The following is a 229285-nucleotide window of genomic DNA, read 5'->3' on the forward strand; positions in this document are numbered from 1 at the left end:
ATGGGATAGAGACGTGCCAGATGGGTGACGTCGGCCAGGGCATAGGTAAGCTGGGCGTCGGTCAGGGGACGCCGGGCCCAATCGGTAAACCGGCTGGACTTGTCCAGTTCGATCTTCAGCATGTGCCGGACCAGGGCGTCGTAGGCGATCTGCTCGCCAAATCCCGCCGCCATGCCAGCAACCTGGGTGTCGAACAGGGGCCGGGGCATGGCCTTGAGATTATGGAATATTTCCACGTCCTGCCTTGCGGCGTGGAAGACCTTTTCAATGGTCGGGTCGCGCAGGACCTGCAGGAATGGCTCGAGATCCAGCCCCTCCGCCAGAGGGTCAATGACTGCCTCCGCATCGGGGGTCGCAGCCTGGATCAGGCACAGCATGGGCCAGTAGGTTGTCTCACGCATGAACTCTGTGTCCACGGCGACAAAGGGCTGGCCCTTGATCTTGTCACAAAACGCCTGCAGTTCGGCGGTGGTTGTAATCGGCGTCATCATTTAGCTATAGCCCGCCCAGGCCCCGAGTCTGCAACCCCGCAAGCAAATTTCTTGAAAGTCTTACAGTTATGAGCGACCGGCAGAACGGACTGACCTATGCCCAGGCCGGTGTGGACATCGACGCCGGCAACGCCCTGATCGAGAAGATCAAGCCCCTGGCCAAGGCCACCCGCCGTCCTGGCGCAGACGCGGCTCTGGGCGGCTTCGGCGCCCTGTTCGACCTCAAGGCGGCCGGGTATTCAGATCCTCTCCTGGTTTCGACGACGGACGGCGTGGGCACCAAGCTCAAGGTGGCCATCGATACGGGCCTGCATGACACGGTCGGGATCGATCTGGTGGCCATGTGCGTCAATGACCTTCTGGCCCAGGGCGCTGAACCCCTGCTCTTCCTCGATTATTTCGCCACCGGGAAACTCAATGTCGAGGAAGCCACGCGGGTGGTGGCCGGCATAGCCGAGGGCTGCAAACGCGCCGGCTGCGCCCTCGTCGGCGGCGAAACCGCCGAAATGCCCGGCATGTATGGCGAGGGCGACTATGACCTGGCGGGCTTTTCGGTCGGCGCCGTCGAGCGCGGCGCCGTGCTGCCGCGGCTGGATGACCAGGCCCCTGGGGACGTGATCATCGGCCTGGGCTCATCGGGGCCCCACTCAAACGGCTATTCCCTTGTGCGTCGCGTGGTTGAGCGTTCAGGCCTGGCGTGGTCCGCCAAGGCGCCCTTTGCCCCGGACCAGACCCTGGCTGAGGCGCTGATGGCGCCGACCCGGATCTACATCAAGTCGGTCCTGCCGCAGATCAAGGCCGGCCGCATCAAGGGATGCGCCCACATTACCGGCGGCGGTCTGATTGAAAATCCCCCCCGCGCTATCGCCAAAGGCCTGGACGCCCAGTTCGATTGGGGCGCATGGCCCCTGCCCCCGGTTTTCGCCTGGCTGCAGGCGGAAGGCGGGATCAGCGACCATGAACTTCGCCGCACCTTCAATTGCGGCGTCGGGCTGATCCTGATCGTGGCGCCTCAGGACGCGCCGGAGGTTCTGACCGAACTCCTGGCGGCCGGCGAGGACGCCTTCATCTGTGGTCAGCTGGTCGCCGCCTAGAGCCTGTTCCCTCTAGACGGAATCGTCTGAAGGGTCAGAACCGGCTCTAATTCAATAGCTTAGAGCATGACTGGATCCGATAACCGGTTCCCGCTTATCGGGTCCTGCTCTAGTTTCCTTCAAACCGCGCCGGGCGCTTCTGGTTGAAGGCCGCGACACCCTCGCGACGGTCATTGGTGGTGAAAAGGCGGTTGTACTCCCGCAATTCCAGATCCATGGCCTGGTCGACGGGCAGAACAGCGCCTGTCCGGACGACAGCCTTGACGGCGCGAATGGACAGCGGGGCCTTGCTGGCGATCAGGTCGGCGCGGGCCAGAGCTTCATTCACCAGGGCGTCGGGCGCGCAGACCCTGTTCACCAGACCAATGGACAGGGCCTCTGCGGCGTCCACCGGAACCCCGCTCATCAGCATTTCAGCCGCCCGGCGCTCGCCGACCGCGCGGGTCAGCAACTGGGTGCCTCCAAGCCCGGGAATAATGCCCAGCCCAGCCTCAGGAAGGCCGATCTTCGCGGTCTCGCTGGCCCAGGCGAAGTCGCAGGCCAGGGCCATTTCTGCGCCGCCGCCCATGGCCGCACCATTGATGGCGGCGATCACCGGGAAGGGACAGGCCAGCTGGGCCCTGATCATGTCCTCGAACAACTTGTGCTGCAGGGCCCAGGCGTCATCGGTCATGCCGTCGCGCTCTTTCAGGTCGGCCCCGGCGCAGAAGAACCGCCCCTCGCCGGTCAGGACAACCGCCCTGACATTGTGATCAGCCGCCAGGGCCAGCCAGAGGCCCAGCAGTTCCCGGCCCAAATCCGTGGACAGGGCGTTGGCCTGCGCCGGGCGCGACAGTGTCACAAGGTGCACGCCCTTTGAGGGCTCCAGCAGGCTGATGGTCTGGGTCATTGTGAGGGTCCTGCAACAATGCCGGCGTCATGCAGCCGGCCGATTTCCAGTCCGGAAAGCCCCAGCAAATTGGCCAGAACCTCGTCGGTATGTTGCCCCAGACGTGCTGCGGGCCGGGGCGTGGCCCTCTGATCCTGAGGCAGGGTCGCCGCGAATCCGGGGGCGGGATAGGCCTTGCCGCTGGGATGGAGCATATCCGAGAAGACCGGGTTGCCGACAAACAGTCGCGGGTCCTGCGCCGCCTGACTCATGGTCTGATAGGGACCCCAACAAACACCCAGCTGCTCGAAGACCGGCCTCAGATGATCCAGGGTCTTGGCGGCGAAGGCCTGCTCAAAAACGGGAAACAGCCGGTCGCGGTGGGCAAACCTCAAACCTTCATCGGCTGCGAAGTTCACACCCAGCTCGGCTTCCAGTGCAGATATTTGTGGCGCGATTTCAAGAACATCCTGAATTCCGCTCCACTGCCGACCCGTAATCGCCACCAGCATGATCCGCGTGCCGTCCGCGGTCACGAAGTCCCGGCCAAACGCGCCGAACAGGTCATTGCCCATGCGTTGGCGGTCGCCGGGCCCGACGGTGGACTCGGCGAGGAATCCGAGGTTGGCCAGGGTCGACGCCGCCATGTCGGACAGTGGAATACGGACCTCCCGCCCCTTCCCATCCCGGCTTCTGGCCAGCAGGGCTGACACCAGGGAAAATGCGGCATAGGCGCCGGTCAGCAGGTCCCAGGCCGGCAGGACATGATTGACCGGGCGCGGGTCGTCAGGATGGCCGGTGATCAAGGGAACACCTACGGCGCTGTTGACCGTATAATCCACGGCCGGTCGGCCATCAGCCCACCCCATGACCCGGACACAGATCAGGTCCGGCCTCAGGGCGGCGAGTTTCTCATAGGAAAGAAAGCCTTCCACCGGAAAGTTGGTGACAAAAACCCCACCTTCCTCGCCGGGCGCCGCCGCCAGCCGTTGGGCGAGTTCGCGCCCCTCGGGCCGGCCCAGGTCGATGGCGATGGACTTCTTCGACTTGTTCAGCCCCTCCCAGTAGAGGCTGTCTCCTGCCTCGGTGAGCGGCCAGCGCCGGAAATCCGGCCCCCCGCCAATATTGTCGAAGCGGATCACCTCGGCGCCCAGCTGGGCAAGATAGAGCCCGCAGGTGGGTCCGGCGACGAAGGCGGAGCCTTCGACAACGCGAAGGCCTTTCAGAAGGTCGTACATCAGAAGCTCTTGGGCATGCCCAGCACGTGGGTGCCCACGTGGCTGAGGATCAGATTGGTGGAGATCGGGGCCACTTGATAGAGCCGGGTCTCCCGGAACTTCCGCTCGATGTCATAGTCCTCGGCGAAACCGAAGCCGCCATGCACCTGGATTGCAGTATCCGCCGCGAACCAGGAGGCCTCGGAGGCGAGCATCTTGGCCATATTGGCCTCCGTGCCGCAGGGCTGACCTGCGTCGAACAGGTCGGCGGCGTGCTGCACCATCAGCTCGGCTGCGCTCATCTGGATATGGGCGCGGGCTATGGGAAACTGGACCCCCTGATTGGCGCCAATCGGCCCGCCGAACACCTCCCGTTCCTTGGCATAGGCGCTGGCCCGGTCGATGAAGAACTTGGCGTCGCCGATGCACTCGGCGGCGATCAGGATCCTTTCGGCGTTCATGCCGTCGAGGATATAGCGGAAACCCTTGCCTTCCTCGCCGATCAGATTGGCGGCCGGGACCCGCAGGTCGTCAAAGAAAAGCTCTGTGGTGGCGTGATTGAGCATGGTCCGGATGGGGCGGATGGTCAGGCCGTGTCCGATGGCCTGGCGCAGATCGACCAGCAGGACACTCATGCCGTCGCTGGACCTTGCGGCGTCTTCCCGCGCCGTTGTGCGGCACAGCAGGACCATCAGGTCGGAGTGTTCGGCACGGCTGATCCAGATCTTCTGGCCATTGACCACAAAGTCATCGCCATCGCGGCGCGCGAAAGTGCTAATGCGGGTGGTGTCAGTGCCGGCCCCGGGTTCAGTGACCCCGAAGGCCTGCAGGCGGATCTCTCCGGACGCAATCTTTGGCAAATAGGCCTGCTTCTGGGCCTCGCTGCCATGCTTGAGCAGGGTGCCCATGGTGTACATCTGGGCATGGCATGCGCCGCCATTGCTGCCTGACCGGTGGATCTCTTCGAGGACGGCCGTGGCCGCAGACAAGCCCAACCCAGAGCCGCCATAGGCTTCGGGAATCAGCACGGACAGGAAGCCGGCTTCGGTCAGGGCGGTGACGAATTCTGTGGGATAGGCGCGGTCACGGTCCTTGGCCCTCCAGTAGGGCCCGGGAAACTGACCGCAGAGACGCCGCACGGCGTCCCGAATCTCTGTGTGGGTTTCTGAAGCCATGGCTCTCCCTCGCAGGGAGAGCAGCTAACCCAGGCGCGCAGGTTTGGAAACCGCCCCCGCGCGCCTTTGGCGCTTAGCCGACGATGTCGGCATCAGTGAAGAACTGGGCGATTTCGAGCTTGGCGTTTTCCTGGCTGTCAGAACCATGGACCGAATTTTCGCCGACATTCAGGGCGAACAGCTTGCGGATGGTGCCTTCAGCAGCCTGCTCAGGGTTGGTGGCGCCCATGACTTCGCGATAGCGGGCCATGGCGTTGTCGCCTTCCAGAACCTGCACGACCACTGGGGCCGAGGTCATGGTTTCGACCAGTTCGCCATAGAAGGGGCGCTCGGCGTGGACTTCGTAGAACTTCTTGGCCTGGGCTTCGGTCATCTGGATGCGGCGCTGAGCCACAATACGCAGGCCCGCGTCTTCGATCACGGCGTTGATCTTGCCGGTCAGGTTGCGCTTGGTCGCGTCGGGCTTGATGATCGAGAAGGTGCGTTCAGTCATGGTCTCGGTGTCTTTTTTCTTTAGGGCTCGGGCGGAGGGTCCCCCAAACGGGTGGCGGCTTATAACCGCCTGTCCCTGTCAGGCCAATACGCGGAAAACGCATTCCTGCCGCGACGCAGCATTCGTCGTCTGCTAAAGCCCGCCACCGCCATGTTGCAAATCAACGATCTGACCTTCGACTCCTGGGGACGCCGGTTCTTCGACCACGCGACCGTCAGCCTGCCTGTGAGCGCAAAGGTCGGTCTGGTGGGCCGAAACGGGGTCGGCAAGTCCACGCTTTTCAAGCTTGTGCTGGACCAGCTCCACGCCGGTGATGGCGAAATCAGCTATCCCAAGACGGCCCGCGTGGCTTCGGTTGACCAGGAACATCCTGCGACACCTGTCAGCCTGCTGGACACCGTGCTCGCCGCCGATGAGGAGCGCGAGCGCCTGACCGCCAGCCTGGAAACAGCTGACCCCGAGCACCTGGGCGAAATCTATGCCCGCCTGTCGGAAATCGGTGCGGACCGGGCGCCGAGCCGAGCAGCTGAAATCCTTTCCGGCCTTGGTTTTTCCCACGCAGACCTGTCGCGGGCCATGGCGGAGTTTTCCGGAGGCTGGCGGATGCGGGTGGCGCTGGCTGCGGCCCTGTTCGCCGAGCCGGACCTGCTGCTGCTCGATGAGCCCACCAACTATCTCGACCTTGAGGGCGCCCTCTGGCTGGAAGCCCGCCTGCGCCGCTATCCCAACACGGCGATCATCATCAGCCACGATCGCGAAATCCTGAACAATTCCGTCGACCACATACTGCATCTGATCGACGGCAAGCTGGACCTCTATCCCGGCAATTACGACAATTTCGAGCGCCAGCGCGAAGAGCGGGCGCGGCTCCAGGAATCCACCCGCTCCAAGGTCGATGCCCAGCGCGCCCACCTTCAGGCCTTCGTGGACCGGTTCCGGGCCAAGGCTTCCAAGGCCGCCCAGGCCCAGTCGCGCCTGAAGCAGCTGGCCAAGCTTCCGCCGGTGTCGCCAGTGGCCGCAGAGCATACCGCGCCCTTCATCCTGCCCTCGCCGGAAAAGCCCCTGCCCCCGCCCCTCATCCGGCTGGAAGGTGTCTCTGCCGGTTATGAAGCGGGAAAGCCGATCCTCAAGGGCATGAACCTTCGCATCGACCTGGATGACCGTATCGGCATTCTGGGGGTGAATGGCGCAGGCAAGTCCACCTTCGCCAAGCTGGTGGCCGGCGCCCTGGAGCCCCAGTCAGGAGAAATGCGTCGTGACAGGCGCCTGAAGGTTGGCTGGTTTCACCAGCACCAGATCGAGGCCATGGATCCCAGCGACACCCCGCTGGAAATCATCCGCCGCGCCATGCCCGAATCCAGTGAGGCCAGCCGCCGCGCCCGCCTGGCCCAATGGGGAATCGGTTTCCAGAAGGTCGAGACCAAGGTCGCCAACCTGTCCGGCGGCGAGCGGGCCCGCCTGTTGCTGAACATGGTAGCACTCGAAGCCCCTCACCTTCTGATCCTCGACGAACCCACCAACCACCTGGACATAGACAGCCGCCGCGCCCTGCTGGACGCCCTCAATGACTATGAGGGCGCGGTGATCCTGATCACCCACGACAGGTCACTGATGGAGCTGGTGGCTGACCGTCTCTGGTTTGCAGCTGACGGTGGTCTGGCGCCCTTCGAGGGCGACATGGATGACTATGCAAAGCTGGTGATCGAGCGCTCAAGGGCCGCCGCGCGTAGCCCTACCCAGGTCAAGACCGAAGCCCCACCACCGCCGCCAAAGCAGATCGCGCCCAAGGCCAAGGTGCCGACAGGCCCCGCCCGCCGCCGGGCCGAAAGTGCTGAGGCCGCCCTGGCGCGCGCAACTGCGGCTGTCGCAGACCTGGACAAGGCCCTTACTGATCCAAAGGTCTTTGCCCAGAATCCCGCCCGGGCTGCAGAGCTTGGTCGGGAGCGCAACCAGGCCCAGGCCAAGCTCGAAGCTGCAGAGGCGGAATGGCTGGACGCCGTCGAGGCCTATGAAGCCATCCGGCAAGAGACCTGACTCCAGTTGGCTTTGCGTCTTCCCAAAGACGATTGATCAGCTAGTCTCCCGGAAGGGAAACTGTGGGGGGATGGTCGTGAAACTGTCGCAGACTCAGAAATACCTGCGCCTGCTGCTCGTGGGCGCAGCCGCTGTCATCGGCTTCGCCGGCGCTGAAGCAGCAGAAGAAGCGCCGCTCAAGGGACTGGCGCAACTCGACCTAACCAGGCTGACCCTGCCTGCCATCGATCTGCCAATCGCCCTCAAATAGCTAGCCGCACCTGACCTCCTTGATCAGGCCGGTTTCGGCGTCGAAGAAGAAATTCAGCCGCCGTGGATTATAATCCATGGTGATCGGACAGGTCGTGCAGGCCACCCGTTGAAGGGCAGGCAGGACAGGCACAGGTATTTCACGTCGGGATCTGCCAATCAGCGCCATAGCCTGACCGGACTTGCACTGATCCTCAGCCTGAGGCCTGGGCGCGGGTGAAACTGGCGGCAAGGGCGCGGGCGATGTGGCTGGCGGCTTTTGAGCGGGCTCACTGGCGCACCCCGCGACACCCAGAAGCAGGACGAGGATAAAAGTCTTGTGCAAACTCATCCCTGTTTCTCCCATCCCCGCGCCATCTGCTTCCAGTAGCTTGCGGCGGCGCCAGACGCCTTGACCGCTTTCCATTGGCCCCGCGCCCGGGCAAGCGCTGCCTCATCAGCGCCATCAAACAGGATCACGCACCGCTCATAGCCTTCCACGTCCTGGACCGGAGCGCCTTCCACCAGAAACAGTGCCTGCGCCTGGTTGGGGTTTTCAGGACCTGTGGTCAGAACGATCGGCTGCCTCGCAGCGGCTGGCTCGGCAGACGGGCCATGGGGAAGGAAGCTGTCATCGCGATAGGACCACAGCCACTGGTCCAGCCGCTCGAGCAGCTCGTTGGAAGGCGGGCGGACGACCGCCTTCCATCCCTTCGCCAGGGTCTTCTCCAGAAGTTCGGGCAGAACCTGATCCAGGCTCGACCTCTCCAGGTGATAGAACCAGACCTCGGCGGCGGTCACGATCAGCCTTCGTACTTGTCTGCAACCATGCGGTTGAGCAAGCGTACGCCGTAGCCGGTGGCGCCATCCGGGCTGGTGGGCTTGCTTGAAGGCTTGGCCCAGGCCGTGGAGGCGATGTCCAGGTGTGCCCAGGGCACGCCATTGACGAAACGCTGGATGAATAGGGCCGCAGTGATGGAGCCGCCGGGGCGGCCGCCGGTGTTCTTCATATCTGCGATTACGCTGTCTATGCCCTTGTCGTACTGTGGCGGCAGGGGCATGCGCCACAGGGGCTCGGACTCGACCTTGGAGGCCGCAAGCAGGTTGTCGGCAAGCTCGTCATTGTTGCTGAACAGACCGGCATAGTCATTGCCCAGGGAAATGATGATGGCCCCGGTCAGGGTCGCCAGATCGACAATGAACTTCGGCTTGAAGCGGTCCTGACAATACCAGACGGCGTCAGCCAGCACCAAACGGCCTTCGGCGTCGGTATTGATGATCTCGATGGTCTGGCCGGACATGGAGGTGACCACATCGCCAGGCCGTTGGGCGTTGCCATCGGGCATGTTCTCGACAAGACCCAGAATACCGACGGCGTTCACCTTGGCCTTGCGGCCCGCCAGGACGTGCATGAGGCCGGCCACCGCGGCCGCGCCGCCCATGTCCCACTTCATGTCTTCCATGCCGTCAGCGGGCTTCAGGCTGATGCCGCCGGTGTCAAAGCACACGCCCTTGCCGACGAAGGCGATGGGCTGCGCCGCCGGGTCAGCCGCGCCATTCCACTTCAGGACCGCCAGCTGGCTTTCCCGGACGCTTCCCTGACCGACACCCAGCAAGGACCCCATGCCCAGCTTGGCCATTTCCGCCTCGCCAAGGATCTCCACCTGCAGGCCCAGGCTCTCCAGCGATTTGGCGCGGCGGGCGAATTCGGCCGGGTACAGGACGTTCGGCGGCTCGGAAACCAGATCCCGGGCGAAGCTGACCGCGTCGGCCAGGGCCGCCAACGGCGCAAAGGCCGCGCTGGCTGCGTCTGAACTGGCCGTGACCAACTCCACATTGGCGATGGACGGCTTCACCTCGGCCTTTTCCTTGGTCCGGTACTTGTCAAACCGGTAGCTTGCCAGCCGCGCACCAAGCGCCGCATGGGCTGCAAGATCAGCGTCGTCCACTGGCAGAACCAGCCGCAGCGACGACAGGCCGCAGGCCTTCACGTGGCCATAGGCTGAGGCCGCGCCATTTTCCGCCGCCGTGGCGTCAAATTCACCCGCCTTGCCGACCCCGATCAGAACAATCCGCGCCGCGGCGTCAGAACCCAGAATGTCCAGGGTTTGCCCCTTGCCCCCCGTAAAACGGGTACCGGAAGCTGCCCGGGCATAGCTTCCCCCTGCCGCCAGAAGGTCTGATCCCTCGGGGATCAACAGGCCCAGCACAGCGTCTGCAGGAAGGACTTTGTCGGCGGCGACGAAGGCGATTTGCATGGAAAGTCTCTCAAAAGGAACGAAGCGCACGAGGCTGCGACCATGGTATCGACCCTTCAGGCCTTCTCGCAAGGTTGTGCGGCGCAGCGACCCATGATTTAGAACGCCTGAACATCCTGGGCGCGCCAAAACGTCAGCGGGGACCAACTTTCTTCGTCATGCGCCTGATTGACCGATATCTGCTGAAACAATTGCTGACGCCAACCCTGCTGGCGATCACGGCCCTGACGGCTGTCGCCCTGCTGTCCACAAGCCTGAGCCAGCTCGAAATCATTGTCAGTCAAAGGCAGAGCGCCCTGATCTTCCTGGAAGTCACGCTCCTGGCCATGCCGCAATTGATCAACATGGTCATGCCCATCGCCCTCTTTGTCGCCGCCCTGATGACCCTGAACCGTCTTCACGTCGACCAGGAAATCGTCGTCTGTTTTGCTGGGGGCATGAGCCGCTGGCGGGTCATTTCCCCTGCCCTGCGGCTGGCCTCGGTCCTGACCGTCCTTGCCCTTGTCCTGAACCTGTGGGTTCAGCCGGCCTCCCTGCGGGCCATGCGCGAGGTCCTGTTCCAGGTCCGGACGGATCTGGCCTCAACCCTGGTGCGGGAAGGCGAATTCACCGCGCCCGTCCCCGGTCTGACCGTCTATGCCCAGAGCATCGACAATGGCGGCCTGATCCATAACCTGTTCATCCATCAGGCCAGACCTGATGGCGCCGCCACCACATACACGGCTGATGAGGGCCGCATCATCAAGCGGGGCGGAAAGCCCGTCCTTGAAATGCACAAGGGCTCCACCCAGGAGTTCTCAAAGCGCGGGGTTCTCAACTACCTTACCTTTGACGACTACCCGTTTGAACTGTCTTCGCTTTCAAGCTCCAGTGAGCTTGTCCACTACAAGCCGTCGGACCGGTATCTGCACGAACTGTTCTTTCCGGATCTCACCCAGGATTGGGAAAAGCGGAACTATGAAAAGCTGCTGGCGGAGGGCCACGCCAGGCTGTCAACGCCGCTCTACAACCTGACCTTCATGTGCTTCGCCCTCTGGGCCATTGTCGGCGGGGGCTTTTCTCGTATGGGCTATGGACGGCGCATGGCCGCGATCGGCGCTGCAGCGGCGATACTGCGCATCATCGGTTTCGCCGTTGAGGCCGCCAGCGAAAATGACCCCTGGCTCAATGTCATGCAGTACGTCATTCCCGTGGCGGGCGCCGCATGGGCCTTGGCCGGGATCTTCCGCCAGAGGGTCTCGCGGTTCATCGATATCCGTAAGACCCGCACGGCGCGCTTCGTCGGCCAGGCAGGAGCGGCGTAGGATGGGGCGGCTTGAGCGCTATGTTCTCTTCCGGACCTTTGCCGGAATCGGTTCCGCCCTGGCGGTGATCTCGGCCGTGATCCTGCTGGTGCAATTTGTGGATCTCTCCCGCTCTGTGGGGGTCAGGGCTGACGTCGGGGTCGGCGACCTCTTCATCATGACCCTTTTCAAGTCTCCCGGGCTGATCCTGCTCCTCCTGCCCTTCGTGTTTCTGGGTGGGGGCATGAGCGCCTATATCGGCATGAACCGTCGAAGCGAGCTGGTCGCCATGCGGGCGGCAGGTGTATCCGCCTGGCGTTTCATCATTCCCTCCGCCGCCTCAGCCTTCCTGATCGGCGCCCTGACGGTCACCCTTTTCAACCCCTTGGCGGCGGACCTTTCAGCAAGGTTTGAAAGCAAGCGCGCCAGTCTCATGGACAACTATCTTGGCGACACGCCCAAGGAAGTCTGGATGAGGCAGGGAGATGAAAAGAACCTGATGGTGATCCATGCCAAGGCCAGGGACAACCGACAGGGACAGGTGCGATTGAAGGGCGTTTCGGTCTACATCTATCAGAAGGACGAACAGGGGCTGCCGAGGTTCAAGCGGCGGCTTGAGGCGGCAAGCGCAGAGCTCATACCCGGCTTCTGGCGCCTGACAGATGTGCGCGAAGCGTCCGCCGGCGAAAACTCGGTGCGATCCGACTCACTTTCAATTCGATCCACCCTTGATGCGGAATCCGCCATGGAGCGGTTCTCGTCGCCAGACTCCATTGCCTTCTGGAAACTGCCGAACGCGATCAAGCAGACCGAACTCGCCGGCTTCAGCGCTGCGGGCTACAGACTGCGCCTGGAACAGCTTCTGGCCACGCCCCTGCTGTTTGCAGCCATGGCGGTTCTGGCGGCGGCGTTTTCCCTGCGCCTCGACCGTCTGGGCGGTCTCGCCGGACTGGCGGGGGTCGGCGCCGCCTTCGGGTTTGTGTTCTTCTTCTTCAACCAGTTTTCTGGCGCCCTGGCCGGCGCAGATATCATTCCCCTGTCCATGGCCGCCTGGGCGCCGCCAACCATCGCCCTGCTGTCGGGACTCATGCTCCTCTGCTACACAGAGGATGGTTAGCCTTGGCGGCTAGCCATAGAGCGCGGTCGCCATTAGAGGGGAGATCATGAAGTTGAGAGTCCCCTCGGCCAAACGCGGTCTGCTGGCAGGCGTCGCCCTCGTGGTGCTGTCCTGGTCCGGGATCGCGCATGCTGCGCATGAGCGGGCAGCCGTCGCGCCTCCGTCAGATGGCCTGCAGGTAGGGGAACTCTACCTCGAGGCTGATGAAGTCGCCCGCAATGACAAGACCCAGGTCACGACCGCCTCCGGATCCGTGGAAGTCCGTTACCAGGGCCGGACGGTCCGGGCCGACCACCTGATCTACGACCAGGCCCGCGGCGTCATGACGGTCGAGGGCCACGTCCAGATCATAAACCCCGACAAGTCCGTTGATTTCGCCGACAAGGCGGTCCTGGACAACAACATGCGCGTCGGAGCGATCGATGGCTTTTCAGCGCGGATGGGGCAGAACATCAAACTGGCCGCCGCATCGGCCGTCCATCGCAGCGCCGATGTCAACGAGCTGAACCGCGCCATCTACACCCCCTGTGATGTCTGCGCGGAGAATGGCGCCCCCAAGGCGCCCAGCTGGTCCATCAAGGCTGACCAGGTGGTGCAGGATAAGGCTCACCAGGTCGTCTACTACAAGAACGCGACGATCCAGGTTCTTGGCATCCCGGTCATGTACCTGCCGGTCTTCTGGCACCCCGATCCACAGGCGGTGCGGAAATCGGGACTTCTGCCCCCAAGCTATGGCCTGTCAAACCGTCGGGGACTGTCCTATGAGCAGCCCTATGTACAGGTCCTGTCGCCGTCTTCGGACTTGACGATAAGTCCCCAGATCAACACGAAAATTAATCCGCTGCTGAATGCCCATTACCGGCAGAGGTTCAATTCGGGCGCCATTGACGCCAGGATCGGATACACCCACGACACGGACTTTGACGGCAAGGGCAAAGGCTTCGGGGCGGACACCTCGCGCAGCTACATGCTGGCGACCGGCGCCTTCGCCCTCAATGAAAAATGGCGTTGGGGCTTCAGCGCCGAACGCACCTCGGACAAGCTGATCTTCGACAAGTACGATATCGGTGATGTCTATGTGGCCCGCGGCCCCTATGTCGCCGACGATCGGCGACTGATTTCCCAGGTCTACGCGACCCGCCAGGACCAGAAGTCCTGGATGTCTGTGGCGGCCTTCTCAATTCAGGGGCTTCGTCCCGGGGACAGTGATCGCACCTTCCCGGTTGTCGCGCCCCTTGTTGAAGCCCGATGGGAACCTGACCAGAACCTTCTGGGCGGTCGCCTCAGGCTGCTGGGGTCTGCAGTGGCCCTCACCCGTGACCAGTCGCCGGATTCACCGGCGCTCCGACTGCCAGGCATAGACAGCCGGCGCGTCTCGGGCGAAGCCGACTGGCGCGCCACCCTGACTTCGTCTGCAGGCCTGCGGGTCATCCCCTTCGCAAATGTTCGATTTGACGCCTATAATCTGAATGATTTAAATGGCATAAAGGGAAAATCTAACAGCATAGCCCGCGGCCTGGTGACGGCCGGCGCTGATTTCACCCTGCCCTTCGTCCGAAGGTTCGAAACATCCACCGTAGTGCTTGAACCTGTTGGACAAATTGTCATTTCCCCACGGGTTCGCCAGATCCGGGTCGGCAAGGGCGTCACTGGCGCGCCGATATATCTGAACGAGGACTCCATTGCGTTCGAGTTCGACGAAACCAATCTCTTCCGTCCGGACAAGTTCCCCGGTCATGACCTCTATGAAGACGGCTTGAGGGCAAATCTGGGCGGACGCGCAAGTGTCCTGTGGGATGATGGCCGGAGGGCCAGTCTGTTGATCGGTCGCAGTTATCGTGACGCCGACAACGCCGTTTTCTCGACCACGAGCGGCCTGACCAAGAAGGCTTCGGACTGGATCGTGGCCGCTGACGCCCAACCCCTGCCCGGCGTGTCCTTCTTCAGCCGCGCGCGCCTCGACAGCGACAATCTGGCCCTGCAGCGGGCCGAGGCTGGCGCGAACGTCAACCTCAAGCGGGGCAATGGCTATCTCCGATATCTTCGGGACGTATCCGGACCGACAGGCCTCAAGACAGAGAACGTCGATATTGGCGGTGAGGTTTTTGTCAGCAAGCACTGGGGCGTTTCGGCCTACGGAAACCGGGATCTGGCCCAGAGCGCCTGGCTGATCCGGGACCTGGGGATCGTCTACCGCGACGAATGCACCAGGGTGGATGTGATCTACCGGCGGGAAGACGTTGTGATCGGACGCCTGGGCAAATCCGAGTCTGTTGCGGTGCGCCTCACCCTCGCCACATTGGGCGGGCCGATATATGCCAACTGACTCGAACGATCTTGAGCGCGCGGGCGACGCCGCGATCCGCTTTAAAGGAATGCACTATCCCATGAGAACATCGGCGAAAGTCACGGGCCAGTGGGCGCGCGGCGCGGTCATTGCGGCCGCCGTCGGTCTGGCTCCGGCCGCTATGGCGCAGGCCCCGGCTGCAGCCCCTGCCCCGGCTGAGCAGGCCCCGGCTCCGGCTCCGGCTCCGGCGGCCGCATCGGCTTCAGTGGCGGCGATCGTGAATGATGAAATCATCTCGACCTATGACCTGTCGCAGAGAATGCGCCTGCTCATCGCCACCAGCGGCGTCCAGCCCACCGAACAGACCCTGCCCCAGTTCCAGCGCGAGGCCCTGATCAGCCTTGTCGATGAGCGGCTGCAGCTTCACGAACTGCGTCGGGTCGAGAAGGAGCAGAAGATCGAGTTGGTCGCCACGGACGAAGAGATCAACGAAGAGATCTCCGAAATGGCCAAACAGAACCGCATGACCGCCCAGCAGTTCGCGGCTCAGATGAGCTCCCAGAATATCGGTATCGAGACCCTGAAGCAGCAATTGCGGGCCCAGGTCAGCTGGCAGCGATGGATACGCGGCCGCTATGGTTCCAGGCTGCGCATTGGCGACGACCAGATCAACGCCCAGCTGCAGAGGATCCAGGCCTCCGCCTCCAAGCCTCAGTACCAGATTTCCGAAGTCTTCCTGGACGCCAACCGGGTCGGCGGCATGGATACGGCTGTCTCCGGCGCAACCCAGTTGATTGCACAGCTGCAGCAGGGCGCGCCCTTCCAGTCTGTGGCCCGGCAGTTCTCGGCGTCCGCCTCGGCGGCGGCTGGCGGAGAGGTTGGCTGGATCACCTCGGGTGAAATGCCGGCCGAAGTGGATGCTGCCGTCGAACAGATGCGGCCGGGGCAGTTGTCCAAGCCAATCCTGGTCCGGGACGGCGTCTACATCATCTATCTGCAGGACAAGCGGGCCGGCGCCAGTGCGGCCATGGTCAGCCTCAAACAGGCGGCTGTCGCCTTGCCGCAGTCGGCGAGCACGGCCGAGCTGGACGCTGCGCGCACGAAGCTGCTGGCCCTGAAAGCCCAGATCAAGGGTTGCGGAGACCTGGAAAGCCAGGCTGCGAAAGTCCCGGGCATCGTTTCCGGCGACCTCGGCGAAGCAGAAATCAAGGATCTGGCTCCGGCCTTCCGTGAGGCCGCTGAAACCCTAGCCGTCGGCCAGATTTCTGACCCCATTCGCACGGCTGCCGGCCTCCACATTCTGGGGATCTGCGGCAAGCGGTCGGGCGGCGACGACGAGGCTCAAAGCCGGGAGCAGATCGAGGGCCGGTTGTTCAGCCAGCAACTGAGCATGATCGCCCGGCGGTACATGCGCGATCTCCGGAATTCAGCGACCATCGAGACCCGGTAAGGGCAGGCCTTCGCCTTGTCGGCTTCCAGCCCCCTGATTGTCTCTCCGGGAGACCCGTCCGGGATCGGTCCGGAAATCATCGGGGGAGCCTGGCAGGCGCTCCGGGCTGAAAACATCTGCTTCGCCGTCGTCGGAGACGCCGATCAGCTGAGGGGGCGCGGGCTTGAAGTCCAGGCGATAGAAGCCCTGAGCCAGGCCCCCGGCGTCTTTCCGCAGGCTGTGCCGGTCCTTCACAGCCCGCTGGGCGTACCGGCTGTTCCCGGCCAACCTTCCAGCAAGGCGGCGCCAGCAATCATCGAATGGATCCGACAGGCGACCGAACTCTGCCTGTCCGGCCAGGCCGCAGGGCTGGTTACGGCGCCCATAGCCAAGGCGACGCTCTATGATTCAGGCTTCAGCTATCCCGGTCACACGGAATACCTGGGGGCCCTGACCGCGGATACGCCGTTGGCGGGTGAACGCGGCCCCATCATGATGCTGGCCGTCGATGGTCTGCGGACCACCCTGGTCACAATCCACAAGCCCCTGAGTGAGGTGGCGTCGGCCATCTCGTCGGACAGCATAGTCCATGCGGGTCTGGTGACGGCGCAGGCGCTCACACGTGATTTTGCGATCGTCAATCCAAGGATCGCCGTCGCCGGCCTCAACCCCCATGCAGGCGAAAGTGGAACCATTGGCCGGGAGGAGGTCGAGATCATTGAACCGGCCATAGCCCAGCTGAAGACGCTTGGGGTGAACGCCACGGGGCCTTACCCTGCAGACAGCCTCTTCACATCCGAACACCGCCATCGCTATGACGCAGCGCTCTGCATGTATCACGATCAGGCTCTGATCCCTGTGAAAATGCTCGACTTCTGGGGCGGCGTTAATGTGAGCCTGGGACTGCCCATTGTGCGCACCTCTCCCGACCATGGCACTGCATTTGATATCGCGGGAACCGGGAAGGCCCGGTCAGACAGCATGACGGCTGCAATCAGGATGGCCCGGCAGATCGCTGACAGCAGGGCCCGGTGACAGACCTCGCCAGTCTCCCTCCCCTTCGCGACAGCCTCGCCGCCCACGGTCTGATCGCCAACAAGGGGTTTGGGCAGCACTTCCTGCTCGATCTGAACATTACGCGAAAGATCGCCAAGCTGGCTGACCTGCCGCCGGGCCTCACCGTGATCGAGGTCGGACCCGGCCCCGGAGGATTGACCCGCGCCTTGCTGGAGACGGGCGCCCGGGTCATCGCCATCGAAAAGGACGTCCGTTTCAAACCCCTGCTCGATGACCTGTCCGCGGCGGCCGAGGGCCGGCTGACTGTGGTGTTTGAAGACGCCTTGAAGGTCGATGAAACAGAGCTGCTCGCGGGGCAGCCTGCGGCAATAGTGTCAAACCTGCCCTACAATGTCGGCACGCCACTGCTGATCAAATGGCTTACCGGACCGTTCAGGCCCGCAAGCCTCACCCTGATGTTTCAGCGCGAAGTGGTGGATCGCATAACCGCAACGGTCGACGACGAGGCCTATGGGCGACTGGCCGTCCTGGCGGCTGCAACCGCGAGCGCCCGCAAGGTGATGGATGTGCCGGCCCAGGCCTTCACCCCGCCCCCCAAGGTAACCTCGGCGGTTGTCCGACTGGTCCCGGTGGAGTCGCCAATACCGTCCGACCTTCTGGAGGCCTTGCAGCAGATCACGGCTGCAGCCTTCGGGCAGAGGCGCAAGATGCTCAGGTCCAGTCTCAAGGCCCTGGGCGGGGAAACCCTGTGTCAGGCTGCCGGCCTGTCTGCCGATCGGCGCGCCGAGACGGTGGACCTGAACGGCTTTCTGGACCTCGCCCGGGCCCTGCAAAGCCGGCGCTAGGCCGAAACGCGCCGGGAAAGCGCCTGGTTCACCGCCTCATAGTGGGGAACGAAATCCCGCTGGATCTGCTGCGGCGAAAAACGGTTTGCGATCCAGCCGCCCAGATCCTCCCCGTGCAACAGTCTCACGCCGTCTGCTTCAGGGACGATTTCGAAATGGTGGCGGCCATTGAACAGCAACGGAATGGATCCCGACCAAGCCAGGGCCCTTCCGGGTTCGCAGGTCGTGATGGTCACCGTCTGATTGATCGTTTTGCCGGGAGACGCGAGGTTCAGGAAGGTCATGCGGACCCTGGCGCCTGGAGCCGCCTGGCCTCTGGCCTTGATGTTGAGCGGGTTCCATTCGTGATAGCGGTCAAAGTCCGCCAGGACGGCCCAGACCTGATCAGCCGAATGTCTGAGGAAAATTTCTGTGCGAATGGATGGCATGGTCGATCCTTGATCCGGGCCTGATCAATAGCTGAGCAGGCCCGTGAAAATTCCGTCCTCACGAAAGCTTGATCCGCACCCGTGGTGGCCATAAGAATGTTGACTGTCCATCGGCTGATTCCGGCTCCGCAGTGGCGTCGGGACCCATCACGGACAACTCGGGAGAGAAACAAATGAAGAAGATCGCCCTGACCGTCGTGGCTCTGGCCGCCGTCGCCTCGCTCGCCGCCTGCAGCAAGCCTGCTGAAGCTCCTGCCGCTGACGCCGCCGCTCCGGCCGCTGACGCTGCTGCTCCTGCTGAAGCTCCTGCCGCTGACGCCGCCGCCGCTCCGGCCGCTGACGCCGCTGCTGCTCCGGCCGCTGACGCCGCAATGGCTCCTGCCGCCCCGGCTGCTGACGCCGCCATGGCACCTGCCGCTCCGGAACACAAGTAAGACCACTCGCTCGGCGCCATTGGCTGCCGAGCAGGTCCTACGACGGGAAAGCCGCCTCATTGAGGCGGCTTTTTTGTTGCCTGGCCGATGGCCTCCATGGGCCAACACCCTGACGCGCCCCTTCCTCAAGGCGGCGGAACTGGCGATCCTGAAATCTGCAATTCGCTCCCCTGACTTCACCAAGCGGAAGTCGACTTTGGGCATCTTGACAGTCACTCCTCGGTAACATACCCATAGTCACCGGTCGGTGACTATGGAGAGCGCCTGATGAAAACACCCACCTCGAGCCGCGACCAGACACGCGAACGGATCCTTGACGCCGCCAAGCGCGTGCTGGCTGAAACCGGGTATGCGAGTTTCGGCGTCAATGCCGTCGCCCGGGAGGCGGGGTGCGACAAGGTCCTCATCTATCGCTATTTCGGAGGCCTCGAAGGCCTGGCTGAGGCTATGGGCGACAGCCTCTCATTCTGGCTGCCCCAGGGCTCGCCTGTCACCACCGGAACTTCTTATGCGGAGTCCATGCGCTCAGTCCTTGCCGGCTATCTGGCCGCCCTCAGACAGACGCCACTGGTGAAGCGGATCCTGTCCTGGGAGTTACTGGAGACAAATGAGCTGACAACCAGGCTGGGCGCAGCAAAATCTATTTCGATACGGAACTGGTTCCAAAACCTGAAGGCCCGGACCGACGGCCCGCCACCTGGCATTGACGCCCCAGCTATCAACGCCATCCTGATCGCCGCCGCGCACCATCTGGCTTTGCGTGAAGACAATGACGGCGCCTTCTCAGGCCTGGACCTGAGGGATCCCCACACCTGGACCCGACTGGACACGGCCTTTGGCCAGCTCATTGAGGCCGCCTATCAGCCAAGCCCGCGACACGGAGACTCCTGAAATGCCAAGTCTTTCCCATGGCCGTATGGCTGCCCTCCTGCTCCTGCTGTTCCTTGTCCTGGCCAATGTCTCCTACGGCGGGCTTGTCAGCCTGTTCGGGTATGATGATGTGCTGCGAGAGCCGGTCGCCATCGTCCTCACCCGATTACATGAGGCCGGCCCACGGCTCGTCTGGGCGTGGGCGGGATTTGCCTGGTCCGCCGTGGTCTTCCTTATAGCTGCACCCGTCATCGCCGCGGCCCTGGAGAAGGAACATGGTCAGGATGTTTCAATCTTCACCTGGTCGGGGGTCGCCAGTGGACTCGTCCAGGCCATCGGGCTGTTGCGCTGGGTGTTCGTCATCCCTCCCCTGGCCGCAGCCTATGTCGCTTCAGGACCGGGATCTGCCGCGCGGACCGCTGCCGAGCAGGTCTATCTGATGCTCAACCAGTATGGTGGCGTCGCCTTGGGTGAGCATCTCGGACAGACCCTGCTGGTCATCTGGACATCAGGTATCCTGCTGGCGAGCTGGAAGGCCGGCAGATGGCTGAGGCTCTCGACCGCTCCCGGACTGATTTCCCTGCCCCTCTGGGTACTGGCCCAGACCGAACTTTTCGCCACCGTCATCCCCGGGCTCCACATTGTGGAGGCCGCGCCTTACGCCTTCATGATCTGGATGGTCTGGCTGCTCGCCCTCGGCGCGGCGCTCGCCATCGGGAAGCCGTCCGCTGAACGCGGCCTTTAGGGCAGGAACTGCCACTCAATCCGGCGCAGTGGGCGCATCGGCCTGTTCTGATGATGAGCTGACTTGCAGCGAGGCCGAGGCGCTGTAGGGATGATTGGTCCCGCCGCCATCGCGCATGATCCAGGTCGGGCGCCCGGAGGATACCCCGATGTCGATCGCCCCAGAGCCCGTGGCAGAAGACCGAAGGTTCTTCGGCCACCCAGCAGGACTGGGCGTCCTGGCCGGGCTGGAGGTCTGGGACCGCATCTCCTTTTACGGGATGCAGAGCCTGCTGGTTCTCTACATGGTCGGCCAGCTTCTTCTGCCCGGGCATGTGGAAAACATTGCGGGGTTCGCCGGATTCAGGGCCGCCCTTGAGAATGTACTGGGCCCGCTGTCTACGCAGGCCCTGGCCTCGCAGATTTTCGGTCTCTATGTCGGCCTTGTCGCCCTTACACCCCTGATTGGCGGCTTTCTCGGCGACAGGCTGCTGGGGCGCAGGAACAGCATCATCATCGGCGCCCTTTGCATGGCCGCCGGTCACCTGTCCCTGGCTTTTGACAGCACCTTTCTCGTGGCGCTTTTGCTGCTGATCACTGGCGCAGGCTTTGTCAGGGGAAACGTGGCCCCCCAGATCGGCGAGCTCTACAGCACTGAAGATCGGCGTCGGGGTGTCGCCTTTCAGATCTATGGCAGCGTCATCAATTTTGGAGCCTTTGTGGCTCCCCTGGTGACTGGCGCACTTGGTCAGGCCTACGGCTGGCACTTCGGATTCGGCTTTGCCGCCGTCGGCATGATGGTCGGCCTGGTGGTCTACCTGATGGGACAGAAGAACCTGCCCGCAGAAACCCGTGTCGCTCGCAGGGAAAAATCAGCGCCTCTAACCAGACAGGACCACATCCGGCTGGGATTTCTGTTCGCCATTGTCCCTGGCGCAGCCATGTTCTGGGTCGCCCAGTCGCAGATCTGGAATACCTACAACATCTGGGTGCGCGATCATCTGGAACTCCGGGTCGCCAGCTGGACCATTCCGATCCCATGGCTCCAATCCCTGGATGGACTGGCGCCTTTCCTGCTCCTGCCTCCGATCCTGGCGCTCTGGCGCTGGCAGGCTGATCTCCGGGCCGAACCGGATGATTTCAGCAAGATCGCCATCGGATGCCTGATCTTCGGGGCCGCGACCATGTTGCTGGCCGGGGCACAGTTCTGGATCAATGGCGCCGGGCGCACCCCGCTGGTGGTCGCAATCCTGTTCCACTTCATTTCAAACCTGGGCTGGCTGTTCACGGTTCCGACCCTGAACAGCCTTTTCTCGCGCCTGGCGCCGAGGTCGATCAACGCCACCATGCTGGGAGTCAACGCCCTGACCACCACCCTGGGAAGCTTCATAAGCGGCCGTATTGGCGGCTTTTACGAAGTGATGACGCCGGTCGCTTTCTGGAGCCTCCACGCCGCCCTGGTCGCCGGAGGCGGCGTTTCGGTCTGGCTCATCGGCCGCCTGTATGCGCGGTCGTTGACGGCCGCCCAAACAGCCTAGTCCTCCGTGTCCACGGAGGCCTGCATGGCGGGAGCATAACGGGGCCCTGTAACGGTCGATGTATTCACCGTGGCCTCGACGCGCGCCATGATGTCGGCGCTGAGGGTCACACCAGCAGCCAGGGCATTCTCCCGCATATGATCCGGGCTCGTCGTGCCGGGAATGGACACGATCGTCGGGTCCTTCTGCATCAGCCAGGCCAGACATAGCTGGGCCGGCGTGCAGCCAGCGTCGGTGGCAATGGCTGTGAACCGGGCCAGCAGCTGAAGGTTGGCCGCAAAGGCTTCGCCCTGGAACCTGGGCATTCCAACCCGGAAGTCGCCTTCGGCCAGTGAGGCCATATCCGTCACGCCGCCAGCCAGAAATCCACGGCCGACCGGGCTGAAGGCGACAAAGGTCACGCCCAGCTCATGACAGGCGTCCAGCACGGCGATCTCGGGATTTCGGGTCCAGGGAGAATACTCGGTCTGCAGGGCGGCGATAGGATGGGTGGCGTGCGCCCGCCGCAAGGTCGGTGCAGACACCTCGGACAGGCCGATGGTCCTGATCTTGCCCTCCCTGACCAGGTCAGCCAGGGCCCCGATGCTCTCTTCGATCGGAATGCGCCTGTCCCAGCGATGGAGATAATAGAGGTCGATGACATCGGTCTTGAGGCGACGCAGACTGTCCTCGCAGGTCGCCTTCAGGACCTCGGGACTGCCGTTCAGCTCGCGCTGATCACCGCGGCTCAGGCCACACTTGGAGGCCAGGGTGAACTCCTTGCGTAGGTCGCCGAGGACCTCGCCCACCAGGGTCTCATTGTGTCCCAGCCCATAGACGGCCGCTGTATCGAGGAAGTTGTAGCCAGCATCCAGGGCGCCTTTGAGCACCCGCTCCGCCTGCTCCCGGGGCGGCGGAGGACCATAGGCGTGAGACAGGCTCATACACCCCAGGCCAATGGGGAAGACGTCGAATGGACCGACCTTGCGTGTTTCAGTCATGTCTCGGTTCCTCTGGAATGTTTGGGCTCAGGCTGCACGAATGATGCCGAGAAAGTCTTCCGCCTTCAGTGAAGCCCCGCCGACCAGGGCGCCGCCTACGTCCTGCACCTTGAGGATTTCTGCGGCATTGTCGGGTTTGACCGATCCGCCATAGAGGATCGGGGGCCTTGCTCCGGCCGCTCCGAACACGTCACGGAGTGCGGCGCGAATGGCCACATGGACCTCTTCAATTTCGGTAATGCTGGGCGTCAGTCCGGTCCCGATGGCCCAGACCGGCTCATAGGCCACCGCGAACGGGTGGTTGGCCACCTCGGAAGGCAGTGAGCCGACGACCTGCCCGACAACGACCTTCAGGGCGTCCCCGGCCCGACGCTGATCAAGGGTTTCCCCCACACAGACAATCGGTTCCAGTCCGGCCCGCAGGGCCGCCAGCACCTTGCTCGCCACCAGGGCGTCCGTCTCTCCATAGCCAGCCCGCCGCTCGGAGTGGCCCAGGATCACCAGACTGGCCCCGGCATCGGCCAGCATCTCGGCCGAGATATCGCCTGTATAGGCGCCATGAGTCTCGGCCCGACAATCCTGACCTCCGATCGCCACGCCTGATGACTGAAGGGTCTGGGCCATCCGGCTGACAAGGGTTGCGGGCGGGCAGACTGCCACCCGGGCCGAGGCGCCCGACAAGCCGCCGGCAATGGCCCGCGCCTGATCCAGCGCCGGCTCGGTCCCGTTCATCTTCCAGTTTCCGACGATAAAGGAGGCGGACAAAGACATGCTGGATTGACCTTTTTTCGAGTCCCGTCCGGGCGAGGTAAGGCAAGTCTGCGGCCGTGTCACCGTCCAAGGGAGGGATACAGCGGCGCCAAGGCGTCAGGGGCGCTTGCCGGGGGTCGCCATCACCCACTATACCGCGTTCAAAGGCAGGCTCCGCTTCGGGAGCCGGGAAAGGTTTCATGCTCTCGTCATTCCGCACCTTCGCCAAGTCTCCCTTCGCTGCAGCCCTAATCGCCGTCCTGGTCATCAGCTTTGGAATCTTCGGGGTCAGCGATGTCTTCAAGGGTCAGTTGACCAATGAAGTCGTCGTGGCCGGCAAGAGGACCATCGACCCCCAGGATTTCAAGATGCGCTGGGACCAGGCCCGGAAGGGACTGGAGCAGCAGTCCGGTCAACCCGTGACGACCGAGCTTATGGTGGAAAACCGGTATGATGCGAGGCTGCTTGAAGATCTCGCCAGTCAGGAGGCATTTTCAGCCCTGCTGGAGAAGGTGGGCCTGAGGCCCTCAGACCAGCTGATCAAGGCGCAGATCGAGAAGATTCCGAATTTCTTCGACCAGGTGTCGGGCCGCTTTGACAAGGTTCTGTATCAGAACACCCTGCAGCAGAATAACCTGACAGTGGACAAGTTCGAGTCCGGCCTGCGTGACGAGATCGCCCAGACCCACCTTGTGACGGCGATTGTTGATGGTCTGCGCGCGCCCCGGGCCTTCTCCGCCCTTGGCGCGATCTACATGACGGAAACCCGCAATGTCGGGTACTTTTCAGTGGGACCAGGGGCTGTGCCCCAGGTGGCGCCGCCAACAGACGCACAGCTGACCAAGTTCATGCAGGAAAACGCCGCCCGCCTGATGAAGCCTGAGTTCCGGGTTCTGACCGTGGTCCGCTTCAGCCCGGCCATGGTGGGGGCTAACCTGCCGGTGAGCGAGGCCGATATCCAGAAGCAGTTCGATTTCCGCAAAGACACCCTGAACAAGCCGGAAGTCCGCAGCGTGATCCAGATTCCCGGAAAGGACGCGGCCACCGCCAAGACCATCGCCGCCCGACTGTCAAAAGGTGAAGATCCCCGGGTGATCGCCAAGTCCTATGGCGTGGAAGCCATCGGCTATGCCGAAAAGCCCAAGGCCGCCATCGCTGATCAGAAGGTCGGCGAGGCCGCCTTCGCCATGGCGGTTGGTGCGGTCCAGGTTGTCCAGGGCGATCTGGGCCTGGCCGTGGTCAAGGTCGTGGGAGTGACAACTGGCCATGTGGCGACCCTGCAGGAGGTACGCCCCATGCTTGAGGCCGAAGCCCGCAAGACGGCCGCTGCAGAAAAGGTCTACGAACTCAGCCAGAAGTATGACGACGCCCACGCTGGCGGCGCCACCCTGGTGGAAGCTGCCGCCAAGGCGGGAGTCGGGACCATCACCCTGGGTCCGCTCACCGAGCAGGGAGTCGACATGCAGGGTCAGCCGGTCAATGGTCTGACCCAGAGGCTTGTACAGTCGGCCTTCGCCTTGCCGCAGGGCGGCGAGAGCGAGATTGAGGACGAGGGCAATGGCGAAAGCTTCGCTGTTCGCGTTGACCGGATCATTCCAAAGGCCCTCCCCACCCTGGCTGAGGTTCGCCCCAGGCTCGCTCAGGTCTGGATGGCTCAGGAAATCGCCAAGCGGCTCCGGGCAAAGGCGGAAGAACTGACCAAGCGCGTCGAAAAGGGTGAGTCCCTGGAGGCCGTGGCCGGGTCGGTTGGCGCCAATGTCTCGCACGTCGTTGGGCTGGATCGCCAGAACGCCGCCCAGAACAAGGATCTGTCGCAGGAATCCATGGGCAAGATCTTCGGTCTCAAGGTGGGCGAAGCCTTCAATGGTGAAGACGCCAAGGCGTTCGGCATTGTCGTCGGCAAGGTAGAAGCCCTCCGCGGCCCTGTTCCGACCGCCCTTGGCCGCATGACCGAGGCGACCCGTCCCCAGCTGACCCAGACCCTGTTCCGGGAAATCGGAACGGACGCCCGCAAGTCGGCGCGCAACACAATCAAGCCGAAGACCTACCCCAATGTCGCCAGGGTGGCCCTCGGTCTGGAGCCGCTGGACGCAAAAGCGGACAAGGCGCCGGAGAAGAAGAAGTGATTGTCGAACCCGGCCTTGCGTCCTTCGAAACCGGTTATGCCAGTGGCGCATCCCAGGTCGTCTGGACGAGGCTGATTGACGATCTCGAAACGCCGGTTTCGGCCTATCTCAAACTGGCCCACGCGCGCCCCTACGCCTTCCTGTTCGAAAGTGTCGAAGGCGGCGCCTGGCGGGGCCGGTATTCCGTGATCGCCATGAAGCCCGATCTCGTCTGGCGGTGTCGGGGAGACCAGGCGGAAGTCGCGCAGGGTGCGGCCATTGAGGCCAATGCCTTTACGCCTCAGTCTGGTGGGGCCCTGGACAGCCTGCGGGACCTGGTGGCCGCTTCGCGCCTGGACCTGCCGGCCGGACTGCCGCCCATGTCCGCCGGCATTTTCGGCGCCATCGGCTATGACATGATCCGGCTGGTTGAGAAGCTGCCCAATGTGAACCCGGACCCGCTCAACCTGCCTGACGGGTTGATGATCCGACCGTCCATCGTGGCGATCTTCGACGCCATAGCCCAGGAAATCATCCTGGTGACGACAGTTCGGCCCGGACAGGGCGACGCAGCAGCGGCCTATGACGAGGCCGTGGCCCGTTTGACGGCCGTTCACGACGACCTGCGCCAGCCGGCCCCGCCCCTGACAGGCGCCGGCGTGGCCGAACCCGACGCCTTCACAACCCCGGTAGAGCGCGCCGACTATCATCGCATTGTCGAAAAGGCCAAGGGCTTCATCCAGGCGGGCGACATCTTCCAGGTGGTGCCCAGCCATCGCTTCCGCGCGCCCTTTGCCAAGGACCCCTTCGCCCTCTACCGCTCCCTGCGGCGGATGAACCCCTCCCCTTTCCTGTTCTATCTGAACTTCGGGGACTTCCAGCTGGCGGGCTCCAGTCCGGAAATCCTGGTTCGCCTGCGGGACGGCAAGATCACCATCCGGCCGATCGCCGGCACCCGGCCCCGGGGCGCGACTCCGGAAGAAGACCGCGCCCTCGAAGCCGACCTGATCGCAGACCCCAAGGAACGGGCTGAGCACCTGATGTTGCTAGACCTGGGCCGCAATGACGTGGGTCGCGTGGCCATGCTGAACAAGGCCGGGTCCAATGCGCCGCCAACTCCTTCAAAGGGTGCGCACGTACGGGTCACAGCCAGCTTCTTTGTCGAACGCTACAGCCACGTCATGCATCTGGTCTCCAATGTTGAAGGCGATGCGCCGGAAGGCCTGGATCCGGTCGATGTGCTGATGGCCGCACTCCCCGCCGGTACGCTGTCGGGCGCCCCGAAAGTTCGGGCGATGGAGATCATCGACGAGCTGGAAATCGAAAAGCGCGGCATCGCCTATGCAGGCGCGGTCGGCTATTTCGGCGCTGACGGGTCGGTGGACACCTGCATTGTCCTGCGTACGGCATGCTTCAAGGACGGCATGATGTACGTCCAGGCTGGCGGCGGCGTTGTCGCCGACAGTGATCCCGACGCCGAATATGATGAGACCCTGCACAAGGCCCGGGCCTTGCGACGCGCCGCCGAAGAGAGCTGGCGTTTCGTCTAGAGCGACAGTCAGCGGCTGGACTGGACCACGTGACGGCCTTCAGAGGCCGGGACCAGCAAACTGGCAGTAGCCAGGGCCAGGGCTGAAACCGCAGCGAAAGCGGCGGCTGACAGCGGCCCCCAGGTCCGGACAGGTGGCGTAGGCGCCTGCAAAAGCACCTTGGCAAGCGCCAGTTGTTCCGGGTCAAGGGCAGAATCGTTGAGCGACATGGCGGCAGCATCCGCCGGGGCGGGAAAACTGGCAATCCGCCTCAATCATCACGCCGAAGCGCCAACTTCGGGTTCCCTCCTTGTCGAGGGTGATCTAGAGACGAAACCCATGATCCTGGTTATCGATAACTATGACAGCTTCACCTACAACCTCGTTCACTATCTGAACGAGCTTGGGGCCGAGACCCTTGTCTATCGCAATGACGCCCTGACGGTTCAGGAGGCCCTGGGTCTCAAGCCGCAGGGGATCCTTCTGTCCCCCGGGCCGTGCACGCCCAATGAAGCCGGCATCTGCCTGGACCTGATCGCACAGGTGCCGGCCGACATGCCGATCCTGGGCGTCTGCCTTGGTCACCAATCCATAGGCCAGGTCTTCGGCGGCGACGTCATCAGGGCCAAGTCCCTGATGCATGGCAAGACCAGCCCCATGCATCACACCAATTCGGGGGTTTTCGAGGGCATGCCCCAGCCCTTCACGGCGACCCGCTATCACAGCCTGTCCGTGGCCAGGGAAACCCTGCCTGAGGTACTGACCGTGACCGCCTGGACCGATGACGGGGAGATCATGGGCTTCCAGCACAAGACCCGCCCGGTCCACGGGGTGCAGTTCCACCCGGAATCCATTGCGACTGAGGGCGGTCACCACCTGCTGGCCAACTTCCTGCGCCTGACCGGCGTGACGCCCCTGGCTGTCGCCTAGACATGTCGGACGCCTTCAAGCCCTTGCTGGCGCGGCTGGCGGACGGCGGAACGCTGAGCGAGGCCGAAGCCGGCGAATTCTTCGACGCCTGCCTGCGGGGCGAACCGACGCCGGCCCAGGTGGCCGCCGCCCTCACCGCCATGCGGCTGCGGGGCGAGACCATCGGGGAAATCACGGCCTCCGCCCGGGCCATGCGCCGGGCTGCCCTGCCCCTGGAAGCGCCCTACCCCACCTTCGATGTCTGCGGCACCGGCGGCGATGGGCTGCATACCCTCAACATCTCCACCGCAGTCAGCTTTGTCGCGGCGGCCGGCGGCCTCAAGATCGCCAAGCATGGCAACAGGGCCATGTCGTCCAAATCCGGCACTGCCGATGTCCTCACCGCCCTGGGCGTCAACATCTCGGCGCCGCCAGAAATCCAGCGTCGGGCCCTAGATGAGACCGGCCTCTGCTTCATGTTCGCCCAGGCCCACCACGGCGCCATGCGCCATGTGTCGCCGATCCGTGCTGAATTAGGCTTCAGGACGATATTCAACCTGCTGGGCCCATTGACCAATCCGGCCGGCGCCACGCGCCAGGTGCTGGGTGTCTTCTCCGAGCGCTGGGTCGAGCCCCTGGCCCGGGTCCTGGGCGCCCTGGGCTCGGAGCGCGCCTGGGTGATCCATGGCAGCGGCATGGACGAGATGACGACGACCGGCGAGACCGCCGTCGCCGAGTGGCGGGATGGACAGGTCCGGCTCTTCACCGTCACGCCCGAGGCTGTCGACCTTCCCCGCGCCAGTCTCGCCGACCTGGTGGGCGGTGATCCGGAACACAATGCTGCAGCCCTGAGACGCCTGCTGGAAGGGGAAACAGGCGCCTATCGCGACATCGTGGCCCTCAATGCCGCGGCGGCCTTCCTGGTGGGTGAAAGGACTGAAACCCTGCGGGATGGGGTGACGATGGCCAAGGACCTGCTGGACAAGGGCGCTGCGAAGAAGGTCCTAGACCAGCTCGTAGAGATAGCGCCGCGCCCATGACCGACATCCTTGAGTCCATCGCCGCCTACAAGCGCATTGATGTCGCCCAGCGCAAGCTGGCTCGAACGGTCAGCGACCTTGAAGCCGCGGCCAGGAGCGTCTCCGCGCCCCGAGGCTTTCGTCAGAGCCTCGTCGCGGCCCACGCCCCTGGGCGCCTGGCCCTGATCGCCGAAATCAAGAAGGCCTCACCATCAAAGGGGCTGATCCGGGCGGATTTCGATCCACCTGCCCTGGCCGCCGCATATGAGGCCGGCGGCGCAGCCTGCCTGTCCGTCCTCACCGACGCACCGAGCTTTCAGGGCGATGACAGCTATGTCGCCCTCGCCCGGAGCGCAGCAAGCCTGCCGGTGATCCGCAAGGAGTTCCTGGTCGACCCCTGGCAGGTGGCCGAATCGCGGGCCCTCGGCGCCGACGCGATTCTGGTGATTCTGGCGATGGTGGATGATTCCATAGCGGCCGACCTGATGTCCGAAGCGGCAAGGCTTGGCATGGACGCCCTGGTGGAAGTCCACGACGCCACCGAAATGCGCAGGGCCGAGGCCCTCGGCGCGAACCTTGTGGGCGTCAATAACCGGAACCTGCGGACCTTCGAAATCGACCTGGCCACAACCGAAGGATTGGCGGAAATCGCCCCGAAACAGGCGCTTCTGGTCACGGAAAGCGGAATCTTCACCCCGGAGGATGTGCGGCGTCTCGAGACCGTCGGCGCCCGCGCCATGCTGGTGGGTGAGAGCCTCATGCGGCAGGCCGATGTGGCGGCGGCGACCCGCACCCTGCTGGGCTGACTGGCGGCCCGGGTCCTCAACTTGACATTAACTAAGAACGCTTAGAGAACATCGGCGAACGTTTTCGCTTTGTTCTTTGGAGCCGCCGACATGCTCACCCGCAAACAGCACGAGCTGCTCATGTTCATTCATGAGCGGATCAAGGAGACCGGAGTCTCCCCGTCGTTTGACGAAATGAAGGATGCTCTGGACCTGGCGTCCAAGTCCGGTATCCACCGGCTGATCACGGCCCTTGAAGAGCGCGGCTTCCTGCGGCGACTGGCCCACAGGGCCCGCGCCCTGGAAGTGGTCAAGCTGCCCGAACAGGCGACCACATCCGCCCCGCCCAAGGGACGGGGCTCTTTCCGGCCGCAACTGGTGGAAGCCGGTGAAGGCGCGCCCTCTGTCCTGGCCGCCAACGACGCAAGGGAACTCTCCATCCTGGGCAAGATTGCCGCCGGAACGCCGATTGAAGCTATCCAGCAGGAACGCGATCGCCTCATGGTGCCGGAAAACATGCTGGGCGCTGGCGAACACTTCGTCCTCGAAGTCCAGGGCGACTCCATGCTGAACGCCGGCATTCTCGACGGCGATTACGTGGTGATCCGCAAGACGGACTCCGCCACGTCCGGAGACATTGTGGTCGCATTGGTCATGGGTCAGGAAGCCACCCTCAAGCGCCTGCGCAAGAAGGGCGCCTCCATTGCACTCGAAGCCGCCAACCCGGCTTACGAAACCCGGATTTTCGGCCCGGATCAGGTTCAGGTCCAGGGTCGCCTTGTCGGTCTGATCCGACGTTACCACTAGGACTTTTCGCCTAGTCCGAGGATGTCACGCCGTGCGTCCAGGGACGATCTCCCCGGAGGGGCTGGGCCCAGACAATACGCCAGCTCCCGTCCGGACGTTTGTAAAGCTCAGCCGAGCCACCGGCCCTGAAATCCCCTGCGCTCAGGACGAGTCCTGAAGGACAGGGGCTATGGTCCGCGTCACCCCGCAGAACCAGGACCTCAGCCTTGCAGAGCCGGTCCCTGTCACGTTCAGCCGTTCCTTCCCGCCGGGTCCACACGGCGGCCATGTCAGGCGCATCCGCCCTGCTCTGGACGCAAGACCAGCGGTCGCACTGATAGGCGGCGTCCCGGGCAACCTGCTGGTTGGTCGGCTCAAGCAAACCGCGGCGTCGGGCCCAGACCTGGGCCGCAAACAGTTTCACGTCAGGCCTGAAGAATATGGCCTCCCCGCCCAACCGTACGGCAAACGCCGAGGCGTCTGCAGAGACCCACGCGTCGGGTTGGGGCGGCCTCGGGGCCAGGTTGACCGCAAGGGCCAGGGGAAGGCCCAGCCATCGCCAGCGGCCCTTCCAGATAGAGAGGAAAAGGATACCGAGAAACGACGCGGCCAGGGTCCAGGATGGGGCGCTCGCCACGGTGATCTGGGACAGCGGCGCAGTGGCCGCCACTTCGGCAATCCGGTTCATGGCCGCAATGGCGTCGCCCGCCACATGCAGGGGCGCAGCGCCGAGACCGAAGGGCGCGAGCACAGCCCCGATGGCGAGGACTGGCAGCATGACAAAGGTAGAGATCGGCTCGACCAGAAGATTGCTCGCCAGTCCATAGGTCGAAATGCGGTTGAAGTGCTGCAGGGCGAAGGGCCCTGTCGCCAGTCCGGCCACCAGGCTCGCCATCAGACTGGCCATGAAGAGGGTTCCCGCACCTTGAACCATCCGAATGGCCCACGGCGCCTGAATTTCCCGGGCTGGCCTTGGCCAGTTTTCCGCCAGGGCCACCAGGGCGCAGGTCGCGGCGAAGGACATCTGGAAACCGGGTTCGGTCACGGCCTCAGGCTGGACCGCGAGGATCAGAAGGGCCGACATGCCAAGGGTATGCAAACTGATCGCACGCCGGTCAAAGACCATGGCCCAGAAGGCGCAGGAGGCCGTGATGGCGGCGCGTATGGCAGGATTTGGCCAGCCGGAAAGGCATAGATACCCCATGACCATGGCGAATCCGGCCAGGGCCGCTACCTTCTTTCCGGAAACCCTCAGGGCGAGCCAGGGCCAGGCGGCAATCGCCAGCCGGATCGCCGCGAAGGTGAATCCTCCGACAATGGCCATGTGCAGGCCCGAAATCGAAATGATGTGTGCAAGGCCGGCCGCCCGGAGATTGTCCACCTCGGCCTTGGGAATGTAGGCCTCGTGGCCGGTCACCATGGCGGCGGCCAGACCACCTTCCTGAGGCCCCAGAATGCCGACGATCTGCCGGGTCAGGGCCCAACGCATGGCGTTGATGCGCATCTGCAGGGCCAGCCGGAAGGGCGGAGCGGCTTTCGAAGCCATGACCTCGGGCGCGCCAAGGGCAAATCCCACACCGCCAATGCTGTCGAAAAACGCGTCCCGGGCGAAGTCATACGCTCCGGGACTGGCTGGCGGCGGCGGCGGATTGATCATGGCCTTGAGGCGAATGACCTGGCCGGGCGCTGGCAGGGTGGCTGACGGCTTGAGGGTGACCCTCACACGGATCGGGGTCTCCTCAGGCGCCAGCCGGCTGATGGCGATGGGCGCCAGCAGGAGGCGCTGCCCGCCCTGTCCGGGACTCGGAATGTCGACGACAAAGGCGTCAACCACAACAACGCCAAGGTCAGCTGGCACGACTGGCGCCCTCACCCGCTCGGTCCGCAGCTTTGCTGCCGAAAAGCCGCCGACGGCGGATGCAACAAGCACAAGTCCCGCCAGCATCCAGCGTCCGCTGACCAGTCTTTGGCGACAGGCCACCAGGGTGACCGCCACTCCCAGCAGGATCCAGGCGAGCCAGGCAGTGGGTTCGCGGGGAAGGATGAAATAAATGGCCGAACCACATCCGGTCGCCACCGGAAGCCAGAGTGGCCATTGATCAATCTGCGCCCGGATTTCCTCCCGGAAATGCGCCCAGAGCGCCCTTGGACTAGGAGGGTTCAGATAACGCGTGATATGACGCCCGTCCCTGTCCCCGACCGCCGTCGGGGCATTGTCCGCCAAAGTCATAGCGTCCATGTCCGAACGACCCGTCGTCACGCGTATCGCCCCCTCGCCCACCGGCTCCATGCACATCGGCACGGCCCGGACTGCCTTGTTCAACTGGCTCTACGCCAAGCATACGGGCGGAACATTCCTGCTCCGCATCGAGGACACTGACCGGGAACGCTCCACCGAGGCCGCCGTACAGGTCATCTTTGACGGTCTGGCCTGGCTGGGCCTGACCCCGGACGCGACGCCGGTCTTCCAGGCCGCCCGGGCAGACCTGCACCGCGCCGCCGTGGATGAACTGCTGGCCCGGGGCATGGCCTATCGCGACTACACCACCCAGGAGGAGCTTGCGCAGGAGCGCGAACTCGCCCGGGCGGAGGGCCGCGTGGTCCGCTCCGTCTGGCGCGATCATGTGGGGAATTACGATGAAGCTCAACCCTTTGTCGTGAGGCTCCGCAGCCCGCAGGATGGCGAGACGATTGTTGATGATCAGGTCAAGGGACGCATCAGCTTCCAGAACAAGGATCTGGACGATCTGATCCTGCTGAGGACCGATGGCACGCCAACCTATAATCTGGCTGTTGTGGTCGATGACCATGACATGGGGGTGACCCACGTCATTCGTGGGGATGACCACCTCAACAACGCCGCCCGCCAGGCCCTGATCTATCAGGCCCTGGGTTGGGACGTGCCCGTCTGGGCCCACCTGCCGCTGATCCACGGTCCGGATGGCGCAAAGCTTTCCAAGCGTCATGGCGCCCAGGCCGTCGGAGAGTTCGCCGACCTTGGATATCTGCCAGAGGCCATGCGCAACTACCTCGCCCGGCTGGGCTGGGGTCATGGCGATGACGAGATCTTTTCTGACGAAAAGGCGGCCGAATGGTTCGACGTGAAGGACGTGGTCAGCGCCCCGGCAAGGCTGGACTGGGCAAAGCTGAACCACATCAACAATCACTATATCCGGCTAGCGGCGATTGACCGGCTGGCTGTGGAGGTCGCGGCGATCCTTTCAGGTCGGGGAGAACCGTCCAAGGTTGAGGATGCGGAGATACTGCACCGCACAATTCCCCTGGTCAGGGACGGCGCCAAGACCCTGCTGGAACTGGCGGACGCGGTCGTCTTCGCCCTTAAGGTCAGACCCCTGGAGCTCAATGAAAAGGTCCAGGGACTGCTCACCGAAGAGACTCGGGGGCGACTGGGCCGGCTGGCCGCCGTCCTGCGTGATCTGTCCGTCTGGGAGGGGCCGGCCATCGAGGCCTGCCTTCGGACATTCGCTGAATCCGAAGGTGTTGGCCTTGGCAAGATTGGCCCTGGCCTGCGCGGTGTCCTGTCTGGGGGATCTCCGGCGCCAGATCTTGCAGGAACTCTGGTTAGCTTAGGGAAATCGGAAAGTTTAGGTCGTATTGAGGATGCTCTTTCGCCGTCCACATAAGGCGGTATAAGGCAAATATAACACCGGTTTTAAAATCCGTATTCGAGGGGATATCATGGGCGATACGGCCAAGATTACAGTCGGCGGCACGACCGTCGAAATGCCCATTTTGAAGGGCACTGACGGCCCAGCCGTCGTCGATATCCGCAAGTTGTACGCGGAGGCCGACGTCTTCACCTATGACCCTGGCTTCACCTCAACGGCATCCTGCGAAAGCAAGATCACCTTCATCGACGGCGACAAGGGTATCCTGCTGCACCGCGGCTATCCCATCGACCAGCTGGCAGAAAAATCCAGCTTCCTCGAGGTCTGCTATCTCCTACTGCACGGCGAACTGCCGAGCGCCAAGGAGTTCGAGGAGTTCGAGCACACCATCACCTATCACACCATGCTCCATGAGCAGTTTGACCGGTTCTTCATGGGCTTCCGCCGCGACGCCCACCCCATGGCGATCATGGTCGGCGCTGTCGGCGCCCTGTCGGCCTTCTATCACGACAGCACCAATGTGGATGATCCGCAGCAGCGGATGATCTCGTCCCATCGCCTGATCGCGAAGATGCCGACCATCGCCGCCCGTGCATTCAAGTACTTCCGCGGTCAGCCCTTCGTGCACCCGCGTAATGACCTGTCCTATGCGGAAAACTTCCTGCGCATGTGCTTCTCCGTCCCGGCGGAAGACTGGAAGCCGAACCCGATCCTGACCCGCGCCATGGACCGGATCTTCATCCTCCATGCTGACCACGAGCAGAACGCCTCGACCTCCACCGTCCGTCTGGCCGGTTCGTCCGGCGCCAACCCCTTCGCCTGCATCGCAGCTGGCATTGCCTGCCTGTGGGGCCCGAGCCATGGGGGCGCCAATGAAGAAGCCCTCAACATGCTCAAGGAAATCGGCACCGTTGAAGCCATTCCTGAATACGTTCAGGGGGTGAAGGATCGCCGCTATCGCCTGATGGGCTTTGGCCACCGGGTCTACAAGAACTACGACCCCCGCGCGACGGTCATGCAGAAGACCTGCCATGAAGTCCTGGCGGAAGTCGGTCACCAGGATGACCCCCTGCTGAAGGTGGCGATGGAACTGGAAAAGGTCGCCCTGAGCGATCCCTACTTCATCGAGCGCAAGCTTTACCCGAACGTCGACTTCTATTCGGGCATCACCCTGCGCGCCCTCGGCTTCCCGCCGGAAATGTTCACCGTGCTCTTCGCCCTGGCCCGCACGGTCGGCTGGATCTCGCAGTGGCGCGAAATGATCGAGGATCCGTTGCAGAAGATCGGCCGCCCGCGGCAGATCTACACCGGCGCGCCGCACCGGGATTATGTCGAGCTCAACAAGCGCGGCTAAGGATTTCGGCCCTGAACCCCACCGGTTCAGGGCCTTTTTCTTTTATGGTCGGGAAGCGCCCACAATCCTTATCAGGGCGTCAGCCGCTGCGATTGAGGGGTCAGGCCCTCCCCTCCCCATGATGTCGAGCGCCGCAAGCTGTTTGGCCGACTGGGCGGTTCGCAGGGCCGGGTCATTCAATCGGTCTGAAATGGCCGCCGCCAGTTTTTCCCCTGTGCAGTCTTCCTGAATGAATTCCGGTGCGACCAGGGTCTTGGCTGCAATGTTGAACAGGGTGATCGGGCGGCGGACCAACCAGTTGACCAAAGCGTAAGTCAGGGCATCGATCCTGTAGGCCACCACCATGGGACAGCCGGCCAGGGCCAGCTCGATGGTCACTGTGCCAGAGCAGGCCAGCGCGACCGTGGCCGCCTTCATGGCGTCGTACTTGGCCCTGTCGCCGTCAACCACATGCGGTCGGACCGGCCATGACTCCACAGCATGTCGCACAGCCTCAGCGACTGTGGGGGCCGCGGGGATAATGACCTGCAGATCTGGTCTGTCGGCCTGCAAGCGCGCCACCGCCTCGGCAAAGGGCGGGAGGACCCGGCGAATCTCACTGGGGCGGGACCCGGGCAGGACAAGCAGGATTTCCGCGCCTTCGGGAATGGCCAACTCGGCCTTGATCCGTCCTGGATCAGCATCCCGGAAGTCGACGCCCAGGGCCGCATTTCCCACAAAGGTCGTTGGCAGGCCTTCAGCCTCAAAATAGGGTGCATCGAAGGTGTGTATGGAGAGAAGGTGGTCGACAGACCTGGCCAGGACCTTTGCCCGACCGCGCCGCCAGGCCCAGACCTGGGGCGCCACATACTTGATGAGCGGTAGGCCGGGTATCTGTTTGCGGATCCGGTTGGCGACCCGAAGGCTGAAGGCCCAGGAATCGATCAGCACAACCACGTCGGGCCGCTCCCGGATGGCCAGGTCCACGGTCAGCTTCACCAGTTGCATGGCGCGCCGGTAGACTGCCAGGGCGTCGACGACGCCCAGAATGGACAGCTCTGAAATGTCGAAGATGGACTCAACGCCGACGGCCGCCATCTTCTGGCCGCCTGCGCCGATGAACCGCACCTTGTCTCCGAGCTTTTCCCGCAGGGCTGCGGCGAGCCCCGCCCCACGATCGTCGCCGGAAGCTTCGGTTGCAACCAGCATGACGCAGAGGGGACGGGCCATGCTACTCGGGCTCCACGCCGTAGACGAAAAGGCCAAGCTCATCGGCCAGGTCGATAACCTGATCCCGGTCAAGAACCAGCAGACGACCAGCTTCGCCGGCAATGCCCGCCAGCCCGGCGGCTGCGGCCCTCTGGACAGTGGCGAGGCCGATGGTCGGCATGTCCACCTTTGTCTCCTGGATGGGCTTGGGCGCCTTCGCCAGAACACCACGATAGGCTCCCGGCTGTCCGCGTATGGCCGTCGGTATCTCGTTTGCGACCCGCCTGAGCATGGCGTCGGTGCCCTCCTGCGCCTCGACGGCCAGGACCAGCCCGTCGCAGACGACAGCGCCTTGACCTATGTCCAGCTCGCCGATTTTCCGGGCAACCAGCAGGGCCCGGGCAATGTCGGTCTTGTGTTGGGGGCCAGGTGAAATCCGGCCCATGGCGCCGGCTCTCAAGGTCAGGTCGCTCTTGGCCTCATGGGCGCCTTCGATAAGGAAGCCTTCCTTGGAGAACTCATCAAGAATGACCCTGAGCAGGGCGTCATCGCCCTTGCGTGCGGCCATGATCACCGACGGCAGTATGGCCAGACCGCGCAGGTCAGGCTTGAGCGATGCAAAGTCGGGCCGGCTGACATTGCCGACCAGGCATACCGACTTGCAGCCTGCCCGCTTGAGAAGCTTGATGCACTTCCCCACCTCGGCGAGGCCGACCTCCGCCCCGGGAAAAGCGTCGAGTTCGGGACCAGCGAACCCCTTCAGGCGGGCGATGAAGACCTCCCGCCCCGCCTGTTCGCAATGCTGTGCAATCTCAACCGGCAGAGTGCCTCCGCCGGCGATGAGACCAAGCTTTCCGGCCACCCTAGACCTCACGCTCCGGCAGGCAGAGGGGGCGATTGCCGTCAGCGCGAATGAACTCGATGATTTCCATCACAGGCGCACTGTGGCCGAAGGTCGCCGAGGTGTCGTCGACTCGCTCCTGGAAGGTACCCTCCTCGGCGAACAGCAACCGATAGGCTGATCGCAGTTCGGAAATGGTCTCACGGGAGAAGTCGCGACGTTTCAGGCCAACCAGGTTCAGGCCCTCAAGGTGCGCGTGATTTCCCCAGACCAGACCATAGGGGATAACGTCCTTGGTGACGGCCGCCAGGCCGCCGATGAAGGAATAGCGCCCGACCCGGCAATACTGGTGCACCGCCGCCAGGCCGCTGACCATGACAAAATCCCCAACATCCACGTGCCCGCCAAGGGTCGCTGAGTGTGCAAGGATCACATTGTCGCCCACATGACAGTCGTGGCCGACATGGCTAGTGGCCATGAACATGCCGTCATTGCCCACCCGGGTGACCCCACCGCCACCGGGGGTCCCGATATGCATGGTCACGTGCTCCCAGATCTTGTTCCGGTCGCCAATGAGCAGTTCGGTGGGCTCGCCGTTATAGCCGGTATGGTGAGGCGGGCCTCCAAGGTTTGCAAAATTGCGCACCGTGCAGTCCGCACCGATGGTCGTATGTCCCTCGATCACGGCATGGGTCAGAATCTTCGTCCGGTCGCCGAGCTTCACATTCTCGCCAATGACGCAGAAAGGGCCCACGGATACGTCTTCGCCCAGTTGCGCCCCGGGGGCGACAATGGCGGTCGGGTGGATATCTACGCTCATGAGGTCGGGGTCTCCACCAGCATGGCGGCGTAGTCGCACTCTGCGGCCATCTTGTCTCCGACCATGGCGCGACCATGGAACTTGAACAGACCGCCCCTGGCCTTATCCACCCGCACTTCCAGTCTGAGCAGGTCGCCTGGCCTGACAGGGTGGCGGAAGCGGCAATTGTCTACGGAAGCAAAAAGGATGGTCTTGCCGCGCGGATCAACATCCAGGGTCTTGGACATCAGGACGGCGCCCGTCTGGGCGATGGCCTCGACAATCAGCACACCCGGCATGACCGGATAGTCGGGAAAGTGCCCCTGGAAGAAGGGTTCGTTGAACGTCACGGCCTTGATGCCGACAATGCTTTCGCCCGCCACATAGTCTTCAGCGCGATCAACCAGCAGAAAGGGAAAGCGGTGCGGTATCCGGACAAGGATCTCAGCGATATCAATCGATACCCCTGACTTCGGTTTGGCCTCAGCGTCACTCATCTTCACCCCCGGACCGCGGCCGCGCCGCAGCTTTCGATAGCCAGTTCACTTCCCTGAGCCACTTCCTCAGAGGTTGGGCGGGATAGCCGCTCCAGATTTCACCAGCAGGAATATCCTTCAGAACGCCGGCGGCGCCGCCGACCTGTGCGCCATCACCGATGGTGATGTGGTCAGCCACACCGGCGCGACCGCCAAAGCGCGCACCGTCACCAATGGTAACGCTGCCCGATATCCCGACATAGGCCGCCATGACGCAGTTGCGGCCTACTCTTGTGTTGTGGCCAATGTGCACAAGGTTGTCGATCTTGGTGTTCTCGCCAATCGACGTGTCGTCATAGGCGCCGCGATCTACTGTCACGCCAGCGCCAAGGGTGACACCGTCCTGGATGATGACGCGCCCCAGCTGCGGAATATCGATGATCCCGGCAGGACCAAGGGTAGCGCCGAAGCCGGCCTCACCGACGACGGCGTTGGAATAGATCATCACCCTGTCGCCGATCATGGCGAATGAAATCGAGGCGTTGGACCCGATCTGGCAGTCGCGCCCGATGGTGACGCCAGGGCCGATCACCGTGTTGGCGCCGATCCGGGTTCCACGGCCGATCCGTGCGCCCTGACCGATCACGACTCCTGGAGCCAGCTCGACGCCCTCCTCCAGGCCTGCATCGAGCGAAATGGCCGTCTGGCCGGCGTGTCGATGCGGCCTGTGCAGCTTCAGCGCCGCCAGCGCGTACACAGCCTGGGGATTCTTGGCGATGAGCACTGAACAGCCGGACGGCGCTTCGGCGGCAAGCCTTGGCGGCAAAACGCAGGCCCCTGCTTCAGAAGTCGAAAGGTCCGCCAGGTATTTCTTGTCAGAGACAAAGGTGAGGCTGTCACGTTTGGCGTGCGCCAGGACCGCCACCCCCTGGATCATCAGGGACGGATCAGCTCCCTCCCCCAACTCGGCGCCTGTCGCCATGGCGATATCCGCCAGGGAGACAGGTCCAAGGTCTTCATAGAAACGGCTGTCAGGCATGCGACGCGATCATCCAAAAGCCCGCGTCGAACCCGCGAGTCGTCCTAGTTGCCAGTTTGGCCGCCGGGGGTCGCCTGGTCCAGACGTTCCCGATCAAAGGCGAACTGGGTGATCTTCACATTCAGGCCGGCGACGACGGACTGCGTGATGTCCATGGCGGGGTTGGCAAGAACCACAGCGTCCCGCTGCAGCAGGAGGCTGCACTTGGCCTGCTGATAGGAAGCCCGGACGATGGGCTCCATTTCCTGACCAATGCGGCCGATAGCCTTTTGCTGGGTGGCCTGCATTTCACGTTCACGGAGCTGGGCCTTGCGCTGAAGCGCATTGGCCCTCAGCTGCAAAGCCGATGTCTTCTGGTCGACAGCGGCCTGATCCAGGGTTCCGCGCTGACCATCCAGGGCCTTGGCTTCATTGGCGATGGCCGTCTGCTCAGCGCTCAGTTCGGACTGAACCTGGGTGCCGATCTGCTGGAGTCGGGTCTGCACATACTTGCCGACTGTTGACGTCCCCATGGCGCCTTCAAGCGCCACGATGCATACGCCCGGCACGACCGGCCCATGGGACACGGCTGGCGGCGGAGCTGCGGCGGCCTGAGCATAGGCTCCGGCCACGCTGGTCATTGAGAGCGCAGTCGCGAGGACCACGGCGGAAGTGATCTGGATTTTCATGTTTCTAGAAACTCGTTGCAGTGGAGAATTTGAAGGTTTCCGTCCGGTCATAATCTGCTTTGGACAGGATCTGACTGAAGTCGAACCGGATGGGACCCATGGGGGACTTCCACATAACCGACAGACCGGCAGAAGCGCGCAGGGTCAGATCGTCGTGGATATTCGGGTCAATCTTGCCCGTGGCATCAAGCTTGTCCTTGCGGTCCAGCAGCCCCAGTGTGCCGACATCGGTGAACAGGGCGGCCTTGATCCCGTACTGCTCCGGCAGGAATGTCGGGATGGTCAATTCAGCCGTGCCGATCGCGTAGGCGCGGCCGCCAAGGGCGTCAGACCGGCCGCCATTCGTGTCGCGTGGACCTATGCCCGCTGTCTGGAAGCCGCGGAAGGTGTTGCCGCCCTTGTAGAAGCGGTCATTCACCCGGATCGTGTCACCGCCCCAGCCACCGGCATAGCCGGCGCTGCCAAGCAGACTCATGATGAAGGTCTTGTTGAAGCCGTGATACCAGCCGCCTTCAACCTCGATCTTGTTGTAGTTGACGTCCCCGCCCACACCCGCAAAATCCTGGGTCAGGTTCATGTAATAGCCGCGTGTCGGACGGATCGGATCGTTCCGACGATCGGTCGACAGGCCAAAGCCCAGGAGGGAGGTCGTGAAATTGCCCCGCTGTGCGCACAGGGACAGCGAAACGATGGGAGCGGAAGGATCGCAATAGGTGTCGTCGATCTTCACATCGTCATTGCGCAGGACATAACGCATGGACATGGCCGAGTTCAGGGTCAGGGGGAAGCCAACCCTGAGGTTCGAGCCCAGTGACGATGTCTGATAGGCGGAGTATTGCGAGAAGTCATACTTGTAGGAGTAGATGTCGATGCCAGCTCTCAGGTTCCTGTCGAGGAACCTTGGCTCGGTGAAGGACAGGTCAACCTGCTGCCGGAGTGAGCCGACCGACACCCGGGCACGCAGATCCTGTCCACGGCCGCGGAAATTGCGCTGGGTGATGCCCAGATCCAGAACCAGCTGATCCACCGAGGAGTAGCCGGCGCTGAAGGAAAGCTCACCGGTAGGCTGCTCTTCCACCTTCACCTGCAGGTCGGTCCTGTCGGGGTTCGCCGTCGGAATTTCCGTAATGGTGACTTCCTTGAAGAAGCCAAGCCCCTTGATGCTGTTCTTCGAGCGATCGACGAGGGCGCGGTTATAGGCGTCGCCTTCAACCAGGTTCATTTCCCGCCGGATCACATAATCCAGGGTCTGGGTATTGCCGACGATATCCACCCGGTTGACGTAGACCCTGGGTCCTTCATTCACCTGGAAAGTGACATCGACAAGCTTGGTCTTGGGGTTGGCCGTATAACGCGGCCTGACATCAACCGAAGCAAAGCCGGCGGCGCCGGCGGCGAAGGTCAGGGCGTCCGTCGCGCCTTCAATCCGCTCATCCTCGTAAAGGTCGCCGGACTGGATCGGCACCAGGGATTGCAGGACATCCTTGTCGAGCTTCTTCAGCGTCGTCTCGACGGCGATTTTCCCGAACTTGTACTGGGGACCTTCCTCGAGGGTGTAGGTGATGGCGAAGCCGTTCTTGTCCGGCGCCAGCTCGGCCACTGCAGACACGATGCGGAAATCATAGAAGCCACGATTGCGGTAGTGCTTACGCAGCTGCTCCTTGTCGTATTCCAGCCGGTCGGGATCGTAGTTGGCGTTGGTCGAGAAGAATTTGTACCAATGGGTCTGCTCGGTGACGACCACGTCCCGCAGATCGTTGTCCGAAAACTCGGAGTTGCCGAGGAAGTTGACCCGTAGGACCCCGCTCTTTGGGCCCTCGTTGATTTCGAAAATCAGATCCACCCGCTTCTGGGGCAGCTCGACGATCTTGGGAGTTACAGTGGCGGAGATCCGTCCGGAACGACGATAGAGCTCGATGATCCGCTGGATGTCAGACTGGACCTTCGCCTTGGTGAAAATCCCGCGAGGGCGAACAGTGACTTCATCACGAAGCTTGTCTTCCTTGAGACCGCTGTTTCCCTCGAAGACCACCTTATTGATAATCGGATTTTCAACGACATTGATGATCAGGTCGCCATTGGTGAAGGAGACTTTCACGTCGGAAAACAGATCCGTCCGGAACAGGGCCTTCAAGGCCAGGTCGATCTTCGCTGAATTGACCGCATCCCCGGTCTGGACCGGCAGATAGGAGAGGATTGTCGACTGCTCGATCCGCTCATTGCCGGCGATGAGCACCCGCTGAACCACACCGTCCTGCGAGGTCGCCTGGGCCAGAACGACTGTCGGAGCCAGTATTGCGGCCGAACCCATAAGCAGGGCGAGGCCGGAGGCGAGCGCGGCGCTCGAAGCGCGAGTTCTATGCATCGTTTCAGCCGTCACCGGGAATAGGAAGCGAGTCAGAGGAACAGACCGCCAATGAATTTGAACACTTGCAGTTGCTGCAGGTCGTTCCATGTCGCGAACAACATCAAACCGAGCACCAGCGCAAGGCCCACACGATAACCCGCCGCCTGAATGTGGGCGGAAACAGGACGTCTCGTTGCGGCTTCAAACGCATAAAACATCAGGTGTCCACCATCCAGAACAGGGACGGGCAAGAGGTTCATAAAGCCGATTCCGACCGAGATTATGGCGGCGAGCTTCAAGAGATTGCCGCCGCCGAACAAAATCAGCGACTTCACGTCAGGTGAGACCTCCGCACTGGCCTTGGCCAGATTGCCGGTCATGTGGGCGATCCCCAGGGGGCCATGCAACTGATCGGCGGAAATCTGGCCGGTTATTATGCGGCCAAGTCCGAAGACGCTCATCTGCAGCGTCTTCCAGGTCTGCTGCGCGCCCGCCACCAGGGCGGAGGCCGGATCATACTTTACGGAGATGAAGTCAGAGCGGTTCTGCACGGGAACAATGCCCAGGATACCGATCTTCTGCTCGCCGGCGATGGAGTCCGAAACCGACTTCCACCGGGGGGTCGCCGTGAGGGTGAGGTCCTCCCCGCCCCTCTTGACCACAAAGACTGTCGGAAGGCCGCCCCGGATCTGGACCACCTGCTGGAGGTCATCAAAAGCTGCAATGCGGTGGCCGTCTGCCTGGACTACAAGGTCGCCAGCCTTGAAACCGGCGGCTTCAGCTGCGCTTCCAGGCTGGATCTGGGCGATCTTGGCCGGCAGGACCCGATCGCCAAAGATCATCAGGATTGACGCAAAAATGACTATGGCCAGCAGGAAGTTTGCGGCCGGGCCCGCGATCGTGATGAAGGCCCTCTGCCAGAGCGGCTTGAAGTGGAAGTAGCGGCCAACCGCCCCCGCCCCCTCGGTTCTGACGATTTCCTGTCGCAATTCGTCCAGATCGTGCTGGTCAGGTACGCTGGCGGCGTTCTCATCTCCGGCAAACCGGACATAGCCGCCCAGGGGAATCCAGCCGATCCGCCATTCAACGCCTGATTTGTCCTTCCATGAGGCCAAGGCCCGGCCAAAACCGATGGAGAAGGTATCGATCGCGACGTCACATGCCTTGGCCGCAAGAAAATGGCCGAGTTCATGAACCGTGACGATCAGGGTCAGAACCAGCAGCCATGGGATGACATAGATCGCCGCTTCCTGAAGGAAATGTATCATCGGCTGGGCCCCCTAGACCCGCTTCGCCGAATGGCTTGCGAGGACTTCGCCCGCCACTCGCCGGGCTGTGGCTTCAACGTCCCGCACATCGTCAAGAGCATCGCTCATGTCATCCTCAGCGAGACCCCTGGCCTCAACCTGATTCAAGGTTTCGCCTACGATTGCGGCAATATCGAGAAAGCCTACCCTGTGGTCAAGAAAAGCCGCCACGGCGACCTCATTTGCGGCGTTCAGGACAGCTGGCGCATGGCCACCGGACGCAAGGGCGGCCTTGGCCAGGCCAAGGGCGGGAAACCGTTCGAGATCCGGCGCGGTGAAGGTGAGATCCCCGGTTTTTGTCAGATCCAGCTTCGGCGCCGGCCAGGCCATCCGGTCAGGCCAGGCAAGGGCGCAGGCAATCGGGGTCCGCATGTCTGGGGCGCCGAGCTGCGCCAGGGTTGATCCGTCCAAGTATTCCACAAGGCTGTGGATAATGGATTGTGGATGAACAATCACATCCACCTTTTCAGGCGGCATGCCGAAAAGGTAGGCCGCCTCGATCATTTCAAGGCCCTTGTTCATCATGGTGGCGGAATCCACCGAGATCTTCTTGCCCATGCTCCAGTTGGGATGGGCCACAGCCTGTTCCGGCGTAGCCGCCGCCATTTGTTCGAGAGTCCACGTTCTGAAGGGCCCGCCTGAGGCTGTAAGGATCAGGCGCGACACCTGGGAGGCATTTGCGGGCTCAAAGACCTGGAAAATGGCCGAGTGTTCGGAATCGACCGGTATGACCATGCCGCCAGCCCGCCGGGCGATCCGCAGCAAGCGGGGGCCGGCGCAGACCAGGCTTTCCTTGTTGGCCAGGGCGATGATCGCCCCGGACCTTGCGGCGGCGAGGGTTGGCGCAAGACCGGCAAAGCCGACAATGGCGGACATGACCCACTGGGCGCCAGCCTGCGCGGCTTCGACAATGGCCTGCCGCCCGGCCTGCGCCTGCACACCCGAGCCCTGCAGGCGGGCGCGCAATTCCTCGAGGCGACTTTCATCTTCGATGACAGCATGTTGCGGACGCCACTTCAGGGCCTGTTCGGCCAGCAGGGCAACATTGCGCCCTCCGGTCAGGGCGACCACTTCAACGTCTGATCTTGCCTTTTCCAGGAGATCAAGGGTGGAGACCCCGACCGAACCTGTGGACCCAAGGACCGTAATCCGGCGCGGCAGGCTCAATGGCCCCATCCAAGATGATTGATCAGGCGGGCGCCCGCGATCACAACGACCGCGAACATCAGCCCGTCCACCCGGTCCAGCAGGCCGCCATGGCCTGGAATGAGGTCGCCTGAATCCTTCACGCCAAAGCGACGCTTGAGCATGGATTCCCAGAGATCCCCCGCCATGGTCGCAAGTCCGCCGGCAAGGCCGACCGACAGGGCGGCCCAGATGTTCAGATCAAACCAGGGCAAGGCGGACATCATGGCGCCGACCCCCATGGCCGCAGCCAATCCACCGAAGAAACCTGACCAGGTCTTGTTGGGTGAAAACCGGGGCCAGAGCTTGGGGCCCTTCAAGGTATTCCCAACCGCATAGGCGGCGATATCCGCCGCCCAGGTGATGCCAAACAGCATGAAGGTCCAGAAGACACCCTGCTTGGTCGATCTCAGCCAGACCAGGCAGATACAGGAGACGCCAAGGTAGAAGACCCCGTAGGCGGCATTGAACGGCTTTTCGGACACACCTCTTGCGACAAGGGCCGCCGCAAGGCCTCCCAGAAACAGGCAGGCCCAGACCAGCCACATCCGGTCCAGATCCCGGTGAGCCAGTATGACCCCGGCCAGCACAGCTGCGCACACCGCCGTGGAAACCCGCACGGGCGCATTGGGCGCGGTCATGCCGCCCCATTCTATGGACAGTAGGGCCACCGCCACGGCGATGAGGACAAGGAATGGCCACCCGCCCCGCGCCCACCCGGTGTCAAACCAGATCGCCGCAAGCACCAATGGAACAAGAATGGTCGCAGAGACCACTCGAACGCCCAGGTTTGACCAATCAAAGGACTTGCTAGCCGGCGGCAAGGACATCGTCCGAAACCGCGCCGCCAAACCGGCGTTCGCGCTTGGCATATTCCGCCAGGGCTGCCGCAAGGTGCTCCTTGCCATAGTCGGGCCAAAGCACGTCCTGGAAGACGAACTCGGAATAGGCAGACTCCCAGAGCAGGAAATTCGACAGTCGCTGCTCTCCGGAGGGCCGGATCACCAGATCCGGCGGCGGCAGGCCGCCTGTCGAAAGATACCGGGCAAAGACCGCCTCGGACATGTCTTCCGGTCTTGCCCGCCCCTCAGCGACATCCACCGCGAACCTTTGCGCGGCGTCGGCGATATCGGCCTGTCCGCCATAATTGAAGGCGATCTGCAGGAAGAAAACATCGTTGGCGGCGGTCCGCGCTTCGGCCTCTGTCAGCATGGCCTGAAGGTCTGCGGAAAGCCCCTCCCGCCGCCCGACGGCCCGGACCCGGACCCCGTCCCGCTCCAGTCGGGCAAGGTCGCTTTCGAAGTATCGCTTGGGCAAGGCCATGAGTTCAGCCACTTCCGCGGCGGGCCGGCTCCAGTTTTCGGTGGAAAAGCCGAACACGGTCAGGGACCGGATGCCCAGTTCCGGCGCTGCGGCGACGGTTCGCTTCAGAGCCTCAACACCAGCCCTGTGCCCCAGGGTGCGCGGCAGGCCGCGACGCTTCGCCCACCGGCCATTGCCGTCCATGACGATCGCCACATGCAGGGGCGTTCCAGTCGGCTCTGAAGGGCTTGGCGCCATATGTTTCCTCGCCGGTCCTGGAAGCAGCCGACTAAACCTGCATGATCTCTTGTTCTTTGATTTTCAAGGCTTCGTCCACCCGCTTAACAGCCTCGTCAGTGAACTTCTGGATCTCGGCTTCCATGCGCTTCTGCTCGTCCTGACTGATGACAGAGTCCTTCTCCGCCTTCTTCAGGTCGTCATTGGCTTCACGACGGACATTACGGATGGCCACCTTCTGATGCTCGGCATACTTGCCGGCAACCTTGACCAGGTCCTTGCGGCGCTCCTCGGTCAGGGGCGGGATCGGAATGCGAAGGGTCTGGCCTTCAACAACAGGATTGAGGCCCAGGCCGGAATTGCGGATGGCCTTCTCAACGGAGACCACCACGCCCTTGTCCCAGATGCTCACCGTAATCGACCGGGCTTCCGGCACGCTCACGGCGCCAACCTGGCTGATGGGCACGGTCGCCCCGTAGGCTTCGACCATCACCTGATCGAGCAGGCTGGCCGAGGCCCGGCCCGTCCGGAGACTGCCAAACTCGTCCTTAAGGGCGACAATCGCCTTGTCCATTCGGTCCTTGTACTTGGAAAGGACCGGCTTTTCTGCTGCAGCCATGAGACCTGCTCCCTGTAAATCAGTGCTAGTCGGCTATGGTCGTAAAGACCCCTTGGCCCTGAAGCACCTTCATGAAATTGCCCCGCTCGCGGATCGAGAAGACCACGATCGGGATGTGATTGTCGCGCATGAGCGCAATAGCCGAAGCATCCATCACCCGGAGGTCCTGGGCCAGGACATCGTGATAGCTGAGGGTCTCATACCGCTTGGCGGTTGGATCCTTCTTCGGGTCGGCGGTGTAGACCCCATCAACCGAGGTCCCCTTGAACAGGGCTTCACAGCCCATTTCAGCAGTCCGCAGGGCGGCTGGCGTGTCGGTGGTGAAGAAGGGCGCGCCCAGCCCGGCGGCGAAGATCACCACCCTGCCCTTTTCCAGGTGCCGCATGGCGCGCCGACGGATGTAGGGCTCGCAGACGGCGTCCATGGGAATGGCGGACTGAACCCGGGTATCGACACCAGCCTTTTCAAGGGCGCCTTGCAGGGCCAGGGCGTTCATCACGGTCGCCAGCATGCCCATATAGTCAGCGCTGGCCCGGTCCATGCCTTTGCCGGCCAGGGAAACGCCGCGAAAGATATTGCCGCCGCCCACGACAAGGCAGAGCTCGACACCGGCGTCGACCACTTCCTTGATGTCCTCGGCCACCGCCTCGATGGTCTTGGTGTCGATGCCGAACATGGCGTCGCCCATCAGGACCTCGCCCGACATCTTCAAGAGGATCTTCTTGTAGCGCGGCTGACCGGTCATGGGCGTGTCTCGAGAATCTGAACTGCAGTCTACATAAACCAAGGGCGTGGTGCGCGTCGAACGCACCACGCCCTTGATACACAGGATTTCTTCGCGACTAGCCTTGGCCGGTCATCGAAGCCACTTCGGCTGCGAAATCATCCACCTTCTTTTCGATCCCGTCACCGAGACCAAAACGCACATAGCCCTTCACGGTCACCGGAGACCCGGTTTCCTTGGCGGTTTCAGCGACCAATTGCTCGATGGTCTGGTCCGGGTTCATGACGAAGGACTGCTTCAGCAGGACCACTTCCTCGTAGAACTTGCGGATCCGGCCTTCGACCATCTTCTCGACCACGGCCGGCGGCTTGCCGGATTCCAGGGCCTGTTCGGTGAAGATCGCCTTTTCCCGTTCCACGGCGGCCTGATCCAGGTCGTCGGTGGACAGGGAGAGCGGGTTGGTGGCCGCCACGTGCATGGCGATCTTGCGACCCACGTCAGCGAGCTTGGCCTGATCGCCAGCCCCTTCCAGGGCCACGAGCACGCCGATCTTGCCCACATCGGGACCAACCGAAGCGTGGACGTAGGAAGCCACAGCCCCCTGCGTCACGGTCAGCTGGGTCACGCGGCGCAGGTTCATGTTCTCGCCGATGGTGGCGATCATGTTGGTGACCATGTCGTTCACGGACTCGCCGCTCGCGACCTTGGCTCCGCCCAGCGCTTCCAGTTCGCCCTGGTCCAGAGCCGCAACGCCAATGGCGCGGGCGGCGTTCTGGAAGGTTTCGTTCCGGGCCACAAAGTCGGTTTCAGCGTTCAGCTCGATGACAGCACCGGTCATGCCCGCGCCGTCATTACGAACGGCGGCCGAGACCAGACCTTCAGCTGCGACGCGGTCGGACTTCTTGGCGGCCTTGGCCAGACCCTTGGTCTTCAGCCAGTCCATGGACGCTTCGATGTCGCCATTGTTTTCCTGCAAGGCCTTCTTGCAGTCCATCATGCCAACGCCAGATTTTTCGCGCAGTTCCTTGACCAGCGCAGCGGTGATTTCCGCCATGGTCAGCTCCTTCCGTCAGATTGTAAGGGGCGACATCCGAAGACATCGCCCGTTGAATACGCCATTCATGTGACAACCTTCCCGCCAGTCCGAACCGCGGCCCGGGTCCTGACGGGAAGTGTCGGGCCTCAGTCGGCCTTAAGCTTCAGGCGCCGCAACTTCGGCGACTGCTTCTTCCATGGTGGCCGGAGCCGGCGCCGCCGCGGGGGCAGGCTCCGGCGTCAGCTCTCGGGCCAGGGTCGGCTCGATCGGAGCGACCGAAGCGCCGATGTCCACACCCGACGCCGAAGCGCCGGCGGCCAGGCCATCGAGGATCGAGTCGGCCAGGAGGTCGCAATAGAGCTGGATGGCCCGGGCGGCGTCATCATTGCCCGGGATCGGGAAGTTGATGCCGTCGGGATCGCAGTTGGTGTCGAGGATGGCGATCACCGGAATGCCCAGCTTCTTGGCTTCCAGGATGGCGATGGCCTCCTTGTTGGTGTCGATCACGAACATCAGGTCGGGAATACCGCCCATGTCCTTGATCCCGCCCAGGGACAGTTCCAGCTTGTCGCGCTCGCGGGTCAGCTGCAGCAGTTCCTTCTTGGTGCGGTTGCCCGGATCGCCGTCCAGAACGCCTTCCAGTTCGCGCAGGCGGGCGATGGAGCCCGACACGGTGCGCCAGTTGGTGAGCGTGCCGCCCAGCCAGCGGTGATTGACGTAGTATTGCGCGCAGCGCTTGGCCGCCACGGACACCGGGTCCGAAGCCTGACGCTTGGTGCCGACGAACAGCACGCGGCCACCCGAAGCCGCCACGTCGCGGGCCTTGACCAGCGCCTGGTGCAGCAGGGGGATCGACTGCGAGAGGTCGATGATGTGGATGTTGGAACGGCTACCAAAGATGTAGCGGTCCATCTTCGGGTTCCAGCGGTGGGTCTGGTGACCGAAGTGGGCGCCAGCTTCCAGAAGCTGACGCATGGAGAAGTCGGGAAGCGCCATGTCGTATGGTCCTCTTTTTCCGGTTGGCCTCCGCAGACAAACCCTCCGAATGGAGGACCGGAATGGAAAACGCCGGGATGTCTCCCCGACCCTTGCCAAACGCCTGCGTGTGGAATGGCCGCGCATGTAGGCGCAAACGGTTGAAAAGGCAAGTCTGACGGCGGCAGCCGGGTCATCCACAGAGGCGGCGGATGCCGCAGTGGGCCATGTCGCCTAGAGGTCTTCCACGAAAACCACACCGGGCGAGGTCTTGATGGCGCCACGAACGGCCCCATCCAGGGTAAACCGCCCTGGCAGCTTCAGCTCGACTTCCCGTCCGCCATCTATGGCTGCGACGAGAATGATCTCACCCCCGCGGTTGTTTGAAACCCCTTCCAGGCGGGCCTTGAGGGCGTCAATCTCTGCGCTTCGCGGCGTCACATGGACACGCAGCCCCGCCACCGCGTTCTCGATAGCCTTTTCCACAGGCTCGGCGTCGTCTCCAAAGAACCGCACCTCCCCGTCCCTCGCCTTGGCCCGCACCTTGATACAGACAGCACGGCCCGGCTCGAGAATGTCGCGACATTTGCGCAGGGATTCCGGCGGGAACAGCACCTCATACTCGCCGGTCGGATCCGAAAGGGTGACGAAGGCGAACTTCTCGCCGCTGGACTGGGAGGCCCGCTCCTGCCGCCGACGGACAACGCCCGCCATACGGAAGGCCTCTGCGCCCGCTTCAGCCTTGGGAATCACATCCGCCAGCAGGTCGGTGCGCTTGCGACGCAGCGCCGTCACCATGTCGTCCAGAGGATGGCCGGAAAGGTAGAAACCTACCGCCGCCAGCTCCTCATCCAGCCGCTGGGTCGGTGTCCAGGAGTCCACCTTGGGCAGACGCGGGCGCTGGGCTTCCAGCTGGTCTCCGCCAAACAGGGAGCCCTGGGCAGATTGCCGTTCCGCCGCCATGCTCTGACCGTAGGCCACAAGGCTGTCGGCAGAGGCGAAGATCTGCGCGCGATTGGGGTGGATTGAGTCAAAAGCCCCTGCGCGAGCCAGGGTCTCGAAGGTGCGCTTGTTCACCTGCCGGGGGTCGATACGCTCGACGAAGTCGAAGATGTCACGGAAGGGTCCACCTTCACGGCGCACCTCCACCAGATGCTCCATGGCCTGGAGGCCGACATTTCGGATGCCGCCCAGGGCGTAGAGAACCTGACCGTCGAGCACGTCGAAGTCGGCGCTGCTCAGATTGACATCAGGCGCCCGCACGGGAACCCCGAAACGCTTGGCGTCCTGATAGAAGACCGCCAGCTTGTCGGTGTTGGAAATATCCAGGCTCATGGACGCGGCGAAGAACTCCACCGGCGTATTGGCCTTCAGCCAGGCGGTCTGATAGCCGATCAGGGCGTAGGGCGCCGCGTGCCCCTTGTTGAAGCCATAGCCCGAGAACTTGGACATCAGGTCGAAGAGGGTCTGGGCAAGGTCTGCAGGTACGCCGCGCTCGGCCGCACCGGACGAGAACCGCTCCCACTGCTTATCCATCTCCTCCTTCTTCTTCTTGCCCATGGCGCGACGAAGGAGGTCGGCTTCACCCAGGCTGTAGCCGGCCATCAGGCGGGCAATGCTCATCACCTGTTCCTGATAGACGATCACCCCGTAGGTATCGGCCAGAACAGGCTCCAGAAGCGGGTGGTAGACGTTCATCGGCTTGCGGCCGGCCTTGACGTCCACATAGGCCGGAATGGAGTCCATGGGGCCCGGCCGATAGAGGGAAATCAGCGCGGTGACTTCCTCCAGCGAGTTGGGGCGCAGCTGACGCAGGGTGTCGCGCATGCCCTGGCCTTCAAGCTGGAAGACCCCGACCGTCTGGCCCGAAGCCATGAGCTCATAGGACTTGTTGTCATCAAGCGGCAGCTTCTCGAGGACGAAATCTGCGCCCCGCTTGGCCAGGTGCTTCATGGCCCGGTCGATGACCGTGAGGGTTTTCAGGCCCAGGAAGTCGAACTTCACCAACCCGGCGCTTTCGACCCATTTCATGTTGAACTGGGTGGCCGGCAACTCTGAGCGCGGATCACGATAGAGGGGAGACAACTCGGTCAGTGGCCGGTCGCCGATCACCACACCTGCGGCGTGGGTGGAGGCGTTCCGGTAGAGCCCTTCCAGTTTCAAGGCGATTTCCAGAAGCTGGGCGACCGCCTCATCATCTTCCTTGGCCTGACGCAGACGGGGTTCGATTTCGATGGCCTTGGCCAGGGTGACCGGATTGGCCGGATTGGCCGGCACCATCTTGGCCAGCCGGTCCACCTGTCCGAGGGGCATCTGCAGGACGCGTCCGACGTCTCTCAGCACGGCCCGCGCCTGCAGGGTGCCAAAGGTGATGATCTGCGCCACGCGGTCACGGCCATATCTCTGCTGGACATAGCCGATCACCTCTTCCCGCCGCTCCTGGCAGAAGTCGATGTCGAAGTCGGGCATGGAGACCCGCTCGGGATTGAGGAAGCGCTCGAAGAAGAGGCCATACCTCAATGGGTCCAGGCCGGTGATCAGCAAGCTCCAGGCCACCAGCGAGCCTGCGCCGGATCCCCGTCCGGGACCGACCGGAATTCCATGGGCGACGGCCCACTTCATGAAATCCGAAACGATCAGGAAGTAACCGGAAAAGCCCATGGACTGGATGACGCCGATCTCCAGTTCCAGCCGCTCCCAGTACGCAGCCTCTGGCTTGGCGAGCTCTATGGAAGCCAGCCGGGCCCGCAGACCTTCCCTTGCCTGGGCCTCAAGTTCCTCCGCCTCGGTTCGTCCCTCTGCGGTCGGAAAACTGGGCAGGATCGGATTGCGCTTTTCAACCATGAAGGCGCAGCGGCGGGCGATGTCGATGGTGTTGTCACAGGCCTCGGGCAGGTCCGCGAACAGGGCGCGCATATCGGAAGCCGGCTTGAACCAGTGCTCCGCCGTGACCTTCCGGCGATCCTCCTGGCCGATGAAGGCGCCGTCCGCGATACACAACAGGGCCTCATGGGCGCTGTAGAGATCCGGCGTCGCGAAATAGACGTCGTTGGTCGCCACGAGTGGCGCATCATGCGCGTAGGCGAAGGCTACCAGATCAGGCTCCGCGACTGCCTGACTGTGCATGCCGTGACGCTGGAGTTCTACATAGAACCTGTCGCCGAAAACCGCCTGCATGGCGGCAAGCGCGGCGTCGCCCTCCTCCGTCTTGCCAGAGGCATAGAGTGGATCAACGGGACCATCTGGCCCGCCCGAGAGCAGGAGCAGTCCCTCGGCGCACTCGGCAACCATGGCCCAAGGAACCGATGGCTCTTCCGTCGCCTCGGCCTCCAGAAAGGCATGCGATGAAAGCCTGGAGAGATTGAGATACCCGGTCTCGTTCTGGACAAGGAGCAGAATGGTCGGCGTCTTCGCCCATCGCTCGGGCGCCCGCCCCCCAATACCTGTTACCGGCAGCAGACATCCGATAATCGGCTGGACCCCGGCATCCTTGGAGAGGACCGAAAACTCCAGGGCCCCAAACAGATTGGCCCTATCCGTCAGGGCCACAGCAGGCATTTCGGCCGCCACCGCCAGTTTGGCGATCCCTTCGGCCTTGATCGCCCCTTCCAGCAGGGAATAGGCGGACCTGACCCGAAGGTGCACAAATCCGTCTGTTCCGCTCACCGTCAGTCTCCGATCATGAAAGCCCTAGGCCGCCAGTTGTGCGACCTGACAGACCATCCAGACAAAACTCGCCACCGACACAAAAGCCAGCGATTCCCGCGCCAAACGAACCATGATCAAAGCCCCTTGTTGATGTTCTGTGTATGTTCCTATTCTTGGTTTGTTCTCATGGCAAGAGGGAATTTCACTCTGGGAGGCAACAAGGCGCACTCGATCCCTTGCCCCTGACAGCAGGCATGGTCCCTTCGGGTTATCGGGACGGCTTCAGCTGAAAGTCTTGGCGACCAGCTTGCCGTCCACAAGCCCCAGAACCCGGTCCATATGCCGGGCGAGGTCGAAATTGTGGGTGGCGACAAGGGCCGCGACGCCCTCCTGCCTGGCCAGGGCATAGAGGTTCTCAAACACAGCGGCAGAGGTGGCTGGATCGAGATTGCCCGTCGGTTCGTCCGCCAGCAGCAGCCGAGGCTTGTTGGCCAGGGCCCTGGCGATCGCCACCCTTTGCTGCTCCCCGCCTGACAACTGGGCAGGCTGGTGGTGGAGACGCTCGGCGAGGCCCAGCTGGCCCAACAGATCTTCCGCCCGAGCCCGCGCCGCGCGCTTCGTCTTGCCGGCGATCATCTGCGGCAGGGCCACATTGTCCAGGGCGCTGAACTCGGGAAGCAGGTGATGGGCCTGATAGACAAAGCCGATCCGGGAAAGCCGAATGCGGGTTCTCTGGGCGTCGGTCAGCCCGGAACAGTTGCGGTCTTCGATGAAGATCTGCCCTGCTGTTGGCTGTTCCAGCAATCCCGCTGCATGGAGGAGTGAGGACTTTCCAGAGCCCGAGGGTCCGACCAGGCCGACAATCTCACCGCGCATAAGGTCGAGATCTGCCCCGGCCAGGACATGCAGCAATCTCTCACCCGAGCGATAGGTCCGCTCGAGCCCCCGAATGGCCAGGACCCGCTCACTCATAGCGCAGGGCCTCCACCGGATCGATCCTGGATGCCCGCCAGGCAGGGATCAGGGTCGCCGTAAAGGCCATGGCCAGGGACCAGCCTGTAATGGTCGCCACCTCGGCCCAGTCGATCTTGGCGGGAATGCGCGACAGGAAATAGATGTCGGACGAAAAGACCTGCGAGCCGGTCGCCCACTCAACAACCCGCTGGATGGCGTCGATGTTCAGGCAGAACAGCACGCCCAGAAGCAGCCCTGCTATCGTCCCCAGCACGCCGATCGAGGCGCCGACCATGAAGAAAACCCGCAGGATCGCGCCCTGCCCTGCGCCCATGGTCCGCAGGATGGCGATGTCCCGGCCCTTGTTCTTCACCAGCATGATCAGGCCCGAAATGATGTTCATGGCGGCGATGGCCACCAGCAGCATCAGGATAAGCCGCATGACATTGCGTTCGACCTGGAGCGCGCCCCAGTAGGAAGCGTTCTTCTGGGTCCAGTCGGTCACAATGGCGGTCGGACCCGCCACCTGGGCGACATCAACCTTGAAGTCCGGCGCCTTGTCCGGATCCGCCAGCTTCATTTCGACAAAGTCGACACCCCCATCACGACCAAAGAAGACCTGGGCCTGAGGCAGGGGCATGTAGATGAAGGCCTGATCATAGTCGCTCATGCCGACGCTGAAGGTGCCCGCAACGGTGTAGGCCTTGCGTTGCGGCGTGGCGCCGAAGGCCGTCGCGCCACCCGTCGGCGAAACGAGGGTCAGGTCATCGCCCGGCTCGACGCCGAGATTCTGCGCCAGCCTGTCTCCGACCAGGATGAGGTCGCCGCCATACTCGCCCTCGCCGAAGCCATCCAGCGATCCCCGGGTGATGTTTCCGGAGACCAGCTTCAGGGCCCGAAGGTCCGCTAGGGTCATGCCGCGCACCACCGCCCCGGAAATCTGTCCGCGCCCCAGGGCCATGGCCTGGGCCTCAATGACCGGCGCAGCCTGTGTGACCCCTGGCATGGCCTTGAGGCGCGCCACCAACTGATCACGATCCGGACTCATCAGTGTCTGGCCAGTGACATAGACATGGCCGTTGAAGCCCAGGATCCGGCTCATCAGTTCGGACCGGAAGCCGTTCATCACGCTCATGACGATGATCAGCACAGCCACCGCCAGGGTGATGCCGACAAAGGATATCACTGTAAGCAGACCTACCCCGCCCTCGCTGCGGCGGGCCCGCAGATAGCGACCTGCGACAGCGCGCTCCCACGGCCCGAACGGCGGGGACTGGCCTTCGAGAATTACGGGGTCGGTCAAGCCTAGTCCTTGTGGCCGGGGAAGGCGCCGATGGGGATCAGATTGAAATGCATCACGAGCCACAGGATCAGAAACAGGAAGGCTGAAATAAGGCTCGTCAGGATGAACTTGCGCTTCAGGTCGGGGTTCACCGGTGCTCCGGGATCACCGCCATCGCCCTTGTCAATGCCCGCTTCGGCATGGGTGATGGTGCCGAGGGGCAGGACGGCGAACAGCACGGTCCACCAGATGGTCATGTAGATGGCGATGCCGGTGAAGCCGTTCATCAGTGAGCGTCCTTTGGAGTTTCCATGAGTTCGACGAGAACGCCGCCCATATTCTTCGGATGAACAAAAATGATCGGCACACCGTGGGCGCCGATCCGCGGTTCGCCGGTGCCGAGAATGGTGGCCCCCTTGGCCCGCAGGTCATCCCGTGCCGCAACCAGGTCATCGACTTCAAAGCAGACATGGTGCTGCCCGCCCGACGAGTTCTTGGCCAGGAAGTTGTGGATCGGCGAGTCATCGCCAAAAGGCTCGATCAGCTCGATCTGGCTGTTGGGCAGGTTGACGAAACAGACCCAGACACCCTGCTCCGGCATGGAAAACTTCTCGCCGATCGACGTCGCGCCGAGAACGTCGCGATAGAGCTTTACCGACTCTTCGATGGAGGGAGTCGCAACCCCCACATGGTTCAGTTTTCCGATCATGGGTGGGCTTCTACACTGCTTGGCGAAGTTGCGTCAGACCCCCCTTTAGACCTGTTCCTATCTGGTCGCCAGCGCCGCGCCGCCGTCACGCAGGTGCGCCTTGCTCTGAGCCGGCTCGAAGATGGCGCCAGTGGCGAGAAGGGCCGCGATCCGGTCAGGGTCATAGCCAAGCTCGGCCAGCACTTCGACACTGTGCTCTCCCAGATCCGGGGTCGGATATCTGAACCCGCCAGCGGCGGCGGAAAAGTCTGCATAGGCGCGTACGCTCTGGACCTCGCCGAGGCGGTCATGGGTCCAGACCTCGAACATGTCGTTCTCCCAGAGCCAGGGATCACCAAACGCCTCGTCAGCCTCGATAGCCGGCGCGCAGGGAACTCCCTGATCAAAAAGATGCTCAGCGATCTCGTTACGCGACTGCCCACGGAAGCAGGCTTCAAGCCGAACAGCGAGATCGCCGTCCCGCGTCGCCGCCAGAGCTTCCTGCGGCGGACCACAATCCTGCCCAAGGGCGCGGGCAAGCGCCGTGACATCCCGCTCGGTCTCGCAGGCCAGAGCGATCCAGCCGTCGGCGCACTGATAGAAGCGGGTCAGGGCCCGAACGCCCACGCAGTCCCGCCCACCGAGATCGTTCTCGGGGCGGCCGGCATACCGCGTCATCTCGCAGATCTGGTAGGTCAGGCTCTGAGCCATGAGGCTGGTCCTGAACTCCTGCCCGGCGCCCGTCTGCTCCCGGGCGTTCAGCGCCGCGATCACGCCAAAGGCTACAACAGCGGCGGTCGCCGTGTCGTTGACCGCAATCGTATGCAGGATGGGCTCATCATCTCCCCCCTGGGCGGCCATCATGCCGCCTTCCGCCTGCAGCAGAGGGTCAAAGCCCGGTCGTTCGGCCCTGGAACCGGTTGCGCCATAGGCGTTGATCGAGCCCGAAATGATCCGCGGATTGACCGCCTTCAGTGCCTCGTAGCCAATGCCGAGGCGATCACGCACCCCCAGCCGGTAGTTGTCGATCACCACGTCGGCGCCCCGGGCGAGGTCCAGGAACAAGGCCCTTGCCGCATCCTGCTTCAGGTCGATCCCCAGGGCGCGCTTGCCCCGGCTGCAGGCCAGGAACACGCCCCCATCACTGCGGAAGGGGTCGCCTTCCGCCGGCTCGATCTTGATCACATCGGCGCCCAGATTGGCCAGCACGCCGCCTGCATGGGCGCCGGCAATCACGGTGCCAAGATCCAGTATGCGAACCCCCGCCAGGGGCGCTGACCTTGGTCCGGAAGCGCCGGGAGCCGGGCGCGGCTCCCAGTCAATCCTGTCCACGGTCTGCCCGAGCCCTTTAACCCGTCCGGGCGTTTCCAGCAGCTGGACAGGAATATTGGGCATGTCCACCCTGCCCTTGCCGGGGTGATCAAACCCGATCCGCAGGCCGGCTTCAGCAATCACCGGATGATCGAACCAGGCCTCGCGCCGGCCCACCGGGCCGCAGGGCACCCCGGCCGCCCGCAGTTTCTCAAGCCAGACATCGCGATCCTCCCGGAGGAAGGCTTCATCCAGCTCCTTCCGGGCCAGCTCCAGATCCAGCAGATAGGTCTCATATCGATCACCCAGTCCCAGAACCCCCAGGGCCAGCTTGAAGAAACTCATAAATAGCGTGCCAAGGAACAGCCATTGGCCGTCACGGCAGGGATAAAGCCGGTAGTTCGGCGCCCCGCCCCTTGGCGCACCCCGCGGCAGGACGCCGGCCGATCGCACGTCAATCGGCCCGGTGAGCTGGCTCATGCCATGTACGCCGCTGACCACCACGGCTTGCCCCTTGCCGCTCCTGGAGCGCTCGAGCAGGGCTGCCCCAATGGCGTTGGCGCCCATCATGGCCTGGGCGTACCAGACCAGGGGCAGGACCAGATGGACCGGGGTGTCCTTGTATGCGCCTTGCCTGAAACTCATGCCCGTCAGCGCTGTAATCAGGTTCTGACGGGGCGGCAGCTGGCTCCATTTCCCGCGAATGCCGTAGGGGGGCATCCAGGCGTGGATCAGGCGCGGGTGCCTTGCGCACAGGGTGGCGCTGTCAAGACCCAGCGCTTCCAGCTTCCCAGGAGCATGGTCAAAAACCACCACATCGGCCTGGGCGATCAAGGCCTCAGCCTTTGCCAGATCATCGGCGACCGACAGATCCAGGGTCAGGACCTGCTTGTTTCTTGCAAAGGTTTCGTATCCTGGGCGACTGGCTGAGTGATCGCCGCCAGGGGGCTCGACCTTGACCACCCCGGCGCCGAAATCTCCGAGGAACATGGTCGCCATCGGGCCTGGCGTGCCCTGTGTAAAGTCCAGCACCCGAAGGCCGGCATAGGCGGTCATGGCAATTCTCCCCTCGCGCAGCCCTTGTTCCGGTGCGTCGACGCGCCATGAAAGCCGACGCCGCCCGATTGGGCAAGGTCAGGCGGTCCTGTTCAATCTTGACGGCGTATAGATATCCGGCGGAAACTATGTCATCGCACCTTCGAGACTCGGTCGCCGACCGTGGAACCTGGCGCAATTTCTCCCCTGAGGCGCGTATGCCCCGTTTGACGTTTTCCCTGCTCGCGGGCGTCCTGCTGCTATCGGGCTGCGCCGCAGTTCCGGACCTCGCTCCTGGCCCTGAGCTTCGGTCCGGAACGGATCTTCTGTCGACCGAGAGCCTCAAGGGCGGAAATGCAGACTGGCCTGCCGACCAATGGTGGACCGCCTACGGAGACCCCCAGCTAAACCAGATTGTTGACGAGGCCCTCGCCGGCTCTCCGACACTGGCCGAAACCTCCGCCCGTCTGAAATCGGCCCAGGCGCGCGCGGACATGGCCGCCGGTGGAACCCTGCCCAGCCTCAGCGCCAACGGCCAGGTCGCCCAAACCAAGCAGAGCTATAATGCCGGGTTTCCGAAGCTGTTCGTGCCAAAGGGCTACAAAGAGTTCGGCCGCGCCAGCCTTGATTTCGGCTATGACCTGGATCTGTGGGGCCGCAATCGCGCCGCACTCGCCGCAGCAACTTCCGAGGCCAGGGCGGCGCAAGCCGATGCGGCCCAGTCCCGGCTGATCCTGACCACCACGCTTGTTTCGGCCTATGCAGACCTTGCCCGGATCAGCGGCGAGATAGCCGCGGCCGAGGCATCGGCCCGCAACCGGGACGCCTCCAGCGAACTTGTGCAGAGGCAAATGGCCAACGGCGTTGCAAATCGCGGAGAGGCCCAGCAGGCGAAAGCGGCCTCCGCTGCGGCGCGGGGTGAGCTGGCCAGCCTGCAGGAACAGGCCTCCCTCGCCCGAAACCGGATTTCAGCCCTCATGGGGGCGGGCCCTGACAGGGGACTCAAGCTGTCCCCGCCCCTGGCACAGGCCGGTACCAGCGCCGGACTGCCGGACAAGGTTGAGATCAATCTCGTTGGCAGACGCCCGGACCTGACAGCCGCACGTCTTCGGGCGGAAGCCGCAAGTCGACGGATCGATGTGGCCCGGGCAGGCTTCTACCCGAATATCAACATCGCGGCCTTTCTGGGCCTGCAGTCTCTCGGTCTTGACGCCCTGACCCAGGCCGGGTCAGACATCGGCCAGGCTGGACTGGCGCTCAGCCTGCCCATTTTCGAGGGCGGCCGTATCCGGGCGGGCTACAAGGGCGCGCGGGCGGACTATGACGCCGCCGTCGCCGCCTATAACCAGGCCCTGGTCCTTGCCCTCAAGGATGTCGCCGACGCCGCCGTCAGCGAGCGGTCCCTGTCCGTCCAGCTGGCCGCCGCCCGCGAGTCCCTGTCCGCCGGTGAGGCCGCCTACCGCATTGCCCGCCTGCGATACGAAGGCGGTCTGTCCAGCTATCTCGTCCTTCTGACTGCAGAGAACACCGTCATCGCCCAGCGACGCGCCGTGGCCCAACTGGAAGCCAGGGCGCTCAGCCTTGACGCCAGCATGGTCCGCGCCCTGGGCGGCGGCTTCCGCAGCTGATCTGAACCCTTCCGCGAAAGACACCACCATGTCCCAAGACCAAGCCCCGGCGATCGCCCCTTCCCGCCGCCGCCGTCTGTTCAGCATTCTGGGAGGCGTCGTTGGCGTCGGCGCCCTTGCCTGGCTGGCCTGGTGGACCCTGATTGGCTCGAAACATGTGGAAACGGATAACGCCTATGTCCAGGCCTCCAACGCCCAGGTAACGGCCCTGGTCAGCGGCGCCCTTGTCTCGGTGCCAGTTCACGAAACACAGGTTGTGAAGAAGGGCGACATCCTGGCTGTCATTGAACCCCAGGACTTCAGCCTCGCCGTCCAGAGGGCCCGTGCAGACCTGGATCAGGCCCAGCGCCGGGTTCGTCAGTACTTCGCCAATGACCGCGCCCTGGCCGCCCAGGCCATGGCCAGCGCCGCCGACATTGATCGCGCCCAGGCTGAACTGCGCCGCGCCGAGGTGGAGTTCGGACGCCGCAAGGCCCTGTCGGCCGCCGGCGCAGTTTCCGGCGATGAGCTGACCGCAGCCGAGACCCAGCTGGCCGCCGCCCGCTCGGCCCTGGCCCAATCGAGGGCCGCCGCCACCGCCGCCGCGGCCCAGCAGGAGGCCGCCAGCGCCATGACGGCCGGCAGCGATGTGACATCAAACCCGGAGGTCGTCGGCGCCCGGGCAAGGCTGGCCCAGGCTGAGCTTGATCTGGCGCGCGCCACCGTCCGGGCTCCGGTCGACGGCATTGTCACCCGCAACAGCGTCGAGGTCGGTCAGAAGGTCGCAACGGGCGCGCCCCTCATGGTGATCGTGCCGGTGCAGAACGCCTATGTGGAAGCCAATTTCAAGGAAGGACAGCTGCGCAAAGTGGTCATCGGCCAACCCGTGGAGCTGACCTCCGACCTCTATGGCGACAAGGTGAAATACACCGGCAAGGTCATTGGCCTGTCGGGTGGGACCGGCTCGGCATTTTCCGTAATCCCGGCCCAGAACGCCACAGGCAACTGGATCAAGGTGGTTCAGCGGGTGCCGGTGCGCATTTCCCTCGACCCGAAGGAACTGGCCGCCCATCCCCTGCGGGTCGGCCTCTCCATGACGGCCGTCATCGACACGTCCAGACGCTAGGCCGCAAGTGACCTATCAAACAGCCCAGGCCAATCCCCTGACCGGCGGTCGCCTCTGGGCGGCGGCCCTGCTGCTGGGTCTGGCCAATTTCATGGTGGTGCTGGACACCACCATCGCCAATGTGTCGGTGCCGCACATTGCCGGCGCCCTGGCCGTTTCGCCGGCCCAGGGCACCTGGGTCATCACCTCCTATAGCGTGGCGGAAGCCATAACCGTTCCCCTCACCGGCTGGCTGGCCCAGAGGTTCGGCGCCGTCCGGGTCTTCGCCTTCGGCATGGCGGGATTTGGCCTGTTCTCCCTTCTGTGCGGCCTGGCGCCAAGCTTTGCCCTGCTGGTCGCATTTCGGGTCGCCCAGGGCCTGTGCGGTGGGCCGATCATGCCCATGTCCCAGACCCTCATGCTCCACATCTTCCCCCGGGAACGGGCAGGCGCCGCCATGGGCCTCTGGAGCATGACCACGGTCGTGGCGCCCATTGCCGGCCCCATCCTCGGGGGCCAGATCTCGGACAATCTCCACTGGAGCTGGATCTTCCTGATCAACATTCCCGTGGCGGCCTTTGTTGGCGTTTTCGCCTATCGCCTGCTGATCAGCCATGACACCGACACACGGAAGGTCCCGGTGGACTATGTCGGCCTTGGTCTGCTGGTCACCTGGGTCGGGGCCATGCAGATCATGCTGGACAAGGGCAAGGAGCTGGACTGGTTCTCCTCCCCGACCATCATCCTGCTAGCCCTTGTGGCGGCCATAGGCTTTGTCTCCTTCCTGATCTGGGAGCTCACCGCCCAGGATCCGATCGTCAATCTCAAGGTCTTCCGACACCGAGGCTTTTCAGCCGCCGTCACCACTATGAGCCTGTCCTTCGGGGCCTTTTTCGCCTGCGTGGTCCTGGTGCCCCTCTGGCTGCAGACCACCATGGGCTATACGGCCACCTGGGCCGGTTATGCCGGATGCCTGAATGGCGTTCTGGCAGTCTGCATGTCGCCAGTCGTGGCGAGGTTTGTCGGCAAGGTCGACGGCCGCCTGTTGACCTCGTTCGGCGTATTCTGGATGGGCCTCATGGCCTTCTGGCGAACCGGCTTCACCACGGATGTCACCTTCTGGAACATCGCCTTACCCCAGTTCATCATGGGCTTTGGCATGCCCTTCTTCTTCATCTCCACCACAAACCTGGCCATGTCGTCGGTGGATCCGGAAGAGACGGCCTCGGCGTCAGGCCTGGCCAACTTCCTGCGCACCATGGGCGCGGCCTTCGCCACATCGATCATGACGACCACCTGGGACAGTACGGCTAACCGCAAACATGAACTTCTGGCAGGCGCCCTGCCAAATCCCCAGGCCACAATCGACGCCCTGATGGCCAGGGGCATGAGCCATGAACAGGCGCTGACCCAGCTGGACCGCATGGTTCAGGTCCAGGCGATCATGATCTCCACCAATCAGATGTTCATGGCTGCCGGCGTGGTCTTCCTAATCGCTGTGGCGGTGGTCTGGCTGGCCCCGAAGCCCAAACCCATGGCTGGGGGACCCATGGGCGGGCACTAGGCCACGATCGGGATCAGCGACGCCTACTTCTTCGCCTTCTTCTTGGCCGCCTGCCACTCCCGGTATTCCCGCTTTTCCCGGTCCGCCTTGCTCTCGCCGGGAATGATGGCCTTTCCCGTTGCAACGACCGCCTTGGTCCCGGTTCCGACTACGGCGCCCGTAACACCGACAACCGCGCCACCCACTGCGGCGGCGACGCATCCACTGAGGGCGAGGCCAGCAATCAGCACTGCAAGGGTTTTCAGGACGGGCATGAGGTTCTCCAGATCAGACGTGCATTCCGCCACGATTCTGGACCGACGCCTTGCAACCTATCAATGCCCCAAGCAAACATGTGGGCGGAGGCGCTCATGACCAAGGACAGATTGACGGCGTTCAGCGACGGCGTCTTCGCGATCATCATTACCATCATGGTCCTGGAACTGAAGGTTCCACACGGCGATGACCTGGCGGCGCTCTTCGGCCTCTGGCCGACATTCCTGAGCTATGTCCTCAGCTTCACCTTTGTCGCCATCTACTGGCACAACCATCATCACCTGCTTCATGCTGCGAAGGTCGTGAACGGCGCCGTCCTGTGGGCCAACACCCACCTGCTCTTCTGGCTGTCCATACTGCCCTTCGCCACCGGCTGGATGGGCGAGAACCATTTCGCACAATTGCCCGTGGCGACCTACGGCATTGCCCTGCTCATGCCCGGCATCGCCTACTACATCCTGCAGACCGTCATAGTCCGCGCCAATGGCTCGGATCAGACCCTGGCCAAGGCCCTGGGCGATGACTGGAAGGGCAAGCTGTCGCCGCTGATCTGCATACTCGGAACAGGCTTCGCCTTCGTCGACCCCAGGCTGGCTTGCGCGGTCTATGTCCTGCTCGCCTTGATGTGGCTGACTCCGGACCCAAGGATATCCAGGGCCCTGTCCAAAGGAGGGGCAGACTAGATCCGCAGGACCGTGGTCTCGACCACTGGGCGACGTCCCCAGATCCGGTGGCCAGCTTTCTTGATTGTACGCGACAAGGCCGTCTCGACCACATCGTCGAATTCCCGGTCGTCGCCTGACAGGCGTGACAGAGCTTTTTCCGCCTCCTCAGCCAGATCATCCAGCACTTCGTCCATGGGATAGTCGGCGTCGGCCGGCAGGCCTACGGCGCGCACCTGCGGCCCGGAAGCAATCTTGCCCCGTCCGTCCAGAACCACGGCGACGGTCAGAACACCGTTGAACGCCGCATGTCGGCGTTCGCGCAGGGCGTCGCCGTTCTCGGGTGTCAGGACGCCGCCGTCGACATAGATGCGGCCGGCAGGCACTTCATCGATGATCTCAGCCCGGCCCGGCGCCAGGCGGACCATATCGCCATTGCGCGGGGTGACCGTCTGGGGAACCTGAAGGTCTTCGGCGAAGGCGGCGTGTTCGAGCAAGTGGCGGCGCTCGCCATGGGTGGGGACGGCGATGGTCGGCCGGGCCCAGGCGTACATCTGCGCCAGTTCGTCCCGGCAGGGGTGGCCAGACACGTGAATGCCCGGATGGTCCCGCTCGGTGTAGAGGCGCACCCCCTGGTCGGCGAGGCGGTTCTGCAGGTTGCGGATCGGCACCTCATTGCCCGGAATGACCCGCGACGAGAAGACGACACTGTCCCCTGCCCCCAGCCGGACGCTCTGGTGCGTACCGTCAGCAATGCGGAAAAGGGCGGCACGAGGCTCGCCCTGGCTGCCCGTGCAGAGATAGAGGACCTTGTCCTTCGGAAACCCTGCAGCCTGGGCGTCGGTCAGGAAGTCCTTGATGTCGCTCATCAGGCCCACGGACTTGGCCGCAGCCGCCATGCGATGCATGGACCGGCCCACCAGGGCGACCCGCCGCCCCGCCGCTTCGGCCGCCCGGATCACAGAGTCCATGCGCGCCACATTGGAGGCGAAGCAGGCCACGGCGACCTTGCCTTTCAGGCCGGCGATCAGCTCCGTCATGGCGATGCGGACATCCGCCTCGGACCCGGCATGGCCGTCGACGAAGACATTGGTGGAGTCGCAGACCATGGCCAGGACGCCCTCATCCCCCAGCTTACGCAGGGCCGCATCGTCGGTGACGGCGCCCAGCAAGGGGTTGGGGTCGATCTTCCAGTCGCCGGTGTGCAGGACCGTGCCCAGGGGGGTGCGGATCGCCAGGCCATTGGGCTCCGGGATGGAGTGGGTCAGGGTGATGAGGTCGAGCTCGAACGGACCAAGGGAGATGTGCCCGTCCAGGGGGACCTCGGTGATGTGAGCCTCATCGGCCAGACCCTTTTCCCGCAGCTTCTCCCGCAGGAGGAAGGCCGTGAAGGGCGTCGCGTAGAGGGGCGCTTTCAGGCGGGGCCAGAGCCAGGCCACGGCGCCGATATGGTCTTCATGGGCGTGGGTCAGGACGATGCCGAGAATGTTCTTGGCGTGCTCTTCGATGAACTCGGGATCAGGCAGGATCAGCTCGACGCCCGGGGTCGTCTGGTCGCCAAAGGTGACGCCGAGATCGACGACGATCCACTTGCGGGCATGGGGCGGGCCGAAGCCATAGAGATTGAAGTTCATGCCGATCTCGTTGGATCCGCCCAGGGGCAGGAATACGAGTTCGTCGTCAGCTTTGAGTTTGGCCATTTATGCCTTGGGGGAGTTGCGCCTGTGGATTTCCAGCAGGCCGCGAATGGTGAGGTCGGGATCGAAATGATCAATGGTTTCGGTAGCGCCGTGAAACAGCGAGGCGACCCCGCCGGTGGCGATCACGGTCATGGGCTGCGGATGCTCCGCCTTGATCCTGGCGATCAGGCCTTCGATCAGGGCGATATAGCCCCAGAAGACCCCGGCCTGCATGGCGCCAACCGTGTCCTTGCCGATCACGCGGGCAGGCTTCTGGATGGCCACCCGGGGAAGTTTGGCCGCAGCAGCGTGCAGGGCTTCCATGGACAGATTGATGCCAGGCGCAATGACGCCTCCCTCGAATCCGCCGTCCGACGCGATGACGTCAAAGGTGGTGGCCGTTCCGCTGTCGATGACGATCAGGGGACCTGAATAGACCGCATGGGCGCCGATGGCGTTGACCAGCCGGTCAGCGCCGGCCTCGGACGGTTTGTCGATCCGCACCGGAATCCCCAGATCGGCATTCTCGCCAATGACCAGGGGCTCCACATGGAGATAGCGCCTGGCGAGATTGCGCAGATTGAAGATCGATTGCGGCACCACGCTGGAAATGATGCAGCCATCCAGCATGGAGAAGTTCAGCCCGGCCATGGCCAGGAGCTGGAACAGCCAGACGGCGTACTCATCCGCCGTGCGGCTGGAGTCCGTCGCCGCCCGCCATTGCGAGGTCCAGGTCTCGCCATCATGGATGGCGAAGAGGGTGTTGGTATTGCCTTGCTCGATCGCGAGAAGCATTCAGGCCCCCCCAAAGAAAATATCGCCGGCGGTTATGCGCAGAACAGCGCCATCGGCCAAGCGCAGCCGCAGGGCGCCGTCCGTATCCAGGCCCTCAGCCACACCCTTGTGGGTCTGGTTTGGCAGCCGCGCCTCGCAGGGCTGCCCCAGGCCATAGGCCCGGTCAGACCAGGCTTTCGCGATGGGTGAAAAGCCGGATCCCACCCAGAGGTTTCGCCAGAATTCAAAGCGTTCGACCAGGATGTTGAGCGCATCAAGGGCGCCAGGCGGCGGGCCGTTCAGGAGTTCCGCAAAGGCCATGGCCGGCCGCTCCGCATTTTCCGGAGCTTGGGCGAGATTTATCCCCATGCCGACCGCCAACCAGAGGGTTCCGTCATCACGGGCGCCGGATTCCACGAGGATTCCAGCGGCCTTCCGCCCCCCGACCATCAGATCATTGGGCCATTTCAATTGACCGGCGCCTTGCCCAAGATAGTGATCGGCCAGGTCTGCGGCTGCGAGAGCCGCTACGAAGGAAACCTGGGCTGCATCGCCCGGCGGAAGATGAGTACTGAAAAGGTGGGTCGCCGCAAGGTTGCCCGACACGGTTTCCCAGGTCCTCCCCCTACGCCCACGGCCTGCGGTCTGCACCTGCGCCGTAATCCACAGGGGCCCGAAATCCCCGGCCTCGGCGCGTCTCCGCGCCTCGCTGTTCGTGGAGTCCAGCTCGACGTAGGCCTCGATCCGTGGCGCGGCCACCTATTTGAGGCCGAACGCTGCAGCAGCCAGATGGGCCTGGGGATCGATGACGGTAAGGCCGATCAATGCGGCGACAGGTATCGTGAAGAGCGCTGCGGCAATGGCGATCGTCTTGGCGTCCATGGGCGGTTTGTCGGTCGCGCCGGCAGAGGCGTCGAACCACATGACCTTGATCAGGCGCAGATAGTAGAAGGCCGCAACCACACTGCCGACCAGACCGGCGATGGCCGCCCCCTGCAGGATGGGATCGGGCACCGCGATCGCCGCCTTGAACACGTAGATCTTGGCGAAGAAACCCGAAAAAGGCGGCAGGCCGAGGGCCGAGAGCGAAAAGGCCGTCATGGCCAAGGCTATACCCGGCTGTTCCTTGAATAGACCCGCCATGTCCTCGATGGTTTCCATGGACTTGCCCTGCCGGGACAGGGCGGTCAGGCAGGCGAAGAACCCCGTCACGTCGACGATGTAGAGAACCATGAAGACCATCATGGCCTGGACGCCTTCGGCATTGCCGGCTGCGAGACCCAGAATGGCGTAACCAACGTTGGCGATGGAGGAATAGGCCCAAAGACGCTTGAGGTTGCTCTGGGCAAGACCCGCAAAGGCGCCGACCGCAATGGAAGTCAGGGCCAGGATGATCAGCACCTGCCGCCACTGGGCGATGGCGCCCGGGAAGCATTCGTAGAGAACCCGGGCGAACAGCACCATGGCGGCCAGCTTGGGCGCGCCTGCGAAGAACCCGACAACCGGGGTTGGAGCGCCCTCATAAACGTCCGGAGTCCACATGTGGAAGGGCGCAGCTGAGACCTTGAAAGCCAGGCCGCAGATCAGGAAGATCAGGCCGAACAGGACGCCCGTCTGCGCGCCCTGGTGGACGGCGGCGGCGATGTCCTCGAACCGGGTCGAGCCCGCGAAGCCATAGATCAATGAGGCGCCATACAGCAGCATGCCCGAAGACAGGGCCCCGAGGACGAAATACTTCAGGCCCGCTTCAGAGGCCTTCAGATTGTCCCGGTACATGGCCGCCAGCACATAGAGCGCCAGGGACTGGAGTTCGATGCCGATATAGAGGGCGATCAGATCGCCGGCGCTGACCATCATGCCCATGCCCAGGGCGGCCAGCAGGATCAGGACGGGGAATTCGAAGGTCGCAGCGCCCTTGCGGGCGAACCAGTTGCCTCCCAGCGGAATGGCTGCCGCACTCGCCAGATAGATGGCGACGCCGGCATAGCCTGCTGCGGCGTCCGCCTTCAAACTACCGGAAAAGGCGATCCCCCGCGGCCCCAGGGCTGAGATGATGGCCGCAGAGATCAGGGCGCAGAACGCCACGAACCCGATCGAGTCCGTCGCCTTTGGATTGAAGGCGCCGACTACGAGAAGGACAAGAGCTGAAACTGCGAGAAGCAGTTCTGGAAAAGCCAGGACAAGATCGATCAGCATAGGCCCCCCCTAAGCGCCGGAAAACGCGTGGTAGGCCGAAACCAGATGGTCGACCGAAGCTTGGGTGATTTGGAAAACAATGCCCGGCTGGAAGCCGAGATAGAGTGTCGACAGGATCAACGGGGTGAAGATGATCACCTCGCGCATGTCCAGATCGGTGATGCTGGCCAGGGCAGGATTGGTCATCTCGCCGAACACGGTCCGCCGATAGAGGCTGAGGGCGTAGACGGCCGAGAAGATCACCCCGGTCGCCGCCACGAGGGCCGTCCAGGTTGAGGCGCGGTAGGCCCCCGTCATGGTCATAATCTCGCCGACAAAGCCTGACGTGCCTGGAAGGCCGACATTGCCCATGGTGAAGAGCATGAAGACTGCCGCATACCAGGGCATGCGGTTCACCAGGCCGCCATAGAAGGCGATCTCGCGGGTGTGCATGCGGTCATAGACCACGCCGACGCAGAGGAAGAGCGCACCGGAAATCACCCCGTGGCTGAGCATCTGGAAGATGGCGCCCTGGACGCCGATGGCGTTGCCCGAGAAGATTCCCATGGTCACGAAGCCCATGTGGGCCACCGAGGAATAGGCGATCAGCTTCTTGATGTCAGTCTGACGGAAGGCGACCAGCGAGGTGTAGACAATGGCGATGACGCTCAGGGCGAAGACCAGGGGCGTGAAGGTCGCCGAGGCCTCCGGGAACATGGGCAGGGAGAAGCGAAGGAAGCCGTAGCCACCCATCTTCAGCAGGATGCCGGCAAGGATGACCGAGCCCGCCGTCGGCGCTTCCACGTGGGCGTCCGGCAGCCAGGTATGCACCGGCCACATGGGCATCTTCACCGCGAAGGAGGCGAAGAAGGCCAGCCACAACCAGGTCTGGAGCCAGGGCGCGAACTTGTAGGTCATCAACTCGGGAATGGAGCTGGTGCCCGAGACGCTGATCATGGCCAGAATGGCCGCCAGCATCAGGACAGAGCCCAGCAGGGTGTAGAGGAAGAACTTGAAGGCCGCATAGACCCGGCGCTTGCCGCCCCAGATCCCGATGATCAGGAACATGGGCACAAGGCCGAACTCGAAGAAGGTATAGAAAAGCACCAGATCCATGGCGCAGAAGACGCCGATGACCAGGGTCTCGAGAACCAGGAAGGCGATCAGGTATTCAAGGACCCGGGTCTCGATGGACTTCCACGAGGCCAGGATACAGATCGGCATCAGGAAGGCGGTCAGCAGGACGAAGAGCACCGAAATGCCGTCCACGGCCATGGCGTAGTGCAGACCTGCAAACCACGGAATGTTCTCGACGAACTGGAAGCCTGGATTGGCGCGATCGAATTGCGCCGTCAGGACTACCGACAGGGCCAGGGTCGCCAGAGTGGTCAGCAGGGCTACCCACTTGGCCGTTTCGACGGTCCGTGCGTCGTCAGCCTTGCCGAGCACGCGCAGGCCCAGGATCGCCGCCACGCCCGCGAGGGGGGCGTAGGTGATGAGGGAAAGAATACCGAGCATCAGGTCGCCCTCCCCTATGCCTGCCAGGCCCACAGCGCGAAGGACAGAAGTCCCGCCACGCCGAGGAGCATTACGAAGGCATAGTGATAGACATATCCGGTCTGGACCTTGCCCATGCGCTTGCCGAGATTGAGGGACAGGGCCGAGACGCCGTCGGGGCCAAGGCCGTCAATGAGCTTCTGATCCCCGCCCTTCCAGAACAGGTCACCCAGGAATTTCGCGGCCTTCACGAAGGTCGCCTCATAAAGCTCATCAAAGTACCACTTGTTGTAGAGGAAGCTCCAGAGCAGGCCCTTACGCGCAGCGATCCGGGCGCCCATGCCTTCTTTCAGGATGTAGACGTAATAGGCGATCAGCAGACCACTGGTCGAAACCACCAGAGGCAGCCACAGCACCCAGGTCGGCGAGTGATGGGCATGCTCGAGAATGTGGTTGGTCGGGGCATTGAAGATGGCGCCCTTCCAGAATTCGTTGCGTTCCTCGCCAACGAACTTCTCGACGAAGGCAAAGCCCGCAAACACCGCCCCGAAGGACAGCAGGATGATCGGGATCAGCATGGAGAGCGGGCTCTCATGGGGCTTGTGATCATGGCCGTGGTCGTCATGACCGTGGTCTGTGTGGGCTGCATGGTCATCGTGACCGTGAGCCGCGTGGTCGTCATGGGCCGCATGAGCGCCCCATTTGGCAGTGCCATGGAAGGTCATGAAGGCCAGACGCCAGGAATAGAAGGCCGTCAGTCCAGCTGCGAAGATGCCCACGAAGAAGGCGAAATAGGCCACGCCACCATACTGTTGGCCGGCCGCGAAGGCCGCCTCGATGATGGTGTCCTTGGAATAGAAGCCGGCGAAGCCCAGTTCAACCCCTGGTATACCCACCCCGGTGATGGCCAGGGTGCCGATGGTCATGACCGCATAGGTGATGGGCATGAGTTTCCAGATGGCGCCCATCTTCCGCATGTCCTGCTCGTGATGCATGCCGTGGATCACCGAGCCGGCGCCCAGGAACAGCAGGGCCTTGAAGAAGGCGTGGGTGAACAGGTGGAACATGGCCGCCTGATAGGCGCCGACGCCCGCCGCGAAGAACATGTAGCCCAGCTGCGAACAGGTCGAATAGGCGATGACCCGCTTGATGTCGTTCTGGGCCAGACCCACCGTCGCGGCGAACAGGGCCGTCACGGCGCCGATCAGGGTGACAATCTGCTTGGCGACAGGGGCATACTCGAAGAGGGGCGAGAGCAGGCAGACCATGTAGACACCAGCCGTCACCATGGTGGCGGCGTGGATCAGGGCCGACACCGGCGTCGGGCCCTCCATCGCGTCAGGAAGCCAGGTGTGCAGGAAGAACTGGGCTGACTTGCCCATGGCGCCGACGAACAGCAGGGCGCAGGCCAGATCGATGGCCGACCAGTTCTGCCCGAGGAAGGGCCAGGTCTTGCCGGCGAACTCCTGGACGCGCGGGAAGATCTCGGCGAACTCGATGGTGCCGAACATCCAGTAGACCGTCATGATCCCCAGGGCGAAACCGAAGTCCCCTACCCGGTTGACCACAAAGGCCTTGATGGAGGCTGCATTGGCCGAAGGCTTGTGGAACCAGAAGCCGATCAGCAGGTAACTGGCCAGACCCACCCCTTCCCAGCCGAAGAACAGCTGCATGAAGTCCGCCGCCGTCACCAGGGACAGCATGGCGAAGGTGAAGAGCGAGAGGTAGGCGAAGAACCGCGGACGCGACGGGTCTTCGGCCATGTAGCCCCAGCTGTAGACGTGGACCAGGGCCGAGACCGTCGTCACGACAATCAGCATGACCGCCGACAGACCATCCAGCCGCAGGGACCAGTTGGACTGGAAGTCGCCCACATGGATGAAGGGGGCGATCTGCAGGGTGAAGGGCTCCAGCCCGCCCCAGGTCCATTGGGCGAAGATCGTCCAGGACAGGAGGCAGGAAAGGATCAGGAAGCCCGTAGTAACAGCCTGAGACGCGAAGTCGCCAATGCGGCGGCCGAACAGGCCGGCCACCATGGCGGCGAAAAGGGGGCCAAAAACGATGACCGGAAGAAGGGACTGTGCCTGCATGCGCCTAGCCCTTCATCACGGAGACGTCGTCCACGGCGATGTCGCCGCGGTTGCGGAAGAAGGTGACCAGGATGGCAAGACCCACAGCCGCCTCTGCAGCGGCCACGGTCAGGACGAACATGGCGAAGATCTGGCCTGTGATGTCGTGCAGATAGGCCGAGAACGACACCAGGTTGATGTTCACCGCCAGCAGGATGAGCTCCACCGACATCAGGATGACGATGATGTTCTTGCGGTTCACGAAGATCCCGAAGACCCCGATAGTGAACAGGATCGCCGCGACGGCCAGATAATGGGCAAGACCTATGGTCATTCGGAAATCCCCTGGCCGGGTTTGATGTCTGTTACGCGCATGCCGGTCTTGGGGCTCCGCGCCACCTGATCGGCTATGACCTGACGGCGAACGCCCGGCTTGTGGCGCAGGGTCAGGGTGATGGCCCCAATCATGGCGACCAGCAGAACCAGACCCGCAGCCTGGAAGAAGTAGGCATATTGTGTGTAGAGCACCTGGCCGATGGTCTCGGTATTGCTGATATAGCCAAGCGAGGCTTCCGGATTGGCGTTGCCGGCGGCCGCGCCCTTGGAGGCGACCGTGGCGCTCACTGCCACCATTTCAAAGGCCAGCAGCCCGGCGACCAGCGCCCCAAGCGGCATGTAGCGGGCGAAACCCTGCCGCAGGGCGGTGAAGTCCACATCCAGCATCATGACGACAAACAGGAACAGCACCGCCACGGCGCCCACATAGACGACCACCAGAAGCATGGCGAGGAACTCGGCGCCGAGCAGGACGAAGAGCCCCGCCGCCGAGAAAAAAGACAGGATCAGGAACAGGACCGAGTGGACCGGATTGCGGGCTGACACCACGCAAAAGGCCGACACTATGGTCACTGTCGCCAGCAGATAGAAAGCGATCGCCTGCAAGGCCACTTGTCTGCGCCCCTCAAATCCATGCCGCCTGTCGGAGTGACAGGCTGAGCGTTCAGTCGTTCAGATCCGCCTGCCGCGTTTAGCGGTAGGGCGCATCCAGTTCGAGATTCTTAGCAATTTCCCGCTCCCAACGATCCCCGTTATCGAGCAGGCGTTCCTTGTCGTAGTAGAGTTCTTCCCGTGTCTCCACGGCGAATTCGATGTTCGGCCCTTCGACAATGGCGTCCACTGGACAGGCCTCCTGGCACAGACCGCAATAGATGCATTTGACCATGTCGATGTCGTATCGGGTCGTCCGGCGGCTGCCGTCCTCCCGGGGTTCGGCCTCGATGGTGATGGCCTGGGCCGGGCAGATGGCTTCACAAAGCTTGCAGGCGATGCAGCGCTCTTCACCATTGGGATAGCGCCGCAGGGCGTGCTCGCCCCGGAAACGAGGCGACTGGGGGCCGCGCTCGTTCGGATAGATCACCGTCGCCTTGGGGCGAACCATATAGACCATGGCCATGCCCAGGGCGCCGAAAAAGTCGGACAAGGCCGCGCCCCGCACCACCTGTGAGATGCGCTTCATCATGGCTTTTTCCTGCACTCATAGGCGGACGACCTCTGTGGGTCGCCATCGGTCTTCAGTACCAGAACCTCGCCCTTGTCCGCGCAGGCGGCCCGGGCGATCTTGAGGGTGTCATAGGTCGCCACATCGCCATTGTCGCCGGCGGTGGCGCAGCCAGACATCAAGGCGCAGGCGATGGTGAGGGCGGCGATCCGGATCATGCGGACACCAGCCAGAAGACTTTCCAGCCCGCCACGAGGACCACAGCGATACCCGAGATCGGCAGGAAGACCTTCCAGCCCAGGCGCATCAGCTGGTCATAGCGATAGCGAGGGACCACAGCCTTCACCATGGCGAACATGAAGAAGAAGAAGCAGATCTTCACCGAAAACCAGAAGAGGCCGTAAAAGCCCTGGGCGATCGGTCCCCACTTGTGAACGAAGTCGAAGTCGATCGGGGCCTGCCATCCGCCGAAGAACAGGATGGAGATCATGGCGCACATCAGGACGATGCTCACCAGTTCGCCGATCATGAACAGCAGGAAGGGGCTGGAGGAATATTCCACCTGATATCCGGCCACGAGCTCGGATTCCGCTTCCGGAAGGTCGAAGGGCGGACGGTTGGTTTCAGCCAGGGCCGAGATGAAGAAGATCACCGCCATGGGCACCATGATCACGCTGAGGGCGAGATTGTTCAGGCCATGGCCGCCGCCGAACACGTTCCAGTTCCAGAAGCCGCCGGCCTGATGCTCGACAATCCCGCCCAGGCTCATGGTTCCGGTCAGCAGGATCACGGTGATAATCACGAAGCCGATGGAGACTTCATAGCTGACCATCTGCGCTGCGGACCGCAGGCTTCCCAGGAAGGGATATTTCGAGTTGGAGGCCCAGCCGCCCATGATGATGCCGTACACACCAAGGGAGGAAATGGCGAAGAGGTAGAGGACACCCACATTGATATTGGCGACCACCCAGCCCGGGGCGAAGGGGATCACCGCCCAGCCCACCAGGGCCAGTGAGAAGGTCAGGACCGGCGCCAGAAGGAAGACGAACTTGTCGGCCCCGTCCGGAATGATGATTTCCTTCAGGATGAACTTGAGCAGGTCGGCAAAGGACTGAAGCAGGCCAAAGGGACCCACCACATTCGGCCCTTTGCGCATCTGGACCCCGGCCCAGATCTTGCGGTCGGCCAGCATGAAGAATGCCAGGGCCACCAGCAGGGGCAGGACCACCAGCATGATCTGCCCAAGGGTGATCAGGGTCCATCCGAGGGGCGTGGCCCAGAAGGTGTTCGCGCCCATGGCCCTACTCCGCCGCGATCTTGGCGGCGCCCGAAGCCTGGGCGGCGCACTCGGCCATCGTCACGCTGGCGCGGGCGACGGGGTTGGTCAGATGGAAGGCCTTGATCGGGCTTGCGAAGGGCTGGTCCGCGACCTCGCCTTTTGCGCCAATGGCGGTGAGGTCAGTGCTGGCGCCGCTGGGGGCATGATCGATGCGGCCCAGAACCGGATGGTCGGTGAACAGCCTGGCCCGCAATTGGGCAAGACTGTCGTAAGGCAGGGTTTGGCCAACACGCTCGGACAGGGCCCGCAGGATTGACCAGTCTTCCCGGGCTTCGCCCTTGGGGAAGACCGCCTTCTGACCCATCTGGACCCGGCCCTCGGTATTCACATAAAGGCCGTCCTTTTCGGTGTAGGCGGCGCCTGGCAGGATCACGTCGGCCTTGTGGGCGCCTGCGTCCCCATGGGTGCCCAGATAGACCGTAAATGCAGTGGACTTCGAGAGATCAACTTCGTCAGCGCCCAGCAGGAACAGCACGTCCAGGGCGCCCTTGGCGACCATTTCAGAAGCTGACTTTCCGCCCTCGCCCGGGACAAAGCCCAGATCCAGACCGCCGACCCGGGCGGCCGCAGAATGCAGGACGTTCCATGTCATGTTGTAGGTCTTCGCAACGCCTGCGGCGGCGGCTGCAACAGCAGAGCCGTCCGCCCTGGCCAGGGCTCCGGCGCCCAGGATGATGGCGGGCGACTTGGCCGCCTTCAGAGCCTTGACGAATTCGGACTTGGACTTGGTCAGCCCAGTCAGCGTAGCCGGACCAGCGCCGAGATACTCATAGCCATAGGTCAGGTCAGCCTGCTCGCCGATCACGCCGATGGTCAGGGCGCCGGCCAGCCAGCGCTTGCGCAGGCGGGCGTTGAGAACCGGGGCTTCCACCCGGGGATTGGTCCCGACCAGCAGGATGACGTCGGCGTCTTCAATGCCGGCGATCGTCGAATTGAACAGCCAGCTTTCCCGCGGACCATCTCCCAGGGCCATGCCGTCCTGACGGCAATCCAGACTGGTGACGCCCAGGGCCGAGAACAGGTCCTTGGTCGCCTTCATGGACTCGACGTCCTGAAGGTCGCCAGCGATGGTGCCGATCTTTTCAGGCTTGGCGGCCTTCAGCTTCTCTGCGACCAGTCCAAGGGCCTCAGCCCAGGTAGCTGCGCGCAGCTTGCCGGCTTCACGGATATAGGGGCGATCCAGACGCTGGCGGGACAGGCCGTCCACGGCATAGCGCGTCTTGTCGCTGATCCACTCCTCGTTGATCTCTTCGTTCAGTCGCGGCAGCACCCGCAGGACGGCGGCGCCACGACTGTCGACCCGAATGGCCGAGCCCAGGGCGTCCATGACGTCGACGCTCTCGGTCTTTTTCAGTTCCCAGGGCCGCGCATTGAAGGCGTAGGGCTTGGAGGTCAGGGCTCCGACCGGGCAGAGGTCGATCACATTGGCCGAAAGCTCGGAAGCTACCGCCTTGCCAAGATAGGTCGTGATTTCAACATCTTCGCCGCGGGAAATGAGACCGATGTCCGGCACGCCAGCCACTTCGGTGATGAAGCGGACGCAGCGGGTGCACTGAATGCAGCGGGTCATCACCGTCTTGATGAGCGGGCCCATGGCCTTTTCTTCGACGGCGCGCTTGTCGCCGCCATAGCGGCTGTCATCGCGGCCATAACCGACAGACTGGTCCTGCAGGTCGCACTCGCCGCCCTGGTCGCAGATCGGACAGTCCAGTGGGTGGTTCAGCAGCAGGAATTCCATCACCCCTTCCCTGGCCTTCTTGACCATGGGGGTGTTGGTGAAGATCTCATTGCCCTCGGCGGCCGGCAGGGCGCAGGAGGCCTGGGGCTTTGGCGGGCCGGGTTTCACCTCGACCAGACACATGCGGCAATTGCCGGCGATGGACAGGCGCTCATGATAGCAGAAGCGCGGAATCTCTTCCCCGGCCAGTTCCGCAACCTGCAGAACCGTCATGCCGGGTTCGAACTCGACCTCGACGCCGTTGACCTTGGCTATTGGCATCCGCCCTACTCCGCCGCACGCAGGGTCGCGCCCTGCACATGCGGTTTGCCCGCGCGATAATTGGTGATGCGTTCTTCAACTTCGTGACGGAAGTGACGGAACAGACCCTGGATTGGCCAGGCCGCGGCGTCGCCGAGACCGCAGATGGTGTGGCCTTCCACCTGGCTGGCGACGTCAAGGAGCATGTCGATCTCCTTCATCTCCGCCTCGCCGGTGGCCATGCGTTCCATGATCCGCCACATCCAGCCCGTGCCCTCGCGGCAGGGGGTGCACTGTCCACAGCTCTCATGCTTGTAGAAGTACGAGGCGCGGGCAATGGCCTTCACCAGGTCCGCATCCTTGTCCATGACGATCATGGTGGCGGTGCCAAGGCCCGACCTGCGGGACGCCAGGTCGTCGAAGTCCATCAGGGCTTCTTCGGCTTCCGCCGCCGGGATCATCCGCATGGAAATGCCGCCCGGAATGACCGCCTTCAGATTGCCCCAGCCGCCGCGCACACCACCGAAGTGATCCTCGATCAGCTTGCGCATGGGAATGGACATGGTCTCTTCCACCACGCAGGGCTTGTTCACATGCCCGGAGGCCGCCATCAGCTTGATGCCGGAATTCTTGGGTCGGCCAAAACCTGCAAACCAGCCTGCGCCACGACGCAGGATCGAACCGACAACCGCGATCGACTCAACATTATTGATGGTGGTCGGCGCGCCATAGATGCCGGCGCCGGCCGGAAATGGCGGCTTCAAACGGGGCTGGCCCTTCTTGCCTTCCAGGCTTTCCATGAGGGCCGTCTCGTCGCCGCAGATATAGGCGCCGCCCCCGTGGTGAACGAACAGGTCGAAGTCCCAGCCGTGGACATTGCCCTTGCCGATCAACTTGGCCGCATAGGCCTGCTTGATGGCGGCTTCCAGGCGTTCGCGCTCCTGCACGTACTCACCACGGACATAGATATAGGCCGTGTGGGCGCGGATGGCGTAGCTGGCGATCAGGCAGCCTTCGATCAACAGGTGCGGATCATTGCGGATGATCTCGCGGTCCTTGCAGGCGCCTGGCTCGGACTCATCGGCGTTGACCACCAGATAGTGCGGCCGCTCGCTCTCCTGCTTGGGCATGAAGGTCCACTTCAGACCGGTCGGAAAGCCGCCGCCGCCGCGACCGCGCAGGCCCGACTCCTTGATCTGCTCGCAGATCCATTCCGGGGTCTGCCCCAGGATTTCACGGGTCGCGTTCCAGCAACCGCGCACCTTGGCGCCCTCCAGGCCCCAGTCATGGAGACCGTAGAGGTTGGTGAAGATCCGGTCCTTGTCTTCCAGTATGCCGACCACGATCCCCTAGTCTCCCTGCTTCGCACGGCGCAGGCCGGCGATGAACCAGATATTGGCCGCAAACCCGACGATGACGGCAGCGCCGAACACCACCCAGTAGGCGCTTTGATTGAGGGTTGTTGCCGCGTAGGCCGCCCCTGCAGCAACGGCGGTCGCCAGGCCATCGATACCGACCATGGCCACCATCCGCCCCTTCGCACTCGAAAGATCGATCATGGCGCAGGCGCCTTGGGCTTGCGGGCCTTGGGTTCGGCGTTGGGCAGGGACTTGATCGGCTTGGCGCGGGATCCGTCATAGAGCGACGGATCGACCAGGACCAGCGGTCCGCCCTCGGGCGCCGAGCCCTGGCGCTTGATGTAGGAACCGGGCTTGGGCTTCTTGCCGGCTGCGAAGTCATCCAGGATGGCCTCGAAGCTCTCCGCCGTCAGGTCTTCGTAGTAATAGTCATTGATGGCGGCCATGGGGGCGTTGGAGCAGGCGCCCATGCACTCCACTTCCTGCCAGTAGAACTTGCCGTCGGCGCTGATGTGTTCTCGATTGCCGAACTTCTTCTGGCAGACCGAGAGCAGGTCCCCTGCCCCCCGAAGCTGGCAGGGGGTGGTGCCGCAGACCTGTACCAGGGCGTGAGTGCCAACCGGCTCCAGCATGAACATGGTGTAGAAGGTGGCGACCTCATAGACCCGGATGACCGGCATGCTCAGGGTCTCGGCGACCACGCGAAGCGCAGGCTCGGACACCCAGCCCTCCTGCTTCTGGACCAGCCACAACAGCGGAATGACCGCCGACTGCTGACGGCCAGCGGGATATTTCGCCATCCACACCTTGACCTCTTTGAGGGTCGCCGGGGTGAAGGCGAAGCTTGCGGGCTGATTTGCGGCTAGGCGACGAACGCTCAAGGGACGGGCCTCACTTCACAAAGTCGACGCGGACGATCTTCGCGTCCGAAACGGTGTAGATCGCGGCCACCTCGAAGGTGTCTCCGCCCGGCGCACGAAGCACGCGCTCATGGTCGATGACCCGGGCGCCGACCGCGACGCGGTTCAACAGATCCGCCTTGTTCTGCGGGAAGTCGGCGAACAGCTTGGCGTGGCGGGCCTTGATGGCCTCAATGCCCTGGGCGGTCACGGCGCCGTTGAAATCGGCCAGGACCGCATCGTCTGCATAGTACGAGCAGAAGGCTTCCAGATCCTGGCTGTTATAGGCGTCGAACTGACGGTCTACGACATCGAACGGCGTGATGCAGGCAGGCGCGCTCATCGGTCCACCTCACCGAACACGATATCCAGAGAGCCCAGAACCGCAGAGACATCGGCCAGCATATGGCCGCGGTTCATCCAGTCCATGGCCGACAGGTGGGCGAAGCCCGGCGCGCGGATCTTGCAGCGATAGGGCTTGTTGGTGCCATTGCTGACCAGATAGACGCCGAATTCGCCCTTGGGGGCCTCGACAGCGGCGTAGATCTCGCCTTCCGGGGTCCGGAAGCCTTCGGTGTAGAGCTTGAAGTGATGGATGAGGGCTTCCATGGAGCGCTTCATCTCACCGCGACGGGGCGGCGCGACCTTGTTGTCCGAGGTCATGACCGGTCCGGGCGTCTTCTTCAGACGATCCACGCACTGGATGATGATCTTGGCGCTCTCACGCATTTCCTGCATGCGGCAGAGATAGCGGTCATAGCAGTCGCCATTGAGTCCGATGGGAATGTCGAACTCGAGGTCGTTATAGCATTCATAGGGCTGGGACCGACGAAGATCCCACTCAATACCCGATCCCCGGACCATGACGCCGGAGAAGCCCCATGCCAGGGCCTGCTCCTTCGAGACCACGCCGATATCGACGTTCCGCTGTTTGAAGATGCGGTTGCCGGTGATCAGCTTGTCGATATCCGCCAGCGGGCGGGCGAAGGCCTTCGCCCAGGCGCCGATATCGTCGATCAGGGATTCCGTCAGGTCCTGGTGGACACCGCCCGGACGGAAATAGTTGGCGTGGAGACGCGCACCGCAGGCGCGCTCATAGAACACCATCAGCTTTTCGCGCTCTTCAAAGCCCCACAATGGCGGGGTCAGGGCGCCGACGTCCATGGCCTGGGTAGTCACGTTCAGCAGGTGGTTCAGAACCCGGCCGATCTCGCAATACATGACCCGGATCAGCTGGGCGCGGATCGGAACCTCAACTCCCAGCAGGCGCTCGATCGCCAGGCAGAAGGCATGCTCCTGGTTCATCGGCGCCACATAGTCGAGGCGGTCGAAATAGGCGATGTCCTGGAGGTAGGTCCGGTACTCCATCAGCTTTTCGGTGCCGCGATGCAGCAGGCCGATGTGCGGATCGACCCGCTCGACCACTTCACCGTCCAGCTCGAGCACCAGACGTAGAACGCCATGGGCCGCAGGGTGCTGGGGACCGAAATTGATGTTGAACTTGCGGACTGGTGTTTCCGGAACCGCCGGTGTCTGGGAGGCGTCGTCAGCCATTATTTCGCCTCCGCCTTGTCATCGCCGGGCAGGACGTAATCAGCGCCCTCCCACGGAGAGAGGAAGTCCCAGTTGCGGTATTCCACCGATTTCACCGGCTCATAGACAACGCGCTTGAGCTCGTCGTCATAGCGCAGCTCCACATAGCCGGACATGGGGAAGTCCTTGCGCAGGGGATGCCCGTGGAAACCGTAGTCAGTCAGGATCCGCCGCAGGTCGTCATGGCCGTCGAAGAAGACGCCATACATGTCGAAGGCTTCCCGCTCATACCAGTTGGCATTGGGATAGACGCCACTGACTGTGTCGACCGGGGTGTCTTCATCGGTCTGGACCTTGAGCCGCAGGCGAAGGTTCTTGGTCAGGGACAGCAGGTGATAGACCACGTCAAAGCGCAGGGCCCGATCGGGATAATCCACGGCGGTCAGGTCGATCAGTTGCTGGAAGCCGAACTTGTCCCGCAGAAGGGTCAGGGCCGACACGATCTTGTCAGCCGGACCGGTCAGGGTCAGGTCGCCAAATGCAAAGGTCGCGCCGGTGACGGCGCCCTTGCTGGCCTTGACGATCTTGTCGCCCAGGGTCAGCAGCTGGTCTTCGGTGGCGGGCCAGCTCATCGTTCGATGGTCCCCGTGCGGCGGATCTTCTTCTGCAGCTGCAGGACGCCATAGACCAGGGCCTCGGCGGTAGGCGGGCAACCTGGAACATAGATGTCCACCGGAACGATCCGGTCACAGCCGCGCACCACGGAATAGCTGAAATAGTAATAGCCGCCGCCATTGGCGCAGGAGCCCATGGAGATCACATAGCGGGGCTCGGGCATCTGGTCGTAGACCTTGCGCAGGGCCGGAGCCATCTTGTTGCACAGGGTGCCGGCGACAATCATCACGTCGGACTGGCGCGGGCTGGCGCGGGGGGCGAAGCCGTAGCGCTCCAGATCGTAGCGCGGCATGGAGGCATGCATCATTTCCACGGCGCAGCAGGCCAGACCAAAGGTCATCCACATGAGCGAGCCCGTGCGCGCCCAGGTGATCAGGTCGTCCGAAGCCGCCGTGATGAAACCCTTGTCCGCCAGGGTCTGGGAAATCCCGTCAAAGAAAGGGTCGTGGGCCTTGGGATCATATCCCTCAACCGTCGACCGGCCGGCGGAGCCGGCAGGAACGATTACTCCCATTCCAGGGCTCCCTTTTTCCATTCGTAGATGAAGCCGACCGTCAGCACGCCCAGGAAGGTCACCATGGACCAGAAGGCGAAGACCACCTGGTCATGCGGCAGGTGCATGAGGCTGACCGCCCAGGGGAAGAGGAAGGCCACTTCCAGGTCGAAGATGATGAAGAGGATCGACACCAGGTAGAACCGCACGTCGAACTTCATCCGCGCGTCATCGAAGGCATTGAAGCCGCACTCGTAGGACGACATCTTTTCCGGATCCGGCGCGCTGGGCGCGAACAGGGCCGAGGCGATGATGAACACCAGGGCGATCAACGTGGAGATCCCCAGGAAGATCACGATGGGCAGGTACTGCAGGAGAAAGGCGGTCATGGAATCCCCAAAGGAGTCGCGCGTTCTTCTAGACCAGCCTTTCGCCGGGTTCAAACACCGGTTTGCCCCTTTGGAAAATCGTTTGGCCCAGATTGTTTATGACGCCGAGTCTGTCGGGATTTCGACCCTTTGCTCACAGAAAAAGCGTCTGAAATCGCACAATTCAAACTCGACCGTTGACACGATTCCGGTCGGGACCTATCAGACGCCCCTCGCGTCGTCGCGAGCATCTATGCGGATGTAGCTCAGTTGGTTAGAGCGCCGGCCTGTCACGCCGGAGGTCGCGGGTTCAAGTCCCGTCATTCGCGCCACTTCTTCCAGACATTCAAATGCGTCTATGGCCCAGCCGGGGCTGAGCCCCCGTGTTCAGAGGGCGGTGGCGCGATCCGGGAACTTGGGTGTGCATGAGCGGTAGAATTCCGCCAGGATCTTCATGTCGGCCTCGTAGTCGCCACTGGCCATGAGCGCCGGGCCCAGGCCGACGACCTTGCGCTTGTAGTCCATCATGCCGCAGACCATGGGCACGCCTGCGCCCAGAGCAATATGATAGAAGCCGGTCTTCCATTGCCGGGCCTTGCCCCGCGTACCTTCCGGCGCAATGGTCAGCATGAATTCATCGCGCCTGGCGAATTCAGCGATCATGGCGTCGACCACATTGTGCGAAGCTGACCGGTCCACTGGAACCCCGCCCAGGTCGCGCATGGCCTTTGCCAGTGGCCATCGGAACAGCGAATCCTTGCCCATGAAGCTGAGATCGAGGTTGAGGCCGTCTGTCGCCCCCATGAAATAGACGAAGTCCCAGTTGCTGGTGTGCGGGGCGGCTATGACCACAAACTTCCGCGGCATGGGCGCAGAGCCTTCCACGGTCCAGCCCTGGCGCTTGAACCAGGCGACAAGGGTCCAGCGTATGACCCGGGCCAGCCAACCCATCTTGCGTTGCGTCTTGAAGCTCGGGTCAGGGCTCGGCATCTGGCGTTCAGTCTCGCATTTGTTCTGGACAAACAGACAGGCGACCATGCCTGACAGGTCAAGTGTTTTCCCTTTGGGGCAAGGGCAAACCCTCCCCTGTTCTACGTCCATCCGGATCGGACGGATGCACGGGCAAACGGTCGCCTAGGCCGGAATTCGCACCATCAGCTGCTCATAGCCCTTCACGAAGCTTGATCGGACCCGCACGGGCTCATCGAGGACCTCGATCTTCGGGAACCGCTTCAGCACCTCTTCCCAGACCGTGCGCAGCTGCATTTCTGCCAGACGGTTGCCGACGCAGCGGTGGATGCCGAAACCGAAGCTCAGGTGCTGGCGGGGCCGTTCCCGGTCGATGATGAACCTGTTGGGTTCCGGAATGGCGCGTTCGTCCCGGTTGCCCGAGACATACCACATGACGACCTTGTCGCCCTTCTTGATGGTCTTGCCGCCCAGTTCCACGTCCCGCAGGGCCGTCCGCCGCATGTGGGCCAGAGGGGTCTGCCACCGGATGATTTCCGGCACCAGTGAGGTGACCAGATCATGGTTGGCCATGAGCTTGTCGTACTGGTCGGGGTTCTGGCTAAGGGCCAGCAGTCCGCCGGTGAGCGAATTGCGGGTGGTGTCATTACCGCCGACGATCAGCAGGATCACGTTTCCCAGATACTCGTCAGGGGTCATGTTCCGGGTGGCCTCGCTGTGGGCCATCATGGAAATCAGGTCCCCGGTCTGTGGCAGGTTCACCCGCTCGTTCCAGAGCCGGGTGAAATAGGCCAGACATTCCATGAGTTCAGCCTGCCGCTCCTCCTCGGTCTCCACCAGACCGCCTTTGTAAGGAATGGTGGTGGCGACATCCGACCACCGGGTCAGCTTGCGACGCTCCTCAAAGGGGAAGTCGAACAGGGTCGCCAGCATCTGGGTGGTCAGTTCGATGGACACCCGCTCGACCCAGTTGAAGGGCTCGCCAATGGGCAGGTTGTCCAGGATCTGGCAGACCCGCTCACGGATGATCGGCTCCATGTTATGCAGGTTCGTCGGCGAAACGATTGGGCTGACCGCCTTCCGCTGCTCATCGTGCCGCGGAGGGTCCATGGCGATGAAGCTGGGGCGGCGCAGGTCGGGCCGGGCGTCGCGGATGGTGATCCCGCCCAGGGCGGCGTCAGATGAGAAGGCGCCGTGGTTTGTATCCACCGCCATGATGTCCTCATAGCGGGTCACCGACCAGTAAGGACCAAACTCGCTGTCCCGGCACCAGTGGACCGGGTCTTCGGCGCGAAGGCGTTCGAAATAGGCCCAGAAGCCGTTGTTGAGGAAGAGCTCGGGATCGCCCGGATTGATGTCTTCCAGGGGCATGGAATAGGCCCGTGCGCGGGCTTCGTCCTCAAGCTTCATTGCGCCGTCGGCCATGTCCTGTCTCCCTCTGCGGACCGTCCTGCACGGCGGTCTTTGCAGCATGAAAGATCAAATCACCGATTTGGGCAATCACCTGGCTCCCTGTGCCATCGCAATCTGCTCTGCGAGGTCCTTCGGCAGGGTCAACCCGGACACGGCGACATCCTCGGCGAGGTGGGCCATTCGCGTGGCGCCGACCACGGCGCAGCTGATCTCGGCGTGACCCAGGACCCAGGCCAGGGCCGCCTGCGCGCCACTCAGTTCCGGCTGGTCATTGAGAAACCGGAAGCGCAGGCCGTCCGCGACTTCTTTGCGGTGGTTCTTGAGGGCCCGGGCCGCATACCAGAGGTCACGAAGGCCCCTGATCTTCAGCACCTGCAGGCCCGTATGCCCCATGGCCAGGGGCATGCCCGCCAGAACCCCCTTCCCGGCTGCCTGTGCTGCGGCGGCCAGGGCTTTGCGCTCCGGTCTCAGGACATTGAAATCCATCATGACAAGGTCAAACTCCGGCGCCGCGATGACGGCGGCCAGGACCTCGGGATCAAAGCTGTTGGCGCCAAGGGCCCGAACCAGCCCCCGTCGCTTGAACCCTGCCAGACCGTCCATAAACTCCGGCGTCAGTTCCTGCGCTGCCGGTCCATGCAACTGGAGTATGGGAAGGCGTTCAAGCCCTAGCGTTTTCAGGCTGCGCAGGATGTCCTGCTCGATGGTGGGCAAGGACATGTCGCGACGCACCCTGCCCCCCTCGAACCGCGTGCCGGCCTTGGTGGCGATGATAAGATCAGAAGTGTCCCTGCCCCTCAGCGCCCGTCCGAGACGGGGCTCGGCGTTTCCGCCTGAATAGGCGGGGCTGGTGTCGAAGACCGTGACGCCCTGGTCCAGGGCGAAATGCACCAGGGCTATGGCCTCCCGCTCCGGGAAGGCGCCCTGACCCCACCAGCTGGCGCAGCCAAAGCCGATCTCGGAAACCCTGAGCCCCGTGGCCCCGAGGGATCGATAGTGCATGTACCGGCCCTGATTGATGGTGGGCGGCGAGGGGCTCGAACCCCCGACCCCCTGGGTGTAAACCAGGTGCTCTGACCAACTGAGCTAGCCGCCCGCCCGGGGGCCTTAACACCCCTCGGCCGAACCGCAAAGGGGGAGGCCCGGGTCTTAGTTCAGGGCCTTCTTCAGGCCCTCGCCCATCTTGAAGCGCGCAGACCGGGATGCCGGGCGTTTGACGGTCTCACCGGTGCGGGGATTGCGAGCTGTGCCTGCCGGCCGACTGACGGGTATGAAACTGCCAAAGCCGACCAGTCTGACTTCATCGCCGTTTCGGAGGGACTCCGTGACGCTATCGAGGACAACGTCCAGGGCCAGTTTGGCCTGAGCCTTGTTCAGCTCCGCCCTTTCGGCAATGACGGCAATCAGTTCGGCCTTTGTCATGTTCGCGCCTCCCAGCCCGATGAATTCCGCCGACCCGGGACCTCCCACCTGGTCCAGGTCCGGCAGAAACCATTTATGACCCAGCGGAAGCCAGCGTCAAACAAAGGCGGCGCGGGAATGAACCCGCGCCGCGAATTTAGGCGTTATTCCCTCAATGGGTGATGACGGAGTCGTCCGTGGCCTCATCGGGGGCGACAGGCAATGCCCCCGCCGCCGGTTCAGTCCATTCGATCGGCGTCAGGGGCCGGATCAGGGTCAGGGCCAGGACCTCATCCACAGTCGAGACCGGAATGATCTCTAGGGCCGATTTCACGTTGTCCGGGATGTCGGCGAGATCCTTGGCGTTCTCCTTGGGGATCAGCACGGTCTTGACCCCCGACCGCAGGGCGGCCAGCAGCTTTTCCTTGAGACCGCCAATGGGCAGGACCCGTCCCCGCAGGGTGACCTCGCCGGTCATGGCGATGTCCTTGCGGATGGGAATGCCGGTCAGGACCGAGACAATCGCCGTGGCCATGGCCACACCGGCCGAGGGACCATCCTTGGGAGTCGCCCCCTCCGGAACGTGGATGTGGACATCGGTCCTGTCGAACAGGGGCGGTTCAATGCCGAAGTGGGTCGCCCGGCTGCGGACATAGGAATTTGCCGCCGAAATCGACTCCTTCATCACATCCTTGAGGTTGCCGGTTACGGTCATGCGACCCTTGCCCGGCATCTTCACCGCCTCAATGGTCAGGATATCGCCACCGAAGTCCGTATAGGCCAGGCCGGTGATGATCCCGATCTGATCCTCGGCGTCGGTCTCGCCATAGCTGTACTTCTTGACCCCGGCGTATTTCTCCAGGCGTTCCGCGTCGACCGTGATGGATTTGGTCTTCTCACGACCCAGGTCACGAACCGCTTTCCGCGCCAGATTGCCCAGGGCCCGTTCCAGCGACCGCACGCCAGCTTCCCGGGTGTAGTAGCGGATGAGATCGCGGATTGTGTCGTCCGGAACGCTGAATTCCGCAGCCGTCAGGCCATGGTCCTTGGTCAGGCGCGGCAGGACGTGACGCTTGGCGATCTCGACCTTTTCGTCTTCGGTATAGCCAGGGATCCGGATGATCTCCATGCGATCCAGCAGGGGCTGGGGCATGTTGAGACTGTTGGCCGTGGTCACGAACATGACCGGCGACAGGTCATAGTCCACTTCCAGATAGTGGTCGGCGAAGGTCGAGTTCTGCGCCGGGTCCAGCACTTCCAGCAGGGCCGACGACGGATCCCCCCGCCAGTCCGAGCCCATCTTGTCGATCTCGTCGAGCAGGAAGAAGGCGTTGGTCGACTTGGCCTTCTTCATCGACTGGATGATCTTGCCAGGCATGGAGCCGATATAGGTCCGCCGGTGGCCGCGGATTTCGGCTTCGTCGCGGACGCCACCCAGGGAGACGCGCACGAACTCACGGCCGGTCGCCTCGGCAATGGACTTGCCAAGTGAGGTCTTGCCCACGCCGGGAGGTCCGACCAGGCAGAGGATGGGCCCCTTGAGTGCGCCGGTGCGGGCCTGGACAGCCAGGTACTCCAGGATCCGCTCCTTGACCTTTTCCAGACCGTAGTGGTCGTTCTCGAGCACGGCCTCGGCCTTGTCGAGATTGATCGGCTTGGTCTTGGCCTTGCCCCACGGAATGGACAGCAGCCAGTCCAGATAATTGCGGACCACGGTGGATTCCGCCGACATGGGGCTCATGTTCCGCAGCTTCTTCAGCTCGGCTTCGGCCTTGGTGCGGGCTTCCTTGGAGAGCTTGGTCTTCTTGATGCGGGCTTCCAGCTCGACCAGTTCATCGCGATGGTCGTCCTGCTCGCCAAGTTCCCGCTGAATGGCCTTCATCTGCTCATTCAGATAGTACTCGCGCTGGGTCTTCTCCATCTGGCGCTTCACGCGATTACGGATCTTCTTTTCCGTCTGCATGACGCTGATCTCGCCCTCCATGAGGGCGTAGACCTTCTCCAGGCGCTTCACGACATTGAACAGCTCCAGGAGGTTCTGCTTGTCGGAAATCTTGACGCTGAGGTGGGACGCGACACGGTCGGCAAGCTCGCCCGGCGCCTCGACCTGGGGCATGGCCGCCAGGGCCTCAGGCGGCACCTTCTTGTTGAACTTCACATAGGCTTCGAACTGCTCGATCACCGCCCGCGACAGGGCTTCAGCCTCGGTTGATGCGGCGCCATCCTCGGTGATGTAAGTGATTTCGGCCTCATAGAAGGCCGGTTCATCGGTCAGGCGGACAATGGCCGCCCGGGCCTTGCCCTCGACCAGCACCTTTACCGTGCCGTCGGGAAGCTTCAGCAGTTGCAGGACGCTGGCGACGACGCCGACGTCATAGATTGCGGACGGCTCGGGATCGTCGTCGTCCTTGTTCTTCTGGGTGGCAAGCAGGATCTGCTTGTCGGGGGTCTTCATCGCCTCTTCGAGGGCGCGGACGGTCTTCTCACGGCCCACAAAGAGCGGCACCGGCTGGTGCGGGAACACCACAATGTCCCGCAGGAGAAGCACTGGCAGGGTCTGGTTCTCGGTCATGTTACATCAACTCCTCGCCGGCTCCCTTGAACAAGCAGAACGCGGCTCGATTTCGTGTCCCGGTCGGAATGCCGGGGTTGGCCTGCCGGACGCCGCACAAGGTCGGCGCGTCAGGGTTCTTATGTGGCCGCTTTGAGCGCGCATTCAAGCTGAACGCCCGAACCATGAACAACAAAACGCCCCGCAGGGGGTCTGCGGGGCGTTCAATTGGCTCAAATAGCCCGATGTCAGGCGGCGCCGCCCTTGTCGCGGCGTTCTGCATAGATGATCAGCGGCTGGGCGCGGCCATCCACCACTTCCGCATTGACGACCACTTCCTCGACGCCGTCGTAGGTGGGCAGTTCGTACATGGTGTCGAGCAGTATGGCTTCGAGGATGGACCTCAGGCCCCGGGCGCCGGTCTTCCGGGCAATGGCCTTGCGGGCGACCGAATTGAGCGCGTCCTCGGTGAAGGTCAGGCCGACATTCTCCATGTCGAACAGACGCTGGTACTGCTTCACGAAGGCGTTCTTGGGCTCGGTGAGGATCTTCACCAGGGCCTTTTCGTCCAGATCGTCCAGGGTCGCGATGACCGGCAGGCGGCCAACGAATTCCGGGATCAAGCCGAAGCGCAGCAGGTCATCGGGTTCAACCTGACGGAAGACTTCACCTGTGCGACGCTCATCCGGATCCGAAACCTTGGCGCCGAAACCGATGGAGGTCCCCTGCCCTCGGGCCGAGATGATCTTTTCGAGGCCGGCGAAGGCGCCGCCGCAGATGAACAGGATATTGGTGGTGTCCACCTGCAGGAACTCCTGCTGGGGATGCTTGCGGCCGCCCTGGGGCGGAACCGAGGCCACTGTACCTTCCATGATCTTCAGGAGGGCTTGCTGGACGCCTTCACCCGAAACGTCGCGGGTAATGGAGGGATTGTCCGACTTGCGGCTGATCTTGTCGACTTCGTCGATATAGACAATTCCGCGCTGGGCCCGCTCGACATTGTAATCGGCGGCCTGGAGCAGCTTCAGAATGATGTTTTCGACGTCTTCACCCACATAACCGGCTTCGGTCAGGGTCGTCGCGTCGGCGACGGTGAAGGGAACGTCGATGATTCGCGCCAGGGTCTGGGCCAGCAGGGTCTTGCCCGTACCGGTGGGACCGATGAGCAGGATGTTGGCCTTGCCCAGTTCGACGTCATTGTTCTTGGATGCGTGGTTCAGGCGCTTGTAGTGGTTGTGCACCGCCACCGAGAGGACCTTCTTGGCATGGTCCTGGCCGATGACATAGTCATCGAGCACTTCCCGGATCTCCTTCGGCGTGGGCACTCCGTCCTTTGATTTCACGAAGGAAATCTTGTGCTCTTCCCGGATGATATCCATGCACAGCTCAACGCATTCATCGCAGATGAACACGGTCGGGCCCGCAATCAGCTTGCGGACCTCGTGCTGGCTCTTGCCGCAGAAAGAGCAGTACAGCGTGCTCTTGGAATCTCCGCTTGCGGCCTTGGTCATGCTCTTTCTCACTCTCTTGACGCGCCAGCCCGAGGGGGAAGTCGCGTCAGCCTGGCGCGGCGATCAACGACGCCAACGCCTCACACTACGCCCAAGCTAGTTGTATAATCCTTGACAATCTCTGATCCTGACGCGGATCACAAGCCTTGCTGCAGGATCAAGGGCCGAACAGTCGGCCCTGCGGTGGCCGCGCAACACGAATCCCTAGATGGGTGCGGACTGTCCGATCGGCAAGGCTGGACGCGAAGACGGGTACAAGGACGAAAATGGCCAGGAAACTTCTGGGCGGCGGCGCGCCCCTGAGACTGTCGGTGGACGAGCAGCTCGAGGATATCGGGATCGTCGCCTATGACTTTGACGGCACAATCACCTGCCGCGACAGTTTCATGGCCTTCCTGAAATGGCGGGTGTCCTTCATGCGCTTCGCCAAGGGCATGGTCAGGCTGATCCCTGCCGCCTTCCTTTATCTGTTTCATCACGACCGCGGCCGGCTGAAGGCTGCGACGGTCAAGGAATTCCTTGCGGGTATGACCAAAGAGGCCCTGGAGGCCGAAGCCCTGTCCTTCTGCGAAAGCCAGGCGACCGTTCTCATGCGTCCCGACGCCATCCGCAGCTGGCGCTACTGGCAGCAGAGGCAGGCCCGCCTGGTCATCGTGACGGCCTCTCCCGACATCATTATCGCTCCCTTCGCCAGGGGCCTGGCCGCCGACACCCTGATCGCTACCGAACTTGCAGTGGACGAAAACGGGCGGATTACAGGCGCTTTCGCCACCCCTAACTGCCGTAGCCATGAAAAGGTAAGGCGCCTGCGGGCCCTGTTCGGTGAGGAAATTCGTCTGGCCGCCGCCTATGGCGATACCAGCGGCGATACGGAAATGCTCAAGCTGGCCGAGCACGCCGGCTATCGGGAATTCCGGGAAAGGCCCTGACCATGGCTGGCTACAGGTTCAGGGTCGCCAAACTGATCCGGGACAACCTGCCCGCCATGATGCGCGACATGGGCCTGAGGGTATTTGAGCGCCGGCTCGAAGACCGTGACTATGATCTTGCCCTTCGCGCCAAGCTTCTGGAAGAAGCCTCCGAGGCCCATGCTGCCGGGACCCGCAATGAGATTGCCGGTGAACTGGCGGACCTGCAGGAGGTGATCCTCGCCCTTGCAGCCTTCCATGGCCTGACGCCGGAAGAGGTTGAGGCCATTCGACTGGAGAAACGCCGGGAGCGGGGCGGTTTTGACGATCGGGTCTTCAATGCAGCCGTTGAGGCCGATCACGGCCTGCCCGCCGCGGACTATTATCTGGCGCGGCCCGATCAGTATCCGCAGGAACCATGAAACACGCTGGTCCCGCCGCTCTGGAACATCTGGCGGGCCTTCTCGCCGAACTCCGGAAACTTGAAGCCCTGAACGAAAAAAAGCCCGGAATCTTCTACCGAAAATCCCGGGCCTTCCTGCATTTTCATGAAGACCCAACGGGCCTGTTCGCAGATGTCCGCGATAAGGCCGGGATCGACTTCGACCGCTTCGACGTCAGCAACCCAACCAATTGGCCGGTCCTTGTCGCCGAAGTAGTACGGCGCCTCTAGAGCGCGTTCCCTTTAGACGGAATCGTCTAAAGGGTAGAACTGCGCTTTAATCTAAAGGCTTAGAGCACGCTTGTCGCGATAACCGGTTCCCACTTATCGCGGCGTGCTCTAGTCGTCGCCGCGGTTTTCCTGGACGAGATCGATCAGGCCCCAGGCCTTGGCCTCTTCCGGGGTCATGAAGGTGTCGCGGTCCAGCTTGTCCTCGACCTCTTCATAGGTCCGGCCGGTGTGCTTGGCGTAGATTTCGTTCAGGCGGCGCTTGGTCTTGATGATGTCCTCGGCATGGCGCTCGATGTCCGAAGCCTTGCCGGAATAGCCGCCGGAGGGCTGGTGGACCATGATCCGGGCGTTGGGCAGGCTGATCCGCTGTCCGGGCGCGCCGGCCATCAGCAGGAACGAGCCCATGGAAGCCGCCATGCCCATGCAGAGGGTCACGATCGGGCACTTCACGTATTGCATGGTGTCATAGATCGCCAGACCAGAGGTCACCACGCCGCCCGGCGAGTTGATGTACATCTGGATCTCCTTCTTGGGGTTCTCGGCCTCAAGATAGAGCAGCTGGGCGCAGACCAGGGCGGCCATGCCGTCCTCGACCGGTCCGCTCACGAAAATCACCCGCTCCTTGAGCAGGCGGGAAAAGATATCAAACGCCCGCTCGCCACGGCTGGTCTGCTCGACCACCATGGGAACGAGGTTGAGGGCGGTCGTCGCCGGATCACGCATGGGAAGATGGCCCTTCATCAAGTGGAGGCGACTCTGTTCACAGAACCGCGTTGTCTGCCGATATCGCGTGTCGGCAGGCCGGTTGCAAGGTGAGGGAAAGGTCTAAAGAAAATCCCTCACCATTGCTGATGAGGGATTTTGCAGAAATCAGCCTGTCTGGCGGCGATCAGAGATCGTAGCCGGCCGGCATGTCGTCTTCCTTGAGGAGCTCGTCCTTGGAGACTTTTTCGTCCTTCACCTTGGCCTGACCGAGAATCAGGTCGACGACCTTGTCCTCGAAGATCGGGGCGCGCAGCTGGGCCTGGGCGTTGGGGTTCTGGCGGAGGAAGTCGAAGATCTGCTGGGCCTGCTGGCCATACTTCATGGCTTCCTGGCGCATGGCCTCGCCCAGTTCCTGATCGGTGACCTGGACGTTGTTGGTCCGGCCGATTTCGGCCAGGACCAGACCCAGACGCACCCGGCGCTCCGCGATCTTGCGGTATTCGGTCTGCAGCTGATCGTCGGTCTTGTCAGCATCTTCCGGAGGCAGGCCGCCCTGCTCCTTGTCCTGCTGGACCTGGGCCCAGATCTGGCTGAACTCGGCTTCAACCATGCGCGGCGGCAGATCGAAGGCGTGCTTTTCGTCCAGGGCGTCCAGAAGGGCGCGCTTCAGCTTGAACCGCGAGGCGCCTGCATACTGGCTTTCCAGGTTGGTCTTCAGCAGCTCGGACAGCTTTTCGAGGTTTTCGATACCCAGGCGCTCGGCCAGAGCGTCGTCGGCCTTGGCAGCAACAGGCGCCTTGACCTCCTTGACGGTCACTTCGAACTCGGCGTCCTTGCCGGCCAGATTTGCGGCCTGGTACTCGGCCGGGAAGGTCACCTTGACCACGACGCTGTCGCCGGGCTTGGCGCCGACCAGCTGCTCTTCAAAGCCCGGAATGAACTGGCCCGAGCCCAGGGTCAGGCTGGCGTCTTCTGCAGCGCCGCCGTCAAAGGCCACGCCGTCCACCTTGCCCAGGAAATCGATGACCAGCTGGTCGCCGTCCTTGGCCTTCAGGGACTTGCCCGTGCGCGGCTCATAGGTGCGGTTCGACTTGGCCAGCTCGTCCAGGGCTTCCTTCACCTCGGCGGCAGTGGGCTCATAAACGGGCTTCTTGAGGGAGATCTTGGTCAGATCCGTCAGGGCGAATTCAGGCATGATTTCCAGGGAAATCTCGTAGGACAGGTCGGCCTTGCCATCGACAACGGCCTGGATGTCGCCTTCCGGCTTCAGATCGGGCTCGCTGGCCGGACGCAGGTTGTTGTCCTCGATCACCTTCTGGGTGGTCTCATTGATGGTCTTCTCGACCACTTCGCTCATCAGCGACTTGCCGAACATCTTGCGGACGTGAGCCGGCGGAACCTTGCCAGGACGGAAGCCCTTGATGTTCAGGGTCGGGGCGATTTCCGCCACCCGGGCTTCATAAAGAGCGGCCAGATCGGCCGCCGGAACGGTCACTCCGTAAACGCGGCTCAGGCCTTCGCCAGACTTCTCAACGATCTGCATCGACATTCTTATTTCCTCGGGTCCAGCTCGACGTCGCGCCGCCAGGCCCGCCTTGGGCGTGAAAATGTAATCGCCGCCAAGGCTGGCGGCGAGCGGGCGACCTTATGTCATGCGACCTGCATTGGGCCAAGTCCAAAGCGACATGACGGGCTCAAGCCCGCCAATTCTCGCAAATCAGTGTTGGCGCTGGCGCCCTTTCCCCGTATGCACCAGCCCAAGTGCGGGCGTGGCGGAACTGGTAGACGCACTGGATTTAGGTTCCAGCGCCGCAAGGCGTGGAGGTTCGAGTCCTCTCGCCCGCACCACCGCGCGCCTCGTGCGCCCGGTCATCCCCTCGCCAGGGCCGGCGCATACTCGAAAATCAGGGGAACAAGGGACAGGACCAGCAAGGCGGCCATGCTTATGTTGAAAAGTCGCATGCGTTCCGGGCGGTCGAGAAAGCCCCTCAGGCCGACGCCAAACCCCGCCCAGGCTGCGATACATGGCGCGTTGACCACCACGAAGATCAGACTGACCAGAACCACATTCAGTCCGTAGCTGTTTTGGGGCGCATAGGTCGTCACGGCGGTGACGCCCATGATCCAGGCCTTCGGATTGATCCACTGAAAGCCTGCGGCCTGCAGGAAAGTCATGGGCGAGCCTGTTGTTCCCACCTCACCCAGGCCGCTTGCATGGGCGATCTTCCAGGCCAGCCAGAGCATGTAGATGGCGCCGCCGAACGCCAGGACAGGATGCAGGATCGGGAACCGTACGAAGACCTGACCCAGTCCCAGACCGACGGCCAGCACCATGAAGCCAAAGCCCAGGGACACGCCAAGCATGTGCGGGAGGGTCGGTCTGAAGCCGAAATTGGCCCCCGACGCCATCAGCATGGTGTTGTTGGGACCGGGCGTGATCGATGAAACGAAACAGAACGCCACCAGGGCGCTCAGCAATTGCGGAGACATGCAAAGACTTTCGAGGACTTGAGCGCCCCTCAAGAACGGGGGCCGCCCCCTTGCCTCGCGGAGGGGGACGCGATGGCTTGAATTCCGCCTAGCGCCTGGAGCGCGCGCGTACCTTGGACTGGGCGACGGCCCGGGCGGCCACGGCGGCCGAAGCAAGAAGGGACAGGACAGCGCCGACGAGCAGGGTCATTGGGGAGATCTCCATGCAGGACACAAACGCTAACACGACCTTTTCGCCAAGGCCAAGCCTCATCTACCTAGCAGCATAGAGCTTACGAAGAATTGATGGCGCCAAACCGGGCAGATCTTCCGCGGTCAACCCCGGACCAAAGGCCTCGCCGGCCTCTGCATGGATCCAGACTGCGGCGCATGCAGCCTCGAAACTGTCCATGCCCTGGGCAATCAGGCCGGCGATGAATCCGGCCAGCACATCACCCGAACCGGCTGTCGCCAGCCAGGGGGAGCCATTGGTGCTGACCGCAGCCCGTCCGTCGGGGTGAGCGATCACGGTGTCAAAGCCCTTGAGCAGGACCACGGCGTCCGCCCGGGCGGACGCCCGACGCGCTGCGGTGATACGCTCGGGAGACGCCGCCAGCAGGCCCGGGAAAAGTCGCTCGAACTCCCCCGGGTGCGGGGTCAGGACATCATCCACGTCCAGGGCCGAAAAGAGCTCTTCCGGATCATCCCGGAACACGCTGATGGCGTCGGCGTCGATCACAAGGGCGGCGCCTGTACGGGCAAGGGCCAGGGTATTCAGCAGGGTCGATTCAGACACACCGGCCGCCGGTCCGATCACGACGGCGTCCACATTTGCGCAGATCTGCTCGAGGTCAGTTTCGGTTTCAAAGGGCCGCAGCATGACCGCTTCCAGATGCGCAGCGTTGATCGAGAGGGATTCCGGCGGAGACGCCATGGTCACCACCCCTGCCCCGATCCTCAGTCCGGCCCGAGATGCCAGCCTGGCGGCGCCGGTATTCCAGGGCTCGCCGCTGACGACCACCATCCGGCCGCGCTCGTGCTTGTGGGAGCCAGCCCCGGGCCATGGGAAATCCGCCAGCCAGAGGTCCGGGCCATTTTCCACAAGGGCGCTTGTTGAAGGCGGGATGCCGATATCGGCCACAACCAGTTCACCGCAGCGCGCCATGCCAGGCGTCAGGACGTGGGCGATCTTTCTGGCGTGGAAGGTGATGGTGAGGTCGGCCCAGAAAGCGGCATCGCCCAGAGGCTTGCCGGTATCACCGAACACACCGCTGGGGGTGTCAATGGCCACGACAGGACTGGTGCGCGCCTCTGATGCCCGGGCCATGCGCGCCGCAACGCCCTCAAGGGGTCGGCCGAGCCCTGCGCCGAACAGGGCGTCGACGGTCAACTCCGGGACATGATCTGTCTGGCCGAGCGCATGAACAGGGCCCTTCCAGAGGGATGCGGCATGGATCGCGGCATCCGTAGAAGGTGAGCTCAAGGCTTCTACCCAGACTGGCCAGCCACGGTCGCCAAGGATACGGGCGACCACATAGCCATCGCCGCCATTGTTCCCCGGACCGCAGAGAACGGCCGTCGGCCGTGCCCTGAACCGCTCGCAGATTTCATCCGCCACAGCGAGTCCGGCCCGGGCCATCAGCCCGTCAATGGACTGTCCCGCAGAAACGGCCGCGGCGTCTGCGGCGGCCATTTCGGCGACGGTCAGTATGGGCGCGCCCGTCACGGAAGCGCTCAGAGCACGCCGGTCGAGGCTTCAGGGCCTCGGGCAACCAGGGTCACTGCCGCGCCATCGGTTTCAAGGGTGGAGATGGAAGCGTGATCCGGCCGGAACACCAGAACCCTGGGGTCGTCCTCCAGCACGGACATGACGGCGTTGATGGCGACATAGTGACTGAAGACTGCCGTTCCGCCGCGGGCCGCCAGGGATCCTGCAACAGTCCGGCGCCAGGCCTCATAATCGAGATCGCCTTTGACGTCCTTCCACTGCCCCTGAAACACCTCACGGAGCCAGGCCGGGCGATCTTCGGCTGACAGCCCTTTCGGGGTTGGAATTTCCCCTACCGACACATCAATCTCCACTTCGACGCCAAGGGCGTCTGCGGTCGGCTGGGCCGTTTCCCGGCAGCGCCGCAGCGGCGAACTCACCACCTTTGTCGGCCGTTGGTCTGCGGGCAGTCCGAGAAGATAGTCCCGGGCAGATTCCGCCTGCGCCTGGCCAGCGGCGTCCAGGCCCGGATCATCATCGGCCTCGCCCCAGGTGGCGGAAGGCTTGCCGTGGCGGATCAGGAATAGTCGGGACATGGATTTCTGGCTCAATCTGGAATGAAAAGGTTCTTGCCGGTCTCATCGGAAAACGCGACCCGCCCGGTTCGTCCGACTCCCTCGACGGACTCCAGCGAGGCCAGAACCGACGGATCCTTCGGGGTCTGGGCCACAAATCGACGATTTTCGGAATCGCGTCCGATGACAATGCCCAGCATGTATCCTTCCCGGCCATGGACGACCGTATACGTCTCAATTCTGGCAGCTCCAGATGGCTTTTCGATGACAGTCGGATGCTCAAGGCTGTTGATCTGGGCCTGGAGTGAGGCGGACGCGTCCGGGCTTATGGAATTCCGGGGCTTCGTCGTTCCGTAAACTCCGGTCGACTGCTTGGTGAGGTACCATCCATTGGCGGTAACCAGACCAAACTCGCCCGGCCGCGCCCGCAACCTCTGCATCATTACGACGACGCTGTGCATGGCGTAGTTGTTTCCCGGCCCCCCGGCGTAGGGCAAACCGCCGGTGACGGTCAGACCACGGGGATCATCCAGCGCCAGACCCAGTTCCCGGGCCCCGATCTGAACGGCGGACGGGAAGCAGGAATAGAGGTCGAAGTGCGAGACCTGATCGAGGGTGATCCCGGCCATGTCCAGGGCCGCCTTGCCCGTCAGACGCATGGCGGGGCTGGAATGATAGTTCTGGCGATCCAGGGGGAACCAAAGGTCGTGTGCGTCTGCACAGCCATGCAGGAAGACCATCCGGTCTTCTGCGACACCCAGGGCGCGCGCCTTCTCCAGACTGGTGATGATGACGCCGGCGGACTGGTCCACCTCCATGATGGCGTTCAGGTATTTGGGATAGGGAAAGCCGACCATACGGTTACGGTCGGTGACGGTGACCAGTTCCTCTGGCGTCCTTTCAACCGGAAACCAGGCTTCCGGGTTCGCCGCCGCAACCTTTGTGAACGGCGCGAACAGCCTGCCAAGATGGGCCTGATGGTCGGCGATTGACCGACCGGCCTGCGCCCTGAGCGCATTCTCGAACATGGGATAGGTGTTGATGGGCCGCCCCATGCCGTGACGGGCCTCGTAGGCGCTGACCCCGGGACGCGGATCGCCGATCCGCATGGGTGGAGGAAGATCCTCGGCGTCATCCCAGTCTTCAAAGCCCAGCCCTCTGGTCAGCCGCTTGACTCCGGCGCCCAGGAATTCGGCCCCGACGACCATGACGAAATCATTCTCACCCCGGGCGATCCGATCGCAGACAAGGTTGATGGCGTGCTGCGGGCTGTTTCCGCCCATCTCGGCATAGACCGACCAGCGAGGGTCAGCCCCCAGCCTTCTGGCCAGGGTCGCCGGGGGATTGGTGGAATGCGGAATGACCCTGGGATCGCCCTCGGCGTCTACCGCAAACCCCATGACAGCCAGGCCGTCGAGACCAGCCAGGACGCCGTCGGCGAGGCCGGCGTCGCGAACGGCCCGATCCGCTGCAATCTTCAGCAGAGCGGTCGGGGACGGCGATTGCCCTGCTTCGCCCCGATAGGTGAATTGGCCTGCGCCAATGAGTACCGGCGTTCTGTCTGCCACGACTTTCATTCCCCTCAACCGCTTGCCAGCCGATCCTAAGGGCAGAAAAGCGCCGAACAAGGCGAATTGGACTATGATCAATTCTTGTGCGCGACCTGCTCACATTCTAGACAATGCCCCGCTCCGGGTAGTTTCAACCCGGAACAGGTCGGGGGCCCTCTTGTCCCCATCCCGCGCGCCGTGCACCTAGCGCCTCGCAGCGGGCGGACATCGCCCTTTGCTCCAGACGTGAGTTCATGAAGAAGATCGAAGCCATCATAAAGCCCTTCAAACTCGATGAGGTGAAGGAAGCGCTCCAGGAACTCGGCGTTCAGGGCATGACCGTGATCGAGGCCAAGGGCTATGGCCGTCAGAAGGGCCATACCGAGCTCTACCGCGGGGCTGAATATGTGATCGACTTCCTGCCCAAGATTAAGATTGAAGTGGTGGTCGCCGACGATCAGCTCCAGCCGGCTCTGGACGCCATAGTCACGGCCGCACGGACCGGTCGGATCGGCGACGGCAAGATATTTGTTTCGGAAATCCTCGACGTGCTGCGGATCCGCACCGGCGAGACAGGCGCAACAGCGGTCTAGGCCGCCAGCAAGCAGACTATTGAGAAGGGGATAGAACCATGGCCACGGCCAAAGACATTCTGAACGAGATCAAGGAAAAGGACGTCAAGTACGTCGACGTCCGTTTCACCGACATTCGCGGCAAGATGCAGCATGTGACCTTCGACATCGACCTGGTGGACGAAGAGTTCCTCAATGACGGCACCATGTTCGACGGGTCGTCCATCGCCGGCTGGAAGGCCATCAATGAGAGCGACATGAAGCTGCGTCCGGATCTGGACACCGCCATCATCGACCCCTTCTACCAGCAGACCACCCTGTGCCTGTTCTGCGACGTGGTGAACCCCGACACGGGCACCCCCTACAACCGCGACCCGCGCTCCATCGCCAAGTCGGCCCTGAACTTCGTGAAGTCCTCGGGCATTGGCGACACCGTGTTCTTCGGCCCTGAAGCCGAGTTCTTCATCTTCGACGACGTGAAGTGGTCAACGGCCCCGCACAATACCGGCTATTCCTATGACGCCAGCGAACTGCCGGTGAACACCAACAAGGAATATCCTGAAGGCAATATGGGACACCGTCCGGGTCCCAAGGGCGGCTATTTCCCGGTGAACCCGGTGGACAGCGGCCAGGACCTGCGCGGCGAAATGCTCGCCGTCATGGGCGAACTGGGCATGAAGCCTGAAAAGCACCACCACGAAGTGGCGCCGGCCCAACACGAACTGGGCCTGAAGTTCGACACCATGATCATCATGGCCGACCGTCTGCAGCTCTATAAGTACGTCATCCACAATGTGGCGGCGGCCTATGGCAAGACTGCGACCTTCATGGCCAAGCCGATGTTCGCTGACAACGGCTCGGGCATGCACGTGCACCAGTCCATCTGGGGCGACGGCAAGCCGCTGTTCGCCGGCGACAAGTATGCCGGTCTGTCACAGATGTGCCTCTGGTACATCGGCGGCATCATCAAGCACGCCAAGGCGATCAACGCCTTCTCGAACTCGACGACCAACAGCTACAAGCGCCTGGTGCCCGGCTATGAAGCCCCGGTGAAGCTGGCCTATTCGGCCCGCAACCGTTCGGCCTCGATCCGGATCCCGCACACGGACAGCCCGAAGGGCAAGCGTCTGGAAGCCCGCTTCCCCGACCCGATGGGCAACCCCTATCTGACCTTCACCGCCCTGCTGATGGCCGGCCTCGACGGCATCATCAACCAGATCGATCCGGGCGGCCCGCAGGACAAGAACCTCTATGACCTGCCGCCCCGCGAGCAGAAGAAGGTTCCGGAAGTCTGCGGCTCCCTCAAGGAAGCCCTGGACAGCCTCGATAAGGACCGCGCCTTCCTGAAGGCTGGCGGCGTCATGGACGACGACTTCATCGACTCCTACATCGAACTGAAGATGGAAGAAGTCATGCGTCTGGCCCTGCACCCGCACCCGGTCGAATTCGACATGTACTACAAGTGCTGATCTGATCCTCACCGATCAGAACGGAAGGGCCGCAGCCAAGGCTGCGGCCCTTTTTCGTTGGGCCAAGATGATTTGGGAGACCACTCCGAATCTCGGCTAATGTGCCGTCATGTCCAAGGCCCCTCCCCAAGCATCCCTGTTCGACACGGAGCCAGCACCGCCGCCTCCTGAGCCGACGGCCCAGGCGCCTGCGACCAGTGGAGGACAGCCCGGATATTCCGCCAAGGACATCGAGGTCCTCGAGGGCCTGGAACCGGTCCGCAAGCGCCCAGGCATGTACATCGGCGGGACCGACGAACGGGCTCTCCATCACCTGTTCGCCGAAGTCCTGGACAACGCCATGGACGAGGCGGTCGCCGGGCACGCCAAGCTGATCGAGGTGATCCTTGCTGCTGACGGATCGCTTTGCGTCAAGGATGACGGGCGCGGCATTCCCGTAGACCCGCACCCCAAGCACCCCGGCAAGTCGGCCCTTGAAGTCATCATGACCGTCCTGCACTCGGGCGGAAAATTCTCGGGCAAGGCCTATGAAACCTCGGGTGGCCTGCACGGCGTGGGCGTGTCCGTGGTCAACGCCCTGTCGGAAAGGGTCGAGGTTACGGCCTTCAAGGACGGCTTCGAGTGGCGCCAGGCCTTCACCCGCGGCAAGCCGATCGGCGGCATCGAAAAGCTTGGCCCGACCCGCAAGCACGGCACCTGGATCCGCTTTACCCCTGATCCGGTCATTTTTGGCGAGGGCGCAGTCTTCAAGCCGGCGCGGCTTTACCGGATGGCCAGATCCAAGGCCTATCTGTTCGGCGGCGTCGAAATCCGCTGGTCCTGCGACCCCTCCCGCATCCACGACCAGACCCCTGCTGAAGCGACCTTCCGCTTCCCCAATGGCCTTGCCGATTTCCTGGGCGAACGGATCAAAGGGCTCGAAACCGTAACGCCAGAACCCTTCGCCGGACGCTTCGAGCGCAAGGGCGAAGCCGGCAAGGTGGAGTGGGCCATTGCCTGGACCCCGGCCGGCTTTGGTGAAGCCGACAGTTTCATGCAGTCCTACTGCAATACCGTTCCAACCCCCGAAGGCGGGACCCACGAGTCCGGCCTTCGGGCCGCCCTCACCCGCGGGCTGAAGGCCTATGCGGAACTGTCTGGCGAAAAGCGCGGCGGCCTGATCACCGCCGATGATGTTCTGGCCCAGGCCGGCGCCCTGGTCAGCGTCTTCGTGGCCAATCCAGAGTTCCAGGGTCAGACCAAGGAGCGCCTTTCATCCAGCGACGCCCAGCGTCTGGTTGAAAACGCCCTGCGCGATCCCTTTGACCATTGGCTGACCGCCCAACCCAAGGCCGCGACGGCCCTGCTGGAGTTTGTCATTGAGCGGGCTGAAGAGCGCCTGAAACGCCGGAGGGACAAGGAGGTCTCACGGGCCTCCGCAACCCGCAAGCTTCGCCTGCCGGGAAAGCTTGCGGACTGCTCCGGGCAGGCCATGGACGGCACAGAGATATTCCTGGTCGAGGGCGACAGCGCCGGCGGCTCGGCCAAGCAGGCCCGTGACCGGCGCACCCAGGCCATACTGCCCCTGCGCGGCAAGATCCTGAACGTCGCCTCCGCGACCCTCGACAAGATGGGCCAGAACAAGGAACTCAGCGATCTGATGCTGGCCCTTGGCGTTCAGCCCGGCGCCAAGTTCAAGGAAGAAGACCTGCGCTATGAGCGTGTGGTCATCATGACGGACGCCGACGTGGACGGCGCCCACATTGCCAGCCTGCTGATCACCTTCTTCTATCGCACCATGCCGGGAATGATCCGGTCGGGACGGCTGTTCCTGGCCCTGCCGCCGCTCTACCGGATCAGTCATGGCGGCAAGGTCATCTATGCCCGGGACGACGCCCACAAGGACGAGTTGCTGAACACCGAGTTCAAGGGAAAGAAGCCCGATATCGGGCGCTTCAAGGGCCTGGGCGAGATGATGCCTGCCCAGTTGAAGGAAACCACCATGGATCCGTCCAAGCGGACCCTGGCCCGGGTCACCCTGCCCCGCTCGGAAGAAGCGGTCGAGGATCTGGTGGAGTCCCTGATGGGGCGCAAGCCCGAACTCCGCTTCCGCTTCATCCAGGAAAATGCGGAATTCGCCACGGCGGACCTGGACGTCTAGGCCGTGGCCGGATCGCTCAGGGAACGCGTTGACTTAGCTGGCCCAACCCCTATCCTTAGGGCGCGCGACGATCGCCGTCTGCGCCGCCGCGGCAGGCTGACCCACCTTTCGGGTTCCCTCCGCCAAAATAGCAACTGATGACCGAATTTTCTGAACTGGGCCTATCGCCCGCCACCCTGCAAGCTGTGGCCGACACCGGCTACACCACGGCCACCCCAATCCAGGCCGAAGCCATTCCCGTGGCCCTCGCCGGACGTGACGTCCTGGGCATCGCCCAGACCGGGACCGGCAAGACCGCCGCCTTCACCCTTCCGATGATTGACCGCCTTGCGGCAGGTCGCTCCAAGGCGCGCATGCCTCGCGCCCTGGTCATCGCGCCCACCCGCGAACTGGCGGACCAGGTCTCCTTGTCCTTCGAGAAATACGCCAAGGGCCAGAAGACCAAGCTCTCCTGGGCCCTCCTGATCGGCGGGGTTTCCTTCAGCGACCAGGAACTCAAGCTTGATCGCGGCGTCGACGTCCTGATCGCGACGCCTGGCCGCCTGCTCGACCATTTTGAGCGCGGCAAACTGCTCATGACCGGCGTCCAGATCCTGGTGGTCGACGAAGCTGACCGCATGCTCGACATGGGCTTCATTCCCGATATCGAGCGCATCTTCAAACTGACGCCGCCCAAGAAGCAGACCCTGTTCTTCTCGGCGACAATGCCACCGGAAATCACCCGTCTGACCAAGCAGTTCCTCAACGATCCCGTGCGGATCGAGGCAACCCGCCCGGCGACGACGGCGGACACCATCACCCAGTACATGATCCGGCTGCCGACCTCGGATCCCAAGGCCAAGCGTACGGCCCTGCGCATGCTGATTGGCGCTGACGATGTCCGGAACGGGATCGTCTTCTGCAACCGCAAGTCGGAAGTCGACATTGTTGCCAAGTCCCTGAGAACCCACGGCTTTGACGCTGCGGCCATTCATGGCGATCTGGACCAGCAGACCCGGATGAAGACCCTTGAGGCCTTCCGCAAGGGTGAGCTCAAGCTGCTTTGCGCTTCGGATGTCGCCGCCCGCGGCCTGGACGTGCCGGACGTCAGTCACGTCTTCAATTATGACGTGCCCCATCACGCAGACGACTATGTGCACAGGATCGGCCGGACCGGTCGGGCTGGCCGCAGCGGCAAGGCCTATATGATCGTTACCCCTGCCGATGCGAAGAACATCGACAAGGTGCTGAAGCTGATCGGCAAGGATCCCGAGGAAATCACCCTGGAAGGCGTCGATTTCGCCGCCATCAAGGATGTGCGCCGGGATGATGGCAAACCCGCCCGCGGTCGGGGAGATCGGGACCGGGACAGGGACCGCAAGCCCCGCGGCGCCCCGCGTTCGTCGAGACCTTCAGCCGACACCGAGCCTCTGGAAGTCGCACCTGCGCCTGAACCCGCGGTTCAGCCTGAGCGGGAGACGCAAAGGGACGAACCTCGCCGGACCCAGCCACGCCGGGAGTCCGCCCCACCGCGCAAGACCGCTGAGCGCCAGGAACCCGCCGCCGAGGCCCCCGCGCCACGGGGCGTCCGCGGACGCAGGCCAGAGGCGGATGACGACAGGTCGGTGGTCGGCTTTGGCTCGGACCTTCCGGCCTTCCTGTCCCGCCCGATCGCGAAAACCCCAAAGAAGTAGGGGCAGAACAACCGCCCTGCACCTGGGGCGCAGTACAGCACTTGAATACCACCAAGAGCATCGTTTTAACGGCTCGTTTGGGTCTCGCGATTAAGGTGAATCCGAGATGTGGACGAGTCGCCCTCAGCATGTGCTGTCGGCTACAGGAAACAATGCGGTCATGGCCTCTGATATCGACACCAAACTTCGAGCCCCGGAAGCCTATCCTCTGGCGCGCAGAGCGCTCGAAGCCATGGAAAAGAATAAGGTTTGGCCGACCCCTCAGAACTTTGAACTCTGGACGCACTATGTCTGCGATCCCAGTGGCCCGCTCGCCAAGGAAATCGGCCGGATCATAGCTGAAGGCGGCGCCTTTACCGATGGCGCCTGCGATCAATTGGCGGCGACCTATCTGGCAGGCGGAAAACTTACCGAAGAAATTCGTGACACCGGCGACGCCCTGACCAAGGAGCTGAACTCGGTTTCCCAGGCGATCAAGTCAGCGCAGAAGTCCAGCGAGGCTTACGGCGTGACCCTTGAATACGCCAGCAAGTCGCTGGACAATGACCAGGGCGATCTCAGGGAAACGGTTGAAACCCTCGCGGCCGCCACCCGGCGTATCCAGGCCGAGAATCAGACGCTGGAATCCCGCCTCTCTGACTCCACGGCGGAAGTCAGCCGTCTGCGCGAGCACCTGGAACAGGTTCGCCGCGACGCAACGACGGACGGCCTGACCAACCTGGCCAATCGCAAGGCCTTCGATGCCGAGCTTGAACGCATGTGCGCAGCCTCCGAGGCTGACGGCCTGCCATTGACCCTGGCGGTTCTGGATATCGACCACTTCAAGACCTTCAACGATACATGGGGTCACCAGACCGGTGACCAGGTCCTGCGCTATGTGGCCGGCGTCATCGGACAGTCGGGCAGTTCCCCGCGCATGGCCGCCCGCTATGGCGGGGAAGAGTTCGCCCTGCTGTTTCCGGGTGAAAACGCCTCGCAAGCCTTCAATGTCCTCGAACAAATCCGGGTTGAGGTCGCTTCGCGCATCCTCAAGCGCAGATCAACCAACGAAGATCTGGGCACCATCACCCTGTCCGCCGGCCTCGCCGAGCGCGCTACAGGCGAGAACGGGCACGAACTGCTCGAGCGCGCAGACAGTGCGCTCTACGTCTCCAAGCGCAGTGGCCGCAATCAGGTCACCCGGGCGGACTCAATTGCCTCTGCGGCTTAGCTGAGCCCCCGAGGCGCCCCCTAGACTGACCTAAGGTCCGCTTCCATAAAGATCAGCGAAAGCGATCTCGGGAGGACGCCATGGCCTACAACAAGATTAAGACATCCGTCGCGGACGGCATTGCTGTCGTAACCCTGTCTGACCCCGCCACAATGAATGCCGCCGGGGTAGACCTGGTGGCGGAACTCCACGACGCATTTCGCAGTTTCATCCAGGATGGCTCCGAAGTCCGCTGCGTGGTTCTTACCGGCGACGGCCGCGGCTTCTGCTCGGGCGCCAACCTGTCGGGTCGAGGTGGCCCGGCCGACGAGCCCGTTGATCCTGAAGGCCCCGACGCAGGCGCAGCCCTGGAGACCGTCTACAACCCCTTCATGACCACACTGCGTGACTATCCCCTGCCCCTGGTCACCGCCATCAATGGCGCGGCCGCCGGCGTGGGGTGCTCCATCGCCCTGATGGGAGACCTGATCGTCGCTGCGGAGAGCGCCTATTTCCTGCAGGCCTTCCGGCGCATCGGCCTGGTTCCGGATGGCGGATCGACCTACCTCCTGCCCCGGCTGATCGGCAAGGCCAGGGCCATGGAAATGGCGCTTATGGGTGAGAAGATCTTCGGCAAGACCGCCCTTGATTGGGGTCTGGTCAATCGCTGCGTGCCTGATGATCAGCTGATGTCCACCGCCATGGAACTGGCCCGCTCACTGGCAGATGGTCCGTGGGCGCTGGGGTCAATCCGCAAGCTGATCTGGGAAAGCCTGGATTCCGGGTGGAGCGAACAGCTGCACAATGAGCGTATGGCCCAGAAACATGCCGGCAGGACCAACGACTTCCGCGAAGGGGTCCTCGCCTTCCTGCAGAAGCGCATCGCTGTCTTTACCCGTAAATAGGCCTTCTCAGGCCTCGAGGGCGCGGCCAGGCTCTATGGTCACGCTCTCGCCGCAGCCGCAGGCGTCGGTCTCGTTCGGATTACGGAAGACGAACTTGGCCGAGAGCTTGGTCACCTCATAGTCGATCACCGTTCCAATCAGGAACAGGACCGCCTTGGGCTCCACCAGTATGGTGACGCCGTGGTCCTCGACGACCTCATCCAGCGGATTGGCGGACTGGGCATACTCCAGAACGTATTCCTGCCCAGCGCAGCCGCCATTCTTCACGCCCACCCTCAAGCCTGCATAGGGCTGATCGGCCTTGGCCATGATCTCCTGAACCCGGGCCGCCGCTTCCGGCGTCAGGCTCACCACCTTGGGCCGGGGACGGCGCGGGCGGGGCGTGGATGTGGTCAGGTTCAGGTTTTCCATGTCGCCTATATGGGGTCAGAACATGTTGAGTTGAAGTTTAGCCTCGTCAGACATCCGCGAGGGATCCCAGGGCGGATCAAAAACAAGGTCTACCTTCACCTTGCCCAGCTCCGGAATCTCGCGGACCGCGTCCTCGACCCAGCCTGGCATTTCCCCTGCCACAGGGCAGCCGGGCGCCGTCAGGGTCATGTCTATGGCCACGTCCTTGGTGTCGGACACGTCGACCTTGTAGATCAGGCCGAGCTCGTAAATGTCCACGGGGATTTCCGGGTCATAGACCGTTTTGAACTTCTCGATCAGAAGATCGGTCAGCCGGTCCAGTTCGGCCTGGGACAGGGGCGTAACGGGGGGAGTTGCGTCATCCATGGGAATCTCAGGCGAAGAAGGCTTGGGTGCGATTGAGGGCGTCGACGAAAGCGTCGACCTCGGCTTCGGTATTGTAGAGGGCAAATGACGCCCGCAGGCTCGACGTAACGCCAAAACGCCGCATCAGGGGCTCGGCGCAATGGGTTCCGGCGCGGACGGCGACACCATAGCGATCGAGGATCTGCGCCACGTCGTGGGCATGGGCGCCTTCGACGGTGAAGCTGAGGATCGCGCCCTTGCCCGGCGCCTCGCCGATCACCTTCATCCAGTTGGCGCTCGCAAGGGCATCGCGCGCCCGCTGATAGAGGGCGTGCTCGTGATCCGCAGCCGCCGGGCGATCCAGCCCCTGGAACCAGGTCAGGGCGGCGTTCAGACCGATGGCCTCAAGAATGGGGGGCGTGCCAGCTTCGAACCGGTGGGGAGGGTCAGCATAGGTGATCCGGTCAAGGGCCACGTCGGCGATCATCTCGCCCCCGCCCTGGTAGGGCGGCAGGGCGGCGAGGCGCTCAGCCTTGCCATAAAGGACGCCGATACCCGTCGGACCATAGAGCTTGTGGCCGGAAAACACATAGAAGTCAGCGCCGAGTTCGCGGACCTTCACGTCCAGGTGGACGACCGACTGACACCCATCGACCAGGGTGATGGCGCCAACCTGCCGGACGGCTGCAACCATTTCGGCCACGGGATTCACCGTGCCCAGGACATTGGACATGTGGGTGAAGGCGGCGACCTTTGTCCTTGGCGACAGGAGGGACTTGAAACCCTCGAGATCCAGACGGCCGTCATCAAGCACCGGGGCGAACTTCAGCACAATTCCCTGACGCTCGCGCAGGAAATGCCACGGCACGATGTTGGCGTGGTGCTCCATTTCGGTGAGCAGGATCTCATCGCCGGCGACGAGGGACTGGCCAAGGCCCGAGGCCACCAGATTGATGGCTTCCGTCGCCCCCTTGGTGAAGACGATCTCGTTCAGATCGGCCCCGACAAAATCGGCGACCGTCTGGCGGGCCGCCTCGAAGGCCTCTGTGGTCTCATTGGCCAGGGTGTGAAGGCCCCGATGGACATTGGCGTAGGAACTGGACATGGCCGCCGTCATGGCGTCGATCACGGCCTGCGGCTTCTGGGCCGAAGCGGCGCTGTCGAGGTAGATCAGGGGCTTGCCATTCACCTGACGCCCGAGGATCGGAAACTGGGCGCGCACAGCCTCGACATTGAAGGTCATGGAGCGATCTCCATGGCTTGTGCAATCCAGGCCTCGATGACGCCCCTGGCGGGCTCGCAGGAAATGGCGCCCGCCGCTTCGCTGACAAAGGCGCCGATGAGCAGGGCCCGGGCATCTGCCTCCGGCAAGCCGCGCTGTTCCATATAGAAGAGCGCCGCTTCATCCAGGGCGCCAATCGTATTGCCATGGGCGCACTGGACATCATCGGCATTGATCAGGAGTTCGGGTTTGGCGTCGACCTCGGCCTTGTCAGACAGGACCAGGGCATGGTGACCCATCCGGGCCTCGGTGCGATCAGCCCCCTCCTCCACGATGATACGGCCCTGGAAGACGCCGCGGGCCTGATCGCGGACAACGCCCTTGGTCAGCTGGCTGGTCACCCCGTCTACCCCGAGATGGCGCACGGTCGTGGTCAGGTCGGCGTGGCGCTTCCCGGCCAGGAGGTAGACGCCATTGAGAAGGACACGGGCTCCGGCTCCCGGATGATCCACGGAAGTTTCAAGCCTCTGACGCCGCGCGCCTGATGTAGCGATGGTCTGGGAAAAGCTGGCGCCCGCGCCCAGCCGAACCTGGGCCTGGGATACCAGGACTCCGTCATCACCATCCCTGGCGAGGACGATACGCTCCACCTGGGCGCCTTCAGCAATTTCGAAATCCAGGTCCGCATTGGTCACATAGGCGCCGTCATCCCCTTCGCAGGATTCCAGCAGGATCAATTTCGATCCAGAACCAACTCGTATTTTTGCCGAAGCCCTGAGGGCAGTTGCGCCACGGGAAATGATACGAAGCGCCAGGGTGCGTTCAGCGCCATCCTCGACCACGATCGACACGCTTTCGGAGCCACCAGCCAGCACGAGCACCTCACTCGTCAGGGCGTCGAACGGGCCGGCATCCAGCCCGTTGGGCGGCAATGCGACCGCCTTTGGCGGCAGGCTGCGCAGCAGGCCGCGAAGGTCAGTCCACCGCCAGTCCTCATCCCGCCTGCCGGGCAGCAGGCTGAGGTCGCCGGTCTCTATGGCAGAGGTCAGGCTCACGCAGCCCTCGCATACTTGTCATAGCCTTCACGCTCCAGCTCGAGCGCCAGTTCGGGCCCTCCGGACTGGACGATCCGCCCGGCGGCGAGGACATGGACCCTGTCGGGTTTGATGTAGTCCAGCAGGCGCTGATAGTGGGTGATGACCAGCATGGAGCGGTCGGGGGAACGCATGGCGTTCACCCCTTCGGAAACGATCTTGAGGGCGTCGATATCGAGGCCGGAATCCGTCTCGTCGAGGATGAGGAAACGCGGCGAAAGCATTGCTGCCTGGAAGATTTCCATGCGCTTCTTCTCGCCACCGGAGAAGCCGACATTCAGCGGGCGCTTGAGCATTTCGAAGTCGATCTTCAGGGCGGCCGCCTGGGCTCGGGCGAGCTTCAGGAAGTCGGGCGCCTTGATCTCGTCCTCACCCCGGGCCTTGCGCTGGGCATTGAGGGCCGAACGGATGAAGGTCAGCGCCGGAACACCTGCAATTTCAAGCGGATACTGGAAGGAAAGAAACAGCCCTCGGGTGGCCCGTTCGCTGGCGTCCAGGCCAAGAAGGTCGTCCCCATTCAGGCTGGCAGATCCTTCGGTGACCTCATAGCCCGACCTTCCGGTCAAGACGTAGGACAGGGTCGACTTGCCGGCGCCATTGGGGCCCATAATGGCGTGAACCTCCCCCGCAGGCACTTCAAGGGTGAGGCCCTTCAGGATTTCCTTGCCATCAACTTCGGCGCGGAGGTTATTGATCTTCAACATTAAAAACTCTCATCGGCGAGATATTGCGCCAGTAATTCTACGGCCGCTTCGACGGTGTCGACCGTCTCCTGCTTACGGGGGGCTGCGCTCAGGGACGCCGTGTTCCGCTTGTCAGCAGAGGTGACGCTGGCCTTGTCGTCCTCGAAATAGGCGCGCAGCCGGAAGTTCTCGTGGTCCAGGGTCACGGCGTAACGGGTGTGATCCAGGATCAGGCCCTTCTCCCGGAGAAAGTCCTCTTCCCGCGCCAGGGCCTGATAGAGCGCCATGGCCCGGTTGTTGTCGGACTCCTGCTGGGCCCGTTCAGCATCCTCCCGCGCCCGGCGCGCGATTTCCCGTCGTCCCAGTTCATCAAAGAACGCCTGGCGCAGGGACACGGCCTGACCTTTGTTGTCCTGGCTCATCCGACACTACCTTCCAAAGAAATCGCAACCAGCTTCTGGGCTTCCACGGCGAACTCCATCGGGAGCTCCTGCAGAACCTCCTTCACGAAGCCATTGACCAGCAGTTGCACCGCCTCCTCCTGGGAGAAGCCCCGCTGCATGGCGTAGAAAAGCTGGTCCTCTGACAGGCGGGTCGTCGTGGCTTCATGCTCGAAGACACAGGCGCTGTTGCGCGCCTCCACATAGGGAATGGTATGGGCGCCGCTGGTCTTTCCGATCAGCAGGCTGTCGCACTGGGTAAAGTTCCGCGCGCCCCTGGCCTTGGGGTGGGCCGAGACCAGACCGCGATAGGTGTTGGACGACCGGCCGGCGCTGATGCCCTTGGAGATGATCCGCGAGCGGGTATTGGCGCCCAGGTGGATCATCTTGGTGCCGGTGTCGGCCTGCTGCCGGCCATTGGTGATGGCGATGGAATAGAACTCACCACTCGAGCCTTCGCCCCGCAGGACGCAGGAGGGGTATTTCCAGGTCACCGCTGACCCGGTTTCCACCTGGGTCCACGAAACCTTGGACCGGTCGCCACGGCAGTCCGCCCGCTTGGTGACGAAGTTGTAGATGCCGCCCTTGCCGGTCTCCGGGTCCCCCGGATACCAGTTCTGGACCGTGGAGTATTTGATCTCGGCGTCGTCCAGAACCACCAGCTCGACCACCGCCGCATGCAGCTGGTTCTCATCGCGCATGGGCGCAGTGCAGCCCTCCAGGTAGGACACATAGGCGCCCCTGTCGGCGATGATCAGGGTCCGCTCGAACTGTCCGCTCTGGGCGGCGTTGATCCGGAAATAGGTGGACAGCTCCATGGGGCAGCGAACCCCCGGCGGCACATAGACAAAGCTGCCGTCCGAAAAGACCGCGGAGTTGAGGCAGGCATAATAGTTGTCCGAGGTCGGCACCACCGTGCCCAGATACTTCTTCACCAGTTCAGGATGCTCGCGGATCGCCTCGCTCATGGGGCAGAAGATCACGCCGACGGCGGCCAGTTCCTTCTTGAAGGTGGTCACCACCGAGACGCTGTCAAAGACCGCATCCACTGCATAGCGCGGAGACCCGACGACGCCGGCCAGCACCTCCTGCTCGCGCAGGGGAATGCCCAGCTTGGCGTAGGTGGCGAGGATTTCTGGATCGACCTCATCCAGGCTGGCCGGACCGGTCCCGGCCTTCAGCGCGGCATAATAATAGCTGTCCTGATAGTCGATCTTGGGAAAGCTGACCTTGGCCCAGTCAGGCTCGTCCATGGCCAGCCAGCGCTCATAGGCCTCCAGACGCCAGGCGAGCATCCACTCCGGCTCTTCCTTCTTGGCCGAGATGAAACGGATGGTGTCTTCCGACAAACCCTTGGGGGCGAAGTCCTGTTCAACGTCGGTGACGAAGCCATGCTCGTACTTTTCGAGCCCTTCGACCTGATCGACCGTGTCCTTAACCGCAGCCATTGCCTGTTGTCCTATGCTGCGCTGGCGCGGCGCGCCGTGAAAGAAGTCGTCATGGCCCGCCAGGCCTCGACAAAGGCCGACCAGTCCGACGCCGTGGTCGACCAGCCGCCACTGACCCGGATTGCGCAGGCCGCCAGATCATTCAGACCCATGGCCTGCAGGACATGGCTGGCCTTGACCTTGCCGGAAGAACAGGCCGAGCCGGCGCTGATCATGACGCCCGCCAGATCCAGGGCCATGACCTGCCGCTCTGCCGGAAAGCCGGGATAGGCGACGCAGAGGGTTCCATCCAGCCGACGGGCGTTCTCGCCGACAATGACGCCGCCGGCAGCCTTGAGGTCATCAATCGCGGCGTCCCGCCAGGCCTTGTTGTCATTGGCGTCGCGGAGCGCCGCCCTGGCCGCAGCTGCGAAGCCGGCAATGCCCGGCAGGTTTTCAGTTCCAGCCCGACGCCCCCGCTCCTGCCCGCCGCCGTGCTGTCGGCGGACCAGGCTGGCCCGGGGCCCGAAGGTCAGTGCGCCGACGCCCTGGGGCCCACCCAGCTTGTGGGCGGAAACGGCGTAGGTGTCGGCCTGGATGCTGCGGCTGTCGATGGCCAGCTTGCCCGCCGCCTGGACGGCGTCCACGTGCAGCCAGCCCTCGTGGGCCCGGACAATCTCCGAGGCCTCCAGCATAGGCTGGATAACGCCGGTTTCATTGTTCGCCGCCATCAGGGCGACCAAGGGCCGGCCATCTGCGGCGTCCCAGACGCTCAGCCTGGCGGAAAGCCATGCCAGATCTGCAACGCCCTGGGCGTCAACCGGCAGGAATTCGACCTCCGCGCCCGATGCTTTGGCAGCCTCGATCACGCAGTCATGTTCGATGGCGCTGACGATCAGCCGCCGCGAACCCGCCGCTACGGCGCTCTCAATGGCCAGGCCATTGGCTTCGGTGCCGCCGCTGGTGAAGACCACTGTCGAGGCCGGACCGCCAATCAGGGCGGCCACATCGGTCCGGGCGCCCTCAAGCAGGGCCCGGGCGGCCCGCCCTGCCCCATGAACCGAGGATGGATTACCAACCCTCGCCAGGGCCTGGGTCATGGCCTCGACGGCCTCGGGTCGCACCGGGGCGGTGGCGTTGAAATCGAGATAGACGGGAGACGTCATGACGCAGGCGTCTCCGGGGCCAGCCGACCCAGAGCCACGTCCGCCAGGGTGACCGAAGCCAGGTAGCCCTCGATCTTGCGGCCCATTTCCTCCCAGAGGTCATGGGTCAGACAGCGTTCGCCCTTCAGCATGCAGCCCTTGGACTTGCCGCTGCAGCGGGTGGCCCGCAGGGGTTCATCCACAGCCATGACGATCTCGGCGATGGAGGTCGCGTCGGGCGTGCGGGCCAGCAGATAGCCGCCGCCGGGCCCCCGCAGACTGCGCACCAGGCCCTGACGACGCAGGCGGGCGAAGAGCTGTTCCAGATAGGACAGGGAAATCTGCTGGCGCACAGCGATCTCCGCCAGGGACACGGCCCGCTCGCCGCTCGCAGACCCCTGACGACGCGCCAGGTCGGCCATGGCCATGACCGCGTATCGCCCTTTGGTGCTGAGTCTCATCTGGCTTGCGGGTCCGAGTCGGTTTTTTCGAGCGTTTTGCAGGCGCCTTGTGCTAAAGCCGCCGCCTCGCGCTGAACTGTCCTGCTTGAGTGACGCACTTAGGAAGACCCAGCGCATTAGTCAACTATTACGCCCCACCCAAATGGGGGACAATTCAAGGGTTCGACATGCCTGAGGTGGTTTTGACCGGCGCAGCCGGACGGATTGAAGGTCGCTATACGGCCGGCAAGACTGAAACGGCGCCCATCGCCCTGATCATGCACCCGCACCCCAAGGCCGGCGGGCAGATGAACAACCCGGTCAATGTCCAGCTCTTCCACCTGTTCATGAAGCGCGGCTTCTCGGTTCTGCGCTTCAATTTCCGTGGCGTGGGCCGCAGCCAGGGTGAGTTCGACTCCGGCATTGGCGAGTTGGCTGACGCCGCCACCGCCCTGGACTGGCTGCAGACCACCAATCCCGCCGCCTCCCAGTGCTGGGTCGCCGGCTATTCCTTCGGGGCCTGGGTCAGCATGCAGCTGCTGATGCGCCGCCCTGAAACCGACGGCTTCATCTCGGTGTCGCCGCCGACCAACATGTACGACTTCAGCTTCCTGGCCCCCTGCCCCGCTTCGGGCCTGATCCTGCACGGCAGCGCCGATACGGTTGTGCCGCCGGTGGAAGTCGAACGCGTGGTTTCCAAGCTGCGCACGCAGAAGGGCATTGTCATTGACCATGAAGTGGTCGACGGCGCTTCCCACTTCTGGGCGGAAAACCTGCCGGATGTGGAACGTCATGTGGGCGACTATCTGGACAAACGGATCGCCGCCGACCCAATCTAGCGGTCCCATAACACCGCAGGGACGCCTGATCGCACCATGACCATCAAATCCCGCCATGCCCTGGCGTCGCTCGCCCTTGCGTCCGGCGTCATGCTGGCTGCCTCGCCATCTCTCGCCCAGACGGTCGCCAGCGGCTTTCAGAACCCGCCTGTCCCCAAAGAGCACGCCGCCTCCATAGAGGCCCAGGGCGGGCTCTATGAGGGGCCTGTGGCGGCTTATGTGGCCAAGGTGGGAGATCGGGTCGCCGCAGCCGCCGGGCGCGGCGGGCAGTGCGGCTTCCACGTGGTCAACAGCATGGTGGTCAACGCCTTCACCTCCCCGCCCGGCTGTCACGTCTACATCACCCGGGGCCTGCTCTCGGTGATCAACAGCGAGGCCGAGCTGGCGGGAACCCTTGGTCACGAGATCGGCCATGTGAACGCCAACCACGCCGGCAAACGTCAGAACCGCACACTGGTGACCGGTCTGGGCGCCCTGGTCCTAGGCGCCGTGACCAAGTCGGACCAGGTGGCGCAGATCGCCTCCCAGGTCGGCCAGCTGACCGTGCTCAGCTATTCGCGCAACCAGGAATACGAGGCCGACTCCCTGGGCGTTCAGTACCTGCCCAAGGCCGGCTACCCCGCCTCTGGTCTCACCGGAACCCTGCAGGCCATCCAGCGGGAAGACCAGCTGGAGGCCCGCCAGCGAGGCCAGGGCGACACCGCTGTTCCCGGCTGGCTGCGAACCCACCCCCTGACCTCTGACCGCATAGCCCGGACGGTCCAACTGGCCGCCAAGGCGCCCGCCGTAAAGCCGGGTATGGACGGCTATCTCATCGCCACAAATGGCATGCTCTATGGCGACGATCCGGCCCAGGGTTTCGTTGTGGGCAGGGCCTTCCTGCATCCCGAACTGGGCTTCGGGTTTGAAGCGCCGACCGGCTTTACCCTGACCAATGGTCCTGCCGCCGTGACCATCGAAGGTCCGAACCGGTCCCGCGCCATCTTCGCCGCCGGCAAGATCGGCGGCGCCAGGCTGGAAGACTATGCCGTCAACCTGATGCGGCAGGCGGCCAACCAGACCCCGATATCCATGGGCCAGCCCCAGTCCACCAAGATCAACGGTGTGGACTCCGTAATGGTCCCGGCCCTGGCCCGGACAGCCAATGGCGATGTCGAGTTCGTGGTGGTCGTCTATGCGACGGGCGGCGAGACTGGATACCAGTTCCTGGCCCAGGCCCCGGCGGGGACTGCCCGGGTCTTCGACCCCATGTTCAACTCCTTCCACAGGATCACGGCGGCCGAGGTCGCAAAGCTGCGCCCCCGCAGGATCGAACTGGTGACGGTCAAGGCCACCGACACGGTCGCCAGCCTGTCAGCCCGCATGGCCGTGGAGGGTTTTCAGCAGGAGACCTTCATGGCGATCAACGGCCTCGAGCCAGGGGCGGCGCTGAAGCCCGGGCGCAGGGTGAAGCTGGTTTCGGCGACGAAGTAGGGACTAGGCCGCCGCCTTCCGGCTCGCCGTCTCATAGCTGTCGTCCAGGAACTCTCGGATCCGCGGCATGACGTCCTCAGCCCGCGACACCAGGAACAGGTGCCCGCCGCCGGGGACGATCTCCAGGGTCGCGTTGGGGATCAGGCCTTCCAGGATGCGGCCGTTGATGGCCGGAACGATCCGGTCGTCGTCGCCCATCATGATCAGGGTCGGGGCCTTCATCAGGGGCAGGAAGGGCACGCTGGTCCAGCCGGCCATGGCGCCCAGCTGGTAGAGATAGCCCGTCCGGGAGGGCGGAACGATCCGGCCGATGTGGTCGTCAGCCCCCAGGGTTTCGCCGCCATAGAGGGTCTGGAAGTTCTTCCGCATGAAGTCCGGGTCGATATAGCGCTGGGGATCGGCCATCTTGGACAGGGCCTTCATGTCGCCGGGCACCATGATCATGCCGGCCGAGGTGGCGGCCAGGATCAGGCGGCCGGTCCTGCGGGGATGCTGGAAGGCGAACTGCTGGGCCAGGCCCCCGCCCCAGGAGACCCCCATGACATCGACCTTGTCATAGCCCAGTTGGTCCAGGATCCGCGCAGCGGTCCAGGCCATGGTCCAGGGCCGGTAGGGCGCGCTGGGCTTGGGCGATCCGCCGACGCCGGGCATGTCGAAGGAGATCAGGTCCCGGTCGGTGAACCAGGCGGCCAGGGGCGCCATCAGTTCGATGCTGGCCCCAATGCCGTTGAAGAACAGTAGAGGGCGCTTGTTGCCAGCGCCCTTTTCTGTCGCCTTCCAGACGGCGACCCGCAGCTGGCGGCCGCCAGCCCGCATGAGCTGGATGAGAGCCCCGTTAGTGTCGTCCGTTGAGGTCTTGCTCACGAGGCTCTCTCCGATCAGCCGAAGGCGTATTGGCCCGGCGCGGGGCCGAGGGATTTGTAGGTCTTGTTGCCGGTCTGCTTGGGCGCGGCCTTGAGGTCCCCTGCCCGGTCACCCATCCACTCCACCCAGAAAGGCCACCAGGAGCCGGAATGTTCCTCAGCCGCGCCATTTAGCCAGGCGTCGATGTCGGCCGGCGGCCGGGTCTTGGAGTGGAAGTATTTCGACTTGGGATTGCCGGGCGGGTTCAGCAGGGCCTGGATGTGGCCCGACTGGGACAGGACGAATTCCACATTCTCCGAGCCAATCAGCTGGGTGGTGCGGTAGCAAGCCTTCCACGGGGTGATGTGGTCGGTGACGCCTGCGACGATGAAGACGTCGTTCTTGACGGCCTTCAGGTCCACCATATGCCCCGCCAGCTCAGCCTCACCGGGATTGCGGAAGGGCTGGGTCTCATAGACGCCCATATAGTCTGAATGCAGGGTCGCGGTCAGATTGGTCGCGTCATTGTTCCAGAACAGGATGTCGAAGGGCGCCGGGGCCTCGCCGTGCAGGTAGTTGTTGATGACATAGTTCCAGACCAGGTCATTGGGACGCAGCCAGGCGAAGGTCCGCGACAGGGACGAGCCCTCGAGAATGCCCTTCTTGGCGGAACGTCGGCGGGCCATTTCAATGCCGTGCTTTGAGACAAGGGCGCCGCTCTCGCTGTCGCCTGCATCGGGATCCAGCACGCAGACCATCAGGGAGACGGCGTTGATCCGCTCATCTCCCCGGGCGGCCAGCTTGGACAACAGGGTCGCGGTGGTGATACCGCCTGAGCAGGCGCCCGTCACATTGACCTTGTCGGACTTGGTGACCTTGGCGATGACGTCGGTGGCTTCGATCAGGGAGTCCACATAGTGGCCCAGCCCCCAGGCGGCGTGTTCCTTTGACGGATTGCGCCAGCTGACCAGGAAGACCGTGAAGCCGTGGGCCACCAGATAGCGGACCATGCTCTTGTCCGGGGACAGGTCGTTCACATAGGCCTTGTTGATCTGGGGCGGGATGATCATCAGCGGGATTTCCCGGACCTGCTCGGTCGACGGGGCGTACTGGATCAGCTCCATGATCTCGGTGCGATAGATGACATCGCCGGGGCTGGTGGCCAGGTTCTCGCCGACCTTGAAGGGCCGCTTGTCCACCTGGCTGACAATCCCGTCATTCTTGGTCATGTCCTCATAGGCGTTCTGCAGGCCCTTGATCAGGGACACGCCGCCGGTCTCGAAGGCCTTCTTCATGGCCGAGGGATTGCCGATCAGAGTGTTGGTCGGGGCCACGGAATCCATGACCATGCCGGTGATGAAGGAGGCCCGCGCGCGCTCCAGGTCATCGAACTCGACGTCCTGGATCCAGGCATTCATGCCCTTCTGGGCCGCCAGATAGTATTGCATGGCGCCCTTGTAGAAGGGGTTGGTCCGCCAGGCCGGGTCCATGAACCGCTTGTCCTTGGGAGACGGCGCCAGCTCGGACTTCTGGGTCACGATGTCGGCCACATCAGATCCGAAAGCCTTCAGGTGCTTCAGGGTCTTGGCGGGCCGACCTGCGGTCTCGCGCAGCATGACCGCCACAGCGCCCATCAAGTCTTCGCGGGCAATGCCGATCATCGGATTGAGGCCGCTGGTGTTCTCGGTGGCGCCGCCGCCCTCGAGGCGAATTCCGGGCTTGGTCATTGTCGTCTCCCAAATGGCCAGATCATTCTCGTCTGGCTCTTACTGTAGTACCTATGGTGCGGGCCATTCGCCGGGAGTCAATTGGGACGCGAAAACATGAAGACCCGGGACCGCATCCTCGCCGCCGCCCTCGACCTGTTCAATGCCGAAGGCGTTGGCGGTCAGTCGGCCCTGGATATCGCCACGGCCATGGGGATCAGCGCTGGTCATCTCTACTACCACTTCAAGGGCAAGCCCGAGATCCTGGCGGGATTGATGGCCCAGCACCGTCTGGAGGTCGACCTGGTGGCCGCGGCCCTCAGGGATGCGGCCAGCCGACCCGACCTCGACCTGGAGACCCTCTGGACCCACGTCCATATCCTTGTGGAAGAGACCTGGGACGCCCGGTTCTTCTGGCGGGAACCTGCCCTTGCGGGCGCCATGCCGGACCTTGCCGAGGACGCCCGCCACATTCTGAAGACCATCAGGTTCGCCGTGCGGGAGACCCTGGCCGTCCTGACGGACCGCAACCTCCTGCACGCCTCTCCCGAGATCCTCGACGGGTTCGCCGATCAGATCACCACCGGAATCGCCTTCCAGACCAGTGTCCTGACCCTGGAAGCGATGACCGGATCACCGCGCGAACTCATCGCCCGCGCGGCGGCCCAGATCATGCTGCCCGTGGCCGGTCTGGCCCGGTCATAGGGCTCAGGCCTCTTCGGTCGCCTTGGCCGGCTTCTTGGCCTTCTCGGCCTTCAGGTCGGCGACTTCAGCGGCCAGGACTTCAACCTGCTTGGTCAGGCCTTCCACGGCCTGGCTCAGGGCGGCCATGTTGAAGGGGGCGAAGGTTTCACCCAGGGACTTCTTCACATCGTCCAGACGGGCGTCCAGAGCGGCGCGACGGGTCTCGGTGACATCCTTGGTCTTCTTGGTGATGTCCTCGACCATGTCGGCGACCTTCTTGCCGGCAGGGGCCTTGGAAATGCGGGCGCGGACGACGTCTTCGATCTTCTCACCCTTGGCGACCAGGTCGTCGAAGGAGTGGTTGGCCTTCTCGGCGAACTTCTCGGCAGCATCGGTGGCTTCGTCATAGGCGCGGCCATAGGCGCCAACGCCGGCCAGCCAGATCTTGCGGGCGATGTCGGGGTCGAAGAAGGTCTTCGGGGCGGTCTTTTCGGCCTTGGCGGCCTTTTCGGTCTTGGTCTTGGCCATGGGATGTCTCCGTAAGATTGTGTGGCGCCCCGTCGGAGCGCGATGGACGGAGGGATAGGCCTGGTCTTTAGAAAAAGCATTCTAACGACGGCGGTGGGTAGATTCCGATCCTGAGAGCCCATCGGCAAGGTCTCTAGAAGTCTGCGGGCCAACGCAGCCTTGCGCTGCTCATTTCCGGAGACACCCCATGTCAAACGACGCACATCTGAAGGATTCCGTCCTTGCCGAACTGCAGTGGGCGCCCGCTGTCAACGCCGCCCACATTGGCGTCACCGTCCACGACGGCGTCGTAACCCTGACCGGCCACGTGGAGACCTATGCCGAAAAGCACGCGGCCGAGGTCGCCGTCCGAAGCATCAAGGGCGTTCGCGCCATTGCCGAGGAGATCGAGGTCAAGCTGGCCTTTGACGTGAAGCGGTCGGACGAGGAGATCGCCGCCGCCGTGGTCATGCGCATGGCCTGGGATTCCACTCTGCCCAAGAACGCCATCAAGGCCACGGTCCAGAACGGCTGGGTCACCCTGACCGGCGATGTCGACTGGGGTTATCAGCACGAATCCGCGGGGCATGAGGTCCAGAAGCTCTGGGGCGTCGTCGGCGTCTCGAACAACATCAAGGTCAATCCGCGGGTGGACACCCAGTCCATCAGCAGTGACATCCAGCACGCCCTGCACCGGTCCTGGTTCGATCCCCAGCACATCAAGGTCACAGCCCGCGACGGCCGGGTGAAGCTGACCGGAACCGTTCACACCATCAGCGAGCGCCTGCTGGCCGCAAACACCGCCTGGTCGGCGCCGGGCGCCACAGACGTGGAAAACCATCTCGTCATCGCCTAGCCCTCCTCCCCTGGACTTCTGGGCGGTCCTGCATGCGCGACTCTGATACCCTCCCGATCAGGATTGCGCAGGCGGTGGGATGGAGACACTCTGGCCTCCACTTCAGAGTGGAACCGTTCAGACCGTGCCCCCAACACCAGCCCAGCTTCGCGACAAGGCTTGGGCTGAGGTCGAAGACCTCGTCGAGCTTCAATTGAAGCCGCTTGGGGAGCTTGCCTTGGCCGCCCTGAGTTTGGGCCCAGGCGACAAGGTCGCGGACATTGGCTGTGGCGGCGGCAGAACCCTCAGCGCGATAGCCGAAGCCGTGGGGCCTGCAGGCACAGCGGTTGGCATTGACCAATCAGCGGCGATGGCAGAGCGAGCGCAAGCCCTCTGCAGCGGCCTTCCCCAGGTTCAAGTCATCTGCGCCGACGCCGGACGCTATGAATTTCAAACCCGGGAATTCACAGCAGTCTATTCCCGCTTCGGCGTCATGTTCTTTGAGAAGCCCGCAGATGCCTTTGCCAACATACGTCGCGGCCTAAGCCCAGGCGGCCGGATGGCCTTTGTCTGTTGGCGGTCCATGCAGGAAAACGAACTGGACTATGCGCCCATCAAAGCCGCCGGCTCGGTTCTGCCACGCCACCTGGTCGAAGCGGCAGGCGAGGCCCTTCCCTTCTCCCTGGCGCGCCGCGATACCATTGACGCAGTTCTGATCGCAGCTGGGTTCAGCCATTTGGAGATCGAGCCCCGTGACCTAGCGGTCAGCAGCGGCGACCTCGGAGCCATGCTTGAAGTGAGCCTGAAGGTAGGATCCCTCGGTAGCCTGCTTCGAGAATACCCAGACTATGCCGAAGCCGCCCGTCCCCTCGTCGAAGCCATGCTGAAGACGAAGGCGGCTTCAGGCGGGGTCTATCTAAAGGCGGCTGTGTGGATCGTCATAGCAACCGCCTGAGCGGCAGCGAAATCCTAGCCGTGAGGCGCGGGCACGCGATCACTGGCTGGGGGCGGGGTCAAACCGTCAGGGCACCAGTCCAGAACCCCGGAGCACCCACCCAGCAGGCTTGCCGTAACGACCAGGAAGATCAGTGATTTCATTGGAAACACCTTTTGGTGACCGCATCACAGTCACTGCCAATCGTGGCTTGATTTTGGTGTTCCCGGGCGTGGATCTAGTACAGCAGAAACTCCCGCCGCTCCTCGCGCCATGACTCTTCATCCGGCAGGGTCAGAGCATCGAGGTCTGCAGGCGTCGCAGCCGGATCGTCGACCCACTCCCGCAACAGCGGCCCGCCATTGATGACATCGATGGCCAGCTTGCCGATCTCGTACTCATAGGGGAAGTCCCGCCAGAGATCGTAGTCGGGATAGAGGTTGCGGATGGCCTTGAAGGCCAGGGTCTGGACCCGCCAGGGACGGAAGGCCTCATGATCGTATTGCGGACCCTCCACGTGGATCTGCACTCCATGGCACAGCTTGCCCACATGCTTGTGGAAGGTGGGCTCGAACCAGATCGGGCGCAGGCGGCAACCTGCCAGCCATTGGGGCGCGGCCCGGTTCATTTCGGCGATCACGTCCACGGCGTTGATGTCAGGCGCCCCGAAGATCTCCAGCGGCCGGGTGGTGCCCCGACCTTCCGAAAGGGTTGCGCCTTCCACCATCACTGTCCCTGCATAGGCCCGCGCCATGGACAGGTTCGGGGCGTTCGGGCTGGGATTGACCCACTCCCGTTCTCCAAGGGGCCAGCCATAGCCGGGGGCGGCGTCTGGCGCCCAGCCTTCCATGGCGATCACCCGGTATTCCAGGTCCAGATTCAGAGTCTTGATGAACCAGCCGCCCAGTTCACCGAGGGTCAGGCCATGGCGCATGGGCATGGGCCCAGCGCCGACAAAGCTTTCCCAGCCCTCCCGCAGACGCAGGCCTTCCACCGGCCGTCCTGCCGGGTTCGGCCGGTCCAGTACCCAGACCGCCTTGCCATGTTTCGCCGCCGCCTCGAGGACGTACCGCAGGGTGGTGATGAAGGTGTAGATCCGGCAGCCAAGGTCCTGGAGGTCCACCAGCAGGACGTCGAAACTGTCCATCATGGCGTCGGTCGGGCGGCGGACCTCGCCATAGAGGCTGAAGATCGGGATGCCGTAGGCCGGGTCAACGAAGTCGGGCGACTCCACCATATTGTCCTGCTTGTCCCCCCGCAGGCCATGCTGGGGCCCGAAAGCCGAGGTGAGTTTGACCTGCAGACTGGAGACGGCGTCCAGGGCGTGGGTCAGATCGGTGGTGACCGAGGCCGGATGGCCGAGCAGGGCGACCCGGCGTCCGCCCAGGGCCGCCCGCAGTTCGCCGTCTTCGCAGAAACGATCCAGACCGAATTTCATGGGTCAGCCTCCAGCCAGGGTCAGCGCAAAGGATAGCGGGTGATGGAAGTCGGGTTTGCCCGGCGGGTGGGCCGCCGCCCAGTACGAGCAGGTCCCATCCACGGATTCGATCACGGCGGACAGGGCCAGCCGCCAGTCGGTCCCGGCAAGATCAGGCAGGCTGAGACTGGCTATCAGGATCAAGGCGTTCCCCTCATGAGCCACCGTCAGGTCAGGAAAAATATCGGCATCCGCCATGCCATTACGATAGTCGTCAAAACGATAGCTGGCCCAGCGGGTGGAGGGTGAGAAGTTGAACTCCAGATAGCCAGGCTCTCCGGCCGCCTGAACGAAGACTTCGAAACAGGTATGCCGCCAGAGTTCGTCGGTCCGCCTGGAGGGTTCAGGGTCTGGCAGAAGCAGGTCCGACGTCAGACCAAAGGCCCGATAGGTCAGATCGAGGCGCCCGCCACTTGATCGTGACACATCTACTTCAATGCCGGAAACCGGCAGGTCCTTGGCCGGGCTGAAGGGTTTGAGGGCGCAGGGCATGGCCTTGACTGCCACGGCCTCGAACCGCTAGCTAGACCCATGTTCGTCCAACGGCCCCTCTTCAGCCTCTATTACGCCCGCTCCTAGAGCGGCGCGGACGAACCCTTGCGCCCCCTTTTCAAAGGTCGGCGCCCCAGGAAATCCCAGGCATCCGGCCCCTTCCCTTCCGGAGACCTGCACATGCCCCTCGAAATTGCGCCGCCTGACGTGTTAGAGCCCGCGCCACCCGTCCAAGAGTCACGCCTCATGTCCGCTGAAACCGAATTCAAGTCCGACCTCCTGCGCACCATGCAGGCCCGCGGCTACATCCACTCGATCACCCACCCCGTGGAGCTGGACGAAGCGGCGACCAAAGGCGTGGTCACCGGCTACATCGGATTTGACGCCACGGCGTCCAGCCTGCACGTGGGCAGCCTGATCCAGATCATGATGTTACGTCGCCTGCAGCAGGCCGGGCACAAGCCCATCGTCCTCATGGGCGGCGGCACGACCAAGGTCGGCGACCCCACCGACAAGGACCAGTCGCGCCCCCTGCTGACTGAAGAGCAGATCCAGTCGAACATCGACTCCATCCAGGCGGTGTTTGCGAAGTTCCTCACCTTCGGCGATGGCCCAACTGATGCGGTCATGGTCAACAATGCCGACTGGCTGGACAAGCTGGGCTATGTCCAGTTCCTGCGGGAATTCGGGGTCCATTTCACCATCAACCGGATGCTGAGCTTCGAAAGCGTCAAGCTGCGCCTGGAGCGCGAGCAGCCCATGACCTTCCTTGAGTTCAACTACATGCTCATGCAGGCCACCGACTTCCTGGAGCTGGAGCGCAATTTCGGCTGCGTCCTGCAGATGGGCGGCTCGGACCAGTGGGGAAACATCCTCAACGGGGTCGAGCTGATCCGCCGGGTGGACCAGAAGCCCTCCTTCGGGCTGACCACCCCCCTGCTCTCCACCGCTTCGGGCCAGAAGATGGGCAAGACCGTGGGCGGCGCCGTCTGGCTGAACGCAGACATGCGCAGTCCCTACGACTACTGGCAGTTCTGGCGGAACACCGAGGACGCCGACGTCGGTCGCTTCATGCGCCTGTTCACAGACCTGTCCCTGGACGAGATCGCCCGTTACGAGGCCATGGAAGGCGCAGCCATCAACGACGCCAAAAAGGTGCTGGCCAACGAAGCCACCCGCATGCTGCACGGACAGGCAGCGGCGGACGCGGCGGCTGAAGCCGCCCGGGTCGCATTCGAAGTCGGCAGCGTTTCGGCTGACATGCCGACCTGCGAGGTGGCGGCGGCCGACTTGCAGGCCGGGATTGTCCTGGCCGCCCTGGCGGTTGATGCAGGCCTTGCCGCTTCGCGTGGGGAAGCCCGACGTCTGGCCCAGGGCGGCGGTCTTCGGGTCAATGACGTGGCTGAGGTCGACGGCGCCCGGATCATTTCCAGCGGCGATCTGGTGGATGGCGTCATCAAGCTGGCGGCGGGCAAGAAGAAGCTCGTCCTGGTCAAACCGGTTTAGGAGCAAGTTCCATGAGCGATATCTCTGTCGGCCAGCCGGCCCCCGCCTTCACCGTCGCCGGACCTGAAGGCGACCTCACCCTGGCCAGTTTCAGCGGCAAGGCCCTGGTCCTCTATTTTTACCCCAAGGACGACACCCCTGGCTGCACCAAGGAAGCCCAGGGCTTTTCGGACATGGCGGCGGAGTTTGAAAAGGCCGGGGTGGCCCTGCTGGGCGTGTCCAAGGACAGCGTCGCCAGTCACGCCAAATTCACCAAGAAGTACGGCCTGACCTTCCCCCTGGGCTCAGACCCGGAGGGCGCGACCATCGAGGCCTATGGCGCCTGGGTAGAGAAATCCATGTATGGCCGCCAGTACATGGGTATCGAGCGTTCGACCTATCTGATCGACAGTACGGGAAACCTTGCCCGGGTCTGGCGCAAGGTGAAGGTGCCTGGCCATGTGGCCGAGGTGCTCGAGGCCGCCCGGGCGCTCTGACGCGACTGTTGCGATTTAGCCTCAGTCCCGCTCAGAATAATGACCGCGACAATGGGGCGACTTTCCAACGCGAAATAAATGGTTAACCCCTGACCATCTAGTTTAGATCCGCGGATTACGCCCTTGCGGCGCATTTTGGCTTGCCTAAAGCTGCCTCTTCATCGCATATCCCCCGTTCCTGGGGTCCCCAACGAGTGCGGTGAGCATGACACGCTTAGAGCGCCTGCGCGACTTCATCGCGAACGTCTTTCCTGAACGGCACATCTACATTCGTTCAGAAGGCGAAATGCGCGGCTTTGTCCTGAGCACAGGCAACCAGACCGTCATCGCCGGCGTCATCGCCGCCTGCGGTCTCTGGCTGGGCGTTTCGACCTCGGCCATGGTGGTGGACGCCTTCGCCCTGTCGGAGTCGGACAAGGAACTGGCTCAGATGCAGGCCAAGTCCGAACGCTGGGTCGCCGACCGTGAGGCCCGCCTGAACAGCGCCGTCGCACAGCTTGACGCCGCCAATGGCTCAATCGGCTCCCTCGCAGCGACTGTCGAGAAGCGCCATGCAGCCCTGGCCATGCTGCTGACCCAGACCAAGGATGAGCCTGGCCTGGCCGAAGCGCTTACCCCCGCCCTGCGGGCCTCCGCCGCCCCGGTGAAGGGCGCCAATCCCACCCGCCGGATCGAACTGGTCCGGGCAAATCAGGAACGCCTGATCGATGCTGCGGATAACTTCGCCAAGGGACGGGCCGACAGGCTGCGCCTTGCATTCCGCCTTGCCGGCCTGAGTCCATCCAGCTTCACATCGGCCGCCACCAGCCTCGGCGGCCCGCTTATCGACGCCAAGGACCCGCGCGCCCTCGCAGCGGTGCTTGATGTGGACGAGAACTTCGCACGCCGCATACAGCACGCAGCAAACAATCTTTCCGAGGCCCGCGCCATGACCACGGCGGCGGCCAGGCTGCCCCTGTCCCGGCCGACCAATGACACGCCCCGGTCCAGCGGCTTCGGCGTCAGGTTTGACCCCTTCAATGGACGACCTGCCTTCCATTCCGGGCTGGACTTCACTGGCGGTATTGGCGTTCCGATCTATTCAACGGCGCCGGGTGTGGTTTCCTTCACGGGCGTTCGCTCGGGTTACGGCAATACGATTGAAATCGACCACGGCGCCGGCTTCAAGACGCGTTACGCCCACCTGTCCGGCATTTCGGTGCGGGTTGGCGAGCGGGTCGCGGTGGGCAGCCGGATTGGCGCCATGGGCTCCACCGGTCGCTCGACCGGGCCACATCTCCATTATGAAGTCTGGGTCAATGGCCGCGCGCAGAACCCGGATCGCTTCCTCAAGGCAGGTGACTATGTTCAGCAAGCGGACTCCTAACACCGAGACCAAGGCCGTTTCGGCGCCAGACGCCCATCTGCCTGTCGCCATGCCGGCGCCGAGCAGCAACCCTGCCAAGGCCAAGCCCCGGGCAGCTTCATTGCTGTCGGAAAATCTGACCGTCGAAGGCAATGTCCTGAGTGATGGCGAAGTGCAGATCGACGGCGTCGTTCGCGGCGACGTGCGGGTCGGCAAGCTGTCCCTGGGTGAAACCGGACATGTGGAAGGTCAGATCTTCTCGGATTCCGTAGAGATCCGCGGCCGGGTGATCGGCGCCATCACCGCCAAGCAGGTCCGCCTGCTGGGCACCGCCTATGTGGATGGCGACATTACCCACGAGCAGCTGGCCATGGAAACAGGCGCCTTCTTCCAGGGCCGCAGCCTGAAGTTCCAGCGCCCCGCAGCTCCGGCGGCTGCGTCGGTCATGACCGACGTCAGCCCCATGGCGCCCAAGGCCTGAGCCCCGGGTCAGCCTTCCCGGGTTACCCCTACCCTCTGGGCCAGGCTTGCGCCCATGAAACGATCCAGATCGCCGTCCAGCACGCCGTCCGTGTCTGAGGTCTCAACCTCGGTCCGCAGGTCCTTGACCATCTGATAGGGCGCCAGGACATAGGATCTGATCTGGTGGCCCCAGCCGATGTCCGTCTTCTGATCCTCAAGCGCCTGGGCGGCGGCCTCCCGCTTCTGCAGTTCCAGCTCATAGAGCCGCGCCCTCAGCATTTTCCAGGCTTCTTCGCGGTTCTGGTGCTGTGACCGCCCCATCTGACAGGCCACGGCGACGCCGGTCGGAATGTGGGTCAGGCGGACGGCGCTGTCTGTCTTGTTGATGTGCTGCCCACCGGCGCCCGATGCACGATAGGTGTCAGTCCTCACGTCCGAAGGATTGATGTCGATGACGATGGCGTCATCGACCACCGGATAGACCCAAACTGAGGCAAAGCTCGTGTGACGCTTGGCCGCTGCGTCAAAGGGCGAAATGCGCACCAGGCGATGGACACCCGCCTCGGTCTTCAGCCAGCCATAGGCGTTGGTCCCCTTGATCTGCAGGGTGACAGACTTGATCCCCGCCTGATCGCCACTGGTTTCTTCCAGAAAATCGACGGTCATGCCGTGGGCCTGGGCCCAGCGGGTGTACATGCGCAGCAGCATGCCGGCCCAGTCGCAGGACTCTGTCCCGCCTGCGCCGGAATTGATTTCCACAAAGGCGTCATTTCCATCGGCCTCGCCTGACAGCAGGGCCTCGAGCTCGGCCCGCGCAGCGCGGTCCTTCAGACCCTTCAGCTGTTGCCGGGCCTCTTCGAGGCTGGGCTCATCGCCCTCCTCGTCGGCGAGTTCCGCATAGCCGATGGCGTCACCCAGATCCCGCTCCAGGGACTGCACTGCCTCGACAGAGGCCGCCAGCCTTGAGCGTTCGCGGCTGATGGACTGGGCCGCTGCGGCATCATTCCAGAGGGTCGGGTCCTCGACCCGGGCATTCAGTTCGTGAAGCTTCCGAAGGGCTGGTTCCCAGTCAAAGACGCCTCCTGAGCAGTTCAATCGACTGCTCGATGTCGGCCTTGGCGGCCTCGACATCTGCTCTCATGTGAAACTCCGTTGGTCCTGCCCGACCTTGCGGATCGGGCCTTGCGGGCCTGACTAGAGCGTTTTCCTTTTAGACGGAACCGTCTCAAGGGATAAAAAGGCTCTAATTCAAAAAGCTAGAGCCTGTTTCAATCCGATAGCCGGTTCCCGCTTATCGGACATGCTCTAGTAAAGGCCGTTCATTTCGTCTGCCTTTTTCGGCGGTGGGGGCGGCGGAGCAGTGGTTCCCGTCTCACTGCCCGGCAGGCTCAGATAGGGCTTGGGCCCGTCGCCGGGCATGGAGCCCAGGGGCGTCTCGGCCACCTTGGGTTCGGTTCCCGGCCTGAAGGCCTCGCGGATCCCGTGGACCATGATGAACTTGGCGTTGCGGGGGGCCTTGAAGTCGGTCTTCGGCAGCCCTTTGGTGGCTTCCTTCATGAACTCGGTAAAGACCGGCGCGGCGGCGAGGGTTCCCGTTTCCCCATTGCCGAGCGACCTGTTGTCATCAAAGCCGACAAACACTCCGGCGACGATCTGAGGGGTGAACCCGACAAACCAGGCGGAGCGGTATTCGTTGGTTGTTCCGGTCTTGCCGCCGACCGGTCGACCCAGGACTGAAACCGATGTGGCGGTGCCGCGCTGGACGACACCCTGCAGCATGGTGGTGATCTGATAGGCTGTGATCGGGTCCATGACCTGATCCCCCGCCGGCGAGATCCTCGGACTTTCGTCGCCGTTGAAGCCGGCTTCGCACCGCTGGCAGTCGCGCTTGTCGGCCCGGAAGATGGTCTTGCCCTGACCATCCTGCACCACCTCGATCAGGTGGGGCTCGATCTTGCGGCCGCCATTGATGAAGGAGGCATAGGCGGCGGTGATCTTGAAGGGCGTGGTCTCCCCTGCCCCCAGGGCCATGGCGAGCACGGGACTCATGTCCTTGATGACTCCGAGCCGCCCCGCCATGTCGGCGACCTTGCGCATGCCGACACCCTGGGCGAGACGCACGGTCATGGCGTTGCGTGACAGTTCAAGCCCCTGACGGAACTGCAGGGCGCCATAATACCTCTTGTTGTAGTTCTCGGGGGTCCAGTCCTCCCCGTCCCTGCCCTGCAGGGTGATGGCCGAGTCCATGATGACGCTGGCCGGGGTGTAGCCGTTCTCCAGGGCGGTCGCATAGACGAAGGGCTTGAAGGACGACCCCGGCTGGCGAAGGGCCTGGGTCGCACGGTTGAAGCTGGACAGGGAGAATGAGTATCCGCCGACCATGGCCAATACCCGTCCCGAATTGGGTTCAATGGCCACAAGGGCTCCATTGACGGCAGGGATCTGCCGCAACCTGAAGCCGCCGCTTGCGCCGGGCTCCACAAGAATGACGTCTCCGGCGTTGAGCCCCTTGCCCGCCCGCGCCCATCGGACGTCCTCGGGGACCAGCAGTCCGCCCTGACCTGTCTGGATCACCCTGACCCGCACCGAATTGCCGGCCGCTTCGGTGACCACCGCCGTACGCCATTCCCGGCGCTCGGAGGGCAGGTCAACCTTGATGGTCATGGTCTCCCAACCTGGCGTCAGCTGGACGCGCTTGGTGGCGCCCCGCCAGCCATGACGACGGTCATAAAGCTCAAGCCCATCCATCAGGGCCTTCCGGGCGGCCGTCTGCATGGTGGGATCAAGGGTAGTGCGAATGTAGTAGCCGCTCTCGTTCAGCCTCTGGCCAAGGGTTGCGAGCCCGCGCCGCCGCACTTCTTCGACAAAGAAGTCTGCATCCCGATACTTGGCCCGACTGGGCGCCGCCTGGACGACCAGGTCTTCCTTCTTGGCGGCCTCCGCCTCGGCCTTGGTCACCCATCCCAGTTCCGCCATCTGGTCGAGGATCCAGTTGCGACGGGCCATGGCATTGGCCTTGCGGCGGAGGGGGTGATAATTGTCCGGCCCCTTGGGCAAGGCGGCCAGATAGGCGCTCTGGGCCAGGGTCAGATCCGAAATCGACTTTCCGAAATAGTTGTAGGCCGCGGCGCCGACCCCGAAGGACCGATAGCCCAGCCAGATCTCGTTGAGATAGAGCTCGAGGATCTGCTCCTTGTTGAGGGTCTCTTCCAGTCGACGGGCAAGGATGGCTTCCTTCACCTTGCGGCCCATGGTGGCGTCACTGGTGAGCAGGACGTTCTTCGCAACCTGCTGGGTGATGGTCGAGCCACCCTCCAGACGCTTGCCCTGGGTAATGTTGACCAGGTTCTTCAGGGTCGCCCGGGCGAGGCCGGCAGGGTCGACACCGCCATGCTGGAAAAATCCATGATCCTCAGCTGCCAGGAAGGCCTGGGCCAGTTGCGGAGGAATATTGTCATAGGGAACGAAAATCCGCCGTTCACGGCTGAATTCGCCGATCAAGGTGCCATCCATGGCGTAGGCCCGGGTCGCGGTCGGCGGACGATAGTCCACCAGGTCTCCGGCATCGGGCATGTCGTGGAACAGCCATGCCGTGTAGATGGCTATGGCCAAGCCCCCTGCAGCGATGAGGCTGAGCACCGTAACGCCCGCAATCGCGACCCATCTTTCGGGGGGTTTCAAGACGAAGCAACCTCCACGGGATCCGGCGTCCCGCCTTTGTCCTCGTCTAGAGCGGGTTTCGCAAAAGGGAAAGCCGGATTTTCGGACGGCCCTACGAGGGGCCCAAGCGCCAGGTTTCTAGCGCGCGGCCAATCTGGTTTCGTGGGCGAAATAGGACTCAATGGAGTCGGCGACCGAGCCCATAAGTCGCGCCCGGCGATTGGGGTCCCTCAGCAGGGCTTCATCTTCCGGACTGGTGATGAATCCCATTTCCAGAAGGACCGCTGGAACATCCGGGGCCAGAAGGACTGCGAGCCCGGCTTCACGGTGGCTTCGGCGCAGCAGTGTCTGGTTCTCGGACAACCGGTCGAGCAACAGTTCAGCAAACGTAGCCGAGCGGTTCTTGGTCGCCCTCTGGGTCAGATCGTAAAGAATTCCGGAGACACCCCGGTCGCCCTGAAGACTGGCCTTCATGAACCAGTCGTCCTTGGAAACCAGCTTGGCCGAACGCGAAGCGGCGTGGTCAGCCAGGGTGTAGACACTGGCGCCCCGGGTGCTGGAATCCGGCCCGGAGTCTGCGTGGAGGGAAATGAACAGGTCGGCATCGGCCCGCCGTGCGATCTGCACCCGGGTTTCAAGGGGCACATAACGATCTGTCTGGCGGGTCATTACAATGTTGTACCGGCCAATCTTTTCCAGCCGCGCCTTCAGCGCCAGGGCGGCCGCCAGGGTCACATCCTTCTCGACCCCTGCAGCCCCAAGGGCGCCCGGGTCGCGTCCACCGTGTCCGGCATCGATGACAACCGTCTTTCTGAAAGCGCCTGCAGGGTCCTGCCTTGCCGCCGGCAGGGACACCAGCCGCAAGCCTTCAGGCCGCGGCGCTTCGGACTTTGCGGGGGGAGCAACCGGATTTGATGCGGTCTTGGCGGCTGCCAGGTCCAGCACGTAGCGGTAATTGCCAATGCCGTCCGCCGGCGGCAGGACGAAGCGTCGCTTCACTGTCGCGCTGGAATTCAGGTCAATTGTAACCTTCGCGCCCAGGGGCGTCCTGTTGATCGTCCAGGTCTTGACCAGGCCCTGCCCGCCCCCCTGTTTGACGGCGATATCGTCCACACCGGGCAGGTTGAGAACAACACGTCGCCCGGAGGGATCTGCAGCCTCAAGCTTGCCGGAAACCGAGCGGTCAAGGTCAATCACAAGCCGGGTTTCGAGGGAGTCGCCGCCGAGTCGGACCGTAAGAAGCTGGCTGGCCAGTCCGTTTGAAGCGAAAAGAAGCGCTGCACAGCCAACAAGCCCTGCGACAAAAACAGCCGGCTTTCGTCGCAAAAAGTCGGACACACGCAAGGACACTTCGGCTTTTACCTCATTACCCCGGCCTTTTTGGCCAGAACCATCAGCATCACTATACCCACAGACAGGGTAGAAAAATTGTTAAGCGCAGCCAGATGGTTCGCAACGCTTTCCTTTTTGACCTCAGTGTTGCAAAGTCACGGGGCTGCGGATCGATCAGGACTCTCTCCTGACGGCATTCGCGCAAAGCACCGCGTCGGTTTTGGACGAATTCTCGCCCTCGACGCAGCCTCCGATTCGCGACCTTCACGTCGCGCCTGGGAAACACACTATGGGCAGCGCAGCTCAAGCCAGTATCCGGCCGTCAACCGCCCGCGTCACAGACGCGCAAGGCGAACGCGCGTGCGCCCTCATGAACAATCGGCGGCGCCCGGGCTCAAGCCTCGCGGCGCGCCACGGAGAAGTTTTATATGACCAAGAAGATGCTCATCGACGCCTCGCACGCCGAAGAAACGCGTGTGGTGGTGATCGACGGTTCCCGAGTTGATGATTTCGATTTCGAGAGCCAGAACCGCAAACAGCTCAGGGGCAATATCTATCTCGCCAAGGTCACGCGCGTAGAGCCGTCGCTTCAGGCCGCCTTCATTGAGTACGGCGGAAATCGTCACGGCTTCCTGGCCTTCAACGAAATCCATCCCGACTACTACCAGATCCCCCTCGCCGACCGCGAAGCGCTCATGCGCGAAGAGGCCGAGGAGGACGACGAGCCGATCGAGGCGCGCGCCCGCTCGAATTCCGAAGATGGCGAAGAAGACGATGACGGCCCCCTCGGCGGGGACGACGATGATGACGTCATGGAAGAAGAGGTCGCCCGTCGCCGCCGGCGGCTGATGCGGCGCTACAAGATCCAGGAAGTCATCCGGCGCCGGCAGATCATGCTGGTCCAGGTGGTCAAGGAAGAGCGCGGCAACAAGGGCGCAGCCCTGACGACCTATCTGTCACTGGCCGGCCGCTATGGCGTCCTCATGCCCAACACCGCTCGCGGTGGCGGCATTTCGCGCAAGATCACCACGGTGACTGACCGCAAGCGCCTCAAGGGCGTGGTTCAGAGCCTGGATGTGCCGGACGGCATGGGCCTGATCGTCCGGACTGCGGGCGCCAAGCGCACCAAGGCGGAGATCAAACGCGACTACGAATACCTCCTGCGTCTGTGGGAGAATATCCGCGATACGACCCTGCATTCCGTGGCCCCGGCCCTCATCTATGAGGAAGAGGACCTGGTGAAGCGGACCATCCGCGACCTCTACGACAAGGACATCGAGGAGGTCTGGGTCGAGGGCGAAGCCGGCTTCAAGGAAGCGCGTGAGTTCATGCGCATGCTGATGCCGTCCCAGGCCAAGAAGGTTCAGGCCTATCGCGACCCGACGCCGCTCTTCGTCAAGCACAGGGTGGAAGACCACCTGTCGCAGATTTATTCGCCCAATGTGGCGTTGAAGTCAGGCGGCTATCTGGTGATCAACCAGACCGAAGCCCTTGTGGCCATCGACGTGAACTCCGGTCGTTCGACCCGTGAGAAGAACATCGAAGCCACTGCCCTCAAGACCAATATGGAAGCGGCGGAAGAAGCTGCCCGCCAGCTGCGTCTGCGTGACCTGGCCGGCCTGATTGTCATCGACTTCATCGACATGGATGAGTCCAAGAACAACCGGGCGGTCGAGAAGAAGCTGAAAGACGCCCTCAAGGACGATCGCGCCCGGATTCAGATGGGCAAGATCTCGTCCTTCGGTCTGATGGAGATCTCCCGCCAGCGTCGCCGCTCCGGCGTCCTGGAAGGCACGACCCATGTCTGCGAACATTGCGCAGGCACGGGCCGGGTTCGCTCGGTGGAGTCCAGCGCCCTCTCAGCCCTGCGCGCCGTCGAGATGGAAGCCGTCAAGGGCGGCGGGGAAGCCGTTCTCAAGGTTCCCGTGGCTGTCGGCCTCTACATTCTCAACGAAAAGCGCAATCACCTGGCGCGGGTTCACGAGAGCCGGGGCCTGTTCATCACCATCGCGCTCGATGACAATGTCGGCCTGGCCGGTCATGAAATCGAGCGGACGGCCAGCGAGCCGCGGCCTGAGCACGCCATCACGCACCACCGGCCCATCGAAGCCTATGTCCCCACCGACGAGGACATTGCCGACGACGACGTCGATGACATCGATGACGAGATCATCGAGGACGATGATGAAGACGGCGAGGATGAAGATCGGGCGCCGTCGCGGGGTCGCCCCCGGGAAGTTGAAGCCGACAGCGAAGATGGCGAGGACCGTAATGCCCGCCGCGGTCGCCGTCGTCGTCGTCGCGGACGTCGTGACGAGCCCAAGTCCGACGAGGCCCGTCCGCCCGTCGCGGCCGAAGCCCGCAGCGATGAAGAAGATGACGGCCAGGGCGGTCGTCGCCGCCGTCGTGGACGCCGTGGCGGTCGCAGGACCCGCGAGGATGGTCGTCCCATGGACGCCTTCTCATGGGTGCGCCCCTGGGTGCCCTATGGCGAAGACGCCTTTGTCTGGCACGATCCCGCTGAAGACATGAAGCCTGCAGCCCCGGCTGCCGAGCGTCCTGAACGCCCTGAACGCCAGGATCGACCAGAGCGGGCTGAGCGCCCTGAGCGCAAGGAGCGTCAGCGCCCCGAACGCGTGGCTGAGCCTGTGGCGACCAGCAGCGAGGACGACATCTGGGTGGAGCTTCCCGCCGTGGAAGAAAAGCCCAAGCGGACCCGGACCCGTCGTGGTCGCGGCCCTGCTGAAACCCCGGCTGTTGAAGTCGAGGCTGTTGAACCTGCGTCAGAAGCTGTGGTCGTCGAGTCCGCACCAGTGGTCGAGCCGGTCATCGAGGCGGAGCCTGCAGTTGAAGCGCCTCCGGCCAAGCCCGCCAGGGCCCGCCGGACCAAGGCCGTCAAGGCTGAAGTCGCAGCAGAGCCCGCAGTCGTTGAAGCTGAGCCGGTGACAATTCCTGAACCCGAAGCGGTTAAGGAGGAACCCAAGCCCCGCGAACCGGATCCGGCTGAAATCTCGGCGCCCCCCGCCTCGCCCCGTAAGGGCTGGTGGAGACGCTGACGAAGCGCTAGGATTTTGGAATTGGGTCGGGGCATGGCTAAGGAATACCGTATGGTCGCCCCGACCCGAGACTATCTGCGTTCCGCCCTGGCCGGCATCCTGGCTCTTGGCATGGCCCTTCAGAGCGCGCCGGCCCAGGCTCAATCAGAGCCGGTCTCCCTTATCCGCGACACTGAGATTGAAAACATCCTTCAGGCGGACGCCGAGCCGCTCTACGCAGCCGCGGGCCTGAATTCCAAGTCGATCAACATACTGTTGATCGGATCAAAGGACCTGAACGCCTTCGCCGGCCCGGGTACCATGGCGGTCTATACCGGCCTGATCCTCGAATCGACCAACGCCAACCAGTTGCAGGGCGTCATGGCCCACGAAATCGGGCACCTTGCCGGAGGGCACTCCGCCAGGTCGGGCGACATGACCACGGCGGGACTGAAACCCTTTCTCCTGACCATGGGTCTGGGGGTGCTGGCGGCCCTTGCAGGCAATACTGAAGCCGGCGCTGTCCTGGCTGGAAACGCCAGCTTCTTCGGCACCCTGGGCGCCCTTGGCTATAGCCGCGAACAGGAAAGCCGGGCCGATCAGGCTGGCCTGACCTATCTGGAGACAGCCAACCTGTCCGGCCGCGGGCTCGTCGATTTCTTCGACAACTTCCGCTATCAGGAGGTGTTCGAAGAAGCCCGGCGCTATCCCTACTTCCGGAGCCACCCCCTGTCTTCGACACGGATCGAGGCCCTGAGGGTCCGCGCCGAAAAGCTGCCCCACTTCAGCGCGCCCCTGGATGCGAAGCAGGAGGCCGACCATGCCATCATGAAGGCCAAGCTGCAGGGCTTCATCAATCCGACCATCGCCATCGCAAAGTGCGGTGACAAGGATCAGGACTTCCCGACCCGCTATGCCTGCGCCATCGCCCAGTACCAGTTGAAAGAGCCGGAAAAGGCCCTCAAGCTGGTTGACGCCCTGATCGCCGATCAGCCGAACAATCCCTATCTGTGGGAACTGAAGGGCCAGATCCTGTTCGAGTTCGGCCGCGCAGCCGAGGCCGAGGCGCCACAGCGCAAATCAGTGACCCTGAATCCTGACGCCCCCCTGCTGAGGGTCAATCTCGGCCAGACCCTGATCGCCCTGCCCTCCGACGCCAAGGTTGATGAAGGTATCGCCGAACTGAAGAAGTCGCTGGTTCAGGACGAGGAAAACTCGGCTGCATGGCGGCTCCTGGCCGAAGCCTATGATCGCCGGGGCCTGGACGGCCTGGCGCGCTACGCCACGGCGGAAGTCAATTTCCAGGAGGGCGACAAGCGTCAGGCGCTGATCTTCGCCATGCGCGCCCGGGACATGCTGCCCAAGGGATCCCCGGAATGGCGCAGGTCAATTGACATCGTCCTGGCGTCAAACCCTGACAAGGGAACCCTGAAGGACGTCACCAGCGATGGCGACAAGGACAAGCCTTCCTGACCTGCCCTTCCACCGAGACTACAAGCCTTCAACCCTGCGGACATCCCATGAGCTCACGCATTCTCCTGATCCTGACTGCCGCCATCGCCCTGACAGGGTGCCAGAAGATGTCAGACGCCGCCTTTGAAGAACGGGTTCATGCCTATCTGCGCACCCATCCCGAGGTCGTCGCAGAGTCCCTTCAGATCCTGCAGGCCAAGCAACAACTGGAAAAGTCCAAGTCCGCCAAGGCCTTGCTGGATACCCATCGCAAGGCGCTGGAACGGGACCCCAGGGATTTCGTCGCCAACCCCAATGGCAAGATCACGGTGGTCGAGTTCTATGACTTCCGCTGCGGCTACTGCAAGGTATCGGCCCCCGAAGTCGTCAAGCTGATCAAGGAAAACCCCGACGTCCGGTTTGTCTTCAAGAACTACCCGATCTTTGGCGGCGCATCCAATCTCGCCGCCCAGGTGACCATGACGGCCAAGGGCAAGACCAGGGGGCTGGAACTCTATCAGGCCTTCATGGCCGACAAGGCCCTGGACGAAGCCGCCATCAGTCGACTGCTTGCTGCCCAGGGTCTGAACCCGGTGGAGCTGGCGGCGGCCGGCAAGGCCCCGGACATCCTGCAGCACCTTGAAGACACAAAGCGGCTGGCTGACACCCTGAAGATAGAAGGTACGCCGGCCTTCATCGTAGGCGACATCATGATCCCGGGGGCCGACATGAACGCCCTTCAACAGGCCATTGCAGAAGCCAGGATCGGGCCGCTGAAGACTCCGCCCAAGGCCTGATCGCCGTTTGCTGCGCGAGACATCTCGCACTTTTCATTGGGCGTCCCTAGATTGTCCGGACATCACAGGGAGACCGAAATGGGCGAAAAGGTTCTGGTCATCGGTGCGGGCATAGCGGGCCTTTGCGCTGCTCTGGCCCTTGCGCCCACAGGCCGCCAGGTCACCCTTCTGGAAAGGGACCCGCCGCCGCCGACAGATGATCCCAACAAGGCCTTTTCGGACTGGTCACGGCGTGGGGTCGGTCATCTGCGCCACAGCCATGCCTTCCTGGCCCGCCTGCGCCTGATCATCCGCGACGAGCACCCGAAACTGCTGGCTGATCTGCTGGCCGCCGGATGCCGGGAGCTTGGTCTGGATGGCATGCTGACGGACATCCACCGTCGAACCTACAAACCTGAAGCCGTGGATGCGGACTTCGTGATCCTGACCAGCCGCCGGACCACCCTGGAACTGGTGATCCGCCGTTATGTGGAATCCCTGCCGGGGGTCGTCATCCGCTCGGAGTGCTTTGTCAGCGACGTTCTCACACGGGCCGGATCACCGATCACCGTCCGTGGCGTTCGTCTGGAAAATGGCGAAGAAGTACTCTGCGACGTCCTGGTGGACGCCGGCGGCCGGACTTCAAGCGTGGTCGAACAGCTGATCGCCCTGGGCGCGCCGATTTCCGAAACCGCCGAGAGTGCAGGCATCCTCTATTTTACCCGGCATTATCGCCTGAAGCCCGGGATGGAAGAACCACCCCGGGGCAAGGCTCCAGCTACCGGCGATCTGGGTTTCCTCAAGTTCGGCGTGTTTCCCGGGGATGAAGGCTGCTTTTCCATCACCCTCTGCGTTCCTGAAATCGAAATGGAGATGCGCAAGGCCATCGTTCACCCGGAGACCTTTGACGCCATCTGTCGTCAGATGCCCGGCATGGTCCCATGGATCGACCCAGAGCGGTCCGAACCGGTCAGCAAGGTGTTCGGCATGGGCGATCTGCAGAGCCGCTGGCGCACCCTGCTGAAGGACGGCGTTCCCGCCGCCCTGAATGTCTTCCCGGTCGGCGACAGCCTGGTTCGCACCAATCCCCTTTATGGCCGGGGGTGCTCCTTCGCGGCCGCCAGCGCCTATGCCCTGCGCGACGCCCTACGCGCCAGCCCGGACCCGGTCCGCCGGCTGGTCGCCTATGACGCCGGCGTGGTGCGCGACCTTCAGCCCTATTTCAAGTCCATGCTTGACCAGGACCGCAGCGCCATCAAACGCGCGCGCCAGGCCCTGACCCCCGGCCATGTCCCCAACCTGCGCAGCAAGGTGCTGAAAAGCTTCATGGAAGACGGGATCGGCGTGGCTGTACGATCAGACCCGGACCTGCTGCGGGCCGCCATGCGCGGCTTCCACATGCTCGAGCATCCGTCGGACTGGCTCAAGCGACCGAAGAATATCGCCAAGGTCCTGGGCTACTGGGCCCGGGGCAAGGCTGCCAATGCCGAGGCCTATCCGCCCAAGCCGGGCCCCGATCGCGAAACCCTGATGCGGACCGTGGGTATTTCTCCCGAGGCCGACATCCAGCGACTCAGCGCCGCCTAGATCAGACCCGCCCGGGGCGATGACGGATCGGCATAGGTCCGCCTGGCCATGCGGCCGGCGAGGAAGGCCTCCCGGCCGGCAATGACCGCATGCTTCATGGCGCTGGCCATCAGGATCGGGTCACGGGCCTCAGCAATGGCTGTGTTCATCAGGACAGCGTCACAGCCCAGCTCCATGGCCAGGACAGCGTCGGACGCGGTGCCAACACCGGCGTCCACCAGGACGGGCACCCTGGACTGTTCGATGATCAGGCCCAGATTCAGGGTGTTCTGTATGCCGCGCCCCGACCCGATAGGTGCAGCCGCCGGCATGATTGCCGCAGCTCCGGCGTCCTCCAGCTTGCGGGCATAGACCGGATCATCGCTGCAATAGACCATCACCTGGAAGCCGTCGGCGATCAGCAGCTTCAGGGCCCGCAGAGTCTCTTCCATGTCCGGCAGCAGGTGCTTGGTGTCGGACAGGACTTCCAGCTTCACCAGATCCCAGCCGCCGGCCTCACGGGCCAGGCGCAGGGTCCGCACGGCGTCCTCGCCAGTGAAGCACCCCGCCGTATTGGGCAGGAAGGTGAAACGGTCAGGCTTTACATAATCCACCAGCATGGGCTGGTTCGGGTCGGACAGATTGACCCGCCGAAGGGCGACCGTAACGATTTCGGCGCCGGCCGCCTCGGCGGCCGCAGCGTTCTGGGCGTAGTCCCTGTACTTGCCGGTCCCGACAATCAGGCGGGAGGTGAAGGTCCGGCCCGCCACGGTCCAGGTCTCGTTTCCCGGGATAGTTCCGTCCATGTCAGCCGCCTCCGATGAAGTGCACGATCTCGATGCGGTCGCGATCCGCAATCGACGTGGTCTGATAGGCCGAACGCGGCACGATCTCCAGATTTCGTTCCACGGCCACCTTGCGGGCGTCGAGTTCCAGGTGCGCAACAAGGTCGGCAATGGTGGCGAGGTCGGGAAAGCGCCGCTCTTCGCCGTTCAAAATCAGGTTCATGGCCCGCTCAAATTGGTCTGGTCGTTCGCCTGCGCTTGTGACCCCCGCCGCAGACCGTTACAAGACCATTGAATCGACGGCGGAGCCGAATGTCGAAACCGATCTATGTGCTGAACGGGCCCAATCTCAATCTACTTGGGGTCCGGGAGCCTGAAATCTACGGCAAGACGACCCTGGAGGACGTGCGGGCGCTGTGCGAGGCGCGCGCCAGGTCCCTGGGCAAGACCGTCGTGTTCCGTCAATCCAACCATGAAGGCCAGCTGGTCGACTGGATCCAGGAAGCGCGGACCAAGGCCTGCGCCATTGTGATCAACCCCGCCGCCTATGGTCATACCTCGATCGCCCTGCTCGACGCCCTGAAGGCGGCAGAGGTTCCAGTGATCGAATGCCACCTGTCGAACCCGGCGGCCCGCGAGGACTTCCGCCACCACACCTATGTGTCCCTGGTCGCCGCCGGCGTCGTAACCGGCCTGGGCGCAAAAAGTTATGAACTCGCCGTCGAGGCTGCAGCGGCGCTCGCCGTCTGACCTCCTCGTCCAGAAGCAAGGACCCAATCCATGGCCAGCACTCCCAAGGCGCCCGCCGATCCGATCGATTCGCGCCTCGTCCGCAAACTGGCGGACATCCTCACTGACACCGGCCTTTCGGAAATCGAGGTCGAGCACGGCGCCCTGAAGATCCGCGTGGCCCGGGCCCCGGCGACGGTCGCCTATGCCCAGGCGCCGGCCCCGGTCTATGCACCTGCCCCCGCCGCCGCCCCGCAAGCAGCACCCGCTGCCCCGGCTGCTGCCGAAGCCCCGGCGGCCAAGGCCCGCGCAGCTGGCGATCAGGTAAATTCCCCGATGGTTGGCACGGTCTACCTGCAGCCCCAGCCTGATGCGCCATCCTTCGTGAAGGTCGGCGACACCGTGGCGGCCGGCCAGACCCTGATGATCATCGAAGCCATGAAGACCATGAATCCCGTGCCTGCCCCGCGGGCCGGCAAGATCGTGGAAATCCTCGTGGGCGACGCCCAGCCGGTCGAGTTCGGCGAACCTCTCGTCATAATCGAGTAGGTCCATGTTCGACAAAATCCTCATCGCCAACCGCGGCGAGATTGCTCTGCGGATTCACCGCGCCTGCAAGGAGATGGGCATCGCCACCGTGGCGATCCATTCCGAGGCTGACGCTGGCGCCATGTGGGTCCGGCTGGCCGATGAGAGCGTCTGTGTCGGTCCGGCCTCGGCGACCAAGAGCTATCTGAACATTCCATCGATCATCGCGGCGGCGGAAATCACCGGCGCCAACGCCATTCACCCCGGCTATGGCTTCCTTTCCGAAAACGCCAGGTTCGCCGAGATCGTCAACGCCCACGGCTATACCTTCATTGGCCCGCGCCCCGAGCACATCACCATGATGGGCGACAAGATCACCGCCAAGCAGGCGGTGAAGGCGGCCGGGATTCCCGTGGTGCCTGGCTCTGACGGCGCCCTGACCACCGAGGAAGAGGCCATTGCGGCGGCCGCTGAAATCGGGTTCCCGGTCCTGATCAAGGCGGCCGCCGGCGGCGGCGGTCGCGGCATGAAGGTCGCCCAGACCGCAGAGGACCTGGCCGAAGCGGTCTCCACTGCCCGGGCCGAGGCCAAGGCCGCCTTTGGCGATGATGCGGTCTATATGGAGCGCTACCTCCAGACTCCGCGGCATATCGAAATCCAGGTCATCGCCGACAGTTTCGGCAATGTCTGCCACCTGGGAGAACGGGACTGCTCCCTGCAGCGCCGCCACCAGAAGGTTCTGGAAGAAGCCCCCTCCCCCGCCATCGACGCCGCTACCCGCGCCAGGATCGGCAAGGTCGTGGTCGATGCCATCAAGGCCATTGGCTATCTGGGCGTCGGCACCATCGAATTCCTCTACGAAAACGGCGAATTCTTCTTCATCGAGATGAACACCCGCCTGCAAGTGGAGCATCCGGTCACCGAAGCCATTACCGGCATTGACCTGGTCCGCGAGCAGATCCGCATAGCCGCGGGCCTTCCCCTGTCCTTCCGCCAGGAAGACATCATCTTCGAAGGGCACGCCATCGAGTGCCGCATCAATGCGGAAAACCCGAAAACCTTCACCCCCTCACCCGGCCTCATCACCGACTTCCATGCCCCGGGCGGCCTGGGCGTGCGGCTCGATAGCGCCATCTATGCCGGCTATTCCATCCCGCCCTACTACGACAGCCTGATCGGCAAGCTGATCGTCCATGGCCGGGACCGGGAAGAATGCATTGCCCGGGTCAATCGCTGCCTCGGGGAAATGGTCGTCGGCGGTATCGAGACGACAATACCCCTGTTCCAGGAACTGCTGACCCAGCCGGACATTCTCAGCGGAACCTACGACATTCACTGGCTCGAACGCTGGATGAAGGATCAACCTTCCGTCTAGCCACAGACTGAAGTTCTACGCCCCCGGAGGCCCCATGACCGACGCGATCACGCCCTTCACCCTTTCGGTTCCGGAGAGCGAGCTGGAGGATCTGCGACGGCGTCTGGCCGCCACCCGCTGGCCGGACAAGGAAACCGTCGGCGACTGGACGCAGGGCTCACCCCTCGCCAAGGTTCAGGCGCTCTGTGCGCACTGGTCGCAAGGTTATGACTGGCGGCGCGCTGAGGCGAAGCTGAACGCCCTGGGCCAGTTCAAGACCCGCATAGATGATCTCGACATCCACTTCCTGCATGTCCGCTCGCCGCACGAGGGGGCCATGCCCCTTATCATCACCCACGGCTGGCCCGGATCGGTGATGGAGTTCATGAAGGTGATCGGCCCGCTGACGGACCCTGTCGCCCATGGCGGCAAGGCTGAAGACGCCTTCCATGTGGTCGCCCCCTCCCTTCCCGGCTTCGGCTTCTCCGAGCGGCCATCATCCACCGGCTGGAACGTCGAGCGCATTGCAAAGGCCTGGGCCACGCTCATGGGCCGCCTTGGCTATAACCGTTGGGTCGCCCAGGGTGGAGATTGGGGCGCGGCGGTGACCACCGGCATCGGGGTCCTGAAACCTGAAGGCTGTGCGGCCATCCACGTCAACATGCCTCTGGTCTTCCCGGACGCAGAGGACCTGGGCGACATGTCCCAGCTGACGCCCCGCGAGCAAGCCGCCCTAGGCGCCATGGCCTACTACCAGGCCAAGGATTCCGGTTATTCCAAGCAGCAGAGCACCCGCCCCCAGTCCCTGGGCTATGGGCTGACGGATTCTCCGTCCGGTCAGGCCGCCTGGATCTATGAGAAGATGTGGGCCTGGACCGACAATCAGGGGACGCCCGAGGATGCGCTCACCCCGGACGAGATCCTCGACAACATCATGCTCTACTGGTTGCCCGCGACGGGGACATCGTCCGCAAGACTCTACTGGGAGAGCTTTGGCAGCTTCAACAGCACCAATCTCGACCTGCCGGTCGGGGTCAGCATCTATCCCAAGGAAATCTTCCGCCCCACCCGCAAGTGGGCCGAGCGGCGCATGAAGAACATCATCCACTGGAACGAGCTGGACAAGGGCGGCCATTTCGCGGCCTGGGAGCAGCCTGAGATCTATGTCCGGGAAATCAGGACCTGCTTCGCCCAGGTCCGCTAGGGTCGGTCTGTCGACCCGATGGATGGCTTTGGTCCACACGAGCTCCTGGAGTGTTACGCCCGGGGCGTCTTCCCCATGGCGGACGACCGGACCGATGAGAAGATCTATCTGGTCGATCCCCATCTGAGGGGCGTCCTGCCTCTGGACGGCTTTCATATTCCCCGCAGGCTGGCCCGCAAGATCCGGACCGAACCCTTTGAAATCCGGACTAATTCAGCCTTTTCGGAGGTTGTCGGCCTCTGCGCCGAAGCGGCGCCGGACCGTCCCGGCACCTGGATCAACCAGACCATCGAAGATCTGTATGCCGAACTGCACGCCATGGGGCATGCCCACTCGGTTGAGTGCTGGCAGGGCGGACAGCTGGTCGGCGGCCTCTATGGTGTGTCCCTGGCCGGAGCCTTCTTCGGCGAGAGCATGTTTTCCCGCGTCACAGACGCCTCAAAGGTCGCCCTGGTCTATCTGGTGGCGCGGCTGAAGGTCGGGGGCTTCCAGTTGCTGGACACCCAGTTCATCACCGACCACCTTCAACGGTTCGGGACTGAGGAAATTCCCCGCAAGGCCTATCAGCAGCGCCTGAGACAGGCCCTGAAGGTCCAGGCCTATTTCGGGCGGGCAGATCCCATGACCGGCGCAGAAGTCCTGCAGGTCACCATCCAGACGTCATAAACCGGATGCTGGAGGGGATTGAGCCCCGGCGAAGAGGCATACATCCAACCCTTGAAGACCTGCCGCGCCACCGGCGTCGGCTTGCCAGGCGCCGCCCTGGGCTGTGAGTCGATGGTCATATAGGCGATGGAGTCATCCATCGGCTCGTCAGGCGCGGTCTGCTCACAGGCCTTCACGGTGATGACAATGGACTTGTAACGGACCGGTTGGCCCACGGGCGCCTCAAACCGGATGGTCTCGGCTGTGACCTTGTCCAGGGCCTGGACAATCGCCACGTCGAACCGCGCCCGCTTCTGGGTGCTTTCGGCTGGTTTGTCTGCGACCTGCTGAGGCGGCGGTATGGCGGGCTTTATTTCGGACGCCGGCACGGCCGGGGCCGCGAGCGGCGCTGGCGCCTCGACAACTGATGGCGGGGCCTCCTCCGGCAGTTGCTCCGGGGCTGGCGCCTCCTGCGGCGTATTGGAGACCGGCTGCGCCATGACGACGCCGGCTCCAGCCAGGGCAGCAAGAAATATGAGGGGAGCCCGTGCCGACATCACCCTATTCCGGCCGCCAGGCCTCATAGTCGCCCGCCGCCTTGGGACGTTCCCCGCCACGGGCGATGGAACCCTTTGGCCGCCAGGCATGGATCGTGCCGGTCAGGTTGGGCAGGTGATCCTTTTCCCAGGCCTGGCGCTTCAGGGGCTCAACCGTCGGCGGTTCGTCAAAGGTGTAGTGCAGCCAGCCATGCCACTCGGGCGGCACCTTGGAGGCCTCGGCATAACCCTTGTAGATCACCCAGCGGCGTTTGCGGCCATCATAGGAATCCTTGGCGTCCCGGGCCTGGTAGTACTTGTTCCCGGTATCGTCCTGGCCAACGAAAACGCCGCGGCGCTTGATATGAAAGCTGGCGCCAATGGTTGCGCCGCCCCACCACGTGAAAATTGCTCTCAGCACGTTCGTACATGTCCAGTCGATTGGAAGCGGGCGGACTATAGGTCTGGTCGCCCACAGCGTCCAGCCTTCGCTGGGCGCAAGATATTGGGGATAGCCTCTCAACCAGCCGCAACATCTATTGCCGCGAGTCGGCGCGGCGCCTAACCTCGCGCCGAAGGAGTCTTTTCCGTGCGGAGCCTGGCGTCAAAGAATGAGCGCAGAGCCCTGGAACGCCCCACCGGGGTGATCGAGGTGCTGGCACCTTCCGCGTGGTCGGACGCCCGGGTTGAGTCCTGGCTGGAGTGGGCTGGTGAAAATCCGGATCTGCCCTCGGCCCTGTTCCGGCGGGCGGACTCCATCGCCACCCAGGCCGAAATCCTGGGCTTCATCGAGACAGACGCCCATGCTGATTTCCGCCGGGACCTGGGCGCCGCCCTGGCCTCGGGGCGGTTGGCGGTGTCAGAGCCCAGGTCAGGCGAACTGCCCAGGCTGGCGCCGGCTGACAAGGGAGACCTGACCCAGGCCCTCAAGTCCCTGCGCAGCGAACGACGGGGCCGGGCGGCCGCCCAGGCCGCAGCCCTGGAAGTTGGAAGACGCCTCCAGGCGGTGATGGACGCCATTAATCGTTGTGAAGGCGATCCGGCCGCGTGCGCTGATCCCATGTCCAATCCCACCCTGGCGCGGGCCGTGGAAGCAGCCAGGACTTCCGGCGCACCTGACGCCCTGATTGTGGAGGCCATAACCCTGGCCAGGGGCGGTGAGTCGGGCTGGGACTCCGCCCTGCCCTCCTTCACCAATGACGATGTCAGGATCATCGCGGTCTTCACGGGTGAGCCGGACGAAGACCATGCAGACGCCCTGGCTGCGGCGGCCTGGGAAACCGGTCAGGTGACGGCGGCGTTTTCCGGCGCCAGCTCTGGCCGTCTCGCCCAGCGTGGCAAGCCAAGCAGGGGCGCCCTTGACGTCAATGCCTATGGCGATGGCCCGGACTTCGACGGCGAGGTTTTCGAGGCTGACCTCCGGCTGCTGGCCATAACCCTCGCAAGCCAGGGCGGTCCGATCGCCCTCGGCCTGGCCGGGGTCGCGGACTGGCTGATGGCCCAAGGCCTGGCCTATGACAGCCATTATGGACACAAGGCGGTCCAGGATCTCTTTGCCCGCGCCCGGGAGGTTGTCGCCAACCTAAATCTCGGCGACGGCGGCCTGGCCGTCTTTGACGATCCGGAAATCGCCCTGCGCCTTGGCGGCGTGAACGCCGGCGCCGGCCCCTCGACCGGGCCGATCACGATTGCCCAGATGGAAGATGGTGAAACCCTTCACCTCCTTTCCCAGCAGGCCCTGCGAGGGGCTGCGTCCCTGGGGATCGATCCCGGACAGCTGCGCGAACACATTCTGGGCGCCCGGGAGTTGTCTGGGGCGCCCGGGGTGAATCATCAGACCCTGCAGGCCCGTGGCTTCACGGATCATGAGATCTCGGCTGTTGAATCCGCCCTGCCCTTCGCCACGCGGCTTTCCGACGCCATTTCACCGGCCTCGATTGACCCGGGCTTCCTCACCGATGTCCTTGGTCTTACGGCGGCGGACCTGGCCAATCACGATCTCGACCTTCTCGAGCGCATGGGCTTTGCCGATGAGGACATTGCGGCGGCGGAAATCTACGCCCTTGGCGCCGGGAACACGGCTGAGGCGGAGTTCCTGACCCATGATCAGCGGCTGGTTTTCCGATCGGCTGATGAGATCGGGCCGGCGGCCTACTTCCTCATGCTGGCGGCCATCCAGCCCCATCTCGACGTGCCACCCGTGGCGGAAATCGAACTTGAGTGGGATTCAGAGCCTTCGGACGCAAAGATCCTGATCAGCCTGGCGGCCCAGACCGGCGTCGGCGCGATCCGTGTCCGCCGCATGGAGCCTCCGGCCGATCTCCAACTCGACCTGCCCAAGGTCCAGAGCACGCCCCCCAGGGAAGCCCGGCCCGCAGAGTCCGAGACAGAACCCCGCGCCGCCGATCCCCGCATGGCCCCGCCGCCCCAGGAGCGGATCGTCGAGCGCATTGTCGAGCGTGAGCGCACCCGGCGCAAACTCCCCGACCGCCGCAAGGGCTATATCCAGAAGGCTGCGGTCGGCGGCCACAAGGTCTATATCCATACCGGCGAATACGATGACGGCGAGCTGGGCGAGATCTTCATCGACATGCACAAGGAAGGCGCCGCCTTCCGCTCGCTGATGAACAATTTCGCCATCGGCATTTCCATCGGCCTGCAATACGGCGTGCCCCTGGAAGAGTTCGTCGACGCCTTTGTCTTCACCCGCTTCGAGCCCGCCGGCCCCGTGACCGGCAATGACTCGGTCAAGTCAGCGACCTCGATACTGGACTATATCTTCCGCGAACTGGGGATCTCGTATCTGGGCCGGGACGAGCTGGCCAATGCCGACGGCGAGCTGAACGCTGATGGCCTGGGTCAGGGCAAGGATCTGGCTGAGGGAGAAGAAGGTCAGGACAACGAGCCACAACCGGCCTCCCGGTTCATCTCAAAAGGCTTTTCCCGCGGCGCTGCGCCGGACAATCTGGTCTTCCTTCCGTCCGCCAGCCGCAGCTTCCCTGCCGGCCCCATGGAGGCTGATGTCTGCGCAGCCTGTGGCGACGTCGCCGTAGTGCGCAAGGGCATGAGCCTGATCTGCGAAACCTGCGGCGCCCGGGCGGGCCCCCTCGATGGAAAGACCGGCTAGGTGACATTCCTGGACTATGCCCGCAGGGGCAAGAATGACAGCTGGCGGTATGTCCTGGGGCTGGTGCTGGGCCCGATTCTGGCTCTGATCCTGGGCGCCCTCCTGCTGATCCCGGCGACGTTCAACAACCTGCTGCCCGAAGACATTGAAAGCCAGCTGACCCAGGTCAAGGACCCCTTCATCTTCTTCCCGGTCACGGGCGTCATCTTCGGCCTGTTCCTGGCTGGTTATAGCCTGGCGATCTTCCTGCTTCAGAAGAAGTCGCCCCTGGACATACTGGGACGCTGGACCTGGAAGTCCTTTGTTCTGGGCGCCGCCCTTTGGCTGGCCTATCTCGGAATCTGCACCCTCGTGGACTTCGCCCTGAGCCCAAAGGGCTTCCGGATTTCACCCACTCCCCCCAGTCTGGACCTGATCCTGGTCATCGTCGGGGCCCTTGCGGTTCAGACCTTCGCCGAGGAGTTCGTGTTTCGGGGGTATCTCACCCAGGGCCTGCTACTGGGGTTGAAGAATCCGGTCGCCGCATCCCTGGCCTGCGGATTGGCTTTTGGCGCCCTGCACATTCCCAACGGAGCGCCCCAGGCCGCCAGCGCGGTAGTCTTCGGGATCGGCCTCTCCCTTATCGCCATCCGCACAGGCAGCCTCGCCTTCGGCAGCGGCCTGCACCTGGTCAATAACGCCTATGGCGCGATCATCGTCGTGTCAGAGCAGGATGTCTTTCGCGGAAGCCCCGGATTTCTTTACCAGAACACGCCGCACCTGACGTGGTGGGACATGGGGCTCGGGCTTGGCGGCCTGGCCCTGATGGCATTTGTCATCTGGAAAAACGGCCCTGCGGACCGTCCGGAAGCGGCCTAGAGGCTGAGACCAAGCTTGGCCGTCACGACCGGCAGGAAGACCGCGTAGTTCAGCAGGAAGAAGCCGTACATGGCGGCGAGGCCTGGCCGACCATCCCGCCAATTGATCACGATCCCGGCGACCAGCGGGCCGCTGATCGGGCCGATCAACAAGTACGGAGCGATGCGCTTCAGGGTCGACACGTTAAAAAAGTCCTAACTGTTAGGAAACTTTTAACCAGCTCTCCGGGCTGAGCAACAGGTTTTCCTGAAACGTGGTTAACCCCGGTCCCTGTCCCCTCCCCCTAGGTCAGACTTGCAATTGCGGCCCGCCGCAGCATGGTGACGTCAACAAGATCACGACGACCCAGGATCCCTCATGACCTCCCACCTCATTGAAACCCACGTCGATGGCGTCGCCACCCTGACGCTCAACCGTCCCGAGGCCCGCAACGCCATGACCGGCGAAATGCTCGACGGCCTTTCAGAAGCTGTTCCAAGACTGGCTGCTGACCCGAATGTCCGTGTTGTCGTGCTGACCGGGGCCGGAGGCGCCTTTTGCGCCGGCGGAGACGTCAAGGGCTTCGCCGCCGACACCGGTCGCGGGGCCGGAGGCGGCGGTGGTCCCGGCATGGAGCAAAGGGTGGCCGGTCTTCGCAGGGGTATGGAGGTGGTCAAGGTCCTGCACGAAATGCCCAAGCCCACCGTGGCCATCATGCCCGGCCCGGCGGCCGGTGCGGGCCTGTCACTGGCCCTGGCCTGCGACCTGCGTTTCTGCGTTTCGACGGCCAAGCTGACCACCGCATTCTCGAAGATCGCGGTCTCGGGCGACTATGGCGGGTCCTATTTCCTCAGCAAGCTGGTGGGCAGCGCCCGGGCGCGGGAACTCTACTTCACCGCCGACGTCCTTACCGGCGAACAGGCCCTGGCCCTGGGCATAGTCACCAAGACCGCTCCGCCGGAAGACTTCGCCGCTGCCGCCCAGGCCTATGTCAGCTACCTGGCCAGCCTGCCCACCCTGGCGGTGGGCTATATGAAGCGCAACCTCAACGCCGCCGAGACTTCCACCCTGTCCGAGCTGCTGGATCTGGAAGCCATGCACATGGTTCGCACCATGATGACCGAGGATCACAAGTCCGCCTCGGTGGCCTTTGTGGAAAAGCGCCCGCCGGTCTTCAACGGGCGCTGAGTTCGGGCATCCTCAGGCCAGGGCGCGGGCAAGCGCGTTCTGGCTGTCCCGCCCGGCCTGCAGGGTGACATAGGCCTCACGCATCCACTGGAAGGCGTGGAAGGCGCCGGGATAGACGTGCAGCTCGACCGGAACGCCACTTCGCAACAACCGTCGGGCATATTCCAGATCCTCTTCCAGGAAGAGATCCAGAGAGCCCGTGGCGATATAGGTGGGTGGCAGGCCCGCTACGCTCTCGGCACGCGCCGCCGCAGCATAGGGTGACACACCCGCCCCGCCGGGTTCCTGTCCCAGCAGGCAGGACCAGCCGAAGTGATTGCTTCTGGCCGTCCAGACGTATTCTCCGGCAAAGGGATGGGGATCGGCTGTTGTGCAGGTCCGGTCGTCAATCATCGGATAGATCAGGTGCTGGAAGGCCAGACTGTACTCGGCCCGGTCCCGGACCAGCAGGGCAAGGCCCGCCGCCAGTCCTCCCCCGGCGCTTTCGCCCATGACGCCAAGCCGCCCGACGTCCACCCCAAGCTCAGCGGCGTTCTGGTTGATCCAGGCCAGGACGGCGTAACAATCTTCAACCGCCCCCGGAAAACGGGTCTCCGGCGCAAGGCGATAGTCCACCGAAACGATGACGCAGCCCAGATCTGCCGCCAGGGGCCGATGCATGGCCTCATTGGACATCAGCGATCCGCTCACATAGCCGCCGCCATGAATGTGCAGGATGCAGGGCAAGGCGCCCTCCGCCCCAGCCGGCCGATAGATGGCGACCCCGACCTCGGGCGCGTCCTTCGGTCCCGGAACTGTTCTCTGCACCAGTTCGCTCCGTCGCAGGTCTTCCGGCTTGACCTCGAACATGGGCGGCCGGGCCCGCATGGCCGGCAGGATTTCCGCGCTGAGCTCCAGGGGCGGCATGGAGTCCACCATGGGCAGGAGTTCGGGATCAACCAGATGACGACTGTCAGGAAACGGCATGGGGCTCGGGCCTTTGAATACAGGAGGGGCGGAAGCTAACCCGAAGCTGGAACCTGCGCAAAGCCGCGTCATTCCGCATAATTCAGTCGGCCGCGCCTGGCCTGTACACTGGACATGCAATCCCGTTCCATGATGATAGGGCGGCTTAGACGTCCCGTCAGTATGCTGACCCCGGGGCTGCCAGGAACGCGTCGGGGGCGCCAGGACCATGGTCAAGAGAACAGCCTTTTTCGCGGCGGCCTCCATACTGGCCGGAACGGCCCTGTCCCCGGAGGCCCTGGCCCAGACTGCAGCTCCCCAGGCTGCAACTCCCCAGGCTGCTGCTCCTCTGGCGACGGCCCCGGCGGCCGCGCCCAGTGATACGGCGACCTTCGCTCCCGCCTATTTCGCGGCCTATAACCCGGTGACGGCGGCGGACATGGTTTCGCGCATTCCCGGCTTCGAACTCAAGGATGGCGACGAGCGGCGCGGCTTTGGCGGTTCGGCCGGCAACCTGCTGATCAATGGCGAACGGCCCAGTTCAAAAGCGACTCCGTCCGACCTGCTCAAGCGCATTCCCGCCGGTGACGTGGCCAGGATCGAAGTCATAGCCGGCACCAGCGCCCAGGCCGATGTCCGGGGTCAGTCCCAGTTCGTCAATGTGGTCACCCGCTCGACCAAGAAGGACTCATCGACCAGCTACGCCATTGGCCTGCGCCATATCGAATTTTCAGAGCGTATCGCCTGGCTTACCCAGGCCTCCAGATCCATCCAGCTGGGCCCGAAGGCGGAGCTCGCCCTGGACATCCAGTCCCCCAATATTCTGGGCCGCAGCGAAAACCGCGACGTGCTGATGACCGGCGCAGGGGTGAAAACCGGGTCGAGGATTTTTGTCGGCCGACCCACCAATTTCGGGATCCAGGGGTCTGCAAACCTGCGCTGGCAGGCCACCCCCATGGACTCGGTGAACCTCAACCTGCAGTACGTCCCCAACTGGAACAAGACGAACTCCTTCCAGCTGGAAGGCCTGCCCAATGGCGCCCTGACCTCGTCCATTCTCGGGCGCACCACCTATGGCGACAACTACACCATGGAGCTGGGTGGCGCCTGGGAGCACCGGTTCAGCTCAAGCCTGTCGGCCAAGTTGATCGTTCTGGCCTCCAATGGAAGCCTCGATCAGCGTGATGTCTTCGAAACCTATGCCGCGCCTTCCACCTTCGTGACCCGGACCCAGAACCGCAGCACCACTAATGGCGAGCGCATCGCCCGTGGGCGGGTCAAGTGGAGCGCCACCAGCGCCCACACCCTCGAATTCGGCGCAGAGGGCGCCTTCAACTATCGCGACACCGGCCTGGCCATCACCAGCCAGCTGCCCGGCAAGGCGCCGACCCGGGTGGTCCTGCCGGTTGCCGACGCCCGGGTGGAAGAGGTGCGGGCCGAGATCTTCGCCTCGGACATCTGGACGATCACGCCGCGCCTGACCCTGGAAACCGACCTCAATATGGAGACCTCGCGCATCACCCAGTCGGGGGACCGGCAACAGGAGCGGGACTTCAAGTACATCAAGCCCCGTCTGATCGCGACCTACACCCTGGGCCCGGCCTCCACCCTGAACGCCAGCCTGATCCGCGATGTCTCCCAGCTGGACTTTGCCGAGTTCAGCAGCGCCGTGGATTTCGTGAACACCTCGACCATCATCGGCAATCCCGGCCTCAAGCCGGAAAAGGCCTGGAAGATGCGGGTGGAGTGGGAATCCCGCCTGGCTGCCCGCACAGCCGTGACCGCAGTGGCCTTTTATGACGCCATCGAGGATGTCCACGACCTTGTGGTCCTGAACGGCGTCGACGCCTTCGGCAACATCGGCAAGGGAACCCGGATCGGCGCCGAGATCCGCGCCACTCTTCCCCTTGAGCAGTATGGAGTGCCGGGCGCCGAACTGCGCCTGAACGGCATTTACCAGCAGACCCGGGTCACCGACCCGGTTACCGGACAGAAGCGGTCCTTCTCCGTGCCTCTGGAGCGCCAGGGCACAGCGGCGGGATCTCCTGCCCTGAACGGTGGCAACAAGGACTGGGCCTATGTGGTCAATTTCCGTCAGAACCTGCCCGCCCTGCAATCGTCATGGGGTGTCACCCTGACCCAGTGGGCGGGTCGGCGGGAATTCCGGCTGGCCGAAGAGTTCAAGTATGTCCGGAAGGAACCGCGTATCGACTTCTTCGTGGAAACCACGGCTCTGAAGCCTGTCACCCTGCGGGTCTTCCTCAACAATGTCCTGACCTCGGAAGAGACCCGGACCCGCAGCTTCTATGCCGGCAGCCGGGCATCGGGGACCATTTCCCGGGTAGAGGTCCGCAAGTCCGACGGGGCGTCAGAGGGATCGCTGATCTATGGTTTCCAGGTCTCCGGGCGGTTCTGATAACAAGGCCAGCCAGGCCAGGGCTGCATGACCGAAGGAACCCTGCATGTCGGAAAATGAAGCCACCATCCGCCGGTTCATTGACGCCTGGCCCCGGCTGGATCCGGATGAGCTGGTCGCTTTCTTCACCGAGGACGGCATCTATCACAACATGCCCATTGGCCCGATCCAGGGTCAGGCCGCCCTGCGACCCTTCATCGCCGCCTTTCTCGGGAACTGGACGGCGACGAACTGGGACATCCTCAACATCACCGCCCAGGGCGATCTGGTCATGGCGGAGCGGGTAGACCACATCACAGTCGGCGAGAAGCAGATCGACCTGCCCTGCTGCGGCGTCTTCGAACTGCGCGACGGCAGGATCGCCGCCTGGCGCGACTATTTTGACATGGGAACCTATACCCGGGCCCTGGCGGGTTGATCTCCCAAGAGCCCTGAGACAGGCCCACCTCTCCGCCCGACCATCCCGTAAGGTTTTGACGTCAGGGGGCGGGCTCCGTTACACGGGCCCATGCTCAGACCTCTCCTCGCTGTCGTCGCGATCCTGTCGGCGTCATCTTCCAACGCCATTGCACAGGGAAAGCCCGTGACCACACCTACGCCGTCGACCTCCGCCGCAGACCCCATGGCCTCTGTTCCCATGGACAAGGTCAGCTATTTTATCGGCCGCAATATCGGCGACAGCCTGCGCAATCAGGGCCTGAGCCCCCAGGTCGACAAGCTGTCAGAGGGCATTGCTGACGTGCTGGCCGGCAAGCCCAGCCGGGTTCCCGAAGCTGAACTCATGGCGGCCATGGAAAAGTTCCAGGTCGCCCTGCAGGCTGTTGAGGTCCAGAAGCGGGAGGAAGCGGCGAAGGTCAGCCTCCAGTACCTGGCCGAAAACGGCAAGCGTGCCGGCGTCACCACCACAGCCAGCGGCCTTCAATACGAAGTACTGCGGGCTGCCGAGGGCCCCAAACCTTCAGCGACCGACACGGTCCAGGTCCACTATCGGGGCACCCTGATCAACGGCAAGGAGTTCGACTCCAGCTATGCCCGCAATGAACCGGCCTCTTTCCCCCTGAACAGGGTCATCTCCGGCTGGACCGAGGGCCTGGCCCTGATGAGCAAGGGCGCCAAGTTCCGCTTCGTCATTCCGGGAAATCTGGCCTATGGCGACCGCGGCAGCCCACCGGACATCGGCCCCAATGAGACCCTGATCTTCGAGGTCGAACTGTTGGATATCATTGGCAAGTAATCGCCGCCTGACCTTTTTTGAAAAAATCCGGGGCCGTCACCTTGACGGCCGCCGGGCCGCTTCCCACCTCCTGATCGTGCGGGCCGGGCCCCTCTGACAGTTTGCCACAACGGCAGGCCGTGATGTCGGACCGCATCGGGAGCTTCCCGAAGTCGGCTCGGTCAATACCCCTGCGAACGCGCCCTCTTCACAGCTCCTGCAACAGCCGGGACGTGGTCTGCGGGCGCCTGCCCGCCCAGCCCACGCTCTGACCGATTGAACCCGCGCCCGACGCGCCCCTGACCAGACGGTCACGGGGTTCGGCGGGGCGAAGAGAGGAGCGAACATGTTTAGTCCAGCCATCCATAAACTGCAGAAGCGCCGCAGCCAGCTCAATCAGGAGATCGAGCGCGAGCAGAGCGCCCCCAGCCCGAACTGGCCAAGGGTCCATCTGCTGAAGAAATGGCGACTGGCCGTCAAGGACGCCCTGCAGGGCATGGCCTTTTCCAGCCCCTATGGTCTGCCGTCCGGCCCGGCCCCCCTTCTCATTCCCGCCCCGGTGCGGCGGCCGCCCCCGGCCGACCGCCCGGCGCCCCGTCCCGGCCGGGTCCGCCGCCCCCAGAACGCCTGATCAGGAGACACCCATGCCCCTCATTTCCTCCCCCATTGATGGCGCCCCCATGCGGCAGGTCATCCGTTATGGCGTCGAGTTCGACGTCTGCGCCTCCACTGGCGGCGTCTGGCTCGACAAGGGCGAACTGGAAAAACTCATCGCCCTGGTCCGCGAGGAGGTGCAGGCCGAGCAGGCCCGGGCGCCGGTCTATGGCCAGGAGCGGCCGCGGACCCAGTATCGGGACCGCGACGACGACGATGACGACCACCACTGGCGCCACGGCAAACGCCGCAACCGACTGGCGGACCTCTTCGATTTCTGATCCTCGCCCGGATAGATCGGGGGGCGCCCCAGGCCCCTCGATCCGCCGGTTCCGTACGAACGGCAGACTGCAACGGGCCCGATTGCCTTGGCCCGGACAGACACCCATACTTCGTCGCAATATGGCGATGATCACCGACCCCGACGACTATTTCATCAAGGGCTGCGGCCGGTGTGAGCGGTTCGCCATGGCGGACTGTTCGACCAGGCCCTGGATCGAGGGCCTGAACGCCCTGCGCCGGATCTGCCGGGACATGGGTCTGGAAGAGACCGTGAAGTGGGCCCACCCCTGCTACATGTACGCCGGGCGCAACATCGTCATCTTCGGCGCCTTTCGCGGCGACTTCCGCCTAAGCTTCATGAACCCCGGCCTGCTGAAAGACGCCGAGGGCGTACTCGAACCCCAGGGCCCGGGCACCCAGACCTCCGGCATGCTCCGCTTCACCGCGGTCAGCCAGGTGGCGGAACGGGAACGGGTGATCCGCGCCTTCATCCGTCAGCTCATGGACCACGCCCGGGCCGGGACAAGGCCGCCGAAGTCGCAGCGGGAAATCGAGATACCCGAAGAGCTGACTGAAGCCCTTGATGCCGACCCTGAACTGGCCGAGGCCTTCGCCGCCCTCACCCCGGGCCGCCAGAAGAGCTACCTGCTGAACCTCAAGGGCGCCAAACAGTCGGCAACGCGCACTGCCCGCATCGAGAAGTTCCGTCCCCACATACTGGCCGGCAAGGGAGCACAGGAGCGATAGGGCGGCCGACTGCCCTCAGCCCTGACATGCCCACAAGTGACCCCATGACTTCGCAACCTTCCGCACCCCTCCGCCTGACCTGGACGGACCCGCCCCTGGCGGTCATTCCCACACCCTCGGGGGCCATGACCCTGACCCGCAGCCTGGCGTCAGGTCTGGTCCGCCGGGCGAGCGACCCACCCGGGGTCTTCTGGGGCGTCGGGGATCGCGGGCCGAACATCAAGCCGAAGGACGCCATGGCGCGCTATGGCCTGACGGGTTTGGCGTCCCTTGCGGGTATTGACGGCGCCAGGGTCATGCCCCTGCCGGGCGGCGGTCCCGCCCTGGCCCGGTTCCGGCTGACCGGGGACCAGATCGTGCTTGAAGCCGCCATGCCCTTGAAGGCCATGGACGGATCGCCCCTGACCGGCGTCCCGCCAACCCCGCTCAGCGGCATGGAAAGCGAGCCCGCTTTCAGTCTCGACGGCGAACCTCTGCCGCCCTCCAGCCTCGGCGCCGACACCGAAGGGATCGCCGCCCTGCCCGATGGCCGGTTCTGGATCGCCGATGAGTATGGCCCCTCCCTCCTGCTTGCGCGGGAGGACGGCGTGGTCGAGCGCCGCCTGATCCCCATGGGCGGCATGGCCATGTTCGAGGGCTCTCCTGTGCCGGTGGTGGAGGCCCTTCCCGCCCTGGCCCTGGCCCGCAAACTTAACAGGGGTTTCGAGGGCGTGACCCTGTCGGCCGATGGCGCCGTCCTCTATGTCGCCTTCCAGAGCCCCCTGGCCCATCCCGATCGCACCGCCCATGATGAGGGCCAGATCGTCCGCCTCTGGGCCCTGGATCCCCTGAGCGGCGCCCTGATCGGCGAGCACGCCTACCAGCTCGATCCGCCTGAAAGCTTTGTCCGCGACATCGAAGCCGGGCCCGTCGAACGGTCAGACATCAAGGTCAGCGAACTGACAGCCTTGCCTGATGGCGGCCTGCTGGTGCTGGAGCGGGTGACCCATTCCACCCACATCTACCGGGTCCGACCCGGCCCGGAGACCGCCCTGAGCCCCATCTGGAGCGATCCTGAGCACAGGCCCACCCTGGAACAGGCGGGACAGGACGGCTTTGCCATCCTGGACAAGGAACTGGTCCTCTCCACCGATGTAGAGACCGCAATCTGCGGTGACCTCGAAGGCATGATCCTGATCGGGCCGCATGACCTGCTGCTGGCCAGCGACAGCGACTACGGCATTGAGGGCGGGGAAACCGAGTTCTGGCAGGTGCGATTGGGCTAGCCACCCTCGATCATCGCCACCCGGGCGGAGTGCCGGCCGCCCTCGAATTCGGCGGCGAGGAAGGCGTCGACAATCTCCAGGGCCAGGCCCTCGCCCACCACCCGGGCGCCGAGGGCCAGCATGTTGGCGTCATTGTGCTGGCGGATCATGCGGGCTGAAAAGGTATCGCTGCAGACCCCGCAGCGAATGCCCGCCACCTTGTTGGCCGCCATCATGATCCCCTGCCCTGTCCCGCACAGGATGATCCCGAACCGACAATCCCCCGATGCGACGAGCTGCGCCGCCGCCCGCCCCTGTTCGGGATAGGGCGTGCTCTGACCTTCAGCGGGCCCGATATCGACGACCTGCCAGCCCCTGGCCGTCATATGGGCGGAAATGGCCAGCCGTAGGGCGATGGCGGCGTGGTCGCTGGTGAGGGCTATGCGGGGGGTGGGGGACATGGTTCGATCCGATCAGCGGAACTGGATAGCTTGTCACCTAGCGCATTCAATGTGTTCAGCGCGCGTGCAAAAGGCCCAAAACCTCGCAATCCGCCAGGTCCAGACCTTCAGGCTTGGAGAATTAATTCTGCAGCCTGTCGAATTGTCCGCCGGTCGAGGCTCACCTTAGTGACGAGCACGCCGGTGGGCGCGCTGGTCTGAAGCCAGCGGGAAATTTGACTTCCAACGCACCAAGGAGAGAAGTGATGCAATACATGCTCATATTCAATGAAAGCACAGAGATCTTCGCGGCCCGACAGGACCCGGCGCAAGCCGGCCCCTATTGGGGCGCCTGGACGGCCTTCATCGGCGCCATGCGGGAATCCGGGATCATCATCAACGGCGACGGTCTCCAGGGACCGGAAACCGCCACCACCCTGCGTATTCGCGATGGCAAGACCGAGGTGCAGGACGGCCCGTTCCCCGACACCAAGGAAAGCCTCGGCGGATATTTCGTGATCGAAGTTCCTGATCTGGACACCGCCATGACCTGGGCGGCCCGGTCTCCGGCTGCAACCAATGGCAGTGTCGAGATCCGTCCGGTGATGATGGGACCTGCCGCAGGATGAGCGACCCCGCGCGCCTTGCCGCCGAGCGGGTGGCGCGCGGATCCTATGGGCGGCTGATCGCAATGATCGCCGCCCGCTCCGGCGATATCGCCGCGGCCGAAGACGCCCTGGCCGAGGCCTTCCAGACCGCCCTTCGCGTCTGGCCGGAACGGGGCGTGCCGGAAAGCCCTGAAGCCTGGCTGCTCACAGCAGCCCGCCGGACCATCGGCCATGCCTTCCGTCACGAGAAGGTCAAGACTGGCGCGACGCCGACCATGACCACCTTGATCGAGGAACGCGAGGCAGAGCGTCAGGGCCCGTTTCCGGATCACCGCCTGCAACTACTGTTCGTGTGCGCCCACCCGGCCATCGATGAAGGTGTTCGCACCCCGCTCATGTTGCAGACGGTCATGGGCCTAGACGCCGGGCAGATCGCCTCGGCCTTTTTGACGTCTCCTACGGCCATGAGTCAGCGCCTTGTGCGCGCCAAGACCAAGATCCGTGACGCCGGACTTCGGTTTCAGATCCCCGAACCCGAACAACTTTCCGAGCGGCTCTCCGCCGTCCTGCGGGCAATCTATGTGGCCTTCGGAACGGGATGGGATGCAGGGCCCGGCGGAGACGCTGGTCCGGGACTGGTCGAAGAGGCCCTGTACCTCGCCCGGCTCACCGTCGACCTCTTGCCCCAAGAGCCAGAGCCCAAGGGCCTGCTCTCGCTCATGCTCTATTGCCAGGCGCGCACAGAGGCCCGGCGGACCCCCGAGGGCGCCTTTGTCCCCCTGGATGAACAAGATCCCCGACTGTGGTCCGGTAGCATGATCGCTGAGGCGGAAGGCCTTCTGACCACCGCCTCAAAGACAGGGCAGTTCGGACGCTTCCAGGCTGAAGCGGCCATTCAATCGGTTCATGTGATGGGGAGGCTGAATGGCGAGGTGCAATCCGGAGCCCAGGTGGCCCTTTACTACCTCCTGGCCCTGCAAAGCCCGACCATCGGAATTCTTGTGGCTAGGGCGGCGGCCTACGGCGATGTAAAGGGTCCGGACGCTGGCCTGGGGCTGCTCGACCAGATCGACGCCAGCCTGGCCCAGTCCTATCAGGCTTACTGGGCATGTAAGGCGCACCTTCTGCACAAGGCAGGGATGGATGCTGGCCCGGCCTATGACCGCGCCATTGGTCTGTCCAACGACCCCGCTATTCGCGCCTATCTGCAGGACAAGCGGCGGGTTTCAGGGACAGGCGGCGGCAGACAGATGGACCAAGCGTAGCCTCCCCGCAGCTGGTGGCCTAAGCTGACCACTTGGCCGCATGTCGTCGGTCGCCCGAGCACCACCCATGTCCGTCGCCTTCACCAAGGAAGAGGATGCCGAGTCCCAGGCTGCAAACCTGCCCGACCGGCCGATCTCGCCCCATCCCAATCTGGTGACCGCAGCGGGGCTGGCCCAGCTGGAGGCCGGACTGGCCGAGGCTCAGGGCGCCTATGCGGCGGCGCGGGCTGGCGGCGACATCAATACGGACCGGACCGCCATGGCGCGGGCCACGCGGGATCTGCGCTATTTCTCGGCCCGGCGCGCCAGTGCGCAACTTCTGGAGACGCCCGAGGGGGCTGACACGGTGATGTTCGGCCACTCGGTGACCATCGAGCGCGAGGATGGCCGCACCCTGACCTACCGCATTGTCGGGGAGGACGAAGCTGACCCCGCCCAGGGCAGCGTGTCCCACGTCTCCCCCCTCGCCCGGGCCCTGCTGGGCAAGGCGGTCGGCGATGTTGCGCTGGTGAATGGCGCCGAGGTGGAGATCACAGCCCTGGGGAGCTAGCCCCGCCCCCTACTCCCACTCAATTGTCGACAAGTGGGTTAAGTCGTTGAAATAAATATGCAAAAAATATTTTCGGCCCTTGAATGCCGTCAAATATCCCGACAAATTCACTTGGTTTTGAAATCATTGGGGTTTTCGCGATTTTGCCGAAATCCGTGATTTCGGGGTCTATCGTCTCGCAGACGACGCAGGAAACGATCCGGTAACGCCAGTGCATTCCGGAGGTCTCACTCCGGCAAGTTACATCGAGGACAGCGACTTGTCACCAGACGAAGCTTCCGTGTCCTGATTCCACCTGCCTCTCGCGCCAAGCATACAGGGCCTGCCAGAAAACCATATACGAGGGTCCCGGCATCACCTTCATACCGACTTGTTCAACCACATTTCACGAGGTCACATTCTGGAGGAATTCCAGAATGAGGCGCCCATGGCACGCTCCAAAACGGCACGACGCGAATATGAGGAATATGTCTTCCACATCACCGCACCCTCCATGCACTACAGCTTTTCGATCGAGCACGACCGGAAGCTTCGTGAATGGGAGCCTTTCAACGAATACGAGTCACTGCAGTTCGAGACTGAGTGCATCTGGCCCGATCGCTTCAAGGGCCGCAAAGGCACGGCCACGATCCGGCCCGAACCCATTCTCGCTGAACCCAGGAAACTGGCGCCTGATGCGATACAACGAAGCCGCTTTGGCTACATTCACGCGACGCGAAGTGTATTCGAGATTGCCGTCGGGCTGCCGCCGCAAGCCTATTGGCGGCTCGGCGAGGCCATTGCCTCAGGGCTGATCTGCTCAATGCTGACCAATGGTAAGGTCGACGTGCGATCCTTCAACAGGATCACCTCGGTCTCGTTCTATGGCCAGGAATTCGACCCAGTTGCTTACGTGGGCTAGTCCTTCCACGGAGCGAACCCTTCACGCCCCGTGGACCACCAACCCCAGTCAAACAGGTCCCCCTAGTCCTGCTTCGCCTGGACGACCGGCCGGGAGAGAAATCGCTTCGCTTCATCCACCCCGCCTGAGAGAAGCTCTATTTACCCGGATAAAATAAGGAGTAATAACATCCGGGTGAAAAGGAGCTGCAAATGAACCCTATCGACAGGAAGCCCGCATTCGGGGTCTTCGCGGTCATCTGCTCGGCGACAGGCGATGTGTGGGTAGATATCAGCCAGCACGTCGACTCAGAGCGCGACAGCCTGTGGTCCGCCCTCCGCCTCGGGACCAGTCCCCACCAATTGTTGCAGTCGGTCTGGGCGACCGAGGGCGAAGAGTCATTTCGGTTCGAGGAACTCGAGCGCCTGAGGGATGACTATCCGCAGATCGATGTGATTGACGAACTCATAGGACGCGCATCCCTCTGGAAGGCGAGACTGCAAGCCCGGGCGCTTACCTAGAGACTACCGAAGCCCCCTACCCGAACAGATCCCCCTGCACCCACTTCGCCTGGGCGACTCGCCATGAGAGCCCACGGGCCGCTTCATCCAGCCAGCCCGTGACAAAGGCCTTCAGCCCACCGGCGCCCTCCACCAGTCCGCAGTCGAGGAATTCCGAGCGATAACCCGTCTCGGTCACAGGCAGGGGCGCGCCCTTCGGAGCCAGGACCTGAAGCTCAAGGTGGGCATAGGCAAGGTCGAGCTTTGAGACGGAGAGCCCAAGCCAGTCGGCTTCATAGCTGATGGAGATCGAGACCCCGTTCCAGACAAGATGATCCATGACGATGGATCGGCGGGGCAACTGGTCAGCTGGTGCGGATTGAAGAAGCGTCACCTTTAGGTCCTCCAGGCGCCGCAGGACCGTCCCGCGGCTTCATGGAGAGCCCTGATCATGGGCCGCAAAGGCCAGGGTCACACCCCGCGCCCGAAGGGGGCGAGCTGCACGCAGCCGCAGGCGAAGGAAGCGAGCCGGGTTGACCCTGACCAGGCCCGTGACAGACCGCTCGCCAGAAGTCCGCATGGAGGGTTTCGTATGGCAGGTGGGACCGCAAGGTTCGTTGACGGCCCATTTGGCCGTGGTTCAAGCAGCTTTCCGGAGCGCCCGTTCACCTCACCTTGAACTCTGCGGACATCACACCCAATCAGGAGTTCGGTATGGTCTCCCGGCCATAGGCGCGCGAAGCCAGCGCATAGAGCACGGCGGGCATGGCAAGTACGGGAAACAGGGCGATTAGGGCGGCGCGCAGGGAACCTGCAGGGTCTCCCCCAAAGACATCGCTCAACCAGCCAACGGCCAGGGGCCCCAGCCCTGCGCCGAACAGATTTGCGACAAAAAGGGAGATGGCGGATGCAAGCCCCCTCAGTTGCGGCGGCGCTACAGTCTGGATCATGGCGTAGGCCGGGCCGTAAGCCATGGATGCGAGAGACGTACCGATGAAGACCAGCGCCATGGCGAGCCTCGGATCCGGCGCCAGAAGTATGCCGAGCAGCGGCAGGAAAGCTGCCAAATAGGGCAGGCTGGCCAGGCGAAGGGCCCAGCGGGCGTCCCTGCGCATGAGGCCGGTCGCAAGCCAACCTCCCCCAAGCATGCCGCTGATGGATCCCAGACCGTAGCTGAGGCCAAACTGCAGGCCGACAGAAGAAATGGGCATGTGGAAGGCCCGCGAGAAATAGCTCGGGAGCCACTGCAGCAGGCCGGCCATGGCGAAGGCGCCCAGGGCAAAACCGGCCATCAGCAATTGAAATGTCCGGCTCTTGAGAAGTGGGCTCGGGTTTGAGGCAGCCGGAATGGGTTCAACAACGGCATTTCGCCTGGGCTCATCAATCACCGCCAGAACTACAAGCGCGACCGGCAGGCCCACAAAACCAAGAATGACGAAGGTGATACGCCATCCAAAGGCGGCGGCAAGAATTCCGCCGCCAGCCAGGCCAATCAGGGCGCCAAGGGGGGCTCCAGCCGAGTGGATTGCAAGGGCCAGAGGACGACGATGTTCCGGGGCGAGCTCGGTGATCAGGGAATGGGAGGGGGGCACGCCGCCCGCCTCTCCGATGGCCACCAGCATCCGCGCAGCTATGAGCTGGGCAAAGCCCTGCGCCAGGCCAGTGACGGCTGTCATCAGGCTCCAGAAAGTCATGGTGACCGCAATCAACAGAGGGCGTCGGCCACGGTCTGCTATGCGCGCAAGAGGTATGCCGAAGATGGCGTAAAAGGCAGAGAAGGCGAGCCCCGTGAGCAGACCCAGCTGGGTGTCTGACAGGTGCATTTCCGACTTGATCTGCGGCAACAGGACCGACAGCGCTGTGCGATCAATACTGCCTATTGTGTTGGCAAGGAGGAGGACCCCAACGGTCCATGCCAGCTTGTGCCCATGATCACGAAAGATCACTTCGGCGCCCTGCCCGCAGACAGCTCCTGGCGCAGACGCTTCTTGTCGACCTTGCCATAGGTGGTCAGGGGCAGGGCTTCTACAAAGACCACGGTCTTTGGCGCCTTGTAGGCGGACAACCGCGATTTTGCGAAGTCACGCAGCTCTGCGGGGGATGTCGTCCCATCGGAGATCACAATGGCGGTGACGGCCTCACCCCAGTCATCATCAGGCAGGCCAACCACGGCGACTTCCCGGACGGATTCATGCTGACGCAAGGCCGTTTCGACTTCGCTGGAATAGACATTCATGCCGCCGGTGATGATCATGTCCTTGGCCCGGTCGACCAGGAACAGATAGCCATTGTCGAGATAGCCCAGATCTCCGGTCCGCAGCCAGTCGCCTGACAGAGCCGCCGAGGTCGCCGCCTCATCCTTGTAGTATTGGGTGAGAAGGTAAGGCGATCGAACCTCGACTTCGCCGACCGGCGCCTCCGCCGAGGGTGCGATCCGTACCTCCAGGAAGGGGACGGCGCGTCCGCAGGAGGCCAGCAGGGCAGGATCTAGGTGATCTTCCTTGCTCAGGGTGGTGATGAAATTCGGACACTCTGTCTGCCCGTAAATCTGGATGAAAACCGGCCCCAGCTTGGCAAGTCCCTCTTCCAGCCGCGGCCGGCTCATGGGCGCAGCGCCATAGACCACAGTCCGAAGGCTTGAGATCCTGGCTGTGTCGTCGCCCATGGCGTCCAGCAAGCGGTAGAGCATGGTCGGGACCGCAAAGGTCCAGGTCGCCTTGGTCTGCGCGCAGGTTTCGAGGAAGCCGGCTGGATCGAACTTTTGCTGAAGAACCGTGACCCCGCCCTGAAGCAGGCATGCGGCCATGTGGTAACCCGCCGAATGGGGTAGCGGCGTCGTCAGCAGCATGACCTCGTCAGACCGAATGTCGCCACTGACGATGTGAGCGAAGAGGTTCTGCGCCATGCGACCGTAGGCGTGCTGGACAGCCTTCGGCTTGCCCGTTGTCCCGCCGGTATAGGCAAGGATGGCCATGTCGTCCGGGGCCGCTAGGATGGCCTCGTCAATGGGCTGGTGCGAGAGCGCCTCATCCCAGGAGACGTCTTCCTCTTCCCCAGGGGCGCCATCAGGCGCGCAGATCCGTATAAGCGATAGGCCAGGGTCCAGGCCCTCGGGCTTTGGCAATCCGGCATGGGCGATGAGGACCTGGGCTTCAGCATGCTGCAGGCAATATGCAAGCTCCATCCGGCCCATGAGTTCATTCAAGGGGATCCGGACCGCGGCGAGCTTCAGAATGGCCAGCTCGGAGATCACATATTCCGCCGAGTTACGCAGATGCAGGGCAATCCGGGACCCGCGCCCCAGACCTCGATGCTTCAAGTATCCCGCAAGCCGATCGGAACTGGCGTCGAGGTCGGCGTAGGTCAGCCTTTGCCCACCAACAATGAGGGCTGTACGCGAGCCATGACGGCTGATTGCGCCAAGGAGCAGGCTGGCCGAGGTTGGCCTCGTCGTCATTGCTCAAATCCCCAATCACGCACACATTCAATTGTGGGTAATTTAGAAGGTACGTTTGTACCTGTAAAGGACCGGCGGGATTGATTGGCGGTGGGCCGCGCGTAGGCTATGGCAATGAACAGCAACCCAGGGGAGCCTCGCGCACGATGCGCCTAGATCGTCCGAACACCGTAAGCGAGCGGCATCGCGATCTGATTGACGCGCTGGAGCGGCTGTTTCTCGAGGAGGGCTTTCGCGATGTCACCGTCGATGAACTCGCCGCGCGCCTGAAATGCTCGAAGCGGACGCTTTACGCCCTGGCCTCCAGCAAGCAGGAACTCTTCCTTCTGGTTGTCGAGCGTTGGCTCGAACGGATCCGGCATCTGGGCTGGCAGGGCGCCTTGCAACACGATGATCCAGAAAAGCGGATCATCGCCTATCTCGATCCAGGCGTGAGCCAGTCCCAGGCCGCGAGCCGAAGGTTTCTGGAGGATGTTCAGAGCTACAGGCCGGCCCTCGCCCTGCTCGAAACACATCAGCGCGAGCGGACAAAAGTCCTGCGGGACATTGTCGAAGACGGGCAGCGCCGCGGTCGCTTCAGACCCTTCCATACGGCCCTGGTCGCAGAGGTGTTCCTGGCCGCTGTCGGAAGATTGAATGAACCCAATTTCCTGGAAAATGCCGGGATCAGCTTCAGCGACGGGTTTTCCGAGCTCTATGAGCTCTTCCTGAAAGGCCTCTTCGCGCCTCAGGCCTAGGGCCAAGCCTGACGCAGAAAGTCGCCGACCTCGCCGATGGCCGCGATGGTTTCCGGAAACCGCGCCAGCAGAGGGAAGGTGTGTGGCGCTTCCTCATAGATGGACACACGCGCATCAACGCCCGACGCCCGCGCCTTGTCGACAAACCGCACCGAGTCATCGCGCATCACCTCGGTGCTCCCGACGATGAAAAGCATTGGCGGCAGGCCTGAGGGATCTCCCCAGAAGGGCGAAGCCGCCGGGTCCGTGGGATTGTGGCCCTGGAGGTAGTGCATGGCCTTGTGGATGATGGCCTGTGGACCGAACAAGGGGTCAGCCTCGGCATTGGCTACGTGGGATGGCCCGGTCATCGCCAGGTCGGTCAGGGCTGACAGAAACGCCAGTCGACAGGGTGGCGCCTCCCCTGTCGCAAGCCTGGCCATGACCACGGACAAAACCAGAGCTGCTCCGGCCGAGTCGGCGATCACGGCTAGATTTTCTGCCCCACGCGCCGCGATGAGATGGTCCATGGCGCTGCCAACGTCCTCATAGGCGGCCGGAAACGGATGCTCCGGGGCGAGCCTGTAACGGACAAGGCAGGCGTCAGACCCCGTCGCCGACGCCAGTTCATCGATCAGCTGCCGATGGGTGTCATTGGCGTCAAAACAAAAGCCGCCCCCCGCCACATAAACGACCAGGCGCTGGCATGCGGCGCCCGGCCTCATTTCCACCTGGCCTTCGCCGACCGGAAGCAGGGTGGACTGCAGCTCAAGGACGGGCGCCGCCTCGCGGGCGGCCCTCATGGCGATGGGGTCATAATCTGCATTGAAAGCCGCCTTCAGCGCGTCACGCGCATGCTGATTGAAGGCCTGAAGTTCTTCGCTGGGCATCGGCATTGACCTCTCGGGGGTACTTATGTACCCTCTTTCGTACCACTGAAGGCAGCTCTTTGGAAGCGGCCCGGTTTAGGGGAGGTTCAAATGGTCAAGTTGGGAAGTCGTAATCGTCAGTATCGTGCGCTTCTGCTGGGGAGCGCGATCGGCGCTGCCTTCGCGGGCCTGGCCCCCTCGGTCGTTTATGCGGCCGAGACCAATGGCGGGACGATTGAGGAAGTCGTCGTCACCGCCCGCAAACGCTCGGAGTCCCTGCAGGACGTTCCCTTATCGGTCAGCGCCTACACCGGAACAAAGCTTACGGAGTCCGGCTATTCGGACCTCAGCAACATATCCCGGGTCGCCCCCGGCGTTTATTTCGAGGCTCCGGATCGCTCGCGGCCGCTGATTTATGTGCGCGGCATTGGCACGCGCTCATATGATGGGGGCAGCGATCCTTCGGTCGGTGTCTTCATTGACGGCGTCTACCAGGGGCGTTTCGGCGGCCTGATGGTTGACCTGAACGATCTCGCACGGGTCGAGGTCCTCAAGGGCCCGCAAGGTACGCTCTATGGACGCAACACCATTGGCGGCGCGATTTCCATGGTGACCCGCGACCCGACCAACGAGGTCAAGGGGCGTATCGAGGCTGGCGCCGGAGCTTCAGCCATTTCCGGGGACAATCTCTATTCCCTCTCTGGCGGTGTTTCCGGTCCGATTGTTCAAGACAAGCTGCTCGGCCTTTTCAGCGCCACCTACAATTCCCGGGACGGCTACCAGCCGGTTCGGACCCAGGCGGGCGTGGCCACAGGCGTTCGGGGCGGGAGCGAAGATTCCCTGAGCCTGCGCGGCAAACTGAACTGGACGGTGTCAGATGACCTGACCGTCAAGCTTGCGGCCGACTATACGCATATGGACGGCCCGCCCCTGATTCTGGTGAGCGACCCACTGGGCAAGGGCCTTGGTCCAGGCGCCCTGTCGCCAGGCTTTACGGTCCCGGCCGTAACCAACGATCCCTACCACCCCTACAGCGATGCAACGGACGTCTTCCTGAAGAAGAAGATGTATGGCGGCTCGGTGACGGCTGACTGGAATCTCGGCAAGGTGACTCTGACCTCGATCACGGCTGCGCGAAAGCTGAAGATCGACGAGATCAACGACATCGATGCGACCTCCCTGCCCTTCTACACCAATCCGGTGACCGATGACGCCGAGCAGGTCTCCCAGGAACTGCGCGCCAGCTATGCCGGCGAGAAGGCCAACTGGCTGCTCGGCGCCTATTATGGTCATGAGATCGATGACCGGACTGACAGCCTGGTCTTCGGGTCGGCGGCCTTTTTGAGGCTGATCAGCGGGGGGCCGACCACCTGGCGCTTCCACGTCAAGGCGGTGTCGACAAGCAAGGCCCTGTTTGGCCAGTATTCCTGGAACTTTACCGACAAGCTCTCCACCACAATCGGCGCCCGCTATAGCGAAGATGACAAGGACGTCCTCTATGACACCGACAACTCAGCGCCGCTGAAGATCGGCGTTGCGCCCTTCCTGCGCGATGTGTCCCGCAACTGGTCATCCTTCGATCCGTCGGTGAGCGTCAGCTACAAGTTCACCCCCGACATGATGGCCTATGCATCCTGGTCGAGCGGCTACAAGGTTGGCGCCTTCCAGTTCTTCGCAACATCGGCCCTTACAGCCGATCAGGTAGCCTCGCCGGAAAAGGCCAAGTCCTTTGAAGTCGGCATCAAGTCGACCCTGCTGGATCACCGTCTCCGCCTGAATGCCGCAGCCTTCCATATCGATTACAAGGACCTGCAGCTTCTGCGCCTGGTGCCCGCCCCGGCGCCGATCACGTCCCTCATTGTGATCGGCAACGCCGCCAACAGCAAGATTGACGGACTTGAGCTGGAGGGACAGGCGATCTTCACTGACGCCCTGTCGCTCGACTTCTCCTACGCCTATCTGAATGCGCGGTTCGACAAATACCTGTTCCGCCCCGGGCAGGATTTCAGTGGCAACACCATGCCCCGGTCCCCCAGAAACACGGTCAGTCTCGCCGGCAATTACGACCAGGACATTGGCCCGGGTCACCTTACCGCGAGGCTCTCCTACGCCTGGCGCAGCAAGATCTTCTTTGAGTCCGACAACAACACCATCGACATCAACTCCAGCGAGGGATCGTTGGGGCTTATCGACGCCTCGGCCTCCTACAAGATCAATAACTGGACAGCCGGCGTCTGGGGGCGGAACCTCACAGACGAGCGTTACCGGCGTCAGGCTCTGAACTCCACGGGCAACGCCCAACGCAATGTCTGGGCAGAGCCGCGCACCTTCGGCGTCAGGGTCGGCTACGACTTCTAACGGAGCCAACCATGAAACTCGTAACCTTCACCCTGGCAGACGCCAGCGAGCCGAGACTGGGCGCCCTGATCGACGAGGGGCAGGTCCTTGACCTGCAACTCGCCCAGGTCGCCATTCATGGACAGCCCCATCCCGACCTTGTCTCCATGCAGGCGCTGATCGAGACCGAAGGGCCTGGACTGGAACGGGCAAAAGCCCTGGCTGCGGCCCTGCCGGAGTCCGGACTTCTGCCCAGGGCCGAAGTCCATCTGCTGGCGCCGCTTCCGCGGCCCGTGCAGATCCGTGACTGCATGTGCTTTGAGGGTCACCTCGTGGGTTCAGCCGAGGCAGTGATGCGCCGCACAGGCGCCAATGAGCCGACGGAGCGGCAGAAGGCCATGGCGGCCGCCTTCAAGGATCGCCCCATTTACTACAAGGCCAACCGCTTCGCGGTTACGGGCCCTGACACCACGGTCAATTGGCCGCCCTACTCCAAGGTGATGGACTATGAGCTCGAAATGGGCTGCGTCATCAGCCGGCGCGGGGTCAATATTCCCCACGATCAGGCCAGCAGCCACATCTTCGGGTTCACCATCTTCAATGACTTCAGCGCCCGCGACACCCAGGGCGCAGAGATGGCGAGCGGCCTTGGACCGTCAAAGTCCAAGGATTTCGACAACGCCAACGCCCTGGGCCCCTGCATTGTCACCGCCGATGAATTCAATCCCTATGACGCGGCGATGATCGCCCGCGTGAATGGTGAGATCCGCTCGGAGGGCCATTCCAGCAGCATGACCTATTCGTTCGAGGACCTGATCAGCTTCATCAGCACCAGCGAAACCCTGCACCCCGGGGAGATCCTTGGGTCGGGCACAGTTGGCGGCGGATGCGGTCTCGAACAGGACCGACTTCTTGAGAGCGGCGATGTCATTGAACTCGAAATCGTTGGCATCGGGCGGCTCGCCAACCGCGTCGTCGCCTCCCCCAAGACCTGAACAGACGGAGGACCACATGACTATGGAAGTTGAAACGCGCCTGGCCGCCCTCGAACGCCAGCTGCAAGACCTCTCGGACCGCGAAGCGATCCGCAACATCATTCATCGCTATTGCCGGGCCGCAGACCGGTGCGACCTGGAAGCCTTCAAGTCCTGCTATTGGCCCGATGGCTATGACGACCACGGGTTCTTCGGCGGCAACGCTCACGAATTCTGCGAGTATGTGATCCCTGTCCTGAAGCAGGTCGACTCCAGCATCCACGCTATCACCAACACCATCATTGATCTCAAGGGCGACCGGGCCTTCTGCGAAAGCCAGTGGTCCGTGGTCCACCGCCTGCGCAATCCGGAGGGGGATGGGTTCCTCGATTACTGGCACCAGGGCCGCTATATCGACATCTTCGAAAAGCGCGATGGGGAGTGGAAGATCCTCACCCGCACCATTGCCGGGGATATGGATCGCCTGGTCCGCACCAAGGACATGCGGACGATCTTGGACCAGTTCTCTGGCGTCGAGACCCGTGGGCCAGAGAACCGGACTGACCGGGGCGCCCGGAGCCCGCACGACCCTGTTTATGTGGGCTTTGATCTGCCGGTCATTGGACAGATGCGGGACCCCATGCCTGATCTCTGGGCCGGCTTCTACGCTCTCGACAAGGTCCTGTAGGCGCCAGGCGTGGACGTCTTCATTGCAGGCGTCGGCATGACCTCATTTGGCGAGCACCCCGCGTCCAGCGCCGGGTCGCTCGCCAAACTGGCGCTGACAGAGGCACTTGCTGACGCCGGATGTGATCTGCAGGCCATAGAAGGCGTCTGGTTTGCGAACACCGGACAGGGCGCCCTCGAAGGCCAGCACATGATCCGCGGTCAGGTGGCCTTGCGGCCCCTGGGTTTTCAGGGCGGCCCCATCGTCAATGTGGAAAATGCCTGTGCGAGCGCCACGACCGCTCTGCACGGCGCCATCACCTATCTCCGCTCTGGCGCCGCTGACATTGTCCTGGCCCTTGGCGCGGAGAAGATGACCCATCCCGACCGAAGCCGATCCTTCGCCCTTTTCGACGCCGGGTGGGATGTCAGCGATCCTGACGCCAACCGGCGGATACTCCTCGCCTTAGGGGGAATGGATGAGGCTGACCTGCCGCCGCCTGCGGCGCGGCGCAGTGTCTTCATGGACGTCTACGCAGCCTTCGCCCGCCAGCACATGCGGCTCTATGGCTCGACACAGAGACAGTTTGCAGCGGTGTCAGCCAAGAACCATGGGCACTCCGTCGCCAACCCGCGCGCACAATTTCGGCAGGCCTTCTCCGTAGATGAGGTGGAGGCGGCGCGCGGCATTGTCTGGCCCCTCACCCTGCCCATGTGTGCGCCCATCTCGGATGGAGCTGCCGCCGCTGTCGTTTGTAATGCCAGAGGCCTGCAAAGGCTCGGCGCTGCGGGTCGTGCCATCAGGGTCCGGGCCTGCATCCTTGGATCCTCCATCAACCGGGCGCCCGACGATCTGCAGAACCACCTCGGCAGGATCACGGCACTGAAGGCCTATGAAGCGGCTGGCCTTGGCCCTGAAGACATCGACCTGGCGGAAGTCCATGACGCAACGTCGGTCGGAGAAGTCATCCAGGTGGAAAACCTCGGCCTTGTCCCGTTTGGCGAAGGCGGCAAGGCGGCGATCAGGGGTGACACAGCCCTGGGGGGCCGCATTCCCGTCAACACGTCCGGCGGCCTGGAGAGCAAGGGCCATCCGATCGGCGCCACCGGTCTCGGACAGGTCTTTGAACTGGTCGACCAGCTTCGGGGAGAGGCCGGGTCGCGTCAGGTCCCGAACGCCAAGGTCGCCATCGCTGAGAACGGCGGCGGTCTCTGGGGCATTGAGGAAGCGGCCTGCGCCATCACCATCCTGTCGAGGTAGGCTGGCTTCCCGGCCAGAGCAGCTTCCGGTGCGAGCCCATTCATGTTCAGGCCTGGGGCGATCGGGACCAGGATCCTCGGCGTCCCTGCACTTCCCATTTCAGGTCACCAGATCCTATAAGGGATTAAATATGACCTCAATCGTGCCTTTGCATGCCTTATGGATCATATTTGATCCTTACCACTTAAGGAATTGACCGATTTTTAATGGATTATATATGATACTCCAAATGCGATTATAGCGAATTAGAGATCATAAATGCCCCTCAATCAGGCCGCTGTATCCGGAACCGTCGAGACCAGCCTTCAGGATCTGGGTCTGCGGCTGGCGAAGGTCCGCCTGAGCCGCAACCTGACCCAGGCGCGACTGGCGCAAGAGGCTGGCGCCTCCCTGCCAAGCATCAAGAGGCTGGAGGCCGGCAGGAACATCTCGCTCGACACCTTCCTGCGGGTCCTGCGCGCCCTCAACCTCGGCGATCGAATCCTCGACATCCTTCCCAATCCTGAAGTCCGGCCGGTGGAGCGCGTTCAGAATGAAGGCCATGAGCGCCGTCGCGCCCGAAGCCAGCCGGAGGCGCCCAGGGCCACGGACTGGGCCTGGGGCGATGGGGAAGACCAATGACCAACGCCACCGTCCGCCTGTGGGGCAGAGACATTGGCGCGGTCAGCTGGATCGATGACCGAGCCATCGGCGTCTTCCAGTACATGCCCGATTTCGTCCAGAGCCAGATTGAGCTGGCGCCCTTCATGATGCCGTCGAGCCCCGACCCTTACGAGTTTCCCGGCCTGCCCCGGGAGGCCTTCAAGGGCCTTCCGGGCTTGCTGGCGGACTCGCTGCCCGACAGGTTCGGCAACGCCCTGATCGACGCCTGGCTGGCCCTGCAAGGCCGATCGGCCGGTAGCTTCAATCCGGTCGAACGCCTCTGCTATATCGGGACGCGGGGCATGGGCGCCCTGGAGTTTCACCCGACAATCCTGAGGGAGCCACGCAAATCCCGGCGTCTCGAGATCGACGCCCTCACCCGCCTGGCCAATGATGTCTTAAACAGCCGCACAAACCTCACCGGCGTCCTCAAGGGCGAGGATGACCATGAGGCCCTGCAGGAGATCCTGCGCGTCGGCACATCAGCCGGCGGCGCCCGCGCCAAGGCCATACTGGCCTGGAACGAACAGACCGGGGAGTTCCGCTCCGGCCAGGTCGCTGCGGGGGAAGGTTTCACCTACTGGCTGATGAAGTTCGACGGCGTCTCCAACAATCGGGACAAGGAACTGGCCGATCCCCAGGGCTTTGGCCTCATCGAATACGGCTTCTATCTTCTGGCCCGCGCCGCCGGCATCGACATGGCGCCATGCCGTATCCACCATGAGGGCGGCCGATCGCATTTCATGACGCAGCGCTTCGACCGCACCGCCAGCGGCCAGAAGCTCCACATGCAGTCCCTGGCGGCCCTGCGCCACTACGACTTCAATGCGGCGGGCGCCCATTCCTATGAGCAGGCCGTGGAAACCATCCGGCGGCTTGGCCTGCCCGCCCATGACATCGAGCAGCAGTTCCGGCGGGCGGTCTTCAATATCCTGATCCGCAACCAGGATGACCACGTCAAGAACATCGCCTTCCTCATGAACCGCAAGGGCGAATGGCGCCTGTCACCGGCCTTTGACGTCAGCTACGCCTACAATCCCGATGGCAGCTGGACCCACCAGCACCAGATGAGCCTGAACGGCAAGCGGGACCATTTCGATCTCGCCGACCTCGTGAGGTTTGGCGCTTACTGCGACCTCAAGCCCAAAAAGGCCGAAGCCATCATCCGCGAGATCCATGGCCAGGTCGAGCAATGGCCGACCTTCGCCGATAAGGCCGGAGTTCCAGACACAACCGCACAGGCCATCCACAGGGCCATGCGCCGCGGGATCGTCATTCCGGGCTGAGATGTCGGTGCGTCAGCACCTCATCCTTCCAAGCATAAACCAAGCAAGATCTTGCCTTGAGAGGCGAGAAGGGCGCGGCCCATCAGCGTGCGCCCCGCCCTCCCCCAATAAAGGTAGGACCGAATCCGCAGATAGTTACCAAGCGCCATTTCATCCAAGGCCGAACTTCAAGCAGTCCAGTTGGTCCACTCTGAGCGCGCAGCAAGGCCGTTTTTCCAGAGAATTGGCCCGCGGGGGCGCCAGCGCCAATTCACCCCAGTTGCTCAGGGGTCGGTCAGAACTCGGTGCATCATTGCAAGCGACATACCTAATCTCGGGTATGCAGGATGAGCCTGCAATTCCTAGACTCCAATTTCCCTGAGGCGCTCGGCGTTTTGCCTAGCTGCGCTGACGGCCTGAGCGAAATCGCCCAGCGATTTCCGATTTTGATCCGACTCGCGCCGACCGGCAGGCCAAAACGCCTCCCGGACCTGGGAGGCCAAAAATGACAACGCCCGCATTAGCCAACAACGGCATCATCGGTTGGTACGACGACAACTTCAGCGCCAATCTCTCCGACGCCTACCTGCACTCCCTCATCGATCATATGAAATCCGTCGGCTATGGCGGCATCGTCTTCGATTTCGCCGTCAACATCACAGACGACGGCAGCATGCCTGTGGTGAATGCCAACACCCGGATGTACGCCCTGGCCCAATATGCCAAGTCTCTGGGCCTAAGCGTCTCGCTCCAACCCTTTTTTGCACAGAATGGATCCCAGACTCCCTTGAGCGGCTGGATGCCGTCGAGCAATTTCAAGTTTGAAAATTTCTTTAGGGATGCGCCAGGCGTCTTCAACACCCTGGCGACTGCTGCGGCCAGCAATGGATTTGGCACGCTCTATCTCGGCTACGAGAATGACTTCCTGTTTTCAGACAAATATGTCTCGCAGTGGAGCGCAATCGTTTCAAATATCCGCGCCAAATTCACCGGTGACATTTCCTATACGGGATGGGCCGGGGCATGGATCGTAAGTCATTCAGACTTCAGCAAAATCGGCATCTGGAATCTGGTCGACAAGATCAGCCTTCAATTCCAAATTCCGGTGTCGGCGACGCCAATATACGACATTGCGCAGATACAAGCGGCCTTTACATCAGCCCCGACAGCCCAGATCCCCGCCATTGAGGCCCAGGTGGGCAATAGCGGCTTTGGGGCCTACGCCAGTAATATGGTGGCTACGATCACCGCCCTGTCGCAGAAATATGGCAAGCCGATCACGGTCGACTCCGTGCGCTTCATAAACTCCGATACGGCCTTGAACGGGGGTTTTGACCCTACACGCGCGCAAACCCAGGCAAATCCCCTTCCCCTTGATCCAAAGCTCCAGACTTTGGCTTACGCCGCCGAACTTAGTCTTCTGGCCAACCAGTTGAAGGACATCGTCACCACTATCAATATCGGCGTCTATGAGCCCTGGATGTACAATATTTGGTCGAATCCATCGAGCCCATCCCAGGCCGCTGACTGGACCTTCTTCAATGCCTGGAAGTACTTTGCTTCACTTGCCGGGCCGCTGACAGGGCAAGGATTGATCACGACGGACGCCGGATCCCAGGCTGAAGAACTGGTGTCGGCCTTTCTGGCGAACCCAACGACCTTCAATCCCTATGCCGCCAAGATCGTTGGAGGCCCTGGCGATGACAGGCTCTATCATGTCGCACCCGGGGGAAACACCATAGACGGCGGCGGCGGGGTCAATACGGCCCTCTATGCCGGCGCCTATCAAACCTATCAGATATCGGGAAAAGCCGACGGAAGCTGGAAAGTCGCTGATCTCTCCACAACGGCTCCTGATCAGCCAGACACCCTGATAAACATACAGAAGCTTGAGTTTTCCGACAGGACCGTCCTGGTTTCGGACCTATCTGCGGCCCTGACGACCATTAAGGGCTGGTATAGCGCCATTCTGCGGGAGGATGCAGTCAGTGGACCTCACAGCCTGTCCGCCTCTGGACTGATGCAGTCGATGGCCATTGGACAAATGACGAACTCAGGCGGACTCTCTAACGTCATCAAGACCGCCGCCAGTTCCTCGTCGGTGGCGACCCTGGCCTATCAGTTTTTTACCGGCTCTACCCCCGGCGCTGGGGGTATGGACTATCTGGTGTCGCCGACGGGCCCCAACCCCAACAATCTCAATGCGGCCTATTATCAGAGCTTCAGCCTCGAGAACCGCTACATCAATTTTGCGGTCAATCTTGGCAAGACTGGCGCGGGTCAGGCGTCCTTCCAGGCCGGTTATGGATCCTTGTCCCTGGCTGAGTCCCTGAGCAAGGCCTATGCGACAATCTTCGGATCCACGCCGTCGGCTGGCAAGGTTGATCTCCTGCTGAATGGCATGGTGCCCGACGGCCTTGGGGGAACAGAGACCAGGGCCCAGTACTTCGCCTTCTATGGCCAGGATGGCGTGAACGGCATCGGAACCAAAGCCGCCATGGTGGGCTGGCTGCTGGGAGAAGCAGTCAAGGCCGATATCGGTGACTATGCCCTATCCAATGACGCCTTCCTCACCGCCATAGCCAATGGAACCACCACCTATGGCGTCGACCTCATCGGTCAGTTCGACAAGCCGTCATATCACTACATCAGCGGGTAGGTGAGCGACACTGACCTGCACCTAGCCGCAGGCGAAGGAAGCAAGCCAGGTTGGCCACTGCCCGACACACCACTAGCCGGAAGACACAAGGCCAGCGACTATATGGGTGCCGGAAGTCACCTCACTTCGCCTGATCGCGCATATTGCCCATTGGACCAAACTCGTCAGGAATCACAATGAGGCAGGAGGTGCTCCGCCCCTCACCACCCGGCTAATGGGATAGATCGCGTAGCAGCAGCATCAGTTCCCGCTGGGAGTTCGTACCCGTCTTGCTCAGAATTGACCTGATCTGAACCCTTACAGTCTCGACGCTCTTTCCCTGGGAAGCCGAGATCTGGTTCGCCGAAAGTCCTTCATTTATCGCTTGAGCCACTTGGGATTCTGCAGGTGTAAGGTCGTAGAGCACCTTCAGCAGAGGCGCTGGCAAGGGCTTTCCCTTGTTTCCGCCAGCAAGGGTCAACAAGACCATGTCGGGAGAAAAGAGGTCCTGCGCCTCCCCTGAGATCGGCATCAAATGCAGAACCCTGGATCTCTCGTCTGTGTCGGAAGCAACAGGGATGCTGCATCCTGTCGCCTTCCGCGTCCTCATTTGCTCCAGGGATTTTTGCAGATGGGCGCTCGCTCGTGAGTCCTTCAGTTTTATGCCGGCGCTGTGATCGAAAACGCTAACACCGAGCAAGGGCTCAAAAAGAGCGTTGGCGGCGAAGAGCCTGCCCGAAATTCCAATAACGGCGGTAGGTATGCCAATGGCTTCGAGCGCCTGGGTAATGGCCTTCGCCCTCTGGAAGCTTAAGCGCGCCGAGATCGATATGGCCCTGGCCAAATGGGCTCTAAGGGGGTCCAGATCCGGGATTGCCGCCTTGGCATGATTGAAAGATGGAAATCCGTCGATGGTGCAGATCAGATTGTCGTTTCCGATCCCATGGATGTGTGTCCCGACGCTGGCGTGAAGCCCCATGGGTATCAAGTATTCCTGGTAGAGGCGGTTTTGATTGATTTCCTCTATGGAAACCAGATCCAGCTCACTGACGAAGCCGCTGTGATTGAGCGCCAGCAGCCTCGGCGCCCGGATGTTGTATTGGGCCATTTCCGCCGCAGCCGTGGTCGCCAGCATGTGCGCCATCTTGTCGGATGCGACAAAGCTAGTGCGGTCACCATCCCATGCAAAAATCGAGGCGCCTCTCGCGTCAAACCTCGTCGAGATCTGATCAAACACACTGATCCACTTGTCGCCGATCAGGGCCGCCTCATAGATGGATGCAATGAGCTCGTTCAACCTCAGCCTTACCTGTGCTTGCAGACGTCATCCATGTCCAAGACCCCCTCCCGGCCGGAATACTCCCCAAGCACGACCGAGGAAATCAGATGGGCCACAAAGGGATCGGCGACATCATTATGGCAATGGATTCCTGTTGAGCTGTCGATCAGTAAAATCCTGCCACTGGGGGAAGCGCCAGGAGGCTCAAGCACTAGGCCGGCCGCGCTGTCAGCTTTGCTTCTGACAAAGATGTCCGGATCAAGTAGAGCGGATTCAAAGCCCTTCTTTCCCCCGACATAGCCCGTCTCCCTCGCAAATATTTGCATGGGGGCGACACGGACGCCCTCATCGTGGGTCGAAACGGTATAGGCTAACCGAGTTCCGCAGCGTCGGACATCCCGGTAGGGATTTCTCTCAAATCCCCTACCCATTGCAAATCTGCCTGTGGAAAAAGCTGCCTGAAGGCCAATGACCGTGAGTCCGGACTCGCCATCGCACCCTAGCGGCTCGATCAATTCCTTGCCGGCGACGGCGCTGGTCAAAATCTTTGCTCCAAAGCTGTGTCCAACCAGGACGGTCTTGAGACCCAGTTCCCGGTGCAGTTGCGCGAGGGGGCGGTTTACAAGGATCGATCCCCAGATGAATCCCGCTTCATCGGCATCATGCGCCTTGTTGACAAAGCTGATGAACGGAACGACCCAGTTTGCGGGCCACGAAATGCCCACAAACATGGGTCGCACGGCGCCGCCCCTCACCTCCAAGTCATCGGAAATGTTCTTAGCCCACGCCTGGTAGGATTCCAGACTGGACTGTTCACTCTGGTTCCAACCGGTCGCCAGGACGAAGACATGGGTTGGACAGCGGTTTCGGGCGCACTCTGACCGATATTGCTCCAGCAGTTCACGCTTCAGGCTAACTTCCAGAGCATCCCAAGAGGATTCCATGTGTTTGGCTGGCATACTTTTCACCCGCCCCGCAGCGCATGAGACGCCGTCATAGCTCGTGTAGACAAGCTTGCACCCCTGACCGCCTTCAAGTGTCAGAATGTGGGAGACATACATAGATTTGTCATTGAGCCGATTCCAAAAAACTTTGTATTGATCAGCGACCTTACTTTCTGTGTTGGGATCTTCTGGAAACCTTAGACAATGCTTACCCAGATTGCATGCTGCAGAATTTTCAAGAACAGCTTGAACAGCGCCGACCTCCCTTTGACTGCCCTTCTCCAACCCGATAATGATCATGGGAATTTTGACGTCGACTTTGGGTCGCTCTATCAACAGGGCGTGAAACTGATCTGAAGCCAGAACGTGACCGGGAGCCGCGAGCGCAAGCACCGTGCACGCCAGTGCGCTCCGGGCAATCCGAACGGTTGCTTGTCTTAACCAGGAAGGTTTCATGTCGACTCCACTTGGTAATGGCCGCTGAGATATTGAATGACTTCTGCCCCGCGGGCCTTGTTCCGCGCAAAACCGAGGAGTCACCATGGTGAGGCGTGCACCGGGCGACAGAGAGCCCTGCCCCCAACCAGTAAGGGTGCAGGAAGCCCCCTACGCGCCATCAGTTGGGCCCCCGGCCAGGGGCTCCGGCAAATAGTGCTGGCGCGATCGGAAGCGTGCATCGATACAGGGTTAGGACGTAGGCCCCACGACCGCATACCCAAGTTTAGTTAGTTAGCGCCCAGCAGACCCTGAAGGCGGAACAGGTCAGATTGTCGGTTGGATTGTGTCTTTTCCAGAATGGCCTTTACCTGGCTTCTGACAGTCAGAACCGTTGATCCGCGGCCTTCGGCCACCTGTTGGACGGAAAGCCCCCGGATAAGTCCGTCGGCGACTTCGGCTTCGGCGTCAGTCAACGCGAACAGGCTCGCCAGGCGCTTGAGTTGGGCGGCGCCATGGGTCGCCCCGGCGCCATCCAGGATATAGAGGGCTGTCCTTGGGGCATTGATGACCGCCCCGAAAGGATTGTCGTTGCCCAGGGGAACACCCACCGCAATCAATGGGGGGCGCCCTGAGGGCCGCCGGATTACGATCTCCTGCGCCGCCCTGGTCTGCCAGAAGGTCCTTCTGGCCGTCAGCTGCGCCAGCATGTTGGCCACGGCCAGGTTGGCGGAATTGTCGGTTGACCTAAGCTCGCCCTGCTCGAAATTGAGGCCATCATTTTCATCGAAAAGGACGCGGGCACGGCGGTTGGCCAGAAGAAGCCCTCCCCCCTCGCCGAACAAGAGACAGGCGGTCGAGAAGTAGTCGAACGCATCCTGGATGGCTGGATCGACCGCCTGGGCAGGAGCGATATTCAACACAAGGTCAATGCATCGCCGCAAATGTGGAAAGATCGCCTTACCAGTAGACTTTTCCCGTGCAGAGAAATCCTCCGCCGCTGGGCCCCTTCCCACAATCAATCCAGCTGTGGAGGGCTGCGCGGCTTCAGGACTGCGCAGGAGCAACTGAAGCCCGAACTCGCTATTGGTCGGCACCATGTACTCCCGATAATATTCAGACTCATGAAGCTCATCTGGCGGGTAGACTTCACTGTTGATGAAGACCCCCGGGGCCACGCCAAGCCGAATTGCGCGCTCAGCGAAAGGCGCCTGGCGACCATAGATGTGGATACGGTCCAGAACCGGTGTCGGGTCCAGGTTATGCATAGCGAAAATAGCAGGTATGGCCCCATCCATCGGCGGGGAATGCAAGGCGCCCCTGTCCGCATCGACCGCCGCACAGAATGAAATCACGACATCGCGCCAACGACCGGGATCGTGGACAGCCTGATAGATATCCGACAGGACCGGCTCCAGGATGGGGTCCGACATACTGCTATCCGTGCGGCGTTGTAACGAGGTGACGCATGGCCTGCAATTGACCGGCGCGCGTCATCTCAGCACGACCAAGTATGTCCCGGATTTGTGCGCGCACCGTATGAACAGACCGGGCTCTCGCCCTGGCGATCTCCACAGGCGGGCAGCCGAACAACAAATCCCAAGCAACCTCAGACAAAGCCTCGCTGAGACCGAAGAGATTTCGAAGGCGTCGTTCTCCGACTTTGGAAGACGCCGGCTGGTGAACCGTCAGAAAGTATACGCCGGCGCGCACGACACTCAGGGAACCGACCAGCGGATTTGCATCGCCAAGGGGCTGAACAACCACCACAAAAGGCTGACCAAAGGACTCGCTGAGATCCAGCTCAGTCTGCGTGCGCTGACGGGCTGACGACGCCCCGCAAGCTGAACGTATTGCGGATTGAAGGTCGTGGTCTCGCAGAGGTTTGGCGACACGGATATGGCCATCGCGCAAGCAAACCGCCTTCCCGCGCCGAAGCAAGGCCTTCGCCGCGCGGTTTGCATAGATGACGCCGCCGGCTCCATCCAGCAGCGCGCACCCCGTGGAAAATTGATCCAGCGCCTGCATATATTCTGGGGCGAGCGGCGCCCGTGTCGCAGACTTCAGACGCATGGTCGCTGCGAAGCACAGATGGCTCTCAAGGCGCTGCAAGGCGTCAAGGTCATCTCGACAGAATTGCGGCTCTCCAGCTTGCCGACCGACGTAGATGACGGGCATGAAACCCAATTCGGGGGGCGACAGCTCCAGGCTCCACAGGTCACTTAGACCCAGATCCGGAATCGGTCTGCATTTCCTGAAGGTCCGCGTCGAACTTGAACAAGGCGTATCGGCTGCGGCGCCGATAGTCGGATGACGCAAGCCAGGTTTCCCTGGTTCGGCATGTGGATTGCCTCCCGAAACATGGGTCTGTCCATATGGTGTGGTGACATCGGGTATCGATGCCATCTCGATCCAGACCCTGGCGTGCAGGGCGTTTGACATGGCCTGGCACACCTCGTCCCACACACTTGGAACGAGGATTGCATCGTAAATCTGCTCAATCAGTCTTTCGGACCATGGCGCAAAGGTCAGCGCCGCAAATTCAGCTTCCACCGACGACGGTGACCTGACGCATGGTTGCAACTTTTCCGCCCCACGACCTTGCATAACCAAAGTATGCTTGCGCACGGTATCCGCGTGCAATCTCAATTTTCAAGAAGGGGAATTGGAAGCCAAATGCATACCCAATCTTGGGTATGCCCCAGACTTTGCAATGAGCACTGATGTGTCAATCAGGCCATGCTTCAGGCCTGCACGACCCGGAACACCGACCCGGTACTATGATCCCGCACCAGGTCCACCGCCTGCCCGTCCCAGTGATAGTCGAGGTGTCGCCCCTGGATCGGGGCGGATGCCCCATCGGGATAGAAGAGCCCGACGCACTCGCCCCCTGTATGACGGATACTGGGATAGACCAGACCATCCGAGCCCCTTGCTCTCAGCTCGGTCCCCAACTGTTGGGCTGGGGCGTAGTCATCTGGCGACAGCACAGGGTCGGTTGGAAGTAGATCTCTCAGGTCACGGAGGTCGGCGTCTATGCCCATGACGATTTCCCGGAACTGCGAGGTCCATCCGGCAGGCTCGGCAGTTCTGGCCATGAAAAGTGCGTGATGGTGGATGGTCTCGAACAGGGCCGTTTCGAAGGACCTTGCCACATAGAGGACGCCATAGCCGCCTGCTGAGAACCGGCTTGGGCGGTCAGGACTGACATGGGTGAAGGGCGCCATGAGGTAGGAAGCCCCCGGACCACCAACCCGTCGCTCTGGCGGGATCAGGTCGAGATTGCCGATTGTGCTCATGATCCGCGGATTGGACTTCTGCTCGGCGGAGATCAGCAGGGGCCAGTCGGCTGGATCGGCAATATCTTCGAAGAGGTCGATCGGCGGAAAGGCGCTGCGGATGATCCGCACGGCGCCCTGCCAGTCGACCCGGACCGTCGCGATATCTCCGACTGCTGTCACCAGACCCCGCGCTCCGCATCGAGATAGCGCCTGACCCGCATGATGTCGGTGAGTTCTCCGCCCAGCATGATGTCCAGGGCGCTTGCCTGTCCGAAGGCGGCGTTGGCCGCGCCCATCCAGGCATAGGCGCGCTGGGGCTCCTGGAAGATCAGGCGCAGGGCCTTGTGTATGCCCATCAGGTTGGAGAGCCTGGCGCAGCCATCCCGGGAGAACCGGCCTGGCCCTTCCGCTTTCCAGCGACGATAGGACCTGACCGGCATGTCCAGAAGTATGGCGGCCTGCTCGTCAGTGACCTTCCAGTTGGCGAACAGGTTTATCGCCGCCCGGAACATGGCGGCGGCCTCTTCCTGGGTGATCGGTTCCGCCCGAAAGGCCTGGGGAGATGTATCAACAGGTTGCAGGGTCTGCATGTCTGGCCTCCATATGGCATCATATAGTATATTTGATGCCATATGGCAATGAAGGGTCAGCCTTGGGCGGGATCGCATCCCGCCAGTCCCTTCTCAGGCCACGTCGGTCCGTTTCAGGCGCGCAAATACCCGGTCTGTGCCCATAAAGCGCGACAGCATGGGGGCGATGAGCTTGGCAGGCTCAACCGACCGTCCGCCGTTCTGGGTCAGAACCTGGCCATAGGCCACAAGGTCGCGATGGACCGCGGCGGGCAGCTCAATGGTCAGCTTGACCGGGGTATCGTCTTCCAGGGTTGCGAGTTTCAGCTTGCTCATGGGTCTGCCTTTCAGTTGCGATAGGGCTCAAGGATCAGGTCCCGGGTGACCAGGACGCGGACCGGGGCGCCAGGGGCTATGGTCAGGGTCGGCGGGACGCCGAGCCCCTGCCCCACAGCCTGCTGGCCGACCTGGTTGAAGGTTCCGGAGGCGCCCTGGCGAAGGGCACGGACGATGTCGCTGTCGCCGTCATTGCCGAGGTTTGCGCCCACCCCGAGCACGGTGGACAGGGCCGCCATGCCCATGAGGCCGCGCCAGTGTGGATCGACCTTGCCTGACAGGCCCGCATAGCCGCGGGCGTCCCCGGCGGGGAGCTTTTCAAGGACGAGTGAGCGACCGTTTGGCAGGATGAGCCGGGTCCAGGCCAGCAGAACCCGGCTCTGCCCGAAGGCGACCTGGCTGTCATAGGCGCCGATCAGTCGCGCGCCCTGCGGGATCAGCAGGATCTGGCCAGTGGGGGTGTCATAGACGTTCTCCGTGACCTGTCCGACAATCTGTCCCGGCAGGTCCGAGCGGATGCCTGTGATCAGGGCGGCCGGAATGACCGCCCCGGCCTGGACCACATAGGGCGAGGCCGGGGACTGAAGGCGATCGGGGCTGGTGGTGCGCCGGTCAACGGGCCCGTCAAGAAGGGTCCGCCGTCCCGTCCCAGTGGCTAGTTCAGTCAATTCCGGCCCGCCAGTGGTGGCCGCAAGCACCATGGGAGCGGGCGCAGCCTGGGCATCAGCGGCAAAGAGCCGGCTTGTGCGGGCCGCGTCCCGCTCCTGGGCCCGCTGCTGCAGCCTGGCCTCCGCCGCCTGCCGCGCGGTCTCGTTCTCCACCCGAGCACCAGAACCCGCAGACATGTCCGGAGCCGGGGCGCCGGACTCGGCGATCGGCCGTCCTAGGTCACCCGGCAGGGGCGGACCAAGTTTCGGAGCCGCATAGTCCCTGGGAAGGGTGTTCAGGCGCTCGGGCGGGGATCCACCGACGCTGTAGAGCTCAGGAGCGGACGTCCTCGTCCGGTGATCGGTCATGGCCCAGGCGACCGCGCCTGTCACCACCAGAGCGCTCACACTCGCCATGGCGATCAGCACCTTGCGGGAGATCCGCGTCACCTGTGGCGGCGGGGCGCGCAGTCTCAGGATTTCGGCGCCATCAGGCTCTGAGGTCTGGTGGGCGGCGGTCATGGTCTTGCAAGCCGCTCGAGCCGGACCTTCTGCCGGGCGGGCCCCTCACCCAGTCTGAGCTCGGCCGTGTCGAAGAGGCGGTCGACGACCATCCTCTGGCCAAGAACCCGGTAGTTGACGAGATCGCCTTCCCGCCCCTTCCCGACATTGATGAAGAGGGGCGGCATTTCGGCCTGACGGACTTCCCCGGGAAACTCGATAAAGGTTTGCCGGCCATCATCGAACACCCGCACCGGCCGCCAGACAGCCCTGGCCCCATCGATACGGTAGCCGAAGTTGAGGTTCTCAAGGGCGACCTGCGACGTCCGGGCGCGCTCCGCCGCGACCAGCGCCGCCGCCGCCCGGGCTTCATCCTGGGGATAGCGCCAACTGACCGAGGGCATATAGGTTACAGCCGTGGCGCGGATTTCGATGTGATAGGTCCGGCGGTTGGTATTGACCACCAGATTGGTCTGCAGGTCCGCCCGGGTCGGTTTGACCAGGATATGGACCCGCCGCTCGGGGCCGGACCCGCTCTCGGTGTCGCCGATCACCCAGCGGGTGGTGTCCCCAGCCGCCACAGGACCTGAGCCGGAAAGGGTCTCGCCCTCCTGCAGGACAATGTCAGTCACACGGCCAGGCGCCGCATAGACCTGGAACAGGGCGCCATCTGAGAAGGCGTAGATCTGGGCTGCGGAACTATAGCCTGTCCGGCTTGGCTCAACCCTGGCCGCGGCATTGGACAGGGCGACCCGCAGGGCTGGATCGCGGACCTCCGGCGCCGGGACGCGATGGACAGCCTTCGCCCTGCCCTTTGGCGGATGCGACTTTCGAACCAGGACCCTGGGTTTGATTGTAGCAACGGCGACCGGGGCGGGTTTGCCCACGACCGGCGCAGGGACAGGCTGACCGGGGAGCGGCCCTAGAGCCTTTAGGGGCGCTGGCCCGTCCCTGGCCACGGCCGCGCAGGCCATGGAGCTCGATGAAAGAATTGCCAGAAAACAGCCAGATAGACGCATCAGTTCATCTCCCTTGACCAGTTGATGGCCTGGACGAAGACCCCGAGGGGATTTTTCCTAAGACCCTCTGCGGTCCGCGGCGACTGAAGGACGACGGTGACAATGGCCGACCATCGCTCGGTCGATGAAAGACTGCCCTCGTCATAGCGACGCTCAACCCATTCCACCCGGAAGCTGCCAGGCGAGGCCCGGATGACGCTGGAAACGTCCACGGCGATCTGGACGCGACCGACCTGGCTGAAGGGGTCATTCAGCCGGGCATAGTTGCTGAGCGCCGCTCCGCCGCTTTCCGTGGTGTAGTCATAGGCCCGCAGCCAGTTCTGCCGAACGACCACGGGGTCGGCGGGAATGGACCTCACCTCCTCGATGAAACGCGAGAGGTGCCAGGCGATCTGCGGATCGGTGGGCTGATAGCCGGCGCTCGCCGGCGCCACCGCCTGGGCCTGGCCAAGCTTGTCTACCTGAACCACCCAGGGCGTCACCGTGCCCCGCGCCCCCTGCCAGACCAGGGCGCCCGCAAGGCCTATGGAGAGGGCCAGATTGCCAAAGGCGATCAGGCGCCAGTTGCGGGCCTGGAGGCGGGCCGACCCGATGCGGTCATCCCAGGCCTCGCTGGCCCGCTGATAGGGGCTCTGAGGTTCAGGCGTGAGCCCGTAGCTGACGCCCGGACGGGTGAAGACATTCATGTGCGATCCTCCGCAAGGCTGACCGAGGTCCCGCTTCCACCATGGTCGCCGGACCTGAGGGCATGGGCCGCCGTCATGGCGCCGTGGGCGGCCTGCTGGCGGCTCTGGTAATTCCGGGCCCAGGGGGGAGCGCCGCCAGAGGGCGGGCCTCCGCCACCGGGGCCCTGAGGCCGCGCGCCAGGATCGCCAGATCCTGTGGGGCCTGGCCTGGCGCCGCCCAGGGCCGCTGCCGCGCCACGAAGTCCGCCAAGGCCGCCGCCCAGGAGGGCCCGGGCGCCCATGGCGCCGGCCATGGCCAGACCTCCCACCGCCAACCCTGTGCCGACGGCGGCTCCGGCGCCAAGCTGGGGCCCGCCGGAGACCAGGCCGCTGGCTATGCCCGGGCAGAAGATCCCGAGCCCAAGCAGGCAAAGGGCGCCCAGGGCCAGGGCCAGGACCTCGTCGAGGGAGGGAGCGACCCCGGGGGACCCCAGCTCAAACTCAGCAAACAGGGTCGAGCCGATGCCGACCACCACGGCCAGGACGAGGACCTTGACGCCGGAGGCCATGACATTGCCGAGCACCTTCTCGGCCAGAAAGGCGGTCCGGCCAAACAGGCCAAAGGGCACCAGGACAAAGCCCGCTAGGGTGGTCAGCTTGAACTCGATCAGGGTGACGAAGAGCTGCACCGCCAGGACAAAGAAGGCGATGATCACCACCAGCCAGGCGAAGACCAGGACCAGGATCTGCGGGAAGTTGTCGAAGAAGGCCGGAAAGCCCGACATCTGCTGGGCGGCTTCCATGATCGGCCGGCCCGCATCAATGCCGGCCTGGCCAAGCTTGCCCGGGTGAAGGAAGTCGGCGGCCGACATGGCGCCGCCTGAAGCTTTCAGGCCAAGGCCCGAGAAAGACTGGAAAACCACCTTGGCCAGACTGTTGAAATTGGACAGCAGGAAGGCGAAGAACCCCACATAGAGGGTCTTCTTGATCAGCCGGGCGATGATGTCATCGCCCGATGACCAGGCCCAGAACAGGGCCGCAAGGGTCACATCGATCCCCACCAGGGTGGTCGCCAGAAAGGCCACCTCGCCCCCCAGAAGGCCAAAGCCGGAGTCGATATAGCGGGTGAAGACCTCCAGGAAGCGGTCTGTGGCGCCGGTATTCATGACACGGCCCCCTTCCCCCACATCAGGCGGAGATCCGCCGCCACAGAGGCCGGGACCAGAAGGTCAGAAACTTCAAGGATAGAAGGCATTAGTGGAACATGCTCACGTCATGGGGCTGGTAGGTCGACCGCCGGTCCATGAAGCGGCGGAACTGCTCCTGGGCCTGATCGCGGCTTGCAGCGCGCTCGGCCTGATCGAGGGCATTTGCCCGCCCCTGGGCGGCCATCATGGCGGTCAGGTCTGCGAGCTGCTGGGACTGCAGGGCCAGGAGCTGATTGCCCGCCTGGGTCGCCTGGACAATGCCGCTGGCTCCCTGACTGGCGTTGAGCAGGGTCTCGGTCTCGGCCTTTGAGCCGGACATTCCGGCCACCACCCCGGCCTGGATGCGCAGGGCGTCCTGGAAGGCGGCGGTGGAGTTCAGCCATCGCTGTTTGGCCGACAGGACAAGGCCTGCGTCAGAGACCCCGACCGTGACCGTGTAATTCTGGCTGAACTCACGATCTATGGCCTGGACGTCAAAGCCGACCCGCCTTGCCTGCTGCACCAGACCGCCAATGCGGCTGAGATTGCCCTGGATGGTCTGCAATGAGGAATATGGCAGCTGGGCCAGATTGCGCGCCTGATTGGTCAGACTGAGCGCCTGGTTCTGCAGGCTGCGGATCTGGTTGTTGATCTGCTCCAGGGATCTCGCCGCCTGCAGGATATTGGAGGCGTAGTTGGTGGGATCAAAGACGATCCTCTGGGCCTGGGCGCCCTCACCCGGGACAAGGATCAGCAGGGCAGCGCCAGAGATGGCGGCCACACGGCGTGTCAGATGGGTCATGGTACGAACTCCTCATTCTTGGGGGTTGGGAGAGGCCCGGACAGGCGGACAAGGTCTGCCGCCCAATCCAGGCCGCGATGGGTCAACCAGGCTGCGCCAAATCCCCGGGGGCCGTGGGCGGCGAGGATCTCACCAATCGCGACCTGATCGGCCTTGGAGGAAGCCGCACAGAAGGCGAGCGCAACGTCTCCAAGGCCCAGTTCAAAAAGCCGGTTTCCCTGGCGCGACTGGCAATAATAGTCGCGCTTGGGAATGGCCCGGCTGAGGATCTCGATCTGCCGGGCATTGAGGCCAAACCGCTGATAGGCCGCAGCGATCTGCGGCTCGCCTGCCCGGTCATTGGGCAGGAAGAGCCGGGTCGGGCAACTCTCGATGATTGAGGCGGCGATGGCGCTGGTCTCGATATCGGCCAGGGACTGGGTGGCGAAGACCACCGAGGCGTTCTTCTTGCGCAGGGTCTTCAGCCATTCCCGCAACTGGGCGCCGAAGGCGGGGTCATCCAGGGCCAGCCAGCCCTCATCAATGATCACCAGGGTGGGCGCCCCATCCAGCCGGGCGGCGATCCTGTGGAACAAGTAGGCGAGGACAGCGGGGGCTGCGGCCGCTCCCACCAGCCCCTCGGTCTCGAAGGCCTGGACGGGGGCGTCCCCAAGTCGCTCGCCATCGGCGTCCAGCAGACGTCCCCATGGCCCGGCCAGGGTATAGGGCTGCAGGGCAAGCTTGAGGGCGTTCAGCTGCAACAGGACCGTCAGACCGGTCAGGGTGCGCTCAGGTCCAGGGGCGGAAGCCAGGGAGCCAAGGGCGGTCCACAGGTGATCCTTGATTTCCGGGGTGACGCTGACGCCCTCCCCTTCCAGGACCCCCGCCAGCCACTCGGCCGCCCAGGCCCGCTCGGCGGGCTGATCAATCCTGGCCAGGGGCTGGAGGGCCACGGCGGCGCGATCATCGGCCAGGGCCCCGCCAAGGTCATGAAAATCTCCGCCCATGGCCAGGGCCGCCGCCCGGATCGACCCGCCAAAGTCAAAGGCGAAGACCCGGGAGCCCCGATACCTGCGGAACTGCAGGGCCATGAGGGCCAGGAGCACGCTCTTGCCCGCCCCTGTGGGGCCCACCACCATGGCGTGGCCCACATCGCCCACATGCTGGCAGAAGCGGAACGGGGTCGACCCCTCGGTCCTGGCATGGAAGAGCGGCGGCCCGCCAAGATGACTATTGCGCTCAGGCCCGGCCCACACCGCCGACAGGGGGATCATGTGGGCCAGATTCAGGGTCGAGATCGGTGGCTGGCGGACATTGGCGTAGGCATGGCCGGGAATGCCCCCCAGCCAGGCTTCCAGGGCGTTGAGGCTCTCGGGGATGCAGGTGAAGTCCCGACCCTGAATGGTCTTTTCCACAAGCCGCAGCTTGGCGTCGGCGGTCGCCGGATCCTCATCCCAGACGCAGATGCTGGCCGTGACGAAGGCGTGGCCAGTCATGTCGGCCCCGAGCTCCTGCAGGGCCTCGTCGGCGTCCTGGGCCTTGTTCTGCGCGTCGCTGTCGATCAGAGTCGAGGCCTCGCTGGTGAGGACCTCCTTGAGGATGGCCATGATCGACTTGCGCTTGGCGAACCACTGGCGGCGGATCCGGGTCAGGACCCGGGCGGCGTCGACCTTGTCCATACAGATGGCCCGGGTGGTCCAGCGATAGGGAAAGGCCAGCCGGTTGAGATCATCCAGCAGGCCGGGCCAGGTCGCCGTCGGAAAGCCATTAATGGTCAGGACCCGCAGGTGGGCCTTGCCGAGCCGGGGCTCCAGGCCTCCGGTGAGGGGCTGATCGGCCAGGAGGACGTCCAGATGCATGGGTGTCTGCGGCACGCCGACGGCATGCCGGTTGGTGGAGACCGTGGCGTGCAGATAGGTCAGGGTCTCCCCATCGGTGAGCCAGGCGGCTTCGGGAACAAAGCCCTCAAGCAGGGCCAGGATCCGGTCGGTCTGGTCGACAAAGCCGCGGAGGGTTTCTGTCCAGTCGACACCCCGGTCCTGACGGCCCTCATAGAGCAGGGCCTCTATCCTGGCGGTTTGCTCGGCCGGCGGCAGGAACTGGAAGGTCAGGAAATAGCGGCTGTCGAAATGGGCGCCCTCATCCTCGAACTGGGCGCGGCGCTCCTCGTCCAACAGGGCCGAGACCGGGTCGGGAAAATCACTGAGGGGATAGGCGCCCGAGGCATTGCGCTGGGCCTCCACATGGACAATCCAGCCTGAGCCCAGACGCCGCAGGGCGCTGTTGAGGCGACCGGCCGCGGCCACCAGCTCGCCGGAGGTTGCGGAGTCCAGATCTGGCCCGCGGAACCGCGCTGTGCGCTGGAAGGAGCCGTCCTTGTTGAGGATGACCCCCGGCGCAATCAGGGCCGCCCAGGGCAGGAAGTCCGGAAGGCGGGCGGCGCGGGGGCGGTATTCGCGAAGGTCGAACATGGCCCTAGACCCCCAAATAGGCCGGGATGCGCACATGCCGGCGCACCACATCGACAAAGTGCGGGTCACGCCGGGCAGCCCAGACCGCCAGGCCATGGCCCACCAGCCAGAGGCAGAGACCGACAATCCAGAGCCGCAGACCAAGGCCGAGGGCCGCAGCCACCGTGCCGTTGACTATGGCCAGGGCACGCGGGGCGCCGGCCAGCAGGATCGGCTCGGTCAGGGCCCGGTGAACCGGAGCGTAGAAGCCGGGGGCGGTTTCGGTCTCCATCAGACCAGCGCCCCGCCGCCAAAGGAGAAGAAGGACAGGAAGAAGCTCGAGGCCGCAAAGGCGATGGAGAGCCCAAAGACGATCTGGATCAGCCGCCGGAAGCCGCCGGCGGTGTCACCAAAGGCCAGGGTCAAGCCAGTGACGATGATGATGATCACCGCAATGATCTTGGCGACCGGCCCCTCAACGGAGTCGAGGATCTTCTGCAGGGGGCCCTCCCAGGGCATGGAGGAGCCTGCGGCCAGAGCCGGACTGGCCAGCAGGCTGGCGATCAGCAGGCTGTTGGCCGCGTGAAGGCGGCGGCGAAGGTGGCGGTTCATTGATCATCTCCCTGAAAATCTGCGGCCCCTTCGGCCAGGCGGTAGTCGCCCGCGGCTGAGAGCCCCCTCACCCGGGCGAGCTCGGTGAGGCGGCGCGCCCCGCCCCGGCCCGACAGGACCGCAATCACGTCGATGGTTTCGGCAATGAGGGCCCGGGGCACGACGGCCACCGCTTCCTGGATCAGCTGTTCGAGCCGCCGCAGGGCGCCCAGGGCCGTGCTGGCGTGGATGGTGCCGATGCCCCCCGGATGGCCCGTCCCCCAGGCCTTCAGCAGATCCAGGGCCTCAGCCCCACGGACCTCGCCTATGGGAATGCGGTCAGGGCGCAGACGCAGGGAGGAGCGGACCAGCTCGGCCAGGGAGGCGACGCCGTCCTTGGTGCGAAGGGAGACCAGATTGGGCGCCGCGCACTGCAGCTCCCTTGTGTCTTCAATCAGCACAACGCGATCGCCAGTCTTGGCGACCTCCGCCAGGACAGCGTTGGCCAGGGTGGTCTTGCCGGTGGAGGTCCCCCCGGCGATCAGGATATTGCGCCGCTCCGCCACGGCGGCGCGCAGCACCGCCGCCTGGCCTTCCGTCATGATCCCGGCGGCCACGTAGTCCCCAAGACCAAAGACCGCCACGGCAGGCTTGCGAATGGCGAAGGTCGGCGCCGCCACCACCGGCGGAAGCAACCCTTCAAACCGCTCGCCGGTTTCAGGCAGTTCGGCCGACACCCTTGGCTGGCCGGCATGGACTTCGGCGCCCACATGATGGGCCACCAGACGCACAATGCGTTCGCCGTCCGCCGGAGAGAGCCAGGCGCCCGTATCGGAGAGCCCCTCGCTCAGGCGATCGATCCAGAGCCGGCCATCGGGATTGAGCATGACCTCGACGACGGCGGCGTCATTCAGCCAGCGGGCGATCTGCGGCCCCAGGGCGGTCCGCAGCATTTGCGAACTGCGTACAAAGACCTCATTGCGGATCGGCGTCACGGTCACGGCCCTGCCTCCAAATTCGCTCAAAACAGCGAAGACTGGAGATCAGAGAACGCCGCAAATTCCGGGCTTCAACCGTCCTTTGGGCATCGTAGGGTTCTGGCGAAGAATTGCTGACGTGCGGCGGGACCGGTCCCTGCGCTTTCACCGCGTCTGATCAGACGTCGACGGCGTAAGGGCTGCATTCCTCAGTGACCGCGCGTAAGAACGATAACTTATATATTCTATAATTGTAATCTTTTCAGAACACGTATATTCCATTTAGAGATGCACTTCGGAACCTTCAGGTTATCAATCCGGATGGAGCCCAGACCATGACGTCCCAAAGATCCAGGATGAACACCCTGGCGCGCCAAGCCCTCGACGGGCAATTGCAGCCCCTCCGGACCATGCCGCCACTAATCCGGCCAGAGCGTGGATGGATCCGTGCGATCCGCGAGGCCCTCGGCATGACCACTGGTCAGTTCGCCGCCCGGCTGGGGGTCACCCAGCCGCGGGTCGCGACCCTGGAGCGCGCCGAGTTCCAAGACGGCGTCACCCTAAGGAGCTTAAGGCAGGCGGCTGAGGCGCTCGACTGTGTCCTGGTCTACGCCCTGGTTCCCAGGGCCTCCCTAGAGGACATGGTGAAGGACAGGGCGCGTCTTGTGGCTGACCAACAGTTATCGAGAACGGACCAGACCATGCGCCTTGAAAATCAGGCCGTGAGTTCCGCGCGTATGGAAAGGGCGCGGGAAGATCTCGCGGAAGATATATTGCGCAATGATCGGCGGCTCTGGGCGGACGCATGAGTGATCCCCTGACTGGCACAGAGGATGACGCCGCAACGCCGCTGACCCCCGATGAGCGACGCGACCTGATCCCGAGTTATATCACCACACGGGACCAGCTGAATGAGGTGGAGCAGCTGGGTATCGCCGAAGCCGATCGCTGGGCTTTCAGCCGTAAACGCAACGTCCTCAATGAGCCATTCTTGCTCGGCCTTCACAGGCGGATGTTTGGCAATGTCTGGAGATGGGCCGGGAACTTCCGATCAACCCCGCGAAATATCGGGGTCGAGGCCTATCTGATCCCCGTGGATCTTCGCCAGTTGCTGGACGATGTGGGCTACTGGACCTCGCATGCCACCTTTCCAGCAGATGAGATCGCCCTGCGCTTTCACACACGGCTGACCTGGATCCATCCTTTTCCCAACGGCAATGGTCGCCATGCGCGCCTGGCCGCCGACCTGCTGGTTGTGGGTCTGGGCGGTCAGCGGTTCACCTGGGGCGGAGGCGTTCCTGTTGACCCTACAGAAATGCGCAGGACCTATATCGATGCTGTCCGGGCCGGCGACAATCATGATTTCGCGTCCCTGCTCGCCTTTGCACGATCCTAGCCGCCGTCCCCATCCCCCGCCTCGGCGGCATTTGCCTCAAAGGCTGCGGGTACATCCACCGACACCTCCCGGGTAAAACTCGCCCCCTTTGCCAGCCTGCGCCCGAGGGCGACCACAAAGCCTTCATATCGCTCCTGGCCCCGGGCTCTGGCCGCCGCCTGGCCGGTCTCCGGCACGGGCGGCGTCGTGGTCAGCCAGAAGCGCACGAAGAGGGCGAGCATTTCGATGGATATGCCGAGATTGCGTTCCAGGCGTTCGGCCACCCGGGTCTGCTGGTCCAGCCGCCTTGCAAGGGCGGCCTCCTGCCGCTCGGCGGCGTCAGGGGAGAGGAAGGAGGTGATGGCCGCCTCCGCCACCAGGGATCTGGATTTTCCCCGGGCCTTGGCGAAGCTCGCCAGGGCGCGGTCTGTCTCCGGATCGAGATAGACCGACATTCGCAGCTTGCGCATGGCTAGACCTCCATCCCGTCATCCAGATCAAGGACGCCCTGTCGGCCATGGCCAGCGGACCAGGCCGGGGCATGGCCGGCCCGATCTTCGTCTTCATCATCAAACAGGAATTCGAGAGCATCGCCCTTCGGACCAGAAGGCTCGGCCGTTTCCAGGTCTGCGACGGGGTCGGGACCGCCCTCCCCGCCGGCTTCGTGCCTCACGGCGCGCCGGGCCAGCGGCGGCGCAATCGGAGGTCTGGAAGACCAGTCATCGGGGCTTGGTGAAGCCGGGCTGCTCATGGGCGCCGCGCCTGTCCGGGCCTGCAGCTGGGGATCCTCGTAATAGCGGATCTTCCGGCAGCGGATGGGCGGCAGTCCCGAAACCAGAATGAGCTCGTCACTGGGCGCCAGCTGCATGACCTCGCCCGGGGTCAGCAGGGGCCGGGCCGTCTCCTGCCGCGAGACCATCAGATGTCCGAGCCAGGGCGAGAGGCGGTGGCCGGCATAGTTCTTCATGGCCCGCAGTTCCGTGGCGGTTCCCAGGGCGTCGGAGACCCGCCTGGCGGTGCGCTCGTCATTGGTCGCAAAGCTCACCCGCACATGGCAGTTGTCGAGGATGGCGTTGTTGGGACCATAGGCCTTCTCGATCTGGTTCAGGGACTGGGCGATCAGGAAGGCTTTCAGGCCATAGCCGGCCATGAAGGCCAGAGCGCTCTCGAAGAAATCCAGGCGGCCCAGGGCCGGGAACTCATCGAGCATAAGTAAGAGACGGTGGCGACGGCCCCCAGACTCCAGCTCTTCGGTAAGCCGCCGGCCGATCTGGTTGAGGATCAGCCGGATCAGGGGCTTGGTGCGGCTGATGTCCGAGGGCGGCACCACCAGGAAGAGGCTGACCGGGCGATCGCCCTCCACCAGGTCGCAGATCCGCCAGTCGCAGCGTCCGGTGACCCTGGCGACCACAGGGTCCCGGTAGAGACCGAGGAAGGACATGGCCGTCGAAAGCACGCCCGAGCGTTCATTTTCGCTCTTGTTAAGCAGCTCCCGGGCGGCGGAGGCGACCACCGGATGTGGCCGGTCCCCCAGATGGCGGGTGGTCAGCATGGCCCTCAGGGTCGATTCAATCGGCCGCTTCGGGTCGGACAGGAAGTCTGCGACGCCGGAGAGGGTCTTGTCGGCCCCGGCATAGAGGACGTGGAGTATGGCGCCCACCAGCAGGCTGTGGCTGGTCTTTTCCCAGTGGGAGCGCCGCTCAAGACCGCCTTCGGGATCCACCAGGATGTCGGCGATATTCTGCACATCGCGCACTTCGGCCTCCCCCTGGCGGACCTCCAGCAGGGGGTTGTAGGCGGCGCTCGAAGGGTCGGTCGGATCAAACAGCAGGACCTGGCCGACCTTCGCCCTGCAGGCGGAGGTCAGGCGCCAGTTCTCCCCCTTGATGTCATGGACGATCACCGAGCCTGGCCAGGTGAGAAGGGTCGGGACCACAAGACCCACCCCCTTGCCGCTGCGGGTCGGCGCAAAGCAGAGGACGTGCTCGGGCCCGTCGTGGCGCAGATAGTCACCCCCGAGCCTGCCCAGCATGACCCCTTTCGGACCTGAGAGGCCCGCCGCAGCAATCTCCCGCCCCCTGGCCCACCGGGCCGAGCCATAGGTGGTCACAGATCCGCTCTCCCGGGCCCGCCAGACCGAGAGGGCCATGGAGATCACAATGGCGATCAGGGCGCCGGTGACGGCAATCCCCGCCCCCTCAAGGAAGACCCTCGGGGCATAGGCGTCGAAGGCGAACCACCACCAGAAAAAGGCCGGCGGCGGATAGACCGGCCAGCCGGCCACCTCCAGCCAGGGCTGGCCAAGCTGGGGCTGGAAGGCCAGTCGCCAGGCTGTCCATTCGGTGGCGGCCCAGGTCCCGATCAGGATGACGAAGAAGACCGCCGCCAGCTGGCCCCACATGACCCTGGTCCCGCTCATGTCTGGCTCCTGAAAGTATGGGTCATCGGGTGAGGCCACGCCGGTGACCAGGGGACCAGGTCATGCCGCCCCCGGGCGTCGGAACCCCGGTGATCTCCCGGCCCAGATGGCGGTCCATGTCCGGGCGCCATGGTACGAGGCTGAACCCAAGGCCGGTCTCGATCATGGCGAACCGCCCAGAGGCGAGGTTGAGCCTCTGGCGATAGACCCCGGCGACCGGGTCATCGCCGGTCAGGGGCTGGTGGGTGAGACCGCTCGCCTGCTCGAGCCTGCTTATGGTCGAGGCGAGCTCGCGGTCCTTAAGGGTCGCCAGGAGATCGCGGGCGAAGATCACCTGACCGTTCCGGCGACGGGCGAGCCCCTGGCTCTCCAGATGATCAATGCGGTCAGACAGGGCCTGGCGAACGTCATCGGCGAACCCACCGAGGCCCAGGCCCGCCGGCCGGGGCCCCACCAGCTGCCGGTCAAGCCAGGTCGCCCCCTGCGCCTGGACCTGAGCGGCCAGGTCAAGGTCGGAGCGGACCACGAGCCGGACCGACCGCAGGCCCCTGCCCCCATCGACCGCCTGCAGTTCGACAATGGCGCCCGGGTTCAGCTCCGCCGCCTGATCAAGATCAGCCCCCCGGACATGGTGGACCCGGCCATCCAGGCCATCGACCACCACATAGCCCGCCCCGGTCAGCTCATCGTGCAGGCCCCGCCCGGCAAGCCGGCCCACCAGCCCCTGCCCTGGCGAAGCCTCGACCACAAAACTGGAAGGGTCGCGGGTCTGCACAGTCGGACCCAAAGCCCTGTTGATCCGCGCAATGATGTCGCGGCTTTGGCCGATGGCCTTCAGGGTCGCCTGCGCCTCAGGATCCAGCCGCCAGCGCCCGGCCCTCACCTCTTCCGCCAGGCCCAGGGTCTCCAGACGCCGGACCCGGGCGATCTGGGCCACCCTCAGGGCGTCGGGCCGTCCCAGGACTGGCGGTCTTAAGTCGACCAGGCCGTCGGCTTCAGAAATCTGGGCCGTCAGGCTTCTGTCCAGGCTGGTCCAGTGGTCAGCGCCCACCTGCTGATCCCAGGCGCGCCGCAGGTCAGCCTCGGTGCGCGGCCCAAGCTCCAGGGTCACAAGCTGGCTGGCCCGGGCCCGGAGACCCTCGCGGATATAGTCCCGGGAGATGACCAGGTCGGCGCCGTCCTCCCCCCGCCCCCGGACCAGGACATGGATGTGGGGATGGCCGGTATTCCAGTGGTCGACCGCCACCCAGTCCAGACGCCCGCCAAGGTCGCGCTCGGCCTGGCCCATGAGGTCACGGGTATAGGCCTTGAGATCGGCCAGCTGGTCGGCATCGTCCGGGGAGACAATGAACCGGAAATGGTGGCGGTCATCAGCGCACCTTTCCGCAAAGGCCTTGCCGTCGGCCGCCTCCCCCTGCGCGTCAAACAGTCGGCCCCGCTCGCCGGTCTCAGTCACCCCTTCCCGCTGCAGATAATCGATGTGGACAGAAAGGCCGCCGCCCCGCCCGCCGCGTCGGACCACCCGGGCCTTGATCACCGCGCCGCGCCCCCGGGGCCCTAGCCCTTGCCGGGCCCTAAGCGAGGCCGCCCGTCCCCGGCCAAATGTGCTCGTGGAAACCGGCCCCCGCCTCTGCTGTCCGCCGGCCCGTCGGGCGGCGACCAGGGCCACGCCAATAAAGGTACGGGGCCCTGCGCCGCCCCGGGCGCCCCCACGGGCGCCGATACGGCCTGGCCGGAGGAAAAACTCGTCCTCGCTCATGGCCGGAAAACCCGGCGCGAGGTGTCATTCTCCCAATCAATACAGGAGGATGGGTAAAACTGCAGCCTGTCGGTCGTCCTCGCACCTCGCGCCAACAGATTGTATTTGCTAAACTTATCACCCCCAAACCCGCCCCGCACCTCGCGGCTTTTATCCTGCCATCGCTCCATCCATTTTCGGCAAACCCACCCTTTCCCCGCCGAACCTGCGACGGACTGCGAAATCCTGCGATCAGAGACAAGGCGGCTCATGGACCCGTCTCCGCGCCTGACAGGGGCGCAAAAAGCGAGGATCGTCCGGCGATCAATCGACCGTTCGGAGGGGAATTTTCGACCGTCAGATCGCCATCCGACCGTTGGCCAATCTGCACAAAAAGGCCCGGTGGCGCGGTCGCCAGAAGGATCGCCGGGCGAGGTTCTGACAGGCCGCCCCCGAGCCGCGGAGTTATCTTCGCCACATAGGCCCGGGTCTCCAGGGGAAGCGGCCGGCCGGCAATCAGGAAGGCCTCATAGCGACCGGGCCCGGCGTTATAGGCCGCCAGGAAGCCGGCCGACCCATAGCGGTCATACATCTCCCGAAGATAGGCGGCGCCCGCCAGGATATTGTCCCGGGGCTGGTAGGGATCAGCCCCCAGTCCGTAGCGCAGCCGCAGGCCTTGATAGGTCCGGGGCATGACCTGCATCAGGCCCATGGCCCCCACTGGTGAGGTTGCCCGTGCATCAAAGCCGCTCTCGACACGCATGACAGCGGTGATCCAGCGCTCGGGCACCTTAAAGCGCAGGGACGCCTCATGAACATGGTCAGCCAGGTCCGGCGCCCTCGCCGGCTGCGCCTGCAATGGGCCCGACGGGCCCGGCATGGCGAGGCTGACCAGCAGGGTCCCAAGACCAATCCAGCCTGCCAGCGGGCTTGCCCCGGTCAAGGGCAAGGCGCCTCCGCGCCGGCCAATAGGCCGCCCTTGACCGCGGCTCCGCGCGCCGGCTGAGCCATGGGCGGTCGGGACGAAGGTGCGGCCGTCAGTTCCTTGATCGAACAAAGGTGCAGCCAGAAGTCCGGGATCACCGCCCATGGCGATCCTCCGGAACCAGCCAGAGGGGCGTCAACTTCCCCACCACCGCACTGCGGTTCACCGGCCCGAAATACCGGCTGTCGAGGGAGGCTTCAGCGTCGTTGAGCAGGAAGACCTCATCCCTGGTCAGGATGCGGCATCCTGCCCAGACCGGCAGGGTCCGGCTAAGACGATCCTGCGCCCTGACCTTCGCCACAGGCGCCGAATTTATGGTGATGCGGTCGCCGATGCGGCAGACCCTGGCTGGCGCAAGGGCGGCCGCCTGCTTGATCAGCAGGACGCCTGACGGCACATAGCCGCGGGCGTCGAGCCAGGTCGCCAGACCCGTGGGCGGACGAACGGCGACCAGGTCGCCTGCCTTCCAGGGGCGAGCCGCCTGCAGGCGATAGAGGCCTTCAGGCGCACTGGCCGTGGCGTTCCAGATCAGGACTGGCGCACGGGGCGCCCGGATTGTAAGCGCCAGGATACCGATCACAAGCTCGGCGAGGCAAAGCCCGACCACGGCAAGCGTACGGGTCATGGCCTCATCTCCCGCCGCAGAACCCAGGCCCGGTGGGCGAGCCGGGTATAGGGTTCAGGCGCCTTGCGGGCGGTCAGGCGGTTGTTCACGGCGCGCCAGTGATCTGGTGAGACCTCGACGGGATCAAGGCCCAGGGCCTCGACGGCGTCGATCTCGCAGAGCACGGCCCTGACCCGATCCCAGCCCGACTGCCGCAGCAATATGTCGCCGCCGGGGCTCACCCCGGGAACCGACGAACAGGCTGCGCCCGGTGGAACGGTCGCGACAATGTCGATCCGCGAGAGGACGCCGCCACGCCGGTTGGCCGCCCAGCGGACGAAGGCGAAGGGTCCGTCTGCAAAGGCGACCCGGCGGCGGCGTCGGTCAATCATGACCTCACAGGCCACCTTTCCGAAACGGATCCAGTGCTCGATTCGGCGCTCAAACCAGACCAGGTCCACCCAGGTCAGGGGCGGGCCCGGCGGAGGACGCGAGTCCGGCCTGGCGCCCTTGGCATGCAGGGGCTCTGACATGACATGGCCTGCTCAAGGACGGGCCCAGGCGGCGCCCAGATCCAGGCGGCGGGCCGGATGGACCGTGCCGACCCCGGGATCGGAGGTCGAGGATTTTGCGCCGCGGTCGGCCCAGGTCTGCAGGTCGCTCACCGAATAGATCACGCGCCCGCCGATCTTCCTGTAGGTCGGCCCAGTGCCATAGGTGCGATGCTTTTCCAGGGTTCGCCCGGATATTCCGAGAAAACGCGCTGCCTCAGGGGTGCGCAGGAAGCGTTGCGGAAGGGTCGCTGCGGTGGTGCTCATGGTCGTCCTCCAAGGGTTCTCCTGGACGCCACTTCGTGGGGTGGCGTGGCAGGAAGCACCCTGTCGGAGTGCGACTCAGTGGGGGATGGCGAAGATCGAAGTGCGCAAAACTGCCATCCGCTATTCTACGATCTGGCGGAGCAGGCGGCGGTAGTCGCCATTGGCCAGGCCCAGCCCCTTCCGGACCATGCGGATGGTGGCGTCGCGCAGGGAAGATGTCCGCCAGCTTTCCGTGGCGACGCGGGCGGCCCCGAAAAAATGCACGGCCAGGGCGCGATAGCTTTCCCCGGCGGCGTGACCATCCAGGGCCTGCAGGCTGCGACAGGCGCGCTGGCGCTTGGGGTCAGACCTGCGAGCCCGCTCTGGTCGCGCATTGTTCAGGTGTCGCCAGAACTGCAGGATGGCCGCTACGCCGTTGGCGGCGTCAGCGCCCATGGGCACGAGACACACAAAGGGCGCCCCGCGGGAGATCGGAACCGGACTCCAGAGGTGGTATTGCCGCAGTGGTGTGACGAGCAGGCCGTGGACGCCATCTGCAGCCCGACGCTCATGATAGGCGCCGCGCCAGGCCTGCGGATTGTAGACCAAGGTCTGCGCCGAAGCGTCCGGCGCCTCCACCAGCACGATGGTCCTCGGATAGGCCTCAGGCCGCCAGAAGACCGGCTGCCGCGCAGCGCTCAGCTCGGGATCTGCGGGACCCAGCAGGCCCCATTTCGCCCAGGTTTCGGGATCGTCCAGTCGGTGTTCCCGCCAGGTTTCGAAGTCCTGACAGTATTGCGGATTACGCCGCAGGAACTCCCAGGCCAGCTCGGCCAGGGACATGTCCGGTAAGTCAGCATAGTGCTTTGCCTGACGCCAGTCTGGTGCGCTCATGGCCCTCCTCCTTCCCAGGCGGCCTGCTAAGGAGATCAGTATGTGCACTTAAAGATTGATCTGTGAAGCCCCCAATACAATCTGAAAGTTAGTCGTCTGCAGACGTCAGCCCCGCGATATAGCCGCCGTCCCGCAACCACCGGGCGCGGGAAAGGTGAGTGGCGTACATCAACTCTGCGCGCCCTCGGTCCTTGAACGGGTCAACTTCAAAAAGGATGCGGACAACTTCACGCCAGTCCGCGCCATCTGCCTCGGCGTCCAGAAGGCGCAGGTAGAGCACGCCATGATCACGGTCATAGTCGGTCAGACCGGGGTCCTGCGGCGCGCGGTCACGAAGCCCGGGGCGGGTCATCGGGTGATCCTCTAGGGTGTAGTTCGATCACAGAAGTACGTAGGGCGGCGTCAGACAGAAAGACCACCGCGGGCCCAATATAGGGCCACCTGGCCCGTTGGGGAATCCTCGATCGCAGCCAACCAGAAGCGCACCAAGGCCCCGCCCCAAGGGCGGGGCCCGGCCGTCAGGCCGCCAGGGCCTGGGCCTGCCGACCGTGCAGGAAGTCCGCCGCCCGCTGGGCGTGGGAGGCGGCGGCGAAGATGAACCGCCTGTCGCCGCCGAGGACCTTCAGCCAGCTGTCGATATAAGCGGCGTGATCCTCCCTGGGGGTGAGCTCAAGGCCAAGGTCTGCGCAGAGGAAGGCCGCGCCCAGTTCAGCCACAAGCTCTTCGCGGGCATAGCCTTCATCCCCCCAGCGCTGGCGGCCGAAGTCCCGGTCAAGGCGGGTCGGATGGCGGGTCCAGTGGGTGCATTCATGGGCAAGCGTTGCGTAATAGGCCTGGGGATCCACAAAGCTCTCAAAGACCGGCATCTGCACATGGTCTGGCCCCATGGCGTAGTAGGCCTTGTCACCCCCATGCCGGATCTTCGCGCCCGTGGCGGCGAAGAAGGCGTCAGCCGCAGCGTTCCGCGCTACGGGATCCAGAGGCTCCACTGGCGCGGGATGGAAGGCCTCGGGCAGACCCTCGACCTGTTCGACATTGAAGACGCTGTAGGCCTTCAGGAAGGCGACCTCGCGCTCCAGGGCCTCGCCCTGATCGGAGGACTCCGTGCGGGTCATGCGGTTGGCGTAGACCACCGTGGCGGCCTGCTCGCCCTTGCGGACATGACCGCCAAGATCCAGGGCCTGACGGAAGGTCATCCAGATCGGCGCAGAATATCCCTTAGCGACAGCCTGGCTCCAGAGCAGGAGAACATTGACGCCGCTATAGGGCTGGAAGTTGTGCCGGAGCGGGCGGCTGATCCGCCCGGCGAGGTGCTCAGTGGACCAGGGTCTGGTCCAGGGGCGGACGCCCTTCTGCAGGTCTACGACGATCTGGGCCGTAACCCGGCTGTAGAGATCAGGGCGTGAGGTCTCAGGCGCGCGTGACATGGCGGCCTCCTTCAATTTGATTTTCCTGGTGAAGGCGCCCCGCCCGAAGGCGGAGCGCCGGGCGGGATCAGCGGGACCAGATCAGGGCGTAGCCGTCGTCAGCTTCGACGATGGAGGCGTAGATCGGGGCCGGGAAGCTGGGATCGTCCAGCTTGACCGAGAGGTAGTCCCGGTTCTCGCGGCTGGTCTTCTTCCAGGCTGCGCCAAACTCGGTCTGGCCGGCGAAAATCCGGAAGTCCGGGGCCTTGTCATTCTCCGTCCCGGCGGGCCGGAGCAGGGCCTGTTTGACGTTGAGGGTGAGGGTCTTGATGGCGCCGGTATAGCTGCCGTCTGCTTGCTTGTGGAATGTGCCGATGGTGGCCATGGGGTCGTCTCCTGTTGTCTACCGGGCTGCGCCCATCGCGGCCTCGATGGCGATCAACAGGGCGGGGTGCGATCCGGCCCCGCAGCCGCAGGCCCCCAGCGCCAGCGAAGGACGGCGAGACAAGACTTGTTTGGTCCGCGAGGAATGTCGCTCAGGCGACAGGGGAAAGAAGTTGCAGACCGCCGTTGCGGAGGACGGTCGGGGCATAGCCCTTTACCCCCGGCCAGATCAGGCCAGGAGAGGCGAGATGGACGCAGTCCGCCAACAGGAGCCCTGCCCTGCCCCACCAATGAACGCCCAACCCGGCAGACAGCCACCAGGCGCCATCCCACCCACAACCGGGCTTCAAGCCGCCCGCGGCCTGAACCCTGGACGCAAACAAGCCCCGGCAATTTTACAGGCTTCGCCCCACGGCCAATGGCGCCAGATCAAGAGGCCAGCCGGATCGAGACCTCGACACCACCGGGGCACACACTGGAAAAGGCCCAGCTTACCTGCCGCGCTCAACCGAACACGATCGAACCGCAGACCTGGCCAATTGATATCGCTGCCAATCTGCCCGAGCGGACCGCCCTTGGGCGGGGTCTTCAGACAACTCGTAGATCAATGGCTCCTGGCTGGCCGGGCAAGTTCACGGGCCTGACAACCGACCCTTGGATTGATTGCTGGGAAGATAGATCAGCCGCGGAATAGCATACTGATCGGAACCGCCCACATTTGCGGCCCAAAAGCCGCCCGTTGCTCTCCGGTGTAAAGAACAAGGCCCTGAAATTCCCGACCACCCGCCAGGTTGTCCCGGAACCATTTAAGGTGCCGGAAATCGCGCTGCTCGACATTGGATCCAGCCTTAACCTCAATACCGATCAGCTGGCCGTCCTCGCCCTCGATGAGGAAATCCAGCTCCCGCTGCTCGCGGTCTCGGTAGTGATAAAGTCGAAAGTCTTCGGCCTGGGATTCCAGCAATGCCGTGAGTTGAGCGTATACCAAAGTCTCAATCAACTTGCCGTTTAGGCTGCCGTCCAACCGGACCTTTTCGAATGACCAGTTCAGCGTCGAGCCCATCAAGCCGGTATCGGTGATGAAGAGTTTGTCCTGTTTGCCAACCCGGGCGTAGTCGGTCTTGGACCAGGGCGTCAATCGGTCAACGAGATAGAGGGTCTCCAACGCGTTGATGTAGGTCTCAAGCGTTGGGCGGGAAGTCCCCAGGGCTGCCGAAATCGCCGTGGCGTCCATGAATCTGGACGACCAGGCGGCGAGAACCTCAACCAATTTGAAAAGGTTGTCCTTTCGACGGATGTTGGCGACGTCGCGCAGATCGCGATCGATCAGCGCCTCAAGATAGTCATTGTGCCATTGGCGACGGGCTCGACCTTGGTGAAGTCGCACGGCCTCTGGGTAGCCCCCTGCCAACGCCATCTCGATATAGGCATCCTTGCTTAGCTGGTCGCCGGAAGCCGAAATGTCTCTCCACCCCCCTGCCCTGGCGATCTCCAGAAAGTGAGGCTTGTTTCGCTCAATTTCTCCTTGAGCCAGTGGGCGCAGGCGCACCTTGCGCACCCGCCCGGCCAGGGACTCTTTTACCTTTGGGAGGGTCATGATGTTGGCTGAGCCGGTCAACAGAAACCGCCCCGGCTTTTGGTTTTCATCGACGTCCTTCTTTACGGCCGCCAGCAATTGCGGGGCGCGTTGGACTTCATCGATTATCATCAGCTGGTCGCCGTGGGCGACAAAGCCATGGGGATCTTCCAGCGCCGCATTCAGCAAGGTCTGGTCATCCAAAGTCCGATAGATTGCTCGGGCGCCGGGATCCTCGCCGATCAGCTTAGCAAGAGTTGTTTTGCCACACTGCCGGGGTCCTTCCAGAAGCAGGACGCGGCTCTGGCTCAAGCCTTCGCGTATTGTTCCAGCCTGCCAACGCTCGAAGACTTGATATGTCGTCATAACGGGCACCAAATATCTGGTCGCGATATTCCTATTACGATAGCCGCAATATGTAAAGTATGGATGCCGCTAAGTGAACATTACAACCCGACCATCGACCTGAACCAACCTTGGCCAAGCTGCCAAACTGTACGGACAACCGGCGCCAACTCACCTGAACCCGTATCCGCCAACCGACCGTCTGACGGCCAACCGCCGCTCAGTCCGCAAATGCCTTTGAAGGCGACTTTGCGGACAGGTTAATTGTCGGACGAATTACCGGACAAATGGAGGGCTCAAGGTGGCGTTGGTCGCCTATGCACGGGCCACATCCATAGTCAGGACGCAAGCTGGGAGTCTGGGGCCTACCAAAATCAGAAAAAGCGGGATGGCGCCGGACGGTTACAGTCAGACCCCGATTCCTGCGCGATTAGATCAGCCAACGCGCCAGGCGGTTGCCGACGACTGGTTCTTGGCTGCACCAAGCTGATATGTGTGAGGGCCGAAGGCTCGACGCGGGATAGTGGGGACACAGCTATGGCCATCGCCAGAAAACATCTCATGACGACCGGATTGGCGATCAGCCTGGCCTTCACCCCCCTCACTTCGGCCTGGTCGCAGGCCACTACGCCCAACTACCTTCCAGGACCAGATTATGCCGGCGTCGCAGGATCGCCCGCTGAGAACGCCCGGATCACGGCGCTCTGCGGCAAGAACCGCAATGCCGCCGATGGCTATGCGCCGCCGCCCACATTCGCGGGTCAGACCCGAGCACCGCTCGCCAATTCAAAACAAGCCTTTGAAGTGGACGTGGTGGCAAAAGTTGATCGAACCTGGGGCCTGGCGGTGTTGCCAGACGGTCGGGCATTGATCTCGATCCGGGCGGGCGGATTGCGCATCATTGACCAGACCGGCGTCGTCTCCCAGCCCCTTGCGGGCTCTCCGGCAATCCAGAACGCCCGGCTGTCAGGTATGTATGATGTGAGCCTGGACCGTGACTTTGCCCACAACCGCACGCTCTATCTGGGCTACGTGACCCGGCTGAGTGACACTGATCCGGCGGCTGTGGGCCGCATCGCCAGTGCGAAGCTCTCACTTGATGGCATGGCGCTGGAGGATCTGAAGATCCTGCGTGAAGGTCCTGACATCTTGCCGCGCCGCATTGTGCAAGCCCGCGACAGAACGCTGTTGATCGCTTCGGCCGTGATCGATTCCGGTGGACCCAACCCACAGTCGCTGCAGAGCCAGCTGGGCAAGGTCTTGCGGATCAATCGCGACGGTTCAATTCCGAAGGACAATCCTTTCGTGAAAGACACTACGGCCAATCCAGCGATCTATGCCCTGGGTTTCCGCGACGTGCATGGCGCAGCGATTGATCCGAGGACCGGCGCCCTGTGGGTGGCGGAGAACACCCCGCGTGGCGGTGATGAGCTGAACCGGATCAAGGCCGGTGGCAATTACGGGTTCCCGGTGATCAGCTATGGCCGCGAGAACGGCGGCGCCTTGATTAATGGCGGCAAGACCGCTCAGGAAGGCATGGAGCAACCCGCTTACTATTGGAACCCCTCGATCGCCCCCGGTAGCCTGATGTTCTACACGGGCCGAGCATTGCCAGGCTGGAGGGGCAACGCATTCATTACCGGCCTTTCGGGCGAGCAACTGGTTCGTCTTGAGATGAAAGCCGGGAGGGTGGTGGCTGAAGAGAAGCTGCTGATGGATCGCTGCGTGCGGATGAAGTCGGTCGCTCAAGGCCCGGACGGCTTCATTTACGTCACCACAGATGAACCCAAGGCCGAGCTCCTGCGTCTTAGACCATTTAAGAAGTAGGTCAGTGACGTCGATGAAGATCCGGCCTGGTTCCGCACCACCCTGACCATCGACCAGCAGGACGATGGCAAGACCGTCATCACCCTGCGCCAGTTCCATCCAACCCGGGGCGCAACGCGACGCAGGCATCGGCTTCAGCGCCGTCGAGTTCGGCTATCAGACTTTTGAAAAGCTGGCCCTCCATGAGAAGACCATGGGCGGCTAATCGGACCCGCGTGCAAAGGCTGTAATTATGACTTGGGTCCATCCCGCAAAGGTCCATAGCGCGACTTTTTCGAACCTTTCCTATTGAGCACCGAGCTCTAGTCAGACGGACTGGATGTTTCGTAGCAGGCCCAGCAAAGCCGTATTCATGTAGTAGCTGTCGCGCCCAAGCCTGACCTTCCGCATGATCCCGATGCGGGCGAGCTCGTCGAGATATCGGGTCGCCGTGATGCGGCTGACGCCCAGGTCCCGCTCGACGAATGCGATCTTGCTGTAGGGGTGGCTGAAGATATTGTTCAGCAGATCCTGGCTGTAGATGCGGGGAAGCTCGCTGCGGATCCGGGCTTTGTGCTCCAACATCAAGTCGCGGATGCGGTGCACAAGACGGGTCGTTTGACCGGCCATCTGCTCTACGCCATCCAGCAAATAGAGCACCCACTCCTCCCAGGCGTTGTCGGCGCGGACCTTCTGCAGAAGGCGGTAATAGTCTGCCTTGTTCTGGTTGATGTAGCGGGAGAGGTAAAGGACCGGCGTTCCGAGCAACCCCTCCTTGACGAGATAGAGAATATTGAGGATCCGGCCCGTTCTGCCATTCCCATCGTAGAACGGATGTATGGTTTCGAACTGATGGTGGATGACCGCCATCCGCACGAGCGGGTCGAGGTCGGTCATCTCCGGGGCGTTTATGAAGCGCTCCAGATTGGCCATGAGCGACACGATTTCTGCATGGGATTGCGGCGGGGTGAAAACGACCTCGCCGGTGCGGTCGTTCTTCAATTCAGTGCCTGGGAGCTTTCGAAACCCGGCCAGGTTTTCCTCCAGGGTCGCCTGGATTACAAGAATGTCCTGGTTGGTGATCAGGCCTGTCGTCCGAACGGTCTGGAAGCCCTCCCGCAGCGCCAGGGCGTAGTTGTAGACCTCTTTCGCTGCGAGGCTGGCGAAGCGGTTCGCCACAGCGTCGCTACGGTAGAGGTCATCCTGGGTCGTTATGATGTTCTCGATCGCAGAACTGTCCTGAGCCTCCTGAAGCGACAGCGTGTTGATGAGGATCGCCTCATTCGGGACCAGGCCTGCCGCCCCCTTCAGCTCCGCGAGCGCCCGGTGGGCTGTCGTCAGTTTCTTCAGGACGGTCCGCGTCTCCAGGTCTATGCCGAGCGGCAGCAGTTGTGGGACGTAGGCTTGGGGCAGGCCCATGGCGCTTCCATATGTATAGACGTTGGCCATTTTCTATATACGTTTCGCTGACATGTATACCCTTCCAGCCTAACCCGACATGTCCGCAGACCTGGGCATGGTGATTGTTGACCTTCGCGGCGTAGGTGACTTCATCACGGCGCCGGCCGGTCTGGGACAATCTGTCTGCGTGCTCGCCATGGCCAGCTGAGGCGAAGGCGGGAAAGGATCGGCCTGGGACCGCAAAATACGGGTCACTCTGTCGGCGATGCCTTGGGAAACCCCGCCCCGAAGCCTGACGCCCCGGGGCGGAAGTCGCCGTAATCGTATCGAATTTTCAATCCACACCCGAACGGGCGAAGGGCCTAGATCACACACACCCCGACACAGGTAAAGTCGGGCGCAGCGCCGGATCCTGCGATTTCCGTAGCGACGCCAGCCATACCCAGGCTGTTATCTGACAGGGGGCCGTCTGGTCCGGAGCCAGCGCCCTAAAGTCTGCGTTCCAGGGTCACGCCAGCTGGCAGGTTGTCCTCATTGACCTTCACCACATAGTCGGAGAATGCGCGGGCGATCCGCCCCTCGGCGCCGGCAGGCTCTATGGTCACCCGGTCAAACAGGGTGTGGGCCAGGGCGTTTCCGAGATCACTCTCGTGGCGGAAGACGAAGAGGCCCCGGGCTGACATTTCACCCCTGGAGGATGCGCGATCGTGCTCGAACATTTCGCAGAGGCCCCGCCAGAAGAGTTCAAGGTCTTCCTGTGACAGGCCTGTTCCCTTGACCGGATCATTGGCCAGGCGCGCGGAGACAAAGCCGTGGGCCCGGTAGAGGCCGTAAGGCACAATGTATTTTCGCCCCATGGTGCGGTCCGTCCGCTGGGCGTCTTCCTCATTGGTCACGGCATTGCGGGTAAGGGTCACATCCAGGGGCATGATCGGGTCAATGGACTGGGCGAAGGTCATCTGGATCGGGCCCCTGACCTGGCCGGCATTGATCTGCGTCGTCATGACCGCGCCAAAGGCGCGGATGTCATAGAAGTTGTCACACATCCAGCGGATCAGGTTTCGCGCCTGATCCTCATCTGACGGGACCTTTTTGGGTTCGATTTCGAGGTTGAGGGCGGCATAGGCCCGCTCATGGGCGCGGTTGAGCACGGCGCGCTCCGCGACATAGATCTCATAGCCTGGATCCTGCGCGCGGGTCGCCGAGACATAATTCCGCAACCTGCGCTTCAGGGCGACATCGGTCACCAGGCCCCGACCGGTCTCCGGGTCCATGCGGGGGGCGTTGCCGGCGTCGGGATCGCCATTGGGATTCCCATTGGTGACATCGAACAGGAAGACAAAATCATACCGGTGGGTAATCGGGCTCATCAACTGCCCCCTGCTTTCTCTGGCGCCGGGTCCGCGCCCCTGACGGGTGTTTTCAGCTCTTGCCGCTGATGGTGAAAACCGATCAGGAAGAGGGCCCGGTCGGTCAGGCCCAGGGTTGGCGCCAAGGCGCTGCGGCCGCCGATGTTTTCGAGAAGGCGATCCAGGGCCCGGACGATCCTGATGGGACGGCCAGTACGGCCGGAGTATGTCACGGCGCGAAGGCTGCGGTCCATGCGCAAGAGGCCAGGCCGGAGGACCTGGGCGGGACAGGCGGAAGCCAGGGACAGGAGATCATGATCCCGTCTGGCCGAAAAGAGCCCCTGCTCCCAGGCCTGGAGCGCCGCGAGGCAGGCATAGATCCGCCCAAGATCAAAGGCAGGGCGACGACAAAATCGGGGCCAGTCCCTGCCAAAGGCCTCACCTGCGCCGCCGGGTCCAGTTCCCAGGAGGCAGGCCTTCATCAGGCCGGCCCGCAGGGTGGAGACACCCTGGTCCCGGGATATGAGCATGACCGTGTGCCGAAGTAGTCCGGCGCCCGGAGCCCTGCCATCCAGGATCGACGCACAGAGTTCGGCCGCCCACCTGTCAGGCGAGGCGCCCGCCGCCGACTGTGGCGATAATCCCCGACATAGGCGCTGCAGGTCGAGGCGCCCCGAGCAAGGTCCGCTGAGGCGGGAGGCCTCAAGAAAGGCCTCAAGCCTGCTAAGAAGAAGACCCAGTGTCATGTTGAAAGCCCGTCGCACGGCCAGCCGGCCGCCATTGGGACTGACCAAGGCCAGCCAGACCTCCTCGTCGCTCAAGTCCTTCCCCTGCCCCTCCGGCGCGCCCTGCATGTCATGGCCCGCCACCCCCAGGGCCCACCGCATGACGGTCTCGGCCTCCCGGCTTTCCCCCCAGAAGACCAGGGTGTCAGCGCCGATCGCGATCCGGTTCTGGGGGGCGCCGCCCTGGTCTTCGGGCGCGCGTCTTGCCAGCAGGATGTTGAGCGCTTCGCCATAGGCGGCTGCCCTGGACGCCAGGACGGGTGCATTCTCTCCAAGGAGGGCGCCGTGGGATCGCAAGGCGGGCGTCGCGTGCGAGACCAGGCTAGCCCCGGTGGTGTTTGATCCGGGAAGCCCGGCTATGCGCGGATGAAGCCTCGCCAAGGGGCCGGTTGTTCCCGTCACCATGCATTGGCCTGTCTGCAGGTCGCCATCGGCCAGGGCGCGGAATCTGGCAAGCTCCAGGGCGGCAGGGGTTTCGTGGAGGTAGCCGGCGGCGCCGGAAAGCCGGAAGCACAGATTGTGACCAGACACGCGGCTCAGGAGGTCGCGATCCCCATGGTCTGCCGCAGACCAGGACTCCAGAAAGCTGTGGAGGGCCCTAAGACCGGGGTCCTGGGTCTCCGCCAGGGTGCGCAGGTGCAGGTCGACAAAGGCGGCATGCTCCCGGGCGACCCGAGCCGGCGACTTCTTCGCCGTCAGGCCTTCCGGCACATCCCACACCCCCAGGACATAGGATGACTTGTCCCAGAGAAATCCGCTCACGATTCCACTGACCCGCTGGGGCGCCTTGGGCGCCAGGCAGGACCCTGGCTGCAGGCCCTTGCGCGTTTCCTGCATCAGGGTTTCTGCGCCCAGCAGACGGCCCTTTCTGTCCAGGACCAGGGCATATCCAAGGCGCACTGTCGCAAAACCCACCGGCGGGGCCTGCCCCTGCTGCCTCAGCCGGTCATGATGCTCCGCCAGGGCGGCAAGGACGCTCAAGGTCGTTCGCCATCAAGGACGCAGGATGTCAGATCAATCAGGCCGTCACACATGACCGCATTGAAAAACACCGGCCTGTTCGGCCTGCCGAACCTGATGTCATAGAGCATCCACCCCAGGTGATGCTCCCCGGCCAGGTCTGGGTGCAGGACGGGCGGGGAGTCGGCGGGGGCAAAGGCTGCGGGAAACTCCCGCACCCCGAGATAGGGTTGGTGAAAGCACTGCCCGCGCCTGGCCCGGCGGCGGAATATGGCCTGGTGTTTCAGCAATCGGGACTCACCGCCATGCACATCCTCCTGCAGGATTGTCCCCTCCAGGACATAAGACACGTCGCGAAGGATGGTGGCGCCCCGCTGCTGACGATCCTCGCCAGCCTCCATGGCGACCCCGAGGGTGCTGTTCCGCTTGCGGGCCGCCTCTGCGTATTTGGCTGAAATCGTATGTTTCAGCTCGGCACGACGGACGCCCAGATACCGCACAGGCCGTTCAACCCAGATCCGGTCAATGCGCCAGCGCATGCCGCAGGTCCAGTAAATGGCGTCAAATATACCCCGGGCCGCTGACGGGGTGATGACGTCATAGGTATGGCGCTCGGCCTTGAGATCTGGCCGAGTAAAGCAGGCGTGGGGGCCCCAGACCCGCAGGCTGACCGGATCGCCCTGCAGTTCCGAACGATGCTCTGGCGACCCCATGGACAAGATTCTGATCCCTCCGGCCGTGAGCCTGCCCTCCTCTCCTGCGCCATGTCCAGCCAGAATCCAGCCCGCCAAGGGGGCCACGCGACAACCTGACCTGTCCCGGCGATAAGGACATCGCAAGTCAGGACAGGATCACTGCCGACGCGGCGCCTGACCACCAGAGTCAAGGCCTGGCGCCCAACGCCCCTGATCGCTCTAATGAACAGCCTTCAGCCCAAGGGCCAGGCCCAGACCTGAAGCATTCATGGCGGAATGGGCCAGCACGGTCAGCAGGTAAGGGTTGGCCTCTTCTGACATTCTGAGCCGCGCGTAAAAGGCAGCGAAGAGTCCAAAGGCCAGTCCCGGGCCCAGGCTGTTTATCTTCATGCCGGCCAGCAGATGCAAAATCGATCCCAGCAGAAATCCGATCAGGAAGGCCAGCAGAACGGCCCTGGTTCCGGCCTGTGCCCGTTCGAGCAGGGCGTTCACCGGCCATGCGAAGATCGCATTCTCCAGCAGGGGGGCGAGAAGAAGGGATGACAGGAGGGAAAGCGCCTCAATTCTCTCCAGTGAAATCTCATAGGCAAACAGTTTCAGGCTGTAGATTTCGCCGAATATCAGCTTGTAGATCAGGAATTGAAGCAAGAGACAGACGGCTGACGCCGTGACGCCCACGCCAATCGCCCAAAGAAAACGTCTGTAAGTCTTCAAAACGTACCCATTTCCGGCCCTGCCATGCGGAACGGGTTCTAGGCCAAGGCCAGCAGACATGACAACCATCTGACCCTGCCGCAGAAAAGGTCAGGCTGAACTGGCCTTCGTTTTAGGCAAGGTCAGCTCCGGTCAAACCCGGATGCCTTCCGATCAAGTCAGTCTTGTCGCCCCAGCTTGGGCGAGGCGTCCAACAGTCTTCCGGCTCCTACCCTGGAGTCGGAACCCGCCGTCGCAGAGGGCGCATGACGGGCATTCATGCCATTCTTGAGGAGGTCGCCCACAAACCGGGCAACATCTTCCGACCAGTCCGGCTCCAGTCTGGTCAGGGCCTGCCCATCGCCTTCAGAAAGCGCCCTCAGTGCGCTTTGGGTACGCTCCCGGCGATGCAGGAAGGCGCAGGCCACACGGAAGGCCGGTGTGAGACCTGATATGGGCGGCGCAAGTGGCGGCGGCCGTTTCCCGGATTGAAAGAAGACCTGCATTCTGGGCCTGGGTACGATGATCCTCCCGGTCGCCTCATCGAAGATGCAAAGCTGGACCTGACCTTCCCTCACCGCCTTGCGGAAATGGGCGATAATGATGCGATCATCCCCTGCAGCCAGTTGCGCCTCGCCGGCGAAGAGCCGGAACGGCCCCCAGAGGCCAGTCCGGGTGCGCTCAAAAGCCGCCAGGAGCTGAGGATCAACCCCGCCGCCATCCAGCAATGGGGGATAGACGCCATGCATGGCCTCGATCCGTGAGTGACTGCCGAACCTGCGAAGTACGGTCTGGGGGGTCGGCAGGCCTGGCGTCGCCCTGATCGCCGCGACATCCAGCCGCCCCTGCAGGGCGATGATCTGGCCCAGACGCTGCAGAACCTCGAAGTCCTCGACCGTGGCGATGCGTCTGCGCCGCTTGACGCGCGCCGCCTCATAGATGGCCGGCGACACCATGCCGCCACATGTGACCTTCAGGTCCAGCCACTCATCGGCAGGGCGATTGACCGTGGCGCCTCCCAGAATGCGCACACGTTTGCCAAAGTCATAGCGCCCGCAATATTTTGGATTTGTCAGTATGCGTCCCACGGAAACCGCGGTCCATGAGCCCGATGCCCCCGTGGACGCGCCAGGGGGCGTCTGTGCGGCGTTCAGCCTGTCGGCTATGGCCCGGATCGACAGGTCGCCCTGGGTATAGAGTTGATAGATCTGCCTGACGGTGTCCACTTCGCAGGCGGGTCCCCAGATGATCGAGGTGCGCTGGGCGGCGATGAATTTGCGCTCCCCGGGGCCCAGATGATGCAGGGGCTGACCATCCTCGCCCAGTATGACACGGCGAAAACCGTAGCCTGGCTTTCCGCCCATGGTGTAGCCCCGTTCGGCCCAGTGAAACTGGGCGCGCCGGACCTTGCCGGAAAGGTCGCGGCTGAATTCCGCCGCCATCAGGCGCTTGACCGCCTTGATGACCCCGGCATTGGGGTTTGCGTCATTGGCGAAGCTTTCGCTGCAGTAACAGACGCGGATCCCGGCCATCCTGCACAGGAACTCATAATGCCCGGCCTCATCGATGTCCTGGAACCGGCCCCACCGACTGACATCCTGGATGAGCAGGACCCCGAAGGGCGCCGTCCCGGTGGCGATGTCGGCCATGAGCTGGCGCAGGCCTGGCCGGTGGTTCAGGGTCAGGCCGCTTTTTCCAGCGTCCACATAGTCCCTGACAATCTGCAGATTATTGAGGGCCGCATAGCTGGCGATTTCCTCTTCCTGGTTCTGCAGGGCATGGGTCTGCTGATCGCTTGATACCCGCATGTACCGGGCCGCAAGACGACTGCGGTCAGGCTTCATTGGACATCATCAGGGGATGCACTCAGGCGGGCCCGCTTGTGAAGACGGGCGCCGACGGCCTTGAAAGCCGCCTGAAGGGAGCCGAAGCGCCGCTCATAGGTGCGAACCGAGGCCAGATCGGCCTGGGCGGCCACAAGTCGCTGACTGAGCCGCCCTTCCCTGTCCTTGAGCCTGACAAGGGCGTCAAGCAGATCGCGATCAGAATACCGACAGGTCTCCCTTGGCCGTTCCTGGGCCTGGTTAAAAACAGCCCTGTCTATGATCGGCGCAACGACGCCCGCCCGCCGCACCCAGAGGTTGGCAGGCTTGAGGATCTTGGCCGATTTCAGGGGGGCTGTGGTTTTCCCGAAGACCAGGTCTCCGGCATAGATTGGATTGCTCAGCACGGTGCTGATCGAAGCCCATGACCAGGGGGCATCTCCCCTTCGGCTGATCCCTTCCCGGGTGAGCCTCCGGGCAATCTCGGCGCGGGAGAGATTGTCTTCGACGAACCAGGCGAAAATTCGCCGGATCGTCTCGACCTCGTCTGGCGGCCCCTGGACAAGGACGGTGCGGTATCCGGTCAGGAGTTTGCTTTCCCCGTGCTCGAGTATGCCCTTGGGACGACCGGCCTGGTCCAGGACCATTCTCCGGAGCCCGTAGGGCGCAGACCCGCATTGATGAAACCCCTTGGCGGCAAGGGCCTGCTTGGCCCGTGACAGCCTCTGGGACAGGTCACGGCTGTACTCCGCGGCGATGGATCTCTTGATCTGCTTGAAGAGGTTGCTGTGCGGTGAGCCGTCATTTGCGAAGGGCTCGTTGCAGTATTCCACCGCGATCCCGGCCTTCCGGCAGAGGAATTCATAGTGGGCGGCCTGGTCCAGGTCCTGGAACCGGCCCCATCGGCTGACATCATAGACCAGTATGGTCTGGAAGATCGCCGAGCCGCTAAGGGCCTCTCCCAGAAGGGCGCTCAGACCCGGCCGACCAGACAGGTTGAGGCCGCTCCTGTCGTCGGTAAAGGTCCTGACAATGACAAAGCCCTTTTCTGAGGCGAAGGTCGCGATCGCCGCCAGCTGGTGCTCAATGGAATAATACTGAAGACCAGACGAGCGCCGGACATAACATGCGGCCGGCGCCTCTGGCCCTGGATTGGAAGCCTTGTTCATTTCGCCTCGCGCTGGATCTCAGCGCTAAGACGTCACAGATCCGGTCAGCCCCCAGATCCAGTTCCGATTATTGTTTCACCGCGACATTTCGGGAACCAGGCCGCGGGCCAGCTAGGCCGGCGTCAGCTCGGCGCCGACAATGCGCCCGCCTTCGAGGTGGAGGGTCTTGTTGCAGAGGGAGTTGATGAGACTTGGGTCATGGCTGGCGATGACCAGTATGCTGGCCCTGTCCACGAGGGAGACCAGCCGCTCGTGGGCGGCGTCCCGGAACTCAGCGTCACCGACCGCGATCCATTCATCCATCAGCAGGATATCGGCCTCGATGGCGGTGGCGGCGGCGAAGGCCAGGCGCGCCTGCATGCCCGCTGAATAGACCTTGAGGGGCAGACGCAGGAATTCGCCAAGGCCGCTGAAGGCGGCGATCTCGTCAACCTTTCCGTCGATTTCGCTCCGGGTCAGACCATTCAGCAGGCCGCGCATATAGATGTTGTCATAACCCGTGGCCGACGGATCCAGGCCCATGCCGACGTCCAGCAGGGCCGAAACCTTGCCCTGGATTTCCACCCGTCCCTTGTCGGGGACATAGGCGCCGGCCAGGACCCGGAGAAGGGTTGTCTTTCCAGACCCATTGCCGCCGACCAGGCCAAGACGGTCTCCGGCCTGGAGGGTGAAGTTCACGTCCTCAAGGGCCTGCACAATGGGCTGTCCGGCCGAGCCGCGGCCCATGCGCCCGCCGACCGTGCGCACGATCTCCTTCTTGAGGGACCGGAAATCCACCCCGTAGATCGGGAACCGGACAGACAGGTCTGAAACTTCGATCCGAGCCATGGGGAACCTAGAGATAGTGGACGACGCGACGGCGCAGCAGGGCGAAGACCGGAAACACCACCAGCCAGCCGATCAGGGCCATGCCGACAACCACAGGCCAGGCATCAGGAATGGTCGTTTCGCCAAGGAGAGGCGCTCGAACCACTTCCAGGAGATAGTAGAACGGGTTCAGCCACAGGAGGGCCGGCCGTTCCGGCAGCTGATCGGTGAGCCAGAACACCGGCGTCAGGAAGAGGGCGATCTGCAGGGCCGCGGCTATGATCTGGGGAACATCGCGAAACCGCGCCGAGGTCAGGGCGATCAGGGTCACCATCCAGGACAGGTTGACGAAGACCGCGAGCAAGCCGCCCGCAACCTCCAGGGGGCGGGAAACCGACCAGAATCCGAAGAGGATGGCGACCACGACGACAATGACGAAATTGTGGGCCAGAACCAGGAAGTTGCGCGCCAGAACCCGAAGGACAAAGGTGAATATCGGCACGGCGCTCTGACGGATGATCTGGACGCTGCCGATAAAGGCGTCACAGCCCTCGGTCAGACTGCTGATCATCATGCCCCAGAGGACAATTCCGCAGGTCAGCCAGGGAACATAGTCCTCAAGTTCAAGCTTCATCAGATTGGCGTAGAGTACGCTCATACCGCCGATCAGGACGCCCATGGACAGGGTTATCCACCAGGGCCCGATAATGGAGCCGCGATATCTCATCCGGATGTCATAGACGGCCATGGTCAGCCAGACATTCCGCTGCAGGAAGGCCGAGCCGATATCCCGCGCAGCATCGGCGATAAGCTGATCTTTCCGGTTGATCGCACTGTAGACAACGATTTTGTCGGAAATCATCCAGCGTCTCGCCCGGTTTGCAAGGGGCCGGGTCTATCAGGGGCCGGGAGGTCGAACAAGGTCCAGCAGTCGCCCTGGCGCCCGGACTATGGGACAGACTATGGGCCAGACTATGGGCCAGACTATGGGTTTGCGCCCCGCCGCCGGGCGCTGCGCAGAATCCTCCGTCGAAGGCTGGCGGGAAAGTGGGAAAACCAGACCTCCGGCGAGAGCCGGGTCCTCACAGCCTGGGCGGCGGCCCGGGCGAGGTCCTGCCCCAGGCCAGGCTCTGCCCGCAGACGCCGAAGGCTTGCCGCAGCCTGGTCAATATCGGGATCAGCCCAGGACTGGCCCTGATAGAAGCCCTGGGCGTCTTCCACCGCCACCAGGGCGAAGGGAATGAGAAGGGCGCTGGTTGCGTCCATGAAATCCAGATTGCCTGACCAGGCCGTGGCGATCACAGGGGTGCCCAGGGCCATGGCCTCGGCCATGATCAGCCCGAACCCCTCAGCGCGATGCAGGGACACAAGGACGTCGGCGGCCTTGATTTCACTCAGGACCCGGTCATAGGGCCAGACCTCATCGACAATGCCGATGTTTCCCCCCGACTCCGCCCTCAGCGCCGCCAATATGTCCGGAAACAGATGTCCATTCTGCGTCTTGATGGTCAGCCAGACGGCAGTGTCCTCGCCAAACGCCTGCTTGAAGGCCCTGATCGCACCCAGGGGGTTTTTCCGGGCGACCGAGGAATTGAAATCGAAGAAGGCGATGGCGGTGAATGGGGCCCGTCTGGGGGCCGGCATCACATGATCATAGTCATCAGTCACAATGGGATGGGGCATGGCGCGGACAGGTTTCGAGAATGACCTGAACGCCTCTGCCGTATAGGCGCTGATCGCCCAGATCTCGTTGACATGCTCCTCGCCGGGCCTCCAGGCGTCTGGCGCCCTGGGCAATTCCCAGGCCCAATAGCCGTATCGCGGGCCCAGCATGGCCCTGGCCCCGCCATTGCGGACAATGCCGGCCAGCTCCGGCGGGTTCATCTGGATGATCCAGCCCATGGCGCGCCCCTGAAGCAGGTGCGCCTCCTGCGGCCCATGCACCAGGCTTGAGGCGTCAATCCGGACATAGGGGGCGCCCAGATAGTCCAGCGCCCGGCAGGTCAGGCCAGCGCCCCTGGCAATGCCATGGGAGGCGGAGAACAGCCCTACGACCCTCAGACGTCCCCTCCCCGGCCAGCGGGACGACAGGTCCGAGACAAAGGTCTCGAGGGACTCATTGAAGCGCGAGGCCTGGACGCGCAGGACAGACAGGCAAGCCTGGGCCATGACATGTCCGCGATAGCGCAGGCCTTCAGGCACAGACCAACGCCAGATGATGCGGGCAAACTGAAGTAATCGCGACATATTCAAGATTGACGTTGAAGCCAGGTGGGTATGCCGGGGCGGCCTGAAAGATTGATCCTCGGCCTTGGACAGACAAGGCAAGGCTCTTCTAGGGCCTTGCGTTACAGAAGACTATGGGGACGGCGGCAAAACGCCCCAGTCATGGGGATCAAAGACCCCTGGGCAACGGCCATCTGCAGGCCGCCCGGTTGGAAGGAAGGTCTTTCTCAAGCCGGATGTCAGGCCTATTTATCGCAATGGCCCGACAGATGCCCTGTCCTGAACGAAAGTAACTGAACCATGTCCGACGAAAGCCGTGAGCCGGAGCGGGCTCTTGCCCTCAAGCCGCCAGCCGTCCTGGCCAACCGCTTCTTCATTGTGGCCAATCAGGGCCAGGTCAGACTCTCCTTCGGCGAAGCAGGTCCTGATGGCCCGGTCTACCATCAGGCCACGGTCATGAGCCGGGCGAACGCCCTGGAGCTGGCCGAACTCCTGACCGTCCTCCTCAAGGAAGCCGCCAATACCCGTCCTAAGGCAGGCGGGGGCGGCGCAGGGCTGCATTAAGGCCGCGAAGACGGCAAGGACGGCGCCCTTGCCTTCACATCGCCGTTTTCAGGCCAGAGGGTTCAGGGATTCATGCCAGCTGGCTGTGCAGTTGAAGGTCTCTTTACCTAACCCGTGAATGGTGTTCGACCATGAGCGTATTACTGGCCCCGGAAGACAATCTCGTCGGCTCGGATTTCCTGCTGCAGGGAGACGGGACGCCATGGGCCTATCTCAACCTCGACCAGAGGGCCGCCGGAGATGTAAATGGCAAGCCCAGCCTGTCGGTTGACCAGGCGGCGACCCGCCTGACCGGGGGAGAGCCCGGCTGGAACGCCATTATGGGCACGGGCTATACCGTCACCTATGCCTACCGGGCCAACGCGCCCCGCACCTACCCGTCGGATATTTCCGGCTTCACAAGGTTCTCCGTCGCCCAGATCAACCAGACCGAGCTGGCGCTAAGCGCTTGGGCTGATGTGGCCAATATCCGCTTCGTGCGGGTCGGCTCAGGCGCCAGCGGCGAGGCCGCCTATTCCGACATCGCGTCGATGCTCTTTGCCAACTATGCAGCTGGCGAAGCCGATGCAGCGGCCTTCGCCTACTATCCCGGCAATCCGAGTTTCTCCTCAAACTCGGGCGACCTCTGGGTCAACAGCACGATTGCGTCCAATCAGACGCCAACGATCGGCGGCTATGGCGGCCTGGTCCTCATTCACGAACTCGGCCACGCGATCGGACTGGGGCACCCGGGGGCCTATGACGCAAACACCGGTGGCGACCTCACCTATGCAGCCAATGCCGAGTATTATGAGGACAGCCGCCAGTACACGGTGATGAGCTATTTCGCCGGGGCCAATACGGGCGCCAACCTGCCGGGCTATTCGGCCGCCCCCCTGCTCGATGACATCGCCGCCATCCAGCAGATCTATGGCGCCAACATGACAACCCGGACCGGCAATACGGTCTATGGATTCAACGCCAATGCAGACCGTCCCTGGTTCATCCTGACCACAAACAGCTCACCGGCCCAGTTCGCCGTTTGGGACGCCGGGGGAACCGACACCTTCGATTTCTCCGGATATACCAGCCCTCAGACAATCGATCTTCGCCCCGGCTTCTTTTCAGACGTCGGGGGATATGCAGGCAATGTGACCATCGCAATTGGCGCGGAGATTGAGAACGCCATCGGCGGAACTGGCGCAGACATCATCATTGGCAATGATCTGGGCAACGCCCTCAAGGGCGGCGCGGGCGCCGACACCCTCAAAGGCAATGGCGGCGGCGACCAGCTGACAGGCGGGGCCGGAGATGACGCCCTGCTCGGCGGCGAGGGGATAGATTTCGGCCTTTTTTCCGGAACCAGGGCAAATTACCGCTGGGCGGCCTCCGGCGAGGTGTGGACCGTAACCGACCTGCGTGCTGGCGCCCCGGACGGGGTCGACACCTTGAGTGAGTTGGAGTTCCTCAAGTTCAGCGATGGCGTCGTGCGTCTGGTCACCAGCCTGTCCCTGCTGGATGCAGAAACCACCACAGCGATTTCCAATCTCATGAGGTTTGAGGCGACCGACGGTCTGGCTGCAAAGCTCGTGGATGACCTGGCCCTCCTGGCAGGCGATGGAAGCCTGACGAGGAGTTCCGCCCAAAGCGTCATAGTCCGCGCTGCGGGCGCAACAACATCTGTCGCCACCCTCAGCTATGCCTTCTTTACCGGCAAAATTCCCAGCGAAGGTGGCGTTGACTATCTGGTTTCCCCGGACGGGCCCAACGCCAATAACCTGAACTCCCAATATTATCAGAGTTTTACACTCGAGAACCGCTATATCAATTTCGCCGTCAACCTCGGAAAAATCGGCGAGGGCGCAGCCAGTTTCCAGACCCGATATGGCGGACTGGATCTCTTCGCCTCAACAAAGCAGGCCTACGCCACAATCTTCGGAAGTACGCCGTCGGACACGAAGGTCCATGCCCTTCTGGATCCCACCTTCACCCTGGGCGGCGCTGTCATGTCCCGGGCAGAATATTTCGCCTTCTATGGCGGGGACGGGCTCAATGGCCTCGGCACGAAGGCGGCCATGGTGGGATGGTTGCTCTCGGAGGCGCAGAAGGCCGATGTCGGCGTCTACGCCAAGGCCAATGACGCCTTCCTCCTGGATCTGACAGACGGCGCCAACTTCGCCGTCGACTTGATCGGCGTCTATGGAAAGCCCGAATATGCCTACTCAGGCTGACCGTCCCGCCCCTTGGGCGCCAGAACGACCTGCATGCTTCCGGCTAATGAGGGTCATTTTGCGGCCTGGGCTGGCCTTCTGAGCGCCACTTGGCTATCCCACTGACGGCGGCGTTGCGCGTGAGGCGCCAAGGTCTTCGAGGTTTGGATATGAAACTTCCACAACGACTGGCCCTCCTGATCGGCTTGAGCCTGGCGGCCTTCGGGGTCGCCTCCTGTCAAGGCGGCGATCCTGGACACGTATCGCCGAAGGCGGAAATCCATCGCGCGTACACGGAAATACTGCGCTGCGATCCATCACGCCACGGCGCTTCCTTCACAACGGCCCTGGCGGAAGTCGACAGCGGCTTGCTTTCAACCTCTCAAGTTGTCGCAGACGTCATAACGATGGCCCGCGGTACAACATCTGTCGCAACCCTGAACTATCAGTTCTTTACCCACGGCACCCCAACCGTGGCCGGCATTGACTATCTGGTTTCCCCAACCGGGCCCAACAAGAACAACCTGAACAGCCCGTACTATCAGGCGATGAACCAGGACAACCGCTTCATAAATTTCGCCGTCAATCTGGGTACGGTCGGCGCTGGAGCCGCAGAGTTCAAGGCGACCTATGGCCCGATGACGGTCAGCGAAGCCACGTCGAAGGCCTATTTCGAGATATTCGGGGCTCACCCGACCGCTGGAAAAGTGGCGGCGATCTTGAAACAAGAGGTCGGCAAGAACGCCGACGGCAGCCCTCAAACCCGTGAGCAATATCTTGCCGCAATCGGAAAGGACGGTCCGCAGGCGATCGGAACCAAGGCGGCGATCGTGGGATGGCTGCTGAGCCAGTCTGTGACGTCAAATGTCGGAGACTACGCCCTGTCAAACAATGCCTTCCTCACCGACATCGCCAAGGGATCGACCAAGTACGGGATCGACATGATCGCCAAGTACAACAAGCCGGAAAATCACTACAAGGGCGGATAAGGCCGCCCGGGCTTGAGCCCAAAGGCGTACGCGTACAAGAGGCGAGCACAGGCTTACATGGTTGGCGCTGATCACGTGGCGGCGCAGCTTATCCTGTAGACCCGGCCAAGGGTCGCCAACGCAGGCCAAAATTTGCGGCAATCCATCGGCACTCCACATGGGCCGACGAGCCCATAGACATGTGAGGATGAAGCTTTAGACCCGGCAGCCCCTGCCTTGCTGACAACCCAGACTCTGTTCATCTGGCCTTCTGGCGAGCGGGTCGAATTGGCATTGCCAAGGCGCGCCCCCGTCCGTCGAGAACAAATAAATCAAGGGCCAAGGCCATGGCGGTATTTCCTGTAATCATGTGCGGCGGCTCGGGAACACGGCTGTGGCCCGCCTCCCGCCCCTGGCGACCCAAACAGTTCGTGCCCCTGGCCGGGGAGATGTCGAGCTTCCAGGACACGGTCCTGCGGGTCTCGGGTCTTGAGGACGCCGTGCGGCCGCTCATTGTTGCGGGCATTGCCCACCGGTCGACAATCCTTTCCCAACTGGCCGAGCTTGGGGTCGTAGCTGACCTTCTCCTGGAGCCTGAAGCCAGGGACTCCGCCGCCGCCATGGCGGCCGCCGCCCTGTGGATTGAGGCTCGCGATCCCGCCGGGGTCGCTGTGGTGGTCTCGGCCGACCACCAGGTGCCTGACGCCCACTTATTCAGAAGCGCGATCAATCAGGCTGTCGAAGGCGCCCGCACCGGAAGAATTGTCACGCTGGGCATGCAGCCGACCTCGGCCTCCAGCGCCTTTGGCTATATCCAGCCGGCCGGCGGCCAGGGCGTACAGCCCATCCTTGCCTTTGTGGAAAAGCCCGATCCGGTCACCGCCCAGGCCTATCTGGATCAGGGCTTTCTCTGGAACAGCGGCAATTTCGTGGTGTCGGCTTCCGTCCTTGTGGAAGAACTCACCACCCACGCTCCAGCCATACTCGACGCCGTCCGCCTTGGTCTGAAGTCCGCCCAAACCGAAGGCGAGGTCCAGATCCTGGGGGAAGGCTTTCGTCAGGCGCCGAAGATTTCCATCGACTATGCGGTCATGGAGCCGACCAGCCGGGCCTCTGTCCTGCCGGCCTCCTTTGCCTGGTCTGACCTGGGGGCCTGGGACGCTGTCCTGGCGGCCTCGCCCCTGGACAAAGATGCAAACGCCACAAGCGGCGACACGCTGTTGATCGGGACCAAAAATTCAGTCGTCCGCGTGGGCCCCGGACAACGGGTGGCGGCGATCGGCGTCAGCAATCTCGCCATCATCGCCGATGGCGACTCCATACTGGTCTGCGATCTCAATCACAGCCAGGCGGTCAAGACCGCCGTTGACCAGTTCAAGGCCCAGGGGCCCATCCGCTCGGACTTCACCAGCCTGACCGAAGCCCACGCCTGGTATGACCGATGGCTCAAGACCAGCGCCCTCCCCCTCTGGTGGAGCCTTGGCGCAGATCATGCCCAGGGCGGGTTCATTGAGGCCCTGAGCATAACCGGCGAGCCCCGCCCGGCGCCCAGGCGGGGCCGGGTTCAGGGCCGGCAGGTCTACTCCTTCGTGACCGCCGGCAAGCTGCGCTGGGCCGGCCCCTGGCGGCAGGCCGCCCAATTTGGCCTCGACTACGCCTTCCAGAAATTCCAGCGGCCCGATGGCCTGATGCGACACCTGCTGACCGCGGACGGCGAACCCCTCGACAATAGAGCCACCGTCTATGATCAGGCCTTCGCCTTGCTCGGCATGGCCAAGCTTCACCAGGCTGGAGGCTATGATCGCGACCTTGAGCTTGAAGCCCACAGGATCCGCACTGGCCTCGACACCCTGCGCCATGACCGGGGCGGCTTTAAGGAAACCGATGGCCACCCCTTCCAGTCCAACTGCCATATGCATGTCCTGGAAGCCTCCCTGGCCTGGGCCGAAGCCGGCGATCAAAGCTGGGAGGCCCTCGCCGATGAAATCGCCGAAATGGCCCTCAGAACCTTCATCGACCCCAAAGGCGGATTTCTCAGGGAATTCTTTAACTCAGACTGGCAACCAGTCCCCGGCAAGGACGGTGCCCGGGTCGAACCCGGTCATCAGTTTGAATGGGCCTGGCTCCTGGCCCGCTGGAGCCACCTCAGAAATCGCCCCGACGCCCTGACAGCCGCCAGAAAACTCTTCGCCTGCGGCAAACACGGCGTGGATGTCCGCGGCATCGCCTGTGACGCCCTCAAGGACGACCTCACCGTTCTGGATCCAAACGCCCGCCTCTGGCCCCAGACCGAATACCTCAAGGCGGCCCTGATCCTCAACCAATCCGAGGACGCCCTCAAGGCAGCCAATGGCCTGAAGCTCTACCTCCAGACCCCCGTCTCAGGGGTCTGGCAAGACAGCTTGAATTCAGAGGGAATCTTTCAGGGGAACCTGGCCCCAGCCAGCTCATTCTACCATATCGTCTGCGCGATCGATGAACTGAAGGCCAGTCATTCCCACTCTACCGGCTGATTTGTGGCAGCAGAGAAGACCAGGCTGACAAGATGGCAATCGGGGCCAATCAAAGCGCCGGTTGACGCCAGTTGGGCAGATGGCATGGCCCTTCCTTGAACCCACAGGGTATCTGGACGCCAAGAGTCAGCGGCGCGCACCATCACTTCGAAAATAGGTCGAGAGGTCCTGCGACAGACGCAAGAAGTCTGACGTCACCCCAGATGGCTGTGGACTGAATTTTCAGGAAATCAGCCCTTTTCTCCCGGAAACCCGGCCTTCGTGCTGAGCGCGGCTAATTCTTGAAATCCGCCCAAACCCTGGCATGCGCCTCACCAATAGCCTGGGCTGACCCAAGGGAGACGCCGTTATCACTGGCAAACCTCGGCCAACCGGCGACCGCAGCACGAACCTCTTCGACCACAAGTTCAATCTGCCTGGTGGGGATGCTGTGTCTTTCCCCGAGCCCGACGACATGGGCGCGGGTTGGACGGGCGCCCTCACCCAGGATATCCATATAGTGCTCGCCCCCAGGACCAGGGGCGTAGGTCAGGTCATAAGCGGGAGCCAGACGCCACTCCCCGCTGGAGTTCATCAGATAGGCATGCTGGCGGGTGTGATCATCGCGGTTTGAGGCCAGGACATTGAACACCATCCGGCGAAAGACCGCCGACACGTCGACAGTCCGGCGGGTCATGGCGCGGGTTGCACGCAGGAACATGTCATAGCTGGTGGATGGAACATTGGAGGGCGCTTCTATGGCGCCGGCCAGTGAGATCATGTGCAGGCGACCTCCCCTATCAATCCGGTCGAACCGCTTTGTCGCAAAATAGCCGGGCCCCTGCCTGGCCTCGATCAGGCGATGGTTGCTCAGGGAGAGGCCCGCCGCCTCGGCCATGGCGGCATAGGCTTCCTCAATGGGGCCAATGTCGATGGGATCCTGTGGCGCACGGAACTTCACCAGCCATTCTGAGTATCCAGGCGGGATCTGCGCCTCACCGACCGAGACACCCCCCTTGCCATCGAAGCCGACATGGACCTTTGGCCTTGCTCCGCCAGAACCGCCTGCCAGGCCAGCCAGTGTATCGGCGAGCCGGGCCTCCTCGCCGCCTAGAAGGGCCATGGCTTCCCCGGCCAGGGCGTCAAGATCAATAGCCGCAGCGTCAAGGGCGGGTGTGGTCGAAGGCTCGAACACCAGTGCGCCGCGACCGCGATCGCCAACCAGGGCAAGGCGCTCCAGCGGCGTCAAGCTGTCAATGTCGACACCGAGCTTCGCCAGTCGCTTGCGCATCAGGAAATGGCCCCAGCCCTCGGGCAGGCTGTCGGCAAGGAAACCGTGCAGGCCCTCGAAGGCGCGTCCCCGCGCGGCCAGCAATCCGACGTCGGGTGGATACAGCAAGCCTGCGACAGGCAGCTTGCTGGTTATCACTTCTCTGGACCATTCCAGCTGGGCCAGGCCGGCCTCCATGCCGAGGCGCCCGACCTGGATCCGTGGGCGGGAAGGATCAAAGGACAGCCAGATGGATAGGGGCGTGCCCGGCGACAGTGTCATTGCGATCTCGCGCGACGGGACACACGCAACCGCGGCTTCGTCCTGGTCGTCGCGGCCTGACGCGCAAGGAGATCGTCGAGGCTGCTTGCCGCCAGAGGCGGAAAGAGCTGCGAAACCCCCTCCTCGCACCGCAGGACAATTGCGGCGTTGACAAGGGTTTCTATCGTCGCCTGACCCGAGATCTCCAGGCGACGCCAGGTACGAAGGCCGACCCCGGCGCGGCCGGCCGCTTCAAGCTGGGATAAGCCCTGCCCTATCCGACGGGATCGAATGGCTTCGCCGAGCTCGCCAAGCAGTTCCTGTGGCGTCTTCAACATAAGGCCGTATATGGCCCATTGTTCCTAACAAGTCAATTTAAGAGGCCGATTACGGCCTGTACAAGTAACAGCCTATGGTCCTCGCCCACCGTATGAGGTCCAAGCTCGCAGTCCGTTGGCGCTGCAGTCGGTCCCCGGGATTGATCACCGATCAGATGCGCCCGCCTCTGCTTATCGCCAGGGGTCTGGCCATTCTGGAGCGTCTCTGGCCAATCCGTTCAACCCATCCACCTGCGGACACTCTGAGGTTACAAGAGGGTTTCACGGGAGCCCCCCGAACCCGAAGACAAGCGATCTTCGGACTTGGCGCGGCGCCCGGCAGAAAGCCCAATCCCAAGGCCCACGGAACCAGGCCCGCGCACCAGAAGGAAAGGTCATGGGACATGGCAGGGGTCGCTCGAAGACCTTCAGGCCTCAGACGCGGCAAGGGCATTGTTCTGGCCCGGTCATTGTAACCCTCAGTGCAGTCGCACCCTTGAACTGGCGGATCAACTATTGATTGCGCTGAGCCTTTCGGCTCAACAGGGTAGGTCGACCCCGCCGGGGATGGGCTGTCGCCCACAGCAGACCCAGATCCAGCACCTCCCTGGTGAGCCGGGGCTCGCCCTCGAGGATGTCTTCAGCCGCGGCGCCTGACTTGATCCGCGCCACCGTCGGGTAGACCAGAATCTGGGTATCCTTGAACACGAACTCTCCAGCCACATCGCCCTCGCCCCTTGCAATGACCACTTCAGCCGCAGCCAGTTCTGCCATTCTGGCCGTCACCTGATTGCGGGCCGCCTCCACATCCAAGATCAAAAGGTCGGTTATCCGCACCCACCTGGCCAGGGGCGCCTCGGAGAGCGCCGCCCAGAGGCTCTGACGATGGGCCAGGGAGAGGGTCTCACCAATGCTGCGCCATATCTGCAGCCAGACCAGACCTTCGGCGTTCACAAAGAGGCCGCCGCTCCGTGGGCCGGCATCCCCGGCGTGGTCCCCCCTGCCTCTCCTGACAGCCGCTACAATGCGCCGATCTATGGCGTTCTGGACATCAAAGGGCTTCAGGCCGCAGATCGCCGCGGCCTCTGCAGGCGTGAAAAGTCGCTCGGTCGAAGATGTTACATATGGCTGCATGGCCATCTCAGACAGACACATAATTGTCGCAAAGTGCATTGCCCCCATGAACCAACCGTCACAAACAGGTTTGCCCCTAAACTGAGTCTCCCAGCCATCCGCTGGGTCGCGCGCGCTCCAGACTTCATCGCCATCAGGTCTGAGGCTTGCGCCAAATCGTCCCACTCCGCATAGACTTGTAAAAGTGCAAGGCTTGAAGAAAGGAGGACGGGACGTGGCTGACAGACTGAACAGATGGCTGCTGGCGGGCGGAATGCTCAGCGCCCTGACCTGCCTGCTTCACCTGGCGGTCCTTGCCAGTGCCGCTGGGTCAATCATTCCTCCCCTTCTCAATCTCGTACTTGCGGCAGTTTCCGGTGCAGGCTCGATCTACGCCTTCTCAGGTGCAGGCCTCATCCTTCGGCTTCCCTACCTTCGCACAGGCCTGGTTTTGGTTTCAGGCTTCCACCTTCTGCAGGGCCTTGCGCTGATCCTGTCTGTCATACTCGGCCCTTCCAGCGCCGTCATGGTCGTGAGATCCCTTGCCGTTATTGCCTGCGGCGTGGCCTGCGCTTTCGGAACCTTTAGACAATGGCCCTGGCTTTCCCATGCCAGACGCAACCCCTTGGTTGTCGAGCTCCTGAACATGAAATGGTGAGACCGAGGCGCCATGCCTTCAGACGCCGAGAAAGAGCAGCTAGTGCTGATAGGGCCGCGCCGGGGGCGCACACCCCCGGGACTCTCCCAGGCCCTTCAGATAGGCCCTTCGGATCTGACCTGCCGTGATGGCTGCAGAGATCAGCTTGTCGTGCAACTGGGCCCCAGAGAGCATGCGAACCCAGGAGCGCATGGGAAGAT

General features: G+C 63.2%; 219 protein-coding genes, 3 tRNA genes and 3 pseudogenes (2 of these 225 only partly in view). 87 read left to right on the forward strand and 138 right to left on the reverse strand.

Annotated elements, in window-relative coordinates:
• Positions 1–488, reverse strand: the 5' end (the start) of a protein-coding gene (gene rnd / locus CFE28_09815) for a ribonuclease D (GenBank protein OYU71655.1). The gene continues 688 nt to the left of window position 1, outside the view; only the first 488 of its 1176 coding nucleotides appear in the window; it begins with the start codon at positions 486–488; its stop codon lies off the left edge, out of view.
• 71 nt (positions 489–559) lie between these two features.
• Between rnd and CFE28_09820 the strand changes: the two genes are divergently transcribed.
• On the forward strand, positions 560–1585 hold the full coding sequence (locus tag CFE28_09820; protein ID OYU70258.1) for a phosphoribosylformylglycinamidine cyclo-ligase: 1026 nt from the start codon (positions 560–562) through the stop codon (positions 1583–1585).
• A 109-nt stretch (positions 1586–1694) separates the two neighbouring features.
• Here CFE28_09820 and CFE28_09825 read toward each other — a convergent pair whose 3' ends face one another.
• The 4 genes from CFE28_09825 to CFE28_09840 form a co-directional block, all read right to left on the reverse strand.
• On the reverse strand, positions 1695–2474 hold the full coding sequence (locus CFE28_09825) for an enoyl-CoA hydratase (protein OYU70259.1): 780 nt from the start codon (positions 2472–2474) through the stop codon (positions 1695–1697).
• Positions 2471–3691 carry a carnitine dehydratase gene (locus tag CFE28_09830; GenBank protein OYU70260.1) on the reverse strand — a complete coding sequence of 407 codons (1221 nt, stop codon included), beginning with the start codon at positions 3689–3691 and terminating at the stop codon, positions 2471–2473. The genes CFE28_09825 and CFE28_09830 overlap by 4 nt, the downstream gene beginning before the upstream one ends.
• Positions 3691–4845 carry an acyl-CoA dehydrogenase gene (locus tag CFE28_09835; GenBank protein ID OYU70261.1) on the reverse strand — a complete coding sequence of 385 codons (1155 nt, stop codon included), beginning with the start codon at positions 4843–4845 and terminating at the stop codon, positions 3691–3693. Before CFE28_09835 ends, CFE28_09830 begins: the two co-directional genes overlap by 1 nt.
• A gap of 73 nt (positions 4846–4918) precedes the next feature.
• Positions 4919–5338, reverse strand: a complete 420-nt coding sequence (locus CFE28_09840; protein ID OYU70262.1) for a nucleoside-diphosphate kinase — start codon at positions 5336–5338, stop codon at positions 4919–4921.
• Between the two features lie 150 nt (positions 5339–5488).
• Between CFE28_09840 and CFE28_09845 the strand changes: the two genes are divergently transcribed.
• Both CFE28_09845 and CFE28_09850 read left to right on the forward strand, forming a co-directional pair.
• The gene (locus CFE28_09845; GenBank protein OYU70263.1) at positions 5489–7372 is read left to right on the forward strand and encodes a glycosyl transferase family 1; all 1884 of its coding nucleotides are present in this window, start codon (positions 5489–5491) and stop codon (positions 7370–7372) included.
• Positions 7373–7442: 70 nt separating this feature from the next.
• The gene (locus CFE28_09850) at positions 7443–7622 is read left to right on the forward strand and encodes a hypothetical protein (protein ID OYU70264.1); all 180 of its coding nucleotides are present in this window, start codon (positions 7443–7445) and stop codon (positions 7620–7622) included.
• Here the strand turns inward: CFE28_09850 and CFE28_09855 are convergent, their stop codons facing one another.
• From CFE28_09855 to CFE28_09865, 3 genes are read right to left on the reverse strand one after another with little or no spacing between them, the layout of a single operon-like run.
• The gene (locus CFE28_09855) at positions 7623–7988 is read right to left on the reverse strand and encodes a peptidase inhibitor I78 (protein OYU71656.1); all 366 of its coding nucleotides are present in this window, start codon (positions 7986–7988) and stop codon (positions 7623–7625) included. It abuts the gene before it with no gap.
• On the reverse strand, positions 7949–8401 hold the full coding sequence (locus CFE28_09860; protein ID OYU70265.1) for a DNA polymerase III subunit chi: 453 nt from the start codon (positions 8399–8401) through the stop codon (positions 7949–7951). The genes CFE28_09855 and CFE28_09860 overlap by 40 nt, the downstream gene beginning before the upstream one ends.
• 2 nt (positions 8402–8403) lie before the next feature.
• Entirely contained in the window at positions 8404–9858 is a 1455-nt protein-coding gene (locus CFE28_09865) for a leucyl aminopeptidase (protein ID OYU70266.1), read from the reverse strand.
• A 158-nt stretch (positions 9859–10016) separates the two neighbouring features.
• Between CFE28_09865 and lptF the strand changes: the two genes are divergently transcribed.
• The 6 genes from lptF to CFE28_09895 all read left to right on the forward strand — a co-directional run bounded on the left by lptF (position 10017) and on the right by CFE28_09895 (position 17836).
• Positions 10017–11162: an LPS export ABC transporter permease LptF gene (gene lptF, locus CFE28_09870; protein OYU70267.1), complete on the forward strand. Its 1146-nt coding sequence runs from the start codon at positions 10017–10019 to the stop codon at positions 11160–11162.
• Between the two features lies 1 nt (position 11163).
• On the forward strand, positions 11164–12258 hold the full coding sequence (locus tag CFE28_09875) for an LPS export ABC transporter permease LptG (GenBank protein OYU70268.1): 1095 nt from the start codon (positions 11164–11166) through the stop codon (positions 12256–12258).
• Between the two features lie 43 nt (positions 12259–12301).
• A complete protein-coding gene (locus CFE28_09880; protein OYU70269.1) occupies positions 12302–14584 on the forward strand; it encodes an organic solvent tolerance protein in 2283 nt (760 codons plus the stop codon).
• Positions 14585–14645: 61 nt separating this feature from the next.
• Positions 14646–15995, forward strand: coding sequence for a peptidylprolyl isomerase (locus CFE28_09885; GenBank protein OYU71657.1), 1350 nt, complete (start codon positions 14646–14648; stop codon positions 15993–15995).
• 15 nt (positions 15996–16010) lie between these two features.
• A complete protein-coding gene (locus tag CFE28_09890) occupies positions 16011–17009 on the forward strand; it encodes a 4-hydroxythreonine-4-phosphate dehydrogenase PdxA (protein OYU70270.1) in 999 nt (332 codons plus the stop codon).
• Positions 17006–17836: a 16S rRNA (adenine(1518)-N(6)/adenine(1519)-N(6))-dimethyltransferase gene (locus CFE28_09895; GenBank protein OYU70271.1), complete on the forward strand. Its 831-nt coding sequence runs from the start codon at positions 17006–17008 to the stop codon at positions 17834–17836. The genes CFE28_09890 and CFE28_09895 overlap by 4 nt, the downstream gene beginning before the upstream one ends.
• Here the strand turns inward: CFE28_09895 and CFE28_09900 are convergent.
• Positions 17833–18264 carry a hypothetical protein gene (locus CFE28_09900; protein ID OYU70272.1) on the reverse strand — a complete coding sequence of 144 codons (432 nt, stop codon included), beginning with the start codon at positions 18262–18264 and terminating at the stop codon, positions 17833–17835. The genes CFE28_09895 and CFE28_09900 overlap by 4 nt on opposite strands.
• A gap of 173 nt (positions 18265–18437) precedes the next feature.
• Here CFE28_09900 and CFE28_09905 point away from each other — a divergent pair, with 173 nt between their 5' ends.
• The 4 genes from CFE28_09905 to CFE28_09920 all read left to right on the forward strand — a co-directional run bounded on the left by CFE28_09905 (position 18438) and on the right by CFE28_09920 (position 21829).
• On the forward strand, positions 18438–18698 hold the full coding sequence (locus tag CFE28_09905) for a hypothetical protein (GenBank protein ID OYU70273.1): 261 nt from the start codon (positions 18438–18440) through the stop codon (positions 18696–18698).
• A gap of 267 nt (positions 18699–18965) precedes the next feature.
• On the forward strand, positions 18966–19589 hold the full coding sequence (locus CFE28_09910; GenBank protein ID OYU70274.1) for a TetR family transcriptional regulator: 624 nt from the start codon (positions 18966–18968) through the stop codon (positions 19587–19589).
• Position 19590: 1 nt separating this feature from the next.
• The gene (locus CFE28_09915; protein ID OYU70275.1) at positions 19591–20313 is read left to right on the forward strand and encodes a hypothetical protein; all 723 of its coding nucleotides are present in this window, start codon (positions 19591–19593) and stop codon (positions 20311–20313) included.
• 115 nt (positions 20314–20428) lie between these two features.
• On the forward strand, positions 20429–21829 hold the full coding sequence (locus CFE28_09920; protein OYU70276.1) for an MFS transporter: 1401 nt from the start codon (positions 20429–20431) through the stop codon (positions 21827–21829).
• Here the strand turns inward: CFE28_09920 and CFE28_09925 are convergent.
• Entirely contained in the window at positions 21826–22809 is a 984-nt protein-coding gene (locus CFE28_09925) for an aldo/keto reductase (protein ID OYU70277.1), read from the reverse strand. The two genes, CFE28_09920 and CFE28_09925, sit on opposite strands and share 4 nt — an antisense overlap.
• Positions 22810–22836: 27 nt before the next feature.
• Entirely contained in the window at positions 22837–23580 is a 744-nt protein-coding gene (locus tag CFE28_09930) for a triose-phosphate isomerase (protein OYU70278.1), read from the reverse strand.
• 179 nt (positions 23581–23759) lie between these two features.
• On the opposite strand from CFE28_09930, the gene CFE28_09935 reads away from it, so the two are divergent.
• Positions 23760–25685: a rotamase gene (locus tag CFE28_09935; GenBank protein ID OYU70279.1), complete on the forward strand. Its 1926-nt coding sequence runs from the start codon at positions 23760–23762 to the stop codon at positions 25683–25685.
• Positions 25682–27214: an anthranilate synthase component I gene (trpE, locus tag CFE28_09940; GenBank protein OYU70280.1), complete on the forward strand. Its 1533-nt coding sequence runs from the start codon at positions 25682–25684 to the stop codon at positions 27212–27214. Before CFE28_09935 ends, trpE begins: the two co-directional genes overlap by 4 nt.
• Before the next feature lie 8 nt (positions 27215–27222).
• On the opposite strand, the gene CFE28_09945 is transcribed toward trpE, so the two are convergent.
• On the reverse strand, positions 27223–27423 hold the full coding sequence (locus CFE28_09945) for a hypothetical protein (protein OYU70281.1): 201 nt from the start codon (positions 27421–27423) through the stop codon (positions 27223–27225).
• A gap of 109 nt (positions 27424–27532) precedes the next feature.
• On the opposite strand from CFE28_09945, the gene CFE28_09950 reads away from it, so the two are divergent.
• From CFE28_09950 to CFE28_09965, 4 genes are all read left to right on the forward strand, one after another.
• Positions 27533–28123: an aminodeoxychorismate/anthranilate synthase component II gene (locus CFE28_09950; GenBank protein OYU71658.1), complete on the forward strand. Its 591-nt coding sequence runs from the start codon at positions 27533–27535 to the stop codon at positions 28121–28123.
• 2 nt (positions 28124–28125) lie between these two features.
• Positions 28126–29142, forward strand: coding sequence for an anthranilate phosphoribosyltransferase (gene trpD, locus CFE28_09955; GenBank protein OYU70282.1), 1017 nt, complete (start codon positions 28126–28128; stop codon positions 29140–29142).
• Complete coding sequence (locus CFE28_09960; protein OYU70283.1) at positions 29139–29927, forward strand: indole-3-glycerol-phosphate synthase; 789 nt, start codon at positions 29139–29141, stop codon at positions 29925–29927. Before trpD ends, CFE28_09960 begins: the two co-directional genes overlap by 4 nt.
• Before the next feature lie 90 nt (positions 29928–30017).
• The gene (locus tag CFE28_09965; protein OYU71659.1) at positions 30018–30713 is read left to right on the forward strand and encodes a repressor LexA; all 696 of its coding nucleotides are present in this window, start codon (positions 30018–30020) and stop codon (positions 30711–30713) included.
• A gap of 10 nt (positions 30714–30723) precedes the next feature.
• Here CFE28_09965 and CFE28_09970 read toward each other — a convergent pair whose 3' ends face one another.
• The gene (locus tag CFE28_09970) at positions 30724–32922 is read right to left on the reverse strand and encodes a competence protein ComEC (GenBank protein OYU70284.1); all 2199 of its coding nucleotides are present in this window, start codon (positions 32920–32922) and stop codon (positions 30724–30726) included.
• Between the two features lie 7 nt (positions 32923–32929).
• Between CFE28_09970 and CFE28_09975 the strand changes: the two genes are divergently transcribed.
• Entirely contained in the window at positions 32930–34336 is a 1407-nt protein-coding gene (locus CFE28_09975; protein OYU70285.1) for a glutamate--tRNA ligase, read from the forward strand.
• A 55-nt stretch (positions 34337–34391) separates the two neighbouring features.
• On the forward strand, positions 34392–35675 hold the full coding sequence (gene gltA, locus CFE28_09980; GenBank protein ID OYU70286.1) for a citrate (Si)-synthase: 1284 nt from the start codon (positions 34392–34394) through the stop codon (positions 35673–35675).
• Between the two features lie 42 nt (positions 35676–35717).
• On the opposite strand, the gene lpxB is transcribed toward gltA, so the two are convergent.
• From lpxB to CFE28_10090, 22 genes are all read right to left on the reverse strand, one after another.
• Complete coding sequence (gene lpxB, locus CFE28_09985; protein ID OYU70287.1) at positions 35718–36884, reverse strand: lipid-A-disaccharide synthase; 1167 nt, start codon at positions 36882–36884, stop codon at positions 35718–35720.
• Between the two features lies 1 nt (position 36885).
• Positions 36886–37725, reverse strand: a complete 840-nt coding sequence (locus CFE28_09990) for a UDP-2,3-diacylglucosamine pyrophosphatase (protein ID OYU70288.1) — start codon at positions 37723–37725, stop codon at positions 36886–36888.
• Position 37726: 1 nt separating this feature from the next.
• Complete coding sequence (locus tag CFE28_09995; protein OYU70289.1) at positions 37727–38524, reverse strand: acyl-[acyl-carrier-protein]--UDP-N-acetylglucosamine O-acyltransferase; 798 nt, start codon at positions 38522–38524, stop codon at positions 37727–37729.
• Positions 38521–39000 carry a 3-hydroxyacyl-[acyl-carrier-protein] dehydratase FabZ gene (gene fabZ / locus CFE28_10000; GenBank protein ID OYU70290.1) on the reverse strand — a complete coding sequence of 160 codons (480 nt, stop codon included), beginning with the start codon at positions 38998–39000 and terminating at the stop codon, positions 38521–38523. Before fabZ ends, CFE28_09995 begins: the two co-directional genes overlap by 4 nt.
• A complete protein-coding gene (lpxD, locus tag CFE28_10005) occupies positions 38993–40018 on the reverse strand; it encodes a UDP-3-O-(3-hydroxymyristoyl)glucosamine N-acyltransferase (protein OYU70291.1) in 1026 nt (341 codons plus the stop codon). Before lpxD ends, fabZ begins: the two co-directional genes overlap by 8 nt.
• 44 nt (positions 40019–40062) lie before the next feature.
• Entirely contained in the window at positions 40063–40686 is a 624-nt protein-coding gene (locus CFE28_10010; GenBank protein ID OYU70292.1) for an outer membrane chaperone Skp, read from the reverse strand.
• A gap of 4 nt (positions 40687–40690) precedes the next feature.
• Positions 40691–43051, reverse strand: a complete 2361-nt coding sequence (gene bamA / locus CFE28_10015) for an outer membrane protein assembly factor BamA (protein ID OYU70293.1) — start codon at positions 43049–43051, stop codon at positions 40691–40693.
• 32 nt (positions 43052–43083) lie between these two features.
• A complete protein-coding gene (locus CFE28_10020; GenBank protein ID OYU70294.1) occupies positions 43084–44301 on the reverse strand; it encodes an RIP metalloprotease RseP in 1218 nt (405 codons plus the stop codon).
• Positions 44302–44313: 12 nt separating this feature from the next.
• Complete coding sequence (locus CFE28_10025) at positions 44314–45516, reverse strand: 1-deoxy-D-xylulose-5-phosphate reductoisomerase (GenBank protein ID OYU70295.1); 1203 nt, start codon at positions 45514–45516, stop codon at positions 44314–44316.
• Positions 45504–46355 carry a phosphatidate cytidylyltransferase gene (locus CFE28_10030; GenBank protein OYU70296.1) on the reverse strand — a complete coding sequence of 284 codons (852 nt, stop codon included), beginning with the start codon at positions 46353–46355 and terminating at the stop codon, positions 45504–45506. The genes CFE28_10025 and CFE28_10030 overlap by 13 nt, the downstream gene beginning before the upstream one ends.
• Positions 46336–47085 (reverse strand): di-trans,poly-cis-decaprenylcistransferase, encoded by a 750-nt coding sequence (uppS, locus tag CFE28_10035; protein OYU70297.1) that lies wholly within the window; start codon positions 47083–47085, stop codon positions 46336–46338. The genes CFE28_10030 and uppS overlap by 20 nt, the downstream gene beginning before the upstream one ends.
• Before the next feature lie 31 nt (positions 47086–47116).
• Positions 47117–47683: a ribosome recycling factor gene (locus tag CFE28_10040; protein ID OYU70298.1), complete on the reverse strand. Its 567-nt coding sequence runs from the start codon at positions 47681–47683 to the stop codon at positions 47117–47119.
• 25 nt (positions 47684–47708) lie between these two features.
• On the reverse strand, positions 47709–48428 hold the full coding sequence (locus CFE28_10045) for a UMP kinase (protein ID OYU70299.1): 720 nt from the start codon (positions 48426–48428) through the stop codon (positions 47709–47711).
• Positions 48429–48525: 97 nt separating this feature from the next.
• Positions 48526–49461 carry a translation elongation factor Ts gene (tsf, locus tag CFE28_10050; protein OYU70300.1) on the reverse strand — a complete coding sequence of 312 codons (936 nt, stop codon included), beginning with the start codon at positions 49459–49461 and terminating at the stop codon, positions 48526–48528.
• A gap of 138 nt (positions 49462–49599) precedes the next feature.
• The gene (rpsB, locus tag CFE28_10055) at positions 49600–50439 is read right to left on the reverse strand and encodes a 30S ribosomal protein S2 (GenBank protein ID OYU70301.1); all 840 of its coding nucleotides are present in this window, start codon (positions 50437–50439) and stop codon (positions 49600–49602) included.
• A 213-nt stretch (positions 50440–50652) separates the two neighbouring features.
• Positions 50653–54084, reverse strand: a complete 3432-nt coding sequence (locus CFE28_10060; protein ID OYU70302.1) for a DNA polymerase III subunit alpha — start codon at positions 54082–54084, stop codon at positions 50653–50655.
• A gap of 24 nt (positions 54085–54108) precedes the next feature.
• A complete protein-coding gene (locus tag CFE28_10065; GenBank protein ID OYU70303.1) occupies positions 54109–54198 on the reverse strand; it encodes a cell division inhibitor SidA in 90 nt (29 codons plus the stop codon).
• Positions 54199–54348: 150 nt separating this feature from the next.
• Positions 54349–55038 carry an ABC transporter gene (locus tag CFE28_10070; GenBank protein OYU70304.1) on the reverse strand — a complete coding sequence of 230 codons (690 nt, stop codon included), beginning with the start codon at positions 55036–55038 and terminating at the stop codon, positions 54349–54351.
• Positions 55031–56308 (reverse strand): lipoprotein-releasing system transmembrane subunit LolC, encoded by a 1278-nt coding sequence (locus CFE28_10075; protein ID OYU71660.1) that lies wholly within the window; start codon positions 56306–56308, stop codon positions 55031–55033. Before CFE28_10075 ends, CFE28_10070 begins: the two co-directional genes overlap by 8 nt.
• A 17-nt stretch (positions 56309–56325) precedes the next feature.
• On the reverse strand, positions 56326–56589 hold the full coding sequence (locus CFE28_10080; protein ID OYU70305.1) for a hypothetical protein: 264 nt from the start codon (positions 56587–56589) through the stop codon (positions 56326–56328).
• A complete protein-coding gene (gene mce, locus CFE28_10085; protein OYU70306.1) occupies positions 56589–57011 on the reverse strand; it encodes a methylmalonyl-CoA epimerase in 423 nt (140 codons plus the stop codon). Before mce ends, CFE28_10080 begins: the two co-directional genes overlap by 1 nt.
• Positions 57012–57068: 57 nt before the next feature.
• On the reverse strand, positions 57069–59357 hold the full coding sequence (locus CFE28_10090; GenBank protein ID OYU70307.1) for a hypothetical protein: 2289 nt from the start codon (positions 59355–59357) through the stop codon (positions 57069–57071).
• A 197-nt stretch (positions 59358–59554) separates the two neighbouring features.
• Between CFE28_10090 and CFE28_10095 the strand changes: the two genes are divergently transcribed.
• From CFE28_10095 to emrB, 3 genes are all read left to right on the forward strand, one after another.
• Entirely contained in the window at positions 59555–60964 is a 1410-nt protein-coding gene (locus tag CFE28_10095; protein OYU70308.1) for a multidrug transporter, read from the forward strand.
• 28 nt (positions 60965–60992) lie between these two features.
• Positions 60993–62069, forward strand: coding sequence for an EmrA/EmrK family multidrug efflux transporter periplasmic adaptor subunit (locus tag CFE28_10100; protein ID OYU70309.1), 1077 nt, complete (start codon positions 60993–60995; stop codon positions 62067–62069).
• Between the two features lie 91 nt (positions 62070–62160).
• Positions 62161–63612, forward strand: a complete 1452-nt coding sequence (emrB, locus tag CFE28_10105) for an MFS transporter (protein OYU71661.1) — start codon at positions 62161–62163, stop codon at positions 63610–63612.
• A 23-nt stretch (positions 63613–63635) separates the two neighbouring features.
• Here the strand turns inward: emrB and CFE28_10110 are convergent, their stop codons facing one another.
• The gene (locus tag CFE28_10110; GenBank protein OYU70310.1) at positions 63636–63866 is read right to left on the reverse strand and encodes a hypothetical protein; all 231 of its coding nucleotides are present in this window, start codon (positions 63864–63866) and stop codon (positions 63636–63638) included.
• A 96-nt stretch (positions 63867–63962) separates the two neighbouring features.
• Between CFE28_10110 and CFE28_10115 the strand changes: the two genes are divergently transcribed.
• Positions 63963–64550: a hypothetical protein gene (locus tag CFE28_10115; protein OYU71662.1), complete on the forward strand. Its 588-nt coding sequence runs from the start codon at positions 63963–63965 to the stop codon at positions 64548–64550.
• On the opposite strand, the gene CFE28_10120 is transcribed toward CFE28_10115, so the two are convergent.
• From CFE28_10120 to CFE28_10215, 20 genes are all read right to left on the reverse strand, one after another.
• The gene (locus tag CFE28_10120; protein ID OYU70311.1) at positions 64547–66229 is read right to left on the reverse strand and encodes an MBL fold metallo-hydrolase; all 1683 of its coding nucleotides are present in this window, start codon (positions 66227–66229) and stop codon (positions 64547–64549) included. The two genes, CFE28_10115 and CFE28_10120, sit on opposite strands and share 4 nt — an antisense overlap.
• A complete protein-coding gene (locus CFE28_10125; GenBank protein OYU70312.1) occupies positions 66230–67003 on the reverse strand; it encodes a pantothenate kinase in 774 nt (257 codons plus the stop codon). It lies immediately after the preceding gene.
• Complete coding sequence (locus CFE28_10130; GenBank protein ID OYU70313.1) at positions 67004–67741, reverse strand: biotin--[acetyl-CoA-carboxylase] ligase; 738 nt, start codon at positions 67739–67741, stop codon at positions 67004–67006.
• A complete protein-coding gene (locus CFE28_10135; GenBank protein ID OYU70314.1) occupies positions 67742–69178 on the reverse strand; it encodes an NADH-quinone oxidoreductase subunit N in 1437 nt (478 codons plus the stop codon). It lies immediately after the preceding gene.
• Positions 69179–69187: 9 nt separating this feature from the next.
• Positions 69188–70675, reverse strand: coding sequence for an NADH-quinone oxidoreductase subunit M (locus tag CFE28_10140; protein ID OYU71663.1), 1488 nt, complete (start codon positions 70673–70675; stop codon positions 69188–69190).
• Positions 70676–70689: 14 nt separating this feature from the next.
• The gene (locus CFE28_10145; protein ID OYU70315.1) at positions 70690–72744 is read right to left on the reverse strand and encodes an NADH-quinone oxidoreductase subunit L; all 2055 of its coding nucleotides are present in this window, start codon (positions 72742–72744) and stop codon (positions 70690–70692) included.
• A gap of 4 nt (positions 72745–72748) precedes the next feature.
• A complete protein-coding gene (locus CFE28_10150; GenBank protein ID OYU70316.1) occupies positions 72749–73057 on the reverse strand; it encodes an NADH-quinone oxidoreductase subunit K in 309 nt (102 codons plus the stop codon).
• Entirely contained in the window at positions 73054–73671 is a 618-nt protein-coding gene (locus CFE28_10155; protein OYU70317.1) for an NADH:ubiquinone oxidoreductase subunit J, read from the reverse strand. Before CFE28_10155 ends, CFE28_10150 begins: the two co-directional genes overlap by 4 nt.
• A 79-nt stretch (positions 73672–73750) precedes the next feature.
• Positions 73751–74242: an NADH-quinone oxidoreductase subunit I gene (locus CFE28_10160; GenBank protein ID OYU70318.1), complete on the reverse strand. Its 492-nt coding sequence runs from the start codon at positions 74240–74242 to the stop codon at positions 73751–73753.
• A complete protein-coding gene (locus tag CFE28_10165) occupies positions 74239–74439 on the reverse strand; it encodes a hypothetical protein (protein ID OYU70319.1) in 201 nt (66 codons plus the stop codon). The genes CFE28_10160 and CFE28_10165 overlap by 4 nt, the downstream gene beginning before the upstream one ends.
• Positions 74436–75518: an NADH-quinone oxidoreductase subunit H gene (locus CFE28_10170; GenBank protein ID OYU70320.1), complete on the reverse strand. Its 1083-nt coding sequence runs from the start codon at positions 75516–75518 to the stop codon at positions 74436–74438. Before CFE28_10170 ends, CFE28_10165 begins: the two co-directional genes overlap by 4 nt.
• A gap of 4 nt (positions 75519–75522) precedes the next feature.
• A complete protein-coding gene (locus tag CFE28_10175; GenBank protein ID OYU70321.1) occupies positions 75523–77559 on the reverse strand; it encodes an NADH-quinone oxidoreductase subunit G in 2037 nt (678 codons plus the stop codon).
• Between the two features lie 5 nt (positions 77560–77564).
• A complete protein-coding gene (locus CFE28_10180; GenBank protein OYU70322.1) occupies positions 77565–78881 on the reverse strand; it encodes an NADH-quinone oxidoreductase subunit F in 1317 nt (438 codons plus the stop codon).
• A 6-nt stretch (positions 78882–78887) separates the two neighbouring features.
• Entirely contained in the window at positions 78888–79067 is a 180-nt protein-coding gene (locus tag CFE28_10185) for a hypothetical protein (GenBank protein OYU70323.1), read from the reverse strand.
• A 26-nt stretch (positions 79068–79093) separates the two neighbouring features.
• Positions 79094–79777: an NADH-quinone oxidoreductase subunit E gene (locus CFE28_10190; protein OYU70324.1), complete on the reverse strand. Its 684-nt coding sequence runs from the start codon at positions 79775–79777 to the stop codon at positions 79094–79096.
• A 10-nt stretch (positions 79778–79787) separates the two neighbouring features.
• Positions 79788–80138: an NTF2 enzyme family protein gene (locus tag CFE28_10195; GenBank protein OYU70325.1), complete on the reverse strand. Its 351-nt coding sequence runs from the start codon at positions 80136–80138 to the stop codon at positions 79788–79790.
• Positions 80135–81349 (reverse strand): NADH-quinone oxidoreductase subunit D, encoded by a 1215-nt coding sequence (locus tag CFE28_10200; GenBank protein OYU70326.1) that lies wholly within the window; start codon positions 81347–81349, stop codon positions 80135–80137. Before CFE28_10200 ends, CFE28_10195 begins: the two co-directional genes overlap by 4 nt.
• A complete protein-coding gene (locus CFE28_10205) occupies positions 81349–81960 on the reverse strand; it encodes an NADH-quinone oxidoreductase subunit C (protein OYU70327.1) in 612 nt (203 codons plus the stop codon). Before CFE28_10205 ends, CFE28_10200 begins: the two co-directional genes overlap by 1 nt.
• Complete coding sequence (locus CFE28_10210) at positions 81957–82538, reverse strand: NADH-quinone oxidoreductase subunit B (GenBank protein OYU70328.1); 582 nt, start codon at positions 82536–82538, stop codon at positions 81957–81959. The genes CFE28_10205 and CFE28_10210 overlap by 4 nt, the downstream gene beginning before the upstream one ends.
• Positions 82508–82885 (reverse strand): NADH-quinone oxidoreductase subunit A, encoded by a 378-nt coding sequence (locus CFE28_10215; protein ID OYU70329.1) that lies wholly within the window; start codon positions 82883–82885, stop codon positions 82508–82510. The genes CFE28_10210 and CFE28_10215 overlap by 31 nt, the downstream gene beginning before the upstream one ends.
• A gap of 234 nt (positions 82886–83119) precedes the next feature.
• Here CFE28_10215 and CFE28_10220 point away from each other — a divergent pair.
• Positions 83120–83196 (forward strand) — tRNA-Asp (locus CFE28_10220).
• Between the two features lie 55 nt (positions 83197–83251).
• Here the strand turns inward: CFE28_10220 and CFE28_10225 are convergent.
• The 8 genes from CFE28_10225 to CFE28_10260 all read right to left on the reverse strand — a co-directional run bounded on the left by CFE28_10225 (position 83252) and on the right by CFE28_10260 (position 90709).
• On the reverse strand, positions 83252–83815 hold the full coding sequence (locus tag CFE28_10225) for an acyltransferase (GenBank protein ID OYU71664.1): 564 nt from the start codon (positions 83813–83815) through the stop codon (positions 83252–83254).
• 183 nt (positions 83816–83998) lie between these two features.
• A complete protein-coding gene (locus CFE28_10230) occupies positions 83999–85258 on the reverse strand; it encodes a cytochrome P450 (protein ID OYU70330.1) in 1260 nt (419 codons plus the stop codon).
• 75 nt (positions 85259–85333) lie between these two features.
• Positions 85334–86248 (reverse strand): hypothetical protein, encoded by a 915-nt coding sequence (locus tag CFE28_10235; protein OYU70331.1) that lies wholly within the window; start codon positions 86246–86248, stop codon positions 85334–85336.
• 17 nt (positions 86249–86265) lie between these two features.
• Positions 86266–86342 (reverse strand) — tRNA-Val (locus CFE28_10240).
• 53 nt (positions 86343–86395) lie between these two features.
• Positions 86396–86668, reverse strand: a complete 273-nt coding sequence (locus CFE28_10245) for a DNA-binding protein (protein ID OYU70332.1) — start codon at positions 86666–86668, stop codon at positions 86396–86398.
• Between the two features lie 151 nt (positions 86669–86819).
• Positions 86820–89219 (reverse strand): endopeptidase La, encoded by a 2400-nt coding sequence (locus CFE28_10250; GenBank protein ID OYU70333.1) that lies wholly within the window; start codon positions 89217–89219, stop codon positions 86820–86822.
• Position 89220: 1 nt separating this feature from the next.
• Complete coding sequence (locus CFE28_10255; protein OYU70334.1) at positions 89221–89481, reverse strand: hypothetical protein; 261 nt, start codon at positions 89479–89481, stop codon at positions 89221–89223.
• Entirely contained in the window at positions 89447–90709 is a 1263-nt protein-coding gene (locus CFE28_10260) for an ATP-dependent protease ATP-binding subunit ClpX (protein ID OYU70335.1), read from the reverse strand. The genes CFE28_10255 and CFE28_10260 overlap by 35 nt, the downstream gene beginning before the upstream one ends.
• Positions 90710–90975: 266 nt before the next feature.
• On the opposite strand from CFE28_10260, the gene CFE28_10265 reads away from it, so the two are divergent.
• From CFE28_10265 to CFE28_10275, 3 genes are read left to right on the forward strand one after another with little or no spacing between them, the layout of a single operon-like run.
• Entirely contained in the window at positions 90976–91638 is a 663-nt protein-coding gene (locus CFE28_10265) for a hypothetical protein (protein ID OYU70336.1), read from the forward strand.
• A 2-nt stretch (positions 91639–91640) separates the two neighbouring features.
• A complete protein-coding gene (locus tag CFE28_10270; GenBank protein ID OYU70337.1) occupies positions 91641–92039 on the forward strand; it encodes a phosphoribosyl-ATP pyrophosphohydrolase in 399 nt (132 codons plus the stop codon).
• The gene (locus CFE28_10275; GenBank protein OYU70338.1) at positions 92036–92290 is read left to right on the forward strand and encodes a hypothetical protein; all 255 of its coding nucleotides are present in this window, start codon (positions 92036–92038) and stop codon (positions 92288–92290) included. The genes CFE28_10270 and CFE28_10275 overlap by 4 nt, the downstream gene beginning before the upstream one ends.
• A gap of 108 nt (positions 92291–92398) precedes the next feature.
• Here the strand turns inward: CFE28_10275 and clpP are convergent, their stop codons facing one another.
• Complete coding sequence (clpP, locus tag CFE28_10280; protein ID OYU70339.1) at positions 92399–93013, reverse strand: ATP-dependent Clp protease proteolytic subunit; 615 nt, start codon at positions 93011–93013, stop codon at positions 92399–92401.
• Positions 93014–93179: 166 nt separating this feature from the next.
• Positions 93180–94544 carry a trigger factor gene (locus tag CFE28_10285; GenBank protein ID OYU70340.1) on the reverse strand — a complete coding sequence of 455 codons (1365 nt, stop codon included), beginning with the start codon at positions 94542–94544 and terminating at the stop codon, positions 93180–93182.
• A 214-nt stretch (positions 94545–94758) separates the two neighbouring features.
• Between CFE28_10285 and CFE28_10290 the strand changes: the two genes are divergently transcribed.
• Positions 94759–94843 (forward strand) — tRNA-Leu (locus tag CFE28_10290).
• Between the two features lie 21 nt (positions 94844–94864).
• On the opposite strand, the gene CFE28_10295 is transcribed toward CFE28_10290, so the two are convergent.
• From CFE28_10295 to CFE28_10310, 4 genes are all read right to left on the reverse strand, one after another.
• Complete coding sequence (locus CFE28_10295; protein OYU70341.1) at positions 94865–95485, reverse strand: lysine transporter LysE; 621 nt, start codon at positions 95483–95485, stop codon at positions 94865–94867.
• Positions 95486–95738: 253 nt separating this feature from the next.
• Positions 95739–97157, reverse strand: a complete 1419-nt coding sequence (locus CFE28_10300; protein OYU71665.1) for a bifunctional ADP-dependent NAD(P)H-hydrate dehydratase/NAD(P)H-hydrate epimerase — start codon at positions 97155–97157, stop codon at positions 95739–95741.
• 41 nt (positions 97158–97198) lie between these two features.
• Positions 97199–97768, reverse strand: coding sequence for a phosphoglycerate kinase (locus CFE28_10305; protein OYU70342.1), 570 nt, complete (start codon positions 97766–97768; stop codon positions 97199–97201).
• A gap of 11 nt (positions 97769–97779) precedes the next feature.
• Positions 97780–99324 (reverse strand): acetyl-CoA acetyltransferase, encoded by a 1545-nt coding sequence (locus tag CFE28_10310; protein OYU70343.1) that lies wholly within the window; start codon positions 99322–99324, stop codon positions 97780–97782.
• A gap of 227 nt (positions 99325–99551) precedes the next feature.
• Between CFE28_10310 and CFE28_10315 the strand changes: the two genes are divergently transcribed.
• The 6 genes from CFE28_10315 (at position 99552) to CFE28_10340 (ending at position 107245) form a co-directional block, all read left to right on the forward strand.
• Entirely contained in the window at positions 99552–99890 is a 339-nt protein-coding gene (locus CFE28_10315; GenBank protein OYU70344.1) for a transcriptional regulator, read from the forward strand.
• A gap of 38 nt (positions 99891–99928) precedes the next feature.
• Positions 99929–101338 carry a type I glutamate--ammonia ligase gene (glnA, locus tag CFE28_10320; GenBank protein ID OYU70345.1) on the forward strand — a complete coding sequence of 470 codons (1410 nt, stop codon included), beginning with the start codon at positions 99929–99931 and terminating at the stop codon, positions 101336–101338.
• 109 nt (positions 101339–101447) lie between these two features.
• Positions 101448–103478 carry a DNA topoisomerase IV subunit B gene (gene parE, locus CFE28_10325; GenBank protein ID OYU70346.1) on the forward strand — a complete coding sequence of 677 codons (2031 nt, stop codon included), beginning with the start codon at positions 101448–101450 and terminating at the stop codon, positions 103476–103478.
• 137 nt (positions 103479–103615) lie between these two features.
• On the forward strand, positions 103616–105151 hold the full coding sequence (locus CFE28_10330) for an RNA helicase (protein OYU70347.1): 1536 nt from the start codon (positions 103616–103618) through the stop codon (positions 105149–105151).
• A gap of 160 nt (positions 105152–105311) precedes the next feature.
• The gene (locus tag CFE28_10335; GenBank protein OYU70348.1) at positions 105312–106361 is read left to right on the forward strand and encodes a GGDEF domain-containing protein; all 1050 of its coding nucleotides are present in this window, start codon (positions 105312–105314) and stop codon (positions 106359–106361) included.
• Positions 106362–106441: 80 nt separating this feature from the next.
• Positions 106442–107245: a 2-(1,2-epoxy-1,2-dihydrophenyl)acetyl-CoA isomerase gene (locus CFE28_10340; protein ID OYU70349.1), complete on the forward strand. Its 804-nt coding sequence runs from the start codon at positions 106442–106444 to the stop codon at positions 107243–107245.
• Between the two features lie 6 nt (positions 107246–107251).
• Here CFE28_10340 and CFE28_10345 read toward each other — a convergent pair whose 3' ends face one another.
• From CFE28_10345 to CFE28_10385, 9 genes are read right to left on the reverse strand one after another with little or no spacing between them, the layout of a single operon-like run.
• On the reverse strand, positions 107252–107656 hold the full coding sequence (locus CFE28_10345; GenBank protein OYU70350.1) for a FeS assembly scaffold SufA: 405 nt from the start codon (positions 107654–107656) through the stop codon (positions 107252–107254).
• A 15-nt stretch (positions 107657–107671) separates the two neighbouring features.
• Positions 107672–108022, reverse strand: coding sequence for an SUF system Fe-S cluster assembly protein (locus CFE28_10350; protein OYU70351.1), 351 nt, complete (start codon positions 108020–108022; stop codon positions 107672–107674).
• Positions 108023–108029: 7 nt separating this feature from the next.
• On the reverse strand, positions 108030–109244 hold the full coding sequence (locus CFE28_10355) for a cysteine desulfurase (GenBank protein OYU70352.1): 1215 nt from the start codon (positions 109242–109244) through the stop codon (positions 108030–108032).
• Complete coding sequence (gene sufD, locus CFE28_10360) at positions 109241–110278, reverse strand: Fe-S cluster assembly protein SufD (protein ID OYU70353.1); 1038 nt, start codon at positions 110276–110278, stop codon at positions 109241–109243. The genes CFE28_10355 and sufD overlap by 4 nt, the downstream gene beginning before the upstream one ends.
• The gene (gene sufC, locus CFE28_10365; protein ID OYU70354.1) at positions 110275–111021 is read right to left on the reverse strand and encodes a Fe-S cluster assembly ATPase SufC; all 747 of its coding nucleotides are present in this window, start codon (positions 111019–111021) and stop codon (positions 110275–110277) included. The genes sufD and sufC overlap by 4 nt, the downstream gene beginning before the upstream one ends.
• The gene (locus CFE28_10370) at positions 111021–111422 is read right to left on the reverse strand and encodes a hypothetical protein (GenBank protein ID OYU70355.1); all 402 of its coding nucleotides are present in this window, start codon (positions 111420–111422) and stop codon (positions 111021–111023) included. The genes sufC and CFE28_10370 overlap by 1 nt, the downstream gene beginning before the upstream one ends.
• Positions 111419–112888, reverse strand: coding sequence for a Fe-S cluster assembly protein SufB (locus tag CFE28_10375; protein ID OYU70356.1), 1470 nt, complete (start codon positions 112886–112888; stop codon positions 111419–111421). The genes CFE28_10370 and CFE28_10375 overlap by 4 nt, the downstream gene beginning before the upstream one ends.
• Positions 112889–112899: 11 nt before the next feature.
• Positions 112900–114033: an aminotransferase gene (locus CFE28_10380; protein ID OYU70357.1), complete on the reverse strand. Its 1134-nt coding sequence runs from the start codon at positions 114031–114033 to the stop codon at positions 112900–112902.
• Positions 114030–114473, reverse strand: coding sequence for an Rrf2 family transcriptional regulator (locus CFE28_10385; GenBank protein OYU70358.1), 444 nt, complete (start codon positions 114471–114473; stop codon positions 114030–114032). The genes CFE28_10380 and CFE28_10385 overlap by 4 nt, the downstream gene beginning before the upstream one ends.
• Positions 114474–114640: 167 nt before the next feature.
• Between CFE28_10385 and CFE28_10390 the strand changes: the two genes are divergently transcribed.
• Positions 114641–115291: an alpha/beta hydrolase gene (locus tag CFE28_10390; GenBank protein ID OYU70359.1), complete on the forward strand. Its 651-nt coding sequence runs from the start codon at positions 114641–114643 to the stop codon at positions 115289–115291.
• 36 nt (positions 115292–115327) lie between these two features.
• Positions 115328–116764, forward strand: a complete 1437-nt coding sequence (locus CFE28_10395; protein OYU70360.1) for a peptidase M48 Ste24p — start codon at positions 115328–115330, stop codon at positions 116762–116764.
• 3 nt (positions 116765–116767) lie between these two features.
• Here CFE28_10395 and CFE28_10400 read toward each other — a convergent pair whose 3' ends face one another.
• Positions 116768–117580: a poly(3-hydroxyalkanoate) depolymerase gene (locus tag CFE28_10400; protein OYU70361.1), complete on the reverse strand. Its 813-nt coding sequence runs from the start codon at positions 117578–117580 to the stop codon at positions 116768–116770.
• Between the two features lie 62 nt (positions 117581–117642).
• A complete protein-coding gene (locus CFE28_10405; protein ID OYU70362.1) occupies positions 117643–119334 on the reverse strand; it encodes a class II poly(R)-hydroxyalkanoic acid synthase in 1692 nt (563 codons plus the stop codon).
• 96 nt (positions 119335–119430) lie between these two features.
• Between CFE28_10405 and CFE28_10410 the strand changes: the two genes are divergently transcribed.
• Positions 119431–120018, forward strand: coding sequence for a hypothetical protein (locus CFE28_10410; GenBank protein ID OYU70363.1), 588 nt, complete (start codon positions 119431–119433; stop codon positions 120016–120018).
• Between the two features lie 3 nt (positions 120019–120021).
• On the opposite strand, the gene CFE28_10415 is transcribed toward CFE28_10410, so the two are convergent.
• On the reverse strand, positions 120022–120525 hold the full coding sequence (locus tag CFE28_10415; GenBank protein OYU70364.1) for a hypothetical protein: 504 nt from the start codon (positions 120523–120525) through the stop codon (positions 120022–120024).
• Between the two features lie 187 nt (positions 120526–120712).
• On the opposite strand from CFE28_10415, the gene CFE28_10420 reads away from it, so the two are divergent.
• Positions 120713–121360, forward strand: coding sequence for an ornithine aminotransferase (locus CFE28_10420; GenBank protein OYU70365.1), 648 nt, complete (start codon positions 120713–120715; stop codon positions 121358–121360).
• A gap of 79 nt (positions 121361–121439) precedes the next feature.
• Positions 121440–122294, forward strand: coding sequence for a methyltransferase (locus CFE28_10425; GenBank protein ID OYU70366.1), 855 nt, complete (start codon positions 121440–121442; stop codon positions 122292–122294).
• A 217-nt stretch (positions 122295–122511) separates the two neighbouring features.
• On the opposite strand, the gene CFE28_10430 is transcribed toward CFE28_10425, so the two are convergent.
• Entirely contained in the window at positions 122512–123711 is a 1200-nt protein-coding gene (locus CFE28_10430; protein OYU70367.1) for a hypothetical protein, read from the reverse strand.
• Positions 123712–123714: 3 nt separating this feature from the next.
• Complete coding sequence (locus CFE28_10435) at positions 123715–124242, reverse strand: hypothetical protein (GenBank protein OYU70368.1); 528 nt, start codon at positions 124240–124242, stop codon at positions 123715–123717.
• A gap of 246 nt (positions 124243–124488) precedes the next feature.
• Between CFE28_10435 and CFE28_10440 the strand changes: the two genes are divergently transcribed.
• The 4 genes from CFE28_10440 (at position 124489) to CFE28_10455 (ending at position 128050) form a co-directional block, all read left to right on the forward strand.
• Positions 124489–125748 carry a tyrosine--tRNA ligase gene (locus CFE28_10440; GenBank protein ID OYU70369.1) on the forward strand — a complete coding sequence of 420 codons (1260 nt, stop codon included), beginning with the start codon at positions 124489–124491 and terminating at the stop codon, positions 125746–125748.
• Between the two features lie 11 nt (positions 125749–125759).
• Positions 125760–126224 (forward strand): peroxiredoxin, encoded by a 465-nt coding sequence (locus tag CFE28_10445; GenBank protein ID OYU70370.1) that lies wholly within the window; start codon positions 125760–125762, stop codon positions 126222–126224.
• Positions 126225–126423: 199 nt separating this feature from the next.
• Complete coding sequence (locus tag CFE28_10450; protein OYU70371.1) at positions 126424–127590, forward strand: peptidase M24; 1167 nt, start codon at positions 126424–126426, stop codon at positions 127588–127590.
• Between the two features lie 49 nt (positions 127591–127639).
• On the forward strand, positions 127640–128050 hold the full coding sequence (locus CFE28_10455; GenBank protein OYU71666.1) for a cell shape determination protein CcmA: 411 nt from the start codon (positions 127640–127642) through the stop codon (positions 128048–128050).
• Between the two features lie 8 nt (positions 128051–128058).
• On the opposite strand, the gene CFE28_10460 is transcribed toward CFE28_10455, so the two are convergent.
• The 3 genes from CFE28_10460 to CFE28_10470 form a co-directional block, all read right to left on the reverse strand.
• Positions 128059–129162, reverse strand: a complete 1104-nt coding sequence (locus CFE28_10460; protein ID OYU70372.1) for a peptide chain release factor 2 — start codon at positions 129160–129162, stop codon at positions 128059–128061.
• A gap of 174 nt (positions 129163–129336) precedes the next feature.
• Positions 129337–131685: a penicillin-binding protein gene (locus tag CFE28_10465; GenBank protein OYU71667.1), complete on the reverse strand. Its 2349-nt coding sequence runs from the start codon at positions 131683–131685 to the stop codon at positions 129337–129339.
• A gap of 144 nt (positions 131686–131829) precedes the next feature.
• Positions 131830–133041, reverse strand: a complete 1212-nt coding sequence (locus CFE28_10470; GenBank protein OYU70373.1) for an N-acetylmuramoyl-L-alanine amidase — start codon at positions 133039–133041, stop codon at positions 131830–131832.
• Between the two features lie 410 nt (positions 133042–133451).
• Here CFE28_10470 and CFE28_10475 point away from each other — a divergent pair, with 410 nt between their 5' ends.
• From CFE28_10475 to CFE28_10490, 4 genes are all read left to right on the forward strand, one after another.
• A complete protein-coding gene (locus CFE28_10475; protein OYU70374.1) occupies positions 133452–136079 on the forward strand; it encodes a ribonuclease E/G in 2628 nt (875 codons plus the stop codon).
• A 51-nt stretch (positions 136080–136130) separates the two neighbouring features.
• The gene (locus tag CFE28_10480) at positions 136131–137531 is read left to right on the forward strand and encodes a peptidase M48 (protein OYU70375.1); all 1401 of its coding nucleotides are present in this window, start codon (positions 136131–136133) and stop codon (positions 137529–137531) included.
• Positions 137532–137578: 47 nt separating this feature from the next.
• The gene (locus CFE28_10485) at positions 137579–138307 is read left to right on the forward strand and encodes a disulfide bond formation protein DsbA (GenBank protein OYU70376.1); all 729 of its coding nucleotides are present in this window, start codon (positions 137579–137581) and stop codon (positions 138305–138307) included.
• Positions 138308–138385: 78 nt separating this feature from the next.
• Positions 138386–139873, forward strand: a complete 1488-nt coding sequence (locus CFE28_10490) for an FAD-dependent oxidoreductase (protein OYU70377.1) — start codon at positions 138386–138388, stop codon at positions 139871–139873.
• Here the strand turns inward: CFE28_10490 and CFE28_10495 are convergent.
• A complete protein-coding gene (locus CFE28_10495; GenBank protein OYU70378.1) occupies positions 139870–140658 on the reverse strand; it encodes a thiazole synthase in 789 nt (262 codons plus the stop codon). The genes CFE28_10490 and CFE28_10495 overlap by 4 nt on opposite strands.
• A gap of 1 nt (position 140659) precedes the next feature.
• On the reverse strand, positions 140660–140860 hold the full coding sequence (gene thiS / locus CFE28_10500; GenBank protein OYU70379.1) for a thiamine biosynthesis protein ThiS: 201 nt from the start codon (positions 140858–140860) through the stop codon (positions 140660–140662).
• Positions 140861–140949: 89 nt separating this feature from the next.
• On the opposite strand from thiS, the gene aroQ reads away from it, so the two are divergent.
• From aroQ to CFE28_10525, 5 genes are read left to right on the forward strand one after another with little or no spacing between them, the layout of a single operon-like run.
• Positions 140950–141387, forward strand: a complete 438-nt coding sequence (gene aroQ / locus CFE28_10505; protein OYU70380.1) for a type II 3-dehydroquinate dehydratase — start codon at positions 140950–140952, stop codon at positions 141385–141387.
• Between the two features lie 30 nt (positions 141388–141417).
• Positions 141418–141915, forward strand: coding sequence for an acetyl-CoA carboxylase, biotin carboxyl carrier protein (gene accB / locus CFE28_10510; GenBank protein OYU70381.1), 498 nt, complete (start codon positions 141418–141420; stop codon positions 141913–141915).
• Between the two features lie 4 nt (positions 141916–141919).
• On the forward strand, positions 141920–143269 hold the full coding sequence (gene accC / locus CFE28_10515) for an acetyl-CoA carboxylase biotin carboxylase subunit (protein OYU70382.1): 1350 nt from the start codon (positions 141920–141922) through the stop codon (positions 143267–143269).
• Between the two features lie 34 nt (positions 143270–143303).
• The gene (locus tag CFE28_10520; GenBank protein ID OYU70383.1) at positions 143304–144452 is read left to right on the forward strand and encodes an epoxide hydrolase; all 1149 of its coding nucleotides are present in this window, start codon (positions 143304–143306) and stop codon (positions 144450–144452) included.
• Positions 144453–144470: 18 nt separating this feature from the next.
• Positions 144471–145118, forward strand: coding sequence for a leucyl/phenylalanyl-tRNA--protein transferase (locus CFE28_10525; protein ID OYU70384.1), 648 nt, complete (start codon positions 144471–144473; stop codon positions 145116–145118).
• On the opposite strand, the gene CFE28_10530 is transcribed toward CFE28_10525, so the two are convergent.
• Entirely contained in the window at positions 145052–145654 is a 603-nt protein-coding gene (locus CFE28_10530; GenBank protein OYU70385.1) for a hypothetical protein, read from the reverse strand. The two genes, CFE28_10525 and CFE28_10530, sit on opposite strands and share 67 nt — an antisense overlap.
• 4 nt (positions 145655–145658) lie before the next feature.
• Positions 145659–146054, reverse strand: coding sequence for an NADH:ubiquinone oxidoreductase subunit NDUFA12 (locus CFE28_10535; protein OYU70386.1), 396 nt, complete (start codon positions 146052–146054; stop codon positions 145659–145661).
• Positions 146055–146276: 222 nt separating this feature from the next.
• Between CFE28_10535 and CFE28_10540 the strand changes: the two genes are divergently transcribed.
• The 3 genes from CFE28_10540 to CFE28_10550 all read left to right on the forward strand — a co-directional run bounded on the left by CFE28_10540 (position 146277) and on the right by CFE28_10550 (position 150785).
• On the forward strand, positions 146277–148760 hold the full coding sequence (locus CFE28_10540) for a ribonucleotide reductase (protein OYU70387.1): 2484 nt from the start codon (positions 146277–146279) through the stop codon (positions 148758–148760).
• Positions 148761–149618, forward strand: a complete 858-nt coding sequence (locus tag CFE28_10545) for a hypothetical protein (GenBank protein OYU70388.1) — start codon at positions 148761–148763, stop codon at positions 149616–149618. It begins immediately after the preceding gene.
• A 357-nt stretch (positions 149619–149975) separates the two neighbouring features.
• Complete coding sequence (locus CFE28_10550) at positions 149976–150785, forward strand: enoyl-CoA hydratase (GenBank protein ID OYU70389.1); 810 nt, start codon at positions 149976–149978, stop codon at positions 150783–150785.
• A 12-nt stretch (positions 150786–150797) separates the two neighbouring features.
• Here CFE28_10550 and CFE28_10555 read toward each other — a convergent pair whose 3' ends face one another.
• On the reverse strand, positions 150798–151751 hold the full coding sequence (locus CFE28_10555; GenBank protein ID OYU70390.1) for an arylesterase: 954 nt from the start codon (positions 151749–151751) through the stop codon (positions 150798–150800).
• A 208-nt stretch (positions 151752–151959) separates the two neighbouring features.
• Here CFE28_10555 and CFE28_10560 point away from each other — a divergent pair, with 208 nt between their 5' ends.
• The 7 genes from CFE28_10560 (at position 151960) to CFE28_10590 (ending at position 158307) form a co-directional block, all read left to right on the forward strand.
• Complete coding sequence (locus CFE28_10560) at positions 151960–154146, forward strand: hypothetical protein (protein ID OYU70391.1); 2187 nt, start codon at positions 151960–151962, stop codon at positions 154144–154146.
• A gap of 46 nt (positions 154147–154192) precedes the next feature.
• Positions 154193–154564 carry a limonene-1,2-epoxide hydrolase gene (locus CFE28_10565; GenBank protein OYU70392.1) on the forward strand — a complete coding sequence of 124 codons (372 nt, stop codon included), beginning with the start codon at positions 154193–154195 and terminating at the stop codon, positions 154562–154564.
• Between the two features lie 90 nt (positions 154565–154654).
• Positions 154655–155380, forward strand: a complete 726-nt coding sequence (locus tag CFE28_10570; protein ID OYU70393.1) for a hypothetical protein — start codon at positions 154655–154657, stop codon at positions 155378–155380.
• A 325-nt stretch (positions 155381–155705) separates the two neighbouring features.
• Positions 155706–155990: a hypothetical protein gene (locus tag CFE28_10575; GenBank protein OYU70394.1), complete on the forward strand. Its 285-nt coding sequence runs from the start codon at positions 155706–155708 to the stop codon at positions 155988–155990.
• A 13-nt stretch (positions 155991–156003) separates the two neighbouring features.
• Positions 156004–156294 carry a hypothetical protein gene (locus CFE28_10580; GenBank protein OYU70395.1) on the forward strand — a complete coding sequence of 97 codons (291 nt, stop codon included), beginning with the start codon at positions 156004–156006 and terminating at the stop codon, positions 156292–156294.
• 121 nt (positions 156295–156415) lie between these two features.
• The gene (locus tag CFE28_10585) at positions 156416–157042 is read left to right on the forward strand and encodes a hypothetical protein (protein ID OYU70396.1); all 627 of its coding nucleotides are present in this window, start codon (positions 156416–156418) and stop codon (positions 157040–157042) included.
• 26 nt (positions 157043–157068) lie between these two features.
• Complete coding sequence (locus CFE28_10590) at positions 157069–158307, forward strand: hypothetical protein (protein OYU70397.1); 1239 nt, start codon at positions 157069–157071, stop codon at positions 158305–158307.
• Here CFE28_10590 and rpiB read toward each other — a convergent pair.
• Positions 158304–158747: a ribose 5-phosphate isomerase B gene (gene rpiB, locus CFE28_10595; GenBank protein ID OYU70398.1), complete on the reverse strand. Its 444-nt coding sequence runs from the start codon at positions 158745–158747 to the stop codon at positions 158304–158306. The genes CFE28_10590 and rpiB overlap by 4 nt on opposite strands.
• A 245-nt stretch (positions 158748–158992) precedes the next feature.
• Here rpiB and CFE28_10600 point away from each other — a divergent pair, with 245 nt between their 5' ends.
• The 5 genes from CFE28_10600 to CFE28_10620 all read left to right on the forward strand — a co-directional run bounded on the left by CFE28_10600 (position 158993) and on the right by CFE28_10620 (position 162550).
• Positions 158993–159355, forward strand: coding sequence for a hypothetical protein (locus tag CFE28_10600; protein OYU70399.1), 363 nt, complete (start codon positions 158993–158995; stop codon positions 159353–159355).
• Positions 159352–160599, forward strand: a complete 1248-nt coding sequence (locus CFE28_10605; protein OYU70400.1) for an RNA polymerase subunit sigma-70 — start codon at positions 159352–159354, stop codon at positions 160597–160599. Before CFE28_10600 ends, CFE28_10605 begins: the two co-directional genes overlap by 4 nt.
• Before the next feature lie 67 nt (positions 160600–160666).
• Complete coding sequence (locus tag CFE28_10610; protein OYU70401.1) at positions 160667–161149, forward strand: transcription elongation factor; 483 nt, start codon at positions 160667–160669, stop codon at positions 161147–161149.
• A 370-nt stretch (positions 161150–161519) separates the two neighbouring features.
• Positions 161520–162050: a hypothetical protein gene (locus CFE28_10615; GenBank protein ID OYU70402.1), complete on the forward strand. Its 531-nt coding sequence runs from the start codon at positions 161520–161522 to the stop codon at positions 162048–162050.
• 191 nt (positions 162051–162241) lie between these two features.
• Positions 162242–162550 (forward strand): hypothetical protein, encoded by a 309-nt coding sequence (locus CFE28_10620; GenBank protein OYU70403.1) that lies wholly within the window; start codon positions 162242–162244, stop codon positions 162548–162550.
• A 16-nt stretch (positions 162551–162566) separates the two neighbouring features.
• On the opposite strand, the gene CFE28_10625 is transcribed toward CFE28_10620, so the two are convergent.
• The 3 genes from CFE28_10625 to CFE28_10635 form a co-directional block, all read right to left on the reverse strand.
• Positions 162567–162869: a hypothetical protein gene (locus CFE28_10625; protein ID OYU71668.1), complete on the reverse strand. Its 303-nt coding sequence runs from the start codon at positions 162867–162869 to the stop codon at positions 162567–162569.
• Positions 162870–163230: 361 nt separating this feature from the next.
• Entirely contained in the window at positions 163231–164601 is a 1371-nt protein-coding gene (locus CFE28_10630; GenBank protein ID OYU70404.1) for an MFS transporter, read from the reverse strand.
• Positions 164472–165986 (reverse strand): AMP-dependent synthetase, encoded by a 1515-nt coding sequence (locus CFE28_10635; protein ID OYU70405.1) that lies wholly within the window; start codon positions 165984–165986, stop codon positions 164472–164474. The genes CFE28_10630 and CFE28_10635 overlap by 130 nt, the downstream gene beginning before the upstream one ends.
• 146 nt (positions 165987–166132) lie before the next feature.
• Here CFE28_10635 and CFE28_10640 point away from each other — a divergent pair, with 146 nt between their 5' ends.
• Entirely contained in the window at positions 166133–166723 is a 591-nt protein-coding gene (locus tag CFE28_10640; GenBank protein ID OYU70406.1) for a hypothetical protein, read from the forward strand.
• Here the strand turns inward: CFE28_10640 and CFE28_10645 are convergent.
• On the reverse strand, positions 166720–167598 hold the full coding sequence (locus CFE28_10645) for an alpha/beta hydrolase (protein ID OYU70407.1): 879 nt from the start codon (positions 167596–167598) through the stop codon (positions 166720–166722). The two genes, CFE28_10640 and CFE28_10645, sit on opposite strands and share 4 nt — an antisense overlap.
• An 84-nt stretch (positions 167599–167682) precedes the next feature.
• Between CFE28_10645 and CFE28_10650 the strand changes: the two genes are divergently transcribed.
• From CFE28_10650 to CFE28_10680, 7 genes and pseudogenes are all read left to right on the forward strand, one after another.
• Positions 167683–169929, forward strand: coding sequence for a hypothetical protein (locus CFE28_10650; GenBank protein OYU70408.1), 2247 nt, complete (start codon positions 167683–167685; stop codon positions 169927–169929).
• Positions 169930–169940: 11 nt separating this feature from the next.
• Complete coding sequence (locus tag CFE28_10655; GenBank protein OYU70409.1) at positions 169941–170903, forward strand: isomerase; 963 nt, start codon at positions 169941–169943, stop codon at positions 170901–170903.
• Positions 170833–171570 carry a hypothetical protein gene (locus CFE28_10660; GenBank protein ID OYU70410.1) on the forward strand — a complete coding sequence of 246 codons (738 nt, stop codon included), beginning with the start codon at positions 170833–170835 and terminating at the stop codon, positions 171568–171570. The genes CFE28_10655 and CFE28_10660 overlap by 71 nt, the downstream gene beginning before the upstream one ends.
• Before the next feature lie 36 nt (positions 171571–171606).
• A complete protein-coding gene (locus CFE28_10665) occupies positions 171607–172809 on the forward strand; it encodes a thiolase (GenBank protein ID OYU71669.1) in 1203 nt (400 codons plus the stop codon).
• Between the two features lie 258 nt (positions 172810–173067).
• Positions 173068–173430, forward strand: coding sequence for a transcriptional regulator (locus tag CFE28_10670; GenBank protein OYU70411.1), 363 nt, complete (start codon positions 173068–173070; stop codon positions 173428–173430).
• Positions 173427–174737 (forward strand): toxin HipA, encoded by a 1311-nt coding sequence (locus CFE28_10675; GenBank protein ID OYU70412.1) that lies wholly within the window; start codon positions 173427–173429, stop codon positions 174735–174737. The genes CFE28_10670 and CFE28_10675 overlap by 4 nt, the downstream gene beginning before the upstream one ends.
• A gap of 2023 nt (positions 174738–176760) precedes the next feature.
• Positions 176761–177006, forward strand: a pseudogene (locus tag CFE28_10680) (hypothetical protein).
• Positions 177007–177586: 580 nt separating this feature from the next.
• Here the strand turns inward: CFE28_10680 and CFE28_10685 are convergent.
• The 3 genes from CFE28_10685 to CFE28_10695 form a co-directional block, all read right to left on the reverse strand.
• On the reverse strand, positions 177587–178651 hold the full coding sequence (locus CFE28_10685; protein OYU70413.1) for a hypothetical protein: 1065 nt from the start codon (positions 178649–178651) through the stop codon (positions 177587–177589).
• 8 nt (positions 178652–178659) lie between these two features.
• Complete coding sequence (locus CFE28_10690; GenBank protein OYU70414.1) at positions 178660–179694, reverse strand: hypothetical protein; 1035 nt, start codon at positions 179692–179694, stop codon at positions 178660–178662.
• 608 nt (positions 179695–180302) lie between these two features.
• Positions 180303–181445, reverse strand: coding sequence for a hypothetical protein (locus CFE28_10695; GenBank protein ID OYU70415.1), 1143 nt, complete (start codon positions 181443–181445; stop codon positions 180303–180305).
• Positions 181446–181473: 28 nt separating this feature from the next.
• Between CFE28_10695 and CFE28_10700 the strand changes: the two genes are divergently transcribed.
• On the forward strand, positions 181474–181842 hold the full coding sequence (locus CFE28_10700) for a hypothetical protein (GenBank protein OYU70416.1): 369 nt from the start codon (positions 181474–181476) through the stop codon (positions 181840–181842).
• Positions 181843–181872: 30 nt separating this feature from the next.
• Entirely contained in the window at positions 181873–182238 is a 366-nt protein-coding gene (locus tag CFE28_10705) for a hypothetical protein (GenBank protein OYU70417.1), read from the forward strand.
• 518 nt (positions 182239–182756) lie between these two features.
• On the opposite strand, the gene CFE28_10710 is transcribed toward CFE28_10705, so the two are convergent.
• The 12 genes from CFE28_10710 to trbB all read right to left on the reverse strand — a co-directional run bounded on the left by CFE28_10710 (position 182757) and on the right by trbB (position 192992).
• A complete protein-coding gene (locus CFE28_10710; protein OYU70418.1) occupies positions 182757–183473 on the reverse strand; it encodes a hypothetical protein in 717 nt (238 codons plus the stop codon).
• Entirely contained in the window at positions 183470–183883 is a 414-nt protein-coding gene (locus CFE28_10715; protein OYU70419.1) for a hypothetical protein, read from the reverse strand. The genes CFE28_10710 and CFE28_10715 overlap by 4 nt, the downstream gene beginning before the upstream one ends.
• Before the next feature lie 93 nt (positions 183884–183976).
• A complete protein-coding gene (locus CFE28_10720) occupies positions 183977–184198 on the reverse strand; it encodes a hypothetical protein (protein ID OYU70420.1) in 222 nt (73 codons plus the stop codon).
• Positions 184199–184209: 11 nt separating this feature from the next.
• Positions 184210–185367 (reverse strand): conjugal transfer protein TraI, encoded by a 1158-nt coding sequence (locus CFE28_10725; protein ID OYU70421.1) that lies wholly within the window; start codon positions 185365–185367, stop codon positions 184210–184212.
• A complete protein-coding gene (gene trbG, locus CFE28_10730) occupies positions 185364–186320 on the reverse strand; it encodes a P-type conjugative transfer protein TrbG (GenBank protein ID OYU70422.1) in 957 nt (318 codons plus the stop codon). Before trbG ends, CFE28_10725 begins: the two co-directional genes overlap by 4 nt.
• A gap of 44 nt (positions 186321–186364) precedes the next feature.
• Positions 186365–187051, reverse strand: a complete 687-nt coding sequence (locus CFE28_10735) for a conjugal transfer protein TrbF (GenBank protein ID OYU70423.1) — start codon at positions 187049–187051, stop codon at positions 186365–186367.
• Positions 187048–188196, reverse strand: coding sequence for a P-type conjugative transfer protein TrbL (gene trbL, locus CFE28_10740; protein OYU70424.1), 1149 nt, complete (start codon positions 188194–188196; stop codon positions 187048–187050). Before trbL ends, CFE28_10735 begins: the two co-directional genes overlap by 4 nt.
• Positions 188197–188284: 88 nt before the next feature.
• On the reverse strand, positions 188285–189019 hold the full coding sequence (trbJ, locus tag CFE28_10745; protein OYU70425.1) for a P-type conjugative transfer protein TrbJ: 735 nt from the start codon (positions 189017–189019) through the stop codon (positions 188285–188287).
• Entirely contained in the window at positions 189016–191469 is a 2454-nt protein-coding gene (locus CFE28_10750; protein ID OYU70426.1) for a conjugal transfer protein TrbE, read from the reverse strand. The genes trbJ and CFE28_10750 overlap by 4 nt, the downstream gene beginning before the upstream one ends.
• 4 nt (positions 191470–191473) lie before the next feature.
• Entirely contained in the window at positions 191474–191740 is a 267-nt protein-coding gene (locus CFE28_10755) for a conjugal transfer protein (GenBank protein OYU70427.1), read from the reverse strand.
• Positions 191740–192060 carry a conjugal transfer protein TrbC gene (locus CFE28_10760; GenBank protein OYU70428.1) on the reverse strand — a complete coding sequence of 107 codons (321 nt, stop codon included), beginning with the start codon at positions 192058–192060 and terminating at the stop codon, positions 191740–191742. Before CFE28_10760 ends, CFE28_10755 begins: the two co-directional genes overlap by 1 nt.
• Positions 192057–192992, reverse strand: coding sequence for a P-type conjugative transfer ATPase TrbB (gene trbB / locus CFE28_10765; protein OYU70429.1), 936 nt, complete (start codon positions 192990–192992; stop codon positions 192057–192059). The genes CFE28_10760 and trbB overlap by 4 nt, the downstream gene beginning before the upstream one ends.
• 380 nt (positions 192993–193372) lie before the next feature.
• On the opposite strand from trbB, the gene CFE28_10770 reads away from it, so the two are divergent.
• On the forward strand, positions 193373–193825 hold the full coding sequence (locus CFE28_10770) for a hypothetical protein (protein ID OYU71670.1): 453 nt from the start codon (positions 193373–193375) through the stop codon (positions 193823–193825).
• Positions 193822–194412, forward strand: a complete 591-nt coding sequence (locus tag CFE28_10775; GenBank protein ID OYU70430.1) for a cell filamentation protein Fic — start codon at positions 193822–193824, stop codon at positions 194410–194412. Before CFE28_10770 ends, CFE28_10775 begins: the two co-directional genes overlap by 4 nt.
• On the opposite strand, the gene CFE28_10780 is transcribed toward CFE28_10775, so the two are convergent.
• The 12 genes and pseudogenes from CFE28_10780 to CFE28_10835 form a co-directional block, all read right to left on the reverse strand.
• Complete coding sequence (locus tag CFE28_10780; protein ID OYU70431.1) at positions 194409–194861, reverse strand: CopG family transcriptional regulator; 453 nt, start codon at positions 194859–194861, stop codon at positions 194409–194411. The two genes, CFE28_10775 and CFE28_10780, sit on opposite strands and share 4 nt — an antisense overlap.
• Positions 194862–195073: 212 nt before the next feature.
• A pseudogene (locus CFE28_10785) lies at positions 195074–196810 on the reverse strand (conjugal transfer protein TraG).
• A 22-nt stretch (positions 196811–196832) separates the two neighbouring features.
• Positions 196833–198569, reverse strand: coding sequence for a type VI secretion protein (locus CFE28_10790; protein OYU70432.1), 1737 nt, complete (start codon positions 198567–198569; stop codon positions 196833–196835).
• A 247-nt stretch (positions 198570–198816) separates the two neighbouring features.
• Positions 198817–199638: a lytic transglycosylase gene (locus CFE28_10795; GenBank protein OYU70433.1), complete on the reverse strand. Its 822-nt coding sequence runs from the start codon at positions 199636–199638 to the stop codon at positions 198817–198819.
• Positions 199628–200158 (reverse strand): hypothetical protein, encoded by a 531-nt coding sequence (locus CFE28_10800; protein OYU70434.1) that lies wholly within the window; start codon positions 200156–200158, stop codon positions 199628–199630. Before CFE28_10800 ends, CFE28_10795 begins: the two co-directional genes overlap by 11 nt.
• Positions 200155–200670: a glycosidase gene (locus tag CFE28_10805; protein ID OYU70435.1), complete on the reverse strand. Its 516-nt coding sequence runs from the start codon at positions 200668–200670 to the stop codon at positions 200155–200157. The genes CFE28_10800 and CFE28_10805 overlap by 4 nt, the downstream gene beginning before the upstream one ends.
• Positions 200671–200682: 12 nt before the next feature.
• Positions 200683–200955, reverse strand: a complete 273-nt coding sequence (locus CFE28_10810) for a DNA-binding protein (GenBank protein ID OYU70436.1) — start codon at positions 200953–200955, stop codon at positions 200683–200685.
• Positions 200956–201075: 120 nt separating this feature from the next.
• Positions 201076–201828 carry a hypothetical protein gene (locus CFE28_10815; protein ID OYU70437.1) on the reverse strand — a complete coding sequence of 251 codons (753 nt, stop codon included), beginning with the start codon at positions 201826–201828 and terminating at the stop codon, positions 201076–201078.
• A gap of 88 nt (positions 201829–201916) precedes the next feature.
• Positions 201917–202180: a hypothetical protein gene (locus tag CFE28_10820; protein OYU70438.1), complete on the reverse strand. Its 264-nt coding sequence runs from the start codon at positions 202178–202180 to the stop codon at positions 201917–201919.
• A 166-nt stretch (positions 202181–202346) separates the two neighbouring features.
• A complete protein-coding gene (locus CFE28_10825; GenBank protein OYU71671.1) occupies positions 202347–203255 on the reverse strand; it encodes an antirestriction protein in 909 nt (302 codons plus the stop codon).
• Positions 203256–203322: 67 nt separating this feature from the next.
• Positions 203323–203619: a hypothetical protein gene (locus CFE28_10830; protein OYU70439.1), complete on the reverse strand. Its 297-nt coding sequence runs from the start codon at positions 203617–203619 to the stop codon at positions 203323–203325.
• Between the two features lie 678 nt (positions 203620–204297).
• Positions 204298–205560, reverse strand: coding sequence for an AAA family ATPase (locus CFE28_10835; GenBank protein OYU70440.1), 1263 nt, complete (start codon positions 205558–205560; stop codon positions 204298–204300).
• A gap of 516 nt (positions 205561–206076) precedes the next feature.
• Between CFE28_10835 and CFE28_10840 the strand changes: the two genes are divergently transcribed.
• Positions 206077–207366 (forward strand): glucose dehydrogenase, encoded by a 1290-nt coding sequence (locus CFE28_10840; protein OYU70441.1) that lies wholly within the window; start codon positions 206077–206079, stop codon positions 207364–207366.
• A 306-nt stretch (positions 207367–207672) separates the two neighbouring features.
• On the opposite strand, the gene CFE28_10845 is transcribed toward CFE28_10840, so the two are convergent.
• The 10 genes from CFE28_10845 to CFE28_10890 form a co-directional block, all read right to left on the reverse strand.
• Positions 207673–208764 (reverse strand): addiction module protein, encoded by a 1092-nt coding sequence (locus tag CFE28_10845; protein OYU71672.1) that lies wholly within the window; start codon positions 208762–208764, stop codon positions 207673–207675.
• Positions 208765–209234: 470 nt separating this feature from the next.
• Complete coding sequence (cas7c, locus tag CFE28_10850; GenBank protein ID OYU70442.1) at positions 209235–210116, reverse strand: type I-C CRISPR-associated protein Cas7/Csd2; 882 nt, start codon at positions 210114–210116, stop codon at positions 209235–209237.
• Positions 210116–211861, reverse strand: coding sequence for a type I-C CRISPR-associated protein Cas8c/Csd1 (gene cas8c, locus CFE28_10855; protein OYU70443.1), 1746 nt, complete (start codon positions 211859–211861; stop codon positions 210116–210118). The genes cas7c and cas8c overlap by 1 nt, the downstream gene beginning before the upstream one ends.
• Positions 211858–212553 carry a type I-C CRISPR-associated protein Cas5 gene (gene cas5c / locus CFE28_10860; protein OYU70444.1) on the reverse strand — a complete coding sequence of 232 codons (696 nt, stop codon included), beginning with the start codon at positions 212551–212553 and terminating at the stop codon, positions 211858–211860. The genes cas8c and cas5c overlap by 4 nt, the downstream gene beginning before the upstream one ends.
• 201 nt (positions 212554–212754) lie before the next feature.
• Positions 212755–213213: a hypothetical protein gene (locus CFE28_10865; GenBank protein OYU70445.1), complete on the reverse strand. Its 459-nt coding sequence runs from the start codon at positions 213211–213213 to the stop codon at positions 212755–212757.
• 194 nt (positions 213214–213407) lie between these two features.
• Positions 213408–215072: a hypothetical protein gene (locus tag CFE28_10870; GenBank protein ID OYU70446.1), complete on the reverse strand. Its 1665-nt coding sequence runs from the start codon at positions 215070–215072 to the stop codon at positions 213408–213410.
• The gene (locus tag CFE28_10875) at positions 215069–216220 is read right to left on the reverse strand and encodes a hypothetical protein (GenBank protein ID OYU70447.1); all 1152 of its coding nucleotides are present in this window, start codon (positions 216218–216220) and stop codon (positions 215069–215071) included. Before CFE28_10875 ends, CFE28_10870 begins: the two co-directional genes overlap by 4 nt.
• Before the next feature lie 111 nt (positions 216221–216331).
• Positions 216332–217048 (reverse strand): sugar ABC transporter ATP-binding protein, encoded by a 717-nt coding sequence (locus CFE28_10880; GenBank protein ID OYU70448.1) that lies wholly within the window; start codon positions 217046–217048, stop codon positions 216332–216334.
• 7 nt (positions 217049–217055) lie between these two features.
• Positions 217056–217889 carry an ABC transporter permease gene (locus CFE28_10885; protein ID OYU70449.1) on the reverse strand — a complete coding sequence of 278 codons (834 nt, stop codon included), beginning with the start codon at positions 217887–217889 and terminating at the stop codon, positions 217056–217058.
• A 122-nt stretch (positions 217890–218011) separates the two neighbouring features.
• A complete protein-coding gene (locus CFE28_10890) occupies positions 218012–219274 on the reverse strand; it encodes a hypothetical protein (protein ID OYU70450.1) in 1263 nt (420 codons plus the stop codon).
• Between the two features lie 279 nt (positions 219275–219553).
• Between CFE28_10890 and CFE28_10895 the strand changes: the two genes are divergently transcribed.
• From CFE28_10895 to CFE28_10910, 4 genes and pseudogenes are all read left to right on the forward strand, one after another.
• On the forward strand, positions 219554–219817 hold the full coding sequence (locus CFE28_10895) for a hypothetical protein (GenBank protein OYU70451.1): 264 nt from the start codon (positions 219554–219556) through the stop codon (positions 219815–219817).
• 131 nt (positions 219818–219948) lie between these two features.
• Positions 219949–222027, forward strand: a complete 2079-nt coding sequence (locus CFE28_10900; protein OYU70452.1) for an alkaline metalloproteinase — start codon at positions 219949–219951, stop codon at positions 222025–222027.
• A 386-nt stretch (positions 222028–222413) separates the two neighbouring features.
• Positions 222414–222620, forward strand: a pseudogene (locus CFE28_10905) (hypothetical protein).
• A gap of 701 nt (positions 222621–223321) precedes the next feature.
• The gene (locus CFE28_10910; GenBank protein OYU70453.1) at positions 223322–225487 is read left to right on the forward strand and encodes a mannose-1-phosphate guanylyltransferase; all 2166 of its coding nucleotides are present in this window, start codon (positions 223322–223324) and stop codon (positions 225485–225487) included.
• Positions 225488–225761: 274 nt separating this feature from the next.
• On the opposite strand, the gene CFE28_10915 is transcribed toward CFE28_10910, so the two are convergent.
• The 3 genes from CFE28_10915 to CFE28_10925 all read right to left on the reverse strand — a co-directional run bounded on the left by CFE28_10915 (position 225762) and on the right by CFE28_10925 (position 228469).
• Entirely contained in the window at positions 225762–227018 is a 1257-nt protein-coding gene (locus CFE28_10915; protein ID OYU70454.1) for a phosphatidylinositol kinase, read from the reverse strand.
• Positions 227015–227335: a DNA-binding protein gene (locus CFE28_10920; GenBank protein OYU70455.1), complete on the reverse strand. Its 321-nt coding sequence runs from the start codon at positions 227333–227335 to the stop codon at positions 227015–227017. The genes CFE28_10915 and CFE28_10920 overlap by 4 nt, the downstream gene beginning before the upstream one ends.
• A gap of 492 nt (positions 227336–227827) precedes the next feature.
• Positions 227828–228469, reverse strand: coding sequence for a hypothetical protein (locus tag CFE28_10925; protein OYU70456.1), 642 nt, complete (start codon positions 228467–228469; stop codon positions 227828–227830).
• Between the two features lie 193 nt (positions 228470–228662).
• Here CFE28_10925 and CFE28_10930 point away from each other — a divergent pair, with 193 nt between their 5' ends.
• Positions 228663–229085 (forward strand): hypothetical protein, encoded by a 423-nt coding sequence (locus CFE28_10930; GenBank protein ID OYU70457.1) that lies wholly within the window; start codon positions 228663–228665, stop codon positions 229083–229085.
• 39 nt (positions 229086–229124) lie between these two features.
• On the opposite strand, the gene CFE28_10935 is transcribed toward CFE28_10930, so the two are convergent.
• Positions 229125–229285: the 3' portion of a hypothetical protein gene (locus CFE28_10935; GenBank protein OYU70458.1), read on the reverse strand. The gene runs 370 nt beyond the window's last position; the window shows 161 of its 531 coding nt (coding positions 371–531); the start codon falls outside the window, past its right edge; its stop codon occupies positions 229125–229127.

It is taken from the genome of Alphaproteobacteria bacterium PA2, from assembly GCA_002256425.1.
GTDB lineage: Bacteria > Pseudomonadota > Alphaproteobacteria > Caulobacterales > Caulobacteraceae > Phenylobacterium.

What these genes read in the sequence shown, in the direction of transcription:
- CFE28_10210 (OYU70328.1), bottom strand. Translation starts at nt 82,538, where the DNA reads ATGGAAAAAGGGAGCCCTGGAATGGGAGTAATCGTTCCTGCCGGCTCC.
- CFE28_10140 (OYU71663.1), bottom strand. Translation starts at nt 70,675, where the DNA reads ATGCTCGGTATTCTTTCCCTCATCACCTACGCCCCCCTCGCGGGCGTG.
- CFE28_10830 (OYU70439.1), bottom strand. Translation starts at nt 203,619, where the DNA reads ATGGCCACCATCGGCACATTCCACAAGCAAGCAGACGGCAGCTATACC.
- CFE28_10670 (OYU70411.1), top strand. Translation starts at nt 173,068, where the DNA reads ATGCCCCTCAATCAGGCCGCTGTATCCGGAACCGTCGAGACCAGCCTT.
- CFE28_10750 (OYU70426.1), bottom strand. Translation starts at nt 191,469, where the DNA reads ATGTTCGACCTTCGCGAATACCGCCCCCGCGCCGCCCGCCTTCCGGAC.
- CFE28_10660 (OYU70410.1), top strand. Translation starts at nt 170,833, where the DNA reads ATGTCATTGAACTCGAAATCGTTGGCATCGGGCGGCTCGCCAACCGCG.
- CFE28_09920 (OYU70276.1), top strand. Translation starts at nt 20,429, where the DNA reads ATGATCCAGGTCGGGCGCCCGGAGGATACCCCGATGTCGATCGCCCCA.
- CFE28_10835 (OYU70440.1), bottom strand. Translation starts at nt 205,560, where the DNA reads ATGACGACATATCAAGTCTTCGAGCGTTGGCAGGCTGGAACAATACGC.
- CFE28_09850 (OYU70264.1), top strand. Translation starts at nt 7,443, where the DNA reads ATGGTCGTGAAACTGTCGCAGACTCAGAAATACCTGCGCCTGCTGCTC.
- CFE28_10245 (OYU70332.1), bottom strand. Translation starts at nt 86,668, where the DNA reads ATGACAAAGGCCGAACTGATTGCCGTCATTGCCGAAAGGGCGGAGCTG.
- cas7c (OYU70442.1), bottom strand. Translation starts at nt 210,116, where the DNA reads ATGAGCCCGATTACCCACCGGTATGATTTTGTCTTCCTGTTCGATGTC.
- CFE28_10725 (OYU70421.1), bottom strand. Translation starts at nt 185,367, where the DNA reads ATGACCGCCGCCCACCAGACCTCAGAGCCTGATGGCGCCGAAATCCTG.
- CFE28_10400 (OYU70361.1), bottom strand. Translation starts at nt 117,580, where the DNA reads ATGCGGGCTGGCGGCCGCCAGCTGCGGGTCGCCGTCTGGAAGGCGACA.
- CFE28_10175 (OYU70321.1), bottom strand. Translation starts at nt 77,559, where the DNA reads ATGCCAATAGCCAAGGTCAACGGCGTCGAGGTCGAGTTCGAACCCGGC.
- CFE28_10655 (OYU70409.1), top strand. Translation starts at nt 169,941, where the DNA reads ATGAAACTCGTAACCTTCACCCTGGCAGACGCCAGCGAGCCGAGACTG.
- CFE28_09975 (OYU70285.1), top strand. Translation starts at nt 32,930, where the DNA reads ATGTCCGAACGACCCGTCGTCACGCGTATCGCCCCCTCGCCCACCGGC.
- CFE28_10735 (OYU70423.1), bottom strand. Translation starts at nt 187,051, where the DNA reads ATGAATGTCTTCACCCGTCCGGGCGTCAGCTACGGGCTCACGCCTGAA.
- lpxD (OYU70291.1), bottom strand. Translation starts at nt 40,018, where the DNA reads ATGCCTGACAGCCGTTTCTATGAAGACCTTGGACCTGTCTCCCTGGCG.
- bamA (OYU70293.1), bottom strand. Translation starts at nt 43,051, where the DNA reads ATGCATAGAACTCGCGCTTCGAGCGCCGCGCTCGCCTCCGGCCTCGCC.
- CFE28_10525 (OYU70384.1), top strand. Translation starts at nt 144,471, where the DNA reads ATGGATGGCTTTGGTCCACACGAGCTCCTGGAGTGTTACGCCCGGGGC.
- CFE28_09840 (OYU70262.1), bottom strand. Translation starts at nt 5,338, where the DNA reads ATGACTGAACGCACCTTCTCGATCATCAAGCCCGACGCGACCAAGCGC.
- lptF (OYU70267.1), top strand. Translation starts at nt 10,017, where the DNA reads ATGCGCCTGATTGACCGATATCTGCTGAAACAATTGCTGACGCCAACC.
- CFE28_10435 (OYU70368.1), bottom strand. Translation starts at nt 124,242, where the DNA reads ATGCCCTGCGCCCTCAAACCCTTCAGCCCGGCCAAGGACCTGCCGGTT.
- CFE28_10230 (OYU70330.1), bottom strand. Translation starts at nt 85,258, where the DNA reads ATGGCCGACGGCGCAATGAAGCTTGAGGACGAAGCCCGCGCACGGGCC.
- CFE28_10715 (OYU70419.1), bottom strand. Translation starts at nt 183,883, where the DNA reads ATGCAGACCCTGCAACCTGTTGATACATCTCCCCAGGCCTTTCGGGCG.
- CFE28_10560 (OYU70391.1), top strand. Translation starts at nt 151,960, where the DNA reads ATGGTCAAGAGAACAGCCTTTTTCGCGGCGGCCTCCATACTGGCCGGA.
- rpsB (OYU70301.1), bottom strand. Translation starts at nt 50,439, where the DNA reads ATGGCGCTTCCCGACTTCTCCATGCGTCAGCTTCTGGAAGCTGGCGCC.
- CFE28_10010 (OYU70292.1), bottom strand. Translation starts at nt 40,686, where the DNA reads ATGAAAATCCAGATCACTTCCGCCGTGGTCCTCGCGACTGCGCTCTCA.
- CFE28_09845 (OYU70263.1), top strand. Translation starts at nt 5,489, where the DNA reads ATGTTGCAAATCAACGATCTGACCTTCGACTCCTGGGGACGCCGGTTC.
- CFE28_10090 (OYU70307.1), bottom strand. Translation starts at nt 59,357, where the DNA reads ATGACCGCCTATGCCGGCCTTCGGGTGCTGGACTTTACACAGGGCACG.
- CFE28_10650 (OYU70408.1), top strand. Translation starts at nt 167,683, where the DNA reads ATGGTCAAGTTGGGAAGTCGTAATCGTCAGTATCGTGCGCTTCTGCTG.
- CFE28_10460 (OYU70372.1), bottom strand. Translation starts at nt 129,162, where the DNA reads ATGTCGAGGCCGCCAAGGCCGACATCGAGCAGTCGATTGAACTGCTCA.
- CFE28_10335 (OYU70348.1), top strand. Translation starts at nt 105,312, where the DNA reads ATGGCCTCTGATATCGACACCAAACTTCGAGCCCCGGAAGCCTATCCT.
- CFE28_09915 (OYU70275.1), top strand. Translation starts at nt 19,591, where the DNA reads ATGCCAAGTCTTTCCCATGGCCGTATGGCTGCCCTCCTGCTCCTGCTG.
- CFE28_10900 (OYU70452.1), top strand. Translation starts at nt 219,949, where the DNA reads ATGAGCGTATTACTGGCCCCGGAAGACAATCTCGTCGGCTCGGATTTC.
- accB (OYU70381.1), top strand. Translation starts at nt 141,418, where the DNA reads ATGGCCAGCACTCCCAAGGCGCCCGCCGATCCGATCGATTCGCGCCTC.
- trbB (OYU70429.1), bottom strand. Translation starts at nt 192,992, where the DNA reads ATGCTGCGGACCGCCCTGGGGCCGCAGATCGCCCGCTGGCTGAATGAC.
- CFE28_10265 (OYU70336.1), top strand. Translation starts at nt 90,976, where the DNA reads ATGGCCAGGAAACTTCTGGGCGGCGGCGCGCCCCTGAGACTGTCGGTG.
- CFE28_10925 (OYU70456.1), bottom strand. Translation starts at nt 228,469, where the DNA reads ATGTGTCTGTCTGAGATGGCCATGCAGCCATATGTAACATCTTCGACC.
- CFE28_10485 (OYU70376.1), top strand. Translation starts at nt 137,579, where the DNA reads ATGAGCTCACGCATTCTCCTGATCCTGACTGCCGCCATCGCCCTGACA.
- CFE28_10780 (OYU70431.1), bottom strand. Translation starts at nt 194,861, where the DNA reads ATGCGCAAGCTGCGAATGTCGGTCTATCTCGATCCGGAGACAGACCGC.
- parE (OYU70346.1), top strand. Translation starts at nt 101,448, where the DNA reads ATGTCCAAGGCCCCTCCCCAAGCATCCCTGTTCGACACGGAGCCAGCA.
- CFE28_10825 (OYU71671.1), bottom strand. Translation starts at nt 203,255, where the DNA reads ATGTCACGCGCGCCTGAGACCTCACGCCCTGATCTCTACAGCCGGGTT.
- CFE28_10375 (OYU70356.1), bottom strand. Translation starts at nt 112,888, where the DNA reads ATGGCTGCGGTTAAGGACACGGTCGATCAGGTCGAAGGGCTCGAAAAG.
- CFE28_10890 (OYU70450.1), bottom strand. Translation starts at nt 219,274, where the DNA reads ATGTCGCGATTACTTCAGTTTGCCCGCATCATCTGGCGTTGGTCTGTG.
- CFE28_10120 (OYU70311.1), bottom strand. Translation starts at nt 66,229, where the DNA reads ATGGCCAAACTCAAAGCTGACGACGAACTCGTATTCCTGCCCCTGGGC.
- CFE28_10385 (OYU70358.1), bottom strand. Translation starts at nt 114,473, where the DNA reads ATGAGACTCAGCACCAAAGGGCGATACGCGGTCATGGCCATGGCCGAC.
- CFE28_10530 (OYU70385.1), bottom strand. Translation starts at nt 145,654, where the DNA reads ATGTCGGCACGGGCTCCCCTCATATTTCTTGCTGCCCTGGCTGGAGCC.
- CFE28_10480 (OYU70375.1), top strand. Translation starts at nt 136,131, where the DNA reads ATGGTCGCCCCGACCCGAGACTATCTGCGTTCCGCCCTGGCCGGCATC.
- CFE28_10170 (OYU70320.1), bottom strand. Translation starts at nt 75,518, where the DNA reads ATGGGCGCGAACACCTTCTGGGCCACGCCCCTCGGATGGACCCTGATC.
- aroQ (OYU70380.1), top strand. Translation starts at nt 140,950, where the DNA reads ATGTCGAAACCGATCTATGTGCTGAACGGGCCCAATCTCAATCTACTT.
- CFE28_10795 (OYU70433.1), bottom strand. Translation starts at nt 199,638, where the DNA reads ATGGGCGGTGATCCCGGACTTCTGGCTGCACCTTTGTTCGATCAAGGA.
- CFE28_10340 (OYU70349.1), top strand. Translation starts at nt 106,442, where the DNA reads ATGGCCTACAACAAGATTAAGACATCCGTCGCGGACGGCATTGCTGTC.
- CFE28_10665 (OYU71669.1), top strand. Translation starts at nt 171,607, where the DNA reads ATGACCTCATTTGGCGAGCACCCCGCGTCCAGCGCCGGGTCGCTCGCC.
- CFE28_10585 (OYU70396.1), top strand. Translation starts at nt 156,416, where the DNA reads ATGGCGATGATCACCGACCCCGACGACTATTTCATCAAGGGCTGCGGC.
- CFE28_10225 (OYU71664.1), bottom strand. Translation starts at nt 83,815, where the DNA reads ATGGGTTGGCTGGCCCGGGTCATACGCTGGACCCTTGTCGCCTGGTTC.
- CFE28_10430 (OYU70367.1), bottom strand. Translation starts at nt 123,711, where the DNA reads ATGAAATTCGGTCTGGATCGTTTCTGCGAAGACGGCGAACTGCGGGCG.
- CFE28_10380 (OYU70357.1), bottom strand. Translation starts at nt 114,033, where the DNA reads ATGACGTCTCCCGTCTATCTCGATTTCAACGCCACCGCCCCGGTGCGA.
- CFE28_10020 (OYU70294.1), bottom strand. Translation starts at nt 44,301, where the DNA reads ATGATACATTTCCTTCAGGAAGCGGCGATCTATGTCATCCCATGGCTG.
- cas5c (OYU70444.1), bottom strand. Translation starts at nt 212,553, where the DNA reads ATGGGGTCGCCAGAGCATCGTTCGGAACTGCAGGGCGATCCGGTCAGC.
- CFE28_10145 (OYU70315.1), bottom strand. Translation starts at nt 72,744, where the DNA reads ATGCAGGCACAGTCCCTTCTTCCGGTCATCGTTTTTGGCCCCCTTTTC.
- CFE28_10555 (OYU70390.1), bottom strand. Translation starts at nt 151,751, where the DNA reads ATGCCGTTTCCTGACAGTCGTCATCTGGTTGATCCCGAACTCCTGCCC.
- CFE28_10330 (OYU70347.1), top strand. Translation starts at nt 103,616, where the DNA reads ATGACCGAATTTTCTGAACTGGGCCTATCGCCCGCCACCCTGCAAGCT.
- CFE28_10770 (OYU71670.1), top strand. Translation starts at nt 193,373, where the DNA reads ATGAACACCCTGGCGCGCCAAGCCCTCGACGGGCAATTGCAGCCCCTC.
- CFE28_10520 (OYU70383.1), top strand. Translation starts at nt 143,304, where the DNA reads ATGACCGACGCGATCACGCCCTTCACCCTTTCGGTTCCGGAGAGCGAG.
- CFE28_10580 (OYU70395.1), top strand. Translation starts at nt 156,004, where the DNA reads ATGCCCCTCATTTCCTCCCCCATTGATGGCGCCCCCATGCGGCAGGTC.
- CFE28_09835 (OYU70261.1), bottom strand. Translation starts at nt 4,845, where the DNA reads ATGGCTTCAGAAACCCACACAGAGATTCGGGACGCCGTGCGGCGTCTC.
- CFE28_10110 (OYU70310.1), bottom strand. Translation starts at nt 63,866, where the DNA reads ATGCCCGTCCTGAAAACCCTTGCAGTGCTGATTGCTGGCCTCGCCCTC.
- CFE28_09945 (OYU70281.1), bottom strand. Translation starts at nt 27,423, where the DNA reads ATGTCGCTCAACGATTCTGCCCTTGACCCGGAACAACTGGCGCTTGCC.
- CFE28_09970 (OYU70284.1), bottom strand. Translation starts at nt 32,922, where the DNA reads ATGACTTTGGCGGACAATGCCCCGACGGCGGTCGGGGACAGGGACGGG.
- accC (OYU70382.1), top strand. Translation starts at nt 141,920, where the DNA reads ATGTTCGACAAAATCCTCATCGCCAACCGCGGCGAGATTGCTCTGCGG.
- CFE28_10440 (OYU70369.1), top strand. Translation starts at nt 124,489, where the DNA reads ATGTCCGCTGAAACCGAATTCAAGTCCGACCTCCTGCGCACCATGCAG.
- CFE28_10605 (OYU70400.1), top strand. Translation starts at nt 159,352, where the DNA reads ATGAGCGACCCCGCGCGCCTTGCCGCCGAGCGGGTGGCGCGCGGATCC.
- CFE28_10425 (OYU70366.1), top strand. Translation starts at nt 121,440, where the DNA reads ATGGAGACACTCTGGCCTCCACTTCAGAGTGGAACCGTTCAGACCGTG.
- CFE28_10195 (OYU70325.1), bottom strand. Translation starts at nt 80,138, where the DNA reads ATGAGCGCGCCTGCCTGCATCACGCCGTTCGATGTCGTAGACCGTCAG.
- CFE28_10790 (OYU70432.1), bottom strand. Translation starts at nt 198,569, where the DNA reads ATGAGCGAGGACGAGTTTTTCCTCCGGCCAGGCCGTATCGGCGCCCGT.
- CFE28_10915 (OYU70454.1), bottom strand. Translation starts at nt 227,018, where the DNA reads ATGACACTGTCGCCGGGCACGCCCCTATCCATCTGGCTGTCCTTTGAT.
- lpxB (OYU70287.1), bottom strand. Translation starts at nt 36,884, where the DNA reads ATGGCCCGTCCCCTCTGCGTCATGCTGGTTGCAACCGAAGCTTCCGGC.
- CFE28_10030 (OYU70296.1), bottom strand. Translation starts at nt 46,355, where the DNA reads ATGTCCTTGCCGCCGGCTAGCAAGTCCTTTGATTGGTCAAACCTGGGC.
- CFE28_10065 (OYU70303.1), bottom strand. Translation starts at nt 54,198, where the DNA reads ATGGTTCGTTTGGCGCGGGAATCGCTGGCTTTTGTGTCGGTGGCGAGT.
- CFE28_10870 (OYU70446.1), bottom strand. Translation starts at nt 215,072, where the DNA reads ATGAAGCCTGACCGCAGTCGTCTTGCGGCCCGGTACATGCGGGTATCA.
- CFE28_09935 (OYU70279.1), top strand. Translation starts at nt 23,760, where the DNA reads ATGCTCTCGTCATTCCGCACCTTCGCCAAGTCTCCCTTCGCTGCAGCC.
- CFE28_10570 (OYU70393.1), top strand. Translation starts at nt 154,655, where the DNA reads ATGCTCAGACCTCTCCTCGCTGTCGTCGCGATCCTGTCGGCGTCATCT.
- CFE28_09865 (OYU70266.1), bottom strand. Translation starts at nt 9,858, where the DNA reads ATGCAAATCGCCTTCGTCGCCGCCGACAAAGTCCTTCCTGCAGACGCT.
- CFE28_10675 (OYU70412.1), top strand. Translation starts at nt 173,427, where the DNA reads ATGACCAACGCCACCGTCCGCCTGTGGGGCAGAGACATTGGCGCGGTC.
- CFE28_10100 (OYU70309.1), top strand. Translation starts at nt 60,993, where the DNA reads ATGTCCCAAGACCAAGCCCCGGCGATCGCCCCTTCCCGCCGCCGCCGT.
- CFE28_09925 (OYU70277.1), bottom strand. Translation starts at nt 22,809, where the DNA reads ATGACTGAAACACGCAAGGTCGGTCCATTCGACGTCTTCCCCATTGGC.
- CFE28_10150 (OYU70316.1), bottom strand. Translation starts at nt 73,057, where the DNA reads ATGACCATAGGTCTTGCCCATTATCTGGCCGTCGCGGCGATCCTGTTC.
- CFE28_10885 (OYU70449.1), bottom strand. Translation starts at nt 217,889, where the DNA reads ATGATTTCCGACAAAATCGTTGTCTACAGTGCGATCAACCGGAAAGAT.
- CFE28_10415 (OYU70364.1), bottom strand. Translation starts at nt 120,525, where the DNA reads ATGGCCAAGACCAAGACCGAAAAGGCCGCCAAGGCCGAAAAGACCGCC.
- CFE28_10345 (OYU70350.1), bottom strand. Translation starts at nt 107,656, where the DNA reads ATGGAAAACCTGAACCTGACCACATCCACGCCCCGCCCGCGCCGTCCC.
- CFE28_10160 (OYU70318.1), bottom strand. Translation starts at nt 74,242, where the DNA reads ATGATGAAGCGCATCTCACAGGTGGTGCGGGGCGCGGCCTTGTCCGAC.
- CFE28_10800 (OYU70434.1), bottom strand. Translation starts at nt 200,158, where the DNA reads ATGACCCGTACGCTTGCCGTGGTCGGGCTTTGCCTCGCCGAGCTTGTG.
- trbJ (OYU70425.1), bottom strand. Translation starts at nt 189,019, where the DNA reads ATGACCCATCTGACACGCCGTGTGGCCGCCATCTCTGGCGCTGCCCTG.
- CFE28_10115 (OYU71662.1), top strand. Translation starts at nt 63,963, where the DNA reads ATGACCAAGGACAGATTGACGGCGTTCAGCGACGGCGTCTTCGCGATC.
- CFE28_10045 (OYU70299.1), bottom strand. Translation starts at nt 48,428, where the DNA reads ATGACCGGTCAGCCGCGCTACAAGAAGATCCTCTTGAAGATGTCGGGC.
- CFE28_09995 (OYU70289.1), bottom strand. Translation starts at nt 38,524, where the DNA reads ATGAGCGTAGATATCCACCCGACCGCCATTGTCGCCCCCGGGGCGCAA.
- CFE28_10405 (OYU70362.1), bottom strand. Translation starts at nt 119,334, where the DNA reads ATGACCAAGCCCGGAATTCGCCTCGAGGGCGGCGGCGCCACCGAGAAC.
- CFE28_09875 (OYU70268.1), top strand. Translation starts at nt 11,164, where the DNA reads ATGGGGCGGCTTGAGCGCTATGTTCTCTTCCGGACCTTTGCCGGAATC.
- CFE28_10610 (OYU70401.1), top strand. Translation starts at nt 160,667, where the DNA reads ATGTCCGTCGCCTTCACCAAGGAAGAGGATGCCGAGTCCCAGGCTGCA.
- CFE28_10250 (OYU70333.1), bottom strand. Translation starts at nt 89,219, where the DNA reads ATGACCGAGAACCAGACCCTGCCAGTGCTTCTCCTGCGGGACATTGTG.
- mce (OYU70306.1), bottom strand. Translation starts at nt 57,011, where the DNA reads ATGATCGGAAAACTGAACCATGTGGGGGTTGCGACTCCCTCCATCGAA.
- CFE28_09950 (OYU71658.1), top strand. Translation starts at nt 27,533, where the DNA reads ATGATCCTGGTTATCGATAACTATGACAGCTTCACCTACAACCTCGTT.
- CFE28_10200 (OYU70326.1), bottom strand. Translation starts at nt 81,349, where the DNA reads ATGGCTGACGACGCCTCCCAGACACCGGCGGTTCCGGAAACACCAGTC.
- CFE28_10315 (OYU70344.1), top strand. Translation starts at nt 99,552, where the DNA reads ATGAAGAAGATCGAAGCCATCATAAAGCCCTTCAAACTCGATGAGGTG.
- CFE28_10775 (OYU70430.1), top strand. Translation starts at nt 193,822, where the DNA reads ATGAGTGATCCCCTGACTGGCACAGAGGATGACGCCGCAACGCCGCTG.
- CFE28_10755 (OYU70427.1), bottom strand. Translation starts at nt 191,740, where the DNA reads ATGGAGACCGAAACCGCCCCCGGCTTCTACGCTCCGGTTCACCGGGCC.
- CFE28_10645 (OYU70407.1), bottom strand. Translation starts at nt 167,598, where the DNA reads ATGCCGATGCCCAGCGAAGAACTTCAGGCCTTCAATCAGCATGCGCGT.
- CFE28_10550 (OYU70389.1), top strand. Translation starts at nt 149,976, where the DNA reads ATGACCTCCCACCTCATTGAAACCCACGTCGATGGCGTCGCCACCCTG.
- CFE28_10600 (OYU70399.1), top strand. Translation starts at nt 158,993, where the DNA reads ATGCAATACATGCTCATATTCAATGAAAGCACAGAGATCTTCGCGGCC.
- CFE28_10640 (OYU70406.1), top strand. Translation starts at nt 166,133, where the DNA reads ATGCGCCTAGATCGTCCGAACACCGTAAGCGAGCGGCATCGCGATCTG.
- CFE28_10390 (OYU70359.1), top strand. Translation starts at nt 114,641, where the DNA reads ATGCCTGAGGTGGTTTTGACCGGCGCAGCCGGACGGATTGAAGGTCGC.
- CFE28_09965 (OYU71659.1), top strand. Translation starts at nt 30,018, where the DNA reads ATGCTCACCCGCAAACAGCACGAGCTGCTCATGTTCATTCATGAGCGG.
- CFE28_10805 (OYU70435.1), bottom strand. Translation starts at nt 200,670, where the DNA reads ATGTCAGAGCCCCTGCATGCCAAGGGCGCCAGGCCGGACTCGCGTCCT.
- CFE28_10475 (OYU70374.1), top strand. Translation starts at nt 133,452, where the DNA reads ATGACCAAGAAGATGCTCATCGACGCCTCGCACGCCGAAGAAACGCGT.
- CFE28_10070 (OYU70304.1), bottom strand. Translation starts at nt 55,038, where the DNA reads ATGAGTGAGCGGGTCCTGGCCATTCGGGGGCTCGAGCGGACCTATCGC.
- CFE28_10815 (OYU70437.1), bottom strand. Translation starts at nt 201,828, where the DNA reads ATGAGCGCACCAGACTGGCGTCAGGCAAAGCACTATGCTGACTTACCG.
- CFE28_10295 (OYU70341.1), bottom strand. Translation starts at nt 95,485, where the DNA reads ATGTCTCCGCAATTGCTGAGCGCCCTGGTGGCGTTCTGTTTCGTTTCA.
- trbL (OYU70424.1), bottom strand. Translation starts at nt 188,196, where the DNA reads ATGAATACCGGCGCCACAGACCGCTTCCTGGAGGTCTTCACCCGCTAT.
- CFE28_10125 (OYU70312.1), bottom strand. Translation starts at nt 67,003, where the DNA reads ATGCTTCTCGCGATCGAGCAAGGCAATACCAACACCCTCTTCGCCATC.
- CFE28_09960 (OYU70283.1), top strand. Translation starts at nt 29,139, where the DNA reads ATGACCGACATCCTTGAGTCCATCGCCGCCTACAAGCGCATTGATGTC.
- CFE28_10300 (OYU71665.1), bottom strand. Translation starts at nt 97,157, where the DNA reads ATGGCCGCCGCAGACGCCGCGGCCGTTTCTGCGGGACAGTCCATTGAC.
- CFE28_10625 (OYU71668.1), bottom strand. Translation starts at nt 162,869, where the DNA reads ATGGATCATCTTGTCTGGAACGGGGTCTCGATCTCCATCAGCTATGAA.
- uppS (OYU70297.1), bottom strand. Translation starts at nt 47,085, where the DNA reads ATGGCGCCAAGCCCTTCAGAGCCGACTGGAACGCCCCTGCATGTGGCG.
- CFE28_10270 (OYU70337.1), top strand. Translation starts at nt 91,641, where the DNA reads ATGGCTGGCTACAGGTTCAGGGTCGCCAAACTGATCCGGGACAACCTG.
- CFE28_10025 (OYU70295.1), bottom strand. Translation starts at nt 45,516, where the DNA reads ATGGGGCCATTGAGCCTGCCGCGCCGGATTACGGTCCTTGGGTCCACA.
- CFE28_10305 (OYU70342.1), bottom strand. Translation starts at nt 97,768, where the DNA reads ATGTCCCGACTATTCCTGATCCGCCACGGCAAGCCTTCCGCCACCTGG.
- CFE28_09910 (OYU70274.1), top strand. Translation starts at nt 18,966, where the DNA reads ATGAAAACACCCACCTCGAGCCGCGACCAGACACGCGAACGGATCCTT.
- CFE28_10635 (OYU70405.1), bottom strand. Translation starts at nt 165,986, where the DNA reads ATGACGACGAGGCCAACCTCGGCCAGCCTGCTCCTTGGCGCAATCAGC.
- CFE28_10370 (OYU70355.1), bottom strand. Translation starts at nt 111,422, where the DNA reads ATGAGCCAGGACAACAAAGGTCAGGCCGTGTCCCTGCGCCAGGCGTTC.
- CFE28_09885 (OYU71657.1), top strand. Translation starts at nt 14,646, where the DNA reads ATGAGAACATCGGCGAAAGTCACGGGCCAGTGGGCGCGCGGCGCGGTC.
- CFE28_10185 (OYU70323.1), bottom strand. Translation starts at nt 79,067, where the DNA reads ATGGTGGCCATGGTCGGTATCGATGGCCTGGCGACCGCCGTTGCTGCA.
- sufC (OYU70354.1), bottom strand. Translation starts at nt 111,021, where the DNA reads ATGTTGAAGATCAATAACCTCCGCGCCGAAGTTGATGGCAAGGAAATC.
- CFE28_10355 (OYU70352.1), bottom strand. Translation starts at nt 109,244, where the DNA reads ATGACCTTCAATGTCGAGGCTGTGCGCGCCCAGTTTCCGATCCTCGGG.
- CFE28_10895 (OYU70451.1), top strand. Translation starts at nt 219,554, where the DNA reads ATGTCCGACGAAAGCCGTGAGCCGGAGCGGGCTCTTGCCCTCAAGCCG.
- CFE28_10820 (OYU70438.1), bottom strand. Translation starts at nt 202,180, where the DNA reads ATGACCCGCCCCGGGCTTCGTGACCGCGCGCCGCAGGACCCCGGTCTG.
- CFE28_10690 (OYU70414.1), bottom strand. Translation starts at nt 179,694, where the DNA reads ATGTATGTCTCCCACATTCTGACACTTGAAGGCGGTCAGGGGTGCAAG.
- CFE28_10205 (OYU70327.1), bottom strand. Translation starts at nt 81,960, where the DNA reads ATGAGCTGGCCCGCCACCGAAGACCAGCTGCTGACCCTGGGCGACAAG.
- CFE28_10350 (OYU70351.1), bottom strand. Translation starts at nt 108,022, where the DNA reads ATGGATGACGCAACTCCCCCCGTTACGCCCCTGTCCCAGGCCGAACTG.
- CFE28_10455 (OYU71666.1), top strand. Translation starts at nt 127,640, where the DNA reads ATGCCGGCGCCGAGCAGCAACCCTGCCAAGGCCAAGCCCCGGGCAGCT.
- thiS (OYU70379.1), bottom strand. Translation starts at nt 140,860, where the DNA reads ATGAACCTGATTTTGAACGGCGAAGAGCGGCGCTTTCCCGACCTCGCC.
- fabZ (OYU70290.1), bottom strand. Translation starts at nt 39,000, where the DNA reads ATGAGTGACGCTGAGGCCAAACCGAAGTCAGGGGTATCGATTGATATC.
- CFE28_10215 (OYU70329.1), bottom strand. Translation starts at nt 82,885, where the DNA reads ATGACCGCCTTTCTCCTGCAGTACCTGCCCATCGTGATCTTCCTGGGG.
- CFE28_10565 (OYU70392.1), top strand. Translation starts at nt 154,193, where the DNA reads ATGTCGGAAAATGAAGCCACCATCCGCCGGTTCATTGACGCCTGGCCC.
- CFE28_10255 (OYU70334.1), bottom strand. Translation starts at nt 89,481, where the DNA reads ATGCAGAACGCCGCGACAAGGGCGGCGCCGCCTGACATCGGGCTATTT.
- CFE28_09830 (OYU70260.1), bottom strand. Translation starts at nt 3,691, where the DNA reads ATGTACGACCTTCTGAAAGGCCTTCGCGTTGTCGAAGGCTCCGCCTTC.
- CFE28_10135 (OYU70314.1), bottom strand. Translation starts at nt 69,178, where the DNA reads ATGCTGATCGATCTTGTCCTGGCTTTTCCAGAACTGCTTCTCGCAGTT.
- CFE28_10165 (OYU70319.1), bottom strand. Translation starts at nt 74,439, where the DNA reads ATGATCCGGATCGCCGCCCTCACCATCGCCTGCGCCTTGATGTCTGGC.
- CFE28_10420 (OYU70365.1), top strand. Translation starts at nt 120,713, where the DNA reads ATGTCAAACGACGCACATCTGAAGGATTCCGTCCTTGCCGAACTGCAG.
- CFE28_09820 (OYU70258.1), top strand. Translation starts at nt 560, where the DNA reads ATGAGCGACCGGCAGAACGGACTGACCTATGCCCAGGCCGGTGTGGAC.
- CFE28_10395 (OYU70360.1), top strand. Translation starts at nt 115,328, where the DNA reads ATGACCATCAAATCCCGCCATGCCCTGGCGTCGCTCGCCCTTGCGTCC.
- CFE28_10235 (OYU70331.1), bottom strand. Translation starts at nt 86,248, where the DNA reads ATGCACTATCGATCCCTCGGGGCCACGGGGCTCAGGGTTTCCGAGATC.
- CFE28_10880 (OYU70448.1), bottom strand. Translation starts at nt 217,048, where the DNA reads ATGGCTCGGATCGAAGTTTCAGACCTGTCTGTCCGGTTCCCGATCTAC.
- CFE28_10445 (OYU70370.1), top strand. Translation starts at nt 125,760, where the DNA reads ATGAGCGATATCTCTGTCGGCCAGCCGGCCCCCGCCTTCACCGTCGCC.
- CFE28_10590 (OYU70397.1), top strand. Translation starts at nt 157,069, where the DNA reads ATGCCCACAAGTGACCCCATGACTTCGCAACCTTCCGCACCCCTCCGC.
- CFE28_10920 (OYU70455.1), bottom strand. Translation starts at nt 227,335, where the DNA reads ATGTTGAAGACGCCACAGGAACTGCTTGGCGAGCTCGGCGAAGCCATT.
- emrB (OYU71661.1), top strand. Translation starts at nt 62,161, where the DNA reads ATGGTGGTGCTGGACACCACCATCGCCAATGTGTCGGTGCCGCACATT.
- trbG (OYU70422.1), bottom strand. Translation starts at nt 186,320, where the DNA reads ATGGCCTGCGCGGCCGTGGCCAGGGACGGGCCAGCGCCCCTAAAGGCT.
- CFE28_10575 (OYU70394.1), top strand. Translation starts at nt 155,706, where the DNA reads ATGTTTAGTCCAGCCATCCATAAACTGCAGAAGCGCCGCAGCCAGCTC.
- CFE28_10720 (OYU70420.1), bottom strand. Translation starts at nt 184,198, where the DNA reads ATGAGCAAGCTGAAACTCGCAACCCTGGAAGACGATACCCCGGTCAAG.
- CFE28_10495 (OYU70378.1), bottom strand. Translation starts at nt 140,658, where the DNA reads ATGGACGGAACTATCCCGGGAAACGAGACCTGGACCGTGGCGGGCCGG.
- CFE28_10760 (OYU70428.1), bottom strand. Translation starts at nt 192,060, where the DNA reads ATGAACCGCCACCTTCGCCGCCGCCTTCACGCGGCCAACAGCCTGCTG.
- CFE28_10490 (OYU70377.1), top strand. Translation starts at nt 138,386, where the DNA reads ATGGGCGAAAAGGTTCTGGTCATCGGTGCGGGCATAGCGGGCCTTTGC.
- CFE28_10695 (OYU70415.1), bottom strand. Translation starts at nt 181,445, where the DNA reads ATGTCGGACCCCATCCTGGAGCCGGTCCTGTCGGATATCTATCAGGCT.
- CFE28_10275 (OYU70338.1), top strand. Translation starts at nt 92,036, where the DNA reads ATGAAACACGCTGGTCCCGCCGCTCTGGAACATCTGGCGGGCCTTCTC.
- tsf (OYU70300.1), bottom strand. Translation starts at nt 49,461, where the DNA reads ATGGCGGAAATCACCGCTGCGCTGGTCAAGGAACTGCGCGAAAAATCT.
- CFE28_10095 (OYU70308.1), top strand. Translation starts at nt 59,555, where the DNA reads ATGCCCCGTTTGACGTTTTCCCTGCTCGCGGGCGTCCTGCTGCTATCG.
- CFE28_10410 (OYU70363.1), top strand. Translation starts at nt 119,431, where the DNA reads ATGAAGACCCGGGACCGCATCCTCGCCGCCGCCCTCGACCTGTTCAAT.
- gltA (OYU70286.1), top strand. Translation starts at nt 34,392, where the DNA reads ATGGGCGATACGGCCAAGATTACAGTCGGCGGCACGACCGTCGAAATG.
- CFE28_10080 (OYU70305.1), bottom strand. Translation starts at nt 56,589, where the DNA reads ATGAACGGCTTCACCGGCATCGCCATCTACATGACCATCTGGTGGACC.
- CFE28_10620 (OYU70403.1), top strand. Translation starts at nt 162,242, where the DNA reads ATGAACCCTATCGACAGGAAGCCCGCATTCGGGGTCTTCGCGGTCATC.
- CFE28_10910 (OYU70453.1), top strand. Translation starts at nt 223,322, where the DNA reads ATGGCGGTATTTCCTGTAATCATGTGCGGCGGCTCGGGAACACGGCTG.
- CFE28_10040 (OYU70298.1), bottom strand. Translation starts at nt 47,683, where the DNA reads ATGGCTGCAGCAGAAAAGCCGGTCCTTTCCAAGTACAAGGACCGAATG.
- trpD (OYU70282.1), top strand. Translation starts at nt 28,126, where the DNA reads ATGTCGGACGCCTTCAAGCCCTTGCTGGCGCGGCTGGCGGACGGCGGA.
- CFE28_09825 (OYU70259.1), bottom strand. Translation starts at nt 2,474, where the DNA reads ATGACCCAGACCATCAGCCTGCTGGAGCCCTCAAAGGGCGTGCACCTT.
- clpP (OYU70339.1), bottom strand. Translation starts at nt 93,013, where the DNA reads ATGCGTGATCCGGCGACGACCGCCCTCAACCTCGTTCCCATGGTGGTC.
- CFE28_10810 (OYU70436.1), bottom strand. Translation starts at nt 200,955, where the DNA reads ATGAGCACCACCGCAGCGACCCTTCCGCAACGCTTCCTGCGCACCCCT.
- CFE28_10840 (OYU70441.1), top strand. Translation starts at nt 206,077, where the DNA reads ATGGCCATCGCCAGAAAACATCTCATGACGACCGGATTGGCGATCAGC.
- CFE28_09905 (OYU70273.1), top strand. Translation starts at nt 18,438, where the DNA reads ATGAAGAAGATCGCCCTGACCGTCGTGGCTCTGGCCGCCGTCGCCTCG.
- CFE28_10845 (OYU71672.1), bottom strand. Translation starts at nt 208,764, where the DNA reads ATGGGCCTGCCCCAAGCCTACGTCCCACAACTGCTGCCGCTCGGCATA.
- CFE28_10260 (OYU70335.1), bottom strand. Translation starts at nt 90,709, where the DNA reads ATGACCAAGGCCGCAAGCGGAGATTCCAAGAGCACGCTGTACTGCTCT.
- CFE28_09930 (OYU70278.1), bottom strand. Translation starts at nt 23,580, where the DNA reads ATGTCTTTGTCCGCCTCCTTTATCGTCGGAAACTGGAAGATGAACGGG.
- CFE28_10310 (OYU70343.1), bottom strand. Translation starts at nt 99,324, where the DNA reads ATGAAAGTCGTGGCAGACAGAACGCCGGTACTCATTGGCGCAGGCCAA.
- CFE28_10875 (OYU70447.1), bottom strand. Translation starts at nt 216,220, where the DNA reads ATGAACAAGGCTTCCAATCCAGGGCCAGAGGCGCCGGCCGCATGTTAT.
- CFE28_09900 (OYU70272.1), bottom strand. Translation starts at nt 18,264, where the DNA reads ATGCCATCCATTCGCACAGAAATTTTCCTCAGACATTCGGCTGATCAG.
- CFE28_10285 (OYU70340.1), bottom strand. Translation starts at nt 94,544, where the DNA reads ATGTCGATGCAGATCGTTGAGAAGTCTGGCGAAGGCCTGAGCCGCGTT.
- rpiB (OYU70398.1), bottom strand. Translation starts at nt 158,747, where the DNA reads ATGTCCCCCACCCCCCGCATAGCCCTCACCAGCGACCACGCCGCCATC.
- glnA (OYU70345.1), top strand. Translation starts at nt 99,929, where the DNA reads ATGGCCACGGCCAAAGACATTCTGAACGAGATCAAGGAAAAGGACGTC.